Source organism: Pseudomonas triclosanedens, assembly GCF_026686735.1.
Lineage (GTDB): Bacteria > Pseudomonadota > Gammaproteobacteria > Pseudomonadales > Pseudomonadaceae > Pseudomonas > Pseudomonas triclosanedens.
In genome coordinates this window covers 170,701-399,558 of sequence record NZ_CP113432.1, presented here as the reverse complement: position 1 = coordinate 399,558, position 228,858 = coordinate 170,701, and the positions used below count along the sequence as shown (strand labels likewise).

The 228,858-nt window shown below is 63.2% G+C and carries 206 protein-coding genes, 1 tRNA gene, 1 other RNA gene and 3 pseudogenes (2 of these 211 cut by a window edge); 74 read left to right on the top strand and 137 right to left on the bottom strand.

Annotation, left to right across the window (positions count from 1 at the left end; translation table 11 throughout):
* Positions 1-485: the 5' portion of a UPF0149 family protein gene (locus tag OU419_RS01845; protein ID WP_254469992.1), read on the bottom strand. It extends 70 nt beyond the left edge of the window; only the first 485 of its 555 coding nucleotides appear in the window; its start codon is at positions 483-485; its stop codon lies off the left edge, out of view.
* A gap of 174 nt (positions 486-659) precedes the next feature.
* Here OU419_RS01845 and OU419_RS01840 point away from each other — a divergent pair, with 174 nt between their 5' ends.
* The 4 genes from OU419_RS01840 to OU419_RS01825 all read left to right on the top strand — a co-directional run bounded on the left by OU419_RS01840 (position 660) and on the right by OU419_RS01825 (position 2,057).
* Positions 660-869, top strand: a complete 210-nt coding sequence (locus OU419_RS01840; protein WP_205338614.1) for a TIGR02449 family protein — start codon at positions 660-662, stop codon at positions 867-869.
* On the top strand, positions 866-1,195 hold the full coding sequence (locus tag OU419_RS01835) for a cell division protein ZapA (protein WP_254469991.1): 330 nt from the start codon (positions 866-868) through the stop codon (positions 1,193-1,195). Before OU419_RS01840 ends, OU419_RS01835 begins: the two co-directional genes overlap by 4 nt.
* Before the next feature lie 32 nt (positions 1,196-1,227).
* A non-coding RNA gene (ssrS, locus tag OU419_RS01830) (6S RNA) lies at positions 1,228-1,406 on the top strand.
* A gap of 9 nt (positions 1,407-1,415) precedes the next feature.
* The gene (locus tag OU419_RS01825) at positions 1,416-2,057 is read left to right on the top strand and encodes a 5-formyltetrahydrofolate cyclo-ligase (RefSeq protein ID WP_254470352.1); all 642 of its coding nucleotides are present in this window, start codon (positions 1,416-1,418) and stop codon (positions 2,055-2,057) included.
* A gap of 1 nt (position 2,058) precedes the next feature.
* Here OU419_RS01825 and OU419_RS01820 read toward each other — a convergent pair whose 3' ends face one another.
* Positions 2,059-2,190 carry a hypothetical protein gene (locus OU419_RS01820; protein ID WP_268172917.1) on the bottom strand — a complete coding sequence of 44 codons (132 nt, stop codon included), beginning with the start codon at positions 2,188-2,190 and terminating at the stop codon, positions 2,059-2,061.
* Between the two features lie 304 nt (positions 2,191-2,494).
* Between OU419_RS01820 and OU419_RS01815 the strand changes: the two genes are divergently transcribed.
* Both OU419_RS01815 and OU419_RS01810 read left to right on the top strand, forming a co-directional pair.
* Positions 2,495-2,956, top strand: coding sequence for an EVE domain-containing protein (locus tag OU419_RS01815; RefSeq protein WP_254469990.1), 462 nt, complete (start codon positions 2,495-2,497; stop codon positions 2,954-2,956).
* Between the two features lie 52 nt (positions 2,957-3,008).
* Positions 3,009-4,847: pseudogene (locus OU419_RS01810) on the top strand (sensor domain-containing diguanylate cyclase).
* Between the two features lie 149 nt (positions 4,848-4,996).
* Here the strand turns inward: OU419_RS01810 and OU419_RS01805 are convergent.
* From OU419_RS01805 to OU419_RS01790, 4 genes are all read right to left on the bottom strand, one after another.
* Entirely contained in the window at positions 4,997-6,121 is a 1,125-nt protein-coding gene (locus OU419_RS01805) for an ABC transporter permease (RefSeq protein WP_254469989.1), read from the bottom strand.
* Positions 6,122-6,124: 3 nt separating this feature from the next.
* Positions 6,125-8,860, bottom strand: a complete 2,736-nt coding sequence (rbbA, locus tag OU419_RS01800) for a ribosome-associated ATPase/putative transporter RbbA (RefSeq protein WP_254469988.1) — start codon at positions 8,858-8,860, stop codon at positions 6,125-6,127.
* Positions 8,857-9,930, bottom strand: coding sequence for an HlyD family secretion protein (locus tag OU419_RS01795; RefSeq protein ID WP_254469987.1), 1,074 nt, complete (start codon positions 9,928-9,930; stop codon positions 8,857-8,859). The genes rbbA and OU419_RS01795 overlap by 4 nt, the downstream gene beginning before the upstream one ends.
* Positions 9,931-10,092: 162 nt before the next feature.
* Positions 10,093-10,500: a flagellar basal body-associated protein FliL gene (locus tag OU419_RS01790; protein ID WP_254469986.1), complete on the bottom strand. Its 408-nt coding sequence runs from the start codon at positions 10,498-10,500 to the stop codon at positions 10,093-10,095.
* A 156-nt stretch (positions 10,501-10,656) separates the two neighbouring features.
* Between OU419_RS01790 and OU419_RS01785 the strand changes: the two genes are divergently transcribed.
* A complete protein-coding gene (locus OU419_RS01785; RefSeq protein ID WP_254469985.1) occupies positions 10,657-11,634 on the top strand; it encodes an NADPH:quinone oxidoreductase family protein in 978 nt (325 codons plus the stop codon).
* Between the two features lie 63 nt (positions 11,635-11,697).
* Here the strand turns inward: OU419_RS01785 and OU419_RS01780 are convergent, their stop codons facing one another.
* From OU419_RS01780 to OU419_RS01750, 7 genes are all read right to left on the bottom strand, one after another.
* On the bottom strand, positions 11,698-13,221 hold the full coding sequence (locus OU419_RS01780) for a malonate--CoA ligase (RefSeq protein ID WP_254469984.1): 1,524 nt from the start codon (positions 13,219-13,221) through the stop codon (positions 11,698-11,700).
* 9 nt (positions 13,222-13,230) lie between these two features.
* Positions 13,231-14,550: a malonyl-CoA decarboxylase gene (locus OU419_RS01775; protein WP_254469983.1), complete on the bottom strand. Its 1,320-nt coding sequence runs from the start codon at positions 14,548-14,550 to the stop codon at positions 13,231-13,233.
* Positions 14,551-14,580: 30 nt separating this feature from the next.
* The gene (locus tag OU419_RS01770) at positions 14,581-16,038 is read right to left on the bottom strand and encodes an amidase (protein ID WP_254469982.1); all 1,458 of its coding nucleotides are present in this window, start codon (positions 16,036-16,038) and stop codon (positions 14,581-14,583) included.
* Positions 16,039-16,215: 177 nt separating this feature from the next.
* Positions 16,216-17,250: an ABC transporter substrate-binding protein gene (locus OU419_RS01765; RefSeq protein WP_254469981.1), complete on the bottom strand. Its 1,035-nt coding sequence runs from the start codon at positions 17,248-17,250 to the stop codon at positions 16,216-16,218.
* A 113-nt stretch (positions 17,251-17,363) separates the two neighbouring features.
* Positions 17,364-18,170 carry an ABC transporter permease gene (locus OU419_RS01760; protein ID WP_254470350.1) on the bottom strand — a complete coding sequence of 269 codons (807 nt, stop codon included), beginning with the start codon at positions 18,168-18,170 and terminating at the stop codon, positions 17,364-17,366.
* Entirely contained in the window at positions 18,170-19,093 is a 924-nt protein-coding gene (locus OU419_RS01755; protein ID WP_254469980.1) for an ABC transporter permease, read from the bottom strand. The genes OU419_RS01760 and OU419_RS01755 overlap by 1 nt, the downstream gene beginning before the upstream one ends.
* A 12-nt stretch (positions 19,094-19,105) precedes the next feature.
* A complete protein-coding gene (locus tag OU419_RS01750; protein WP_254469979.1) occupies positions 19,106-20,224 on the bottom strand; it encodes an ABC transporter ATP-binding protein in 1,119 nt (372 codons plus the stop codon).
* Positions 20,225-20,452: 228 nt separating this feature from the next.
* Between OU419_RS01750 and OU419_RS01745 the strand changes: the two genes are divergently transcribed.
* Positions 20,453-21,373 carry a LysR substrate-binding domain-containing protein gene (locus OU419_RS01745; RefSeq protein WP_254469978.1) on the top strand — a complete coding sequence of 307 codons (921 nt, stop codon included), beginning with the start codon at positions 20,453-20,455 and terminating at the stop codon, positions 21,371-21,373.
* Between the two features lie 154 nt (positions 21,374-21,527).
* Here the strand turns inward: OU419_RS01745 and OU419_RS01740 are convergent, their stop codons facing one another.
* From OU419_RS01740 to trxA, 4 genes are all read right to left on the bottom strand, one after another.
* Positions 21,528-22,496, bottom strand: coding sequence for a CDP-6-deoxy-delta-3,4-glucoseen reductase (locus OU419_RS01740; RefSeq protein ID WP_254469977.1), 969 nt, complete (start codon positions 22,494-22,496; stop codon positions 21,528-21,530).
* Between the two features lie 187 nt (positions 22,497-22,683).
* Positions 22,684-24,150, bottom strand: coding sequence for a 4-hydroxy-3-polyprenylbenzoate decarboxylase (gene ubiD / locus OU419_RS01735; protein ID WP_254469976.1), 1,467 nt, complete (start codon positions 24,148-24,150; stop codon positions 22,684-22,686).
* Positions 24,151-24,293: 143 nt separating this feature from the next.
* The gene (rho, locus tag OU419_RS01730) at positions 24,294-25,556 is read right to left on the bottom strand and encodes a transcription termination factor Rho (RefSeq protein ID WP_254469975.1); all 1,263 of its coding nucleotides are present in this window, start codon (positions 25,554-25,556) and stop codon (positions 24,294-24,296) included.
* 240 nt (positions 25,557-25,796) lie between these two features.
* Positions 25,797-26,123, bottom strand: a complete 327-nt coding sequence (gene trxA, locus OU419_RS01725; RefSeq protein WP_084313849.1) for a thioredoxin TrxA — start codon at positions 26,121-26,123, stop codon at positions 25,797-25,799.
* A gap of 190 nt (positions 26,124-26,313) precedes the next feature.
* Here trxA and ppx point away from each other — a divergent pair, with 190 nt between their 5' ends.
* Positions 26,314-27,816, top strand: coding sequence for an exopolyphosphatase (ppx, locus tag OU419_RS01720; RefSeq protein WP_254469974.1), 1,503 nt, complete (start codon positions 26,314-26,316; stop codon positions 27,814-27,816).
* Between the two features lie 302 nt (positions 27,817-28,118).
* Here the strand turns inward: ppx and ppk1 are convergent, their stop codons facing one another.
* Together ppk1 and hemB are read right to left on the bottom strand one after the other, a co-directional pair.
* Positions 28,119-30,311, bottom strand: a complete 2,193-nt coding sequence (gene ppk1, locus OU419_RS01715; RefSeq protein WP_254469973.1) for a polyphosphate kinase 1 — start codon at positions 30,309-30,311, stop codon at positions 28,119-28,121.
* Positions 30,312-30,332: 21 nt separating this feature from the next.
* Positions 30,333-31,346: a porphobilinogen synthase gene (gene hemB, locus OU419_RS01710; RefSeq protein WP_254469972.1), complete on the bottom strand. Its 1,014-nt coding sequence runs from the start codon at positions 31,344-31,346 to the stop codon at positions 30,333-30,335.
* Positions 31,347-31,578: 232 nt separating this feature from the next.
* Here hemB and OU419_RS01705 point away from each other — a divergent pair, with 232 nt between their 5' ends.
* Positions 31,579-32,139: a DedA family protein gene (locus OU419_RS01705; RefSeq protein ID WP_254470349.1), complete on the top strand. Its 561-nt coding sequence runs from the start codon at positions 31,579-31,581 to the stop codon at positions 32,137-32,139.
* Between the two features lie 3 nt (positions 32,140-32,142).
* Here OU419_RS01705 and OU419_RS01700 read toward each other — a convergent pair whose 3' ends face one another.
* Positions 32,143-33,381, bottom strand: coding sequence for a sterol desaturase family protein (locus OU419_RS01700; protein WP_254469971.1), 1,239 nt, complete (start codon positions 33,379-33,381; stop codon positions 32,143-32,145).
* Positions 33,382-33,533: 152 nt separating this feature from the next.
* Here OU419_RS01700 and elbB point away from each other — a divergent pair, with 152 nt between their 5' ends.
* Positions 33,534-34,187, top strand: coding sequence for an isoprenoid biosynthesis glyoxalase ElbB (gene elbB, locus OU419_RS01695; protein ID WP_254469970.1), 654 nt, complete (start codon positions 33,534-33,536; stop codon positions 34,185-34,187).
* A gap of 57 nt (positions 34,188-34,244) precedes the next feature.
* Here elbB and OU419_RS01690 read toward each other — a convergent pair whose 3' ends face one another.
* The 6 genes from OU419_RS01690 to OU419_RS01665 form a co-directional block, all read right to left on the bottom strand.
* A complete protein-coding gene (locus tag OU419_RS01690) occupies positions 34,245-34,715 on the bottom strand; it encodes a YaiI/YqxD family protein (RefSeq protein WP_254469969.1) in 471 nt (156 codons plus the stop codon).
* Between the two features lie 71 nt (positions 34,716-34,786).
* Complete coding sequence (locus OU419_RS01685; RefSeq protein WP_254469968.1) at positions 34,787-36,688, bottom strand: cytochrome c/FTR1 family iron permease; 1,902 nt, start codon at positions 36,686-36,688, stop codon at positions 34,787-34,789.
* Positions 36,689-36,816: 128 nt separating this feature from the next.
* The gene (locus OU419_RS01680) at positions 36,817-37,446 is read right to left on the bottom strand and encodes a LysE family transporter (RefSeq protein ID WP_254469967.1); all 630 of its coding nucleotides are present in this window, start codon (positions 37,444-37,446) and stop codon (positions 36,817-36,819) included.
* A 173-nt stretch (positions 37,447-37,619) separates the two neighbouring features.
* Complete coding sequence (locus tag OU419_RS01675; protein ID WP_254469966.1) at positions 37,620-38,378, bottom strand: TerC family protein; 759 nt, start codon at positions 38,376-38,378, stop codon at positions 37,620-37,622.
* Positions 38,379-38,393: 15 nt separating this feature from the next.
* Positions 38,394-38,960 carry a mechanosensitive ion channel family protein gene (locus OU419_RS01670; RefSeq protein ID WP_254469965.1) on the bottom strand — a complete coding sequence of 189 codons (567 nt, stop codon included), beginning with the start codon at positions 38,958-38,960 and terminating at the stop codon, positions 38,394-38,396.
* Positions 38,960-40,873: an ATP-binding cassette domain-containing protein gene (locus tag OU419_RS01665; RefSeq protein ID WP_254469964.1), complete on the bottom strand. Its 1,914-nt coding sequence runs from the start codon at positions 40,871-40,873 to the stop codon at positions 38,960-38,962. Before OU419_RS01665 ends, OU419_RS01670 begins: the two co-directional genes overlap by 1 nt.
* Positions 40,874-40,923: 50 nt before the next feature.
* On the opposite strand from OU419_RS01665, the gene OU419_RS01660 reads away from it, so the two are divergent.
* Complete coding sequence (locus OU419_RS01660; protein ID WP_254469963.1) at positions 40,924-41,388, top strand: TIGR02444 family protein; 465 nt, start codon at positions 40,924-40,926, stop codon at positions 41,386-41,388.
* A 2-nt stretch (positions 41,389-41,390) separates the two neighbouring features.
* On the opposite strand, the gene OU419_RS01655 is transcribed toward OU419_RS01660, so the two are convergent.
* Positions 41,391-42,359, bottom strand: coding sequence for an AlgP family protein (locus OU419_RS01655; protein ID WP_268172899.1), 969 nt, complete (start codon positions 42,357-42,359; stop codon positions 41,391-41,393).
* Between the two features lie 127 nt (positions 42,360-42,486).
* On the opposite strand from OU419_RS01655, the gene OU419_RS01650 reads away from it, so the two are divergent.
* On the top strand, positions 42,487-43,137 hold the full coding sequence (locus tag OU419_RS01650) for an FKBP-type peptidyl-prolyl cis-trans isomerase (protein ID WP_254469961.1): 651 nt from the start codon (positions 42,487-42,489) through the stop codon (positions 43,135-43,137).
* A gap of 57 nt (positions 43,138-43,194) precedes the next feature.
* Here OU419_RS01650 and rsd read toward each other — a convergent pair whose 3' ends face one another.
* Together rsd and OU419_RS01640 are read right to left on the bottom strand one after the other, a co-directional pair.
* On the bottom strand, positions 43,195-43,662 hold the full coding sequence (gene rsd, locus OU419_RS01645) for a sigma D regulator (RefSeq protein ID WP_254469960.1): 468 nt from the start codon (positions 43,660-43,662) through the stop codon (positions 43,195-43,197).
* Between the two features lie 255 nt (positions 43,663-43,917).
* Positions 43,918-44,400: a disulfide bond formation protein B gene (locus OU419_RS01640; RefSeq protein WP_254469959.1), complete on the bottom strand. Its 483-nt coding sequence runs from the start codon at positions 44,398-44,400 to the stop codon at positions 43,918-43,920.
* Between the two features lie 114 nt (positions 44,401-44,514).
* Between OU419_RS01640 and OU419_RS01635 the strand changes: the two genes are divergently transcribed.
* Positions 44,515-45,603 carry a PQQ-dependent sugar dehydrogenase gene (locus OU419_RS01635; protein ID WP_254469958.1) on the top strand — a complete coding sequence of 363 codons (1,089 nt, stop codon included), beginning with the start codon at positions 44,515-44,517 and terminating at the stop codon, positions 45,601-45,603.
* A 57-nt stretch (positions 45,604-45,660) separates the two neighbouring features.
* On the opposite strand, the gene OU419_RS01630 is transcribed toward OU419_RS01635, so the two are convergent.
* From OU419_RS01630 to OU419_RS01605, 6 genes are all read right to left on the bottom strand, one after another.
* A complete protein-coding gene (locus tag OU419_RS01630; RefSeq protein ID WP_254469957.1) occupies positions 45,661-46,893 on the bottom strand; it encodes a heme biosynthesis HemY N-terminal domain-containing protein in 1,233 nt (410 codons plus the stop codon).
* The gene (locus OU419_RS01625; protein ID WP_254469956.1) at positions 46,890-47,993 is read right to left on the bottom strand and encodes a uroporphyrinogen-III C-methyltransferase; all 1,104 of its coding nucleotides are present in this window, start codon (positions 47,991-47,993) and stop codon (positions 46,890-46,892) included. The genes OU419_RS01630 and OU419_RS01625 overlap by 4 nt, the downstream gene beginning before the upstream one ends.
* A gap of 15 nt (positions 47,994-48,008) precedes the next feature.
* Entirely contained in the window at positions 48,009-48,779 is a 771-nt protein-coding gene (locus OU419_RS01620) for a uroporphyrinogen-III synthase (protein ID WP_254469955.1), read from the bottom strand.
* Entirely contained in the window at positions 48,776-49,717 is a 942-nt protein-coding gene (gene hemC, locus OU419_RS01615) for a hydroxymethylbilane synthase (protein WP_254469954.1), read from the bottom strand. The genes OU419_RS01620 and hemC overlap by 4 nt, the downstream gene beginning before the upstream one ends.
* 105 nt (positions 49,718-49,822) lie before the next feature.
* Complete coding sequence (gene algR / locus OU419_RS01610; RefSeq protein ID WP_254469953.1) at positions 49,823-50,569, bottom strand: alginate biosynthesis regulator AlgR; 747 nt, start codon at positions 50,567-50,569, stop codon at positions 49,823-49,825.
* Between the two features lie 4 nt (positions 50,570-50,573).
* Positions 50,574-51,644 (bottom strand): sensor histidine kinase, encoded by a 1,071-nt coding sequence (locus OU419_RS01605; protein WP_254470347.1) that lies wholly within the window; start codon positions 51,642-51,644, stop codon positions 50,574-50,576.
* Positions 51,645-51,886: 242 nt separating this feature from the next.
* Between OU419_RS01605 and argH the strand changes: the two genes are divergently transcribed.
* Complete coding sequence (gene argH, locus OU419_RS01600; protein WP_254469952.1) at positions 51,887-53,281, top strand: argininosuccinate lyase; 1,395 nt, start codon at positions 51,887-51,889, stop codon at positions 53,279-53,281.
* Between the two features lie 12 nt (positions 53,282-53,293).
* The gene (locus tag OU419_RS01595; RefSeq protein WP_254469951.1) at positions 53,294-54,007 is read left to right on the top strand and encodes a hypothetical protein; all 714 of its coding nucleotides are present in this window, start codon (positions 53,294-53,296) and stop codon (positions 54,005-54,007) included.
* Between the two features lie 2 nt (positions 54,008-54,009).
* Here the strand turns inward: OU419_RS01595 and OU419_RS01590 are convergent, their stop codons facing one another.
* From OU419_RS01590 to gabD, 3 genes are all read right to left on the bottom strand, one after another.
* Positions 54,010-55,206 (bottom strand): HDOD domain-containing protein, encoded by a 1,197-nt coding sequence (locus OU419_RS01590; protein ID WP_254469950.1) that lies wholly within the window; start codon positions 55,204-55,206, stop codon positions 54,010-54,012.
* Between the two features lie 222 nt (positions 55,207-55,428).
* Positions 55,429-56,709, bottom strand: coding sequence for a 4-aminobutyrate--2-oxoglutarate transaminase (gene gabT / locus OU419_RS01585; protein WP_254469949.1), 1,281 nt, complete (start codon positions 56,707-56,709; stop codon positions 55,429-55,431).
* Positions 56,710-56,906: 197 nt separating this feature from the next.
* A complete protein-coding gene (gabD, locus tag OU419_RS01580; RefSeq protein ID WP_254469948.1) occupies positions 56,907-58,358 on the bottom strand; it encodes an NADP-dependent succinate-semialdehyde dehydrogenase in 1,452 nt (483 codons plus the stop codon).
* 761 nt (positions 58,359-59,119) lie between these two features.
* Here gabD and OU419_RS01575 point away from each other — a divergent pair.
* Positions 59,120-59,196: transfer RNA gene (locus tag OU419_RS01575), tRNA-Arg, on the top strand.
* A gap of 293 nt (positions 59,197-59,489) precedes the next feature.
* Here the strand turns inward: OU419_RS01575 and OU419_RS01570 are convergent.
* From OU419_RS01570 to OU419_RS01560, 3 genes are read right to left on the bottom strand one after another with little or no spacing between them, the layout of a single operon-like run.
* The gene (locus OU419_RS01570) at positions 59,490-59,774 is read right to left on the bottom strand and encodes a hypothetical protein (protein ID WP_034030899.1); all 285 of its coding nucleotides are present in this window, start codon (positions 59,772-59,774) and stop codon (positions 59,490-59,492) included.
* An 11-nt stretch (positions 59,775-59,785) separates the two neighbouring features.
* On the bottom strand, positions 59,786-60,946 hold the full coding sequence (locus tag OU419_RS01565) for an Arm DNA-binding domain-containing protein (RefSeq protein WP_034030900.1): 1,161 nt from the start codon (positions 60,944-60,946) through the stop codon (positions 59,786-59,788).
* Positions 60,939-61,172, bottom strand: coding sequence for a hypothetical protein (locus OU419_RS01560; RefSeq protein WP_012703418.1), 234 nt, complete (start codon positions 61,170-61,172; stop codon positions 60,939-60,941). The genes OU419_RS01565 and OU419_RS01560 overlap by 8 nt, the downstream gene beginning before the upstream one ends.
* Before the next feature lie 150 nt (positions 61,173-61,322).
* Between OU419_RS01560 and OU419_RS01555 the strand changes: the two genes are divergently transcribed.
* A complete protein-coding gene (locus tag OU419_RS01555) occupies positions 61,323-61,535 on the top strand; it encodes a helix-turn-helix domain-containing protein (protein ID WP_012703419.1) in 213 nt (70 codons plus the stop codon).
* A gap of 18 nt (positions 61,536-61,553) precedes the next feature.
* On the opposite strand, the gene OU419_RS01550 is transcribed toward OU419_RS01555, so the two are convergent.
* The 4 genes from OU419_RS01550 to OU419_RS01535 form a co-directional block, all read right to left on the bottom strand.
* Positions 61,554-64,679 carry a site-specific integrase gene (locus tag OU419_RS01550; protein WP_034030902.1) on the bottom strand — a complete coding sequence of 1,042 codons (3,126 nt, stop codon included), beginning with the start codon at positions 64,677-64,679 and terminating at the stop codon, positions 61,554-61,556.
* Complete coding sequence (locus OU419_RS01545; protein ID WP_034030904.1) at positions 64,664-67,108, bottom strand: site-specific integrase; 2,445 nt, start codon at positions 67,106-67,108, stop codon at positions 64,664-64,666. The genes OU419_RS01550 and OU419_RS01545 overlap by 16 nt, the downstream gene beginning before the upstream one ends.
* Before the next feature lie 3 nt (positions 67,109-67,111).
* Positions 67,112-67,585 carry a hypothetical protein gene (locus OU419_RS01540; RefSeq protein WP_079391657.1) on the bottom strand — a complete coding sequence of 158 codons (474 nt, stop codon included), beginning with the start codon at positions 67,583-67,585 and terminating at the stop codon, positions 67,112-67,114.
* A 105-nt stretch (positions 67,586-67,690) separates the two neighbouring features.
* Positions 67,691-67,966, bottom strand: a complete 276-nt coding sequence (locus OU419_RS01535) for a hypothetical protein (RefSeq protein ID WP_034030906.1) — start codon at positions 67,964-67,966, stop codon at positions 67,691-67,693.
* 202 nt (positions 67,967-68,168) lie between these two features.
* On the opposite strand from OU419_RS01535, the gene OU419_RS01530 reads away from it, so the two are divergent.
* Both OU419_RS01530 and OU419_RS01525 read left to right on the top strand, forming a co-directional pair.
* Positions 68,169-68,564: a hypothetical protein gene (locus OU419_RS01530; protein WP_034030908.1), complete on the top strand. Its 396-nt coding sequence runs from the start codon at positions 68,169-68,171 to the stop codon at positions 68,562-68,564.
* A 132-nt stretch (positions 68,565-68,696) separates the two neighbouring features.
* Entirely contained in the window at positions 68,697-70,226 is a 1,530-nt protein-coding gene (locus tag OU419_RS01525; RefSeq protein ID WP_254469946.1) for a Fic family protein, read from the top strand.
* A 168-nt stretch (positions 70,227-70,394) separates the two neighbouring features.
* Here OU419_RS01525 and OU419_RS01520 read toward each other — a convergent pair whose 3' ends face one another.
* The 13 genes from OU419_RS01520 to OU419_RS01460 form a co-directional block, all read right to left on the bottom strand.
* The gene (locus OU419_RS01520; RefSeq protein ID WP_034030910.1) at positions 70,395-72,206 is read right to left on the bottom strand and encodes a hypothetical protein; all 1,812 of its coding nucleotides are present in this window, start codon (positions 72,204-72,206) and stop codon (positions 70,395-70,397) included.
* Positions 72,203-74,659: an AAA family ATPase gene (locus tag OU419_RS01515; protein ID WP_034030911.1), complete on the bottom strand. Its 2,457-nt coding sequence runs from the start codon at positions 74,657-74,659 to the stop codon at positions 72,203-72,205. The genes OU419_RS01520 and OU419_RS01515 overlap by 4 nt, the downstream gene beginning before the upstream one ends.
* Positions 74,659-76,149 (bottom strand): hypothetical protein, encoded by a 1,491-nt coding sequence (locus OU419_RS01510; protein WP_034030913.1) that lies wholly within the window; start codon positions 76,147-76,149, stop codon positions 74,659-74,661. Before OU419_RS01510 ends, OU419_RS01515 begins: the two co-directional genes overlap by 1 nt.
* Positions 76,133-79,522, bottom strand: a complete 3,390-nt coding sequence (locus OU419_RS01505) for a DEAD/DEAH box helicase (protein WP_254469945.1) — start codon at positions 79,520-79,522, stop codon at positions 76,133-76,135. The genes OU419_RS01510 and OU419_RS01505 overlap by 17 nt, the downstream gene beginning before the upstream one ends.
* Before the next feature lie 6 nt (positions 79,523-79,528).
* Positions 79,529-80,932: a protein kinase domain-containing protein gene (locus OU419_RS01500; RefSeq protein ID WP_034030915.1), complete on the bottom strand. Its 1,404-nt coding sequence runs from the start codon at positions 80,930-80,932 to the stop codon at positions 79,529-79,531.
* Positions 80,933-80,937: 5 nt separating this feature from the next.
* A complete protein-coding gene (locus OU419_RS01495; protein ID WP_034030916.1) occupies positions 80,938-81,630 on the bottom strand; it encodes a PP2C family serine/threonine-protein phosphatase in 693 nt (230 codons plus the stop codon).
* Positions 81,630-82,301, bottom strand: a complete 672-nt coding sequence (locus tag OU419_RS01490; protein ID WP_254469944.1) for a vWA domain-containing protein — start codon at positions 82,299-82,301, stop codon at positions 81,630-81,632. Before OU419_RS01490 ends, OU419_RS01495 begins: the two co-directional genes overlap by 1 nt.
* 446 nt (positions 82,302-82,747) lie before the next feature.
* Complete coding sequence (locus tag OU419_RS01485; RefSeq protein WP_064581690.1) at positions 82,748-85,018, bottom strand: AAA family ATPase; 2,271 nt, start codon at positions 85,016-85,018, stop codon at positions 82,748-82,750.
* A 9-nt stretch (positions 85,019-85,027) separates the two neighbouring features.
* On the bottom strand, positions 85,028-86,143 hold the full coding sequence (locus OU419_RS01480; RefSeq protein WP_082936664.1) for a restriction endonuclease subunit S: 1,116 nt from the start codon (positions 86,141-86,143) through the stop codon (positions 85,028-85,030).
* Complete coding sequence (locus OU419_RS01475; RefSeq protein WP_254469943.1) at positions 86,140-87,723, bottom strand: type I restriction-modification system subunit M; 1,584 nt, start codon at positions 87,721-87,723, stop codon at positions 86,140-86,142. Before OU419_RS01475 ends, OU419_RS01480 begins: the two co-directional genes overlap by 4 nt.
* 32 nt (positions 87,724-87,755) lie before the next feature.
* Positions 87,756-89,885, bottom strand: coding sequence for a DNA recombination protein RmuC (gene rmuC, locus OU419_RS01470; RefSeq protein ID WP_254469942.1), 2,130 nt, complete (start codon positions 89,883-89,885; stop codon positions 87,756-87,758).
* 8 nt (positions 89,886-89,893) lie between these two features.
* A complete protein-coding gene (locus tag OU419_RS01465; RefSeq protein ID WP_326494079.1) occupies positions 89,894-93,274 on the bottom strand; it encodes a type I restriction endonuclease subunit R in 3,381 nt (1,126 codons plus the stop codon).
* A gap of 50 nt (positions 93,275-93,324) precedes the next feature.
* Entirely contained in the window at positions 93,325-94,806 is a 1,482-nt protein-coding gene (locus OU419_RS01460) for a sigma-54 interaction domain-containing protein (RefSeq protein WP_079391659.1), read from the bottom strand.
* A gap of 465 nt (positions 94,807-95,271) precedes the next feature.
* Between OU419_RS01460 and OU419_RS01455 the strand changes: the two genes are divergently transcribed.
* On the top strand, positions 95,272-96,801 hold the full coding sequence (locus tag OU419_RS01455; protein WP_254470345.1) for a glycosyltransferase family 9 protein: 1,530 nt from the start codon (positions 95,272-95,274) through the stop codon (positions 96,799-96,801).
* On the opposite strand, the gene OU419_RS01450 is transcribed toward OU419_RS01455, so the two are convergent.
* From OU419_RS01450 to OU419_RS01390, 13 genes are all read right to left on the bottom strand, one after another.
* A complete protein-coding gene (locus tag OU419_RS01450) occupies positions 96,756-97,490 on the bottom strand; it encodes a glycosyltransferase family 32 protein (RefSeq protein ID WP_052168385.1) in 735 nt (244 codons plus the stop codon). The genes OU419_RS01455 and OU419_RS01450 overlap by 46 nt on opposite strands.
* A gap of 62 nt (positions 97,491-97,552) precedes the next feature.
* Complete coding sequence (locus OU419_RS01445) at positions 97,553-98,674, bottom strand: hypothetical protein (RefSeq protein WP_034030995.1); 1,122 nt, start codon at positions 98,672-98,674, stop codon at positions 97,553-97,555.
* A 5-nt stretch (positions 98,675-98,679) separates the two neighbouring features.
* Positions 98,680-99,546, bottom strand: coding sequence for a histidinol-phosphatase (locus OU419_RS01440; protein WP_034030993.1), 867 nt, complete (start codon positions 99,544-99,546; stop codon positions 98,680-98,682).
* Entirely contained in the window at positions 99,543-100,571 is a 1,029-nt protein-coding gene (locus tag OU419_RS01435; protein ID WP_034030987.1) for a radical SAM protein, read from the bottom strand. The genes OU419_RS01440 and OU419_RS01435 overlap by 4 nt, the downstream gene beginning before the upstream one ends.
* A 251-nt stretch (positions 100,572-100,822) precedes the next feature.
* Positions 100,823-101,776, bottom strand: coding sequence for a hypothetical protein (locus OU419_RS01430; protein ID WP_003158595.1), 954 nt, complete (start codon positions 101,774-101,776; stop codon positions 100,823-100,825).
* The gene (locus tag OU419_RS01425) at positions 101,769-102,539 is read right to left on the bottom strand and encodes a ubiquinol-cytochrome C chaperone family protein (RefSeq protein WP_034030986.1); all 771 of its coding nucleotides are present in this window, start codon (positions 102,537-102,539) and stop codon (positions 101,769-101,771) included. Before OU419_RS01425 ends, OU419_RS01430 begins: the two co-directional genes overlap by 8 nt.
* A gap of 149 nt (positions 102,540-102,688) precedes the next feature.
* Positions 102,689-102,832, bottom strand: coding sequence for a hypothetical protein (locus OU419_RS01420; RefSeq protein WP_167543637.1), 144 nt, complete (start codon positions 102,830-102,832; stop codon positions 102,689-102,691).
* Positions 102,833-102,875: 43 nt separating this feature from the next.
* Complete coding sequence (locus OU419_RS01415) at positions 102,876-103,685, bottom strand: ubiquinol-cytochrome C chaperone family protein (RefSeq protein ID WP_034030985.1); 810 nt, start codon at positions 103,683-103,685, stop codon at positions 102,876-102,878.
* A 29-nt stretch (positions 103,686-103,714) separates the two neighbouring features.
* Positions 103,715-104,344, bottom strand: a complete 630-nt coding sequence (locus OU419_RS01410; protein WP_223817548.1) for a helix-turn-helix domain-containing protein — start codon at positions 104,342-104,344, stop codon at positions 103,715-103,717.
* Positions 104,345-104,746: 402 nt separating this feature from the next.
* The gene (locus tag OU419_RS01405) at positions 104,747-105,961 is read right to left on the bottom strand and encodes a Wadjet anti-phage system protein JetD domain-containing protein (protein ID WP_223817547.1); all 1,215 of its coding nucleotides are present in this window, start codon (positions 105,959-105,961) and stop codon (positions 104,747-104,749) included.
* On the bottom strand, positions 105,912-109,217 hold the full coding sequence (locus OU419_RS01400; RefSeq protein WP_079391663.1) for an ATP-binding protein: 3,306 nt from the start codon (positions 109,215-109,217) through the stop codon (positions 105,912-105,914). Before OU419_RS01400 ends, OU419_RS01405 begins: the two co-directional genes overlap by 50 nt.
* On the bottom strand, positions 109,214-109,963 hold the full coding sequence (locus OU419_RS01395) for a DUF4194 domain-containing protein (RefSeq protein ID WP_176450455.1): 750 nt from the start codon (positions 109,961-109,963) through the stop codon (positions 109,214-109,216). The genes OU419_RS01400 and OU419_RS01395 overlap by 4 nt, the downstream gene beginning before the upstream one ends.
* Before the next feature lie 2 nt (positions 109,964-109,965).
* Positions 109,966-111,465, bottom strand: coding sequence for a DUF3375 domain-containing protein (locus tag OU419_RS01390; RefSeq protein WP_079391662.1), 1,500 nt, complete (start codon positions 111,463-111,465; stop codon positions 109,966-109,968).
* A gap of 635 nt (positions 111,466-112,100) precedes the next feature.
* On the opposite strand from OU419_RS01390, the gene OU419_RS01385 reads away from it, so the two are divergent.
* Positions 112,101-112,346: a hypothetical protein gene (locus OU419_RS01385; protein WP_034030981.1), complete on the top strand. Its 246-nt coding sequence runs from the start codon at positions 112,101-112,103 to the stop codon at positions 112,344-112,346.
* Positions 112,347-113,027: 681 nt separating this feature from the next.
* Here OU419_RS01385 and OU419_RS01380 read toward each other — a convergent pair.
* From OU419_RS01380 to OU419_RS01365, 4 genes are all read right to left on the bottom strand, one after another.
* Positions 113,028-113,909, bottom strand: a complete 882-nt coding sequence (locus OU419_RS01380; RefSeq protein ID WP_254469940.1) for a DNA methylase — start codon at positions 113,907-113,909, stop codon at positions 113,028-113,030.
* 2 nt (positions 113,910-113,911) lie between these two features.
* The gene (locus OU419_RS01375; protein WP_254469939.1) at positions 113,912-115,225 is read right to left on the bottom strand and encodes a DNA methyltransferase; all 1,314 of its coding nucleotides are present in this window, start codon (positions 115,223-115,225) and stop codon (positions 113,912-113,914) included.
* 217 nt (positions 115,226-115,442) lie between these two features.
* Complete coding sequence (locus OU419_RS01370) at positions 115,443-116,171, bottom strand: hypothetical protein (RefSeq protein ID WP_254469938.1); 729 nt, start codon at positions 116,169-116,171, stop codon at positions 115,443-115,445.
* Between the two features lie 65 nt (positions 116,172-116,236).
* The gene (locus OU419_RS01365; RefSeq protein WP_254469937.1) at positions 116,237-116,416 is read right to left on the bottom strand and encodes a hypothetical protein; all 180 of its coding nucleotides are present in this window, start codon (positions 116,414-116,416) and stop codon (positions 116,237-116,239) included.
* 166 nt (positions 116,417-116,582) lie between these two features.
* Here OU419_RS01365 and OU419_RS01360 point away from each other — a divergent pair, with 166 nt between their 5' ends.
* A complete protein-coding gene (locus OU419_RS01360; protein WP_254469936.1) occupies positions 116,583-117,017 on the top strand; it encodes a CBS domain-containing protein in 435 nt (144 codons plus the stop codon).
* 15 nt (positions 117,018-117,032) lie between these two features.
* Here the strand turns inward: OU419_RS01360 and OU419_RS01355 are convergent, their stop codons facing one another.
* The gene (locus tag OU419_RS01355) at positions 117,033-117,770 is read right to left on the bottom strand and encodes a metallophosphoesterase (protein WP_254469935.1); all 738 of its coding nucleotides are present in this window, start codon (positions 117,768-117,770) and stop codon (positions 117,033-117,035) included.
* Between the two features lie 191 nt (positions 117,771-117,961).
* Here OU419_RS01355 and OU419_RS01350 point away from each other — a divergent pair, with 191 nt between their 5' ends.
* Together OU419_RS01350 and OU419_RS01345 are read left to right on the top strand one after the other, a co-directional pair.
* Positions 117,962-118,642: an SDR family NAD(P)-dependent oxidoreductase gene (locus tag OU419_RS01350; RefSeq protein ID WP_254469934.1), complete on the top strand. Its 681-nt coding sequence runs from the start codon at positions 117,962-117,964 to the stop codon at positions 118,640-118,642.
* A 77-nt stretch (positions 118,643-118,719) separates the two neighbouring features.
* On the top strand, positions 118,720-119,655 hold the full coding sequence (locus OU419_RS01345) for an AEC family transporter (RefSeq protein WP_254469933.1): 936 nt from the start codon (positions 118,720-118,722) through the stop codon (positions 119,653-119,655).
* Between the two features lie 265 nt (positions 119,656-119,920).
* On the opposite strand, the gene OU419_RS01340 is transcribed toward OU419_RS01345, so the two are convergent.
* From OU419_RS01340 to OU419_RS01310, 6 genes and pseudogenes are all read right to left on the bottom strand, one after another.
* Complete coding sequence (locus OU419_RS01340) at positions 119,921-121,450, bottom strand: APC family permease (RefSeq protein WP_254469932.1); 1,530 nt, start codon at positions 121,448-121,450, stop codon at positions 119,921-119,923.
* A gap of 121 nt (positions 121,451-121,571) precedes the next feature.
* Positions 121,572-122,588, bottom strand: a complete 1,017-nt coding sequence (locus tag OU419_RS01335) for a heme-dependent oxidative N-demethylase family protein (RefSeq protein WP_254469931.1) — start codon at positions 122,586-122,588, stop codon at positions 121,572-121,574.
* A 14-nt stretch (positions 122,589-122,602) separates the two neighbouring features.
* Positions 122,603-123,571 carry a PDR/VanB family oxidoreductase gene (locus OU419_RS01330; protein WP_254469930.1) on the bottom strand — a complete coding sequence of 323 codons (969 nt, stop codon included), beginning with the start codon at positions 123,569-123,571 and terminating at the stop codon, positions 122,603-122,605.
* Positions 123,568-124,167, bottom strand: coding sequence for a dimethylamine monooxygenase subunit DmmA family protein (locus tag OU419_RS01325; protein ID WP_254469929.1), 600 nt, complete (start codon positions 124,165-124,167; stop codon positions 123,568-123,570). The genes OU419_RS01330 and OU419_RS01325 overlap by 4 nt, the downstream gene beginning before the upstream one ends.
* A gap of 407 nt (positions 124,168-124,574) precedes the next feature.
* Positions 124,575-126,013, bottom strand: a pseudogene (locus OU419_RS01315) (sigma-54 interaction domain-containing protein).
* Complete coding sequence (locus OU419_RS01310) at positions 126,010-127,131, bottom strand: PAS domain-containing protein (RefSeq protein WP_254469926.1); 1,122 nt, start codon at positions 127,129-127,131, stop codon at positions 126,010-126,012. The pseudogene OU419_RS01315 and the gene OU419_RS01310 overlap by 4 nt, the downstream one beginning before the upstream one ends.
* 334 nt (positions 127,132-127,465) lie before the next feature.
* Between OU419_RS01310 and OU419_RS01305 the strand changes: the two genes are divergently transcribed.
* Positions 127,466-127,828: a PilZ domain-containing protein gene (locus OU419_RS01305; protein WP_254469925.1), complete on the top strand. Its 363-nt coding sequence runs from the start codon at positions 127,466-127,468 to the stop codon at positions 127,826-127,828.
* 56 nt (positions 127,829-127,884) lie between these two features.
* On the opposite strand, the gene OU419_RS01300 is transcribed toward OU419_RS01305, so the two are convergent.
* Genes OU419_RS01300 through OU419_RS01270 form a run of 7 tightly spaced genes read right to left on the bottom strand, consistent with a single transcriptional unit; the run spans position 127,885 to position 134,186 of the window.
* Positions 127,885-129,981 carry a flagellar biosynthesis protein FlhA gene (locus OU419_RS01300; RefSeq protein WP_254469924.1) on the bottom strand — a complete coding sequence of 699 codons (2,097 nt, stop codon included), beginning with the start codon at positions 129,979-129,981 and terminating at the stop codon, positions 127,885-127,887.
* Between the two features lie 2 nt (positions 129,982-129,983).
* Positions 129,984-131,117, bottom strand: coding sequence for a flagellar biosynthesis protein FlhB (gene flhB, locus OU419_RS01295; RefSeq protein ID WP_254469923.1), 1,134 nt, complete (start codon positions 131,115-131,117; stop codon positions 129,984-129,986).
* On the bottom strand, positions 131,110-131,910 hold the full coding sequence (gene fliR, locus OU419_RS01290; RefSeq protein ID WP_254469922.1) for a flagellar biosynthetic protein FliR: 801 nt from the start codon (positions 131,908-131,910) through the stop codon (positions 131,110-131,112). Before fliR ends, flhB begins: the two co-directional genes overlap by 8 nt.
* A 4-nt stretch (positions 131,911-131,914) precedes the next feature.
* Positions 131,915-132,187 carry a flagellar biosynthetic protein FliQ gene (locus OU419_RS01285; protein WP_254469921.1) on the bottom strand — a complete coding sequence of 91 codons (273 nt, stop codon included), beginning with the start codon at positions 132,185-132,187 and terminating at the stop codon, positions 131,915-131,917.
* 24 nt (positions 132,188-132,211) lie between these two features.
* On the bottom strand, positions 132,212-132,979 hold the full coding sequence (gene fliP, locus OU419_RS01280; RefSeq protein ID WP_254469920.1) for a flagellar type III secretion system pore protein FliP: 768 nt from the start codon (positions 132,977-132,979) through the stop codon (positions 132,212-132,214).
* Entirely contained in the window at positions 132,979-133,350 is a 372-nt protein-coding gene (fliN, locus tag OU419_RS01275; RefSeq protein WP_254469919.1) for a flagellar motor switch protein FliN, read from the bottom strand. The genes fliP and fliN overlap by 1 nt, the downstream gene beginning before the upstream one ends.
* Positions 133,347-134,186, bottom strand: a complete 840-nt coding sequence (locus OU419_RS01270) for a FliM/FliN family flagellar motor switch protein (RefSeq protein ID WP_254469918.1) — start codon at positions 134,184-134,186, stop codon at positions 133,347-133,349. The genes fliN and OU419_RS01270 overlap by 4 nt, the downstream gene beginning before the upstream one ends.
* A 474-nt stretch (positions 134,187-134,660) precedes the next feature.
* On the opposite strand from OU419_RS01270, the gene OU419_RS01265 reads away from it, so the two are divergent.
* The 9 genes from OU419_RS01265 to flgN all read left to right on the top strand — a co-directional run bounded on the left by OU419_RS01265 (position 134,661) and on the right by flgN (position 142,407).
* Positions 134,661-136,061, top strand: a complete 1,401-nt coding sequence (locus OU419_RS01265; RefSeq protein ID WP_408004919.1) for a sigma-54 interaction domain-containing protein — start codon at positions 134,661-134,663, stop codon at positions 136,059-136,061.
* A 25-nt stretch (positions 136,062-136,086) separates the two neighbouring features.
* A complete protein-coding gene (locus tag OU419_RS01260) occupies positions 136,087-136,422 on the top strand; it encodes a flagellar hook-basal body complex protein FliE (protein ID WP_254469917.1) in 336 nt (111 codons plus the stop codon).
* A gap of 9 nt (positions 136,423-136,431) precedes the next feature.
* Positions 136,432-138,123, top strand: coding sequence for a flagellar basal-body MS-ring/collar protein FliF (gene fliF, locus OU419_RS01255; protein ID WP_254469916.1), 1,692 nt, complete (start codon positions 136,432-136,434; stop codon positions 138,121-138,123).
* Positions 138,101-139,150, top strand: coding sequence for a FliG C-terminal domain-containing protein (locus tag OU419_RS01250; RefSeq protein ID WP_254469915.1), 1,050 nt, complete (start codon positions 138,101-138,103; stop codon positions 139,148-139,150). The genes fliF and OU419_RS01250 overlap by 23 nt, the downstream gene beginning before the upstream one ends.
* Before the next feature lie 6 nt (positions 139,151-139,156).
* Positions 139,157-139,858 (top strand): flagellar assembly protein FliH, encoded by a 702-nt coding sequence (fliH, locus tag OU419_RS01245; protein ID WP_254469914.1) that lies wholly within the window; start codon positions 139,157-139,159, stop codon positions 139,856-139,858.
* Between the two features lie 2 nt (positions 139,859-139,860).
* A complete protein-coding gene (fliI, locus tag OU419_RS01240) occupies positions 139,861-141,195 on the top strand; it encodes a flagellar protein export ATPase FliI (RefSeq protein ID WP_254469913.1) in 1,335 nt (444 codons plus the stop codon).
* A complete protein-coding gene (locus tag OU419_RS01235; RefSeq protein WP_254469912.1) occupies positions 141,192-141,614 on the top strand; it encodes a flagellar FliJ family protein in 423 nt (140 codons plus the stop codon). The genes fliI and OU419_RS01235 overlap by 4 nt, the downstream gene beginning before the upstream one ends.
* A gap of 71 nt (positions 141,615-141,685) precedes the next feature.
* Entirely contained in the window at positions 141,686-141,970 is a 285-nt protein-coding gene (flgM, locus tag OU419_RS01230) for a flagellar biosynthesis anti-sigma factor FlgM (RefSeq protein WP_254469911.1), read from the top strand.
* The gene (gene flgN / locus OU419_RS01225) at positions 141,967-142,407 is read left to right on the top strand and encodes a flagellar protein FlgN (protein ID WP_254469910.1); all 441 of its coding nucleotides are present in this window, start codon (positions 141,967-141,969) and stop codon (positions 142,405-142,407) included. Before flgM ends, flgN begins: the two co-directional genes overlap by 4 nt.
* 269 nt (positions 142,408-142,676) lie before the next feature.
* On the opposite strand, the gene OU419_RS01220 is transcribed toward flgN, so the two are convergent.
* The 12 genes from OU419_RS01220 to flgB all read right to left on the bottom strand — a co-directional run bounded on the left by OU419_RS01220 (position 142,677) and on the right by flgB (position 153,249).
* Positions 142,677-143,723, bottom strand: a complete 1,047-nt coding sequence (locus OU419_RS01220; RefSeq protein WP_254469909.1) for a hypothetical protein — start codon at positions 143,721-143,723, stop codon at positions 142,677-142,679.
* A gap of 139 nt (positions 143,724-143,862) precedes the next feature.
* Complete coding sequence (gene flgL, locus OU419_RS01215) at positions 143,863-144,777, bottom strand: flagellar hook-associated protein FlgL (RefSeq protein ID WP_254469908.1); 915 nt, start codon at positions 144,775-144,777, stop codon at positions 143,863-143,865.
* 31 nt (positions 144,778-144,808) lie between these two features.
* Positions 144,809-146,176 carry a flagellar hook-associated protein FlgK gene (flgK, locus tag OU419_RS01210; protein ID WP_254469907.1) on the bottom strand — a complete coding sequence of 456 codons (1,368 nt, stop codon included), beginning with the start codon at positions 146,174-146,176 and terminating at the stop codon, positions 144,809-144,811.
* Positions 146,173-147,213: a lytic transglycosylase domain-containing protein gene (locus OU419_RS01205; protein WP_254469906.1), complete on the bottom strand. Its 1,041-nt coding sequence runs from the start codon at positions 147,211-147,213 to the stop codon at positions 146,173-146,175. Before OU419_RS01205 ends, flgK begins: the two co-directional genes overlap by 4 nt.
* Positions 147,214-147,216: 3 nt before the next feature.
* Complete coding sequence (locus tag OU419_RS01200; protein ID WP_254469905.1) at positions 147,217-148,320, bottom strand: flagellar basal body P-ring protein FlgI; 1,104 nt, start codon at positions 148,318-148,320, stop codon at positions 147,217-147,219.
* A gap of 15 nt (positions 148,321-148,335) precedes the next feature.
* Complete coding sequence (flgH, locus tag OU419_RS01195; protein ID WP_408004918.1) at positions 148,336-149,004, bottom strand: flagellar basal body L-ring protein FlgH; 669 nt, start codon at positions 149,002-149,004, stop codon at positions 148,336-148,338.
* The gene (gene flgG, locus OU419_RS01190; RefSeq protein ID WP_254469904.1) at positions 149,004-149,789 is read right to left on the bottom strand and encodes a flagellar basal-body rod protein FlgG; all 786 of its coding nucleotides are present in this window, start codon (positions 149,787-149,789) and stop codon (positions 149,004-149,006) included. The genes flgH and flgG overlap by 1 nt, the downstream gene beginning before the upstream one ends.
* A 25-nt stretch (positions 149,790-149,814) precedes the next feature.
* Entirely contained in the window at positions 149,815-150,543 is a 729-nt protein-coding gene (locus OU419_RS01185; protein ID WP_254469903.1) for a flagellar basal body rod protein FlgF, read from the bottom strand.
* A 12-nt stretch (positions 150,544-150,555) separates the two neighbouring features.
* The gene (gene flgE, locus OU419_RS01180) at positions 150,556-151,743 is read right to left on the bottom strand and encodes a flagellar hook protein FlgE (RefSeq protein ID WP_254469902.1); all 1,188 of its coding nucleotides are present in this window, start codon (positions 151,741-151,743) and stop codon (positions 150,556-150,558) included.
* A gap of 36 nt (positions 151,744-151,779) precedes the next feature.
* Positions 151,780-152,451, bottom strand: a complete 672-nt coding sequence (locus OU419_RS01175) for a flagellar hook capping FlgD N-terminal domain-containing protein (protein WP_254469901.1) — start codon at positions 152,449-152,451, stop codon at positions 151,780-151,782.
* A complete protein-coding gene (flgC, locus tag OU419_RS01170) occupies positions 152,451-152,879 on the bottom strand; it encodes a flagellar basal body rod protein FlgC (RefSeq protein WP_254469900.1) in 429 nt (142 codons plus the stop codon). The genes OU419_RS01175 and flgC overlap by 1 nt, the downstream gene beginning before the upstream one ends.
* A gap of 4 nt (positions 152,880-152,883) precedes the next feature.
* Complete coding sequence (flgB, locus tag OU419_RS01165; protein ID WP_254469899.1) at positions 152,884-153,249, bottom strand: flagellar basal body rod protein FlgB; 366 nt, start codon at positions 153,247-153,249, stop codon at positions 152,884-152,886.
* A 72-nt stretch (positions 153,250-153,321) separates the two neighbouring features.
* Between flgB and flgA the strand changes: the two genes are divergently transcribed.
* From flgA to OU419_RS01145, 4 genes are all read left to right on the top strand, one after another.
* A complete protein-coding gene (gene flgA / locus OU419_RS01160; protein ID WP_254469898.1) occupies positions 153,322-154,119 on the top strand; it encodes a flagellar basal body P-ring formation chaperone FlgA in 798 nt (265 codons plus the stop codon).
* A gap of 215 nt (positions 154,120-154,334) precedes the next feature.
* Entirely contained in the window at positions 154,335-155,237 is a 903-nt protein-coding gene (gene lafA, locus OU419_RS01155) for a lateral flagellin LafA (RefSeq protein ID WP_254469897.1), read from the top strand.
* A 298-nt stretch (positions 155,238-155,535) separates the two neighbouring features.
* Positions 155,536-156,414, top strand: a complete 879-nt coding sequence (locus OU419_RS01150; protein WP_254500499.1) for a winged helix-turn-helix domain-containing protein — start codon at positions 155,536-155,538, stop codon at positions 156,412-156,414.
* Positions 156,402-156,893 carry a hypothetical protein gene (locus OU419_RS01145; RefSeq protein ID WP_254469895.1) on the top strand — a complete coding sequence of 164 codons (492 nt, stop codon included), beginning with the start codon at positions 156,402-156,404 and terminating at the stop codon, positions 156,891-156,893. Before OU419_RS01150 ends, OU419_RS01145 begins: the two co-directional genes overlap by 13 nt.
* A 5-nt stretch (positions 156,894-156,898) precedes the next feature.
* Here the strand turns inward: OU419_RS01145 and OU419_RS01140 are convergent, their stop codons facing one another.
* The 10 genes from OU419_RS01140 to OU419_RS01095 form a co-directional block, all read right to left on the bottom strand.
* The gene (locus OU419_RS01140) at positions 156,899-157,897 is read right to left on the bottom strand and encodes an OmpA family protein (protein ID WP_254469894.1); all 999 of its coding nucleotides are present in this window, start codon (positions 157,895-157,897) and stop codon (positions 156,899-156,901) included.
* Entirely contained in the window at positions 157,894-158,766 is an 873-nt protein-coding gene (gene motA, locus OU419_RS01135; protein WP_254469893.1) for a flagellar motor stator protein MotA, read from the bottom strand. Before motA ends, OU419_RS01140 begins: the two co-directional genes overlap by 4 nt.
* Positions 158,767-158,778: 12 nt before the next feature.
* On the bottom strand, positions 158,779-159,534 hold the full coding sequence (locus tag OU419_RS01130; RefSeq protein WP_254469892.1) for a FliA/WhiG family RNA polymerase sigma factor: 756 nt from the start codon (positions 159,532-159,534) through the stop codon (positions 158,779-158,781).
* 6 nt (positions 159,535-159,540) lie between these two features.
* Positions 159,541-160,017, bottom strand: coding sequence for a flagellar basal body-associated FliL family protein (locus tag OU419_RS01125; protein ID WP_254469891.1), 477 nt, complete (start codon positions 160,015-160,017; stop codon positions 159,541-159,543).
* 44 nt (positions 160,018-160,061) lie between these two features.
* A complete protein-coding gene (locus OU419_RS01120) occupies positions 160,062-161,207 on the bottom strand; it encodes a flagellar hook-length control protein FliK (RefSeq protein WP_254469890.1) in 1,146 nt (381 codons plus the stop codon).
* A 3-nt stretch (positions 161,208-161,210) separates the two neighbouring features.
* Positions 161,211-161,519, bottom strand: a complete 309-nt coding sequence (locus tag OU419_RS01115) for a hypothetical protein (protein WP_326494066.1) — start codon at positions 161,517-161,519, stop codon at positions 161,211-161,213.
* Complete coding sequence (gene fliS / locus OU419_RS01110) at positions 161,512-161,910, bottom strand: flagellar export chaperone FliS (protein WP_254469888.1); 399 nt, start codon at positions 161,908-161,910, stop codon at positions 161,512-161,514. Before fliS ends, OU419_RS01115 begins: the two co-directional genes overlap by 8 nt.
* Positions 161,907-163,247 (bottom strand): flagellar filament capping protein FliD, encoded by a 1,341-nt coding sequence (gene fliD, locus OU419_RS01105; protein ID WP_254469887.1) that lies wholly within the window; start codon positions 163,245-163,247, stop codon positions 161,907-161,909. Before fliD ends, fliS begins: the two co-directional genes overlap by 4 nt.
* A 286-nt stretch (positions 163,248-163,533) precedes the next feature.
* Positions 163,534-163,863, bottom strand: coding sequence for a multidrug/spermidine efflux SMR transporter subunit MdtI (gene mdtI / locus OU419_RS01100; RefSeq protein ID WP_254469886.1), 330 nt, complete (start codon positions 163,861-163,863; stop codon positions 163,534-163,536).
* Positions 163,857-164,216 (bottom strand): SMR family transporter, encoded by a 360-nt coding sequence (locus OU419_RS01095; protein WP_254469885.1) that lies wholly within the window; start codon positions 164,214-164,216, stop codon positions 163,857-163,859. Before OU419_RS01095 ends, mdtI begins: the two co-directional genes overlap by 7 nt.
* Positions 164,217-164,680: 464 nt before the next feature.
* On the opposite strand from OU419_RS01095, the gene OU419_RS01090 reads away from it, so the two are divergent.
* Positions 164,681-166,324 (top strand): SulP family inorganic anion transporter, encoded by a 1,644-nt coding sequence (locus OU419_RS01090; protein WP_254469884.1) that lies wholly within the window; start codon positions 164,681-164,683, stop codon positions 166,322-166,324.
* A 1-nt stretch (position 166,325) separates the two neighbouring features.
* Positions 166,326-166,994, top strand: coding sequence for an HAD family hydrolase (locus OU419_RS01085; protein ID WP_254469883.1), 669 nt, complete (start codon positions 166,326-166,328; stop codon positions 166,992-166,994).
* A gap of 22 nt (positions 166,995-167,016) precedes the next feature.
* On the opposite strand, the gene OU419_RS01080 is transcribed toward OU419_RS01085, so the two are convergent.
* Complete coding sequence (locus OU419_RS01080; RefSeq protein ID WP_254469882.1) at positions 167,017-167,967, bottom strand: adenosine deaminase; 951 nt, start codon at positions 167,965-167,967, stop codon at positions 167,017-167,019.
* 197 nt (positions 167,968-168,164) lie between these two features.
* On the opposite strand from OU419_RS01080, the gene OU419_RS01075 reads away from it, so the two are divergent.
* Together OU419_RS01075 and OU419_RS01070 are read left to right on the top strand one after the other, a co-directional pair.
* Positions 168,165-169,247 (top strand): calcium:proton antiporter, encoded by a 1,083-nt coding sequence (locus OU419_RS01075; protein ID WP_254469881.1) that lies wholly within the window; start codon positions 168,165-168,167, stop codon positions 169,245-169,247.
* 2 nt (positions 169,248-169,249) lie between these two features.
* The gene (locus OU419_RS01070; protein ID WP_254469880.1) at positions 169,250-169,762 is read left to right on the top strand and encodes a nucleoside 2-deoxyribosyltransferase; all 513 of its coding nucleotides are present in this window, start codon (positions 169,250-169,252) and stop codon (positions 169,760-169,762) included.
* 75 nt (positions 169,763-169,837) lie between these two features.
* Here the strand turns inward: OU419_RS01070 and OU419_RS01065 are convergent, their stop codons facing one another.
* Both OU419_RS01065 and OU419_RS01060 read right to left on the bottom strand, forming a co-directional pair.
* On the bottom strand, positions 169,838-170,866 hold the full coding sequence (locus OU419_RS01065) for an energy transducer TonB (RefSeq protein WP_254469879.1): 1,029 nt from the start codon (positions 170,864-170,866) through the stop codon (positions 169,838-169,840).
* Between the two features lie 85 nt (positions 170,867-170,951).
* Complete coding sequence (locus OU419_RS01060; protein WP_254469878.1) at positions 170,952-171,911, bottom strand: CobW family GTP-binding protein; 960 nt, start codon at positions 171,909-171,911, stop codon at positions 170,952-170,954.
* Between the two features lie 74 nt (positions 171,912-171,985).
* Here OU419_RS01060 and OU419_RS01055 point away from each other — a divergent pair, with 74 nt between their 5' ends.
* Positions 171,986-172,345: an NADH:ubiquinone oxidoreductase gene (locus OU419_RS01055; RefSeq protein WP_254469877.1), complete on the top strand. Its 360-nt coding sequence runs from the start codon at positions 171,986-171,988 to the stop codon at positions 172,343-172,345.
* Positions 172,346-172,474: 129 nt separating this feature from the next.
* On the opposite strand, the gene OU419_RS01050 is transcribed toward OU419_RS01055, so the two are convergent.
* Genes OU419_RS01050 through dksA form a run of 3 tightly spaced genes read right to left on the bottom strand, consistent with a single transcriptional unit; the run spans position 172,475 to position 174,733 of the window.
* Complete coding sequence (locus tag OU419_RS01050) at positions 172,475-173,107, bottom strand: DUF1826 domain-containing protein (RefSeq protein ID WP_254469876.1); 633 nt, start codon at positions 173,105-173,107, stop codon at positions 172,475-172,477.
* Positions 173,107-174,309, bottom strand: a complete 1,203-nt coding sequence (gene zigA, locus OU419_RS01045; protein ID WP_254469875.1) for a zinc metallochaperone GTPase ZigA — start codon at positions 174,307-174,309, stop codon at positions 173,107-173,109. The genes OU419_RS01050 and zigA overlap by 1 nt, the downstream gene beginning before the upstream one ends.
* Positions 174,310-174,328: 19 nt before the next feature.
* Positions 174,329-174,733, bottom strand: a complete 405-nt coding sequence (gene dksA / locus OU419_RS01040) for an RNA polymerase-binding protein DksA (protein ID WP_254469874.1) — start codon at positions 174,731-174,733, stop codon at positions 174,329-174,331.
* 110 nt (positions 174,734-174,843) lie between these two features.
* On the opposite strand from dksA, the gene OU419_RS01035 reads away from it, so the two are divergent.
* On the top strand, positions 174,844-175,245 hold the full coding sequence (locus OU419_RS01035) for a hypothetical protein (protein ID WP_254469873.1): 402 nt from the start codon (positions 174,844-174,846) through the stop codon (positions 175,243-175,245).
* 78 nt (positions 175,246-175,323) lie between these two features.
* Positions 175,324-176,211: a GTP cyclohydrolase FolE2 gene (gene folE2 / locus OU419_RS01030; RefSeq protein WP_254469872.1), complete on the top strand. Its 888-nt coding sequence runs from the start codon at positions 175,324-175,326 to the stop codon at positions 176,209-176,211.
* Here folE2 and OU419_RS01025 read toward each other — a convergent pair.
* The gene (locus tag OU419_RS01025; protein ID WP_254469871.1) at positions 176,208-176,687 is read right to left on the bottom strand and encodes a GNAT family N-acetyltransferase; all 480 of its coding nucleotides are present in this window, start codon (positions 176,685-176,687) and stop codon (positions 176,208-176,210) included. The two genes, folE2 and OU419_RS01025, sit on opposite strands and share 4 nt — an antisense overlap.
* Before the next feature lie 63 nt (positions 176,688-176,750).
* On the opposite strand from OU419_RS01025, the gene OU419_RS01020 reads away from it, so the two are divergent.
* Positions 176,751-177,203 (top strand): hypothetical protein, encoded by a 453-nt coding sequence (locus tag OU419_RS01020; RefSeq protein ID WP_254469870.1) that lies wholly within the window; start codon positions 176,751-176,753, stop codon positions 177,201-177,203.
* 3 nt (positions 177,204-177,206) lie between these two features.
* Here OU419_RS01020 and cfaB read toward each other — a convergent pair whose 3' ends face one another.
* Complete coding sequence (cfaB, locus tag OU419_RS01015) at positions 177,207-178,391, bottom strand: C17 cyclopropane fatty acid synthase CfaB (protein ID WP_254469869.1); 1,185 nt, start codon at positions 178,389-178,391, stop codon at positions 177,207-177,209.
* 334 nt (positions 178,392-178,725) lie between these two features.
* Here cfaB and OU419_RS01010 point away from each other — a divergent pair, with 334 nt between their 5' ends.
* Entirely contained in the window at positions 178,726-180,216 is a 1,491-nt protein-coding gene (locus OU419_RS01010; protein ID WP_408004917.1) for an MDR family MFS transporter, read from the top strand.
* Positions 180,217-180,237: 21 nt separating this feature from the next.
* On the opposite strand, the gene OU419_RS01005 is transcribed toward OU419_RS01010, so the two are convergent.
* From OU419_RS01005 to OU419_RS00970, 8 genes are all read right to left on the bottom strand, one after another.
* On the bottom strand, positions 180,238-181,545 hold the full coding sequence (locus OU419_RS01005) for an MFS family transporter (protein WP_254469867.1): 1,308 nt from the start codon (positions 181,543-181,545) through the stop codon (positions 180,238-180,240).
* 497 nt (positions 181,546-182,042) lie between these two features.
* On the bottom strand, positions 182,043-183,878 hold the full coding sequence (glmS, locus tag OU419_RS01000) for a glutamine--fructose-6-phosphate transaminase (isomerizing) (protein ID WP_254469866.1): 1,836 nt from the start codon (positions 183,876-183,878) through the stop codon (positions 182,043-182,045).
* A 14-nt stretch (positions 183,879-183,892) separates the two neighbouring features.
* Positions 183,893-184,663 (bottom strand): DeoR/GlpR family DNA-binding transcription regulator, encoded by a 771-nt coding sequence (locus tag OU419_RS00995; protein WP_254469865.1) that lies wholly within the window; start codon positions 184,661-184,663, stop codon positions 183,893-183,895.
* A gap of 130 nt (positions 184,664-184,793) precedes the next feature.
* Positions 184,794-186,800, bottom strand: a complete 2,007-nt coding sequence (locus OU419_RS00990) for a GGDEF domain-containing protein (RefSeq protein WP_254469864.1) — start codon at positions 186,798-186,800, stop codon at positions 184,794-184,796.
* Entirely contained in the window at positions 186,797-187,669 is an 873-nt protein-coding gene (locus OU419_RS00985; protein ID WP_254469863.1) for an endonuclease/exonuclease/phosphatase family protein, read from the bottom strand. Before OU419_RS00985 ends, OU419_RS00990 begins: the two co-directional genes overlap by 4 nt.
* 10 nt (positions 187,670-187,679) lie before the next feature.
* Entirely contained in the window at positions 187,680-188,321 is a 642-nt protein-coding gene (locus tag OU419_RS00980; RefSeq protein ID WP_254469862.1) for a thiol:disulfide interchange protein DsbA/DsbL, read from the bottom strand.
* A gap of 168 nt (positions 188,322-188,489) precedes the next feature.
* A complete protein-coding gene (locus OU419_RS00975; protein WP_254469861.1) occupies positions 188,490-189,095 on the bottom strand; it encodes a c-type cytochrome in 606 nt (201 codons plus the stop codon).
* A gap of 46 nt (positions 189,096-189,141) precedes the next feature.
* On the bottom strand, positions 189,142-189,432 hold the full coding sequence (locus OU419_RS00970; protein ID WP_254469860.1) for a c-type cytochrome: 291 nt from the start codon (positions 189,430-189,432) through the stop codon (positions 189,142-189,144).
* Positions 189,433-189,625: 193 nt separating this feature from the next.
* Here OU419_RS00970 and yihA point away from each other — a divergent pair, with 193 nt between their 5' ends.
* Positions 189,626-190,282, top strand: a complete 657-nt coding sequence (gene yihA, locus OU419_RS00965) for a ribosome biogenesis GTP-binding protein YihA/YsxC (protein ID WP_254470339.1) — start codon at positions 189,626-189,628, stop codon at positions 190,280-190,282.
* Positions 190,283-190,545: 263 nt separating this feature from the next.
* Here yihA and polA read toward each other — a convergent pair whose 3' ends face one another.
* Positions 190,546-193,287 (bottom strand): DNA polymerase I, encoded by a 2,742-nt coding sequence (gene polA, locus OU419_RS00960; protein ID WP_254469859.1) that lies wholly within the window; start codon positions 193,285-193,287, stop codon positions 190,546-190,548.
* Positions 193,288-193,361: 74 nt separating this feature from the next.
* Between polA and OU419_RS00955 the strand changes: the two genes are divergently transcribed.
* Both OU419_RS00955 and OU419_RS00950 read left to right on the top strand, forming a co-directional pair.
* Positions 193,362-193,649 carry a DUF2782 domain-containing protein gene (locus OU419_RS00955; RefSeq protein ID WP_254469858.1) on the top strand — a complete coding sequence of 96 codons (288 nt, stop codon included), beginning with the start codon at positions 193,362-193,364 and terminating at the stop codon, positions 193,647-193,649.
* Between the two features lie 34 nt (positions 193,650-193,683).
* Positions 193,684-194,634, top strand: a complete 951-nt coding sequence (locus OU419_RS00950; protein WP_254469857.1) for a homoserine kinase — start codon at positions 193,684-193,686, stop codon at positions 194,632-194,634.
* A 140-nt stretch (positions 194,635-194,774) separates the two neighbouring features.
* Here the strand turns inward: OU419_RS00950 and OU419_RS00945 are convergent, their stop codons facing one another.
* The 3 genes from OU419_RS00945 to znuA form a co-directional block, all read right to left on the bottom strand.
* Positions 194,775-195,461: a TSCPD domain-containing protein gene (locus OU419_RS00945; RefSeq protein ID WP_254469856.1), complete on the bottom strand. Its 687-nt coding sequence runs from the start codon at positions 195,459-195,461 to the stop codon at positions 194,775-194,777.
* Positions 195,462-195,477: 16 nt separating this feature from the next.
* On the bottom strand, positions 195,478-197,625 hold the full coding sequence (locus OU419_RS00940; protein ID WP_408004916.1) for an adenosylcobalamin-dependent ribonucleoside-diphosphate reductase: 2,148 nt from the start codon (positions 197,623-197,625) through the stop codon (positions 195,478-195,480).
* Between the two features lie 315 nt (positions 197,626-197,940).
* On the bottom strand, positions 197,941-198,885 hold the full coding sequence (gene znuA, locus OU419_RS00935) for a zinc ABC transporter substrate-binding protein ZnuA (RefSeq protein ID WP_254469854.1): 945 nt from the start codon (positions 198,883-198,885) through the stop codon (positions 197,941-197,943).
* Positions 198,886-198,955: 70 nt separating this feature from the next.
* Here znuA and zur point away from each other — a divergent pair, with 70 nt between their 5' ends.
* The 14 genes from zur (at position 198,956) to cls (ending at position 211,047) form a co-directional block, all read left to right on the top strand.
* Complete coding sequence (gene zur / locus OU419_RS00930; protein WP_254469853.1) at positions 198,956-199,462, top strand: zinc uptake transcriptional repressor Zur; 507 nt, start codon at positions 198,956-198,958, stop codon at positions 199,460-199,462.
* On the top strand, positions 199,462-200,262 hold the full coding sequence (gene znuC / locus OU419_RS00925; protein ID WP_254469852.1) for a zinc ABC transporter ATP-binding protein ZnuC: 801 nt from the start codon (positions 199,462-199,464) through the stop codon (positions 200,260-200,262). The genes zur and znuC overlap by 1 nt, the downstream gene beginning before the upstream one ends.
* Positions 200,255-201,043 (top strand): zinc ABC transporter permease subunit ZnuB, encoded by a 789-nt coding sequence (gene znuB / locus OU419_RS00920; RefSeq protein ID WP_254469851.1) that lies wholly within the window; start codon positions 200,255-200,257, stop codon positions 201,041-201,043. Before znuC ends, znuB begins: the two co-directional genes overlap by 8 nt.
* A gap of 37 nt (positions 201,044-201,080) precedes the next feature.
* Complete coding sequence (locus OU419_RS00915) at positions 201,081-201,467, top strand: hypothetical protein (protein WP_254469850.1); 387 nt, start codon at positions 201,081-201,083, stop codon at positions 201,465-201,467.
* Between the two features lie 194 nt (positions 201,468-201,661).
* Complete coding sequence (locus OU419_RS00910) at positions 201,662-202,672, top strand: methionine ABC transporter ATP-binding protein (protein WP_254469849.1); 1,011 nt, start codon at positions 201,662-201,664, stop codon at positions 202,670-202,672.
* On the top strand, positions 202,669-203,349 hold the full coding sequence (locus OU419_RS00905) for a methionine ABC transporter permease (RefSeq protein ID WP_254469848.1): 681 nt from the start codon (positions 202,669-202,671) through the stop codon (positions 203,347-203,349). Before OU419_RS00910 ends, OU419_RS00905 begins: the two co-directional genes overlap by 4 nt.
* A gap of 41 nt (positions 203,350-203,390) precedes the next feature.
* Positions 203,391-204,173 carry a MetQ/NlpA family ABC transporter substrate-binding protein gene (locus OU419_RS00900; protein ID WP_254469847.1) on the top strand — a complete coding sequence of 261 codons (783 nt, stop codon included), beginning with the start codon at positions 203,391-203,393 and terminating at the stop codon, positions 204,171-204,173.
* Between the two features lie 330 nt (positions 204,174-204,503).
* Positions 204,504-205,313, top strand: a complete 810-nt coding sequence (locus tag OU419_RS00895) for an energy transducer TonB (RefSeq protein WP_254469846.1) — start codon at positions 204,504-204,506, stop codon at positions 205,311-205,313.
* 31 nt (positions 205,314-205,344) lie between these two features.
* Positions 205,345-206,061, top strand: a complete 717-nt coding sequence (locus OU419_RS00890) for a MotA/TolQ/ExbB proton channel family protein (RefSeq protein WP_254469845.1) — start codon at positions 205,345-205,347, stop codon at positions 206,059-206,061.
* Between the two features lies 1 nt (position 206,062).
* Positions 206,063-206,464 (top strand): ExbD/TolR family protein, encoded by a 402-nt coding sequence (locus OU419_RS00885; protein ID WP_254469844.1) that lies wholly within the window; start codon positions 206,063-206,065, stop codon positions 206,462-206,464.
* Positions 206,465-206,735: 271 nt separating this feature from the next.
* Positions 206,736-207,389: a gamma-glutamylcyclotransferase gene (locus OU419_RS00880; RefSeq protein ID WP_254469843.1), complete on the top strand. Its 654-nt coding sequence runs from the start codon at positions 206,736-206,738 to the stop codon at positions 207,387-207,389.
* 119 nt (positions 207,390-207,508) lie between these two features.
* Positions 207,509-208,090, top strand: a complete 582-nt coding sequence (locus tag OU419_RS00875) for an alpha/beta hydrolase (RefSeq protein WP_254469842.1) — start codon at positions 207,509-207,511, stop codon at positions 208,088-208,090.
* Positions 208,091-208,173: 83 nt separating this feature from the next.
* Positions 208,174-209,571, top strand: coding sequence for an amidase (locus OU419_RS00870; RefSeq protein WP_254469841.1), 1,398 nt, complete (start codon positions 208,174-208,176; stop codon positions 209,569-209,571).
* 42 nt (positions 209,572-209,613) lie between these two features.
* Positions 209,614-211,047, top strand: coding sequence for a cardiolipin synthase (cls, locus tag OU419_RS00865; protein WP_254469840.1), 1,434 nt, complete (start codon positions 209,614-209,616; stop codon positions 211,045-211,047).
* Between the two features lie 108 nt (positions 211,048-211,155).
* On the opposite strand, the gene ahpF is transcribed toward cls, so the two are convergent.
* Both ahpF and ahpC read right to left on the bottom strand, forming a co-directional pair.
* Complete coding sequence (gene ahpF / locus OU419_RS00860) at positions 211,156-212,721, bottom strand: alkyl hydroperoxide reductase subunit F (RefSeq protein WP_254469839.1); 1,566 nt, start codon at positions 212,719-212,721, stop codon at positions 211,156-211,158.
* 196 nt (positions 212,722-212,917) lie between these two features.
* On the bottom strand, positions 212,918-213,481 hold the full coding sequence (ahpC, locus tag OU419_RS00855; protein WP_254469838.1) for an alkyl hydroperoxide reductase subunit C: 564 nt from the start codon (positions 213,479-213,481) through the stop codon (positions 212,918-212,920).
* A gap of 370 nt (positions 213,482-213,851) precedes the next feature.
* Between ahpC and xdhA the strand changes: the two genes are divergently transcribed.
* From xdhA to OU419_RS28945, 5 genes and pseudogenes are all read left to right on the top strand, one after another.
* Positions 213,852-215,276: a xanthine dehydrogenase small subunit gene (xdhA, locus tag OU419_RS00850; protein WP_254469837.1), complete on the top strand. Its 1,425-nt coding sequence runs from the start codon at positions 213,852-213,854 to the stop codon at positions 215,274-215,276.
* On the top strand, positions 215,269-217,608 hold the full coding sequence (xdhB, locus tag OU419_RS00845) for a xanthine dehydrogenase molybdopterin binding subunit (protein ID WP_254469836.1): 2,340 nt from the start codon (positions 215,269-215,271) through the stop codon (positions 217,606-217,608). The genes xdhA and xdhB overlap by 8 nt, the downstream gene beginning before the upstream one ends.
* Positions 217,605-218,441, top strand: coding sequence for a xanthine dehydrogenase accessory protein XdhC (xdhC, locus tag OU419_RS00840; RefSeq protein ID WP_254469835.1), 837 nt, complete (start codon positions 217,605-217,607; stop codon positions 218,439-218,441). The genes xdhB and xdhC overlap by 4 nt, the downstream gene beginning before the upstream one ends.
* A gap of 109 nt (positions 218,442-218,550) precedes the next feature.
* Positions 218,551-219,564 (top strand): annotated as a pseudogene (locus OU419_RS28950) (cache domain-containing protein); the annotation flags it as partial.
* Positions 219,565-219,741: 177 nt separating this feature from the next.
* Entirely contained in the window at positions 219,742-220,479 is a 738-nt protein-coding gene (locus tag OU419_RS28945) for a methyl-accepting chemotaxis protein (RefSeq protein ID WP_408004976.1), read from the top strand.
* A gap of 457 nt (positions 220,480-220,936) precedes the next feature.
* On the opposite strand, the gene OU419_RS00830 is transcribed toward OU419_RS28945, so the two are convergent.
* The 4 genes from OU419_RS00830 to OU419_RS00815 form a co-directional block, all read right to left on the bottom strand.
* Positions 220,937-221,527 carry an IMPACT family protein gene (locus OU419_RS00830; protein WP_254469833.1) on the bottom strand — a complete coding sequence of 197 codons (591 nt, stop codon included), beginning with the start codon at positions 221,525-221,527 and terminating at the stop codon, positions 220,937-220,939.
* Entirely contained in the window at positions 221,524-222,192 is a 669-nt protein-coding gene (locus tag OU419_RS00825; protein WP_254469832.1) for a TetR/AcrR family transcriptional regulator, read from the bottom strand. Before OU419_RS00825 ends, OU419_RS00830 begins: the two co-directional genes overlap by 4 nt.
* 143 nt (positions 222,193-222,335) lie before the next feature.
* A complete protein-coding gene (locus OU419_RS00820; protein ID WP_254469831.1) occupies positions 222,336-223,172 on the bottom strand; it encodes an outer membrane protein OmpK in 837 nt (278 codons plus the stop codon).
* A 469-nt stretch (positions 223,173-223,641) separates the two neighbouring features.
* The gene (locus OU419_RS00815; protein ID WP_254469830.1) at positions 223,642-225,258 is read right to left on the bottom strand and encodes a gamma-glutamyltransferase family protein; all 1,617 of its coding nucleotides are present in this window, start codon (positions 225,256-225,258) and stop codon (positions 223,642-223,644) included.
* Between the two features lie 78 nt (positions 225,259-225,336).
* Here OU419_RS00815 and OU419_RS00810 point away from each other — a divergent pair, with 78 nt between their 5' ends.
* From OU419_RS00810 to OU419_RS00795, 4 genes are all read left to right on the top strand, one after another.
* Positions 225,337-226,134, top strand: a complete 798-nt coding sequence (locus tag OU419_RS00810) for an AraC family transcriptional regulator (protein ID WP_254470329.1) — start codon at positions 225,337-225,339, stop codon at positions 226,132-226,134.
* A gap of 398 nt (positions 226,135-226,532) precedes the next feature.
* Positions 226,533-227,840, top strand: a complete 1,308-nt coding sequence (locus tag OU419_RS00805) for an MFS transporter (RefSeq protein WP_254469829.1) — start codon at positions 226,533-226,535, stop codon at positions 227,838-227,840.
* 145 nt (positions 227,841-227,985) lie between these two features.
* Positions 227,986-228,669 carry an SDR family oxidoreductase gene (locus OU419_RS00800; protein WP_254469828.1) on the top strand — a complete coding sequence of 228 codons (684 nt, stop codon included), beginning with the start codon at positions 227,986-227,988 and terminating at the stop codon, positions 228,667-228,669.
* A 153-nt stretch (positions 228,670-228,822) separates the two neighbouring features.
* Positions 228,823-228,858, top strand: the 5' end (the start) of a protein-coding gene (locus OU419_RS00795; protein ID WP_254469827.1) for an 8-oxoguanine deaminase. 1,323 nt of this gene lie beyond the right edge of the window; only the first 36 of its 1,359 coding nucleotides appear in the window; it begins with the start codon at positions 228,823-228,825; its stop codon lies beyond the right edge, outside the window.

Below are 228,858 nucleotides of genomic sequence, written 5' to 3'. Positions count from 1 at the left end.
ACACGCAGGTACTCCTGCACTTCCATATAGTCGGCCTCGCCATCTTCGGAGTCTTCCAGCGCACCCTGGACCTGGGCGATGGCGGCGATGTCCTGGAGCACTTCGTCGGCCTCGTCGGACAGGCTGGGAGAACGCAGCGCCAGGCCGAAGCCGGCGAGGAAGCCCTGGCACCACTGGCCCAGAGCCGCGGCACGCTCGGCCAGCGGCGCGTCATCGTTGGGCAGCATCAGCACCACGGCCATCTCGCCGGCGCCGAAGTCCTGCTGCACCATGCCCAGCAGGCCACCGAGCGCCGCGCTCAGGCGCTCGCCCGGCTCACCGCCGAGCAGCTCGCTGGCAGCCTGGAGCCATTCGGCCTGGTCGAAACCGCTGCCCGCGCAGACGCGGCCCAGCAGGTGGCCGTGCAGTTCGGCGGGGGAAATCGGCAGGGCAGCCTCGGCAAGCAGGGCGGCGAAGGCGGTGTAGGCGGAACTGGACGTGGACATATCGAACCCGGGGTATGACAGCTAGGCGCCATCAGGCGCCGCGCTTAGAATGTGGTCTCGTATCCTAGCACCGCCGCACACTGCAAGACCATGTGACGGCCCGTGCGTTGACCCACCCCCACGGCAGTCCTATATAGTTCCCGGTCATCGAGTAGAAGAGCCAAGCGAGAGCCCATGGAAGACGCCGACCTGCACGCGCTGATCGCCAAGTTCGACCTGCTGCTCCAGCGCCTGGAACAGCTCAAGGCCGAAAACCGGCTGCTGCGGGCGAACGAAAAGAGCTGGCGGGAAGAGCGCGCCCATCTGATCGAGAAGAACGAATTGGCGCGGCAGAAGGTCGAAGCGATGATTTTGCGTCTCAAAGCCTTGGAGCAGGACTCATGAGCCAGTCGAATACCCTGAACGTTCAAATCCTCGACAAGGAGTACTGCATAGCCTGCCCTCCCGACGAGCGAGTCAACCTTGAAAGCGCCGCACGCTATCTCGACAGCAAAATGCGCGAGATCCGCTCCAGCGGCAAGGTGATCGGCGCCGACCGCGTGGCGGTAATGGCAGCGCTGAACATCACCCATGACCTGCTGCACAAGCAGGAGCGCCAGGACCAAGATTCCAGCTCCACCCGCGAGCGCGTGCGCGAACTGCTCGAACGCGTGGATCGCGCACTGACCAGCGATCCCCTTACCACCGATCAGAGGCAGGGTGAAGTCTGACCCGGGAAGTTTCCTTGGGGTATAATCCGCATCGCTCCCTGGTGTGTTTGCCAGTCGGTGATGTCCCTGAGCCGATAATTGCAACAACGGAGGTTGCCAGTTGGGCTGGTGTGCATGTCCGCACGACGGAAAGCCTTAAAGCCTACTGCAACCGCCACCTTGAACTCTCGGGTTCAAGGGCTAACCCGACAGCGGCATGTCCGGGGAGCTTTACCCCTCGATGATCCACGCAGCCTCTCTTTCCCGCCCTGCCCTGCGCCGCCAGTTGCGCCAGGCCAGACGTGCACTTACCCCGCTCCAGCAACGCCTCGCCGCCCAGGCCTTGTACCGTCGGCTCGCACAGCATCCTCTGTTCCGCCGGGCCAGGCACATCGCCCTGTACCTGCCCGCCGACGGTGAGATCGATCCACGCCCGTTGATGAAGGCAGCGCAGAAGCGCGGCAAGGCGACCTACCTGCCAGTGCTTTGCGCCTGGCCGCCGACACGCATGGCGTTCCAGCGTGTCGGAATCGGCGAGCGCTGGACCCGCAATCGCTTCGGCATCGGCGAGCCCGTGCGCGACCGCACACGACAACGGCCAACCTGGGCGCTGGACCTGCTGTTGCTGCCATTGGTTGGCTTCGACCCGCACGGAGGCCGGCTGGGGATGGGCAAGGGATTCTACGATCGGGCCCTGGCCTACCTCGGAGTGCGCAAAAAATGGCACAAACCGACACTACTGGGCCTGGCACACGAATGCCAGAAGGTCGATCGACTGGAGCTGGCCAGTTGGGACGTACCGCTGATGGGCACGGTGACGGACGGCGGCTGGTATGGCCGCATCGCACTGGCGCCGCGATCCCTGCGGCGGCCGGTGGAGTGAATCAGGGTTGCTGAGTGACCTGGGCAGGTACGTTGCCCTGGCGTTCCCAGAGGCTCTGGGTGTAACCGGTGGTGACGACCCCAAGACCGAACAGGATTACCAGAACCCACAAAAGATCAGGCTTGCGTTTCATCGATTGCCTCCCCCTTCCAGGCAAACTGTCAACGATGGCCGGCGGTGTTTTTTTTTGCCCGTCCGGCGAGCCAAGCTAAAGTCGCGGCATTCTCCGACAATGAAAAGCTTCCCGCAATTCTGACGCCAACCGATCGTCGGAGGAGACGCGGCCCCCAAACTGCGGCCTGACCAGAGCAAGGTCCGTGCCGCCTACGATATTCAATGAAGGCAGTTACGAACCGGGCAATCAAAGACGAGAACGACCTAACATTAATCTCGACGAACCGCTCGTCCGATGCCCCGAACAAGGAGAACCCCCGCGAATGCCCCGCGCCTACTGGCTGATGAAATCAGAACCCGACGAACTGTCGATCCATGACCTGCAACGTCTGAAAATCGCTCGTTGGGATGGTGTGCGCAACTACCAGGCGCGCAATTTCATGCGCAGCATGGCGCCCGGCGACCTGTTCTTCTTCTATCACTCCAGTTGCCCCGAGCCGGGCATCGCCGGGGTCGCCCGCATCGAAGGCGAACCCTATGCCGACCCCACCGCGCTCGATCCCGGCAGCCACTATCACGACCCCAAGGCCAGCGCCGAGAAAAACCCTTGGACGGCGCGCGATGTCGGCTTCGTCGAAGCCTTCGCCGCGGTGCTGCCTCTGGCCACGCTCAGGGCCCAGCCCGGCCTTGAGGAAATGCCGCTGGTGCAGCGCGGCAGCCGGCTGTCGGTGATGCCGGTTACCGAAGCGCAATGGCAGATCGTGATGGGCCTGGCGAGGAAGTGAAAGACCTATAGCACTGTGCTATTAGGTAAGTGATATCTTCGGAATTCATTGCATGCACCGCCTGAAGTCCTCATTCGCCACTTATCTCGGACTTGGCGGCCTACTCTGTGTCCTGCTCCTGGCCAGTACCTGGCTGGGTCGCGAGCTATTGGACAGCGAACGGCAGCGGGTGCAGGAGCGCCTGGGCTTTCAGGCGCGCAGCCTGACGCACCAACTGGAGGCCAACCTGCACGAGCAGGTGCAGGGCCTGAACCTGCTGGCGCAACTGTGGACCCATCACAACCGCATGCCGCGCGCGGAATGGGAGCTCGATGCGCGCTTCTACATCAGCAATTTCGCCGGCTACCAGTCGATCCAGTGGGCCGACCCGAACATGAAGGTACTCTAGGCCGAACCGGTACAAGGCAACGAAGCGGCGCTCAACTTCCAGCTCACGCCCAGCCATCCCAACTACGCAACCGCCCTCGCCGCCCGCGATACCGGCAGGCCGCACCTGAGCGACAGCATCGAGCTGCTCCAGGGAGGCCGTGGCTTCGTCCTGTACACGCCCATCTATCTGCACGATGCCAACGGTGCGCTGCATTTCGACGGGTTCATGCAGGGCGTTTTCCGGGTCGGCACTCTGATGGATAACCTGCTGGAACAGGCCGACAACCATCTCTTCAGCGTCCGCCTGCTGGAGCATGGCCAGCCGCTGTATACACGCGTGCAACCGGACGGCCTGCTGGAAGACACCCTGCGCATTCCCTTGCGACTGCTCAACAACCGCAGCTTCGAACTGGAACTCAGCCCCAGTGCGGCCCTGGTGCAATCGCTCGCCACGCCACTGCCGATGGTGGTGTTCGGCACGAGCGTCACCATTAGTCTGCTGCTGGTCGCCGCCCTCGCCCTGGCGCGGGAGAACGCACGCCGCGCCGCCGCGTTGAGCACAGGCAACCGCCAACTGAGCCAGGAGGCCGAACAGCGCCGGGAAATCGAACGCGACCTGCGCGACAGCCGCGAACGCCTGCAACTGGCCCTGGACCTTACCGACTCCAGCCGCGACGCACTATTCATCTTCGACCTGCAGCATCGCGAGCTGCTGCACATGAACCGCGCCACCTACAGCAGCCTCGGCTACAGCGCCGAGGAGTTTCGTCACTTGCTGCGCGACGACCCGGAGCGGCTGATCCCCGGCTTCTTCGCCTGGTTGCAACTGGTGCAGCAGGCGAGCCGACTGAATCTGTCGATGATCTTCCAGCGCGAAATGCAACGGCGCGACGGCAGCCTGCAAGCGGCGGAGATCAATACCCAACTGATCCACCGGGGTGAGCGCGACTACCTCATCGCCGTCGCCCGGGACAACAGCGAACGACTGCAACTGGAAGCGCAATTGCAGAAGCTCTCGCAGCAGGACGGCCTGACCGGGCTGTTCAACCGGCGCCACTTCGACCGCCAGCTACAGAGCGAATGGCGTCGCCTGCGCCGCGCCGATGCGCCGCTGGCCGTACTGATGCTGGATGTTGATCACTTCAAGCGCTTCAACGACTGCCTCGGTCACCTGGCGGGCGACGACGCGCTGCGCCGGGTTGCCGGCGCGCTGCAAGGCTGCCTCCAGCGCGAAGGAGATGTCGCCTGCCGCTACGGCGGCGAAGAGTTCGTGATCATCCTGACCGACACCGGCCAGGATGGCGCCAGCCACGTTGCGGCGCGCGTGCATCAGCGCATCGCCGAACTGGCCATCGAGCACCCCGGCACCGAACTGGGGCGGCTGACCCTGAGCATCGGCGTAGCCATCGCCACCCCGGGGCAGGATACGGAGCCGGACGAACTGATCGCCCAGGCCGACAAGGCACTCTACGAAGCCAAGCACCGCGGGCGGAACCAGACCTGCGTGTGGCCGGTGGAATAACGCGGAGGGTGAAACGTAGGGCGTATAACGTTCGACTTGATCCCCAGGCACGCCGAATCCAGCCTCGGAGCCGCAGTCTCATGGCACTTCGAGCTCGACCATGACACCGACGATGGGCACGGTGTAACGGCGCCGAACGGTTGTACGCCCTACGCCATCTGCCCGATGGTTCTGCGGAACCGCCACAAGGCGCCGAAGAAGAACGTCGCGCCAATGCCGACAATGGCCAGCAACTGCGGCCAGACGATGGACAGGTCGGCGCCACGGTAGAGAATCGCCTGGGCCAGGCTGACGAAATGTGTGGTCGGCGCCGCCAGCATGATGTTCTGCACCAGCTCCGGCATGCTTTCCCGTGGCGTGGTGCCGCCCGAGAGGATCTGCAGCGGCATCAGCGTGAGGATCACCAGCAAGCCCAGTTGGGGCATCGAGCGCGCGACCGTGCCAAGGAAGATGCCCATCGAGGTCGTGGCGAACAGGTGCAGTGCAGCGCCGAGCAGGAACAGCCCCACCGACCCGCTGATCGGCACGTCGAGCCAGCCGCGCACCACCAGTTGCAGCGAGATCGCCGCCGCCACCAGCACCACAGTGCCCATCGACCAGACCTTGGCCATCATGATCTCGAAAGTCGTCAGCGGCATCACCAGCAGGTGCTCGACCGTGCCATGCTCGCGCTCACGGATCAGCGCCGCGCCAGTGAGGATGATCGAGAGCATGGTGATCTGGTTGATCACCTCCATCACCGCACCGAACCACGCCTGGGTCAGGTTCGGGTTGAACTCCATGCGTACCGCCAGCTCAGCCGGCATGGCGGCCTCGGCGCGGTAGCGGCTGACGAATTCACGCACCTCGGTGCCGACGATGTTCTGGATGTAGCCGGCGCCGGAGAACGCCTGGCCAGTCTGGGTGGCGTCGACGTTGACCTGGATCGCCGGCTGCCGGCCAGCCAGCACGTCACGCTGGAAGTCCGGCGGGATGTCCAGGGTGAAGGTATACAGGCCAACGTCCATGCCACGGTCCATCTGCGCGTGGCCGATCATCTCCGGCGTGCGGAAATACGGCGGCTGGAAAGCATTGACGATGCGCGAGGAGAGTTGCGACTGGTCCTCGTCGACGATGGCGATCGGCGCGTGGTGCAAGGTTTCCGGTACCCCGGTGGCCGAGCTGTAGACGCCCAGGCTGAAGGCCCAGGCGATCAGGATCAGCATCGCGTAGTCGCGCCCCAGGCTGCGGAACTCCTTGATGCCGAGGTTGAAGATGTTCGCCAGCTTCCTCATCGCTCAGTCCTCCTGCTTCTTCAGGAAGTACACGCTGAGCAACGTCAGCACCACGACCATCGCCAGCAACGGCAGGTAGTAGCCCCACAGGTCGGCAAAACCCAACGCCTTGGAAAAGGCGCCACGGCTGATGATCAGGAAATGCGACGTGGGATAGAGCTCGCCGATGAAGGCCGCCGCACCCTCCAGCGACGATACCGGGTGGATCAGCCCGGAGAACTGGATGGCCGGTATCATGGTAGCGATCGCGGTGCCGAACACAGCGGCGATCTGGCTCTTCATGAAGGTCGAGAGCAGCAGCCCGAGGCCGGTGCTGGTCACTACGTACAGGAATGCTCCCACCAGCAGGGCGAGGAAGCTCCCCTTGAGCGGCACCTGGAATAGCAGCACCGCCATCGCCAGCATCAGCACGAAGTTGACCACCCCCATGCCGATGTAGGGCAGTTGCTTGCCGAGCAGGAACTCCAGGCGCGTAACCGGCGTGACGTAGAGATTGGTGATCGAGCCAAGCTCCTTCTCGCGTACCACGCCCAGGGCGGTGAGCATGGCGGGAATCATGATCAGCAACAGCGGAATCACCGCCGGCACCATCGCCTTGAGACTTTCCACGTCGGGGTTGTAGCGGTAGCGCACCTCGGTGCTCGCCGCCGCACTGGCGGCCGCGCCGCCATTCTGCCGAGCCAGGTCCGCCAGGTAGCTGGAGTGCAGGCCCTGCACATAGCCGAGCACGGTATTGGCGCGAGTCGGCATGGCGCCGTCGATCCACACGCCGATGGCAGGATCGGCACCGCGCTTGAGGTCTCGGCCGAAGTTCGGCGGGATTTCCACCGCCAGGCTCAGTTCACCGCTGCGCATGCGCCGCTCCAGCTCCTCGGGGCTCTGGATCGGCGCGTGCTCGACGAAGTAGCGCGAACCGGCGATATTCAGCGCGTAGGACTGGCTGGTGGTGGTCTGGTCGCGGTCGAGGACCGCATAGGTGAGGTCCTCGACATCCATGTTGATGCCGTAACCCATGATGAACATCAGCAGCGCGGTGCCAACCAGCGCCAGGGTCAGGCGGATCGGATCGCGGCGCAGCTCCATCGCCTCGCGGCGCGCGTAGCTGAACAGGCGCAGCCAACTGAAGCGATCGTTGCCCTTGTACCTGCCAGGCCCGGCGGAGCTTTCCGATGCGGGCGCGGTTTCTGGAACCGGCGCGCTGCCGGCGGCCTCTTCCAGATAGGCGATGAAGGTAGCTTCCAGGGTCGGCAGGCCGCGCTTCTGCATGAGTCCCAGGGGAGTGTCGCTGTCGAGCACCTTGCCGGCGTGCATCAGCGAGATGCGGTCGCAGCGTTCGGCCTCGTTCATGAAGTGGGTGGAGATGAAGATGGTCACGCCGTCGTTGCGCGACAGCTCCACCATCAGTTCCCAGAAGCCGTCGCGGGCCACCGGGTCCACCCCGGAGGTCGGCTCGTCGAGGATCAGGATTTCCGGCTTGTGGATCACCGCCACGGCCAGCGACAGGCGCTGGCGAATACCCAGCGGCAGGCTGTCGGGCAGCTCGTCCTTGACCCTGCCCAGGTCGAAGCGCTGGAGCATTTCCTCGACGCGCGGGCCGATCTGCTCGCGCGGGATGTGGAATAGCTTGGCGTGCAGTTCGAGATTCTGCAGCACCGTCAGCTCGGCATACAGCGAGAATGCCTGGGACATGTAGCCGACGCGCCGGCGGGTCGCCATGTCCTTCGCGTTGACCGGCTGGCCGAACAACGCACAGGTGCCTTCACTGGCCGGCAGCAGGCCGGTGAGCATCTTCATGGTGGTGGACTTGCCGCAGCCGTTGGAGCCGAGGAAGCCGAAGATCTCCCCGCGCTCGATGCGGAAGCTGACGTGGTCCACCGCGACGAAATCGCCGAAGCGGCAGGTCAGCCCTTCGGCCTCGATGGCGATCTGCGGCGCGCCGCCGTGCTGCGGACGCGGCGGAATGACCAGCCTGTGGTGGCCGGCGCGCTTGCTCTCGGGCAACAGGGCGATGAACGCCTCCTCCAGGCTCTGCGTCGCCGTGTGCGCGCGCAGCTCTGCGGGCGTACCGGTGGCGAGCACCTTGCCCTCGTCCATCGCCACGAGCCAGTCGAAGCGCTCGGCCTCCTCCATATAGGCGGTGGCCACCAGCACGCTCATGCCTTCTCGGCCTGCGCGGATGCGGGCGATCAGTTCCCAGAACTGGTTGCGCGACAGCGGGTCGACACCAGTGGTGGGCTCGTCGAGGATCAACAGGTCGGGATCGTGGATCAGCGCACAGCACAACCCGAGCTTCTGCTTCATGCCGCCGGACAGCTTGCCCGCCGGGCGCTCGGCGAAGGGCGCAAGCCCGGTGGAATGCAGCAGGTCGGCGATGCGCCGCTCCCGCTCGGCCTTGTCGTGGCCGAACAGACGGCCGAAGAAGTCGACGTTCTCGAACACCGAAAGCGTCGGATAGAGGTTCTTGCCCAGCCCCTGCGGCATGTAGGCGATACGCGGACACACGGCACGGCGGTGACGGGGATCGCGCATGTCGCCGCCCAGTACCTGGATCTCACCGCTCTGCATCTTCCGCGCGCCGGCGATCAGCGCCAGCAGGCTGGACTTGCCAACGCCATCCGGTCCGATCAGGCCAACCATGCGGTTGGCCGGAATCTCCAGGCAGACATCATCTACCGCGCGGGTCTCGCCATAGCGCAGCGAGACGCCGGCGAGGTGAGCCACACGGTCGGCGCCACTCATTGCGGGACCTTGATCTGCAGGTCAGCGGGCCACTGCACCTGCGGATCGAGGCGCAGGTAAGCCATGCCGGGCACGCCGGTCTTCACGTAGGTGATGTACTTCTCAAGCAACCCCGGATCGAGGCGCGCCTTGACGCGGAACATCAGCTTCTCGCGCTCGTTGGCGGTCTCCACGGTCTTGGGCGTGAACTGCGCGACACTGGCAACATAGGACACCTTGGCCGGGATCACGTACTCCGGCACCGCGTCGATCACCAGGTGTACTTCCTGGCCCAGCTCGACCTTGCCGGCCTGGGCCGATGGCAGGAAGAAGGTCATGTAGACGTCGGCCAGATCGACCATGTTGAGCAGCTTGCCGCCAGCCGCCAGGACCTCGCCCGGCTGCGACACACGGTACTGCACACGGCCGTTGCGCGGCGCCTTGAGCAGGCTGTCGTCGATGTCCGCCTGCAGGCGCACGGTGCTCGCGGTGGCGGCCTCGATGGCCGATTGCGCCTCTATAACCTGGGAACGTGCGGCGGCGATACCGGCCTGCGCCGACACGACCTGCGAACGCGACGCGGCCAGCGCTGCCTCGGCACTCTGCAACGTAGCGCGGTCGTCATCCAGTTGCTGTTGCGGCAGCGCGTTGCGCTTGACCAGTTGTTCGGTGCGGCTGAAGCGCTTCTGCGCGGCGGTCAGTTCGGCCTGGCGCTGCGCTACCACGGCCTCGGCGGTAGTCTTCTCGCTGGTGCGCTGGGCAACCAGGGATTCGGCGGTGAGCTTGGCGTTCTGCGCCTGGCGCACCTCGGCCTGGGCCTGAGCCAGTTGTGCCTGGAGCACCTGGGTGTCCATGCGCGCGACGACCTGCCCTTCCTTCACGAAGTCGCCTTCGTCGACCATGATCTCCGCCACCCGGCCGGGCAACTTGGTGGCCACGTCGACCTCGGTGGCTTCGATGCGGCCATTGCCGCTGGCGAATCCCTCGCCCAGGCCGTTCGGCTTGAACGTCTGCCAGGCAAGCGCGGCGAGCACGCCGAGGACCACGACGATCAGCCCACGGGTACGCCAGCGTTTCGTATTTCCTGTCATCCGATATTCCTCGTGTACACGCTCGAATTCGAGCGAATTATGGAGGGATTGTCGGCGATCAGCGGAGAATGTCGCTTGATACAGGTCAGGCGCGCTAGGAAAATTCCTACACGCCTGATAGGGCGGGGCCTCGCGCCGGATTCAGCGGGCGCGGAAATCGAATCAGGGTTGGACGATCAGGTTGTTGAACAGCAGATCATCCACCAATGGTTTGCCCTCTTCCTGTTGCAACGCGTCCTGCACCTGTTTCAGCGCTTCCTGACGCAGCTTCTCCTTGCCGTCGACGCTGCCGAGCGACTCGTCGGTCTGCTGGGCAAACAACATCACCAATTGGTTGCGAATCAGCGGTTCGTGGTGTTCGACCTTCTCCGAGGCTTCCTTGCCGGTCACCTTCAGGGCGATATCGGCCTTGAAGTACTTCAGGCGCGGACCACTGCCGTAGTTGCCCACCAGAGCCGGTGTGAGATCGACGAAGATCGGCTTGTTGGCGTCTTCCGGCTTGGCGTCCTCGGACGCAGCCGCAAAGGGGCTGAAGGACAGGACCAGCAACAGGGCGAGGAAAGCTCTCAAGACAATGTCTCCGGGTTCGATGCAGGCAAGGATAGCCAGACTCGCGCCGCCGCCCAAGCTATATCGGGGCATAAGCCGGGACCATTGTGATTTGCCCCCTCGCCCGCTACTCCTACACTGCCCCGATACCTCGGAACCAAGAAGGAAGCCCCTCGCATGAAAGCCGTGCTGTGCAAAGCCTTCGGCCCCGCCGAAAGCCTGGTGCTGGAAGACGTCGCCAGCCCCGAGCCGAAGAAGAACGAAGTCCTGCTGCAGGTACATGCCGCCGGAGTGAACTTCCCCGACACCCTGATCATCGAGGGCAAGTACCAGTTCAAGCCGCCCTTCCCGTTCTCCCCGGGTGGCGAGGCCGCCGGCGTGGTCGGCGCGGTTGGCGAGAAGGTCACCCACGTCAAGCCTGGCGACCGTGTGATGGCGCTGACCGGCTGGGGCAGCTTCGCCGAGGAAGTGGCGGTGCCCGGCTACAACGTAATGCCGATTCCCGATGGCATGGACTTCGCCAGCGCGGCGGCCTTTGGCATGACCTACGGCACCTCCATGCACGCGCTCAAGCAGCGCGCGAACCTGCAGGCGGGCGAGACCCTGCTGGTGCTCGGCGCTTCAGGTGGCGTGGGCCTGGCGGCGGTCGAGATCGGCAAGGCGATGGGTGCGAAAGTCATCGCCGCCGCCAGCAGCGAGGCCAAGCTGGAAGTGGCCAAGGCCGCCGGTGCCGACGTGCTGATCAACTACAGCGAAGGCAGCCTGAAGGACAAGCTCAAGCAAATCACCGGCGGCCAGGGTGTGGACGTGATCTACGACCCGGTGGGCGGCGACCTGTTCGAGGAAGCCTTCCGCTCCATCGCCTGGAACGGCCGCATGCTGGTGGTGGGTTTTGCAAGCGGCACCATCCCATCGCTGCCGGCCAACCTCACCCTGCTCAAGGGCGCCTCGCTGGTCGGCGTGTTCTGGGGGTCGTTCGCCCAACGCCAGCCGCAGGACAACGCGGCGAACTTCCAGCAGCTGTTCGCCTGGTTCGCCGAAGGCAAGATCAAGCCGCTGGTGTCCCAGACCTACCCGCTGGAGCAGGCGGCGGATGCGATCAATCACCTGGGGCAGCGCAAGGCGGTGGGGAAGGTGGTGGTGACGGTGCGCTGATTCCGCGCTCCTACGAAAACAAGAAAGCCCCGCGTCAGCGGGGCTTCTTTTTTCTCCGGAGGTTCAGGAATACAGCCCCTTGAATTGCTCCCGCAGCACATTCTTCTGCACCTTGCCCATTACATTGCGCGGCAGCGCATCGACTACCAGGACCCGCTTGGGCTGCTTGAAGCGCGCCAGCCTGCCGTCCAGCGCGGCGAGTACCTGCGCCTCGGTCGGCGCCTCGCCCTTGCCCGCCACCAGTACGGCGGTGACACCCTCGCCGAAGTCCGGGTGCGGCACGCGGATCACCGCGGACTCGGCCACGCCCGGCAAGGTGTCGAGGATTTCTTCCAGCTCCTTCGGATACACATTGAAGCCGCCGCTGATGATCATGTCCTTGTTGCGTCCGACAATCTGCACGTAGCCACGCTCATCGACGAAACCGATGTCGCCGGTCATGAAGTAGCCGTCCGCGCGCAGCTCCTCGGCGGTCTTCTCCGGCATCCGCCAGTAACCCTGGAACACGTTGGGCCCGCGCACTTCGATCATCCCCGGCTCCCCCTGCGGCAGCAGCGTGGGTTCGGCCCTGGCCGGGTCGGTGATGCGCAGCTCCACCCCAGGCAGCGGGAAGCCTACGGTACCGGCGATGCGCTCGCCCTCCAGCGGGTTGGAGGTGTTCATGCCGGTCTCGGTCATGCCGTAGCGTTCGAGGATGGCCATGCCGGTACGCTCGGAGAAAGCCTTGTGAGTCTCGGCGGTGAGCGGTGCGGAACCGGAGATGAACAAGCGCATGTGCGCCACCGCCTCGCGGGTCAGGCCCGGCTGGTCGAGTAGGCGGGTGTAGAAGGTCGGCACGCCCATCAGCAAGTTCACCTGCGGCAGCAGCTTGAGCATCTGCGCGGCGTCGAACCTGCTCAGGAAAAGCATCGAGCCACCGGCCATCAGCAGGCTGTTGCAGGCCACGAACAGGCCGTGGATGTGGAAGATCGGCAGCGCGTGGAGCAGCCAGTCCTCGCCGGTGATCTGCCAGGCATCCACCAGCGCGCGGGCGTTGGAGACCAGGTTGCCGTGGCTGATCATCGCGCCCTTGGAGCGCCCGGTGGTGCCGGAGGTGTAGAGGATCGCGGCGAGGTCGCTGGAGGCACGCGGCACGTCGGCGAAGCGCCCTGGCTTGCCGTGCACGCGCTGCATCAGCGAGCCGTCGCCGGCATCGCCCAGGGTCTCCACGTGGGCCACGCCGCTGATCTTCGCCAACTCACGGGCCTGGGCCTCGAACGCCGGTGCGCAAACGAACAACGAAGGCTCGGCGTCGTCGAGGAAGTAGCGCAGTTCGTCGCCGGTGTAGCCGCTGTTGAGCGGCAGGTAGACCGCGCCGGCGCGCAGCACGGCGAGGTAGAGCATCACCGTCTCGGGGCTCTTGTCGACCTGCACGGCGACGCGGTCGCCCGGCTGCACGCCAAGCTCCACCAGCGCCTGGGCGAACTGCGAGGTGCTGCGCAGCATGTCGGCATAGCTGTAGCCACCACCGTCCGGGGTGCGGATGAAGGGCTTGGAGAGGTCGCTGGGCAGGTGTTTGCCGACTTCGGCGAAAAGGCTCTGGTTCATGGTGAGGTCCTAGCGTTTTGTTTTCGCCGACAGGGTGGCCAGCTTGCGCACCTCGGGAGAGGCCGCGACCGTGCCCTGGTTGGCGTAGGCTTCGTGGTTCTTTTCGATCTGGCGCAGTTCGTAGCGGTAGTTGACCATCAGCCCGGCGGCCTGGTGCAGGCCGCTGGCGGAGAGGTCGCCGCGCCAGTTCAGGCGCTCCAGACGAGCGCCGTTACCCAGGTGGAAGCGCGCCACCGGGTCCAGCGGCAGGCCGGCGCCGTTCTTGGCATGCAGGAAGTACTCGGCGGCCAGCGCCAGCATCGGTAGCTCGGTGCGCGGCGGTGGCGGGGCGTCGGGCTTGAGCGCCTTGAGCAGCTCGGCGGCGGCCGCACCCAGCCGTGCATCGTCGCCCAGGCCGTCGAGCCAGCGGCGCAAGCCAGGTACCGGCGACAGGGTGACGAACTGGCGCAGGCCGGGAATCTCCCGCGCCAGTTCTTCCACCACCTGCTTGATCAGGAAGTTGCCGAAGGAGATGCCGCGCAGGCCGTCCTGGCAGTTGCTGATGGAGTAGAACACCGCCGTGTCGGGCTCCTCCGCCGGCTGCGCTTGCGCACCGGGCTCCAGAATGTCCGCGATGGCGCCGGGCATCGCTCGGGTCAACGCCACTTCGACGAAGATCAGCGGCTCATCGGCCAGGGCCGGGTGGAAGAAGGCGAAGCAGCGCCGATCCGCCGGCTGCAAGCGGCTGCGCAGGTCGTCCCAGTCCTTGATGGCATGGACTGCCTCGTACTGGATGATCTTTTCCAGGATCGATGCCGGGGTCGACCAGTCGATGCGCCGCAGTACCAGGAAGCCGCGATTGAACCAGGAGGCCAGCAGGTGCTGCAGGTCGTGGTCCACCGCCGCGAGTTCCGGCCTGGCTTTCAACTCCTGCAACAGCACGCGGCGCATGGCAATCAATTCCGCAGTGCCGCCGGGCGCCTGGTTGAGGCGACGGAACAGCTCCTGGCGCGGCGGTTCACTGGCCTCGAACAGCGCGGTGGTGTTGCTCGACGACGGGTCGTCGAGGTAGCGCTGGCAGGCTGCCGCCAGCGCATCGTGGGGTGGCGCGAATTCCTTCAGCAGGATGTCGAAGAAGGTTTTCTGCTGCGCCGGCGGGCAGTCCCGGTAGGCACACAGCACCTGCCGCGCCAACGCCACTCCAGAGGCTTCGCCGTGGCCGGAGACCAGCTTGTGGCAAGCCTGCGCCAGCGCCTGGGCATTGGCCGGCGCGGGTTCGCGCGACTCCAGCAGTTGCCGGCCGCGCTCGCTGATGCTTTGCAGCAGTTCCTGGAAGAAGCTGATATTCATGCGTCCCCCTCAGCTTGTGGAAGATCTCGTTCAGTCACCCGCCAGCAGCGGCGGCGGGCAGCGCCGATACCAGTGCGTGGCCTGCTCGTAGGCGTGGGCCAGTTGCAGCACAGCCATGTCGGCCTGGTGCTTGCCGATTATTTGCAGCCCCATCGGCAGGCCCTGTTCATTGAAGCCGACCTGAACGTTCGCCACCGGGCAACCGGACAACGTGCCGGGGATCACCACCTCCATCCAGCGGTGGTAAGTGTCCATCGCCTTGCCGGCGATCTCCCTGGGCCAGTCCCAGCCCTTGTCGAACGGGAACATCTGGGCGCTGGGCAGCAACAGGTAGTCGTAGCGCTCGAACAGCCGGCAGATGGCACGGTACCAGTCGCTGCGCGCGACAGAGGCGCGGAACACGTCCTGGGCGGAGAGCGTCAGGCCGTTCTGCACTTCCCAGACCGCTTCTGGCTTGAGCAGCCCGCGCCTGGCCGGGTCGGCGTGGATCGCTGCCAGGGACCCCGCCACCATCCAGTGACGCAGGGTGCGCCAGGTGTCCCAGAGGCACTCGGCGGAGAAGCCCAGCGCGGTATCTTCGACATGGCAGCCGATGGCCTCGAAGTCGGCGAACGACCTGCGGCACAACTCCAGCACGCCGCGCTCCATCGGCAGATGGCCACCCAGGTCGCCCAGCCAGCCCAGGCGCGCGCCCTTGAAATCACGCTCAAGCTTGCCGGTGAACTGCTCGCCGCTCTCGGCGATGGACAGCGGCGCGCGCGCATCGCCGCCGGCCTGCACCGACAGCAGCAACGCCACGTCGCGCACGCTGCGGCCCATCGGGCCTTCGTAGCCGAGCTGGTCGATAAACAGGTCGGCGCTGTCATCGAAGGGCACGCGGCCCTGGGACGGGCGGAAGCCGATGATGTTGTTGTAGGCCGCCGGGTTGCGCAGCGAGCCCATCATGTCGCTGCCGTCGGCCACCGGCACCATCTGCAGGGCCAGCGCCGCCGCCGCGCCACCGCTGCTGCCGCCGGCGGTGCGCTCGGGGGCGTAGGCGCAGCCGGTGGCGCCGAAGATCGGGTTGTAGCTGTGCGAACCAAGGCCGAACTCGGGAGTGTTGGTCTTGCCGATGATGATTGCGCCAGCCGCCTTGATGCGCTCGACCATGATGCCGTCACGCTCGGGAACGTAGTCCTTGAACAGCGGCGAACCGAGGGTGGTACGGATGCCCTGGGTCAGGGAAAGATCCTTGATCGCGTGGGGCAGGCCGTGCATCCAGCCGCGGTACTCGCCGCGGGCCAGCTCGGCGTCGCGCTGGTCCGCCTGGGCCAGCAGGTTTGCCGCCGGCTGCAGGCTGACGATGGCGTTGACCACCGGGTTGTAGCGCTCGATCTGGTCGAGGTGCGCCTGCATCACTTCGCGGCAGGATACCTGGCGCAGACGGATGCGCTGGGCCAGTTCGTGGGCCTGTAGCTGGACGAGTTCGTTGTGCGGTTTCTGGCTCATGGAGCGAGGCCTTTTTTCATCAGGGCTTCCCGCAGCGGGAAGATTCAGTCGGGTTCAACGGCCCCGCCGGCTGGCAGGGCGTGTATCGAATATCGCGTTCGCCGGGCCGAACGCCGCCGGCACGCCCACGAGGGTGGACGCGAGCGGCGTCGGCCAATGGCTTTCCCGGTCGGGGGATCAGCGCATCAGGTTGGTCCAGATACGGTCGGCCAGGCGAATCGCGCCTTCGCCGCAAGTCTTGCTGAACACCACCTTGGTGCCCTCGGGGATGTGCAACTCAGGTGCATCCTTGAGACTGGCATCGAGGAAGGGCTCTACGCCCTTGATGGGGCTCTGGTGCTTGAGGAAGTTCTGGGTCATCGCCGAGTTTTCCGGCTGGCTGAGGAAGGCGATGAACTTCCTGGCATTCTCCGGGTGCCTGGCACCAGCCGGGATCACCAGGTTATCCACCCAGGCCATCACGCCCTCTTTCGGGTACAGGTACTTCAGGCTCGACTTCATCTCCCGCGCACGCATCGACGAGCCGCCCCAGAACATCGACATGTCGACTTCACCCGAGGCGAGGTTCTCGCGAATCGAGCCGGCCTTGGAGCTGAAGGTTTTCACGAAGGGCTTCTGGTTCTTCAGCAGGGTGAGCACCTGCTGCATCTGCTTGGGGTCCTCGCTGCACAGGGGGATGCCCAGGTACAGGCTGGCGGTGTCGATCACTTCGCTGGCCGAGTCGAACATGTTGATCCGCCCCTGCAGCTCCTTCGGCGGAGTGAACAGCACCGAGTAGCTGTCCATTGGGCCGCTGTACTTCGCGGTATCCAGCACCACGCTGGTGGTGCCCCAGATGAAGGGTACGGAGTAGCCACCCTCCGGGTCCCAGGACGGTTTCTTCAGGTTGTCCTCGATGTTCGCGTAGTACGGCTGGCTGACCGGGTCGAAGCGCTCCAGCAGTTTTTCCTGCACCAGGATCGGTACGAACTGATGCGAGGGGATGGCTACGTCGTAGCCGGTGCCGCCCTGTTTGAGCTTGGCCAGCAGGGTCTCGTTGGAGTCGTAGGAGTCCACGGTCACCTTGATGCCGGTTTCCTTCTCGAACTTCTCCAGGATCTGTGGCGTGAAGTAGCCGCTCCAGCTCACCACGTTGAGTTGTTCGGCGGCCTGTGCGTTGGCTATCAGGCCCAGTGTCAGCGCAGTACCTACAGCAGCGATCAGTTTGCTCATCTTGTTCTCCGGAATGTGGGCGAAGAGTCCGTTCGGGGCCTGATCGAGCGCAGTCCGGACGAGGCTGTTTCCAACGACGTATGGGCAAGCTCGGACAGGCATGGGGCGGGCTCTCAGGCTTTCTTCTTGCCAAGCAGGTAGGACAGGGTTACGAACAGCACGGAAACGCCAAGGATCAGGGTCGATACCGCGTTCACATCGGGCGTCACGCCCATCCGCAGCAGGCCGAAGATGAAGATCGGCAGCGTGGTGGTTCCGGCCTGGGAGACCATCATCGAGATCACGAAGTTATCCAGCGACACGATGAAGGCCAGCATCAGCCCGGAGACGATCCCCGGCGTCAGCAACGGCAGCGTGACCTTGCGGAAGGTCCGCCAGGGACCGGCGTAAAGGTCGGCGGCGGCGTTCTCCAGGGACAGGTCCATGTCGTTCAGGCGCGCACGGATCGGCAGGTAGGCGAACGGGATGCAGAACACCGTGTGGGCGATGATCAGGTTGCCGTAGCCCAGCGACAGGCCGAGGGTGGAAAACAGCGCCAGGGTGGCGACGCCGACCACGATCTCCGGCAGCACCAGCGGCAGCATGATCGCGCCCATCGACAGCCGCAGGCCCTTGAACCTGGCACCGCGTGAGGTGCCCAGCGCAGCCAGGGTGGCGATGACAGTGGCGATCAGGCTGGCGCACACGGCTATCAGCAGGCTGTTGCCGGCAGCCTGGCGCAACGCCTGGTTGGCGAACGCGGCGCGATACCAGTCGAGGCTGAAGCCGGTCCACACGGTGGCGGACTGGTTGGCGTTGAACGAAAGCACCACCAGAACCACGATGGGCGCGTAGAGGTACAGGTAGAACAGGAAACTCAGCCCGCCGAAGCCGGGGAAGTCCTGTACGCCGAGGCGGCGTTTGCGCAGCAGCGAGAGCATCATTCACCTCCCCGTGCGATGCGCAGGCGCTCGGCGCGCATCGCGTAGAACATCAGCACCAGCATCACCGCCGCCATCAGCACCAGCGATAGCGCAGCGCCGAAGGGCCAGTTCCGCGAGTCGCTGAACTGCCGGAAGATCAGGTTGCCAAGCATCATCTTGGTACCGCCGCCGAGCAGCTCGGGGGCGATCATCGCGCCCAGGCAGGGGACGAATGTGAGGATGGCGCCAGCGAGAATCCCCGGACGAGCGATCGGCAGGACCACCTTGCGCAGGGTGCGGATGCGTCCGGCATAGAGGTCCTGGGCCGCTTCGAGCAGGCGCATGTCCATCTTCTCGAGGGTTGCATAGATCGGCAGCACCACGAACGGCGCGTAGGTGTAGACGAGCCCCAGCAGCACGGCGCCGTCGGTGTAGAGCATGTTCAGCGGCTGGTGGATGATGCCTAGGCTCATCAACGTGCCGTTGACCACGCCAGTACCGCGCAACAGCAGAATCCAGGCATAGGTGCGGATCAGCAGGTTGGCCCAGAACGGCACGGTGATCAGGAAGATCAGCAGGCCGCGACGGTGCGTCGGCTGCATCGCCAGCCATACCGCCACCGGAAAGCCCACCAGCAGGGTGATGGCGGTGGTCGCGGCGGCGATGCCGATGGAACGCAGGGCGATCATCACGTAGGAATCGGCGAAGGCCAGGCTATCGTCGAGCTGGCGCTCGAACAGCAGCGAGACGTAAGCGTCGACGCTGAAATGCGGATTCACCCCGCCATAGGGGTTGGCCTGCATCAGCGAGTAGCCGATCACGATGAAGATCGGCACGATCAGGAACAGCCCGATGGAGACCAGCGCAGGCGACACGCCGAGGAAGCTCCTCAGCGCCTTGCGCCGCTCCAGCGTACCGCCGGTGGTGGATATCTGGTTCATGCTCACCCCCGCTCAGTCCAGCAGGACGCTGGCGCTGCCGGTTTCGAACAGCAGCCCGGCGCGTTGCCCGGCCGCCAGGCGCTGACGCTGGCCGGCGCTGTTGGGCGCACGCACGGTCAGGCGCGTGCCATCGGCGAGGCTGACCTGGTACTGCAGGTCGGTGCCCAGGTAGATCTGTGCAACGACCGTGCAGGGCGTGGCGGCAGGGGTTCCCTCGGCGACCAGTTGCAGGCGCTCGGGACGGATCGACAGGGTGACGTCGGCGCCGGCCTTCAGGCCGTCGCGGGCTTCGGCCTGGATCAGTTGGTCGCCCGGAATGCGGTACTGCGCGCCCTGGCCATCGAAGTTCTCGACGCGAGCCGGGAGGAAGTTGGTTTCACCGATGAAGTCGGCGACGAAGCGGTTGCGCGGACGCTCGTAGATATCGTCCGGGCGACCTACCTGCTGCACTTCGCCCTCGGACAGCACGGCGATGCGGTCGGACATGGTCAGCGCTTCTTCCTGGTCATGGGTGACGAAGATGAAGGTGATGCCGGTCTTGGACTGGATCGTCTTCAGCTCTTCGCGCATGGCCTGGCGCAACTTGAGGTCCAGGGCAGAAAGCGGCTCGTCGAGCAGAAGCACCTTGGGGTGCGGCGCCAATGCGCGGGCCAGGGCGACGCGCTGCTGCTGGCCGCCGGAAAGCTGCGTCGGCTTGCGCTGGGCGAAGCGCTCCATCTGCACCAGGGCGAGCATTTCGCGAACGCGCTCGGCGACCTGCGCCCGGCTCATGCGCTGGCCCATCGGGTGGGATTCCAGGCCGAAGGCGAGGTTCTCGGCGATGGTCATGTGCGGGAACAGTGCATAGTGCTGGAACACTGTGTTCACCGGGCGCGCGAAGGGCGGCCGGTCGGCGATGTTCTCGCCGTAGAGCTGGATTTCCCCGCTGGTGGGGAACTCGAAGCCGGCGATCATGCGCAGGAGGGTGGTCTTGCCGCAGCCCGAAGGGCCGAGCAGGGTGAAGAATTCGTTGTCGCAGATGTCCAGGTCGACGCACTTCAATGCGACGGGACCGCTGGCCGGATCGCCGTAGACCTTGCGCACGGAGCGGATGGAGACCGCGGCCGTCTGCAGGCTGTGCAGGGCACTCATGTAAAACCTCCGGTTCCTTCCCGTCCGCCGCACGATGGCGGCCGGGGGTCTTGTAGTTGTTCTGGCAGGACTAGAGAAACGCCGGATGCAGCGTTGGCCGTGTGTTCGGCTCACATTTCTGGTGGTGCTGCTGGGACGGATAGTCGAAGAAAGGCGGTTGAGCGGAAAGCTCAATTTTCTTACAGTCGATATTAAAAAAACTAACAGCTCACCGCAGAGGCAGTATCGATGTCCATCCAGCGTCTTCCGCCGCTCAATGCCGTCCGCGCATTCGAAGCCGCCGCCCGGCTGGGCAGCTATGTCGCCGCATCGAAGGTCCTGCACGTGACGCAGCCGGCCATCGGCCGCCACGTCAAGCTGCTGGAGGACTGGCTGGGCGTGCAACTGTTCGAGCGCACACCACGCGGGGTGAGTCTCACGCCCGCCGGACAGCGCTACTACGCGAAGATATCCACAGCCCTGCAACAGATCGCCGACGCCGGCCACGAACTGGCTCCCGGCGGCACGGCGCGCTGGCTGAAGATCATGGTGGTACCGGCCTTCGCCAAGCGCTGGCTGATGCCGCGCCTGGAGAGCCTGAGGCAACTGCGCCCGGGCCTGAAGGTGGCAGTGGAACCGAACCCGACCTTCACCGAGGTGGACGGCAAGACTGCGGACCTTGGCATCGTCTACGGCCTGCCGGGCATCTACCCGCAATGCCGCACCACGCTGATCCGCCCGGCCGTGTTTCCAGTCTGCTCACCCTCCTACCTGGCCGAGTACGGCCCGCTGGCGAGCGCGCAGGACCTGGCGCGGCACGAGCTGATCCATGTGGACGACGGCGAATGGTGGAACCTCTGGCTATCCACCATCGGCCTGGACCTGCGGGTAAGCCCGGACGTGCTCTACGTCAGCAACGATCACGCACTGTCCATGGCCGAGTCCGGCCACGGCATCGCCCTGGCCAACCAGGTCCTGGTCAAGCACCAGCTCGCCGCGGGCACGCTGGTGCGCCCGCTGCCCGAGGAAGTACCACTGGAGAGCTATCAGCTGCTGCTGCCCACCGGCGCGATCGGCGCCGACGTGGCGTGGTTCGAGGAGTGGATTCGGGCGGCGTTGCAGGAAGAGTTCTCGCCACGCGCGGCCCACATGACTGATTCGACCGAATAGTCGGGCGCACAACGCGCCAGCGTTATCCGCCCCACGAAACTACAGGGGAGTATCCTCCGGGAACGCGGGGTTGAGTCGGCTGCATGGCCAGGCGGGGCGCCGAAGACAGTGCGACCGGCACGGCGAAGCGCTCCAACGACGCCAGGCGCTTGAGTCAGCCGCGCGGGGCGTAGGCGAACACGTCGGCGCGCATCTGGTGCGGGTCCATGCCTGCCGCCACCAACGCATCGAGGGTGCCATAGACCATCGCCGGCGAGCCGCTGGCGTATACGCGCAGGCCCGAGAGGTCGGCGAAGTCTTCGCATACGGCCTCGTGCAGCAGCCCACAACGTCCCTGCCAGCCGCAGAGGTCGCTGACAATCCTGTGCAGATGCAGATTGGGCACGCCTTGCCACTGCTCCCAGTGCGGCAGTTCGTAGAAGTCCTCCGGGCGGCGCACGCCCCAGTACAAATGCACCGGATGGGCGAAGCCGGAGGCGCGGCAATATTCGATCAGGCTGTGCATCTGCGCCATGCCGGTGCCTGCTGCGATGAGCACCAGCGGCCCATCCGGGAGGTCGGCCAGGTGGGCGTCGCCGAATGGCATCTGCACGCGGGCGAAGCGGTCGCGCTGCAGTTGCGCCACCAGGTCGATGGCGCTGCTCTCGCGGGCCAGGATGTGCAGTTCAAGGTCCCGCCCTTCCTGCGGTGCAGAGGCCAGGGAGAAGGCTGCGGGGTCGCTGCCGTCGCGCTCGATCAGCAGGTACTGGCCGGCGTGGTAGCGTGGCGGCTTGCCGGCCGGCGCGCGCAGGCGTACGCGCCAGACGTCGCCGCCCACCGGCTCGCAGAGGGTCAACTGGCAGGACAGCTTGCGCACCGGCAGTTCGCCGGGTGCGAGCACGCCATCCCAGTGCAGCACGCAGTCTTCCAGTGGCTCGGCCAGGCAGGTGAAGAGTTCACCGTGGTCGCGCACCTCGCCATCCTGGCGCACGCGGCCTTCCACCAGCAGCGCCGCGCAGATGTGGCAGTTGCCGTTGCGGCAGCTTTGCGGGCACTCGTAGCCCAGGCGCCGCGCTCCGTCGAGGATACGTTCCCCGGGCCGCAGATCGAGCTGGGCGCCGGATGGTTGCAAGGTCACTTTCAAGCGCTGTTCTCGTTCTTTTAGATTGGAGCTGTCGCCGGTTACACCGCAGGATGGCGTGGAGCGAAGCGATGCCCATCATTCCCGACAGCCTGGGTATCGCCTGGGCTAGCGGAACACCGCCCGCACCATCCTGCAAAAACGCCTCCGTGTTTCCCGCACGCCACAGCGAGCCAGGCTGCCCCGGGAATCAATCGATGCCCAGGCTCGCCCAGATCTCGTCGACGCGGCGGGTTACCGCCGGGTCCTTCTCGATTACCCGGCCCCATTCGCGGCTGGTCTCACCCGGCCACTTGTGGGTGGCGTCCAGGCCCATCTTCGAACCCAGCCCGGAAATCGGCGAGGCGAAGTCGAGGTAGTCGATCGGCGTGTTATCGATCATCACGGTGTCGCGCTTGGGGTCCATGCGCGTGGTGATGGCCCAGATCACGTCGTCCCAGTCGCGGGCGTTGATGTCATCGTCGGTGACGATAACGAACTTGGTGTACATGAACTGTCGCAGGAACGACCAGACACCCAGCATCACGCGCTTGGCATGCCCGGGGTACTGCTTCTTCATGGTCACCACCGCCATGCGGTAGGAACAGCCTTCGGGCGGCAGGTAGAAGTCGGTGATCTCGGGGAACTGCTTCTGCAGGATCGGCACGAAGACTTCATTCAACGCTACGCCAAGGATCGCCGGCTCATCCGGCGGACGGCCGGTGTAGGTGCTGTGGTAGATGGGTTTCTGCCGGCGAGTAATGCGCTCGACGGTGAACACCGGGAAGCGGTCCACCTCGTTGTAGTAGCCGGTGTGGTCGCCGTACGGGCCTTCATCGGCCATCTCGCCGGGGTGGATCACGCCCTCGAGGACGATTTCGGCACTGGCGGGCACCTGCAGGTCGCTGCCGACGCACTTCACCAGTTCGGTCTTGTGCCCGCGCAGCAGGCCGGCGAAGGCGTACTCGGAGAGAGTGTCCGGCACTGGCGTCACGGCGCCGAGGATGGTCGCGGGATCCGCCCCCAGGGCCACGGCCACGGGATAGGGCTTGTCAGGATGCTTCTGGCACCACTCGCGATAGTCCAGCGCGCCGCCCCGGTGGCTGAGCCAGCGCATGATGACTTTGTTGCGCCCGATCACCTGCTGGCGGTAGATGCCGAGGTTCTGCCGTTCCTTGTTCGGCCCCCGGGTAACGGTCAGGCCCCAGGTGATCAGCGGCGCGACGTCGCCCGGCCAGCAGGTCTGCACCGGCAGCTTGGACAGGTCGACATCCTCGCCCTCCTCGATCACTTCCTGGCACGGCGCATCTTTCAGGACCTTGGGCGCCATGCTGATGACCTTCTTGAAGATCGGAAGCTTGGACCACGCGTCCTTCAGCCCTCTGGGCGGCTCGGGCTCCTTGAGGAAAGCCAGCAGCTTGCCGATCTCGCGCAGTTCGGAAACGTCCTCGGCGCCCATTCCAAGAGCCACGCGCCCGGGCGTGCCGAACAGGTTGCCGAGCACGGGAATGTCGTAGCCAGTAGGCTTTTCGAACAGCAGGGCCGGGCCCTTGGCGCGCAGGGTGCGGTCGCACACCTCGGTCATTTCCAGCACCGGGGATACCGGGGCCTGGATGCGCTTGAGCTGTCCGCGCTGCTCCAGGGCAGCGATGAACTCGCGCAGGTCGCGATACTGCATGAGGGTCTCGATGGCGGCAGGATGATGCGACAGTCTACCGCCTATCGCCGCCTGGCAGAAACACGAAGGCCGGGTTTCCCCGGCCTTGTGGCATTGCTGAAGCGAGTCAAGGTGACAACGGCAGAACAGTTTTGCCGGCGACTTTACTTGCTGCGCTTCATCGAGTCGAAGAACTCGTCGTTGGTCTTGGTCTGCTTGAGCTTGTCGAGCAGGAATTCAACCGCGGCGATCTCGTCCATCGGGTGCAGGATCTTGCGCAGGATCCACATGCGCTGCAGCTCTTCCTCACCGGTGAGCAGCTCTTCGCGACGGGTGCCGGAACGGTTGATGTTGATCGCCGGGAACACGCGCTTCTCGGAGATGCGGCGGTCGAGGATCAGCTCCATGTTGCCGGTGCCCTTGAATTCCTCGTAGATCACTTCGTCCATCTTCGAGCCGGTTTCGATCAGCGCGGTGGCGAGGATGGTCAGCGAGCCGCCTTCCTCGATGTTGCGCGCGGCGCCGAAGAAGCGCTTGGGCTTCTCCAGGGCATGGGCGTCGACACCACCGGTGAGCACCTTGCCGGAGCTGGGGATCACGGTGTTGTAGGCACGGGCCAGGCGAGTGATGGAGTCGAGAAGGATGATCACGTCCTTCTTGTGCTCGACCAGACGCTTGGCCTTCTCGATCACCATTTCGGCGACCTGCACGTGGCGGGTCGGCGGTTCGTCGAAGGTGGAGGCGACCACTTCGCCGCGCACGGTGCGCTGCATTTCGGTCACTTCTTCCGGGCGCTCGTCGATCAGCAGGACGATCAGGTGGCACTCGGGATTGTTGCGGGTGATGTTGGCCGCGATGTTCTGCAGCATGATGGTCTTGCCGGCCTTGGGCGGAGCGACGATCAGGCCGCGCTGGCCCTTGCCGATCGGCGAGCAGAGGTCGATTACCCGACCGGTGAGGTCTTCGGTGGAGCCGTTGCCGGCTTCCATGGTCAGGCGCTTGGTCGGGAACAGCGGGGTCAGGTTCTCGAAGAGAATCTTGTTCTTCGCGTTCTCCGGGCGATCGAAGTTGATCGAGTCGACTTTCAACAGCGCGAAATAACGCTCGCCTTCCTTCGGCGGACGAATCTTGCCAACGATGGTATCGCCCGTGCGCAAGTTGAAGCGCCGGATCTGGCTGGGCGAGACGTAGATATCGTCGGGACCGGCCAGATAGGAGGAGTCGGCGGAGCGCAGGAAGCCGAAGCCGTCCTGGAGAATCTCCAGCACGCCGTCGCCAGAGATTTCCTCACCGCTCTTCGCGTGCTTCTTGAGCAGCGCAAAGATGATGTCCTGCTTGCGCGAACGAGCCATGTTTTCCAGGCCCATGGCATCGGACATTTCCAGCAATTCGGCAATCGGCTTTTGCTTGAGTTCGGTCAGATTCATAGAAGGGACGTAAATACGCTGAAAGGGGAAAAGGGAACAAGCGTGATGCTTGAAGAGCCGTGCCGTAGATGACGGACAGGATCGCTTGGAATTCGAATAGGAAGTGCGTCGGCGACGGCTTGCAGGGGACAACGAAACAATCGTTGTGTGCCCGAATTTAACACCCGACTCGGGGAGCGTCTAGAGGGAAAAACAAAAAAGCCCCGCCAGAATGCGGGGCCTTTCGAACGACTTCGACAATCAGATGTTGCTGTCGAGGAAGGCTGCCAGTTGCGACTTGGACAGCGCGCCGACCTTGGTCGCTTCGACGTTGCCGCCCTTGAACAGCATCAGGGTCGGGATACCGCGCACGCCGTACTTCGGCGGGGTGTCCTGGTTCTCGTCGATGTTCAGCTTGCAGACCTTCAGCTTGCCCTGATAGTCCTTGGCGATCTCGTCGAGTACCGGGGCGATCATCTTGCACGGGCCGCACCATTCGGCCCAGTAGTCGACCAGCACAGGACCATCGGCCTTCAGCACGTCCTGTTCGAAGCTGGCATCGGTAACATTGACGATATGTTCGCTCATGTATTCTCTCCGTCAATCGGATGCGAAAAAGTGTCCGCCATCATAGCCCGCCTCGGCCCGCACCGAAAGGCGCAGCTGATTGAGTGTATCTATCGCTGGCGCGGCGCCTGCTGATCAGTGACACCCCCTTCATTGGCACTAACTGCCTAAAATGGCAGGATACCTTCCGTATTTTTCCGGACCTCCCCCTATGCCTCATACCCCAGCCAAAACCTTTCCGATGATCGCAGCCATTGACCTGGGCTCGAACAGTTTCCACATGGTTTTGGCGAAGGCCGATCACGGTGAGATCCGCATCCTTGAGCGGCTGGGCGAGAAGGTCCAGTTGGCGGCAGGCATCGGTGAAGACCGCCTGCTGACCCCCGAGGCCATGCAGCGCGGCTACGACTGCCTCAAGCAGTTCGCCCAATTCATCAATGGCATGCCGCCCGGCTCGGTGCGGGTAGTGGGTACCAACGCCCTGCGCGAGGCACGCAACCGCGCCGAATTCATCCGCGTCGCCGACCAGATTCTCGGCCACCCGGTGGAGGTCATCTCCGGGCGTGAGGAAGCACGCCTGATCTACCTGGGCGTATCGCATACCCTGCCGGACAATCCGGGCAAGCGCCTGGTCGTCGACATCGGTGGCGGCAGCACCGAGTTCATCATCGGCCAGCAGTTCGAATCGCAACTGCGCGAAAGCCTGCAGATGGGTTGCGTGAGCTTCACCCAGCGCTACTTCAAGGACGGCAAGATCACCCCGGCGCGATACGCCCAGGCCTACACCTCGGCCCGCCTGGAGCTGATGAGTATCGAGAACAGCCTGCGCCGCCTGGGCTGGGACGAAGCGGTCGGCGCCTCGGGCACCATCCGCGCCATCTGCCTGGCGATCCAGGCCGGCGGCCACGGCAACGGCGAGATCAATCCCGAGGGGCTGGCCTGGCTCAAGCGCAAGATGTTCAAGCTGGGTGAGGCCGAGAAGCTCGACATCGACGGCATCAAGCCGGATCGCCGGCCCATCTTCCCGGCCGGCCTGGCGATCCTCGAGGCGCTGTTCGATGCCCTCGAACTGACCCGCATGACGCACTCCGAGGGCGCGCTGCGCGAGGGTGTGCTCTACGATCTGCTTGGCCGCCACCACCACGAGGACGTCCGCGAGCGCACCATCGGTGCCCTCATGGAGCGCTACCACGTCGACCCGGAACAGGCCGCGCGCGTCGAAGCCAAGGCCCTGGAGTCGCTGGAGCAGGTCGCCGACGCCTGGGAACTGAAGGACGAATGGCACCGCGAACTGCTGATGTGGGGCGCGCGCGTCCATGAGCTGGGCCTGGACATCGCCCATTATCACTACCACAAGCACGGAGCGTACCTGCTGGAACACTCAGACCTGGCCGGCTTCTCGCGCCTGGACCAGCAGACCCTGGCGCTGCTGGTGCGCGGCCACCGCCGCAATATCCCGGTCGACAAGTTCAACGAGCTGGGCGACGAAGGCGACAAGCTGATCCGCCTGTGCGTCGTACTGCGCTTCGCCATCCTGTTCCACCACATCCGCGGCACCCAGCAGATGCCGGAAGTGAGCCTCAAGGCTGCCGACAAGTCCCTCAGCGTGCGCTTCCCGGACGGCTGGCTGGCCGCCAACCCGCTGACCCAGGCGGACTTCGAGCAGGAAGCCGACTGGCTCAAGCGCGTGGGTTACTCGCTCAACGTGAGCTGATCCCGGGCCCGATGCGCAAAGGCCCCGGGGTGCAGGCACCGGGGCCTTTTCGTTCCCGCATCGGCCGGCCTGCAACCGCGGAGCTGCCGTAGGAAGATCGGATGCCGGAATCCCAAGCGAGCCGCTGGATGGGTACCGCATGCCCCACACATCCTACTGCGACGGCCCAGACAGTCGATGCGACCGTACCCCGGGCTCCACGCAACAGCCCCCCGGCTTGAGTGGCAATCGGCAAGGGCCAACACACGTCAAAGAAAAAGCCCCGCCGCATGGGCAGGGCTTTCGCCATCACGCTGGCCGAATCAGCGCGAATTGATCACCGGCGTGCACAAGCGCTCCAGCAGCGTTGCCTGGGCGTTACGGGCGTTCTGGTTGCCACTGGGGCTCTGGCGCACATAGCTGCCATCGGCCTGCAGCACCCACGCCTGGGTGTTGTCGGTGAGGTAGGACTCCAGTTCCTTCTTCACCCGCAGCACGAGCTTCTTGCCCTCGACCGGGAAGCAGGTCTCGACCCGCATATCGAGGTTGCGCTCCATCCAGTCGGCGCTGGAAAGGAACAGCTTTTCGTCGCCGCCATTGAGGAAGTAGTAGATCCGGCTGTGCTCCAGGAAGCGACCGATGATCGAACGCACCTGGATATTGTGCGACACCCCTGGCACCCCTGGACGCAGGCAGCACATGCCGCGAACGACCAGATCGATCTTCACGCCGGCCTGGCTGGCCTTGTACAGCGCACGGATCACCTTGGAGTCGGTCAGCGCGTTGACCTTGGCCATGATGTGCGCCGGCTTGCCTTCGGCAGCCTGGGCAGCTTCGCGGTTGATCATCTCCAGCAGGTTCTTCTTCAAGGTGAAGGGCGCGTGCAGGAGCTTCTTCATGCGCAGCGTCTTGCCCATGCCGATCAACTGGTTGAACAGCTTGTGCAAGTCCTCGCACAGCGCCACGTCGGCGGTCAGCAGGCTGTAGTCGGTATACAGGCGGGCGTTGCCGGCATGGTAGTTGCCGGTGCCCAGATGCGCGTAGCGACGCAATTCGCCGTCTTCGCGACGGAGAATCAGCATCATCTTGGCGTGGGTCTTGAAACCGACCACGCCGTAGATGACCACCGCGCCAGCCTGCTGCAGGCGGCTGGCCAACTGCAGGTTGGATTCTTCATCGAAGCGCGCGCGCAGCTCGATCACCACGGTGACTTCCTTGCCGTTGCGCGCCGCTTCCACCAGCGCATCGACGATCTCGGAGTTGGCGCCGGAGCGGTACAGCGTCTGCTTGATCGCCAGCACGCTGGGGTCCTTGGCGGCCTGGCGCAACAGGTCGATCACCGGGGTGAAGGACTCGAACGGGTGCATCAGCAACACATCGAGCTTGCCCAGGACGTTGAACAGGTTTTCCTTTTTCTGCAGCAGCTTCGGAATGGTCGGCGTGAACGGCGGGTTCTGCAGCTCCGGGTGGCTGGCCAGACCGGTGACGCTGAACAGGCGCGTCAGGTTGACCGGGCCGCTGACCTTGTACAGCTCGCTCTCGGAGAGACCGAACTGCTTGAGCAGGTAGTTGGACAGGTGCGTCGGGCAAGTATCGACCACCTCAAGCCGCACCGCATCGCCATAACGACGGGAGAACAGCTCGCCGCGCAGCGCGCGGGCCAGGTCCTCGACGTCCTCGGCATCCACCGACAGGTCGGCGTTACGGGTCAGGCGGAATTGGTAGCAGCCCTTCACCTTCATGCCGTGGAACAGGTCGTCGGCATGGGCGTGGATCATCGAGGACAGGAACACATAGTTGTCGCCGGCGCCGGCGACTTCCTCCGGCAAGCGAATGATCCGCGGCAGCGAGCGCGGTGCCGGGATGATCGCCAGGCCCGAGTCGCGGCCGAAGGCGTCCAGGCCTTCCAGCTCGACCATGAAGTTCAGGCTCTTGTTCACCAGCAGCGGGAACGGGTGGGTCGGATCGAGGCCGATGGGCGTGATGATCGGCGCGATCTCGTCACGGAAGAAGCGGCGGACCCAGGCCTTGATCTTCGGCGTCCAGTAGCGGCGGCGGATGAAGCGGATGTCGTGCTTGGCCAGCTCCGGCAACAGGATGCCGTTGAGGATGCTGTACTGGCGGGCGACCTGTTCGTGTACCTGCTCGCTGATGCGTGCCAGAGCCTGGTGCGGCAGCAGGCCGTCGGCGCCGGCCTGTTCGCGGGCGAAGGTGATCTGCTTCTTCAGACCGGCGACGCGGATCTCGAAGAACTCGTCGAGGTTGCTGGAGAAGATCAGCAGGTACTTCAGGCGTTCCAGCAGCGGATAGGACTCATCCAGCGCCTGCTCCAGCACGCGGATGTTGAACTGCAGCTGCGAGAGCTCGCGATGAATGTAGAGGGCACTGTCATCCACGTTGATCGCAGGAGCGGCCACCTCCGGGGGCGGAGGCGTCGCCTCGGTGGTCTCGGCCACTACGACGTCGGTTGTTTCAGCTTCGAGGAGTTCGGTTTCGCTAAGGCCTTCGGTATTCATCGCAAGTCTCGTCGATGGGGGTCAGCCCCCCTTTTTCAATTGTTCTGCAGCACGTTTGGCGAAGTAGGTCAGGATGCCATCAGCGCCGGCGCGTTTGAAGGCCAGCAGCGACTCCAGAATGACCGCTTCGCTGAGCCAGCCGTTCTGGATGGCAGCCATGTGCATCGCGTATTCGCCACTGACCTGATAGACAAAAGTTGGCGCGCGGAATTCGTCCTTGGCGCGTCGAACGATGTCGAGATACGGCATGCCCGGCTTGACCATGATCATGTCGGCGCCTTCGGCGAGGTCGGCATAGATCTCGTGCAGCGCTTCGTCGCTGTTGGCCGGGTCCATCTGGTAGGTGGCCTTGTTGCCCTTGCCCAGGTTGGCGGCCGAGCCGACCGCATCGCGGAACGGGCCATAGTAGGCACTGGCGTACTTGGCCGAGTAGGCCATGATGCGCACATTGGTGTGGCCGGTGGACTCCAGGGCCTCACGGATCGCGCCGATGCGGCCGTCCATCATGTCCGAGGGGGCCACGACCTGGGCACCGGCTTCGGCGTGAGACAGGGCCTGCTTGACCAGCACATCGACGGATACGTCGTTCAGTACGTAGCCATCTTCGTCGAGGATGCCGTCCTGACCGTGGCTGGTGAAGGGGTCCAGGGCAACATCGGTGATGATGCCCAGTTCAGGGAAGCGCTCACGCAGGGCGCGGGTGGCGCGTTGAGCGATACCGTCGGGGTTGAAAGCTTCGGCGCCGTCGAGGGACTTCTTCTCCAGCGGGGTCACCGGGAACAGCGCCAGCGCCGGGATACCCAGCTCCGCCAGCTCTTCGGCTTCCTTGAGCAGCAGGTCGATGGACATGCGCTCCACGCCCGGCATCGACGGTACCGCTTCACGCTGATTCTTGCCGTCGAGAACGAACACCGGAAGGATCAGGTCGTTGGTGGTCAGCACGTTCTCGCGCACCAGCCGGCGAGAGAAGTCGTCACGACGATTGCGACGCAGTCGGGTGAAGGGGAAGGCACGATCGGCGGGAATGAAGCTCACGGTGTACTCCAGGGCCTGAACAGCAGGCACAGTGTGACAGTTATAGGCTGGGATTATGACCGATTGGTAACAACGCGTAACAGTGACTCAAGGTCGCGGCATCCTGACGCACCGCTTCGCCAGCGCTGAACAGCCACGTGGAGTTGCCCCAGGTCAGTGGCGCCGACTGGGATACCTTCCCCCGGAGCGACAACCGAGTTAGGCTGCGCGTTCATTTCGCTGCGTTGCCTCGATAATGCTCCAACAATTCCTGCAGGATTTCGGCTATCTCGCACTTTTCCTCGGTACGTTCTTCGAGGGCGAGACCATTCTGGTACTGGCTGGATTCCTCGCATTCCGCGGCTACATGCAGCTGGAATACGTGATCGCCGTCGCGTTCATGGGCAGCTACGCGGGCGACCAGCTCTGGTACTTCCTGGGCCGCCGCCACGGACGCAAGCTGCTGGCGCGCAAGCCGCGCTGGCAGCAGATGGGCGACAAGGCGCTGGAACACGTCCGCCGCCATCCCGACCTGTGGGTGCTGAGTTTCCGCTTCGTCTACGGCCTGCGCACCGTGATGCCGGTAGCCATCGGCCTGTCGGGCTATCCGCCAGTGCGCTATCTGCTGCTGAACGGTATCGGCGCCATCGTCTGGGCCTCCGTGCTCGGCTCGGCGGCCTACTACTTCGGCAGCGTGCTCGAAGGCGTGCTGGGCAACATCAAGAAGTACGAGCTGATAGTTCTCGGCGGCCTGATCGTCATCGGCCTGCTGCTGTGGGTGCGCCGGCGCTACAAGAGCGCCAGCAAAACCTGACCATCAGGCGGCCTGGGGCTGCCGTTCAGCGCGCCGCAGGCCCAGCAGACCGATGAAGCTGAGCAGGGTATAGACCGCCAGTGCCCACCCCGCCCACTGCGGTAACGCAATACCGCCGACCAGCGCCAGCCCCGCAACAGCCGGCAGGTTGAGCACCAGGCGCAGTACCTCCACCCGCAGCGCCCAGGGACGATTCTCCAGCCAGCAACCGATGGCGTACAGTCCGAACGCCATCCACGCCCAGCCGATCGTCAGCGGCAGCAACCGCCAGTGTTCCCCCACGCCCAGCAGCCAGGTGCCGATCAACACGTAGGTGCCAAACTGCAGCCCTGCGTACCACTGCCGAGCCCGCCCCAGCGGCACATCGAACTTGCGGAAAGCCGCCAGGTCGGGCTTCTCCATCGGATAGCGCTGAGCCACGTCGTCCGGGCGCCAGCCCGTACGCATGAACCAGATGCGCAGCTTGTCCCGCAAGCTGCCAGCACGGCGGGCATCGTTCCACAGGTGCGCATAGACCTGCAGGTTGGCCCACAGCGGGTTCCAACTGACCAGCGGCACGGTGACGCCGAACACCACCGGCTCCTCATCCAGCTCTTCCTGGAAAGTGCCGAACAGACGGTCCCAGAGGATGAACACACCGCCATAGTTGCGATCCATGTAGACCGCATTCTGTGCGTGGTGCACACGGTGGTTGGACGGTGTGATGAACACCCACTCGAACCAGCCGAGCTTGGGAATGTGCCGGGTGTGCACCCAGAACTGATACAACAGGTTCAGCGCGGCGACGGTAAGGAACACCACTGGCGGCACGCCAGCCACCGCCATCGGCAGGTAGAAGATCCAGCCGAAGATGAAGCCTGTACTGGTCTGCCGCAGAGCAGTGGAAAGGTTGTAGTCCTCGCTCTGGTGATGCACCGAATGGGCCGCCCAGAGCACGTTGCGCTCGTGGCCCAGACGGTGGTTCCAGTAGTAGCAGAAGTCGTAGAAGACGAAGGCGAAGACCCACACCCACAGGCTTGCGGACGACAGTTCGAACACCGCCAGATGTTGCCAGGCGATGGCGTAGGTCACGACGCCCAGCCCTTTGGTCAGCAACCCGCTGGTGGTGGACAGCACCCCCGCGCTGAGGCTGTTCAGGGCGTCGCTCAGGCGATACGTCTGCATGCCACGCCAGCGGTCGGCGAGCAGCTCGATGCCGATCAGGAGGAAAAAGAAGGGTACGGCGAAGAGGATGTAGTTCATGGCGCGGCCGAGTCGTTATGCTTGTGGGAAGGCCTTGGGGTCAGCGGACCTCATATCGATCCTAGCCCCTACACTCGCGCCGGCCCCGACCGCCGGCGACAACCCGGGCGGCATATCGCGACACGCCCGGCCCTCTCGAACAGGAGCAGTCCATGCAAAAGAAAGTTGCCGTTATCCTTTCCGGCTGTGGCGTCTACGACGGCGCGGAAATCCATGAAAGCGTGATCACCTTGCTGCGCCTTTCCCAGCGCGGAGCCAAGGTGCAGTGCTTCGCACCGGACATCGCCCAGCACCATGTACTGAACCATCTCACCGGCGAGGAAATGGCCGAAAGCCGCAACGTGCTGGTGGAATCCGCGCGCATCGCCCGTGGCGACGTGAAGGACGTGCGCGAAGCCCGCGTCGAAGACTTCGACGCGCTGATCGTTCCTGGCGGCTTCGGCGCAGCCAAGAACCTCAGTGACTTCGCCTTCAAGGGCGACCAGTGCGAAGTGCAGCCCGACGTGCTGGCCCTGGCCAAGGCCTTCGCCGCCGCGAAGAAACCGGTCGGCCTGATCTGCATCGCCCCGACCATGGCCGCGCGCATCTACGGCGCCGGCGTGGAATGCACCATCGGCACCGACGAGGGCACCGCCCAGGCGCTGACGAAGATGGGCGCCAAGCATATCGATTGCGCCGTAGAAGATATCGTCGAGGACAAGGACCACAAACTGGTCACTACCCCGGCCTACATGCTCGCACAGTCCATCGCCGAGGCCGCCAGCGGCATCAACAAGGCGGTCGACCGGGTGCTGGAGCTGGCCTGAACGGCCCGCTGAACGCAAAACGCCCGGCATTGCCGGGCGTTTTCGTTTCAGCTCGGATCAGCCTTTGCGGCTCTCCGCTTCGCGCATCAGACGCGTCAGCAGCCGGTCCAGGCCGTTTGCGAAGGCCTGGCGATCCTTGTCGCCGTAGGGCGCCTGCCCGCCGCCCACCTGGCCCTGCTCACGCAGGTCGGTGAACAGATTGCGCACGGCAAGACGCTCGCCCATGTTCTTCTGGTCGAACTCGCGGCCACGCGGGTCGAGCGCATCGACACCCTTCTTCACCAGCCGGTCGGCCAGCGGCACATCGCTGCAGATCACCAGGTCGCCAGGCTCGGCCTGCTCCACCAGGTAGTCGTCCGCCGCATCCATGCCGCTCTCCACCACGATCAGCCGGACCCAGGCGAACCGCGGCTTGACCTGAGCCTGACCGGCGACCAGGACCACTTCCAATCCACGCTTGTGGGCGAACTTCACCACCAGATCCTTGGCCGCTCGCGGGCAGGCGTCAGCATCGATCCAGATACGCATCAGAAAATCTTCCTTCCAAAAGCACGACGGCCAGTATCGCACTGGCCGTCGTCAATCGCTGCGGTATCGCCTCAGGACGAGACGATTTGTGCCGCCTTGCGCCTCTCCGACAAGAAGCTGCGGCTGTACAGCACGGCCACAGCCAGCAGCGCCAGCGCCTGGGCCGACAGCGAGTAGGCATCGGCCTTGATGCCGAGCCAGTCGAAGTCGAAGAACGGCACCGGACGGGTACCGATCACCCCGGCTTCCTGCAGTGCCACCACGCCGTGGCCGGCGAAGACCACCGAGAGGGCACAGAGCAGTGCGGCGTTGACGGTGAAGAACAGTTTCAGCGGCAGCCTGGCCGAGCCGCGCAGGATGACCCAGGCGATGCCGATCAGAACCACCACGGCGGTACCCGCGCCGGCGATCACCGCGTTGTGACCCGCCGGACCGGCCTGCAGCCAGAGGGTTTCGTAGAACAGGATGACCTCGAACAGCTCGCGGTAGACCGAGAAGAACGCCAGCACGGCAAAGCCGAAGCGGCCACCGCCGCCGACCAGGCTGCTGCGGATGTAGTCTTGCCAGGCCGCAGCATGGCGGCGGTCGTGCATCCAAACGCCGAGCCAGAGCACCATCACACAGGCGAACAGCGAGGTGAAACCTTCCATCAGCTCGCGCTGGGCGCCGCCGATGTCGATCACGTAGGCCGCCACCGCCCAGGTCGCAAAGCCGGCAACGAATGCCAGCCCCCAGCCGAGGTGAACGCCGCGCACGGCTTTTTCCTGCCCAGTGTTGCGCAGGAAGGCGAGGATCGCTGCCAGAACCAGGATCGCTTCCACGCCCTCGCGCAGCAGGATCAGCAGCGCCGAGACGAAACTGATGGAGAAGCTCAAGGAGTCGCCGCTCAGGGCCTTCGCGGCATCCGCCAGCTTGGCCTTGGCCAGTTCCAGCTGCTGCGCCGCCTCGCCTTCCGGCAGGCCATCACGCAGGGCCTGACGATAGGCCATGAGCTGCTTTTCGGTGGCCTTGCGCAGGCCGGCGTCGACATTGTCGAGCGAGCTTTCCACGAGCTCGAAGCCTTCCAGGTAGGCCGCGACGGACAGGTCATATGCCTGGTCATGGTCGCCGGATCGATACACGGCAAAGCTCTTTTCGAGGGTCGCGGTGGTGTAGTCGATCAGTTGCGCCGGGCCGCGGCGCTCCAGCGGCGGATGGGCACGCAGGGCGCGGAAGCTTTCGGCCGCGGCCTCGCCATCGCGCTCGGCGACATCCGCCGGGGTCTGGGTGGAAAGCGTCGGCAACGGATAGGCATGCGCCGCATCGGCCTTGGCCTGGCCGACACTGAGGCCGGCAATGTAGGCCGCCAGGTCCCAGCGCTGGCGTTCGTCGAGCTGGTCGGCGAAGGCCGGCATGTCGGTGCCGGAAACACCCAGGCCAATGACGTTGCGCAGATCGTACAGGCTAAGCTGGTCGAGGCGCGTACGGTCGGTCAGGTTGGCCGGTGGCGGCTCCAGGCCGATACCCGCCGGGCCGTCACCCTTGCCGGCGTCGCCGTGGCAGATTGCGCACTGCTGCGCGTAGATCGGCGCGGCGCGGCTCGGATCCGGAGTGATGGAGGGCGTCTGCACGACCTGATAGATGTCCGCGACGCGGGCCTCCAGGTGGCGGGCCTGCTGGGCAACCTGCTTGCCCGGCAGACGCTGCTCGATGGCCTGTTTCAGGGCCACGGCTTCCTTTTCCAGATCGGCGCGTTCGTTGCGGGCCGGCAGGCTCAGGATCAGCGCATGCAGATTGCCGACGAATTCCAGCTGCTCCTTGTATTCGCTGGAATCGACGACCTTGCCGTCGGCCACGGTCGCTGGGTAATCGGCGGCGAGATAGCTGAGCAGATGCAGCGCTTGGGACGGGTCGACAGCCGTGTCGGCGTGAGCTCCAAGGCTGAGCAAGCCGCACAGCGGCAACAGCCAGACGAGAAATTTGGAGGGGCGCATAGCGAAAGGCAAATGAGAATGGAAGAGATTAAATTGTCACCTCAGGTTACCGCCGATGCAAGGTAAAACTCTTCCGAAGCGCCTTCCGGAGTATGCGCAATTGCTCCCCGGAAGGCTCCTGGAGCGTCTCAAGCCGGTGCGCGGCGGACCGTCGCGAGCAGTGCGGCAGCGCCCACGAACAAGGTAGCGAAAGTTCGGTTCATCACCTTCTGCTGGCGCGGCGAACGCAATGCGCGCAGCACGCGCGCGGCCAGGCCGGTGTAGCCGGCCATGACGATCAGGTCCACGCTGATCATCGTGACGCCCATGATCACGTACTGGATCAGCATTGGACGGTGCGGATCGACGAACTGCGGCAGCACCGCGAGCATGAACACCACCGCCTTGGGGTTGCTGGCATTGACCAGGAAGCCCCGCAGCACCAGCGAGAGCGGCCGGCCGGTCGGGCGCTCGCCGCCCGCGTCCATCACCTGCGGCGGCGACGTCCATTGGCGATAGGCGAGATAGACCAGGTAGACCACGCCGAACCATTTGATGGCGCTGAAAGCGACCGCCGAAGCGGACAACAGTGCGCCCACGCCGGCGGCCACCACCGCGATCTGCAACGCAAGGCCGATCTGCAGCCCCAGGGCATTCCAGTAGCCACGCCAGAAACCGTATTGCAGCCCACAGGACATCGAGGCGATGGCCCCGGCGCCGGGCGACAGGCTGATCACCCAGCAGGCGATGAAGAAGGCGAACCATGTACTGGCGAGCATCTCGGACCTCGTGGCATCCGTGCGGACGCAATATTTTGTTACGGACGCCCAGTTTGCCTTAGTCGCGCCGCCGCGCCCAGCACAGGCGACGGACGCTTGCACTGCTCCCGGGCCTCACCGGCGCGGCAAGAAAAAGCCCGGCAGGTGCCGGGCTCTTCGCTACGCCAGAACGATCAGCTCGGAATGTCCTTGCGCAATTTCACCGGCTCCTCGCCACGCTTGCGCGCCAGCGCGCCGCGCAGGCGGATGTTGATGGCTTCCACCGCCAGCGAGAAGGCCATGGCGAAGTACACGTAGCCCTTGGGCACGTGGATTTCGAAGGCTTCGGCGATCAATACGGTGCCGACCACAATCAGGAACGACAGCGCGAGCATTTTCAGCGACGGATGCTTCTCGATGAAGGCGCTGATGGTGCTGGCCGACAGCATCATCACACCGACGGAAATGACGATTGCAGCCACCATCACCGGTACGTGCTGCACCAGGCCGACCGCGGTGATCACCGAGTCCAGCGAGAACACGATATCGATGATCGCGATCTGGATGATGATGCCCATGAAGCCGCGCGACTTGCCGCCGCCCTGCTGGCCTTCCTCGGCGCCTTCCAGGCTGTGGAAGATCTCCATCGTGCTCTTGAACAGCAGGAACAGGCCACCGAAGAACAGGATCAGGTCGCGACCGGAAATGCCGTGGTCAAACACGGTGAACAGGTCGGCGGTCAGGCGCATTACCCAGGTGATCGACAGCAGCAGCAGGATACGAGTACCCATCGCCAGCGCGAGGCCGAAGAAGCGCGCCTTGGGTTGCTGCTCCGGCGGCAGGCGGCCCACCAGGATCGAGATGAAGATGATGTTGTCGATGCCCAGAACGATTTCCAGGGCAGTCAGGGTCAGAAAGGCAACCCAGATCTCAGGGCTTGTGAGCCATTCCATAGTGGGGAGTGTCCGTCAGAGAGTGGTGGGGAGATTGGGTCCGCGCCAGCGGCGGATGGATTTCTGGAAGAAGAGGTTGTTGGGCACTTGCAGCAGCGCACCAGGGGCGCCGTCCTCGGCAGCCTCTTCCTCCAGGGTGGTGTAGAGCAGGTTGATGGCTACCACGCGCCCTTTCACGCCAGGCTTGTCCGCGGTGTCGATGACTTCGACGCGGTCGCCCAGACGAAACGGCCCGAGGGTGAAGATCAGCAGCGCGCAGAACAGGTTGGAGAGCACGCTCCAGATCGCGAAGAAGGCCACTGCGGCGACAGCGACGAAACCAGTCAGCGCGGCCCACAACACGTCGGCGGACACGCCCAGGCGTTCCAGCACCATCATCAGTGCCGAGCCCATGATCAGCCAGCGCAGCCCGCCACGCAGCGGCAGCAACAGCTCCGGCGGCAGCGGATAGCGCTGGCCGAGGCGGCTGATGCCGCGCGCTACCAGGCGTTGCGCCGCCCAGGCGAGCACCAGGATGAGGATGATCTGCAGGCCGCGTAGCAGCGGATCGCTCCACGCCAGCAGCAGATTCACATCCTCCATTACTCGCTCGCCTCCAGTTGGCGTTGCAGCTCTTCGAGGGTTTCCAGCGCCATCAGCCAGGCCTCTTCGAGCTCGCCCTCACGAGTCTTGAAGGAGGACTGCCGGGCCAGCAGGTCACGCAACTCGTCCTTGCGAGCGGCCTCGTAGAGCGCACTGTCGCCCAGGCGCTGTTCCAGCTCGGCAAGCTGCTCCTGCACCTTGCCCAGCTCTTTCTCCAGCTTTTCCGCCTCGCGCTTGTGCGGCGCGAGTTGCTGGCGCAGAGCCGCCGCAGCCTGGCGCTGGGCGCGCTTGTCGGTCTTGTCCGCCGCCGGCGCGGAAGACCCGGCGACCGGCGCCTGACGGGCACGGTAGTCCACCAGCCAGCGGGCGTAGTCGTCGAGATCGCCGTCGAACTCCTGAATGCGCCCGTCAGCCACCAGCAGGAACTCGTCGGTGGTGCTCTTGAGCAGGTGACGATCGTGGGAAACCACCACCACGGCGCCAGAGAACTCCTGCAGCGCCAGGGTCAGCGCCAGGCGCATTTCCAGGTCGAGGTGGTTGGTCGGTTCGTCGAGCAACAGCAGGTTGGGCTTCTGCCAGGCGATCAGCGCCAGGGCCAGGCGCGCCTTCTCGCCACCGGAGAAGTTCAGCACCGGCTCATCGCAGCGCTCGCCACGGAAGTCGAAGCCACCAAGGAAGTCGCGCAGTGTCTGCTCGCGCTCGCCCGGGGCGATGCGTTGCAGATGCAGCAGCGGGCTGGCCTTGGGATCCAGGGAATCGAGCTGGTGCTGGGCGAAGTAGCCGATGGCGAGGTTTTCGCCCCGAGCCAACTCACCCGCCAGCAGCGGCAGGTCGCCGGAAAGCGTCTTGATCAGCGTCGACTTGCCCGCGCCGTTGGGGCCGAGCAGACCGATGCGAGCGCCGGGCACCAACTGCAGCTTGATCTTTTCCAGGACAGTCTTGTCGCCATAGCCCAGCCGCGCCTCGGAAAGATTCAGCAGCGGGCTGGAAATCTTGTCGGACTCGCGGAAGCTGAAATCGAATGGCGAGTCGACGTGTGCCGGCGCCAGCTCCTCCAGACGCTCCAGCGCCTTGATCCGGCTCTGCGCCTGACGGGCCTTGGTCGCCTGGGCGCGGAAGCGGGCAATGTACTTTTCCATGTGCGCGCGCTGCGCCTGCTGCTTCTCGTAAGCCTGCTGCTGTTGCGCAAGACGCTCGGCGCGGGTGCGCTCGAACGCCGAGTAGCCGCCGCGATAGAGCGTGAGCTTGCGTTGCTCCAGGTGGGCAACATGGTCGACCACCGCGTCGAGGAAGTCGCGGTCGTGGGAGATCAGCAGCAGCGTGCCCGGGTAGCCCTTGAGCCACTCTTCGAGCCAGAGAATCGCATCGAGGTCGAGGTGGTTGGTCGGCTCGTCGAGCAGCAGCAATTCCGACGGACACATCAGCGCCTGGGCCAGGTTCAGACGCATCCGCCAGCCGCCGGAAAAGTCGCCGACGCGACGGTCCATCTGCTCGCTGGTGAACCCCAGCCCGGCCAGCAGCTTGCGCGCCCGGGCATCGGCTGTGTAACCATCGGCGCTGTCGAGTTCACTGTGCAGGCGGGCCAGCGCAGTGCCGTCGTGGGCCTGTTCGGCGGCAACCAGGGCAGCCTGGATCTGCCGCAGGTGCACATCGCCGTCGAGTACGTAATCGACGGCCAGACGGTCGAGGGTATCCACCTCCTGGCGCATGTGCGCGATGCGCCAGTCGGCCGGCAACTGGCAATCACCGGCATCCTGGCCAAGCTGGCCGCGCAACAACGCGAACAGGCTGGACTTGCCGGCACCATTGGCGCCGATCAGGCCGACTTTCTGTCCGGCATGCAGGGTGAGTTCGGCACCTTCCAGCAAGCGCTGGGGGCCACGCTGTAGCGTAAGATTTTGCAATCGAATCATGATGGCGGCGGAGTTTATCAGCTTCGCCTGCCAATCGCTGTGGGAGCTCTATGTCGGAAGATGTCTGGTCATATGCCCTGAAACTCTACGCCAGCCCTGGTGTGGAGAGCGCTTGCCTGGCGCTCCAGGACGCCGGCGCGGATGTCTGTCTGCTGCTCGCGGCAGCCTGGCTGGGAGGTCGGGGAGTACGTTTTCACAACGAACGTCTGGGGGACTTGAGCAATGCAGCGGCACCGTGGCGAAGGACCGTCATTGCTCCGCTACGCACTTTGCGCCAGCAATGGCGCGAACGGGCGCAGCTGGACCCCGAGCTGCATGCGCTACGCGAGCGGCTGAAGCAGTTGGAGTTGAGTGCGGAGCGGATACTGCTGGACCGCCTGGGAAGCATTGCCCAGAGCTGGCCCGAAGAAGGGGCTCAGGATCTGCAGCGATGGCTGCGGGAAGCGGCGGGAAAAGCGGAGGGCGAGCGCCACGATGCGCTGGAACACCTGCGCATCGCGGCGAGCCTCCTCTAGCCTCAGGAAGCGCTGGAGGGAGTGGTGCTGGCCGGAGCCGGAGTAGCACTGGCAGCCGGAGCGGCAGCTGGTGCGGTCGGCTGAGCAGCCGGCGCGGCAGGCACTGCCGGAGTGGCCGGCTTGGCCGCAACCGGTTTGGCCGGTGCAGGCTTGGCGGCTGGTTTGGCGGCAGGCTTCGCAGCGGGCTTCGCGGCTACAGGCTTGGCAGCAGCAGGCTTCGCGGCGGGTTTTGCGGCAGCAGGCTTGGCAGCCGGTTTGGCGGCAGGCTTCGCAGCAGCAGGCTTGGCAGCCGGTTTGGCGGCAGGCTTCGCAGCAGCGGGCTTGGCAGCCGGTTTGGCGGCAGGCTTCGCAGCAGCAGGCTTGGCAGCCGGTTTGGCGGCAGGCTTCGCAGCAGCAGGCTTGGCAGCCGGTTTGGCGGCAGGCTTCGCAGCAGCAGGCTTGGCAGCCGGTTTGGCGGCAGGCTTCGCAGCAGCAGGCTTGGCAGCCGGTTTGGCGGCAGGCTTCGCAGCGGCGGGCTTGGCAGCCGGTTTGGCGGCAGCCTTGGCAACCGGCTTGGCGGCAGCTACCGGTTTGCGGGTAGCCAGAGACTTGCCAGCAGCCTCCTTAACCTTGTTCACGCCTTGGGCGAGCCTCAGGCTCTCCTGTACATCGCGCTTGAGGTTGGCGATGTAGGCGCGAGTTTCGGTCTGGCGGGCCTTCAGGGTGTCCAGCGCCTCGTCCAGCTCGCTGATCGCGGATTTGGCCTTGGCCTGCGCCTTGGCCTTGCCGCTCTTGGTGGCCTCTTGCAGCTTGGTGCGCGCCTTGTGCAGTTTTTCCTGCGCCTTGCCGCGTTGCTTCTCAAGTTTGGCGAGCAGCTTCTCGGAGTCTACGAGGGCCTGCTTGCAGGCACCCTCGAGGTGCTCGACCAGGCTGTGGGACAACTGATGCAGCAGATGCAACGGGGTAGTGACAGGTTTCTTGTTGGCCGACATGACGTGCCTCCTGGCGGACGTGGTTGCGCCCATACTAGCCCCGCCAGTGGTCTCTCGCCAATGTCCTGATTGAGCTGGAGCCCGCGGCCGGCATAATCTCCAGCCGATTTCACAGTCGAGAGAAGCCATGCTTCGTCATTCGCCACTCTGCCTGCTCCTTCTCCCCCTGCTGGTCAACGCCGCTCCACCCAAGGATGAATTTGCCTACAGCCTCGGCGTTCAACTGGGCGAGCGCCTGCAGCAGGAGGTCCCCGGAATCGCCCTCGACGACCTGCTGGAGGGCCTGCGCCAGGGCTATCGCGGCGAGAAGCCGTCTCTCTCTCATGAGCGCATGGCAGCGGTACTGGCCGCCCATGATCAACCGGCGCAAGAGGCATCTTCAAAGCCCGACTCCGGCGAATTGGCGAAGGCTGCAGAGCGACGCTTTCTCGCCAACGAGAAGGCCCGCTATGGCGTGCATGAATTGACCGGCGGCGTACTGGTCAGCGAGTTGCGCGCCGGGCACGGAGCGAGCAATCCGCAACTGCGCGAAGCGCGAGTGAACTACATCGGTACGCTGGCGGACGGCAACCAGTTCGACGCGAGCAACTCGCCGCAATGGTTCCGCATCGACGCGATCATTCCCGGCTGGCGCACCGCGCTGCGTGCCATGCCGGTCGGCGCGCGCTGGAGAGTGGTGGTGCCATCGGCACAGGCTTACGGTTCCGACGGCGCGGAGGACCTGATCCCGCCCCATGCGCCGCTGGTTTTCGAGATCGAACTGCTGGAAAGCCGCTGAAACAAAAACGGCGCGATCACCGAAGCGCTCGCGCCGTTCCCTTGTCCAGGCTGTCGGTCAGACAGTGGCGGCTTTCTGCTCGTGCGCGTTGTGCAGCACTTCGATCAGGCAATCTTCCAGCTCGAAACGCTCGTGCAGTTGCTGACGCAGTTGCTTGAGTTCGCTGGTCAGGCAGGTACCTTCGCGGCAATCGCCGTTGTCGCAGCGATCGTTGAAATTGAGCGCAGAGGCAGTGATCGTTTCGAGGCGGGGATAGATTTGCTTGGCCAGTTCGAGACCGCGCGTATCACCGAAGGCCTGTGCCTCGTTCATCAGTTGTTCGTAGACTTCGAAGTGGCCCGCCGACACGTAGTCGAGCAGTAGCTGGCAGAAGTTCTGCAGGGACTCGGCGTTGGTCTTCGGCGCCTGGACACCGTCCAGCGAATCGAAGGACCGGACCAGTTCATGTCGATCCCGAAGCCAGCGGTCGATCAGCTGGTGTACGCCTCCCCAACGTTCCTGGGCATTACGGCAGCTCTCGAGCATGTTGTCCTCACTTCCCTTGTCGCCGTCCCGGCTATGTCCGCCCCGGGACAATATTCTGTCGAGCCGCGATATCCCCGTGACTGGATCTGCTTAGGCGGCAACTTTCCGGCGGAATGGAAAACCAGAGTATTCCCGCCGGATGTAGCCTTCAAGACACCCATGCCCGGAAAATTCATACGAGCGTTTAATCGTCAGCCCGCGCTAGCTCTGGCCTGCGCCAAAGGGCGCAGGTCATGGCCGGATGAGATGCGACGCTCAGCCGCGGCGGAAGAACTGGAAGACGGCGAACAGCGAGAAGGCGATGAACGCCAGCAGGCTCCACTCTGGAATGCTCAGGCTGAGCAGGGTCCAGCTGACCTCGGCGCAGTCGGCCGAGCCGTGGAACATGGTGTAGATGATTTTGGTGTAGGGCATGCTTTCGAGCATGAACTCCAGCGGCGGCAGGCACGCCGGCAACTGGTCCGGCGGCAGGGTCTGCAGCCAGATCTGCCGACCCGCGGTACCGGCGCCAGCCAGGGAGCTGAGCAGGATCAGCACCGAGTACACACGTGGCGCGCGGCCATGCAGCGCGGCGATCAGCGAAAACAGACCGGCGCCGGCAAAGAAGATGCGCTGCAGGATGCACAGCGGGCACGGCTCCAGACCGACCACGTACTGCAGGTAAAAACCGGTGCCAAGCATGGCGACGCAGGCAAGAAAGGCGAGGAAGAACAGGGAACGAGGGCTGGCCAGGTTCATGGCGGCTCCGCTGGGTGGGCTGCTGCTGGAAGGCAGCTACGGTAGAGGAAAGTCCGGCGCCGTTTCAAGGCGGCTGTCTAAACTGCCGGTGGCACTCATCCGGGAATCCATGCCATGCGTCGTCCTCCGCTACTCTTCGCGCTCATGTCCCTGGCCAGCCTCCCGACGTCTGCGGCAGACGAAATTCTCGACCGAATCCGCCTGCCCGAAGGCTTCCAGATCAGCCTGCTCAGCGACCAGGTGCCCGGCGCGCGGGCGATGGCCTGGGGCGACAAGGGCACGCTGTTCGTAGGCAGCATGGGCGCTGGCAAGGTCTACGCAGTGCGCGCCAGCGGCAAGGTTTCGGAAGTGGCGGAAAACCTGCAGATGCCGGTAGGAGTCGCCTTCCACGACGGCGATCTGTATGTCTCGGCGGTCAGCCACGTCGTGGTGCTGCGCGATATCGAGAACCACCTGGACTCTCCACCGAAGCCCGAGGCGCTGCCTGCACAGTTCCCAACCGAGACGGCGCACGGCTGGAAGTTCATCGCCTTCGGGCCGGACGGCAAGCTCTATGTTCCCGTTGGCGCACCGTGCAACATCTGCCGGCCGGACCGCGAACACTACGCCAATCTGCAACGCATGAATCCCGACGGCAGCGGCCGCGAGGTGGTGGCCTACGGCGTGCGCAACACGGTCGGCTTCACCTGGCATCCGCAGACCCGCCAACTGTGGTTCACCGATAATGGCCGTGACATGCTCGGCGACGACCAGCCCGACGACGAACTGAACAAGATCAGCCGCGTCGGCGAAGACTTCGGCTTCCCCGACTGCCACCAGGGGGACATCCCCGACCCCGAGGAAGGCAGGACGCTCTGCTCCGCCTTCACGCCGCCTGTGGCCAGGCTGGGCCCTCACGTCGCGGCGCTGGGGCTGCGCTTCTACACCGGCACGCAATTCCCGTCGGAATATCGCAACAACCTGTTCATCGCCGAGCACGGCTCCTGGAATCGCAGCCAGAAGATCGGCTACCGGGTTGCCCGGGTAGAGCTCAACGAAGATGGCTCGCTCAAGCGCAAGAGCGTGTTCGCCGAAGGCTGGCTGGATCAGGGTGGCAAGGTGCATGGCCGCCCCGTGGATGTACTGATGGCGCCCGACGGCGCCCTGCTGGTAAGCGACGACCAGGCCGGCGCAATCTACCGTATCCGTTACGGCTCGCCCTGAGCGACAGGCAGACAGCAGAACGGCGCCCGTGGGCGCCGTTTCTGTTCGAGCGAGCGGTCAGGCGCGGACGGCCACCGGCAGCGAGGAGGGGCCGGAAAGCAAGCCGAGACCTTCCTGGAACAATTGGTTGCTGCGCTCCACCTCGCCCAACTGGGCAAGAAGGCGCGCAAGCTCCGCGCAGGTCTCCGCACTGCGCTGGCGGGCGAGACTCGCCTCCAGGTACTCGCGCGCCTTGCCCCACAGCTTGTTCTGCAGGCTCAGGCGTCCGAGCGCCAATAGAAGCTCCGGATCATCCGGCTGTCCCTTCAGCCAGCTCTCGGCCGTCTGCAACTGACGCGCGGCATCGCGGCTGCGGGCCAGGCCGTAGAGGTGAACAAGGCGACTGTCGAAGCCTTCCTTGAGCGCCTTGCGCAGGACCTCTTCGGCCTCTTCCGGCGCGCCAAGGCGCAGCAGTTGCTGGGCATAGGCCGCTACCAGCGGGGCCTGCCCGCGCAGGTTGCCCGGCAGATTCTGCCAGCGCTGAGTGAGAGGCTGCAGGCTGCTCTCGCCCTGCCCAACGCCCTGCTCGCCAGCCTCGCCCAGCGAAGCGATCCAGGTACGGCGCTCCAGGTCGGCCAGCTCGGCATTTTTCAGCACACGCTCCTTGCGCAGCTCCGGCAGCAGCACACAAAGCGCCTGCCAGTCGTGCAGGCTGACGTAGAGCTGCTGCAACAGGCGCAGCACGGTCGGATGACGCGGATGCTCCTGATGCAGCTTGTCCAGCACCGCGCGCGCGCGGGTGAAATCGCCCCGGTTGATCAGCAGTTGCGCACGAGTCAGTCCCACCGCCAACGCCGCGCCGGGTTCGCGCTGCTGGGCGCGATCGAGCAGCTCGTCGCACTCTTCTTCACGACCCAGCTCATTTGCAGCACGTGCAGCGCCCAGGTAATGCGGCAGCGGGCGATCGCTCAGCTCAGCGGCGCGGCGCAGATGACGCAGCGCCTGCGCCCAGTGCCCTTCGGCCAGATCGCGCTGGCCATTTTCCTCGGCCAGTTGCGAGCGGCGGCGGCGATTGAAACGCGACCAAGGGTTCACCACTCGCCCGGAAACACCAAGCAGCCGCAAGATCATGCGCACAGCCAGGTAGATCACCCAGACCACCACCAGCAGCGCGAGGAACGTCCACAGGCTGGATTCGTAGCGGAAGCTCTTGTACGCGATCAGTACGTAACCGGATTGCTCGGCAACGGCCAGCCCGACCAATGTGGCCGCCAGCACGACAGCCAGAATCAGCAGATAGACGCGGCTCATGGCTGGGCCCCCGCGTCGGGCGCGGCGGCTTCCTGCTGTGCCGCTGCGGCGTCACGGCGCGCGAGGTACGCCTGTAGCGAGCTGAGGGCGGGGCCTAGGTCGGGCGCCTGAACGGTGACGGCCTGATTGCTCAGCTCATCCAGGCGCATGGCCAGGGCACGGCTGTCAGCGAGGTCGGCATTGAAGAAGTCGCCGAGGATCTGCCGAGCCTGCTTGAGCGCCTGCTGGTAAACCTCCTGCTTGCCGTTCAGAGCCGCCCACTGGGCCTGCTCCAGGGCGAGGCTCAGGGCCAGGCGCACACGGTCGAGCTGCTGACCGGAAAGCAGCGGACGAATATCCTGCCCGGCGTTGAAATCGATACGGACGTAGCGGGAAATGCGCTCCCACCATTGGTCCCAGGTGCTGCTGCCATCGCCCCAGGCGGTGGCGGTCGCCGAGCCGCTCTCGTCCGCCTTGAACACCGGATCAAGCGGCTGCAATTGCGCGGCCTGGTCACGCAGGGCGCCCAGTTGCAGGAACAGGCCGGTGCGGTCCGGCCGAGGCAGGCTGCGCAGGGCTTCGAGGCTCTTGGCCAGTTGCGCGCGGGCAGCGAAGGCGCCCGGATCATTCTGCATGCGCAGGATGTCATCGGCGCCCTGGACCAGTTCGGTCGCGCTTTCCACATCCTGCAACGCCGACAGACGCAAGCTGGCGAGACGCAGCAGATGCTCGGCCTCGGCGAGGCGCCACTGCTGACGGCTCTGGCCCAGCACCTGCTTGAGCTGCTTGGCCAGCTGCTGCTGGTCGCCCTGCAGCTCGACGACCAGCCGACGGCGCGCCTCCAGCTCATCCGCACTCGGCAGCGCATCGATGCGCTTGCCCAACTGGGCGGTGCCGTTCTGCGCGCTCTGCGCCTGGCCGCGGGCATCCTCCAACTGGGCAACGCGTTGCTGGTCGCGGGCCTGCATCTGCTGGACTTGCCAGATACCCCAGCCACCGGCAGCGAGGCCGGCGGCGCCGACCAGCAGAGCCAGCAGGGCAAGGCCGGAGCCACCCTTGCGCGGAGCCGGCTCGGACACCGGAGTGGAGGGAGTTTCTTGGGGAGTGACGGCTTCGCTCACAGGTCCATCCTTCGCTCAGAAATTATTCTCGTCGGCACCTCTCAGCGCCTCCATCAGTGCCGCAGCGCTGGCGCCCCGACAATCGATCACTCGCAATGCGCCCAGCTCGCGGGCCTGGCTGGCAACGCGCGGACTCGGGACGAACAGCGGCAGCGCGCTCACTTGCGGCCAGTCCTGCGCGGCGAGCCGATGCAGGTGTTCGAGCCCCTGCCCGCTGCTGACCACTACAGCATTCAAATGCTCGTCCCGGATACGCCTCGGCAGCTCCCCCGGAGGATAGGACGGCAATTCGCGGCGGTAGAGTTCCAGATAGTCGACCGCCACGCCTTGGCCGCGCAGGCAATCGGCAAGGAATTCTCGGCCACCCTCGCCGCGCATGATCAGGACCTTCGGATCATGCACCTGCAACGCCTGCTCCAGCGTCGGCAGCTTCAGCAGAGCTTCGCTGTCGTCACCGTCAGCGGGGTAGCCCACGTCCAGGCCGTACTGCTCGAGAATGGCCGCCGTCGCCGCGCCAACCGTGAACCAGCACTGGTTCGCCGGCGGCTGTGGCCAGTAACGATCCAGACGCTCAAGCCCGAGGCGCGCCGCCGGCTTGCTGACCACGATAACCGCGCAATAGCGGTCCAGGTCAAGAATCAGGCTGCGCTCAGCCGCCGACTCGGGCCGCGGCGAGATCGCCAGCAATGGCAGACTGGCACTGTGAATGCCCGCTTCGGCGAGACTCGCGGCCAGCGCCGCACACTCCTCTTCCGGACGGGTCAGCAGCAGCCGCCAGCGGCTCACGGGTGACCGGCCTCACCGTAGACCGCGGAAAGAATGTCCTGGGCGCCCTGCTCCAGCAGGTCCTCGGCCACCCTGATGCCGAGTGATTCGGCGTCGGCCTGCGGGGCGCGCGCTTCGGCGCGCAGCAGTTGGGAGCCATCCGGCTGGCCAACCAGGCCGCGCAGCCAGAGCTGTTCGCCTTCGAGAATGGCATAGCAGGCGATGGGCACTTGGCAGCCACCGTTCAGGCGCTTGTTCAACGCGCGCTCGGCAGTGACCCGCAGGGCGGTCTCGCGATGGTGCAGGGGTTCCAGCAGCGCATGGATCTCGGCGTCGGCAGTACGGCATTCGATGCCGACCGCTCCCTGGCCACCCGCGGGCAGGCTGGCTTCGACGCTGATGGAGGAGCGAATGCGGCCCTCGAAGCCCAGGCGAATCAGGCCGGCTGCCGCGAGGATGATGGCGTCGTATTCACCGGCGTCCAGCTTGGCCAGACGGGTGTTGACGTTACCGCGCAGAAAGCGGATCTGCAGGTCCGGACGGCTGGCCAGCAACTGGGCCTGGCGGCGCAGGCTGGAAGTGCCGACCACACTGCCGGCGGGCAGCGCATCGAGACTGGGGTACGCGTTGGATACGAAGGCATCGCGCGGGTCTTCACGCTCGCAGATGCAGTACAGACCGAGCCCCTCCGGGAAGTCCATCGGCACATCCTTCATGGAGTGCACGGCGATATCGGCCTCGTTCTCCAGCAGCGCGGTTTCCAGCTCCTTGACGAACAACCCCTTGCCGCCAATCTTCGCCAACGGCGCATCGAGGAGCTTGTCGCCGCGGCTGGTCATCGGCAGGAGGGTCACGATCAGGCCGGGATGAGCCTGTTCCAGGCGGGCCTTGACGTACTCGGCCTGCCAAAGGGCCAGGGCGCTCTGGCGCGTGGCGATACGAATTTCGCGAGAAGACATGGGCATTTCCGTGCAAAAGATGCGTGCCCGCATGATAACAGCTCACGCAGGCAGAAGCCTGGGAGGGGCGTTCCCAGGCTTCATGCGGGATGCGGCACTCTGTCGCTACAGGTTGTGCATGAGCCGCCGGACGCCGGCGACATGCCGACGGCTGACGGTCAAGGCATCGCCATTGAGCCCCTTCAGATACAACTGGAAATGACCCAGCGGTGTGCGCTGCAGACGTTCGATGCGCTCGCGGGAAACCAGCGCGTTGCGGTGAATACGCACGAAACGCTCGCCGAACTCATCTTCCAGAGCCTTCAGCGGCTCGTCGAGCAGCACCTCACCGCCAGCGTGGCGAAGGGTCACATACTTGTGGTCGGCGATGAAGAAGATCACGTCTTCCAGCGGGATCAGCTCGATCCCCTTGCGGGTCCGCGCACTGATGTGACTGCGAGGTCCGGGGCCGCCAGCCGCCGGGGGCTTGGTCAGCGCCGCCAGTTGCACGCGGTTGGGACGCGAAGCCTTTTTCAGCGCTTCGGCCAGGTCCTCGCTGCGAACCGGCTTCACCAGATAGCCAACCGCACTGACCTGGAACGCTTCAAGGGCGAATTCATCATGGGCGGTGCAGAAGATCACCGCCGGGGGGGCTTCGCGCTCGCACAGCTTGGCCGCGACCTGAAGCCCGTCCAGGCCGGGCATGCGGATATCCAGCAGGACGATATCCGGCTTCAGGCTATCGATCAGCGTCAGCGCTTCTTCACCATTGCTGGCTGAGGGCTCAAGGACGCGATATCCGTCCAGTTGCCCCACCAGTCGGGCCAGGCGCTCTCGCGCCAGGGGTTCGTCATCGACGATCAGGACATTCATAAGCTCAGGCTTCCTGCATGAGACGCGCACAAGGATAGCGTAGACAGGTGTAGTGCCGTCCGTCACGGCGCTCGACGCTGAGACTAGCTTTTGGCCCGAAAAGTGCCGCAAGCCGTGCTGCAATATTTTGCAGCGCCTGCCTGGTACCCTTCGTGGGCAGCGTCTGCGTCGACTCGTCGTACGGGTTGCTCACGCAGAGCTGGAACACACCGTCACGGTAGTCCGCCTCAACCTTCACCAGGCCGCCTTCGATGCGCGGCTGGATGCCATAAATCAACGAGTTCTCCAACAACGGCTGCAACGTCAGCTGGGGAATCGGCACGCCATCGGGCACGCCGCTCACCTGCCAGTCCATCTGCAACCGGTCGCCAAGACGGAACTGCTCAATGGAAAGATAGCGTCTGGCCAACTCGAGTTCCTCCCCCCAGGAAATTAATGTTCCCGGTTTGGCCAGGCTGGCACGGAACAGGTCCGACAGATTCAGCACAGCCAGCTCGGCTTTGCCCGGATCGAGCTCGATCAGGCTGGCGATGCTGTTCAGGCTGTTGAAAAGGAAATGCGGACGGATGCGCGCCTGCAGCGATTCGATCCGCGCCCGCAGCTCAGCCTGTTCCTGACGCCGCCATTGGCTCTGGAGATAAAAGTAGCGTAGCAACAGGGTGGACATGATGAGGGCGATCAACGCATGGCGCAGATAGAGATTCACCTCGCCGGCACGGGACATGGGCCCGCCAAGGGAGAGATAGTCTGCCGCTGCGGTGCAGGCCAGGGTCAGCGCCACCACCAGCGCGCAACTGAGTATGCCGGAGGCCCAGACCGGCCAGCGCGCCAGCAGCGGCCGTAGCTGGCACAGCAGACCGGCCGAGAGCAGCACGATCCACTGCACGAAAAGCGAGACCAGCGCCAGGCGGACCCAGTTGAAGCTTGGCGTCATCGGCTCGGCGAGCACCAGCACCAGCACCAGCAGCTCGGCCAGCAGCACCAGGCTGAACAGCGCTTCGGGCTGGCACAGTTCGGGTATGAAGAAATCGTCTTGGGGCGCCGGCTCGGAGCCGGTCTTGGCGAATATGGGCATCCGGGCAGTTTCCGCGTACGCCTGAGCGGCGGCAAGCTTGGAGGCGCCGCGCGGGCTAAATTGAGCGCCGAAATGTCGGCCAACGCAAAGATCGTCCCCGGCCACGCGGCAAGCCACCACACCGCCCCCTGCCGGTCCCGCCGAAGCGCCGCCGGTTTTGTCCTTCAGCCTGCTATTATCGTCGCACTTTGCCCGTCATGCAGGCCGCGCGCCGGCCTGCCCCGTTTCCGCGAGAGAGATCCATGAGCGTAGAGAAGACCAACCAGTCCTGGGGCGGCCGCTTCAGCGAACCCGTCGATGCCTTTGTCGCCCGCTTCACCGCTTCCGTCGACTTCGACAAGCGCCTCTACCGCCACGACATCATGGGCTCCATCGCCCACGCCACCATGCTGGCGAAGGTCGGCGTCCTGACCGATGCCGAGCGCGACACCATCATCGATGGCCTCAAGCAGATCCAGAGCGAAATCGAAGCCGGCACCTTCGACTGGCGCGTCGACCTGGAAGATGTGCACATGAACATCGAGGCGCGCCTGACCGACCGCATCGGCGTCACCGGCAAGAAACTGCACACCGGCCGCTCGCGCAACGACCAGGTAGCCACCGACATCCGCCTGTGGCTGCGTGACGAGATCGACCTGATCCTCGCCGAAATCACCCGCCTGCAACAGGGTCTGCTGGGCCTGGCAGACGCCGAAGCGGGCACCATCATGCCCGGCTTCACCCATCTGCAGACCGCCCAGCCGGTGACCTTCGGTCACCACCTGCTGGCCTGGTTCGAAATGCTCAGCCGCGACTACGAGCGCCTGGTGGACTGCCGCAAGCGCGCCAATCGCATGCCGCTGGGCAGTGCCGCACTGGCCGGCACCACCTACCCGATCGACCGCACAATCACCTGCGAACTGCTGGGATTCGAAGCGATCTCCGGCAACTCGCTGGACGGCGTATCCGACCGTGACTTCGCCATCGAATTCTGCGCAGCCGCCTCCGTGGCGATGATGCACCTGTCGCGCTTCTCCGAAGAGCTGGTGCTCTGGACCAGCGCGCAGTTCCAGTTCATCGACCTGCCCGACCGCTTCTGCACCGGCTCCTCGATCATGCCGCAGAAGAAGAACCCGGACGTTCCCGAGCTGGTACGCGGCAAATCCGGCCGCGTGTTCGGCCACCTCGCTGGCCTGCTGACCCTGATGAAAGGCCAGCCGCTGGCCTACAACAAGGACAACCAGGAAGACAAGGAGCCGCTGTTCGACGCCGCAGACACCCTGCGCGACAGCCTGCGCGCCTTCGCCGACATGGTCCCGGCGATCAAGCCCAAGCGCGAGATCATGCGCGAAGCAGCTCGCCGCGGCTTCTCCACCGCCACCGACCTCGCCGACTACCTGGTCCGCAAGGGCCTGCCTTTCCGCGACTGCCACGAAATCGTCGGACATGCCGTGAAGTACGGTGTCGACAGTGGCAAGGACCTGGCCGAGATGAGCCTGGACGAACTGCGCCGGTTCAGCGACCAGATCGACGATGACGTGTTCGCCGTGCTGACCCTGGAAGGTTCGGTGAACGCCCGTGACCACATCGGTGGCACCGCGCCGAACCAGGTCCGTGCCGCCGTGGTTCGCGGCAAGGAACTGCTGGCGGCGCGCTAAGCGCATCGGTCCATGCACTACTGGAACCAGTCGAACTTCGAAGGACTGGAACGGCTCGCCGATGAGCTGGCGAGCCTGCCCGGCCTGCAGGCGCTGGCGGATTATGCCCGCGCCCGCAGCCAGGGCCGGCGCCGCGAGGCCTTCGCCGCCCTCGACGGATTCCTGCGCAACGCCCCACCCCCGGAGTCCCTGCCTGCCCGCGAGCTAAGCCTGCTGATCCTGACACTGCATGGCCAGACCCGCGAAGCCCATCAGTTCCTCGCCCAGCCGCTGCTCTCGCGGTTCCTGCTCCCGGCGCTACGCGCCTGGGCAGACAGCGAACCGACGGCGCATGCGCCGCTGCACTGGCTGGGGTTGCTGCAGAACGATGGCGACCTTCTGCGCCGCGCGCTATCTGCCTGCCCGGATGATGTCGCCGTTCGCTGCCGGTTGATCGATTTCGCCCTGGGTGCCGCGGACTATGCGACACACCATCTGAACGAGGGCTTCTTCATCGGAGAACCGGCCGGTGCGCGTCAAGCGCTGGAGCTAGCAGCGCAACTCATCGCCGAAGCGCCGCAAACCAGTCCATTCTCGCGCCACTCCGACGAGGTCGCACAGCTCTCTGCCCTGCTGGATGACTGGCAGGCTTACTCGGACCACCCCGAAGGCAGTTTCGCCGACTGGTGCGCCGCCAGACAGCGGCCCTATGCCTGGGCGAAGAAGTACTACTACTCGCAGACCTGAGCTCAGGCACATCCCAGGCAACGCAATTGCTCCGGGGTCAGTTGCAGCATGCGCGTGGCCTTGTGATCCCTGAGCCTGGACAGCTCATCGCCGGACAATCGCGCCGCACTGGCAGCCAGATTGACGATCAGCGCTTCCCGACTGAATACGCCGTTGTCGATGGCATAGGCCGCCGCTATCAGGTTGCGCAGCTCCAGCGGCAAGCGCCAGCGCGTACGCAGGGCGGAGCCGAAGCCGGCGCCGTGTTCCCTCAGCGCCCGATCCACTTCCTCCTCACTCAAGGCTCCACCGGAGCTGCGCCAGTCCTGCAGGCTGCGCAGCAGGGCGAGGTCTCCCAGGCAGTGCAGCAAACCGGCAGTGAAGCAGCGATCCGCGTCCGCACCAAGCGACTCCGCGAGGACGAAAGCACTGTCGGCACTTCGCTGCGAAAGTTGCCAGAATCGCTCGGCACGCTCCTTCAGCAAGGAGTCATCGAGTGTTGCAGCACGCTGCAGGGCGACCGCCAGCATCAGGTTCAGCGCGTGTGCCACTCCCAGCCGCGACAACGCCTGCAGCAGCGTCTGACAGGGCATGCCGACATGGCGTGCGGCGCTGTTGGCGGCGGAGATCAGGCACGCTGTGATCTGCGGGTCGTGGCCGAACTCCTGCTCCAGCATCTCCAGACTGACATCCGCCGCCTCCATGCAGCGATTCACCGCCAGGCCGACCGCGCCCATCAACGGCGCGCCGTCGGTGGCATCGCGCTCGGTCTGCAGGTAGCGCTCGAGCGACAGACTCTGCTCCAGCGCCGGCAGCTCGCAGACGACGTTTTCCCCAGGCGCCAGCAAGAGCGCCCGCAAGCGTTCGCGCAGGTTCTCGGCGTTGAACGGCTTGACCAGATAGGCCGTCGGCGCCAACGGCAGCGCGGCGCGCACACTGGCCGCGTCGGCCTTGGAACTGATCAGGATGAATGGGTGCGCAGTTGGCCCCCGGCGCAGCGCACGCACCTGGCGCAACAGCTCCAGGCCGTCGCTGCCAGCCAACTCGCGCTCGGCGAGGATCAGAGCGTAGGGTTGTCGACGGCAGGCCTCGATCGCGGCCACACCGTCCTCGCAGAACTGCACGCTGGCATCGCAGCGCACACTGAGCACCAGTTGGCTCAGAAGTTCACGGCTCCAGGGATCGCTGGCGGCGACCAGCACACCGGGAGAAGCGCTCATGAATCACCTCTTTAGAATCGGATGCCTGCGCCTGCACGAACAACCGATCCAGAGCGTTCCTTGCCGGTTCTCGCGTCCTCGGGCGCCGTCGGCCAGGGGCCTGCGGATTTAGGCGCAGCGTAGTCCAAAGCCGCCAGGCTTTCCCAGGCCCACCAACAAAAGGGCACAAAAAAAGGCCCGCTTTCGCGGGCCTTTTTCTTACAGCGGCTGAACCGTCAAGGCTCAGGCCAGCTCGTCGAAGCACTCGGCCAGGATGGCCAGGCCCTTGTCCAGCTGGGCATCCGGGATGGTTACCGGCATCAGGAAGCGGATGACGTTGTAATAGGTACCGCAGGAGAGCAGGATCAGACCTTTCTCACGTGCACGAACCACGATCTTGCTCACCAGCTCTGCAGCCGGCTTGTGGGTATCACCGCCTTCGAACAGCTCGATGGCGATCATCGAACCCAGGCCGCGAACGTCGCCGATGACCTTGTGCTTGGCCTGGATGTCGCGCAGACCAGCCTTCAGGCGCTCGCCAACGGCTTGCGAACGCTCCAGCAGCTTCTCTTCGTCGAACACTTTCAGCACGGCCAGGGCCGCGGCGCAAGCGATCGGGCTACCGGCATAGGTGCCGCCCAGGCCGCCCGGAGCGATGGCGTCCATGATCTCGGCCTTGCCAGCAACGCCGGAGATCGGGAAGCCGCCGCCAACAGACTTGGCGAAGGTGGTCAGGTCCGGAACGATACCCAGTTGCTCGGTGGCGAAGAAGGTGCCGGTACGGCCAGCGCCAGTCTGGACTTCGTCAGCGATCAGCAGGATGCCGTGCTCGTCGCACAGTGCGCGCAGGCGCTGCATGAAGGACTTGGAGTTGACGTAGAAGCCACCCTCGCCCTGCACCGGCTCGATGATGATGGCGGCGATGTCGCGCGGCTGGGCGTCGTTCTTGAAGATGCGCTCGATGCTGGCGATGGAATCGTCTTCGCTCACGCCGTGCAGTTCGCACGGAGCCAGGGCGCGGAAGATGCCGCCCGGCATCAGGCCCATGCCAGCGGAGTACGGAACGACCTTGCCGGTCAGGCCCAGGGTCATCATGGTACGGCCGTGGTAGGCGCCGGTGAAGGCGATCACGCCAGCGCGGCCAGTAGCGGCGCGAGCGATCTTGACGGCGTTCTCAACGGCTTCGGAACCGGAGGTGACCAGCAGGGTCTTCTTCGGGAAGTTGCCCGGAACGCGCTTGGCGATTTCTTCGGCCAGCTCGATGTAGGGCTCGTAGGCCAGTACCTGGAAGCAGGTGTGGGACAGCTTGGTCAGTTGTTCCTGAACGGCAGCGATCACTTTCGGGTGCAGGTGACCGGTGTTCAGTACGGCAATGCCGCCGGCGAAGTCGATGTACTCACGACCTTCGACGTCCCACACGGTGGAGTTCTCGGCGCGCTCGGCGACGACCGGGTGGATCTGGCCTACACCGCGCGGTACGGCGGCCTGACGACGTTGCAGCAGGGATTCGTTGGTTTTGCTCATAGCTTCCTCAGTGGCCGCTCATCGGGCGACCGGATCAAAGGATGGAAGCGGGGAGAAGCCTCTCGCGACAGCATACGATGATCGACTGTCGTGGAACTTGCGGCCCGCCAGACGGGTTGTCCGGTGCTACCACCGGAAAACGCCGGCGCGAAGGTTGCTGTCAGCTCTTGCCTGCCACCCGCACGCCCACGGAAAAATCAGATACCGCCGAGGCAGAGGTACTTGATCTCGAGGTAGTCCTCGATACCGTACTTCGAACCTTCGCGGCCCAGGCCGGAAGCCTTGATGCCGCCGAACGGCGCCACTTCGTTGGAAATCAGGCCGGTATTGATGCCCACCATGCCATATTCCAGCTGCTCGGCCACGCGGAATACGCGAGCGAGGTCACGAGCGTAGAAGTAGGATGCCAGGCCGAACTCGGTGTCGTTGGACATGGCGATGACTTCGGCCTCGTCCTTGAAGCGGAACACCGGCGCCAGCGGGCCGAAGGTTTCGTCCTTGGACACCAGGGCATTCTTCGGCACGTCGACCAGGATGGTCGGCTCGAAGAAGGTGCCACCCAGGGCGTGCGGCTTGCCGCCAGTGAGGACCTTGGCACCCTTGGAAACGGCGTCGGCGATGTGCTCTTCGACCTTGGCAACGGCCTTGGAATCGATCAGCGGACCGGTGGTGACGCCCTGCTCCAGGCCGTTGCCGATGTTCAGCTTGGCCACGGCGGCCTTCAGCTTCTCGACGAAGGCATCGTACACACCGTCCTGCACATACAGGCGGTTGGCGCAGACGCAGGTCTGGCCGTTGTTGCGGTACTTGGAGATCAGCGCGCCGTCGACGGCGGCGTCCAGGTCGGCATCGTCGAACACGATGAACGGCGCGTTGCCGCCCAGTTCCAGGGACACTTTCTTGATGTCCTTGGCGCATTCGGCCATCAGTTGACGGCCGATTTCGGTCGAGCCGGTGAAGGTCAGCTTGCGCACGATCGGGTTGCTGGTCAGCTCGCCGCCGACTTCGCCGGCGCTGCCGGTGACGACGCTGAACACGCCCTTCGGAATACCGGCGCGCTCTGCCAGCTCGGCCAGGGCCAGGGCGGAGTACGGGGTCTGCGAGGCGGGCTTGAGGACCATCGTGCAGCCAGCGGCCAAGGCCGGGCCGGCTTTACGGGTGATCATCGCCGACGGGAAGTTCCACGGTGTGATGGCCGCAGTCACGCCGATCGGCTGCTTGATCACGATGATGCGCTTGTCCGGCTGGTGACCCGGAATGGTGTCGCCGTAGATGCGCTTGGCTTCTTCACCGAACCACTCGAGGAAGGAGGCGGCGTAGGCGATCTCGCCCTTGGCTTCGGCCAGCGGCTTGCCCTGCTCGATGGTCATCAGGCGAGCCAGGTCGTCCTGATTCTCGATCATCAGATCGAACCACTTGCGCAGCTTGTTGGCGCGCTCCTTGGCGGTCAGCGCGCGCCAGGCCGGCAAGGCCTTGTCGGCGGCTTCGATAGCGCGACGGGTCTCGGCGGCACCCATCTTCGGCACGGTACCGATGATCTCGTTGGTGGCCGGGTTGTTCACGTTGATGGTCTTGCCGCTGTCGGCGTCGACCCAGGAACCGTCAATGTAAGCCTGTTGGCGGAACAGCTTGGCATCATTGAGTTGCATGACCTGTCTCCTTTCGAGGAAAGCCTGTGGACGGCGGGTCTACCTCGAGTCCCCGCCCGTCTTGTTGTCTGGATTGGAGAGACCACGGGTCTCTACCGTTCATTCGCCCTGATCGGCCATCACCGGCGCCAGAGGCGATGGCCGCCACATCATTGGGCGAGCGCCGGGCGAACGGCTCTTAGTTCGCTCGGCACGCGGACACGAAAAAACGCAGGCCGGGGTCATTGCCCCGTCTGGTTCGAATCGCTCACGCACGGATTCCCGGATTGAAACCAGGAGCACGCCGCCACTACAACCTTCCGGTACGCTGATCGACGGAAGCCGCACAGGGACAAGTCACTTAGGACAAGCGGTTGGCACATCGGAAAAATGTCATCCCGCAGGCACGCGGCCGGCTGCTGTGATGCCAAGTCCCCGGTCTCCTGTTGTTGTGATTGGACGGCGTTTGAAATCTCAAACGAATCCTAGGGCCCTCGACCACAAAGGGCAAGAGCTTGTTGGACGAAACCAACGAGGCTATCAGATTGCAGAGCCTTTTCGGAGAACCTCTACCGACAAGCGGCACTTTTCGTTCGATATCATGAACGAGCGTACTGCCATTGGACGCCCAAGCCCGAGATGCGTATGATTGCCGCCTGCCGCGCCAGCCGCGGCATACGCATCCGTAGCTCAGCTGGATAGAGTACTGCCCTCCGAAGGCAGTGATCATCGGGTTGAGGAACTCGGAAGCTAGTGGTCAAATAGGCCGCTGCAAAATTTACGCACCAGTAGCTCAGCTGGATAGAGTACCGCCCTCCGAAGGCGGGGGTCGTGGGTTCGAATCCCGCCTGGTGCGCCATATCTCCCTGATTTAAAAGACTTTCACTTAAAGTCTCGACCGATTCTGTTCATGGATCGGCCCTCTCCCAAGCTCCCGCCCGGCATCAGCCAGCGAACTGCAGTGACTACTGCCCTCAGCACCATTTTTCGGCCGCTTTTTGGGCTGTGCCAATTCTGTGCCCAAGCCGTGCCACGCGAGCGAACGGGATGCTGCTTCACACCCGGCGATTGAGCACTGGCCATGAGCGGGCACATCTCCTCTATCGGTTTGAGGCCCGTAAGTAGAAGGGGCCTTTCGGCCCCTTCGTCGGTTCAGTTGTTGATCAGGTCTTCCAGTTTTTCGATCAGGAAATCCAGCGGACTGCGGCCCTCCAAGCGCTTTTCGAAGACCTCGTCGCGGTGGTAGGCAACCCAGGTGTCGAGCGCCTGACGGTTGTCCTTCTCGAAGCCGGAGCCGAGGATGCAGACCAACTCGGTTCCACGAGGGTGTTCCAGATAGTGGCTCATGGCCGAGGCCAAGTGCTTCAGGTACTGGTGCTCGCGAGCCTCCATCGATGGGTGCAGAAAGGTGACGTTGCTGCGCTTGATCAATTTCATGGCGCCACTCCTCAGGCCTTGAGATTGGCTTGAATAAGGTTGTCGAAGGCACTGCCGTCGCGCCGTGTCAGGTTGGGGACATAACGCGAGTAGACTCGGAACAGCATCTCTGTAGTCGTATGTCCCATCTGCCTGGCGATCCATTCCGGGTTTTCACCCGCGGCTAGCCACAGGGTCGCCGCGGTATGGCGGGTCTGATAGGGGCGCCGTCGGCGCAGCCCCAGGTGGCGAAGCAACGGATACCAGACCCGGTTGTTGATATTGCGGTACGCAAATGGCGTCTCCTCCCGACTGCAGAAGACGAACTGCCCGACACCGGTCTTCTGCTGCTGATCGAGCAGGGCCTGGTAAACCGGCCCCGACATGTCGATCTCGCGCTGCGAGCCGTCATTCTTCGTGTAATCGAGCTTGCCGCCGACCCAGCTTTCGCGGATCAGAATCTGCCGGCGTTGGAAATCGACGTATTTCCACTGCAGGCCATCGATTTCTGCAGTGCGCATGCCGGTAAAGAAGCGCACCGTGTAGTAATTGCGGAAGTCTTCACGTACTGCCCCAAGGATCTGCAGCACCTCTTCCAGAGTGAAGGGCTCCACATCGGTCTTGGGGACCTTCAGCGATTTGATGTTGAGGTACGGTGAAGTAAACTCGAACCGGTCAGCTGCCTCACTAAGGATCATGCGCAATGGCGTCATGATGTGGTTGATTCGCGTCGCTGACAGAGCCTGTCCCTTCAGCCCGGGAACTTTGCCGAGTGCCGAGCGGAAGGACAGGATTTCTGCCTTGGTGATGGCGCTGACCTCTTTCTTGCCGAATTCAGGTAGCAGGTATTTATCGAGTGTGAGGCGCACCGTCTTTGTGTGCGTGTCGCGCCACTCCACCCTCTTTTCGTCGAACCAGCGCTCGGCGAAGTCCTTGAACAGCGGTGTCCTCAACTGGGCACAGCCAGCCTGCAGCCGATTGAACTCCGCCACCTTGCTGCTCTGCGGGAAGTAAGTTGCGTAATCAAAGACCCCAAGAGTGATTTCGGCCTCGATGCGCTCGAGGATTTTCTCCAGCTTCCTACGGTTGGCCGGCGTGTCGGGCAGCATCGTCTGCTCACGACAGCGTTTGTCCAGATAGGTGAAGTCGAAGAACAACTTCTGATTGTCCGAGCGGGCGCGAATCTTACCCATGACAGATGCCTCCACCAGCCATCGGCACCAGGCCGGAGGTACGGGAGTACTTCTGCATGTCCTCTTCGATAGCTTCCCAGATGAACAGGATCTTACGACCACCGAAGGGGCGGAAGTAATGGATGCCTTCGAGCAGCACCGAATCCTTCAGTCGATTACGGATAGTGCGCACGTCGTACTTCATGCGCGTGGCAAGCTCTTCGGTTGTTAGATAGGTTTGAGACATTGCAATGTCCTCTCTGCTAGATTGAGCGGCAGAGGAGTCTTATGGACTTCTAAAGCCACATAATGATCTCCTGCAGATCAAAATAACGTCTTTTTTGAACAATGCAAGATCAAAATGATCCCCAGGAGATCATTTTTCCAGGAGAGAAGGATGGTTAAGTGCCATTTGTCCCGCCTACTGGGGGAGCGGAAGCTGAAGATCAGTGACGTAGTGCGGGAGACAGGAATCAACCGGGGAACCCTGACGCGGCTCTATCACGAGACCGCGCAGAGGGTCGAGTTGAAGGACCTGGAGACCATCTGCCGGTACCTGAACTGCCAGGTAGAGGATCTCTTGGAAATCCAGAATGATCCGGAGGGCTGAACAGCCTTCCGGCCCCATTCATGTCCGGAAATGCCAGTCGATGGAGGCCATCAGGAATAGGTAGCGCAGCGCTGCCCCCGAATGTCGGTTCTGCTGCCGCCCCTCCTCCAGCGCCAGCGTGGCCCGAATTCCAAGATGGGTATTTTCGGCATCCGGATTTTCGGGCGCATGCTGGCTAATCGGCCGACGAATATTCCCGAGCTGTTGACGCCAATATGACTTGGCGGCTCTGGGCTTTCGTGTGTCGTAGATAATCAACTCGATGGATTGGGCGGGAGCGCCGATGGCTGTGAGCAGCCACAGGTAGTCCCGTGCATGCTCCTCGTCGCAATCACGGTAAAAACGCAGCGTCGTTTCCGTTGCCCAACAGCGTTCGGCGAAATCGTCTATCGCTCGATTGGCACGCTCGCTCTCCGCTCCCTCCAGCAACTCGTAGAGACGTTCTGCATACCCTGCTACGGCATCTCTTCCACCATGTCGAGGAGGCATTGGTATGAGCGATGGCGTCTCAGCCTGCAGAGAGGCTCGCAGCCTGTGCTTGCCCCCAGCCTCCGGTTGAGATCTCTGCGTCAGGCCGCGGATATACTGAGCTCGATCCAGCATCATGCTCCGCTCTTCTGTCGCGAACTCCAGCCACTCCAGATTGATCTGCCGACCACTACTCTCGGCATACGATGCGTATGCCAGCATCGACTCGATCCGACGAATACGCTCGATCGCCCAGTTATTTTCGACCTGCTGAACGGCGAAACAAACCGCAGCCCGTCGAGGCCGTCTTTTTTTCTTGAGCGACTTGATCCGGCCAATGATCCGCAACAGATGTTCTGGACCGCCGACGGAACCGGAATCCATCGTAGGCAGGCTGACCTTGGCAATCGACGCGACGTTATGCGCGCTGAAAAGCCAGGCCCTGGGGTTCCACTGCCAGGCCTGGGCCATTACCAGAGGCAGGCTGTGGATGTAGTGCAGCAGTGAGGTTTTGGGGCTACCGTGACCGAGCAGAGCACTGACGATATGGACGATACGCCGCGTGGGGCCACCGTGAGCAGATATTAGCGCTTCACGCTGCCTGGCATTGTCGCTGAGCCATCGAGTGGTCAGGGGCAGATCACGGAATATCAACTCCGCCGATGAGTCGGTAATGGTTCCCATCAGTTTGAGCATCTGCCAGGTGGCGCAGGAATGCCGCAGGTGATGGTAGTGAATAACCTCGGAACCTGTGACTGCGCGCATGCAGGCATGAAGTGCTGGTAATAAGGTGCTTTCGCTGACCCACTGAGTTCTCAGCTCCGGGATGCAGAATAGAAACTCCGATGAAGGCGCCCGGCTTTCTTCTGCTTGCCGTTGCTGGTACCAGCCCATCAACAGTTCGAGTTCATCGGGCGCCAACAACAGGCGGAGCGGTAACCGCCGAACCGAGTTCTGGGTTTTCAGACCGCGCTGTGCATGTGGCCGTACAAGCAGGTCAACCGGCAGATCCAACCCTGCCAGCTCCTGGTTGGAGAGAATCTGCATCTCCGGGTGACGCCTGCGAATACGTTCGCTGGCTTCACTTGATAATTCGGGCAGATGTAGATCACTGAGCCGCAGCTTCAAGGCCTCATTGCGCCGCAGGCCCAACCGGAATCCCAAGATCAAGAACAGCTTGGCAGCCGTGACCAGACGCGGGGTCCGTAATTCCAGCCCGCAGGTGTCCAAGGCGCGCAAAACGGCCTGATATTGGTCCTCGGAGAGGATCCGAGCATCAACGCTAGCCACATCCCGGCCAATGCCCAGGACCGAGTAAGGGCTGATCGGTGGATAGTGAAAGCGACGCCCCAGAAATGCGTGGAACTCATGAATAGCCTTGGCCAAGGTGCGGCGCTTGCCATCGGTTATCTGGGCATCGAGGACCGTCTCGTAGACACTCTCCAGTGCATCGGGCTCCATCAGGAAAACACTCTGGCCACCCAATTGCGACGCCAACGCTTCCCCGAGCAGTCGGGTGTACCGGGCGATGCTACTGCGCCCAATATCATGACCGTATACGGACGATCCACCTACCAGGTAGGCAACCCACTCTCTGATGAGCACTTCAAGTGCTTCAGGACCCTCAGTCTCTGGCGATAGCTCGACAGGTTCACTTGCCCGGATCTGCCGACACAAATCCAGCACCCAATTGGGAGTATCGTTTTTTTCCTCTCCGTACTCGTCCGATCTGACACTATCTCCATAGGTGCCAACCGGATCTTCCAAGCCTGGATAGCCGAACATTTCCCCCCAGGACGATGGTCTCAGCGACTGCGATACGAACCCATGTCGACATGCGAAATTCACCAGAATCTGAGGCAGGCGCAATTGCATCTGCATCCACAGCAAATCCAGCAGCTCCGTCAGGCTGGTCGGCAGATCCCGACTTGGTACGCCCCCCCTTCCGAGAAACGCTCGAATACACCTGAGAACAGTTTCTCTGCGCCTCAATCGAGTGCCCATTGCTCGCATATCGTTCGAACAACGGATCAACAGAGCCAGCGTGGCTGGGTCCGGGAACCATTGCCGGTATTCCGCCTGCGCCTTGCCGCGAATGGAGAGGGGCAGTCTTAGTTCCGGAACGCCTGCGATCCACTCGATTCGCTCAGAGGCCACCTCGACTAGGGCATTCAGTTGAGCAATGTCCATCAGGCCGCCACCATAGGCCGCACTCATCAATAGCAGGCCGATGCGCTCCTCTGGGCGGAACGAATCGAGATCCAGCCTCAATCCCTGCTGCAATACATTGAGCAGTTGGCGACTTCTGCGTAGTCGTTCGGCCGTGTAGATGTCGGGGTTGATCGGGTTCGCTGGGCGTTCGACGGCAATGGCGATACGGGCCAATGGGAACCCTGGAATCTGCCTTCTGAGTCGTTGGGTGATGGTGCGCAGCATGTTCCGTAGCGCGTGATTCGTACCAAGCTGCGCCTCCAGTTCACGCACGTGCTCGATCGACACCTCGCGCATGGAACACTTTCCCAATAACCACTGCCCCAGCGGCACTCCAGACGCCTCAGCTATCGTTTTCAGGTGCTCCCGCAGCTCTGGCCTCCAATCCGGCTCATGATCGCCAGCAGCCCATAGATACTCGACCTGTTGATTGTCCAAACGGGGCACGTTCACTCCACCACCCATGGACTACCAAATGCGCACCAGCCCAGATCTTTCAGCAGTCGAGTAATCCACTCACCGACTACCTCTGTGTAAGTCAACGGACAGAACGATGAATATGCGTCCTGCGGCTCCTCCCCTCGCAGCCAGTGCCCCATATACGCAGCTAAAACCTCAGCGGGGCAGCCACGTTCCGCCAGCTCCGTTCGGATGAATTTGCGATAGGCATTGATGCGGTGCGGGATATAGCCAGATACCTGCTCCATATGTTGGTGAATGGTGGCAGGCCGGATCTCCAGGCGGCGAATACCGCTTTCACTAGAGGACAGGAAAAAGCCGCGAGACCACCTACCCTCTTCGTCATGTGGCAGATAGCCGATCAGGTATCGTGTAAGAGCCAGACAGTGCTGGAAGTATTGATCTAACTGGCGCCGCAGCATGGACGGCATGCAGATCAGCCGGCTCATGTGCCGATCATCAGAGTCCTTGTCAGACATGGCGCCCATGCCCAGTATCAGGTCGAACTCATCGGTATATCGCAAAGGGTTGCGGATCGCCCGGCAGCCAGTCGACAGCATGAACATCTGTACAACCCACAGGGTGTAGTGGTTGTGCCAGGTCAGCATGTCGCTGAGGCGACCCGCTGGCTTCCTGCGCAGGACACCGGCCAGGGCTTTCACATTCATCACGACAGTTTCAGGCAGCAGGCAGTGGCTCGCCCCCACCGCTCCGCGCTGAACAATCCCAACCTCTACCGGTTCGTACACCAACCCGGCACAGGCATAGACCTGCCGTAGTACACGCCCCAGTGATTCCGCATAGATACGACGCAAATGATTGGCGTCGAATTGCAGGTAGTAGCGTGGAGTTTGAGCAGATGGCACGCAGACCCCGGACAGCATGGACGCAGCAGCCACGTCGTGGGTGTCCGATACGAGCTGGTGGAACAGGTAATTGCGGACCTTGGTCAGGGTGAAGCGAGGATCGCCCCGGCCCAATAGCTCCAGAACTACCCTAGCCTCGGTTTCCAGTTCCGCAGCCTGCCTCCTGAAAACCTGGTTGGATGAACGCGGGAAATGCCTGAACAGCGCACCGATCAGTGCGGAGCTTCCGGCAAGATCGGGCAGCAGAATACGCAACAGCAACGGACGGATACCCGTTGCAGGCAACCAACGATCGTCGCCAACTAGGTCGGGGCGACGGACAATCACACTGAACCGCTCGGGTGATCCTTTGACCAGAGCCAAGCCATCTGTGCAATCCTCCTCGCACTCCACTACCGTCAACTGCACAACCTGGGTTGTCGGCTGCCCCAGCCATAGGCTGATATGCAATAGCAGGATGGCCTCCATTCGGAGTTGTAACCCCGAGGGATCCTGGGCTTGGGACAACTCTTGCTGGCATGACGCGAACAGGTCACTGGCACCGAACAGCAAATCCCGCAGTTCCACCAAGGTGAACTGGGTGTACGAGAACGGCAACAATTGCCGACTGCGCACGATATGCGCCTCTACGGCTTGCTGGCTGAGCTTGTCCGCAACGTATGGCCGCTCGCTGCCGTCATCATCCAGAATCCATATCTCAACCGGCGGGCTCAGTTCGTCTGGCGCCAACTCTCCTTCATGGGAGTCCGCTGATTCTGCGAGGATGTTGTAATGCCCTGGCAACTGGTCAGGGTCCTCCGGATCGCCCAGCACGAAGCCTCTCGGATCCTCGCTGATAAAGTGGCTCAGCTCCTGTTGGTCTGTTTTTTTTCGCCGGCCTCGGCCACTGCCGCCTCCCGATCTGGTCGGTGGTTCTTCGCCATGGCTATAGCGAACGAATCGGCTGATAGGGGCAAAAAGCTCAGCGTCCACTGACCTGGACTCACTGGGCGAAAAAAGCTGACAGCTCGTCAGGAAATGTTCCGCCGTCCCCCAGATATTCAGCTCGGGAGGGATCGAGCAATGACGCAACTCGCACAATCGACGCAGCCCCAGAAATACGGCGTAGCGCTGCTGGTATAGATTGTCCGAGCGCTGTTGCTGAAACGCGACCAACAGTTGAGCAAGCAGCCGTTCATAGTCGCGCGCCCCCTCGACATCGCGAGGCAGATACCAAAGCACGGCATATGGAAACCCGTGCTTCTTGACTCCCCTGTTCAGTACAGGATTTCTGGAGGGAGCGGGCTCTCCTAGCCAGAACAGCTCGCCCAAATCCCGGAAGATTTCGGACTGTTTTCTCAATGAAATCAGCCACTCGCAGGCTTCCCGCCAGACGAGTGGGTCGCAATCTTGGAGCTGGATGGGCCTGCCGATATCGACGGTACGTAGCACTCGTAGCAGCCCTGTCATCATCCGCGGCAGATCAATCAGATCGGGATGGGCATCCACGGTATCGAGGATGGAGCTGATAACCTGGGGAGATTGGCCCTGTTCCGAGGCCAGGCGAAGAAGCTCGTTCCTCCTGCTCACTGGTTACCTACCGCCCTGGTGATTGTTGCCCTTGATCGGCTTCATCCCGACGAGGTGGGCCAAATGCGCATGGCTACGATATCCATGAGGCCATACGGGATTCGCAGGCGTGATATAGGTATAAAGATCACGCACCTGCTGCGCAGTAATACGTGCGAGTGCGGGAGCCACCAAACGCTCCGCGAGTACCAATTGATGGATGGAGGTCTTCGTGAGACTCTCTGGCCATATCAGGCATGACACCCGTGTTTCTGGACTGGCATACGCAGTCAACCAGCGATAAAGAGCCGTTTGACCAATGCAAAATCGATCCGGGTCACTCACCACCAGCGGGTAGACTCTATTAATCAGGTGAATCAGCGATGAAGGCACCAGCGCCCGATCCGAAAGCTCTATCGGCGCAAGGTCAAGTTCCCGCTCCACGCGGGCAAAATCGGGATGAACACCATGTATATCGGCAAGTGCAAGTTCCAGCATGCGTAAGACTCCACTACTCGGTCCTTTACCTAATAGTGGGAAGACAGTGCCCTAATCCGGCAGCCATGTCGGATTTAGCATGCGAAACTCGCCGGTCCGTGAATTTCACTGGGCCACGACTGTGGCAATCCAGGCTGCGCCGATAGCTCCTCCCAAGTACCCCATCAGCACCAGCAGCATCAGCTCGGCCCTCCGCGGTTCACCAAGCCGCCTCAACACCCGGACGAGAGCCAGAGTGGGTACGATAGATAAAAGTCCCCAGCATATCGCTGGCTCTGGCAGTTCTAGCAACCCCACCATGGACCACAGGGACAACTCAATCGTCAGCCAGAGTGCGTAGGGACGCCATATCGCCCCTTCCACCGAATTGAATGTATTCATGTAACCTCCTGAATATCGAGCATCCAAAAGCTTCTGCAGAAAAGAGTACCCTTCAAAGTAAAAAATTCAACTCAGAACGCACACAGAAAAACAAAAAACAGACATCCAGGAATGAAATACCCTATCAATTCGCAACAGACTTTCGCATGCTAAATTGAACCTTAAAAATCTTAGTTGAAATTAAGACATACCGGAGTGTCAGATGCCCATCAAACCCGATATTGAAATTCCTCCGACGGATTTCCAGGCCCTGATAGAGCGTATATCTACTGAGAGCCGTGCGAGCTTTTCTCCAGAGCTTTACATGGAAGTGTTTGCCATGGATGAACAAACATTTTCCCGCCTCGCCCATGTGTCCCCTGACGCCGTCAGAACGGCTCCCGAGTCCGAGAGGATCCAGGACTACATCCGGAGCACCCTCCGCGTGCTCAGCGCTGTCGCGGACACAGGAACTGACATTGGCAAAGCCATCTACTGGCTCAGGAGCGTGCACTTGTCGACGTTCAACGATAAAACAGCCGAAGAGATGGTCAGTGAGGGCCGGACAGCACAACTGATCGACTACCTACGCTCATGGGAGGCAGGAGCCCAAGGATGACCTGCACGCTGTTCTGCACCAACCTCCAGAAGCAGCAGATCGAGCATGATGACGGTAAAATTTTGTCTATCCATATCCATATTTTTCAAATAATGTTTGCCCGGTTCAAAAAACTTTAGCCAGGAGCACAGAATGGAGAGCCCACTTGTCGGCTATGCCTTTCTCGTCGAAACCCTGAAGCTGAAAGTCTTCCCGATTCAGCGTCCTGCAGTGATCAGACCTGTCACGCGGATTGAGCCGTTGGGCCGCGAACTCGCCGTACCTCAGCGTCTCGCCCCACCACCAGGCGACTGTTGTGCTCATGTCCTGTTCGCCCTGAAACATGAGGGGGTCAACCTAGGCGTGCTGGCCCAGGCATTGCCTCAGATCCCTGCCGCCACCATGCTGGCAGAGCTTCGCACGGCCCCGAGCGGCGCCTATATCCGCAAGGCCTGCTTCCTCTGGGAGGCCTTCAGCGGAACCCGGCTGCCCCATGATGTGAGTCCAAAAGGCGCAGCAACCCTGCTGTTCGACCCGGACCGCTACATCACTGGCCCTGCGCGGCGCGATACCCGCTGGCGGGTGGATTTCAACGGCCTGGGCACACTCCATTACTGCGCTACGGTCGAACGGACACCCGAGATCGAGGCGCTGCTGGCACTGGACATTCTCGGCAAGTCACGTGAGTTCATCGGCTCGCTGCCCGCGGGAATGATGGACAGGGCCCTGAGCTGGGCCTACCTCCACGAAACCCACAACTCCTTCGCCATCGAACGTGAAGCCCCCAGCGCTGACAAGGCCGAGCGCTTCGTCCAGTTGCTGCGGCAGGCCCATGAGCGCCAGCCGCTGACCGAGGACTACCTGGTCTCGCTGCAGAACAGCACGATCAGCAATCCCTTCGATCGGGCTGTCGCCTTCCGCCACGAACAGAATCACCTGAACAACGGCCTGCGCGGCGCTGCGGGCGTGACCTATGTTCCTCCACCTCCCGAGCTATGCCGAGACCTGATGGAAGAACTGATGCAGTTCGCCAACGAAGCGCCCATGCAGATCGATCCGCTGGTCGCCGCCGGTATCATCTCGTTCGGTTTCGTCTTCCTGCACCCGTTCATGGATGGCAACGGCCGCCTGTCCCGGTTCCTGATTCATCAAGCGCTATGCCGAAGCGGTGCCATGAGCCATGGCCTGCTGCTGCCCGTCTCTGTAGCGATGAAGCGCGAGGAACAGCGCTATCTCGAAGCACTGCAAAGCTTCTCGCGCCCTGCTCGCGAGTTCTGGCGGGTATTGTGGCTCGATGCGAACAACCTGAGCTTCGAATTCACTGGGAATGAGGGGATCTATCGCTACTGGGATGCTACGGCGTGCGCGGCTTTCACCCTGGAGATGGCCAGGCAGGCGCTGGAAGTCGAACTGCATGAAGAAACCGAGTTTCTCCAAGCCTACGACCAGATATTCAAGGCCGTCGACGTACGCTACGACGTCCGCGGCAGTGACCTGGCGCAACTGGTGATGATGTGCCTGAGTAACAACGGCATCGTCTCGCGCAATCGCCGCAAACAGTTCCAGTACAGCGTCCCGGAAGAAGTATTCGACTTTATCGAGGAGCGTGCACGGCAAGTTCTGGCTGAACAGGCAACGAAGAAGGCAGATCCTAATGAGTCCACCTTCTTAAGCAAGAGCTAACTCTCAAGACTTCAAAGACCCGCTCATACATAACCCGATTACATCACGCACCCAACAATCTTCCACAAGTATTTCACTCATGTGCTCGCGCATTAGACTAACCCTCAAAGACGAGTTGGCTGCCAAGTCCACGCCATCTTTAAGAGACTTTAAAGCACAACACCAAATTTAAACCTGCATTGAAAATGCCCTACGTCCCAAGGAGGTAAAGTCCATATTCCCCGCAACTATTTGGTCAAATACGAGCTCCCCCTTTTGCTGTCGTAGATAGCGTTCAGTGCCGCACTTCGAGCAGTTCGCCCTGAACCCGGCAGGACTCTGGAAAACCAGACCTGCCTTTTCCTTACAGACTGGGCACGTTTCCAAAGCGAGTATCTCCTGATTAAGCAGCTCCAGAGCGTCCCCCTGCTGAGTTGCGTTAGCCGCAATCAAGGCCTTTTTCAGTTCATCAACGCGCTCGCTGGATACCACCTCTCGTACTCTCAGGACATGCATCTGATGATCAACGTGTAAACCGGAAACCCCGTCGGCCAAAGCCAGTACTTTTGCTGGCATTTTGGTGAGAGGCCTCCCATAAGACTGCAGCACCTTACGGTAAAGCACTCGATCAATAAGCTGGCCAAATCGCTCTACGCAGTACATGTCTGACGGGGAAAGAGCGATCCAGTTCTCCTGATATGCAGCCTGCTGAGGCTCCTGCCCAATAGCGGGCCAGGCAATGAATCTATCCCCAGGGATTTGCTGCAACGCCTCAAGCCCAGGCGTACTGCTCAGCCAGGGCACCACGGTGAGCAAGGTTTCGTCACCAGATTGCTCTCTAGAGGCGACGCTTACCAGCCGCCACTCCAGCTCATCCTGCTGAAGCCGTATGACTCTACCGGCCCATATGCCCTCATCGCGCCCATGCAGATACGGATATAAGGCATGTCGTAGAACCAGCCCGGCATAACGTGAATAGGCATGTGCTAGATACTGATTCTGCCTGAGCCGCTCTTCGGGAGTTGTTCGACTGCCTTGCGTCGTTTTTTCCAGAAGACTCCAGAGAATCGCCAGGTGCCGATAATGAGGATCATGGCTGAGGATGTTCGTTAGGTGCAACGAGCCCGTAACCTGCACCTGGCGACTCACCAGCATGTACAAGCCACTTTGCTGCAACCCCGAAATGGTCTTGTGCAGACGCTGAAGCGTTTCGAGCGTTTTGCTCAGGAGCTCCGATGCCTTGCTCGTCGCATTCTGGTCAAATGTCATCCCCCAGAGCCGGCAAACCTCGCGAGAAAGACGATAGTCAATCTCTTTTGACTGATAAAACTCCAGCGCCTGACTCAGGGTTGCCTGCAGGTCCTTCAGGGCTAACAGGCGGCCCCACAAATGGCGCTCGATTTTGTCCAGCAGCCGGGCATAAACAAGATTCTCGTAGATGCCGTAGTCATCTTCGCTAAATCGGGCGAGCACTTTCTTGGGAATCACACCGCTGAGCGTTTGCCGCTGCCAGCACTCTGAGTGGGATGCCAAGTGCACCAGTGCACCTTTATCGAGGCGCCGTGCACGCGCGACATCCGCCACCTCGTTCTCATAGCGCAAATCCAAACGTGGTCGTTGCGATATCTGATGCAGATGCCCATGTTGCACCACATCAAGCAAGCGCTCTTCAAAGGGCAGGAGATGGCTTTGAGCGTCAATGATCGCAGCCGGCATCAACGGCGACATCAACGGGGACGGCTGCATGTCGGCATCGATGGTTGCTATTGCTTTTGACAGCAGTTCTGCTGCCGTAGCCTGTGCATGCTGCGGTAGAACAAAAGAGCGCACCTCACTACCCAACTGACAGCGATCCCCGCCATCACTCACCAAGACACCCGAAAAATTCGTCGAGTGACCATTGAAAACCAGGCTGCTGGTAGCAAGCTGATAGCGCCCCGGCTCGACTACCGCAGGCAGGTGACGGCATTGCTTCCCTGTGAGTCGATCAAGCCACATCATCCACGGCCTTCCAAGCGTCTAATATCTGCGTCCAGCAATTCAAATGATTTCCGAGGCTCTCCATCCAGATCTGCCTCAATCCAGAAAGTCTCCAAGGCGCCTTTCAAGTTTCTGACTGCGTCAACACTCACGTTGTAGCGACCGGTGACCTTGCCCGAACGCATCACACGAGTGGACAGCAAATGATCCAGCGCTTCACCTGAGGAGGCACCACACGCCAGCATTACCGGAATGAAATCCAGTGCCTGTTTTTCAAAGCGATTCCCCCACCCGAGTGCAAATTGAGTGCCCAACTGCTCAGTGAAAGCATCCCCAGTCAGACGATTAAGCAACTGAGTAACTTCCCCTTTTCTCTCTTCACGAGCGCGGTTAAATGCTTTCCGCAGGGAGCGATAGGAGTAGCTCGTTGGCTCCATTTTCTTGATATCAAAACGATGATCCTGCTTGGGCAGTGTCATCACATGGGCCCGGTCATAGGTCTTATCAGCCAGTTCATTGGTAGTTTCATCGTGGTTGGCCGTACCAATAAACCAGACATTGCCTGGCACCAGAATCTTGCGCCCCTCATGCAGCATGGCAGGTGCATTTGGTAGGGCCGTCTCGGACAGACTGATCAAGCGCTCGTCCCGATTGTTCTTCTCCAGCGCGGAGAGGAACTCGGCAAAGTACTGCTCGGGGCGAGAAAGATTCATTTCATCCAGCAGGATGACATTACACGTGTCCTGCCAGCGAAGCGTCTGAGCCTTGTACAGGGCCTGTAAACAGTCTTTCTCGTAAAAGCGGCGCTCGAACGCGTTGTAATGCCCCAGCAGATCGTCGCGATCACGCCAACCGGCTTGAACGGCGATGTCCGTACAGAACCCTCCCATTGCCTTGGCAAGGGCCTTGGCCAGACTGGTTTTGCCAGTCCCGCTGATGCCCTGGAAGACATGCAATTGGCTCATGGCCAAGCCGCCAAGCAGCACGCGAATATCCTCGAGTGGATAGAACAGCTCTACATGCTTTTCGGCCTTGGCGATCCGGTGCTGCAGCTCCTCGGCAAACAACTTGAGATCGGGCACTTCCTCCAATTCCATACTGGCTCGGTACTCACGATCGGAGTCCATAAGCGACATGGCCGGGAAAGGCGTCTGGGTTTTCTGTGCGTTGGTGAGCTGCTCGATTCGGCTTTCAAGATCATCGATATGCACAGCCAGCGTATTCTTGTGCTGCTCTAGTACGCGCTTCTCCCGCGCTACAGCCTCCAGCTCAGTAGATGCAACGCGCTTGATGCTCAGCTCTCGCCGCAGATCATCCAACTCGGGTCTCAGCGTTGCGATATCTCGCTCAAGATCAGCCTTGCTGCTGCGCAGATATTCATTTTCCCGCTGCAACTCGGCTGTGTCCGACTGCTCCAGCGAGCGTTTAAGGACCCTGTTCTCCTGCCGCAAGCTCTCAAGCTGTTCCAGAATCTCTGCAGCCGACTGCTCACCAAGCGCCTGCTTGAGCTCCTGAATATCCGCCAATTGTTCTTTCAAACCCTCGGCTTTGCTCCAGGCGTTGTCACGCTGACGCTCCATCCTGGAAATAGCTTGCGCATGGCTCGTACGCTCCGCCTCCATTTCAGTAGCGATACGCTGCTCCAAGTCGCTCTCTGCAGCCTTGATTTCAGCCCACTCACGATCCAGCCTGCTACGTGCACGATCAAGCTCTATCTTCCGCTGCTGGATTTCATGCTCACGCTGATCCAACTGCCTGGTGCGTTCGGCCTCCTCCTCAGTACAGTTGAACTTGACCTCGGCCAAGCGCCGGGCGACCTGACTGAGCTCGCCATCAAGTTTGCGTTTCTCATCCTGCAACTGCTGTAGATGAGCTTCATGCTGCTGCGTCAGTTGGCGCTGTCGCTTTTCAAGCTGGCGTAGCGCATGCTCGTTCTGCTCAGCGTACCCAGCTTCTGCGTTTGCTTCACGCAAGTTCAGAGAACGTTCGGTATCCAGCAGCTCCGACTTCTTCCTAGCAAGTAGTGCTTGTTCACTTGCCAGTTCAGCCTTGTCACTCTCCAAAGCAGCGCTTGCTTCCTCAAGCGCTTGCTGCTGTGTCGCAAGTGCTTGCTCCCTTACTTCAGCAGTTAAGGCGAGCTGATTAGCCGCGTCCCAGCGCTCGGCATATTCGTCGTGCAGACGCTCCTTGAACCTCACCAGCTCTTTGCACACATTCGCAAATTGCTCAATCCACCGTGCAAGATCGGTGTCCCCGTCGCCCCGGAAACGTTCACACACGCTGCGTAACCAATCCGGCTCGACCTGGATATCAAGGCTCATACCAAACGACCGGTACACCTTGGATGCGCTCTCAAATGAAGCACTCCAGACAGGGATCTGCTTCTCCAGCGAAGGACGTGGCACTCCTGCTGTGGCAGTTGCAGCCGCGGGCATCTGCTGAGGACCAAACTTGTTTGAGCTCTTCTTCGCCATTACATCCATTCCTTAAAACATGCAGTGAAGCTCAAGGCGTACTGGATACTGTCCAGCGCCATACGGCTGGTGAGTTGAGTTTTTTCTCTTCCGGTAAAACTGCTCTGGGCGTGGCTGCTCCGATTACGCAAATCCGCGAGCTCCAATAGCTTCGACAACTGCAGCTCACGAGTACCCAGCACCTTGAGCGGATGCTGCGGCGCATTAAGAGTGCCCATGGCTGCGGCAAAAGTGAGCGCCTTAAGCGAGGACTCAGGCTTTGAGCAAGCCCAGATAACCTGATCAATCTTCTGCCTAGCCAGCAGCCTGATAACTTCCTCAGTGAATGCAGGGATCTGCAACGCTGAGAGAATCCGCTGATTAAGCTTCGGATCGGGCCGTTGCTGTTTTGGTAGTTGTCCTACGTCCGCTGGATACGTGCGAATCAGCCACTGCATGACGACCTCCAGCAGCTTCTGGCATTCCATCAGCGCCGCATCCAACTCTTGGTCGTGACTATCACCTTGATGGAGCTTCTCTTTGCGCACCAGCAGTGCAGCCAAATGGCGCTTGATATCAGGCTGGCGCTCCACCCAGGGGAATTCAATCAGGACCTGCAGCTCAGTCTGCTTTCGTAATGCTTCCAGCCACTGTTCAACACTTTGGTTGTCAGCTCGCGCTATACCCACCAATGGCTCCAGGCGAGCAAGCAGATTTGCGTCACGATCAATTACCCACCGAAGCGTGCCTTGCAGCCACCACGCATTTTCACGTAGCTCAAATGGATCCTTGACCGACCATAGGTCACCACCATCGTCATCAGCCGTAACCCAGACAAGAGCCCGTGCAGATTGCGGTGCATCATCCAGTCGCTGCACACCCTGCAAACTGATCTGTTTCGGTAGTTGGTTGCCGTGACCAAGTTGCTGGTTGGCACGATAGTCTTCGCGATAATCCCGATAAGCCAGCGTCAGGGACTCATGATCGAGTGGAGGCAGATCAGTTCTCCCGCTCGCAATCATGAATGGCCTGATCGTCTCCCCGGTCTTTCTTTCCCCCAGAAATTCCGGATACCGGGCCAGTGGGTCTCTTGGCTCGAGCTGGTTTAGCTGAGCAACCAGGCGCGGCCAGAACTGCCCCGTCAGCGCGTCCTGGAGCAAATAGCCGGCTTTCAGGTTGGCCTCGTCTGTCTCCTCGTCGTCTAGCAGACGCTCACCCTTGGCTGTCAGGGCCTGAGCATTCTCCACCAGCCAACCATTACTCACGCCCTGAGCCAAGATTAGCTTGATCAGGTTCTGGTGAAGCCCGGTCAGCTCGGCGATTGTCTCATCGCGGACAGCGCGTGCACGAATCAACCCAAACACCGCACGCTGAAACAGATTCAACTGCGGTCGCTTGGCGTCCGGGTATAGCACTCGATGCACTAGCACAGGCCAGAGCACCGGCCTTTTCTTGCCCCTCGGGGCGGGACCGAACCTGAGGTATGTGCCGGTTTCAACGAAGGCTGCCATGCTCACCTCCACACAGCTGGTAGAAGGCCGCCAATGCCGGCACCGCCTCTTCCGCCTCGGGACTGGTTGCCAGTGCCGCGTCACCCACGCAAATCAGCATTTGCCGTTGACGGCTCATAGCCACGTTCATTCGGTTCGGCAAACGCAGGAAGCCAAACTGGCGATTCAATTGCTTCTCACGATCGGCTGCATCGTCGCTGGCTTGCCCAGGCCTTGCCTGCTGGTAGGTACGTACGCAGGACAGCAAGACGACATCAAACTCCTTGCCTTGAAAGGCGTCGACTGAACCCACACGCAGTCGCTCTTCGAGGCTGACTGAGCCATCGCCTCGCACCTTTTTGGCCCATTTGAAATGCTCGTGTGGCTCATAGGCGCCGTTGCGGCGCTCCATCAACGCAACACCCTCTATCCGCTGCTGAGCGAGCTTCTCCATGATCAGATCACGTTGCGCCGCATAGAAGGTGATGATGCCAATCGAGAGGCTGTCACCTCCGGCATGCATCAGCCTTACCACTTCATCAGCAATGCGCTGAGCCTCAATATCCCTGACCCGGCTCGTCCCGCGGCGCTGATCCTTGCCCAGGGCAACAGGTACGTCGATCCATTGGCATACCCGGCCTCGGTAGTGCGGCTCAAGCTCCCCTAGAGCAGCCAGCAAATCCTGGGAGAAGACAAAATCTTCCGCAGCCCTGCCGGAGCGTACCGCCCCTAGACCAACAGCCTCGTAGAACTCTTTGCTGACGAAATCCCCCAATATGGGATGCATGCGGAACTGGGTATCCAGCATCACGACCCGGCGAATCGTGTCCTGCTTCTCCAGGTCTTGCAGCTTCACGCGCATGCGCTCGAACAGGCTGGAGCGAAAAGCCGCCAGTTGCAGCTCAGTCAGCTCGTGCTCCTCCTGCAGTTGCCCTTCAATGTCAGGCTCGAGCATGTGCGGCAACTGCCGGTCATCGCCCACCAGGACGATGCGCCGCTTGGCCATGGACATCGGCACAAACAGATCCAGAGGGTTGGCGCGGGCGGCCTCATCGATCACCACGGTGTCGAACTCAATATCGGAGCCATCCAGACCAGCCACTGACTTCAGACTCGCCATCTGCCGGCCTGCAGCTTGCTGACAGGTTGCCCCCACCACCATGGAGTACTCGTTAACCACAGCCTGAGCAGCATTGCGGTCCATCGCCAGGCTGTCGGCGAGCTGCTCCAGCACCCAGGCTACGCCCTGCTTGCGCTGGCGCAGTTTACTCTCCAGATGCCTGTCGATTTCATCAAGCAGAGCCTGACCTTCAGGGTCCGCCTGACGCCTCAATTCCGTAGGCCGGTAATCGGGCAAATACTGTTCGAGTAGGCGATCCTGGCACTCCGCAAGCGCATGCAGAGCCGACTCCGCCGGCTGCGAGCTATCCGCAGCGTCTTGCAGCAATGTCAGCAACTCGGCGCTGCAACCTTGGCCACAACGCTTCAACCAGCTGAGCAAATCCCAGGCTCGATCGGGGCCATCGTCAGCGAATGAGGAGGTCTCGACACGTAACGCTCGAATGCGTCTCAAGGCTTCTACATCCGGCCGGCTCTCGACGGAACTTGGCGCCTGCTTTTTTAGTTGCTCGATATGGTCCTCAAGCTGACTTTCCAGCCTGGGCGGCAATATGAGACCGCTTTGCTCCAGGTCTCGCAGTCCGTCCAAAATGCGGTCGAATGCTTCCGCTTGTTGAGCTGGCGATGCGCCGACAACTCGAGCCAGCGCCAATCTGGTCGACAGATCCCTGATGCTCTCCAGTTCCGGGTACTTGCTGTACTCCGTGGTAATTTTTTCCTGCAAATGGGCAACATGCCGCTCAAGCCAGGGATCGATCAGCGACGCCTCATCGCTCGCGCCGCGCTTACCGCCCACGCGCGCGCCAGGTAAGCCGAACACATCGCTGCGATCCAGAGCGTTGTCTACGGCATCGTGCTGAAAGCTGCTGATCAGGACCTGCGCGGCAATGTTCCGCTCTTCTGCCTCCTCAGCCAGGCGACGCTGCAATGCCGCGATTACCTGCGTTTTGCCCGTACCGGGTGGGCCAATGATGATGGCTAGGTCTGGTGTATTGAGTGCAGCATCCAGGGCCAGGGCCTGCTTCTCTGTTGGCTTGCCCCCCTTGAAGGTTTCCTGCGCATAGGGCGTAAGCCCTTTGATGGGCCGGCGCCGGGCCGCCGGCACCGCAACGCCCTCCAGAAGCCACTTCAACTGCGACAGCCGCTTGCCCGAGTCAATGGATTGTTTGGCCGCAAGGCGCCTCTTGCCTACGGAACGCTGGCCTGCCAGTGAGAGGTAGAGCCAGCCCTCAGCCTGTTTCGGGCGAACATCGCGCCGGTTTGAGGCAGTCTTGAAGACAACATAGTCAGGCTCAAAGCGTACGGTGCCGCGCGGCGTGCTCGCGGCTGCCTTCGCCTCGTCGGTGGTCAGCTCTTCAGCCCAGTCGGGCCGCTCAGTACCCAGGTCGAACTGGGTGTCGCTTGGCAATTCGAGATCGCGCCATCGCTGACGAAACTCCCGGTAGTCGTCCTGCGATTTCGGAGTCAGACGCCAGACGTTTTCACGTCCATCTTCCCCTCCATCACATTGCACGAAACGCAGTGAGCGCAGGGTCTCGGCCTGCTGCAATGCACTCTGCCATTCCTTGTCGTTGTAGAGATTCCACAACTCCAAATAACTGGCACTGTCGCGCAGCGCGGCATCCAGCAACGCCTGCTGACTGGCGCTATTGAGAACAGCGGCAACGGAGGCATCACAAAACGCAAACTGGCCGATCAGCAATGAAAATGCACCATCACGGCGAGAGTGGCGGGTAAGGCGTTTGATCAGCAATCCACGGTCCTGCCGTTGCTCCACATCGGCGCGCCAACCCTTGCCCAGCAGTTGGAAGCCTCCTTTGGAGGCGCTGTTGCTAAAGCGCGCGACGGTGAGCCAGTCCCCCTCGGCCAGCCCACGCACCAGAAACTGCTCCGCGAACCATCGGCAAGCAAGGTCGATGCTCTTATCGGCGATTTCCTGCTTGCCGTAGAGATCATCTGCGATCAGCTCGTCTATCCCCAGTTCAAGCTGCATGGCGGACACTTCGACTGGTGCGCAGTACTGCACCAGCAGCTTGCCGCCCTGTTTGCTGGTCAGCAGCCAGCGGCTCTGATCGCGCATTACCAGACGGCTAAATAGGCCATGGTCAGCCGGAGCGCAGTTGACCCTGACACGTGAGTCGCCCTGAACCGCCAGCCACTCATCCTGATAGCTCTGGAGGAAGATCGCCTGGCCGGCCAGGAAACCGTCGATACGCTCATCCGTAGAGAGAGCCAGAACATCCTCGGACAGCATGGGAAAGTCTTTAAGTTCCATACGCCATCACCACCTGAACTGCCAAATGACATGGGACTCTTCCAAGTCGCCTACATGGATCTGGTAAGGCTCCTCGTGCTGTCCACGCAGACTTTCCTTAAGCCCCTGGTAGCGCTCAAGAGGCTTCTTCGCCGCCCCCCGCTGTAGATGCAATTTGCTTTGGGACAGGGGGTGAATACCGAGCCCCTGCTCGGTGTACTCGATGCGGATATGGTCGGCAGGCCAACGGTCATAGCTGAACGTTGGCATCAGGCGCTTGAGTTCCAGATTGCCTCCCGGCTGCAGCCATACCTTGCGGCCAGTCGCCATCAAGTTGCCTAGCTCATCAGACTGACTCTCACCTTCTACCGGTAGAGCAATGAACTCCTGGAGCAACACCAGCCGGTTATCGGCAGGCTCGTCGCAGAAAAAGCATGACGCGTCATCGAGTGAGCCAAGCTCCACAGGCAGCAAGGTAGTGCCACCACAACTTGCGCAGCAATAAAGGCGCTCGTCAATTTCCGCCAGCGCCTCAAGCCACTCGGCCATGCTCGGCCGCTCGCTGGCGCGATGCCGCCCCTGCTCGAAGCAGCGGCTGAAGAGCACTGGCAGCCGACTGTGCTCAATCAGTTGGATGGGCAGGTTGGCAAAACACTGATTGGCATCGTCCTGCACGTCATAAATCCAGGGATGCTCACCACGCAGCGCAGCCTCTTCTTCCTCGGGTTCACCTTCGCTGACCAGCTCGCCCTTGAAGGGGTGGTTATGGGTCAGCAACTGGTAAGCGATGACCGCAAAACTCCAGCTGTCCGTCAGGCTGGACAGCAGCGCATCACCGCGCACCACCTCGGGCGCCCCATAGTCCGCCGTATGCACGGTCAGACCGCCATGCGCTTCCAAGCTGATGTTGTCGCAGTCAATCAGCCAGGTTTCTGCGTGGGCAGTGTCATCCGACACGAAGATATTGCTCGGGGATAGATCGCCGTAAAGCATGCCGCGCGCATGCAGTTGGTTCAGTGTTCTGGCCAGTTGGCTCAAAATACGGATACGCCGCCGAAGGCCACCCTGCCGCAGATAATCGGCAGACGCCTCATCTTCAGCATTGATGAAGCTGTCGAGCAGGCTTTGCAACGGAACCAGACCGTCCATCAGCTCCATGACATAGCCAAAGCGCGGTTCAGCCAACAGCGCCAGGGGCCTGGCCAGTTTCAGGTCACTGAGGTCCTGACGAATCAGCCAAGCAATATGACGATGCCAACGCAGACGTGCTTGAGCATCCTTGTTGGTAAAGCCCTTGATCAGGGCCTGGGGATACTGAGTTCGGTAGACAATACCCTGTCCACCCCGGCTCATTTCCTCTCTCAGCTCATAAACCGAGCCTTTGGTGTCCTGCACCACACGCTTCTGCTGCGCTGTCGTAGTCGCGGTCATCTGCTTCAATCCGTTCTGAAAATTCCAGCGATGGTCTTGTCGTCACCATGACGAGGTGTGGACCAGCCGTGCAGCTCTCGTGTCAGCCACTGGCGCATACGGCGCTTGCTGCAACGCAACTGGCGCTGGTAAATCGCATCGAAGAATGGCTCCAACTGCTCCGGAATCAGGTCATCAGAGATGCCATCCGTCATCAGCAATACGCCATCACCCGGGAGACTCAACACGAGGTCGACGCTGCAGCCATCCTGAGAATCCGCCTGCGCCAAAGTAGTGGTCTGATTTCCGAAGCCTTGGCGCCGCTCAGTCAGCGCCGTGAACACACCCTGGCTTCTAACCAGCAACAAGCCATCCCCAACCTGACCAGCCACACCTCGCCCGGAGGCATCCACCCGAGCCCACAGACAGGTCGTTTCGTGGTCCCTGTAACAGTCACCAAAATGAACCAGCCAGGCATCACGCAAGACCGGGGCAACCGTGCCACGCGGCATGTCTTGTCGCTGACGGGCTAGCTGCCTGAACAGCTGGACGACTTTCCGGGAGCCAAGATGACTAAGCGGACGGCTGCCCAGCCCATCAGCCACGGCGATGCACCAACCGCCGCGTAGACCGCTGACGCACAGAGCATCCTGATTAGGCGTGCCATCCAGCTGATGCGCGGGACCTCGCACCGAAGCTCCGCCTGCCAGCAGGCGCATCAGAACTCCCAGTCTTGATCGTCAGCGCTGGGGATCTGCAAGGGCGTCGATTGATTAGGTGTGGCCGACTGGCTGCGCGCACTGACGCTCATGGTCACTGCCCGGAAGAAACGGTGAATGTCTCGGGCGTTCTCGGCATGGAACAGCGGCGCCTCAGGGTCATTGGCGAAGTCGCTGAGCATTACCTCATCCGCATCGGCGCCGATGGCCATGGCAAAGCGAGTGGCCTTGGAGGAGCGTTCGCCATTGACCAGGCGAGCAAAGGGACCCTGCCAGTCATCATTGGGATAACCATCAGAGACCAGCACGATCACCGGCTTGTAGGCGCGGGAAGGGATGCTGTCCTTGTCTTCGATCATCTCGCTGGCCAGCGACAGGGCACCGCCCAGCGGGGTCATGCCCTCTGCCACCAGCGGTGTGAAACTTTGCAGTTGGTGGGCCGGGGTCAACGGCAGGTTCAGCTCAGCCTGGCTGCCGCCAAAGGTGATCACACTGACCTGGATCTCTGCACGCAGACGGCTCTCACCGGCAAAACTGCTGATCATGTCCTTGAGCCCCTTGTTCAGGGCTTCGATCTTGCCATCGACCGACATGCTGCCACTGATATCAGCCAGCACGATGATCGGCAGCGGACGTGCGGTTTGGACCTGGAATTTTTTGAGTTCAGACATCTGTACTTTCCTTGTTGATTACTAGGTGACACTCACCACTAAGCGCATTCCATGCCAGAAGAATAAAATTCTTTTAGATCAAAAGCTTAAATGCGAAAGCCATGAGCGATCCCAGAAAAATAAGTAAATCTATTTATCGATAGGTAAGGATGTTTACTCGCGCAAGATCCGTAGACCTTCACATCGAACCCCAGCGCTCTCAGCGCCTTGCTGGTTCGTCCATTGCGGGGCGGAACTAATTCCGGCCGGGCCCACGCGACCACTTCGGCCAGCGAGTTCAAACCGTAGCGCGCAATGCTGTAATCCGAATCATGCCCTGCATGGTAGAGGCACTGCCAAGTCTCCTTGACCCTACCTCGTTTCCGCGCACCTCAAGTCATGCAGCCAAGGGGGTAACTGAATACTTTTGTGAAGACATGTACGACGTCCTTTTTTGGTAGCAGGATTCAGTTGGCCTGAACCACGGGAGCCTCAGCGTACTGCTCAATCTCCCCAGCAATCTGCGCTGGCTGCAGCTCTTGATACCCAACCATCATCTTGTAGTGGCCAATCTGGCCAGCCTTATCGAAGATACTTTCGAAAACGCGCAAATATGCCTCATTAGTTTGCTCTCCATGATTAACGTAAAGATCATCATGAATCGAGTGAGACCCGTCGTTTACCCAAGAAAACAGAGACTGGCAAATCAGCTTGTCACGCCCCTCAAAGAGCGCACAAATTTCGTCCTTACCCATTCCGCCCCACATGGTGAAGTAATTTTCCAATATACGGCGCAATGTATTTTGCAGACTAACACTCGAAATATTTTCTGACTTCACGTCTTCCCATAACAACTCATAAGCCGAGCGAATCGGATTCGTCGCGCACCGTTCTACAACGGAACCATGCTGTAGCTTCTTTACCAGCCAGAAGCTCTCCTCGTTAAGCGCTCCATCAGAAGGCCTAGCTCTATTGAAACTGATCTCTTTGTGGAAATAGACATTATGAGTCAGCAAAAATATCTGCTTAATTTGTGAACCCGGACCTCTCGCCTCTTCCATAACACCTTTAATCAGGCTACTGACGATGTAGAGGATGTCGCTATCTAACGAGGAGATAGGATCATCAAACACTACCACCCGATTTGCCGTGATACCCGAGGGCGACTGAGCACCTTTAATGAGATAATAAAAATACAAAAATGTAATAAACGTTTTTTCGCCTTCACTCAGTGAGCGACTGGCATCCTCTCCGTTAGCACGTACAATTCGATAATGCCGACCTTCATCGGCATCACCGATGGAAAAGGAATGGAAACCGAATTTCCGCAACAGATCGTTAATTGCCACAATAGTTGGCTGAATGGAGGTGGTTTGTTTTTCCAGTTCTTTAACCTGATCTTGCAGGTCGCGGAGCTGCCTTTTCTTATCTCCAAGACTTTGCTCCATGCCTTGGATTGTTCGTATCAGGAGATCCTTGAGTTGTTGATACTTCTGCAAGTCATCTGCCAATTCATTGAGCACATAGCGCCACACTTGCGCAGTCAATGTATTTTTTTCAGTCGTAATATTTTCTACGATTTGGTTGTGATGGATAGTCGCCTTATTTGCCTCAGCCACCAAGGCTTGCAACTTGTTGATCAGTGACTGAACCGGTTCAAGGTCTACTTTTCGGCTAGGCTCATCGAGCTTTTTTGTCAATCTAGCCTGATTGCCTTTCAGCCTTTCGACAAGCGCCTGAGCTTCCACGCTAAATAGCTCAGCATTCAGAAAAGGGTGATTGAGCTCCATATTGCGCTGCATGGTAGCCACCAACTGTTCACTTGCTTTTTGGTAATTTTCTTTCAGCTCCCTTAGCGCTTGAATGTCGTTATCATAGGCCTCACTAAAGAACGACACCAGACTATCTGCAAAATGCTCATCCGTTGGTTGCTGGCAAAAAGGGCATATCTCTGATTCTTGCTCGCGATACTTAAGGCCTTGTTTAACCCAATCACTGTTTCCCAAGCGATTGATTAGTGCAGCAATATCAACATCCTGGTTGCCTACAATCACTTTTTGCAACAGCGCATCCCCCTCAGCCACAAGGAGATCATCGGCTACCAAATTCCCAAGCAACGAAGCACGTACGATATTATTTGAGAAAACGGTTTGAGCTTTTTCTTTCAGTTCGACCAACGAACGCAATTCAGCCGTATTCGTTGCTTGCTCGGCCAAAACCTTATCTTTGAATTTTTCGGCACTACTGCGAACACCAGAGAATGCCGTTTGAAAATAATCATCGTGGAGTTGCTTCTGCCTCCAGCATTTGTCCCTCAGCGCAGGCTCTATGTCTGCCAGCTCTTTGCGCTTACCGGATTGGCCGTCCTCTCCATCCAATTGGATATTAAGACTTGATATTTGGCCGTTCACCCTTTCTATTTCAGGCTGTAAGCGGGCGATCTCACGCTCTGCTTCAACCTGATTCTCACCTAAGGTAAAAACGCCTTGCAGAGGGCCATCCTGATTGAAGTTTCGATCAACGAAGTCACGGTTATAGAACATCACCTCCAGCGGCAAACCACCTTGCCATAGAAGGTGGCAGTGCTCGTGCCCGGGCGCCTGAGCAATCACACGGCTGATGGTGGTTTTGCCGGTTCCATTAGCTCCAAAAATATAGTTAATGCGGCGAAGATCATTGAGTTTCGCAGGATTCTGATAGGTAGCTAACGGTGGAGTGATTTGGATTTCACTGATCATACTCTCTCCTTAGAGCTTGCCTGAAAAGGCTCTTTGGCTCAAAGAGCCAGATAATCTCTCTTGTGCGTCAAGAGCATTCAGAAGGCGTTCTTTGTGCGTCTGAATAGATCCATAACGCTCCAGAAAAGCTATTTGCATGTCATGAGGAGGTAACGCCACTGGAGTTTTTGCAATCAGACCAACATTCAATGTGGGCTGCGCTACAGCTCGAGTTTCCCGCTCGAAATAGCCTTGAACCACCGGACTCTGAAGATAACGATAAACATACTCTCGATTTACCCCTTCACGAATTGGTATACGTGTAACTGCGCGTGCAATATTCCATCCGATCATTGCATCACTAACCCAACCGACACGGCCAATAGTGCCTACGCACGCGATCAGAATTTCATTTCCCTTAAGCTTTGATTTTCTATGCTTTGAATCTATGCTCGCCGATACTCGCCTAAGCTTTTTGACGTCAGGAGTAACATCAGAAAGGTCGCCAGACCTCACCAGTGGAACCCCATCCTCTTCATTCTCACCCGGTTGAACAACCCCGTAATTCAACTTATCGCGAGGATCAACAAGCGTTGAAAGCTCGACGACATCCCACCCCATCGGATTGGTCACCGGGTCGCCGAACATGTCCAGAAACACGGCGCGGAGGAAGTCGTCGGCGAGCTGGATGGCTTGCTGGCGTTTGCGGCGGATGGCGTCGGCCTTGTCGAGGATGGCGGCGATGCGCTTTTGTTCGGGTAAGGGTGGGAGGGGGATTTCAATCTTTGTAAGTCCCTGCCCAGTTATTTGAGGCTGTGCCGAACCAGAAATAACGTCATCGAAACCTCGCCCTAACAGGTAATAATAGAGAAACCTAATATCTACCCTCTCACCATCCAATTCATCCAAAGCCATTGCATTGCCATTAATGTAAGACTTTGGCTCAGATATATGGACATTTCCGCAAGTAGCACCACGACAAGTTATCATCAGCGCCGGGAATTCGTGGGTATACTCTGAGTAGAAACCGATTTTTCCATTTGCGCCATAAACCGGGTAACCCTCTTCAAGCAGATTACTGGCGGATATAGTTTTCCACTGCCGAGGGCGGCATACATCATGCAATTTAACCAACGGCCAACTCACAGCATTCCCTCCAGCTCATCCAGATCCGCCAGAATTTCCTGCTCCAGCCCTTTTAGCCGTTGCAGAATCACCTTCGGGTCTTCGTACTGCTCCTGCTGGTACTCCACTTCCTTGTAGCGGTTGATGGAGAGGTCGTACTTGTTGGCGGCGATGTCCTCGGCTTGCACGACAAAGGCCTTTTTGCGCTTGTCTCCGAACAGGGTATTGATGGTGCTGGCGCTGATATTGCTTTCAACCATCTGCCGGTATTTGTGCCACTGGGCGATGGCGTCGGGCAGGTCATTGCTGCCTTCACCTTTCAGCTCGGTGCGTTTGTCGTCCAGCGAGTAGCCGTCGGCCTGCAGGTCGTAGAACCACACACGCTCGGTGGTACCGCCCTTGGTGAAGATCAGGATGGCGGTGCTGACGCCAGCGTAGGGTTTGAATACGCCGCTCGGCAGGCTGACGATGCCTTCCAGCTGGTTGTTATCGAGCAGTTCCTGACGCAGTTGCTGGTGGGCCTTGCTGGAGCCGAACAGCACGCCGTCCGGCACGATCACTGCGGCGCGGCCGCCGAGCTTGAGCGAGCGGAGGATATGGGCGACGAACAGCAGCTCGGTCTTCTTGGTTTTCACCAGACCGAGCACGTCGGGATTGGTGTTGGTTTCGTCCAGGCTGCCTTTGAACGGCGGGTTGGCCAGCACTACGTCGAAGAAGTTCTGCTCCTGGCGCGGGTAGTGCTCCTTGATGGATTTGCTCAGGGAGTCCTGGTAGCGGATGTTCGCGCCGTTCACGCCGTGCAGCATCATGTTCATGCTGGAGACGCGCAGCATGGTGGTGTCGAAGTCGAAGCCCCAGAACATCTGGCTGTTGATGTGCTGGCGGTAGGGTTCGAGCAAGTCGCCCGAGTAATGCAGATTACCGTCTTCATCGCTGAAGGTGCCTTCCGGACTGGAATGCACACGGTTGAGGTATTCCATGGTGCGGGCGAGGAAGCCCGCCGTGCCGCAGGCCGGGTCGCAAATCACGTCCGTCGGTTGCGGGGCGATCAGTTCGATCATGGCGTCGATGATGTGGCGCGGCGTGCGGAACTGGCCGTTGATGCCGGCGGTGGTGAGCTTGCTCAGCAGGTATTCGTAGATATCGCCCTTAACGTCGCTCTGGGTCAGCGGCAGGTCGTTGACCATCTCCACGGCGGAGGTCAGCACCGACTCGTTCTTGATCTCCAGGTCGGCGTCCTGCATGTATTCGCTGATATGGCCGAGCCCTTCACGCTCGCCACCCTCACCGTCGGCACTGCCGAGCTTGGCGAAGAAGGGATAGACGTTCTGCTTGAGATGCTTGTGCAGCTCCTTACCGCTCATGTTGCGGAAGTTTTTCCAGCGCAGCAGCTGACCTTCCGGCGAATTGGGAAACAGGCGGGCGAAGTCTTTGCCGGTTCGGTTGGCTTTGCGTTCGGCCACGTCTTCCTGCATGTCGAGCATGCGAGCGAACATCAGGTAGCTGATCTGCTCGATCACGGTCAGTGGATTGGTGATGCCGCCAGTCCAGAATTTTTCCCAGAGCTTATCGATATCATTGCGGATTTTGCCGGTGAGCATTCGGGGTACTTCTCTCGTTCAAAAATGGATTGTCAGGCCTGCGGTAGCAGCTCGCCTTCGTGACGGTTCTGGATCAGTTGCGGCAGATCGTCGGCTGGCTCCGGCGCTTCCTCGAGCGCCTCTACGATCAGCGCGAGCCGCTCGCTCTCGAAGTCCATGTGGGTGGGCTCCAGCGCTGGCAGGGTCTTGCTGACCTTGGCCGAGAGCTTGTTGAAGCGCTCCACCTTTCCGTAGAGGCCTTGCTTGCCAGCCAGCGCCTTGACGGTGTCGTTGTAGTGGTTGCTGACGGTGTTGAGAGTGCCGCCCAGCTTGCCGAGGCGCTCGGCCACGGTGCAGACCTGGTTGTAGATCTCGCCCGCCTTCTCGCTGATTTCCCGCGCTTCGGCGTTGCTGCGCTCGATCATCCAGAGGTTGGAGACGGTACGCAGAATGGGAATCAGGGTGGTGTGCGAGACCAGCACGATGCCTTTCTTGTAGCCGTACTCGAACAGGTCCTTGTTGTGCTTCATGGCCTCGATGTAAGCCGGCTCGATGGGCATGAACATCAGCACGAAGCTGGGGCTGCGCATACCGACGAGGTTGGTGTAGTCCTTGGAGGCAAGGTCGTCGATGTGCTTGCGTACGGCTTTGACGTGCTCAGCCATCGCCAGTTGGCATTCTTCCGTAGACTCGGCGGCCACGGCGCGGTCGTATGCAACCAGCGAAACCTTGCTGTCGATGATGATGTGTTTGCCGTCGGGCAGCTTGATCAGGTAGTCGGTCTGCCTGGAACGGCCTTCGGCATCCTTGAAGGCGCTCTGCACTTCGTAGTGCGCCTCTTCGATCAGGCCGCTCATTTCCAGCGTGCGACGCAGTTGTGCCTCACCCCAGGCGCCGCGCTGCTGGGAGTCACCCTTGAGGGCCGAGGTCAGATTATTGGCCTCTTTGCTCATCTGCAGGCCGATTTCCAGCACCTTCCTGATTTCGGCATTAAGGCTGGTGTTGCCTTGCAGCGAGGCATCATGAACTTCGTTGATGCGCTTCTGGAAGCCTTCTATCTGCTCGCGGAAAGGCTTGAGCATCCCATCGATACTGGTCTGGCTGGCCTGGGTGAAGGTCTTGCCCTTCTCCTCGAAAATCTTGTTGGCCAGGTTTTCAAATTCCTGGGTCAGCGACTTGCGGGTGTCGGCCAACTGCGCCATCTGTTCCTGGAAATGCTCCTCGCGCTTCTGCAAGGTGGTCTTGAGTTCGGTGTGCTCAGACGAAAGTACGTTCAGGCGCTCCTGCAGCTCGTTGAACGATCGTACTTGCTGAGAAAGCGCTTCCTTGGTTTCAAGAAGTTGGTTTCGCACATCGCGCTCGGCAGTTTCCAGGGCCTTGGCCCGTTTGCCTTCATCCGCCAGTCCGTCTTTCAGACGGTCACGATCCGTGTGTAGCTGTTCATTTGTGGCTTGAGCCTGAGCCAGGCGCTCTCGTAGCTCGGCCACTTGCTTCTCGCTCTTGTCCAGAGCGGTCCCCAGCTCTGCATGCTCATTGCTCGTCGACTGATAACGCGCCTGCAAAGCGTCGAATGCCTGTGCATGCTCGACCAGCTTTTGCTTGATCTCGTTGAGCTGTTCGCGAGCTTCACGCTCGGCGGTTTCCGCCACCTTCGCGCGAGTTTCCTCAGTCGCCAAGGCATCCTTGAGGGAGTCACGCTCCTCTTGCAACGCAGCATTTGTCGTTGTCGAGGTGTCGAGGCGCTGGCGCAATTCGGTCACCTGATCCTGGAGCCCCCGGGCGCCAGCCTGTACAGCCTCCAGACGCTTGGCGGCCTCGTGATGTTGCCGGGTAGCTTCGTCCAGTTTCACCTGCAAGTCTGATCCGGCCGCTTTACGCTCATGCAGCTCCGTAGAAAAACGTGCCGCGGTATCGGCCGATGCTTGCAACTGCGCCTTCAGCTTGCCCTCTTCGATCTGCAGCTCATGGCTGCGTGCTTCTGCTGCCTTGAGCTGAATCTGCAGAGATTGCTGCTGAGTCTCAGTCGACGCCCTGGCCTGCTCTGCTTGCTCAAGCTGCATGCTGAGCTGGCTGATCTGCCTTCCCTGGCGCAGGGCGGCGATCACGTAGCCGATAAGCGCGGCGGCGATAGCGAGCACCCCGCAGATCACGATGGTTTCTGTCGTCCATTGGCTGGCTTGCATGATCACTCCTAGTGACTGCTTGGCGAGGCATCCCCGCGCAGGAAAGGCTTAAGCACGGCGACCAACTCGCTGACATCCTCAGGGGCGAAGACGCCGTCGATACCCTCGTGGGAAATATTGGCGAACGGCGGTTCGTAGAGCTTTTCCACAACGATGCTGCCGTGCTGAGCGATGTAATTCTTCAGCAGGTTCATGAAGCGAACCTGCTGGGCGGTCAGGCTGGGATGGGCATGAAGGAAACTCTTGAAATGCTCCTCGATGGCTTGCGCATCCAGGCCAATGATCTCTCGCACGGTGAGATGCAGCTGATCGGCCGCACGGCCGTAGAACTCGTTGAGCACGTCCAGGCTAAAGCCCGGATGGCTGGTGAGGATGGTCGAGGTGAGCGTCTTCAGTTCTGGCTCGGCAATCGGCTCGCCCTTGTGGATTTTCTGCAGAGTTGGATTGACGGCCAGCATACCGTCAAGAATGTCCTTGAGGCGGCGGCGGTAGATCATCGCCTCGTTGGCGCCGGCGATATACACCACACGCTCTTCGCCCTGGACGTTGCCATCCGTGGTTCGTGTGGTGTCTATGCCATAGCCAGGCCCGATGTCGGTCTGCCGGTACTTCATGATGCCGCGCAGTTCTTGGCGGGCATGTTCCAGCTTGCCGATGCTGGGTTGTTGCCAGAACTCGGCGCTGCGTACCTCAGCGATCATGGCATCCTTCTGGCGAACGGCCTGGATGTTAACGGCGAGCTTGTCCACTTCGGCCAGCAGAGTGATCTTGCCATCCTCAAAGCAACTGGCCTGCTCGACCAGGCAGCGTTGAATGCCTGCGATCAGCTTGTCCAGCGCGGTGGCATGTTTGTCGCGCAGCACCCGGGCCGACATCAGCGGGGCGATACTGTCCGTCAGCAGGTGCTGGGTTTTGGCATCGAACTGTTTCAGCAGCACGGTTTGCTGCAACTGATGCACGACTCGCAGCTCGCGTTTCACGGCCACGCTGGTGTCCGGCAGGTCATTGATGTCCGCCCGCAGTAGCTCGATGGCGGTATCGAAGGCGGCTGCATGGTTGTGCTTGAGCGCCGCCTGTGCCAGCTCCACGCGCGCCTCGAAGGTGGTTTGCAGGAGGGATTTGCCGCCAGTGTCCTCCGGCTCCTGATACTCCTGCTCGAAGTAGTCGAAGTTGCCGTAGTGGTCGAAGATCAGGAATTCACTCTTGTTCTTGCCTGGGCCGAACAGGTTGGGGCGCAGGCGCGTACCACGGCCGATCATCTGCCAGAACTTGACCCAGGACTTAACCGGCTTGGCGAATACCAGGTTGACCACTTCGGGCACATCGATGCCGGTGTCGAGCATGTCCACCGAGATGGCGATGCGGAAGTCGTTATCCGGCTTCTTGAATTCCTTGATCAGGGTGTCCACGTGCGGAATGGCATTGTGGATAACCTTGCAGACCTTGGTGCCATACTGCGGATAGAGCTTGCAGAAGAGCTTTTCCAGGTGCTCGGCATGATCCTGGCGCTGGGCAAAAATGATGGTCTTGCCGACCAGCGAGCCGGTTTCGTCCTTGATGCCGTTGTTGATCAGGTTTTCCAGGATGATGCGGTCGGTGTCTTCACTGAAGATCTTGCGGCCGATGTCCTTGCCAGCGATGGTGGTGCGCTTGGCCTCCTCTTCACCGAGATCTTCTTCGAGTTGGCGCTTCTGCTCATCGCTCAGGTCGTTGTAGTGGATGCCATCGCGCAGAAAATCGGTGGTGAGGTCGCGTACGCGGAACGGCACCAGGTAGGGCGGCTCGTTGTTGATGGCGGCATCCAGGCCGAACTCGAAGGTGGGGTCGGTGGTTTCACAGTCGAACATGTCGAAGGTGTTGCGGCTGATGAACTTCACCGGGGTGGCGGTCAGGCCCACCTGCAACGCATCGAAGTAGTCGAACAGGTCGCGGTACTTGTTGTAGATGCTGCGGTGGCTTTCGTCGGCAACGATCAGGTCGAAGAAGCCCACGTCAAGCTGGGCGAAGCGGTTCATCATGCCCGGGTAGGTGGCGATATAGATGCGCGCGGTCCGGTCGACTTTGTTGGTTTCGCCAATCACGCAGCGCGGCTCGCTGGGCAGGTTCTGCTTGAAGGCATCATCGGCCTGTACGCGCAGCTCCTTGCGATCACACAGGAACAATACGCGCTTGGCCCAACTGGTGCGCAGAAGCAGCTCGGCCAGGGCGATGGCCACACGGGTTTTGCCGGTGCCTGTGGCCTGGATGATCAGGGCCTTGCGGCGCTGCTTTTGGAAGTGCGCGGCGACAGTCTTGATCGCTTCGATCTGGTAGGGGCGATCAGCAATGCTCAGCTCGGGGTTGTACTTTTCAACCTCGGCAATGCGGTACTGGCGCTGGTAGATCAGGTATTCGAGGCTGTCCTTGCTGTAGAGGCCGTAGACGGGGCGGTAGGTGTTGTATTGCTGGTCGTCCCAGATGAAGGTTTCGTAGCCGTTGCTGTAGAAGATCACCGGGCGTTGCATGCCCATGCGTTCGAAGCCGTCGGCGTACATGCGGGCCTGTTCGCGCCCGGCCTGCAGGCTGACATTGCCGGATTTCTTGGCTTCGATTACGGCCAGCGGCTGGCCGTTATCACCCCATAGCACGTAATCCGCACGCCCCTTGCCAGAGGTGTTATCCGGGAAGTCGACCTCCACCTCCTGACCGACCTGAGCGGGGTTGCTGACATCCCAGCCGGCCTGCAGAAGCATGGCATCGATCAGCAGGGTACGAGTCTTGGCCTCGTTCCATTGCAGGCTATCGGCAACCTTCTGGCTCTGTTGCTGGCGCTTTTGCTGGTCAGGCTTGGCCGGCGGCTCCAGCTTGTCGAGATTGCGGGTGCGCTCCTGCTCCAGCTTGTCCATGACACGTTGAAGCTCTTCCTGCTGCTGGTTGAGCTCCTTCTCGTAGCTGGAAACCGTCTTCTGCAGGCTGGCCAACGCTGCTGTCGGATCCTGCACCTCGGCAAAGGGCGGAATATCAGCCTGCGCAGTGCCGTAGTACTTGATGGCCATGTACATGGCCAGTTGGTGAGCAGTCTTCAGCGCCAACTGTGCGTTGCGCAGATCACCTTCGGCACCATGGGCGGTGTCGTTGCCCTGAATACGCAGAAAGTTGATCTGATGAACCAGAGGCTTGCTGACGCAATCGACAAACACAGGGTTTTTCACCAGATCGTAGAAGGTCGACTGCGGCATGCGCGGCAGCAGCTCTTCCTTGTAGATGGCCTTGGTCAGCTCTTCGGCAAAGCTGCGCAGACGAGTCAGCGCGCTGCCCGGGTCAATAAACAATACGGCTTCGGCCAGGCCCGCGAGGTTTACCAGCAACTCGTTGCCGGAGCGAAGGAATTCGAAGTTGGCTGATTTCATATAGGCGATTTTGTCCATGCCAGTCCTACAGCGAGGACCGTGCCAAGTTTTTATTCGATGCCGTATTTGTCCATCCAATTGCTCAGCGTTTGCTGGCTTTTAAGGCCCAACAGGCTGGCAGCGCGAGTCTTGTTGTGCCCGGTGAGAGTGAGTGCCTTGTGCAGGTAATGCCCTGCAACCTCAGCAACTACCTCTTGCAAATCAATACCTTGTGCAACATCCCGCGCCATGATGTCGGCTTGTTCCTGCGGAAGTTGAAACAGCGCCTGTTCAATATCCGCCGCACCGATTGCACTTCCCTGGCACCACAGCGCAGCTCGAAGCAATGTGGACTGAAGCTCCCGGACATTGCCACGCCAGGGATGTTTCAGAATAAGTTTTTTTGCTTCAGCGGAAATTTTCTTACCAGCTAGCGAGGAATCTTGCTCAGCGAGGCTTTCAAGCAGCGCATCTGCCAGCAGGAGCAGATCCCCCTCACGTTCCCGCAGAGGCGGCAGATGAAGAACTCCGACAGCTATCCGATAGAACAAGTCCTCGCGGAAACGCCCCAGAGCCACTTCCTGCATCAGATTTCGGTGGGTAGCCGTAATCAGCCGCACGTCGACCTTTAACTCCTGGCTGCCTCCAACCGGCGTGAGCGTGCCTCCCTGGAGGACTCGCAATAGGCGAACCTGCACGTCCGGCTTCAGCTCACCAAATTCATCCAGAAACAGCGTGCCGCCATGCGCTTGCTGGAACACCCCATCTCGATTCTCCACCGCACCGGTGAAAGCACCTTTTCTATGGCCAAATAGAGTGGAGTCGATGAGTTCAGGCGCAATCGCCCCGCAGTTGACCGCAATGAAGGGGCCAGCAGAACGTGGACCGGCGTTGTGGATAGCCCTGGCAAATAGCTCTTTGCCAGTACCGGTTTCACCGTAGATCAGCACCGGTACTTGTTTCTGTGCCAGGACCTGCGCTTGAGCCTTAAGCGTCAACATACGCTCGCTCTGCGTGACAATGCTGTCGAAGGCTGCGTTGACGGGAACGTCCTGTCCTGCCAGCTCCAGTAGCTTGTCGCTGGTGATGCCATTGGCGGCGGGCACGTACTCGGCGGCTATCTCGAATGGTACCTCAACCTGCTGTACGCCCTGCTCGAGGGAGGATTGGTAGAAAGTGGCCGGATAGCGAGTCTTGCCGAGAAGAATCCACACGGCCTGCATGGCAGGCGTGCCTGGGCTGAGCAGAATCGAAAGATCGGCACGGGAAGCGGACAAGCGCTCCAGATGCTTGTTGGCGGCCTGGTAGATTTCCCCGAAGTGGACTGGGGAGCTCAGAGATTCGTAATGAGCCTCGACCGGTATATCGACACGCTCGCGCAACCATGCCAGATAGGGCTCAACCCGCTCGACAGGGTAAGAACAAAGCAGCTCGACACGATCAAAGGACGCAGCCCGCAGGGTCGACAAAATCGGCCCGACCTCGCTGTCGTTAACAGCTTTGAGATCGTTCCCGCCCACCCAGCAAGTCAATGCGCGCTGCCTCTTCAACACTGTCCCTGTACTCCCCACTCATGCCCCTGGTCGGTACCAGACAGGAGTAAATTGTGCTGCGATTCGCGTCTCGAATAGTAAACCATCGACCCTGTGGGGTCGTTGTACGCCGTCGGCTGAGCAGAGCCACAGCGTCGGCTTCTGGTGAAGCTCATACAGCTCCTCGGTAGCAGGCAAGTACGTCAATGCAGCGGAGGGCGCCGCCGAAGGCGCACGATTAGCCAACACGCGGCCTTCACTACTGGCAGTTTGCCCACCCCACTGGCATGCTCGCAACAGGCTGGCAGCAAGCTATGCCGCGTCAAGGAGTCCGCCATGGAGTGCAAACGTTGGATTTGAAGCAGAAAGCCAGGGCAGGGCAACCTGGCCGAAAATCAGCAACCGCCTGCATGGCTACTACATTGAGAGCCCGGTAAGTTGCGCTACTTGCCCCAGGCCTCACCGAAAATCGAGCGTTTGAGCAACATGTCATTCCTGCGGGATGCGCGCAAAGCATGCGCACGAGCGGCGTTTCGCTTATTGGCTGACAGGTCGCTTTCTCCCAGAGCCACGGAAGGAATCCTGCACATACTTGTCCCTCGATGGGATGCCAAGCTGGGCGACTCGATCGTTTCGTCTTTCTTCTTTCGCGAGGTGCGCAAGCTCAATGCCCGGGTGACCGTGTTGACGGTCGCAGAGCTTGCCCAGATGCACACGCTGGATTTTGCGGTGGATCAGGTCGTGATCACCAAAGCCAATCCCGGAGTCCGCGAACTCCGCCGACTGGCACCGCAGCTTGGGCGAGTCGATGTGGTGGTCCATCTGGTCGGGAGGATTCAACCTGCGGAAATCCTGTTCCTACGACTGCTGCGCCCAGTTCGGGTGTATTCCCTCGACGACCGTTTACGCTGCGTCAATCGCAAGTTCGGTGCAGCGACAGCCGGGCTGGACGTGGCTGAGCGCTACCGACGCGTGCTCATGGACCTAGGTGCAGGCCGGGTCGAGAAGAAGTACATCGTCCCCCTTCCCGACGCGCTGCCACCCTCTTCCCAAATCCCGTACATCCTGTTCAACCCCTACGCCAGCCGGCCAGACAAGTGCTTGACCTTCGATCGATCAGTGAGCTTGCTGCGTGCTATCGCCGATGCTTACCCTGCCCGGTCTGTCGGTATCCTGTGCAGCCCCGCGACACTGGAGGACGCGCAGCACATGGAAATCACCGTGGCGCGAAGAAACGTCCGCGTCGTCCATGGACTGTTATCGCCCAAGGACGTCACTGGGTACATCCGTTGTACGCAAGCCGTGATCAGTGTCGATACAGCAATCGTACACATGGCGGTCGGCCTGGAAACAAGGCTGGTGGCAATCTACCCAGCCATGGATGGACAAGCCAACCCGTGGCTGCCTCCATCCTCTCCGTTGACCCGTGTGATCTATAGCCGGCAAGACCCTGGACAATATCGTCGCACAGGGAAAAAGGACATGAATGCATTCTCGCTCAAGGCTCTGCTCGACAATCTCCACGAGCTGTTGGCCACTGCGCCAGAACCTGACCACTACCTTTCGCTCAAAGCGCGGATAGTGCCTGGTCTAGGTGTTGCGAAGGGAACTCTCGCTCGCCAACTGCCGCTGATCAGCCAGGGCTTCCCCGAAGTCGCCGACTGTCACCCTGGAACCATAAATTTGGAGCTCGACTCCCCTTTAGTGGTGGCGCAGCCTGACTATCGCACCGCTCCGCTCGCCTGGACCCCGAGCGGACGGACAACAGAAGTATTCGACCTAGTGCGAGTTGAGCTCGAGTTCGACCAGTTACCAGCGCGCGTAGCCGCATGGTTGTACGTTGCCCATGGTTCGCCTCACCGTTGCACACCGACCGTCCATGAGGTGATTTCTCGGCAGCTAAACCTGAGCGAGGTCCGTGAGTGCCGACTTCATCTACGCGCAAGCGCCGTAACACTGGCATGCCCAGATCAAGAAACGGCCTCCATCAGCCGCTCGCTCTCCCCCAGCCAATAACCAAGGTCGGCCTCGATGTGCAGGAACAACTTGGCTAGCAAGGTGCCGCCAGCAAGAAACTCTGCAACAGACTCCATGCGCTTGGCCGTACGCCGGAAGTAGGTGTTGTAGAGCTTGAGCATGGTTGCATCTGTCAGTAGGAAGTCAGCGACACTCACATCCTGACGACGCATCACCTCGCAGCTAGCGAAGTTGTACCGTGGACGGTAGCCGGGGTCGATGACATCTCCAGCAATAAGCACCAGTTCGTCATCTGCCTGCGCCACGATGTCCTTGATACGGCCGGGATTACCCCAGGCATGGGCACCTCCGTCCAGACCTGTAGCCAACGCCCGTGCAAGCAAGGGGTTACCCGGCTGGGAAGCAAAAATACATTCACTATGCCAATGCAGCTTATGACTGAGGCCTGCGGGAAACAGCGCGCTGGTTGGGTCGCGCAAGAACAGCGTGTCCGCATCCACCCACGCGCCGCCATGTCGATGGACGAAGGCCATGCGGATGAAGTCGCTCTTGGCAACGATGGCCTCAATTCCCTCTGCCAGAGTGAATGGCAATGGTTCAAAGCCCCATGTTTTACCAAGGACTCGTGGGTCGATCAGGTCCAAGACCGTCCGCGGTGTAAGCAACAGAAAGCGCTCACCCAGGGTTCTACGCATCGAGACCAATGCCAGCGCGACATAGGCCGGCATGACCTGCCCAGGAGCATTCTCCCAATAGCTCACATATCGCACGGAACCATGAAGGCAGCTGTTCACTGGTGAATTGACCTGCCATCGGTACTCAGCATCCCAGCTTTTGTCAGGTATTCCCTGAGCAACACCAAGGAAGGAACACATTGCGCCTGGCCTAGAAACTCATTACCCAAGGCAGACTTGTACAGGCGCAGCCAGGTCGGCGCAGGCACCTTCGGTAGGAAAGCGGCGAGTGACTCTCGGTTGCCCTCCCCGAACAACAGGCGCAGGGTGCGCAAGATAGGTTGGTAGTCCCGCGCAGACAGCAACTCCGCAACGGTATCGTCCAGTCGTTGCTCGACCACCACACTATTCAGCCGATCCTCGACCGAGGCATCGCCCAAGGCCACTCGGGGATCGATCGCCACCGGATAGATTGCGCGGAACGACTTTGCACCGTTACGCATGGATTCATAAAGCACTTTGTCGGCAGTAGATCCGGTAACCAGCACATCGTCGCCGAAGATCACATGCACACCGCTCCAACGATAGAAATTTTCAGCCGGAATGACGTGATCCTGAACCAGATTGACCCGCTCGCGCTCCTCGGTGCTGAGGCTGGCGTAGTCCTCACAAGGTGGCGCAATCCTGGGCAGCTTGACGTTGATGATGGTAGGCAACGCCATATGCGCTAGTTTGACGTTTATTTCCTCTACCACGATCTCATAGAGCACGTTCGCCGTGGAAGGCACGTTACGCCAACCGGTGGTCATCATCACCACGTTGTCACCACACGCCTTAGCGTTCCGGAACAGGTATGACCATTGCGAGTCTGGCCTATCCAGCTCGCGGCAGAGGTAGTCGATCAGTTGTCGTGCGAGATACCGGATGTCACCCACACTGCCGTATTTTGCACGGCTGTAGATCCCGGCCAGTACCGTGGCATCGTTGCCCGTGGCCATGTCTCGAAACAACCCCGACTCGGCAGGTGTAAGGCAGTTCAGGGCAGTGCCGCCGAAAATCGAAACATACTCGGTCATGCTGACCAGTTCGCGTGAAAACAGGTCGGCGGCGAACGCGCGGAAACCAGTTTTCACATCATCAGCATAGGGCTGAGCGGAAGCCTGACGAAACATTGCCAATTGGACATCAACCGGCCTCTTAAGCACCTCGGACCAAAGCAGTGATTTTCCGGGGGTCATCATGTTCAAGGCCGTTCAAGTCCTTCTGTCAAAGTTGCTGGTGTGCCCAGCAACGGCAGGCTGTCGAGGGCAACATCGATTCGTCGGCGCCTCTCGTAGTAACTAATGCGTTTCAGCCCCAAAGGCCGCAGGGCCGTGAGCAGCTCGGCAATGCCAGAGCCGGCGTCACTCGGGTCATGGGTATCGGACCCAACAGTGAAGGGCACTTCGTGTGCGATGAGCTGCGCCACCAATTCCCGAGACGGATAAGACCACAAGCCCTGAACCTCCCTCCCCGTTGCAGGATCCAGGCTCGACTTTCGAAGGCCTGAGGCATTGAGCTCGAAGGCAATACCGCTTCGGGCGAGCGGTGCCAGCAAAGGCTCGAAACGGCGCAGGAAGATGTCTTCCGGTACGCCACGCAGCAGAGTGTCGGCGTGCCCTACGGCATCGAACAGCCCACTGTCCAACAGCCCTTCGAGGTTGGCGAAGTAGCGGTCCAGGAACGCCTGCCCGGCCAGGCGCGGCAGCTCCCATACCTTCACCATGGTTTCGTCTGGAGTTTCCACGTAATGAATCGAGCCGATTACGAAGTCCATCGGGTAACGAGTAAGCAGCTCGCGATTGAAGGCATCGGTGCCAGGCATGTAGTCGAGCTCCAGGCCGCACAGGATGGTGATCTGCCCCTGGTAGATCTTCCGTGCCCGCTCGATGTCGGCGAAATAGCGATCAAGTTCGGACGCGAGCAGACGATTGTCCGTATCCACGGGGAATGGCGCGTGGTCGGTGATGGTTAGGATGGTCACGCCGGCAGCGATTGAGGCGCGAACCAATTCATCGACGGTGCCGGTTGCATGCTTCGAATAAGAGGTGTGGCTGTGTGAGTCGATCATGCAACCTCCCATTGTTCGAGCAACCCGGCATGACCTGCCAGCTCCTTCACCAGCCAGTAGGGGTTGTTCGCCTTGGCAATGATCGAACGCAGCAGGTCGGTGCTCTCCAGGCGCGCCAGCAACTCGGTCAAGGGTTGCGTATAGAGTGCTCGGGTCAACGGTGTCTCCCGCACGTGGGCGACCAGCCGTTGCCAGTCGACCCGATCAAAGTGGATGTTGCCTAGGCGCTGGTTCTCGATACCGTACAAGTACAAGTCACCACTAGGCTTCACCGTGACATCCAAACCGTTAGCCTGCGGCGGCTTGTTCAGACTGCCGAAAGTGAAGCGTTTGTTGACTTTGGACTCGATCGCCTCGATGTACCCCTGCATGTCTAGATAACCCGGGGCGGTTCCAGGAGCGGGGTGCACCAGGTTCTTGTAGTCGATGCCGAAGCACTCACCACCCGCAACCAAGACGTCTTCCAGAACACTCCGCGGCTCGATGGTTGCCTCTACTCCCCAGCAAGCCAGCTCGGACTTCAGATACTCGCGAGTGAAGTCGCGATCGGTGTCGATCGAGCGGAACGAGAAGCTCAGTCCCGACGGTCTCCGGCGCCTCAGATAGTCCAGACTAAAACCATGAGCCCGCCATTTGACCTTCTCGATATGGTGGCTGTCGGCGCTCAGGCGGATGTTGCAGGTGTCGCCATTGCCCGAGACGATGCGATTGGTGGCGTCATAGAAGTCCGCCATCTTGTCATGTGGGTAGAACCCACTAGTGATGAATTCGAAGCACTTGCCACCTTCGGACAATCCGAGGATCTCGTGGAACACTTTGGCGTTGTTGAGCGGCTCGCCTTCGCCACTGACGGAGATGCGCTTGACCTCTGGGGCATTGATCAACCGGGCGAGGTTTTCCCGCGCCAACGTTGATAGCTCCATGCTGATGCCCGCCTTGTGCTTGTCGGCGTACATACAGAAGGCACAGCCGATTCCACAAATCTGGGTGATGTCGATGTAAAGCAGATGACCTTGGAGATCCATGTCCGATGACTCTGTACAGCCTCGCGCCAGCAGCGCGGGCAACTGTCCTGAAGGAAGTGCAGCGCTGGCCATGAAGACCGCACTGCATATACGAGGGGGGGGTAGCAGACCAGCGTCAGAAAGGGACATTGACCGACAATTTCTGGGTTTGCACCGAGTGCGGATAAATGAGGTGGAGCAGTATCCGCTGCTCTTGTACGGCAGGCTGCTACGGGTAATCTGCCAATTGGGGCATTACCATCGCCAGCCAATCAGCCCACTCGGCAGAACGCCAACCCTTGATATCCTGCCGGGCTATTGAGAACCGGTAGATCCAGTTGCTCATCGCGCATGAACTCCAACTGCATTACGTTACCGCGGATGATCTCGTGCGCACCGACAGCCTGCTCAGCGATATTCAGCAGACGAGCATGATTGGTCTCGCCCTGCCGACCCGCCCTGAGGCGCAGCGCTGGATTGCTCAGGCTCTGCTGCAGCTGCCGACCGAACCCGGCGTGACGCTCCTTGAAGTCATTGGCGAGCTGCGCAGCCACATCCATTTCACCTAGCCGAGCCAGCACCTGTACCCGCCCCTGAGCCGACATCACCCACCCACGGTAAGCGGCCCCAAACTCACCAGGCTGTAGATACTCAAGCGCACGCTCACCCACATGCTGCAGCAGCCCGCCAAAATAACTGTGGCTCTCTGCGAGCTGGCTGCTGGCAATACCCAGCTGCTGATGCATCAGTGTGGTGTTGCGATACAGCCCGGCTTCGCGTAGATGCTGCAGGGAGGCATGCAGAGGGGCCAGTCGGCCAATCATCTGTCTGGCATCCAGCCACTCCACACCCTGCCGGATGTCATCGAGCTTGCCATCCATGTGTTTAAGCTTGTTCTCGATACCCTGTAACTTGTAAAGCGTTAGCGCAAAGCCAGCGACACTAACGGCCAGATTGGCCACCTGCAGCCCCATGATCATCTGCTGCTGTACACCGAGCAGCTGCAGCTGCTCAGCCTGCTGGCGCAGCAACTGGACCTGCTCGGCCCCCTGTTTGAGCAGTTGCTCGGCCGTATCGCGTTCAAGCAGAACACCTTCCTGCAACCACATCACGATCTGCTTGTCACCTACCCTGCGGATGACGCCACCGATACGTTCGTAAACACCGTTTTTCAGCCCCTCGGCAATCGCCTCCGGAACATCGAAGATCACATTTAGCTCAGCCATCGAAAGCTCCATTCATGAAATCGGTCGCTGCCTCGGCACGAGCCTTGAGACGCAGCATGGCGATATGCAATACGCAAGGAATGGTGACCCGGTAGGCAGGCCCAGCCAGATCCACGGCGGTCCAGACACCGGCTATGACCCAGCCGACCGGCCCGGCCAGCGCGGCGACGGCACGACCGCCGGCAAAGGCTCCCCCAGCGACCACCGCACTGCGCAGCCCGTGCCCAAGCAACTGCTGGGCCATCGAATTCACGATCACCGTCGAAGTGCGATAGAGGATCATCCGTGCTACGGCCGGCACCACCAGCCCACTCAGTGCCGAACCATTCAGCAGAGCCGTCATCTTGGTCTTGTCGAGCCCCGCCTCGCGCAGAATCTCTTCCAGCTCGCGACGATCCTCACCCGACGACTTCTCCAACGCCTGACGTAGGATCGACTGCACCATCGCCTCCTCCAGCTCGATGAGCTCCATCGAACCAACACCCTTGACCTTGAGCTTACCGGCAACATCTCGCACCACCTCGGTGTAGGAAGGCCCGCTCTGGCGCCACAGGTTGGCGAAACTGTTGCCGCCGAACAAACGCAGCTCATCAAGGATCGTACTGGCATAACGGCGGTGTTCCGGGTGCCAGCGCTTGAAGTCCACTTGCTTCGACAAGGACTCGGTTCGGGCCTTGAGGATGTATTCCACCAGAGGCTCCAGATCATCGTTGCTGACACGCTCCAGAAGCTGGCGGGTACTGCTGGTATCGTTGATGGTCACTACAGCGATTCCTTGTCCTGCTGGTAAACGTCCCGACTGATCAGCCCCACTCTATAGGTCAGCGCAACCGGTCGGCTCGCATACTCATTACCGTACATAGCTAATCCTTTATCGTTTTCTCTGCTCACCTGGCACACATCATCGGTACATCACGCATGAGCATTTGAGCTGCGTTTCCCTGCGGCATAGGCCGCTTTGCCCGCCATCTGCAGCGTGACAACCACGACAGCACCAGCGGCGAAACAGATAACGTTGGTCAGCAGGAACTCCAACGGGGAGATCGTAGGGTTCATGAGAAGCTCCTCAGGTCAGTGTTTACTCGTGAAGGGAATGCGGTCAGCGATCGACCAGCCGCGTACCGCAATTGCCACAGAAGTTGCTGCCAGGGCTGACCGATGCGCGGCAGCCGGGGCATTCGGGCTTGAGCAGCATTTTCTGGCGCATGTGACCGATCTGGATAACGCACGGCAGCGTCACCCGGTAAGCAGGGCTGGCCAGGTCGAAGGCCGTCCAGATGCCGGCGATCGCCCAGCCAACGGGCCCTGCGAGCACCGACAGTCCCCTGCCCAAGGTTGCTCCCCCAGCAAGCGCGACACCCCGGCCGACCAGGCTGCTCATCGTTGCGCTGGCCACCATTGCGGCCAGTCCATAGGAGGTCATACCGGAAGCGCTCAGGCTGGCTATCAGTGCTGCCAGCGCAACCGGCCCCATGCCCGATCTGTAGCTTGCCCCCAGTGATTCGAAAAAGGTCGCCTTGTCTTCCTCGCTCATGCGGCCAATCGACTGTTCGAACACCTTGGTAATGATGGCCATTTCCATGCGTGCGCAGTCGCCCGTACTCTCCTTCGAGACACCCACGTGAGAGGCAACATCGCTCAGCAGTTCCTTGTAAGGCACGCCGCTGCCGCCCCGGAACAGGTTCATCAACGAGTTACCTCCAAAGCGCGTGAGTTCTTCGGCGACCATGCCGCGCTCGAACTCGCCGACCACACCCTCCTTCGCCGCGCTCAGTTGGCGGCACACCGAGGAGGACAAGGAGATCCGTCCGTTGCCGTTGTCCGTGATGACGTCGATCAGCAGCCTGATATCGTCTGAGCTTGCGCTCAATAGCACGTCCGCTAAGTCGGCGTCGTGAATGATTGCCATACTGCGATTCCTATTGATTACTCGACGTTTTAGTCGTCGATGTTCGGATCGTTCGGCGTGCTGGCGCTCACCAACGCACCTGCTATCGCGGCGAGTGCAACACGAGATTGGTGGGCACGACCTGGACGAAGCATCAGGGCACCGAACTTGAGGCAGCTACGCCGGCGCCATTCATCCCTTGCATTGGCACGTGTAACCTCTGGAGATGAACCAACACCCATCGGCCGGGCATCGGGGTGAACCTTGCATTCGCGCAACACCTTCTCGACCGGGCTTCCATTATCCAGTTGGCCGGCGCTATGTAGTTTCATGGCGGCGGCCAGATAGTCACCGCTGGCGCCCAGTGCTTGGCCCAACGCGAACCAGTCCTGCGGCCGCATGAGCAGGAAAGCAGGAGGAACACCCAATGCAGCGGCGAGGCGATCGAGCGTGTCGAGGTCCGGATTGGCGGCACTTTCGCCGCGCTGTGACTTCAGTGCCCGTAGCGTGCTGCGGGCGACGCCCGTTTTCCGGTGAATCTGGGTTGCGGTCATCGGCCCTGGCGAGCCTACCGAGCGGTTCTCACGCTCCTTGCCAGCAACCGCCAGCACGGCGCTGAGGTTTTCACTGAAGTACCGCCCCAACGGCATAAGGGGTCCATCTGGCGAGCTTCTATCCATAGCGATCTTCCGTGTTGTGATGACGAAAGATTATGCGTGGCAATGCGCCATTACCAGCCTAAATGGAGCTCAGGCACTCCAGTCACAAACCACATTGAAGCTTGCACGCTCCATTTTTTGTGCATCCGCATTTATCAAAATGTTTTGGTGTTAAATCCAGAAATGGGGGTAGGGCGAAAGCACGATTAACTTGCTAAGCACATTAATTTGAGAGTCACAGTGGATGGCAAAGTAATGCCGGCTACTAACACTTCATTAACGTCCTGCTCTGTCCACTAGATGTGACGGGGGATTTTTCAGCCGCTCGGTGGAATTACGAGGTTTCTTGTAGGAGCGTTGCATGCAACATGCCCACGCGCTCGCCAAGTTGCTGCACCTCGCCGTCATCTGTCAGTCATGCAGTCAAGCCGTTCGCTCAGGATGAGCCGGCACTACCGACTCTCCGAACCATTTACTAATGGCCAGTTCGACCTGCATGCGTGGCAGATACTCCTGCTCAAGGCGTCCCCGTTCCTGCGTAAGGAGATACCGATAGAAATCAGCCTCGTCAGTCATCAATCCTTGGGGAGCCAATTCCTGAGCTTTAGTTGGCTCGACGACCGCGCTTCCCACTGAGTGCTGGTCAAACAGCTCCCGTTCCATTAGCAGTGCTTCGACTGCAGGTTGATGGAGTCTCGCTCGCGCCAGCATCAGCAAGCCCCAGGTATCCATGTCGCCCCAGTATGCGATCTGTTTCCCTGCCAGGTGCGCAGACGCCAACCACTGTAAATCGAGCCCGGAGCCCAGTACAGCCAGGGTGTCCGGCAAGGTTTCGGGCAGCAAGTGAACGCATTGCTCATTTTCCACCACCAGCAAGCGCGAACCGGGAAGTGGGGTTTCGGCCAGTTCCGAAGTGGTGAGCCTGAGCCGCTTGAAGGGCAGCAGCTCAGGCTGAAGGGGAACGACCAGAACCCAATGACTGCTTTCTTCAAAGGCATCCAGAAACGTCGTCAGGCCTTGCTCGGCCGCCGCGCCTTCGAAGCGCTCGTCGAGGAGCCTGGTCAGCAAGCTGGCGTTACGCTCGAAAAACTTGGTGTCTACGCCGTGCTCTGCAAGCAGGCGCAGTGGACGGCCTCGGGCACAGCCTGGCGACAACCGGGTGGCGAGTTGCGCCGTGGCGACGACTTCTTCAGACGGCTTCGTCAACCACAGGCTGCGTTGAGCCACCAGCAGCGCATGAAAGGCACTGTCTACCTGCTCGACCAGATACTCGAGTTGAGCGTATTCCCGGCTGACCGTTGGATCATTGGTCGCGGCAATCCATTCGGAGGGACTACGCAAGTGCCAGCGCATCGGCAAGGAAATTGGGGCCAGCCCAGCTCGATAGCTGACTGACTCCCAGTCGACCTTCCCCACTTTCACGCTCCGCCAGTTCTCCACATGCTGGAGCACCGCATGGATGTTTTCAGCGAAGACTCGTGCCGAAGGCTTACCGATGTTGAAGCATTGCGGCCAGCTGCCGGGATTGAGCAAGCGTTCCAACCGAACACTGGAGCGATGCCATTGCCTGGCCAAGCTGCGACCGATGTCAGTGGGCGACTTCATGCATGGCCTTGATGCGCTGTTGATGATGCTCATCCAAAGCTTCCCAGCTCAGAGAAACCAAACTGGATTCCACGCCGCGCCGGTGAACGACGACGGCCGAACGCGTATGGTGGCGCAGCAGGCGCATTTCTTTGTTGGGCGTGATGAAAACAGCGTGCAGGCCGAATTCCCTCAGCGCCGCGATGATCCGACCGGCAACCGCATGGGAGCTGCGCGAGAACGCCTCGTCGAGCACGATGGTGCCGAACAACGGCCGGCTGCTGCCATCGGGACAGAGCGCGTAGCTCAGGGAAGCGGTCAGTACATAGGAGGCGATGATCTCCTTCTCTCCACCGCTGCCGCCCTGAGAACCTGTCCGGGTTTCGATGAGATTATTGCCTTCCCGATCGATCACCGATACCGCGAACTCCAGGCGGAAGCGCGGATCCAGCAGTGCCTTGGCACCCTGATTCCTGCTGTGTTCGCAGGCATCCTTGAGCAGGCCAACGAGCGCCTGCAATGCCTTGTAATGGCTCTCGCCTTCATCATCGATGAAGCGCGCCGAGTTCAGTTGGCGCTGAGCCTGTTGCAAGGTGCGCAGGCTTTCATGGATGACCTTTTTCGCCACCAGGCGCAGATAGCGTCCGGGCTGAAAGTCGACACGCTGCATCGTACTGTTCAGGTCATCCAGGCGCTCCTCGATCATCGAGACCTCATGGTCGATATAGCTGAGCAGCTGGGTGACGCCGTCATCCGAGGAGCGATTGAGGTATTCCAGGAAGCGCTTGAGTTTCTCGGGCAGGGCTTCCTCGGTCAGCACACGGAGACGCTCCAGATACCTGGGTACATCCACCAGTTCTCGCCCGACCTCTGCAAGCGCACCGGTGTCTGCTTTCAGGGCGTCGGACATACGTTTGGCAAGCTCTGTTTTCTGGTCGCCCAGTTTCTCGCCGAGCGTTTTGAGTTGCCCTTGAAGCTCACGCGTATGCTTGCGCTCCAGCTCGTCAATATCGCCGAGGTCATCCGCGGTCAGGGTCGGGAAATGCGCTTGCGCCAGTTCACGCTGTGTATCGCTCAGCCCCTTTTCGGCGCCGCGATAGGCCTTACGGGTAGCGGATGCGGCCTGGTCAAACTGAGTTTTCAACTGCACACACTGCTCGATCAGTCGTTGCAGCTGTTGGTCCAGAGACTCCCGCAGGGCCTCGGCTTGATCCAGCTCGGCCTTGATCACAGCAAGGTCAGAATCGGGACGGGTCAGGGTGTCCAGCTGAGTACGCAGCGACTGCAGCTGACGCTCGGCGCCCGGCCGATCAATCTCCTCGAACTGCAGTTCTTCGACGCGTTGCAGCAGCGAAGCTTGACTCTCTAACTGACCGACATCGCCCTGGGCAGCATCCAGGGCCAGCTTGGCGGGCACGAGCTGTTCATTGACCTCGCGAATATGCTCAGTCAGGAAGGCCAGACGATCGCGGTTGTCGAAGCCGGTCAGCCAGTCTTCATCCAGGCGCTTCTGATCCTGCTTGTCGAAGAAGCGTTCTTTGCCCGACATCAGCCCCTGAGCTGTCATGGCGTAAGGGGTATGACGCAATTGCTCCGGGCTTTCGACGCAGTGGCGGTCATTATCCGCCAGTAGAGCCTTCACAGCTTCTCGGTACGGATGCTCCTTGAAGGTCAGTTTGCGGGTAAAACCATCGTCGAAGAACACAGGGCGCGACGACGGCTCCTTGACCTCCAACAAGCGCACATGCAAGCGGTTGTGCCGTTGGTTCACCCAACGCAGTGCGGCCTGGGATGAACCCTGCGGCACTAGGATACGCAGCCGGTGGCTACCGATTGCCCGTTCGATGGCACCCCGCCAGGCCAGCTCCTCGGGCTTGACCTGCACCAGTTCGGCAACGAAAGGCAGGGCCGACTCATCGACACCAAGCGCCTGTGCCAGATCGCTTCGAAAAGCATGAAAATTCCCGGGCAGGTTCGAGCCTGGCCGTCTCTCAACCTCAGCACGCTCCTGCTGTAAGCTCTGCAGGCGGCCATTGAGCTCTTGCTGGACGAGACCTGCGTCGAACGCTTTCTGGCGCGCGTCTGTAGTTTGCTGGGCCAGTATTTCCAGGCGTGCCGCGATCTGCTGCTGATTTTCTTCGAGCGCAGCGGCCGATAACTCATCCGCGAGTCCAAGCCCCTTGGCCAAGCGTTGGTATTGCTCGGCTTTCAGGCGCCGCCTATCGCACTCCCTGACCCAATCAGCGATGCGCCCGCGTAATTGGTCTATCCCTGCGCCCCCTACTCGCAGGTAGCGCTGACGATGTTGATCGACCACGCCCTTCTGGATCTCAAGCTGACTCCTGCATTGCGCCTGATCCAGTTCGGCCTGTTTGTGCTCCTTCTCAAGCCTGTTGGTTTCAGCCAACCACAGGCGATACCCCTGCTCGGCGAACCAGACCGGGAGGATGCCTTCGAGCGCTTGTTTATCCTGCAACTGTTCTTGCAAGGCCCTATAACGTTCCCAGCCATCGGCGACAGGTTGCAACGAGCGCTGCTGCTTTCTAGCGGTTTCCAGTTCTCGGTGGATGTCAGTTAGATCATCGAAGCTGCTGGCGACCTCGGCAGCCCGCTCGAAGGCGGAGCGGTCATCCAGTACCAGCTCTCGAAAGATCTCATCAATACTGTTGAGCTGCTTCAGGCCGGCAGCGCGGTTGAGCAAGGTGAAAGCGTTTTCACCGACCTCGAAGTAATCCCTCAGCCTGGCCAGGAAGGCTTTCTTGCTGGGATACGGCCAGATCCCCGTACCATCCTTCTCCATCTGACGCAGAGCCCGCATGCCGCCTGCGTGATGCTGGCTGAGCCAATGCTCCAGCCTCTGCTCAGGGGACTCGCTTAACAGCCAAAGTTTTTTCAGATCGGACGCCGAGGAGCTGGTGCCCTCGAACCAGAGCACGGCGCCCAGTCGAACCTGCGCACCGTCACGCTCGAGCGTGGCGGCAATGGCGGTGACCGTCTTACCCTGGCGCGCGATATGAGATTGCTCTACACCTCCGTCCCCGGGGCCGGTGACGCCGCGTACATAGGACACCAGATCGCGGTCGCTTTCGTGCCCGCCCGTGGATGCCAGGTTGTAGCGCGGATTGGCGCACAGCAAGGTCATCAGAGCGTCCACCAGCGTCGTTTTACCGCTCCCCGTCGGGCCGATCACGGCGGTACCGGAGGGGTCGATCTCGGCACGGTGATAGCCCTGAAAGCCGCCCCAGTTATAGAGCTCGATGCTGGTGAGAATGAAGGTCTCGCTGTCACGCCAGAGGAGTGCCTGCTTCATGCCATATCCTCCTCGCCATCGGCAGCCGGCGTCGCCGCGCCCTCCACCTGCTCTCGCAGCCATGCCACGAGTGCCTGCAGGTTCTCCGGGTTAGCCAAGTGGGTAATGATGGGACGGATGATGACGCGATCATGGGCGTCCAGAGCCGACACCAGGCCATGCCCCTTGAGCTGATCCAGCAGCGTGATGATGCGATTGCGCTCCTTCGCCTCACTGCCCAGCTCGCCTAGGTAAACCTGCAATTGGGGAATCAGCTCATCGACCGCTACCGATGCCTGACTGGCGCCCGTACCGCTTTCCTGTTCGTAGGCGATGAACTGCTGGCGCAGGATGGCTATCAGGAGAGACTGCTCCAGATTCAGCCTTTGCCGACGCACGAGGGGGTGCGACCAGTCATCCTGCTCGGCCACCTCGCCCTGGCGAACGGTAACAAACACCAGCCCCCGAACCTCGTCGACCCCCATGGCAAGGTCGAGCGGCTCCAGGATTCTGTCGACCGCCTCGATATTGGAAAGCGCTGAGCGATACAGGTTGGGCTTGTGACTCTCTTCCAGCAGCCCGTACTTGAGCATTTCCTGTACGGTCTCACGTACCCGTTGCGGCGTCCGTCGCTCATCGACCTGTACAGCGGCGCTCATGACAGGTTGTTCGTCATCCATTCCGTCATCCAACGCCATGGGCTCTGCTGTCAGCTCCGTTTCGTCGGCACCAGAGGCGCCTGCAATGCGATCGAAGATCCCCGCCATGCTCACAACTCCCAATCGATGTCCTTGAGTGCCTCGTGGTCGAGTCCGACATAAGGCAAGTTGAAGCGCCAGCGTTGCTCATCCTCGTCAAACAGATCCACGATCTGACGCTCCTCTGTCAGCACCTCAATACCTGCCTCGCGAGCCATAGCTAACCAGAGCGCAAAGGTTTCCAGGTCGTGAGCAGGTGGAAGCAAAGACGCAAGCTCCCCGAGACTCACAGGTCGCCCCTGCTCCAGCAGCACCGCCAGAGTGTCATGAATCAACGCTTCACGGTCCAACCCGTCGAAAGCATCCCAGAAGTCATCATCTATATGTTCCAACCCCGCAGGCTTCAAACTCAGATCCAGCTCGCCCGTGTCATCGTCATCCAGGGTCTTGAAACGCAGACGCTCGATTGCCGGGACACCGGCAATGGCGACGCCAACCGGCGGCAAACGGACAGCGCTACGGCGCACGGCCTGGCGTTGCCAGTCGACGCTGAGTGCTAGATTGAAGAAGTCGCTGAGTAACTGTCCGACGCGATGATGCTCGGCGGCCAGGCCCGTCCTCATGAAGCCACGGACATCGCGCTCGCTTCGGGCACGCGCCTGAAGCACAGCCTGCGACTCCCGAACCAGGCGTAACGCCAACCAGCGCAGTTCACGTTGCTGGGGACGATTCAACGCCTTTGGAACCGCAGGATGACGAAGGATGGTGCGCAAACGCTCACGCATGGCTTCCCACTCAGCTGACTGCCGCAGTTGCTGCTGGAAGCTTTCGAAGACACGCCCTTCCGGTGTGTTTAGTAGAGCATCTTGACCGTCCAGCAACCGATCGACGATTTCTCCACGATGAGCCTGCTCGCTGATGATGGAGTGTCGAAGAGCGCGATCCGCCTCCCGCCAGGAGTCTTCAACCCGTCGAAAGTCTGCGCGCAGGCTGGTGGCCAGGTTATATACCTCGCGTATGCCCTCTATCACCTGCGCTTCGTCCAGCACGATGACGTGGCCGGCCTCTACCTGCTCAAGCTCATGTTCCAAATCCCGGATTCGGCGGCGCAGGCTGGCAATACGACCAGTTGGGCTGGGGTTCAGCCCCGTTTCCAGGTTTTCGATCTCGCGCTGGACCACCGAAAGGCGAGATGCCGTGGAGGTCATGATCCGACTATCCAGCGAGTCGACGAACTGGATGGCGGACTCCAACGCGTCGGTTGCGTAGATGCGGCCCTCTCGCTCTACGACCAGACGCCGCTTGATCCATTCACGAAGTTCACGCCCGGCCTGGAGATGCGTTGTATCCGGGTCGATCTCGTAAAGCTCCTGGCTGGCATAAGCAGCCAGCATTTCGGACAGCGCTTGCAGCGCATCCTCCATGGGGATCCCATCGTGCGCCCGCTCGAACAGCGTTTGCAGGCAACCCAGTACAAGGGGAGCACGACGTGAGGCGAGCAAAAGCCACGCGGGGTGCTGGCTGCGGGTGGATACATAGCGTTCTGAACGCTGTTGCGCGCTTTCTTCCATGACGGCCACTTTTCCAAAGGTAGTCCGAGCACGAGATTACCGAAGTAAGTCGTGGCCCCATGATACGTATTTGTTTTGGCGGATGGGCCCATTTGATAGCCAGCAGAGCTCGCGTCTTGCCCGAATAGAGCTGGGTGAAAAGCCAGGCCAGTCGAGGTTTGGCGGCTTATTCCAGGTTCGCGCACTGGATATTGGCGATTTGGCGGAGGGATCTACCGTCACGAGGGTGTATTTGGCTAATTCGGCGAAGGCGTCCCAGTGAGCGCATGTGGCGGCTCAGTGGTTTTTGCAGGACTGCCACTGACATTCTGCGGTAATCCAGTGCAGCCATGGTGGCTACAGAGCGAAGTCTCGATGACCTGCCGGTGGATTAGCTGAATGTGGCATGGGGATATTAATTTCCCCCGGTGGTATTGCGGGATTTTCTGCCCATTAAGGGCGATGGTAGCTGGCAGGCCCGGAGCGAGTTCAAATGTCAGAAGCTGCGGCTGGAGGTGAGGGGTGTCATCGTTACAACGCTCTAAGCCCGAGAGCTTTTTGCTATTCTGTCGACCTGCGCCGCGGGACTTCGTTGGCATCGGCTCGCCGTTGCCTCCCCCTGCGGACACTTCATTCAGCCGCTGCCTGGGGTCACGATGCGGAATCATGTAGTGATTGAGGACTGGGACGGCGACGGTGCTATTCGCCTACCCGATGACGTTCTGCAGGAGATGGGCGTCGACATTGGGGACACGCTCTATCTGCTTGAAGAGTACGTAGGCACTACCCGTTGCCTGGTGCTCAGCAAATCTCCGCGCATCCCCGATCGCGTAGATGAGCTGGTTGGCCACTGGGAGTCGTCTGACAAGGTCTCCGCCGAGGTAAACGCCAAGGACGACTGAGCTGACTGCCCAGCCTCCTGCCCACGAATCTCGGCGCTTGCCGCTCTGCCATGGTCTCCTGCGAGGGCAGAGCCTGGCACCAGAAAAAGCTTCGCTAACTTTTTGGTCCGCGCATTCCTCGGTTGTACGTTCGTAACGACACAGCCCAGAGAAGCAAAACGGAGTTGGCTGAACTCAGGCGCAGCTCCGCTTGCAGTCGTCATTCCAAGGTCCTATGGAACCGGAGCAGCGCAAGGTCTTATCGATCTGTCAATTTCCACGGCCCACCAGTGAACGTACTGGGTGAGGGTGATCATCTGTAGGTCGATAGTCGAAATTCAGGTTCAGTCAGACGGCGGCAGGGCGAGCCTGGATTTGGCTAGTAGTCAAAAACCGGCATCCCAGATTTCGTTTTTTGTGCCACGGATAACCACCCTCAGGTGTCGCTATAGGCCTTAAACTGCAGGGAGCGCCACAAGACGAAACCCTTGCAGGATGGCACTTAGCGGCATTTTTGATCTCTGCATGGCAACTGAGATTCCTGTACCGCATTGGCCTCCGAAGGCAGGGGTCGTGGGTTCGAATCCCGCCGGATGCGCCATAGAAATCAAGGGCCCAGGCGAAAACCTGGGCCCTTTCTTTTTGCCGCGAATCCAGCCGCGCTGAATGCCGACGCGAACGGACGCCGGCAGAGCCTCCCAACTAGACGCCGACCCCGTCGCTCACATAGCGAAGGAAGGCGGCAGTCCGCGCCTTGTCCTTGAACAGCGCCTCGATCTTGTCGCCGTTGGAGTATTTGACGATTACCTCGTACTCCCTGAACGGGCCGCCCTGCGTCGATTGCTCCTGATACTGCTGAACAAACGAGGCAGCCTCGGAAATCTCCTCGAATTCGTTGGATTTACCGTGCAGCGGGATGATCACGACGCTGTCGATCTGCCGGTCCAGCGTCGCCGCGAGGTTCTGGAAGAACTCGTCGATGAGTTCCTGGTTTCGCGTTACCAGATCTCGCTCAAGGGCCGCGCGACCGGCCGCATCTAGCGCTTCGTAACGCTCGACCGCAGCCTGGAACACCTTGTCCGGCGTATGTTCGTCGAATTCCGCATCGATTCCGACGCTGGCAAAGGCAGCCACGACGCTCGAATAGGGGAACAGCACGACATCGAAGCCGGAGGAAGCCATCTGGTTGATCGAACTCAAGGTGAAAACCCCGCCGAGCACCGCACCGAGGAAAGGCTTGTCCCAGGAATACTTTTCGGCGATGGGCAGTACCGCGCCCTGGATTTCCTGGGCCTTGTTGCGTGAGTGCTTGGTGTACCTGCGCCAGGCCGCTTCGATGAAGGCCAAAGGGCGCCCGATTTCATCATCGGAGCCGTTCTTTTCGATGACGAAGTCCAGGTCATGGCTGTTGCCGTACTTGTCGAGCCAGGAAACCTTCTTCCCTTTTCTGGCCTTGCCTCTGCTGCCTTTCTTGTCGAGGTAATACCCCCGGCTATTGCAGAATTCCTGAAGTTGCGGAGCGATGATTTCTTCCAGCAGGTCGCCAATGATCTGGCCAAAACGATGCGCAGGTGAGTTCGCCACTTTTATCCCTTAATCCACAAGCGCCCTTCATGCAAGGGCACTTGATGCTTCCTGTTTTTCCACTTTACGTTTCTATCCCTGAGTTTCTCGAAGGAGTAGGACTCGAATCCAGCGGCGAGCGCGAGCTCTCCCAGCCAGACATCCGCCGGGACATATACCCCATACGGGGCAGAGTCGCCCACCACGAAGCACATGGTGCTTCCCGGCCTGCACACTTTGCGCAGCCCCTGCAGGACCCTGGAAAGGTCGCAGAAGTAGGCCGCCACCATCGTGTGATAGGCCTTCTTGCCGCCCTTGGTGAGACGAACTTCGGCCAACTCATTGCACACGGCGGACAGCTCTGCGCGAATGGCATCGACCGACACATCGGCAAGCAGCGCGTCCAGCTTCAGTCGCTCGGCAGTCGAATGCTGCGAGCAGGAACGAATGATGTGCTGGCGAACGACCGACTGCAGGTCGCCCCAGGACTTCACCTCATTCCAGAAGGTCATTTCAAGGCGCGTGGCATCCGCATAGTCGTAGTTGTTCGGGTACGGCGGCGAGGTGACGACGAGGTCGATGCTGTTCGGCGCGATCAGGTCATGCTCCTGGCGGGAGTCATGCTGGAACACCGTCGCATCGCTGCGTACGACCTTCCGGGCAAGCTCGGCCATATCCACGGCCATCTCCCGGACCTTTTGCGTAAATGCAAAGAAAGGTTCGAGTGTCCTCGCCTTCGTCTTGTTGGGAAGTACATACTGCCATTGCGCGGTACCAACATGACTGCAAGGGCGCAATATTGCCGTAATAGCCAGCCAGAGCAGTCTTGATATTTCGACATTGAAACTTGGCGAGCAGGAAAAGTATGCCTGTTGCAACGCATACAGTTGCTGCATGACTTCCGGCGAATAACACTTCTTCATGAGTTCCGGAATATCGTCTTCCGCAACCGGCACGGCATTTGCCGATGCCAGCAGAACTCTATCGGCGCACTCAAGCAGCAGCCGTGGATCATGATCCCAGTGAATCTTCGCCTCGGCGATCCGGGCCACGAAAGGGTGGCTTTCGAAGCCATATGCCTTCACGCCGGCAGCCTCGGCGGCAAGCAGAGTTGTTCCGGAACCCGCAAAAGGATCGAGAACCGCAGCAGGGGAATATTCTTCAATAACTTGTTCGACCCATTCCGCAGAAAATCCGGCCGAATATCTGAACCAGCGATGCACTGGCAACTTCATATTGTCGGTAAAAGTGCCCGAACGGGCCGAGCGAGTATTCTTTTTTACGGGACTATGTTCTGAAGTCGGTTCAAGAAAAAGTTCGTGCTGCTGAATGTTCATCTGTGCTCCTCTGCGGCCGTTACTTTATCAAGCCACTGCTGCCATTGACAGTCGCGCCAACGCGACGGCGATGAAACGCGCCGCCGCCTGCTCCGCTCTGTGCCGGCTGGAAACGAGGACCTTTCAACAGGCGAAACTTTCCGCGCACCACCACATCGCGCAACGTCCACGGGCATGAAAGAACCCGCTCGATGGGGAGCGTTTCGTTCCGCGACGATCAGCGTCCCATGATGCGCTGGTACTCGTCGCGGTACTGCTCGTAGGGCAGGTTGCGCTGTTGCAGTTCGAAGAGCTGCTGCTCCTGGCTCTGCGGACGGGAGACATGGGCGACGGTTTCCATCGCCGCCGGCGAAACGGGAGCGGGGGCGGTCTGTGGCGCAGCGGCCGGGGCGCTTGACCGGGAAGGCGGCAGCGGGCGGGAAGGACGGGCCACCAGCATGGCGCCGGCGACTTCCTCGACGATGCGCTCGGACACCGCATCGAGCTGCGATTGCCCCATCGAGGCGAACAGGTCGCCAGAGGTCGCCGCCTCGCTGTCGTATCGACGCGAGGCCAGCAGTTGGCCAGTAAGCCCGTCGTGGTAGCGCACGGTGGAGGTGACCCATTCGCCATCCTCGGCGGGCGGGCGGTTGTTGGCGCCGTGGCCGCCGCCGACCTCTATCACCACCAGCGTGGAGAGGGTCTCCGTCGCACGGGGCTCGCCATCCTGCGTTGAGAACTGGTAGTCCGCCGAGCGAGCCTCTTCGCGCAGAGCCTCCCGCCAACTGCTCATCAACGCGCCCCAGCGCGGGCTGGCAGCCACCTCGGCGTCAGGCTGGAAGTTCACCACCAGGTTGTGCCGGGTGTCGCGGTATAGCGAAATCGGGGCAGTGCGTTCGTCGGTACGGATCGAGGAGGAGCAGCCGCCAAGCACGGCAATGGCCAGGGCGATGGGGAGATAGCGCATGGTGATCCCTCTTGTTGTCCGGGGCATTCTGCCAGCACTTCATGACACAGAGATACCGTCTGGAATCAGTCTTCCAGCCACTCGTCCTCGTCATCCAGGCCCGACTGGAACTCCTCCGCCTCGTCGTCTTCCGGGTGGTCGTCGAAATGCACCGAATCCGCCTCCAGCAGGGCGTCGAGATCATCGTCGAGGTCGAGCAGATGGTCGTGTTCGGGCTCGGGAAGGTCGATGTCGTCGTCAGTCATGGCCGATCGGGAAAACAGGGAAGGGACTGACAGTATAAGCCGCCCCATCCGGCCATGACGCTTTCCATGAGAGTCGGCGCCGCTTTCCGGCCTTGCCGGATCGCCATCCGTCCACGATTCTCTAGAAATCTCGGGCAGCGCGACATGAAACGACGGAGGGGTTGGAATGAAGAGTGTGGCTCAACTGTTGAACGCCAAACCGGACCAGCAGGTGTACACCATCACGCCGGATGCCGTGGTGCTGGATGCGCTGCGTCTGATGGCGGAGAAGAACCTCGGCGGCCTGCCGGTAGTGGAAGGCAACCAGGTGGTCGGCTTTTTCAGCGAGCGCGATTACGCGCGGCGCATGGCACTACAAGGGCGCTCATCGGCGGACACGACGATCCGCGAGGTGATGACCGCCCCGGTGATCACCGTGGACACCCACCTGAACATCGACAAGTGCATGAGCATCATGACCGAGCGCCACCTGCGCCATCTGCCGGTGGTGGAGAATGGAGAACTGCTCGGCCTGCTGTCGATCGGCGACCTGGTGAAAGCCGCCATCGCCGAGCAGGCCGACCTGATCCAGCAACTGGAGCAGTACATTCGCGGCGAGTGAAGAATTGGCGGCCGCTCAGTGCGCGGCCGCCGTCTCCACCGCGCCAGTGACGATATCCACCAGGCTCAGGCAGCCGTCCGAGTAACCGCTGCCGGTGTCGATATAGTGCGTATTGCCCAGCCGGCGCACGCTGACCTGCGCGGTATGCCCGACATACAGGCGCGCAAGTCCGGGCACCTCGGCATCATCCTCGCCTTCGATACGAGTACGCGCCCACATCGCCAGCGCCGCAGCACTCTTGCGCGCCGCGCCGCCCATCTCTCCCGCCAGGGCCGCCATGCCGCTGTCCCAGTCCGGGAAGGCCGGCGATACCGGAGCCTCGGCATGCACGATGCCGACACGGCGGCCTTCGCCGATTTCCACTTCGATCGCCAACGGCAGATCCAGCAGGCTGCGGGCGATGCGCTCACGCTCGTCCTGCGGCAACTGGTAGAGCCACTGGCCACCGTTGCGAAAGTGCAGGTCGCGGTCGTCGCCGGCCAGCACCACATCGATGACCAGCTGCTCATGATTGCCGCGCACCGAGTGGAACCAGGGGCGCTGCAGCCAATCCACCACACGCGGCGAGTACGGACCGCGATCCACCAGGTCGCCAGCCGCGAACAGACGATCGACGCCCTCGTCGAACCCCACCCGCGCCAGCAGGCGCTCGATGAGCTCGAAATGACCATGCACATCGCCCACCACGAAATCGCGCCCCCGCAGGTTGCGTGCAAAGCGTTGCAGCGTGCGCTCGGGCAAGAGGCTATTCATCACCGTCTCCGAAACATGCGAACCCCCAGTCTATCAGCGCAACCCCCGAGCCAGAGCTGCTTCGGAGCAATGGTGCACAAGCAGGTCGACGGGCGGCCCGATCCGTCCCTGCATCTGTCGCCGGCGACCTTCCTCAGGCTGGCGTGCTAACCCTATAAGTGCCGCTCTCCCAATGCCTCGAGGTGCACTTCATGAACAAGATCGTCGCCATCACCGGCGGATTCGGCCATCTGGGCAGCGTGGTCGGCCAGGCGTTCGCCACCGCCGGCTGGCAGGTTGCGTTGCTCGACCGCGCGGTCAGCCCACGTTATCCACAGGCCGGGGCGCTGTGCCTGGGCGGCGTGGACCTCACCGACAGCGCCGCCGCCCACCACGCCATCGACCGTGCCGCCGAACACTTCGGCGGGCTCGATGCACTGATCAACGTCGCCGGTGGCTTCCACTGGGAAACCCTGGCCGACGGCGACGTCGATACCTGGGACCTGATGTACCGCATCAACCTGCGCACCGCGGTGGTGTCCAGCCAGGCGGTTCTGGAGCACCTGAAGGCCCGGGGCCGCGGCCGTATCCTCAACATCGCGGCAGCCGCCGCCACTCGCGCCGCCCTGGGCATGGGTGCCTACGCGGCCTCCAAGGCCGGCGTGATGCGCCTCACCGAAGCGCTGGCCGAGGAACTGAAAGACGCCCGCATCACCGTCAACGCGCTGATGCCGAGCATCATCGACACCCCACAGAACCGCGCCGACATGCCCGGCGCCGAGTTCGACCGCTGGGTGCGCCCGGAACAACTGGCGGCAACCCTGCTGTTCCTCGCCTCGGACCAGGCCGCCGCGATCACCGGCGCCTGCATCCCAGTCACCGGGCGCGTCTGACCGGCCGCGAGCGCATTGGACGACGGCGGGCCCTGCCCCTATGCTCGCCTGCCGTTCCACTGTCCGGTTGTGTTGCCATGTTCCACGTCCTGTCCGTCGTTCTGCCGATCTTCGCGCTGATCCTGGTCGGCTGGCTCTGTCGACGGACCAACCGCCTGGGGCCGCAGGCCGCGTCGGAAATCAACAAGCTGGTGGTCTGGCTGTGCCTGCCGGCGATGCTGTTCAAGGTCACCGCCACCTCCACCTGGGCGGAAATCTGGCAGCCGGGCTTCCTCGCCGCCTTCACTGGCGGCTGTCTGCTGGTGTTCTTCGCCACCCTCGTCTGGCGCCTGGTGCAGGGCCGCGCGCTGCCGGCAGCAAGCATCGACGGCCTCAGCGCCTCCTACGCCAACACCGGCTACATGGGCATTCCGCTATGCCTGCTGGTGTTCGGCCAGGACGGTCTGGAGCCGGCGCTGATCGCCTCGCTGCTGGTGGTCTGCGTGTTGTTCGCCATCGCCGTGGTGTGCATCGAAGTCGGCCTGCAGAACGAAAAGCACATCGGCCGCGCCATCGCCGTGGTGCTCAAGGCACTGGGCAAGAACCCCCTGGTGGTGTCGCCAATCCTCGGCGGGCTCTGGGCGGCAGCCGGCATCGGCCTGCCCACGCCGCTACTGCACTTCCTCGACATGCTCGCGGCAGCCACCACGCCCTGTGCGCTGGTGTCTCTCGGACTGTTCCTGGCACAGAAGCAGGAAACCCAAGGTGCGCAGGTCAATGCCTGGCCAATGGTGGCGATCAAGCTCGTCGGCCAGCCGCTGCTCACCGGCTTCCTCGCCTACCAGGTCTTCGACCTGCCCCCGCTATGGGCCGACTCGGCGCTGCTGCTCAGCGCACTGCCCACCGGCACCGGGCCGTTCATGCTCGCCGAGTACTACCAGCGCGAGGCGGCAGTGGTGTCGCGAAGCATCCTGGTATCGACGCTGGGCTCACTGGTGACCCTGTCGCTTTGCCTGCTCTGGCTCGCGCGCTAGGCAGCGGCGCAATCGTCCGGGAAAACGCTGAACGTAGGATGGGTGGAGCTTGCGATACCCATCGATTCCGCGCACGGGGGCAGCATGGGTATCGCTCCACTCCACCCATCCCACGAAAGCCGCCGTGCAGGCATAAAAAAACGGACCGGCCATCGCGGGGATGGCGGGTCCGTTGCGCAAACGCAGGGGTCCGTCACGGGGGAAGATAATGACGGACCAGACGCAGCCCCTCAGGCGTATGGCCCGAATTGCGTCAACGTTGCGATCAAGCCGGTTCGGTAAGCGCGCCAGTAACGCGCGTGGATCGTTGGCGGCCGGAAATCCGGTGGGCATCGCCCGCAGGTGCGGTGCCCTTGTCGTAGGGCTTGGCCAGCAGCATGTAGACCAGGCCCGCGCCGAGCACGATCACGGTGGTGAGGATCATCGAGTAGTTCATGTACCACGGTGCATCCGGGGTACGCGGCCACACCATGTTGGTGATCGCGGCAACACCGTAGACCAGCGCCGCCACATTCACCGGAATACCCCACTTGCCGAGGGTGAACTGGCCACCGGGCATCCAGCCCCTGGCTCGGGCGATGAGCGCGGCGACGACGATCAACTGGAACGACACATAGATGCCGATCGCGGCGAAGCCGACGATGGTGGCCACGGCGTCGGCCATGAACAGGCCCAGGCAAACGATGGCCGCCGGCATCACGCCCGCCACCACCAGCGCAACGGCCGGCACGTGGTGGGTGTTGAGTTTCGACAGGGCCTTGCTGCCGACGATCATCTCGTCACGGGCATAGGCGAACAGCAGGCGGCTGGCGGCGGCCTGCAGGCTCAGCACGCAGGACACGAACGACACCATCACCACCGCCATCACCAGCTTCGAGCCAACCGGGCCGAAGGCGTTGGCGAGGATGGTGTTCACCGGGTCGGTATCTTCGCCGTTGATCACACGCTGGATGTCCGGCACCGAAAGGATCAGAGCCAGGCAGGCGAACATCGCCGCCGCACCACCGATATAGATGGTCATGCGCATGGTCTTGGGGATCATCTTGCCGGGGTTCGGGGTTTCCTCGGCGACATCACCGCAGGCCTCGAAACCGTAGTACTGGAACAGGCCGGCCAGCGACGCGGCCAGGAACGCCGGCCAATAGCTGCCGTCGATCTTGATGTCGAAGGTGTTGAACAGCACGCTGAAATCGTTGTGGCGCTCGAAGATCAGCAGGTAGCCGCCCACCAGCAGCGCACCGCCCAGTTCGCAGATGAAACCGAACATGGCGACACGGGCCAGCAGCTTGGTGCCGCTGAGGTTGAGCACGGTCGACAGCGCGATCAGCGCCAGCGCAATGCCGATGGCGGCATTACCGTGCATCTCGAAGCCGAGCATGGCGGCCATGTACGGGCTGGCACCGACGGCGATGCCGGCGATGGAAGTGCACAACGCCCAGGCGTACACCCAGCCGACCATCCACGCCCAGCGCTTGCCGACAAGGCGGCGCGCCCAGGGGTAGACGCCCCCGGAGATCGGGAATTGCGAGACCACTTCGCAGAACACCAGGCACACCAGCATCTGGCCCAGGCCGATCAGCAGGTAGGTCCAGAACATCGGCGGACCGCCGGCGGCCAGGCACAGGCCGAACAGGGTGTAGACGCCGACCACCGGCGACAGGTAGGTGAAGCCCAGGGAGAAGTTCTCCCACAGGCTCATGCTGCGTTCGAAGTTGGAGCTGTAGCCAAGCGCGGCAAGCTGCGCGGCATCGGTATCGGTTACGCCAGCGGCACGCGTGGCAGGGGACCCACTCATCGTTGTTTCCTCTCGGGGGTTGATGGGCAGAAGGCAATCGGCCGGCGGGCCTCACGACGCCCGCCGGTTCCCTTTTCGGGTTTTTAGTTGTGTGCTGCGAGCAACGGTGCTCTTTGTGCTGTCACTGACCGTCGTCGAACTGCGAGAGCCACTCCACGGCCTGGTCGCGGTAGCGGGTGAAGCCCTTGTAGTCGACCAGTTCCTGGTTGAGGGTCTTGAGCACGCGGTGCATGCGCTTGGCCCACGCGGGGTTGGTGGCGATGTCTTCCAGGCTCAACAGGTAGGTGCGGATCGGGAACACGATGGCGTTGCTGCGCGGCAGACGGTGCAGCGGTTGCAGCTCGATGCGCAAGTAGACCTTTTGACCGGCGTTCTCGGCGGTCACCGTGGTGCGGTCCGGCGCCCACTCGGGCAGGGACTCGGCGGAGACGTCCAGGCGCGGGTTGACGGTCAGCGACCAGTTCAGGCGGCGTACCGGGTGGCCGTTGCGCAGGCGCAGGAGGAACTTCAGCGCGCGGTCGAGCATGCCGGTTTCCTTCACCAGCGGCACCGGGCCGTGGAACTCGTGCCAGGCCATGCCCAGGTTGAAGCGCAGCGAGTAGTCGGCGCGCTGGGTGGCGATACCCGCGCCCCAGTACAGGGTGCCGTCGCGCTCTTCCTGCAGGACCCAGTCGCCCTGGGCCTGGCGGGTGACGTACTCCATCGGTTCAAAGGGTAGGGTCGAGGGATCACCGAAAGTGAAGGTGTCGTCGATGTTCAGCAGCTTGTTGGTCCAGTGCCAGCGGGTGCCGTCCTTCTCCAGGGAGAAGTACTCCGGGTAGTCCTTGGCGTAGGACTCCATGATCAGTTCGAGCAGGTCCCACTGCGCCTCCATCATGTGCGGCGCCGAGACGTAGTGCATGCCCGGGTCTTTCTCCAGGGTGATCGCGCGGTCGCGGCACTCGCTGATGTAGTGCTCATCGATGTCGAACACTGCGCGGAAGGCGCCGTCGCCCACGCTGACATGCGGTTCCAGGTTCATCGAGTACATGTACTCGTCGTCCGGGAAGGGCCAGGGCGCGCGGGCGATGCACTCCGGGCTGTTCTTGTAGGTGTAATCGTCGCGGTAGGTTTCGTCGGGGCGGAATTGAATGGTCACGGTCGTTCTCCGGCTCAGCAGTCGATGACCAGCCGCGAGCACTTAGCGCGCGACACACAGGGCATGATTTTGGTATTGGCGGCCTTGTCCTCGTCGGACAGCCAGTCGTCGGTGTGGAGGATTTCGCCGTCCAGTTCGAGAACATTGGTCTCGCACATGCCGCAGGCGCCGCCGCGGCACAGGTACGGAATCTCGTGGCCGGCGGCCTCGGCGGCCTCCAGCAGGCTCTGGTCAGGCGACACGTCGATGGTCGCGCCGCTGCGCGCCAGGGTGACCTGGAACGCCTCGCCGACGCTGCCCTGTTCGAGGAAGCGCTCGTAGTGGATGTGGCTGTCGGTCCAGCCGTGGGCGTGGGCGGCGTCGATGGTCGCCTGGATCATGCCCTCGGGACCGCAGACGTAGACGTCGCTGCCCAGCGGGCGGTCGGCCAGCACGGCGGAAATGTCCAGGCGCTCGCCGCGGTCGTCGCGGTACAGGCGCACGGCATCGCCGTATTCCTGCAGCAGCTCTTCACCCAGGCGCGCATGGGCATCGCCGCGTACCGCCAGGTGCACTTCGAAGGGCGTGCCGCGCAGGCGCAGCTCGGCCAGTTGCGAGCACACCGGCGTGATGCCCACGCCGCCGGCGATGAACAGGTGCAGGCGCGCGTGCTTGCTCAGCGGGAACAGGTTCACCGGGCGAAGGATTTCCAGCTCGTCGCCTTCCTTCACCACGTCGTGCATGTGCTTGGACCCGCCACGGCCGTCTTCCACGCGGCGCACGGCGATCTGGTAGGCACTGGCGTCGTAGGGCGAACTCATCAGCGAGTAGGCATTGCGGTAGGTGCCGCCGGCGTGGGGCATCAGCACCACGACGTTGCTGCCGCCGGAGAACGGGGTCAGGTGCGAGCCGTCGGTGGACGCCAGGGTGAAGCGCTTGATCTCCGGGGTCACCTGCTCGATGCGGGTTACGCGGACTTTCAGAGTTCCGTTGGACTGGCTCATGTATCTAGCTCCTCGGCTTCCGGCAGCTCGCCGGGGACTTCGGCGTCGGCCTTCACCGCCTGGAAGGCAGCCAGGCGGCGCGAGTAGTGGTCGCGTACCACCAGGGTGCGGGCGCAGTGCGGGCAATCGAAGACGCGCTGGGTGACGTTCTCGGTGTAGCCGTCGCAGTGCACGCACCAGACGCGGCGCACGAAGGAGCCGGCGTGCTCGCGCAGCACTTCGTCCTTGTTCAGGTTGATCGCGTCGGCGGCCTGCATGGCGGTGCCGATGAAGCTCTCGGAGCCGGCCAGGTACAGGCGGGTACCCATGCGCGACTGGCCCAGCAGCGCGTGCAGGTCATCGACGAGCGCGCGGTTGCTCGGGTAGATCGCAAGCTCGACATCGGTGATGTCGCGCAGCGCGGCCAGGTGGTTCTGGCCAGAGAAGGACTCGGTGGAATACAGCACGCGGATGGGCGCGGTGCGCGGCATCTCGGCGAGCAGGCGGAGCATGGCGGCGCCGCCGCTGCCCTGGCCTGCGACGATGTGGTGATGACCACCGGCGAGCGGGCGCAACTGGTCGTAGACCGGCCGGCTCTTGATACCTGTGATGAGCATTATTCTTGTACCTCCAGAACTGCCGCCCCTCTCGGTCAGAAGGAGCGGCTCGATTCGAGGACCCATGCACGGCCACGGGTCGGAGGTACACATGGCACAGACTGTGCCAACTATCTAACTAATTGAAATTAAACAGAAAAGTAAAAATATGGGAACAAAGGTGTAAGCAGAAATGACAACGCCTGTAGGCAGACCTGCAGCGGTGAATTGTCGCAGTGGCATTTCTGCCGGACGCGGGAAAGCCGCGTGACCGAGTGGTCGCGCTCAGGCATTGAATTTCGTCGTGGCGGATTTATCCGGAGGCACAATCGCAGGACGGCACGGAGCGCAGCGATACCCATCGACTCGGTGCACAGACAGCATGGGTATCGCTCCGCTCCACCCATCCTACGGGGAGCGGAGGAAGCTCACTCGTCGCGCTGCAGCTTGCGGATCAGCGTGCCGACGTCGATGCCCAGGTGCGTCGCCGCCTTGCGCTTGCTGCCGCACAGGCGAACCGCCCGCAGGATCACCTGGCGCTCGTAGCGCTGTACCTGAGCCTTGAGCGGCTGGTCGTCGATGGCCTGGCCGCAACCGGCTCATCGGCGGCCGCACTGCCAGCAGGCGGCGCGCCGAGCAATTCAGGCGGCAGGTGCAACTCCTCCGCCACGTCGTCGGCCAGCACGGCCAGGCGCTCGAAGATGTTCACCAGCTCGCGAATGTTGCCGGGGAAGTCGTAGGCCAGCAGGCGCTCCCGGCAGTCGGAGGAAATCCGCAGCGGCGGTTGGCGATCGCTGTTGATCCGTGCCAGCAGGATATCCATCAGCACCGGCAAGTCATCGCGGTGGGCACGCAGCGGCGGGATTTCCACCGGCAACACGGCAAGGCGGTAGTACAGGTCGGCGCGAAACTCCCCCGCCGCCACCTGGGCGCGCAGGTCCTTGTTGGTGGCGGCGATCACCTGCACCTGGACCTGCTTGGACAGCGGCGAGCCCACTGGCTGGATGGTGCCGTCCTCCAGGAACTTGAGCAGCTTGGCCTGCACCTGCAACGGAATCTCGCCGATCTCGTCGAGGAACAATGTGCCACCCGAAGCACTCTCGATGTAGCCGCGCTTGCCCGATTGCAGCGCGCCGGTGAACGCGCCGCGCTCGTAGCCGAACATCTCCGATTCGAACAGCGTGTCCGGGATGCTCGCGCAGTTCACGTCGATGAACGGCCGGTCGCCCCAGCCGGCGGCACGGTGAATGTGCCGGGCGATGGCGGTCTTGCCGACCCCCGGCTCACCGAGCAGCAGCAGGCGGGCGCGGCGGCGGAATGCGCGCACCCCCATGTCGGCGATCGACGACAGCAGCGGCGACATATGCAGTGCATTGTCCTGCGGATCACCCAGGCCCTGCAGGTCGGTGGTCGAAGCGCGGCCGGAAGGGCTGCGCAGACTGCCGGCGGTACCGGGTTCGTACTCGCGCTGTATCAGCAGGCTGTAAGGCTTCTCATAGGCACCGGTGGGCACCGCCTGGGCGCGGGTGAGGAATACCCGGCCATCCCGCGAGCGGGTCAGCGCACTCTTGCCGCCGCGCCGCAGGGCCTGCAGGAAGTCGTCGAACTGCAATGCCGAGCGCTGGAAGAAGTCCGCATCGGACAACCCCAGGACATCCTGGCGGGAGACACGGTTGACCCGCTCCGCCGCCAGGTTGAGGAAGCGCACTCGCGACTCGCCATCGCAGACGATCACCGCCTCGCCGAAGCTGTCGAGCAGTGCGTGCAGCGCCGGGGTTTCCAGCAATGTGGAAAGCATCTCCCCGGACGCGCTCACCGAGGAGCGCATGCCCATACGCATTGGCGCGAAGAAGCCTTCTTCGCTCATGGATGCAGCTCCGTGGCCTTGCCCGCCTGACGCAGCACGAAGACGCGCCAGGCTACCCCCTCGCGGATCAGGATCCGCGAGCAGTGGCTATCGAAGGACTGGTAGTTGCCGAACTGGTCCGGCAGGTCGAGCACCTGCCAGGTGCGTTCGGGCAGCGGCAGGCGGTTCAGGGTCGAGGCCAGCCCGGCGGCGCGGGTGATGCCGAAAGTCTGCTCGAAGGCCGCGTTGCGCCATTGCGGCTGCGCCTGTTCGTCGATCACCAGCACGGCGTCGGGCACCGCATCGAAGACCCGGCGCAGCGCCTCGATGCGCTGCTCGGCATCGTGCTGCATGCGCAGCTCCTGGCTTACATCGCGCAGGCTGCCCCACATGCGCAGCATGCGGCCATTGTGGATGCTGGCGCGCACGTCGTTCTCCACATAGGCGGGAGAGCCGTCGTGGCGGCGGTCTACCGAAAGCGCGCCGTCGACGTGGAACTCCGCCTCGATCAGGCGCCGCACGAACTCTTCGTTGGCGGGGCTGCGCGGCCAGTACAAACGCACCGGCTGCTCGCTGAAATCAACGTCGGCAGGCATCTCGTAGATGTTGGCCATAGCGCGGTTGCACATGCGCCAGTAGGAGCGGTTCTCGAATACCTGGCGAACGATCTCGTCAGGCGTCTCGCGCACATCCACCGACTCGGCGAATTCGATACACCAGTACGCCACCCGGGCGCTGAACAGCATCTGGCTCATCACCTCGTTGGCACTTTGCAGTTCTCCCAGGCGGCGGCTGATCGGGCCCAGCGGCATTTTCACCAGATACAGCCGCGCCGGAGCGCCATCGCGCCACTGCAGCACGCCGCTGGCGAGCACCGGCAGCAGTCCTCCATTGTGGCGGATCAGCGTCAGCTCCAGATCCTGCACGCGCTCATCGGCCGGCGGGCTGGCGAACAACTGGAGCAAGGCGTTGACCGAATCGGCGGTGTAAACCTGCTCGATCCCTTCACCATCCAGAGAACCCGGCGGGTAGCCGAGCTGATCGGTCTGCTCGGCAGAAACCTCGATGAATCGTCCATTGGACGACAGGCTATCGGACAGCAGCAGTCCCCTGTCCAGCAGCAGTTGTAGCGGGTCCATTTCCCTCTCCATTGCATATCCGAAGTGGCCGTCTGGCGGCCAGCCAGGGACAGGAGGCATGTTGCATGCCAGCGGCGAACAGCCCGTGCGGCGCAGGGTTGCGGGCGCAAGTGTAGGCAGAATTGCAGCACTCGACGCATTCATGCAGCGCACGCTGCAGGTTAGCGGCTGCACGAATGCAGCAGCGCGCCAGGCGACGGAAGGCAGGCAAAGCGTGGCCTGGGCCACACAATACTGGCTAGTTGATATCTTTTGAGACCACTTGAGACCGTGTGGCTGATAGCATGCGCGCGCGAAATCCCGTTAAAAGCCCTGTTCCCGACAAGAGGCCCGCATGCGCAAGCACCGTCGATTGACCTTCCGCCACATTGGCCAGATCAACGTGACCAACCGCCTCAGCGGCGACGCGATGGGCGTCGTGGGCGACGTATCGATGGGAGGCCTGCGCCTGGTGACCGACGCCCCGCTGGCCGCCGGCAGTTGCTATGACATGCGCCTGGAAATCCCGGTACGAGAGGACCACACCCGTTCGGTGGACATCACCGCGATCTGCCAGTGGTCGCGCAAGGACGCCAAGAGCGGCCGCTTCGAGCAGGGCTTCAAGCTGGACCGGCCGAGCGCGGCCTTCACCGAACTGGTGACCTCGATGTCGGTGAGCTTCAACCGCAGCCTGCTGGGGCGCGCGCGCCTGCAGTGAGCGCGCAGGGAACAGGCGCAGGGGGCAAGCCCGACGCCTGCCCGCCCATGCGCTGATTAGCCCAGCGTTCCCATGATCTGCACCCCGACCCGCTCGGGTATTTCGTTCTGCGACAGCACGTGCAACCCGGGGCTGAACACCCTCGCATAGCGCGCCAGCAGCGGGCGCAGTTGCGGCATCACGGTGAGAATCGGCGGATGGCCGTCCTTGCGCAGCTTCTCCTTGACCACCGGCATGCTGTGCTGCAACTGGTTGAGCAGGCTGGGCTCCACCGGAATATTGTCCAGGCTTACCGGGCCTGCCTGCTGAGCGATGTTCAGGGCGCCAAGCAGGGTGTTCTCCAGCGCATTCTCCAGCACGAACACCGTCAGCTCCGGGCGGTCGCCCGCGATGCTCGACACGATGCTGCGGCGCAGCGCATAGCGCACGTCCGAGGCCAGCAGCACCGGGTCCTTGGTGGTCTCGCTGCCTTCGAGCAGGGCGCTGGCGATGGTGACGATGTCCTTGAGCGGCACTTCTTCCTGCAGCAACTGGCGGTATACGCGATGCTGCTGCGAGTAGCTGAGCTGTGCCTTCAGCGACTCGGCCAGCTTGGGTGCCTGCAGTGTCAGACGCTGCATCAGGTGCTCGACATCATCGTGCTTGAAGATGTCCGGCAGGTGTTCTCGGATCACCTTGCTCAGATGGGTGGCGACCACGCTGGCGCAGTCGATCACCTGGTAGCCGAGGTTGAGCGCGCGCGACTTGTCCGCCGGGAGGATCCACACCACCTGCATGCGGTACGCCGGATCGACGCCGAGGATGCCGTCGATCTCGCCATACAGTTCCGGCGAAGGAATCGCCATCAGCCGGTCGGCATGGATTTCCGCGCCGTCGATGCGCTCGCCGTTGATGTGGATGGCGTACTGCGAGGCTTTCAGACGCAGGCTGTCGCGAATCTGCACTTCCGGCAGGAGGAAGCCCAGGTTCTCCGAGAGCGTCTGGCGCACCCCGCGAATCCGCTGCGGCAACGGCGCGCCGCTGGCCTGGTTGACCAGGCTGACCAGCTTGTAGCCCAGCGATACCGACAGCCGCTCCACCAGCGGAATGTCCTCCCAGGCCAGTTGCTGCGCGCGCTCCTGGTCCATCGCCTGGGTCAGCGCCTGGGTCTGCTCCAGGGTCTGCGCCTCCACCGGCGGGCCGGCCAGCGCCAGGCGCCAGGCAATGAACGCCACCAGCGCGGCGAAGGCGAAGAAGGCCATGTGCGGCATGCCCGGCACCAGGCCGAGCACCACGAGAATGCCGGCCACGGTGTAGAGCAGCGCCGGCGAGGCGAGCATCTGCTTGCGCACCAGGCTGGTTATTTCCGCTGACTCGTTGACCCGGGTGACGATGATCGCCGCCGCGGTGGACAGCAGCAGCGCGGGAATCTGCGCCACCAGTCCGTCGCCGATGGTCAGCAGGGCGTAGCGCTGGAAGGCGGCGCCGGCTTGCAGGTCATAGACGAACACGCCAATGGCCAGGCCGCCGAACAGGTTGATCAGCAGGATCAGGATGCCGGCGATGGCGTCACCGCGAACGAACTTCGAGGCGCCGTCCATCGCGCCATAGAAGTCGGCTTCCTTGGCCACTTCCGAGCGGCGGCGCTTGGCCTCGTTCTGGTCGATCAGGCCGGCGTTGAGGTCTGCATCGATGGCCATCTGCTTGCCGGGCAGCGCGTCCAGGGTGAAGCGCGCGGTCACCTCGGAGATACGTTCGCCACCCTTGGTGATGACCATGAAGTTGATGATCATGAGGATCACGAAAACGATCAGGCCGACGATGAAGTTGCCGCCGATCACCACGTGGCCGAACGCCTCGATCACCTTGCCCGCAGCGCCCGTGCCGGTGTGGCCCTCCAGCAGCACGACGCGGGTGGAGGCCACGTTCAGGGTCAAGCGCAGCAACGTGGTAACCAGCACCACGGTGGGCAGCAGCGAGAAGTCCAGCGGACTCTTCGACGACACGCTGACCAGCAGCACCAGGATGGCCACGACTATGTTGAAGGTGAACAGGGCATCCAGCACCAGCGGCGGCAGGGGCAGGATGATCATCGCGAGGATCGACAGGATGATCAGCGGGATGCCGATACGGCCGCTCTGGAAAGTCGGCAATAGTGACTGCAATAGGCGCATGGTCAGACTCTGTTCACCAGTTCTTCGGGAATCGGGAGGTTCTTGATCAGCTCGGGCCGCTCGCGGCGCCCGGAGCGCCAGGCCTTGAGCTGGAGGATGTAGGTCAGGACATGGGCGACAGCCTTGTACAACTGCGCCGGAATCTGCTGGTTGACCTGGGTGGTGGCATAGATCGCGCGGGCCAGCGGCGGCAGTTCGAGCACTTCCAGGTCATGGGCCCTGGCCATCTTGCGGATGTACAGCGCGGTCTCGTCCAGGCCCTTGGCAACCACATAGGGCGCCTGGGCCTTCTTCGGGTCGTAGCGCAGCGCCACGGCGAAGTGCACCGGGTTCACGATCACCACGTCGGCGGTCTTGATCACCTTGTTGATCTGCCGCTGCACCAACTGGCGCTGCAACTGGCGGATGCGCGCCTTCACCTCCGGCCGTCCTTCCTGGTTCTTGTGCTCTTCCTTGCGCTCCTGCTTGGTCATGCGCAGCTTCTTCTTGAAGAAGAAATACTGCAGCGGGATGTCGATCAGGGAGAACAGGATGAACACCACCAGCAGCGACAGGGTGATGTCGTAGAAGGTACCGAAGGCCGTGCCGATGGCGCCCTGCACATCGCCGCGCTGCAACGCCAGCAGCCCGGGCAGCGCGGCGAGCAACTGATACACCGCCACCGCGATCAGCACGGCGATCTTAAGCAGCGACTTGCCCAGCTCGGTCCAGTTCTGCATCGAGAAGATGCGCCCCAGCCCGGTCAGCGGGTTGAGCTTGGAAAACTTGGGCATGAAGTTATTGCTGGAGAAGATCCAGCCGCCGGGAATCATCGAGAACAGCACCACCAGCAGCGGCGTCACCAGCAGCGGCAGCAGCGTGGTGACGAACAGCACGAGATGATGCCCCAGCACCAGCGGCAGGTCGTCCAGGCCGATCTCGCTGTGCTTGAGGTCGATGAAGGACAGCGCGAAGCCTTCCTTCAGGCCGTTGTAGAAATGCAGCACGCTGAACTTCAGCGCCACCAGCGTGGCCAGCAGCGACAGAGTGGTGGAAAGGTCCTTGGAGCGGCTGACCTGGCCTTCCTCGCGGCTCTTCTTGAGCTTCTGCTGGGAGGCCTCTTCGGTCTTTTCCTGGGCGCTGTTCTGATCAGCCATGCCGCCCCTCCTGGAAGATCCGGCCGATGGCGTCGAGCAGTTGGCGGGTGAGCTTGAGGTAGTTTTCCGGGATGTCCGGCAGGGTCAGCCAGATGCACAGCAGGCCGCACAGCACCGCCATCGGGAAGCCCAGGGAGAACAGGTTGAGCGCTGGCGAAATACGGTTGAGCAGGCCGAAGCAGAACTGCACCAGGGTCATGCAGAACACCACCGGCAGAGTGATCAGCACGGCGGCGGAGAACACCCAGGCCAGGCTGCCCAGCACCGACTGCAGCCCCAGGTAATGCAGGCCGCTGCCCACCGGCCAGTAGATGAAACTCTGGTAGAGGATGCTCACCACCAGCAGGTGGCCGTCGATGGCGAGGAACAGGAACACCAGCAGGATGAAATACAACTGGTAGAGGATCGAGGACGACGACACGCCGTTCATGGGGTCGTTGTACACCGCCATGCTCAGGCCGAGCTGGGTGGAGATCACGTCACCCACCACCATGAACACAGTGAACACCAGCATCAGCGCCAGCCCCAGCATCAGGCCGAAGGCGACCTGCTCCAGCGCAACCAGCAGGCCGTGCGCCGACAGCGGGTCGATGGCCGGCGGGCGCGGCAGCGCGGCGCCCAGGGCGACGGTGAGCGCCAGCCCGAGCAGGATGCGCAGGCGCATCGGGATCGCCTTGTGGCTGAAGATCGGCGCGAGGCCGAACACCGCCATTATCCGGCAGAACGGCCACCACCAGGCCTGCAACAGTTGCAGGTAATCGAATGCCTGCAGGATCGACGTCCCGTGCTGCATGGCATCAGCCGACCAGTCGGCCCGCCTGCTGGAACGACTCGATGAACAACTCCGAAAGCGTCCGCAGGATCCAGTGCCCGGCGAAGATCAGCATTCCCAGGGTAATCAGCAGGCGCGGCAGGAAGCTGAGCATCTGCTCGTTGATCTGCGTGGCCGCCTGGAAGATGCTGATCAGCAGGCCGCCGATCAGGCTCGGCACGATCAGCACGCAAACGATCAGCGCGGTGATGTGCACAGCGTTGGAAACGATATCGACGGCGCTTTCGGGTGTGAGCATCGCGGGCGTTCTCCGTCAGGGCCGCTACAACGGCTGCACGCTGCTGGTCAGCGTGCCCATCATCAGCGCCCAGCCGTCCACCAGCACGAAGATCATCAGCTTGAACGGCAGCGAGATCATCATCGGCGACAGCATCATCATGCCCATCGCCATCAGCACGCTGGCCACCACCAGGTCGATCACCAGGAACGGGATGAAGATCATGAAGCCGAGCTGGAAGGCGGTTTTCAACTCGCTGAGCACGAAGGACGGCAGCAACAGTGAAAAATCCAGGTCCTCGAGGTTCTGCGGCACCGTTTCACCGGCCAGCGAAACCATCATTTCCAGGGAGGTGCGGTTGGTCTGGGCGAGCATGAAGCGGCTCAGGGTCTGCTTGGCGCGGCCCAGGCCCTCTTCCAGGCTGATCTGGTCGGACTCGAAGGGCTGGTACGCGTTGGCGTAGACGTCCTGCCAGACCGGCCGCATCACCAGCATGGTCATGATCAGCGCGATGCCCACCAGCACGTTGTTCGGCGGGCTCTGCTGCAAGCCAATGGCCTGGCGCAGGATCGCCAGCACGATGACGAAGCGGGTGAAGCAGGTCATCAGCATGAGCATCGCCGGGAGGAAACCCAGCAACGTCATGACGATGAGGATCTGCAGCTTGACGCTGAACGTCTGGCCGTCCGCCGTATCGTGGAGATTGAACAGCGTGACCTCGCCACCGGCCGCCTGCGCGTAGAGCGGGCACAGGGCGACGGCGAACAGGCCCAGCGCCTTCACGCAGGGCGCGGCCAGGGAACGACGCAGCATCACGCGGTCAGAGCGTCGAGGCTGGCGCCGCACAGTTCGAGCACGCGCAGGCCATAGTTGCCGTTCATCACCACCACCTCGGCCTTGGCGAACAGCGCGCCATTGACCTTCACGTCCAGCGGCTCGCCAGCGAGCTTGTCGAGGATGATCACGCTGCCCCCGTCGACACCCATCAGCTCCTTGAGGGAAATCTCCACCGAGGCAACCTCCAGGGTGACGTTCACCGGAATCTTGCCGAAGAAGCTCAAGTCCTGCTGCGGCAGCGGCGCGCGCACGGCATCGAGGGTTTCCCCGGCGCTTTCCTGGGTGAGGCTGAGGTCGCTGTCGTTGATCAACGAGTCGAACTCGTTGTCCGAAAGTGGGCCAGTCATGGGTTTTTCACGCTTTCCAGAGAAGAAAGGAACAGGGTGCCGTCGTCTTCGAAGATGGCACCACGGAACAGCTTCTGTTGGTTGATGCGCACCTCGACACGGTCGAGCGGACGAATCAGCAGCACATCGCCCGGCGCAAGCCCCAGCACCTGGGAGAGCGGCATGCGCGCGGCGGCGATCACGCAGTCCAGGCGCAGCGGCAGGTGCATGATGTGCTCCACCGGATTACCGGTCAGGCGCGGCGGCGGCGGGCCGGCCAGACGGCGGGTCAGCTCGTCCACCAGCGGGTTGTCGAGGTACAGGTAGATCGACGAGCGCGTGCCGGTGAGATGGCTGGTGTAGCTGAACTCGGCGACGTACTCCCACTGCACTTCTTCATAGGTGGGGTCGATCTGCTGCAGTCGGCCTACCGACTCGCCGGCCAGCAGGGCGCGGCCGAACAGGTCCACCACGTCCAGGCCGAGACGATCGAGCATGCGTTGCTCGGAGGTACTGATTGGCGGCGTGTCACGGTTGGGCACCACGGTGCCGCCGTAGTAACACTCGATGACTTCGGTGAGCAAGGCGCGATCCATGGCGAAACCCAACTTGCCCAACGGTGAATCGAACAGGCACTCAAGTTCACGAGGAAGTTCCTCGTGAACATCCAGGCGGTCGAGTTCCAGATTGATTCGATAATTCCGGAGGAAATAGTCACTGATGATCCGCGGATACTTTCCGGAGATCTCTTTAATGTATTGCGGAATCTTGTGATAATGCCGACCGAGCTTCTGCGGTTTAAGACGAATCAGACTGTCGGCGGGCACGCCTTGATGGACTTTTGTTTTGCCAGTCATGCTCAGAGTCGTACTTCCTGGTTCGATCTGTCATCTGCTTGCGGGCGTATGGGAGAGTCCCTGCCGAAGAGATCGTGAATTCCGGCGCTGTGCTGTTCACGGCACGCTCTGTGGGGTCGTGTGCACCGCTGACCGAAGCGTCACGGGCTACTGACATGGCGAAATAATAGCGTTGAGTCGCCTTTTGATTAAATCAATAGATATCAAATGCTGTTTTTGACGGAACTTTTTGGCTATTGATCTTAATTAATCAACGGAGGCTATGGCGAATTGCTGGCACTTGTTAGTGTGGGCGGGTTAGTTAAAGGTTGCTGCAACTCAGGGAAGTTCGAAGTTGCCGCAATGCCCCCGGTGAGACGCACAGTGCAGAAACGAGTTCCGCAGACTTCGATATTTTCCTGGAAGAAGGATCGAAGCGTCTGAGCGATAGAACGACTGACTGGCGTCGAACGCACTAGCGAATGGAATTTTGCAGTGAGCAGTTTAAGCCAGTCGATCGACCAATTATGTGAGACGGTGCTCGAAGAGCGGCCTGCGCAGAAAAAAATTGCGATCATCGGCCCCTCCTCCGACCCCGCCCACGCTCCCCTGTTGCAAGCACTGCTCGGCGAAGGTTGCCGGGTCGAGCGCTTCGCCGGCTTCACCGAGCTGCTCCGCTCGCGCAGCGACGCCGGGCTGCTGTTCGTGATCGCCAGCGCCTTCGACGCAGCCGATCTCTATACCCAGGTTGGCGTCCTGCTGCGCGACGGCAGCGAACGCGATGTCGTGCCCATCGTCGGCTACGACGAACAGGACAAGGCAGCCACCCTGCTCGAACTCGGTTGCGTCGATTACCTGCTTTCCCCCTTCGGCGCCGGCCAACTGGCCGCATTGCTGCGCCGCCAGGAATCCGCCTGCGCCGCCCAGGACCTGTTCGTCTCGCGCTCCCAGGCAGGCCGCCGTCTGCTGGCGATGGCCCAGCGCGTGGCGCAGACCCGCGCACCGATCCTGATCACCGGCGAGACCGGCACCGGCAAGGAACTGCTGGCCCGCTACATCCACGGCATCGCCAGCCCGCAGGCGCCCTTCGTCGCAGTGAACTGCGCAGCGATCCCCGAGGCGATGCTCGAATCCATTCTCTTCGGCCACGAACGCGGCGCCTTCACCGGCGCAGTGAGCGCCCAGCCGGGCAAGTTCGAACTGGCCAACGGCGGCACCCTGCTGCTCGACGAAATCGGCGAACTGCCGCTGGCGCTGCAGGCCAAGCTCCTGCGCGTGCTGCAGGAACAGCGCGTGGAGCGCCTCGGCGGGCGCCGCGAGATCGAACTCAACGTGCGCATCATCGCCGCCACCAACCGCGACCTGCAGGCTGAAGTCGCCGAAGGCCGGTTCCGCGCCGACCTGATGTTCCGTCTCGACGTGCTGCCGCTGCATATCTCGCCGCTGCGCGAACGCAAGGAAGACGTGCTGCCGCTGGCGCGCCGCTTCATCCGCCAGTACGCCCCGCAGGACGCCGAACACGACCTGCTCACCGAAGCCGCCAGCCGCGCGCTGCTGCAACACGACTGGCCGGGCAACGTGCGCGAGCTGGAAAACACCCTGCAACGCGCCCTGGTGCTGCGCAACGGCCTGTTCATCCAGCCGCGCGACCTTGGCCTGGCCGCTCCCGAAGTGCCGCCGGCCACAGTCGCCGCCGTACTGCCCCTGGCTACCGAAGGCGGACGTGCCGCGCTGCGCGCCAGCGGCAAGCTTGCCGAGTACCAGCACGTCATCGACACCATTCGCCGCTTCGGCGGGCACAAGACCAAGGCCGCCGAAAGCCTCGGCATGACCACTCGCGCACTGCGCTACCGGCTCAACGCGATGCGCGAGCAGGGCGTGCAGGTGCAGTTCTGATTTCGCTTTTCAGGGGAAACCTTCCATGAGTTCGATCATGCGGGCCCAGCAGGACATGCTGGAGCGGATGAACCAGTACGCCGAGCTGGCCGGCGGTTCGGCGATCCAGCCGGCCGCACAACTGGGGTCCGGGGCGCCGGTATCCGGCATCGCCGGCAGCTTCGAGCAGGCGCTGCGTTCGGTGGATGCCGAGCAGCACAAATCCAGCTCGGCGATGGCCGCAGTGGACAGCGGCAAGAGCGACGACCTGGTCGGCGCGATGATCCAGAGCCAGAAGGCCAGCGTGTCGTTTTCCGCGCTGCTGCAGGTGCGCAACAAGCTCACCGGCGCCTTCGACGAAATCATCCGCATGCCGCTCTAAGGAATAGCAGTGCTGCAGAATCTCAAAGAGCGCCTGCCGCTCGACAAGCTCAAGCTCGACCCGCGCATGGGTCTGCTGGCCATCGCCCTGGGCGCTGCCCTGCTGGCGGCGGCGGTGGTCTTCTACCTGTGGCGCGACCAGGGTGCCTACCGCCCACTGTACGGCGCCGGTGAAGCCTACCCGGCTGCCGACGTGATGCAGGTGCTGGACGCCGAAGCCTTCGACTACCGCCTGCACCCGCAGAGCGGCCAGGTGCTGGTGCGCGAGGAAGACCTGGCGCGGGCACGCATGCTGCTGGCGGCCAAGGGCGTGAAAGTCTCGCTACCGGCCGGCTACGAACTGTTCGACAAGGAAGAGCCGCTGGGCACCAGCCACTTCCTCCAGGACGTACGCCTCAAGCGCAGCCTCGAAGGCGAGCTGGCACGCACCATCATGGGCCTGAAGGGCATCGAGCAGGCCCGCGTGCACGTCGCCCGCGAAGACAGCAACTCATTCGTGGTGGGCCGGCGGGACCCGGCCAAGGCATCGGTGCTGCTGCAACTGGCGCCCGGCCAGCGTCTTGGCCCCGAACAGGTCGGCGCCATCGTCAACCTGGTAGCCGGCAGCGTGCCGCAGTTGAAGCCCGAGGACGTCAGCGTGGTCGACCAGAACGGCGTGCTGCTGTCCCGCGGCATCACCGGTGCTGGCGGCCCGACGCAGAACTGGCAGGCGGTGGACGAGTACCAGCGCAAGGCGGTGTCCAACGTCGAAGAAGTGCTGGCGCCGGTGCTGGGCCTGGGCAACTACCGCATCAGCGTCGCCGCCGACATCGACTTCAGCCAGAAGGAAGAAACCTTCCAAGGCTACGGTGAATCGCCGCGCCTGCGCAGCGAGTCGCTGCGCAACGAAACCACCCTCGACCAGCTCGCCCTCGGCGTGCCCGGCTCGCTGAGCAACCGCCCGCCGGAACCGCCGCCGCAACAGCAGGGCCAGGCGAACCAGCAGAACCCTGCGCAACCGGGCAACGGCAAGGTCGCCAACACCGACAACAAGGCTGCCACCTCGACCCGCAACGAGACCACCCGGCAGAACGATTTCGATCAGACCGTTACCCACATCAAGTACCCCGCCTTCGCCCTGCGCCAGCAGAGCGTGGCCGTGGTGATCAACGCAGCCACCGCTCCGGAAGGCGGCTGGACCGACAAGGCCCGCGCCGATCTCGAAGCGATGGTCAAGAGTGCGGTGGGCTTCAACTCGCAGCGCGGCGACCTGATCACCGTCAGCGTATTCCCGTTCGCCGCCACGCCGGTGGAGGAATCCACCTCGCGCTGGTGGGAAAGCAGCGCCCTGCAATCGCTGGTTCGCTACACCGTGCTCGGCCTGGTCGCGCTGCTGTTCCTGCTGTTCGGCGTACGTCCGGCGGTCCGCAGCCTGACCCAGCGCGCGCAGCCGGCGACCGCCGCCGCACTGCCCCATAACGCCAACGAGTATCCGCTGGCAGTGGATGCCGAGCGTCGCCTGGCGCTGGGCAGCGAAAGCGTCGGCGGCCTCAACGTCCTGGGCGAGCTGAACCCGCTCTCGGAAATCCGCCTGCCGGCGCCGGGCTCGGGCCTGGAACACCAGATCGAGCACCTGCAGATGCTGGCGAAGAACGACCCGGAACGGGTCTCGGAAGTGATCAAGCACTGGATTGGCCGCAATGACCGACATGAGCCTGCCTGAAGACGGCGCAACCCTGAAGAAGCGCGGCCCGCAAGTGCGCGCGGTGAGCTCGCTGGAGCAGGCGGCGATCCTTATGCTGAGCATGGGCGATGAAGCCTCCGCCGGCATCCTGCGCAATTTCAGCCGCGAAGAAATCGTCAGCATCAGCCAGGCGATGGCGCGGCTGTCCAACGTCAAGCAGAACACGGTCTCCGATGTGATCGGCCGCTTCTTCGAAGACTACAAGTTGCAATCGAGCATCAAGGGCGCCTCGCGCTCCTATCTCGCCGGCATGCTCGGCAAGGCGCTGGGCAGCGACATCACGCGCAACCTGCTCGACAGCATCTATGGCGAGGAAATCCGCGCCAAGATGGCGCGCATGGAGTGGATCGATCCCAAGCAGTTCGCGGCCCTGATCGCCAAGGAGCATGCGCAGATGCAGGCAGTGTTCCTCGCCTTCCTGCCGCCGGGCATGGCGACTGACGTGCTCGAAGCGATGCCCGCCGAGCGCCAGGACGAACTGCTGTTCCGCATCGCCAACCTGAGCGAAGTGAACAGCGACGTCATCGCCGAGCTGGAGCAGCTCATCGACCGCAGCCTGCGCGTGCTTTCCACCCAGGGCTCGCAAGTGCGCGGAGTGAAGCAGGCGGCGGACATCATGAACCGCTTCAAGGGCGACCGGAACCAGATGTTCGAGCTGCTGCGCGCGCACAACGACACACTGGTGGAGAAGATCGAAGACGAGATGTACGACTTCTTCATCCTCTCGCGGCAGAACCAGGAAGTGCTGCAGACCCTGCTGGAGGTCATCCCGCTGGACGAGTGGGTGGTCGCGCTCAAGGGCGCCGAGCCGGAGCTGGTGCGCGCCATCCAGGGTGCCATGCCCAAGCGCCAGATGCAGCAGATGGAGTCCATCAACCGGCGCCAGGGCCCGGTGCCGCTGAGCCGCGTCGAGCAGGTGCGCAAGGACATCATGGGTGTCGTACGCGAACTGGCTGCCGACGGCGACCTGCAGGTGCAACTGTTCCGCGAGCAGACGGTGGAGTAACCGCGCATGGCGATCAAAGTCATCAAGGCCGACAGCCGCGCCTGGCGCCCCTTCCGCTTCCCGCCACGCTGCGCCACCGCCAGCGCCGACAATCACGGCTGGGACAGCGACCCCGCCGCCCGCCAGCGCGCCATCTCCGAGGGCTTCCAGGAAGGCCTGGAGAAGGGCTATCAGGACGGCGTCGGCGAAGGCCGGGAGGCCGGCCTGCGCGAAGGTTTCGAGGCTGGCCGCCAGGACGGCCTGCGCAAGGGCCGTGAGGAAGGCCGCGCCCAGGGGCGGCAGGCCTTCGACGAAGCCTGCGCACCCTTGCAGGCCGCCGCCGATGCGTTCGCCGAGTTCCACCAGGCCTTCGAACTGGCGCGTCGCAAGGAGCTGCTTGAACTGGTGCAGAAGGTGGCCAGGCAGGTCATTCGCGTCGAACTGACCCTGCATCCGACACAACTGCTGAGCCTCGCCGAAGAGGCGCTGGCCGCCATGCCCGGCGAGCCGACCGATGTGCAGATCCTGCTCAACCCCGAGGAGTGCGCGCGCATCCGCGAGCTTGCCCCCGAGCGTGCCGCCAACTGGCGCCTGGTGCCCGACGAGCGCCTGGCGCTGGGCGAGTGCCGGGTGGTCACCGCCCAGGCCGAGGCCGACATCGGCTGCCAGCAGCGCCTGGACAGCTGCATGGAGGCCCTCAGCGGCCACTTGCAACAGAGCGAAGACTGACGATGGCGCTGGGCGACGGCTTCAAGCTCGAAGATGCGCTGCGCTCGCTGGACTCGGTTCAGCTCGCGCGGGTCAGCGGTCGCCTGGTGCGGGTCTCCGGCATGCTGCTGGAAAGCCTCGGCTGCCGGCGCATGACCGGCCAGCGCTGCTACGTGGAAATGGCCGACGGCGAACGCCTGGAAGCCCAGGTCGTCGGTTTCAACCGCGACATCACCTACCTCATGCCCTTCAAGAAGCCCGTCGGCCTGACCTCCGGCTCGCGGGTCTTCCCTGCCCCGGACGAAGCCGTGCTGCACATCGACCACTCCTGGCTGGGCCGCGTGGTCAACGGCCTGGGCGAGCCTCTCGACGGCCTCGGCAAGCTGGCCGGCCGCCACCCGCTGCCCAGCGAACTGCCGCAGGTCAACCCGCTGCGCCGGCGCCCGGTGTCCGAGCCGCTGGACGTCGGCGTGCGCGCCATCAACGGCCTGCTGACCCTGGGCAAGGGCCAGCGCGTCGGCCTGTTCGCCGGCAGCGGCGTGGGCAAGAGCGTGCTGCTGGGGATGATTACCCGGCAGACCAAGGCCGATGTCGTAGTGGTTGGGCTGATCGGCGAGCGCGGCCGCGAAGTGCAGGAATTCATCCTGCATTCCCTCGGCCCGGAAGGGTTGCAGAAGGCCGTGGTAGTGGTGGCGCCGGCCAACGAATCGCCGCTGATGCGCCTGAAGGCCACCGAGCTGTGCCACAGCATCGCCGCGTACTTCCGCGACCAGGGCAAGGACGTCCTGCTGCTGGTCGACTCCCTCACCCGCTACGCGATGGCCCAGCGTGAAATCGCCCTGGCCCTGGGCGAGCCCCCGGCGACCAAGGGCTATCCGCCGTCGGTGTTCGGCATGCTCCCCGAGTTGGTGGAAAGCGCCGGCAACGGCGAAAGCGCGACCGGCAGCCTGAGCGCCATCTACACCGTGCTGGCCGAAGGCGACGACCAGCAGGACCCGATCGTCGATTGCGCCCGCGCCATCCTCGACGGCCATATCGTGCTGTCGCGGCGCCTGGCCGACATCGGCCACTACCCGGCCATCGATATCGCCGCCTCGGTCAGCCGCTGCATGAGCCAGGTGGCAGACCCCGCGCATCTCGCCGCGGCGCGGCAGTTCAAGGAGTTCAGCGGTACCTACGAGCGCATCAAGGAACTCATCCCGCTGGGCGGCTACACGCCTGGCATGGACCTGAAGACCGACCGCGCCGTGCAACTGGCGCCGACCCTGGAGCGCTTCCTGCGCCAGGAGACCGCCGACGGCGCCGAACTGGGCAACAGCGTCGCCACCTTGCAGAGCATCGTCGGTGGCCGCGCGTGAAGGCGCAGATCGATATCCTCACGCGCCTGGCTGGCGTGCGCGGCGGCAAGGTTCGCGAATTGCTCGGGCGAGTCAACTACCAGCGCAACCTGTGCCAGCGCTACCGCAACAACATCACCGGCCTCGACCGGCTGTGCGGCTTCAGCGTGGCCACCGACACGCCGCTGCAGCGACACAACCAGCAGCAGTACAAGGCGACCCTGCACAAGATGCTGCAACTGCAGCGCCGCGAACTGGAAGTGGCCGAGCAGACCCTGGCGCGCATCCAGGGCGAACTCATGCAGGCGATGCGCAGCGAGAAGGTGCTGACCCAGGTGATCGAGACGAAGATCAGCCAGTGGCAGCAGCAGCTTGCGCAACAGGAGCAGAAAATCCAGGATGGCCTCGCCGCGCAGTCGTGGTGGCGTGCGCAGGCATGAAAATCGGCATTTAAGTTTTTTCCGCGGGCAGTCGCCCTCTAGGGGAAAGCCCAGGAATTCGGATAACCACTATGGAAATCACCCGGCAACTGACCAGCGCCTCCCTGGCCGCCAGCGAGTCCGCCAAGACCGCCCGCGGCGAGCGCGTCAGCCCCGTGACCGAACCCAGCGCCCCGGCGCCGGTAAACGACTCGCTGCGCCTGGACGAAATGCAGGAAACCCTGCGCGCTATGCCCGACGTCGACCAGAACCGTGTTGCGGAAATCCGCCGCGCGCTGCTCAACGGCGAACTGTCCAGCGACACCAGCGTGCTCGCCACCAGCATCCTCTCCTACCATCGCGGCAACGACGCGTGACCCAGCGCGCGCGGCTCTTGCAGGTAGTCGACCAGGACATCCAGCAGGATGCCCGCGACTGCCTGGGCCTGCGCGACCGTCTACAGGAGCTGTACCGGCACCTGCTGGCACGCGACAGCGCCCAGATCGACCGGCTCAACCCGGAGATCCAGGCGCTGCTCGAAGCCGTCACCCTGCGTGCCCAGCGCCGCAGCAAGGTCCTGCGCGCCTTCGGCCTGCAGCAGGACGCCGAGGGCATGCGCACGCTGCTCTCCAACTACCCGCCCCCGCGACGCGAAGAACTGCAGCAGGAGTGGCTGCAACTCGGCCAGCTCACCGCCCAGTGCAAGCGCCTCAACGAGCGCAACGGCAAGCTGCTGGCGATGCACCATGACATTCTCAGCCAACTGATGGGCGACGTGCGGGAGCAGGCGGTCTACTCGCAGCAGGGGTACTGAGCCGCATCTGCCGCATTCGTGGCTTGGCTGGTGTTTCTGCGCTGCTTCGATGTGTGGCGGAGCGACGTTGTTTCGCCCCCTCGGGCGAGCCCCTTTTGGGCCCCAGGTGGAACCAGAAGGACCAGTCCCGGCATCCGCCTCTTCGCTTCGCGAAGACCTCCCCCGTCCGGCATCCCGACGGGACTCTGCGCGCGCCGGGAACCCTGGTTGCTTCATGCCGGGTGTCGGGTGCGGCTCTCGCTGGCGATCGCCGCGCTTGGCCCAACCACTCAGGCCAACAAACTCACCACCGCAAAGCGGCTCAGGTTCGCCTGCGCCACTACGGTCTGCGCCGCGGTGCTGTAGTTGGTCGCGCTTCGTTCCATGCGCCCGAGCATCGAAGCCGCGAAGCCGTGCGCCCATTCGCGCTCGTCCTCGCTGGCGTGGCGGTCCAGGAAGTCGCGGATGTCGTCCTGACGATGGCGTAGCTGGTCGCGCAGGCCGCCGATGCGGTCCAGCGCCGAAACCACCGAGTCGAGCAAATGACGCTGTTCGCGGAAGGCATCGCTCTTGATCTCGGTGGGGAAGGCCAGCAGGCCGTCTTCCTGGCTCTTGAGCCGGGTGTTCTTGCCGGCGGCGAACAGTTTGCCCTCGCCCTGCACGGCCAACTGGCCCTTGAGCAGTTGCCAGTCGGCTTCTGGCGCCGAGAATTTCAGTGCGCCGTCGCTATCCAGTTCGGCTCGGATGCCGGCCTGGCCCAGAGTGGCGTTGAAGCGCCGCAGCACCTGCTCGGTGCTCATGCTTTCGTCGAGCACCACCGCCGCCGGTTCGGCAAGATGGCGCCCGGCGCTGAACAGCAGGGTTTCCTTACCCGAGCGCTGGATGGCTTCGACCGACTCCAGGCCCTCCAGGCTGAAGCGACTGCGCACCGGCTCGTTCAGACGCAGGCGGAAGTTGGCGTCGAGGCTGTTGCCCGAGCGTTCGGCCCGCTGCTCAAGCAGCTCGTTCACCTGGCGGGTGGCCTGGCGTACACCTTCGCGGTCCTGGGATTGCGGGGCACTGAGTTCGCGGCTGAGGTTGAGCTTGAGGCCGCCGAGGCGATCCTGCAGGTCGCTCAGGTAGCTGTCCGCCGACTGTATCGAGGAGAGCTGCTGGTTGAGTTGCAGGTTGAAGCTGCCGCTCTTCTGCGCGCCGCGCGCCATCTGGGCGGCGCTTTCGCCCTTCTCTTCACGTTTGCGCAGCTCGCCCTGCCGCTCGCCGGCGGCGGGCAGGATGACGTCGCGGCGCTCGCGGGGATCGAAGACGGCGGCCGCCGGCAGTTGCTTGATGACCTTCATGGCGACCTCTGCACCGGGCAAACGCTGCCCCGACCAAGGCACGGGGAGCGTGGAATAAAAGGTAGGAGTGGCCGGCCAGGATACCGTCTTTCAGCGTCCAGACCTCCAGTCGGCGAGGCCGGGCCGCTCCTACGAAAACTTACAGGCGACTGAACAGCGACAGATCGTTGAGCTTCAGATAGGTCTTCTGCGTGGCCTGCAGCGAGAGCTGGTAGGTGTTCAGGTCGATGCTCGCGGTGGCGTAGTCCAGTTGCGACAGCTCGCCGTTGATCTTCTGGTTCACCAGCGACACTTCTTCGTTGCTCGAATGCAGCATGGTGAGGGTGTTCTGCCGGCCGCCGAGTTCGGTGATGGCGCCGAGAACGCCGTCACTGGCGCGGTCGAGGCTCTCGATGGTCGCGGTGATGCTGGCGCCGAGCGCCGGATTGGTGGTGTCCAGTGCCGGATCCTTGAGCATCTTCACGACGCCGTGCAACTGGTTGAGGAAGTCCATGCCGGCGCCGAACACGCCGACCGCGGTGACGTTCTCTTCGACCTGCACGCCGTTGGCCACGGCGGCCTGACGCGACTTGTCGTTGCCAGTTGAGACGTAGCTGTCGGTCAGCGGCTCGTAGGTCACCGCCGGAATGTCGCTGAGGGTGCCGGAGAACAGGTAGCGCCCTTCCTCGTCACGCACGTTGACGAAGCTGACGATAGTTTTCTCGATGTTCTCCAGCTCGCCGGCCATCGCGTTGAGGTCCCTGCCGGCGTTCGAGCCGTTGGCCGCCCACAGCAGCAGGTCGCGCACGTTGAGCATGGCGTCGGAGGTGGCCTGCAGGTTGGCTTCCTGGGTCGACAGGTTGCCGGACACGTTGCTGATGTTGGTGCGGTACTGCGCCAGGCTCGCTTCCTCGCGCTGGATACGCAGCATGCGCACGCTGGCGATGGGGTCGTCGGAGGGCTGCAGGATGCGCTTGCCGGTGGACATCTGCTGCATCAGCTTGCCGAGGGCTGCCGAGTTGTTGCTCATCGAGCCGCTCATCAGCGCGGTGATCTGTGCGTTGGTGATCCTCATGGTGTTGCGTTCCCTATGTTCCGCGCAGAGATCAGAAGGCCGCCAGCATGGAGTCGAACAACTCCTTGGCCGTGCTGATGACTTTCATGTTGGCCTGGTAGGCCTGCTGGTAGGTGATCAGGTTGACCGCTTCTTCATCGAGGCTGACGGCGCTGACACTGTCGCGCTGGGCCTGGGCCTGGGCAGCGACGGTGGTGGCGGTCTTCTGGTCGGCCTGGTTCTGCCGGCTGGCGCTGGCGACCTTGCCGAGCAGCCCGGCGAAAGCGTCGTTGAGCGTTACCTGGCTGCCGCCGACGGTGATGCTCTGGCCCTTGAGGTCGAGCAGCGCCAGCAGGTTCTTGTTGTTGCCCGACTCGCCCGCGGTGTCCGACAGCGCGAGGTCTTCGGGCTTGAGCGGATTGAGGCTGAGCATCGCCGTGGTGCTGCCGGCGTTGTAGTTGAGCAGGGGCTGGCCGGCGCTTGAATTGAGGTCGAAGCCGTTGGCCAGGGTGTCGTTGACCATCTGCGCGAACTGTCCGGCCATCTCGTGCAGCGCGGTCTGGTTCGGGCGCAGGGCGTCGTACTCGGTGTCGTACAGCGCACCGAGGGAGCCCCCCATGCCGTCCTGGGCCAGCGGGAAGCTGGTGCCGGCGAAGGTCAGGGCGATTTCCTGCTCGCCGCTGGCGGTGCGGCTGATCGCCAGTTGGCCCGCGGAGTTGCCGGCCACCAGCGGCTGGCCGTTGGCCAGGGACACCGTGAGCGAACCGTCGGCCACCTCGTTGACGCGGATCGAGGCGTACTTCGAGAGGTCCTGTACCAGGCTTTCACGGTGGTCGCGCAGGGCGGTGGTGTCGCCGCCAGCGGAGCCGACTTCGACGATCTGCTTGTTCAGCGCGGCGAGGTTGGCGGTGAGCCCGTTGATTTCGCCGACCATCGCACCACGCTGCTCCTGCAGGGCGCGCAGTTGGCTGTCGATATTGCCGGACAGGCCGTTGAAGCGCTGGGCGAGGTTCTTGGTCTCGTTGATGATCTGCTGGCGCAGGGCGATGGAACCCGGCGTGGCGGTGGCCTCGCTGATCGCGGCGAAGAAGTTGTCGAGGCCGATGCTGATGCTCGACCCTTCGCCACCCATCAGTCCTTCCAGTGCGGAAAGGTACTGCTGGCCGCTGTCGTAATAGCTCTGCTCGGTGGTGGCGCGCCACAGTTGCTGATTCTGGAAGTCGTTGGCCATACGGCGGATGCTGGTGACCATCACCCCGCCGCCGACGTTCAGGCCGCCTTCGCCGGCCAGCGACGCGAGCACCGGGCTCAGGCGGCTGAAGCCGGGGGTGTTGGCGTTGGCGACGTTCTGCCCGGACGTGGCCAGGGCGATCTGCGCCGCACGCAGGCCGCTGTAGCCGATCTGGCTCAACATACTCAAGACGCACTCTCCTTCGATTCGATCCGGATCGGCTGGGCAAACGCCGCCGACTGCGGCCGGGCGATCACTTCAGGCTGTTTCCCCTGATAGGCGACGGAATCGGCGTATCGCTTAAATCCCTCCTGCGGCGCGTGCTTGAGGCCGGACTCCGGCGACAGCCCGCTGCCTGGCAGACGCGCCGGTGCCGGGTTTTCCTTGAGGCGGCGCAGCACGCCGAGGGTGTAGTCGCGGGTTTCGCCGTAGGGGATGCTGCGCACCCAGTCGGCCATGCCGACCTTGCCGTTGCGCGGGTCACCGTTGTCCCTGAGCCACTCGTCCACCTTGCCCGGCCCGGCGTTGTACGCAGCCAGGGCGAGGACGTGCTCGCCGTCGTAGCGGTCGAGCATCTTGCCCAGGTAGGCGCTGCCCAGCGCCTTGTTGTAGGCCGGGTCGCTGGTCAGGCGCGCTTCGTCATAGGGCAGGCCCAGCTCGGCGGCGACCTCCCGCGCGGTGTCGGGCATCAATTGCATCAGACCGCGCGCGCCCTTGGGCGACACGGCCAGCGCGTTGCCGCCGGATTCCTGGCCGATCACGCTGTCGACCAGCGCCTTGAAGGCCGCGCTGCCGCTTTCCCAGGCACTGGAGAGGCGCTCGACGCCGCGCTGCCAGGTATCCACCAATGGGTTGCGCGCGGACACCGAGGGCCGCCGCAATGCCTCGCCGCCATCGGCCAGCGCGGTGGCACCTGCGGCGTTGCCGCTTTCGCCGGAGAGCTGGCGCACCAACAGGTCGGCGATACCGGTCTGCTTGCGCGAGGCCAGATGCTCGGCCAGCGACTCGTCGTAGAAGTCGCGCATGGTGTCGAGGTCGCGGCTGCGCATCGGGCTGCCGGCGGAGAGCACATCACCGGCCTTGCGCATCTGCTTGAGGATCTGTTGCAGGAACATCGCCTCGAACTGCTCGGAGGCAGCCTGCAACTGTTCGCGGCGGATCGCCTCGGGGGACTCCCCAGGCTGGCCGGTGGGAACGATGGGGCGGTTGAGTGAAGTGATGCTCATGCTCTAGATCACCACCAGTTCGGCATTCAGCGCGCCAGCCTGCTCCAGCGCCTGGAGGATGCTCATCACATCGTCCGGCGTCGCGCCCAGACTGTTCACCGTGTTGATGATGCTTTCCAGGCTGGTGCCTTCGGGCCACTTGAACATCGGCTTCTTGTCCTGGCTGACGGAGACGTCCGACTGCGGGGTGACGGCCGTGGTGCCATTGGAGAACGGCCCCGGCTGACTGACCTGCGGGTTCTCGCTGATGGTCACGGTGAGGGTGCCGTGGGCCACGGCGGCGGCCTTCACGCGCACGCCCTGGCCGACCACGACGGTGCCTGTGCGGCTGTTGAACACCACCTTGGGCCGCGTGCGGCCTTCCTGCACTTCCATGCCTTCAAGCATGGCCATGAAGCTGGTGCGCTGGGCCAGGCTGACCGGCGCACGCACGGACACCTTGGTGCCGTCCAGCGCGGTGGCGGTGCCGGAGCCGAAGCGCTGGTTCACCGCGTTCATCACCTGGGTGGCGGTCTGGAAGCTCGGTTTGCGCACGTTGAGCATCACGTCCGGGCGCTGGGCGAAGTCGCTGGGGATCATCCGCTCGATGGTCGCGCCATTGGGAATCAGGCCGCTGTTGGCGCTGTTGATCGACACGCTGGAGCCACTCTGCCCCTGGGCATGCAGGCCGCCGACCACCAGATTGCCCTGGGCCAGCGCATAGACCTCGCCGTCCACGCCCTGCAGCGGGGTCATCAGCAACAGGCCACCGCGCAGGCTCTTGGCATCGCCCAGCGACGACACGGTGACGTCCACCGTCTGTCCGGCACTGTACGAGGGCGGCACGCTGGCAGTGACGCTCACGGCGGCGACGTTCTTCAGCTTCGGGTCGACGTTCGGCGGCAGGTTGACGCCGAACTGCTTGAGCATGTTGGCCACCGACTGGTTGGTGAACTTCACCTGGTTCTTGTCGCCGGTGCCGTCCAGGCCAACCACCAGGCCATAGCCGATCAACTGGTTCTCGCGCACGCCTTCGATGTCGACGAGGTCGAGCAGCGGAATGGCCAGCGCTTCGGCCTGCCATAGCAGACAGAGGGTCGCCAGCAGGCGGGAAAGGGTTCTACGCATGGAGTGCTCGCCTGCTTACATCGGGAACAGCGGATGGGTGAAGAAGCGCGTCAGCCAGCCGGCGGAGTTGCTGTCGTTGAGCACACCGCGCCCGGCGTAGGAAATCTTCGCGTTGGCGACGTTCTGCGAGGACACCTGGTTGGCGCGGTTGATGTCGTCGAGGCGCACCAGGCCTGTGAGGCGGATGAACTCGTCGCCCTGGTTCAGGCGCAGCGACTTTTCGCCCTTCACCATCAGCACGCCGCCGGGCAACACCTTGTGCACCGTCACCGCGATGGAGCCGGAGAGGGTGTTCTGCTGCGAACTTTTCGCCGAGCCATTGAAGTCGCGGTTGGCCGTGGCCGAACTCTCAAGCCCGCCGTATTCCTTGGTCAGGATGGTCGGGGTGGGCACGTCCAGGCTGGATTTCTTGCCGAAGCTGGTGCCGGCGCTCTTGCTCGACTGGGTCGATTCGTTGAGCACCACGGTGACAATGTCGCCCACGCCGATGGCGCGCTTGTCGCGCAGCAGCGAGCCGGAGTAGCCGGAGCGGAACAGGCCGCCGCTGGTGGTGGGCGGCATGCTGTAGTCCAGCTCCGGTGGCTGGTAGGCCGAGGAATCCTCGTCCGGCAGCATCTCGTTGAAGCTCTGGCAGCCGGCAAGCAGCGCCAGGGCCAGCGGCAGGGCGGCTCGGATCATGCGCATCAGACCGTCTGGTTGAGGAACTGCTGCATGCCCGACGCAGCATCGAGTACCTTGGCATTGGCCTCGTAGGCGCGCTGGATGGCGATCATGTTGACCATCGCTTCCACCACCTGCACGTTGGAGCCTTCCAGTACGCCCTGCTTGAGCGTACCCAGACCCTCTTCGCCGGGTGTGCCTTCCTGTGGCTCGCCGCTGGCGGCGGTCTCCTTGTAGAGGTTGCCGCCGAGGGCTTCCAGGCCAGCCGGGTTGGTGAAGCTGACCAGGGTGATCTGGCCCAGCTCGGTCGGCAGGGTCTCGCCCGGGAGGATGGCGGTGACGATGCCGTCGCTGCCCACGGTGAAGCGGCTGGCGCCGGCCGGCACTTCGATGTTCGGCGTCAACGGCAGGCCCTGGGCGTTGACCACGATGCCTTCGTTGTTCAGTTGCAGTTGGCCGTTCTCGGTGTAGTAGGTGTCGCCGTTGGGCGCTTCCACCTGGAAGAAGCCGGCGCCGATGATGGCAAGGTCCATCGGCTGGCCGGTGGTCTGCATGCTGCCTTCGGTGAACACTTTCTGCGTGCCGACGACACGCACGCCGCTGCCGAGCTGAATGCCCGACGGCACGGTGTTGACCTGATCGGCCTGTGCTCCAGGCTGCAGTTCGACCTGGTAGAAGAGGTCCTCGAAGACCGCGCGGTCGCTCTTGAAGCCGACGGTGTTGACGTTGGCCAGGTTGTTGGCCACGGTCGACATGGCGGTGTCTTGCGCCGCCAGGCCGGTCTTGCTGACCCAAAGTGCCGAACTCATCTCTCGCTCCTGCTATGCGCGCGGATCAGCCGCCGCGAATCAATCGGTCGCCCGCTTCGGCCAGGTCCGAGGCGGCTTTCATCATCTTCACCTGGGTCTCGAACCGGCGATTCAGGCTCATGGTGCCCACCAGTTGGTCGATGGCCGAAACGTTGCTCGCCTCCAGGTGCCCGGAGACCAGGCGCACGTCTTCGCTGGCAGCGACGTTCTGCCCATCCTTGCTCACCAGCAGGCCCTGGGCGTTCTTCACCAGCGTGGCGGCCGGGGCATCGACCAGCTTGATGCGGTCCACGTCGGTCATCAGGTAGTCGCCGCGCGGCATGATGGAAATCGTGCCGTCGCTGCCGATGGCGATGGCGTCGTACTCCGGCAGGTTGATCGGACCGCCCTCGCCGAGCACGGCGCGGCCGTTGATCATCAACTGGCGGTCGGCATCGATCTCAAGGTTGCCCTGGCGCGTGTACGCCTCGCTGCCGCCATTCGCCACGGCGATCAGCCCACGACCCTGGATGGCAAAATCGAGGTCGCGCCCGGTGGCCATGAGGGTGCCAGGCGTCATGTCCACGCCGCTGCTCTCGATGCGCGCCAGGTGGCGGCTGTCGTAGCCCGCGCCCTTTACGTCGACGGCGGTGGCGTGCTCCAGGTCTGCCCGGAAGCCCGGGGTGTTCACGTTGGCCAGGTTGTTGGCGCGCACATCCAGCGCAGACATGCTGCGGCTGGCGGCGGTCATCGCGGTGTAGCCGAGTCGGTCCATGTTTGCGCCCTATCAGATCGCTGCGAACAGCACCTGGGTGAGTTCCTTGTCGGTGGTCATCACCTTGGTGTTGGCCTGGTAGTTGCGCTGGCCTTCCATCAGGCCCACCAGTTGCTGGGTGATGTCGACGTTGGAACCTTCCAGGTTGCCCGCCGAGAGACTGCCGAACTGGCCGATGCCGGGAACGCCAACCAGCGGGGTGCCGGAGGCGGAGGTCTCGCTCCAGGCGGTGCCGCTCTCGTTCTGCAGCCCGCCGACGTTGATGAAGTTCGCCAGCGCAACCTGGCCCTGCAGCATGCGCTGGCCGTTGCTGTAGTTGACGTAGACCTTGCCGTCGTTCTCCACCGCGATGCCGGTCTGCTCGCCGGCGGCATAGCCGGTGGTGCGGTTGGTGGTGACCACGAAGTCCGAGCCGTACTGGCTGGTGCCGGTGTAGTCCAGCGAAATGCTCATCGGGTCGACGCCCGGCAGGGTGAAGTTCACCGGCACGGCGGCGATCGGCGAGGCCAGCGAGCCATTCGGCGCGAACTGCAGGCCCTGGGTGGCGCCCACGGCGTTGCCGTCGACGTAATAGTGGGCATCCCAGTTGTTGGTGGAGGTCAGCACGAAGTACTGGGTCAGGGTGTGTTCCTTGCCCTGGGAGTCGTAGATCTTGCTGGTGTAGGTGGAGTTGTAGGTGGCGACGTTCTGCGGATCGAACGGGCCGACGCTCGGGGTCTTCTCGTTGGAGTCGAGGTTGGCGACGAACTCCAGCTTGTCGGTGGCCTTGGCCGGCAGGTTGGCGGTCTTCACCTGCAGGTCGGACACGGTGCCCACCAGCAGGTTGCCGGCGGCGTCGGTCGGATAGCCTTGCAGGCGCTGGCCGGTGGCGTTGATCAGGAAGTTGCTCTTGTCCTGGCCGAAGACGCCGGCGCGGGTGTACTGCACGTCGCCATTGCCACCCTTGACCACGAAGAAGCCGCCGCCGGAAATGGCCAGATCGAGATTGCGGTTGGTGGACACCAGCGAACCGCCCTGGCTGATACTCTGGGTGGTGCCAGTGACTTCCACGCCCATGCCCTTGCTGTCGGCATAGACACTGCCGAACTCGGTGCGCGAGGACTTGAAGCCCACGGTGCCGGAGTTGGCGATGTTGTGGCTGATGGTATCGAGTTGCTGGGTGACGGCGTTCAGGCCGGTCAGGGCGATGTTGAAGCTCATGGCGTTATCTCATCCTCAAAGGTGGGAAGCAGGCGCTCAGGCGGCCTGGCCCTGACTGAATTCGACGATCTTGTAGAACGGCACCGAGCCTGCGCCCTGGACGTCCAGCACCGGGCCGTCAGCGCTGACGCGGACGTTGTTGACCAGGCCGGAAACCTCGACACCGGGCGCTTCGCCGCTCTCGGTCTTCACCGCCAGGGTGTACTTGCCAGGCTTGAGGCCGAGCGCCACGGGATCCACGGTGAAAGGCACGCTGCCCGGTTCCTGCGGCCCGAGGGCGATGTCGGTGCGAATACCGTTGGCATCGGTGAGCTGCAGTACGGTGGTGGCCGAGGCGTGTTGCAGGGCGATCTGCCCGCTGACCTTCTCTGCGTCGAGCTGCAGGCTGTCCGCGCTGACCTTCACTTCCTGGCCGACCAGGCCGGCGGCGGTGAGGGTCTGCAGGTTGTCCATCAGCACCAGGTTGTTCTGCTGCAGGGTGGTCATGTTCTGCATGCTCTTGACCTGCGCCATCGCCGAGTACTGGTTGATGAACTCGGTGCTGTCCACCGGCTTGGTCGGGTCCTGGTACTGAACCTGCGCGACCAGCAGGGTGATGAAGCTGTTTTCCATGTCGCTCAGCTCACCGAGGTTCACCGCCTGCCTGGGCAGCTCACTGGAGCTTCCGCTGGTGCTGTTGTTGCCGCTGGTGCCGTTCACCGTGCTCATCAGGCGTCTCCCAGTTTCAGCAGGCTGGACTGCATGCTCTTGACCCGGTTGAGCACCTCGACGCCCGTTTCGAAGCTGCGGCTGGCGGACATCATGTCGGTCATTTCCTCGATCTCGTTGACGTCGGGGTAGTAGACGTAGCCGGTGGCGTCGGCCAGCGGGCTACCCGGCTCGTAGCGGCGCTGCGGCGCACGGCCGGAGGTCACCACGTCGAGCACCTGCACATGGGCGCCGCCCATGCCGGCGCCACGGGTGAGCTGGTCGTTCTCGTAGACGGCAGCGAACATCGGCTTGCGCGCCTGGTACACGTCCTCGGGCTTGGCGGCTGCCGAGTCGGCGTTGGCGAGGTTGCTGGCAACGGTGTTCAGGCGCACGGTCTGCGCGTTCATCGAGGATCCGGCGATGCGGTAGATGGAATCGAAAGCCATGACGTCAACGTCCTTCAATGGCCTGCTTCAGGCCGCGGAATTTCATGGTCAGGAAGGTCAGGCTGGTCTGGAAATCCATCGCATTGCGCGAGAACTCCGCCTGTTCGGTTGCCAGCTCGACGCTGTTGCCATCCTGGGAGGGCTGGTTGGGAACGCGATACTTGAGATCCAGGCTCTCGGGGCTGGTGCTGGCGAGCAGTGCCGGCGCGCTGCCCTGGCGCTGCATCTCGGCGGCGAAATCGATGTCACGCGCCTTGAAGCCGGGCGTGTCTTCGTTGGCCAGATTGGAGGCCAGGATTTCGCTGCGCTGCATGTGCAGCGAGAGGGCTCTCTCGTGGATACCCAGCGTCTCGTCAAACCGTATACTCATTCCCACCCACTCTCATCGTTCGGCGTGCGTGGCGTTAGAGCACAATCCATGCCGACCCCTGAAGGCCGCTTCATGTCATTGATTAACAAGGCTTTTCGCGGCGCTTACGACAGCGTGCGCAACGCGGCGTTTCCGCTTTCCGCCCAGCCCGGAACAGGAAGCGGAAAGGCCTTTTCCGCCTGCTTCCTCCTGCTGCTCGCGCCGCTCGCCTGGGGCCAGGATGCCCGCCAGCAACTGGACGCCGCCGCCCAGCGCCAGGTCGCCAGCGAACTCAAGAACGAGGCGCGCGCGCAGGGCTGGAAGGGCATGACCTTCACGGTGGACAACAACCTGCCCAACAGCCTGGGCAAGCTTCCCGCGTGCCCGCGCGAGCCACAGTTGCGCGTCAGCGAGGCGCCCTCTTCCGCCACCGCGCGGCGGCGCTTCGAAGCGGATTGCCCAGGGCAATCCGGCTGGCCCGTGTACTTCACCAGCCAGTCCACTGTGATGCTGCCGGCCGTGTTCGCCAGCAGCGCAATCGAGCGTGGCCAGACCCTGGACGCCAACCAGCTCAAGCTCGCCCCGCTGGACATCGGCAAGACGCCGCGCGGTTACTTCACCGACATCGCCGAAGTCGCCGGCAAGACTGCTCGCCGCCGCATCCGCGCCGACCAGCCGCTGTCGCCGGCACTGCTCGACGGCGCCACTCTGGTCCGCCGTGGCCAGCAGGTGAAGATCGTCGCCAGCCAGGATGGCATCCAGGCCAGCGCCGTCGGCGAGGCGATGGCCAACGGCAAGCAGGACGACGTGATCCGCGTAAAGAACTTGCGCAGCCAGAAAATCATCGACGCCAAGGTGGTGGAGTCGGGCGTGGTGAGCAGCATCTTCTGATGCGCTCCGTACTCACAGCAGCGCAGTGATCACAGCGAGGCTCGCTGGTGCGAGCCATGCCAGGCAATCACAGTCGCAACGGAGCCTGCGGCGGAGCGCCGGAATCTCCGCGCCAGAATTTTCACCCGGCCATTTAATCCTTCCGCGAGAGCTGTCGCCTTACCCCTTCAGCAGGCACAACGCCGGCTTCATCCAGCTCATACAGGAAGTCCACCATGGCCTTGTCGATTCAAACCAACTACTCCTCCCTGATCACCCAGACCAGCCTGAACAAGACCAACACCTCTCTGGCTACCAACCAGCAGCGTCTGGGCACCGGCCTGCGCATCAACTCCGCAGCCGACGACGCCGCCGGCCTGCAGATCGCTACCCGCCTGAACGCCCAGTCCCGCGGCATGAGCGTTGCCATGCGCAACACCAGCGACTCGATCTCGATGCTGCAGACCGCCGAAGGCGCGTTCAGCGAAGTGACCGATATCCTGCAGCGCATGAAGGACCTCGCCACCCAGTCCGCGAACGGAACCAACGGCACCAAGGACCGTGACGCCCTGCAAGCCGAATACGACCAGCTGGGTTCCGAGCTGGCCAACATCATGAAGAACACCACCTACGCTGGTGACACCCTGTTCGGCGACGCCACCGCCATCGACGGCACCAAAGGCAAGTTCTCGGCGGCAATGGACTTCCAGATCGGCGCAACCGCTGGCGAGAAGCTGACCCTGAACATGGCCACCGCACTGGGCAAGGCTCTGGACAGCACCGCCGGCCTGGGCAAGGTTTCCACCTTCTACGCCACCACCACCCCAGCCACTGCCGGCACCGAAATCGCCACCGCTACCGCTGCCAACACCTCGATCACCACCATCAACACCGCGCTGGACAACATCGGCTCCCTGCGCGCGCAGTTCGGTGCGAACATCAATCGCCTGCAGCACACCTCCAACAACCTGGCCAACATGAAGGACAACACCGACCTGTCCAAGGGCCGCATCATGGACGCCGACTTCGCCACCGAAAGCGCGAACATGAGCAAGAACTCCATGCTGATGCAGTCCGGCATCTCCATGCTCAAGCAAGCTGGCCAGATGCCCAGCATGATCATGGGCCTGCTGGGCTAATTGCCCGCTGCGATCCGCGGCGCGCCCGCGAGATCGCGAACAGCCTGCAAGGTCGACTTTTTCGCGCAATGCCCTCCGCATTGCGCGAACATCGCCCGGCAAGACGCCCCGCTCGTCGGGGCGTTCTGCTGTCTGCGGGTCCGCAGACATAGACTAACGGCGCATTGCCACCAGCCGGACCCGCTCTGGCTCGCGCCTCCTGAATTCGCATGAAAAATGCAAGCGTGAGTGTGCAAAATTCAGAACTTGCACCCACATTTTTCTGACGTCAAAATAATGCCTTTGCCTCCTTGGACAAATGGAGATTTCCGCAACCGTCAAGGAAGCGGCTCGCAAGGGCAAGATGACCACACTCACTCCAACGCTTGCGGACAACCGGGCAGCGATTACCTGCCTGACCCTCCGCACCGGCCGTTCCGACTGCCTCGCGCAGTTCTATCCCGCGCTCTATCAACTCGACCTCGTCCGCGACGGTCAGGTGGAGCGTATCGACCTGGGCTTTTCCGGCAGCCGGCTACTCGAACGCCTGCTGCAGACACCGGGAGACGTAGTTGCGCGCGATGAACTGCTGACCCACGCGTGGTCGGACCGGGTCGTCGGGCAAGGCAGCCTCAACCAGCAGATCTATACCCTGCGCCAGGTGCTGGCGGACGAGAAGCAACGGCAGATCATCCAGACGCTTCCGCGTCGCGGCTACATGTTCAACCCGCAGTTCCTCGCCAGCGAAGCGCCTTCCGAATCGGAAGCAGAGAGCGCTCCTGCACCGTCGCCGGCACTGCTGGAAATTCCGCCCCCGCGAATTCCGTCGAATTCACGGCGCCTGAAATTCGTCGCCAGCAGCCTGTGTACGCTCGGGCTGCTGGTGCTGGCCGGGGCGTTCTACCACACGCAGGTGCGCAGCCAGATGTTCACGGCCGAGCAGCAGTTAGGCACGTTGCAGATCACCTATGTGGAAGAGGACGAACAGGAACTGCAGCGGCTGATGCGTGACACCCGCCCCCTGGCGCATCAGCTCGCCGACCTGGCGACACGCCCGGTCGGGCTGCTGCTGCACATGACGTCGGGCTTCTACGAACTGGTCTGCGTGCAGCCAGAAGGCAACTCCAACTGGCTGCTGATCCACGAGAGCCAGGTCGCCCGGATTCCCCAGGAGCAGCTGCGCAAGTGTCTGAACTGATCCTACGCCGCGAAGCCGGCGTGGCGCGCCGCTGCCTGCTCGTCTCGCTGTTCGGCATCGCCTGTCTGAGCCTGGCGCTGTGCCTGCTGTGGAAACACGGCAAGAACACCTCGGCAATCGATGGCCGCTACGCGTCGTCCGGCCAGGTGGTGCTCGGCAACGGACGGGTATTGGATATCGCCCAGACCACCATGTTCCACGAGGGGCGCTTCTACTCGATGATCCAGCAGGACGCCAACATCCTGGAAGTCTCCGGCCAGGTCGGCAGCGACCTCACCGGGCGCTACCAGTTGCAGGTGGAAGACAACAGCATCAGCAACCTGCAGGCCGACAGCGGCCTGGACAGCGAACTGATCTTCAACCTGCTCTACGGCCGTCAGCGTGGCGCTCGCATCACCCTCGAACCCCTGAGCAGTTGCCTGTACGGCGTGGAAACACGCCAGGTGTTCTGCCCCAAGCGGCTGCGCAACGAGCACTGACATTCTCACGGTTTGTCCTCTGCAGCAGGCGCCGATACTGGTGCCGGAGCGGGCACGGCCTGCGGCTCGACGGTGGCCTTGGGCGCAACCAGCCGCGCCCCGGAAGCCGAGTAATGCACCTGTGCATAACTCTCGCCGAAGATTTCCCGGTACAGCCCTTCGGCGTGGCGCGTCAGCAGCAGGATCTCGATGCGGCGGTTGGCGCCGTTCTCCGGGTCTTCCGGACGCAGCGGCATGACGTCGGCCTGCGCCGCCACCTGTAGCACGTGACCGGTCGGCAGCCCGCTGTCCACCATCACGTTGCGCGCACGCAGGGCGCGGTCGCCGGACAGGTTCCAGTTGTTGTAGCCGTCGGGCCGGCGGTACTGCACCGCATCGGTATGGCCACTCAGGATCAGCTTGTTCTGCACTTTCGCCAGCACCCCGGACAGCGCGCCGAGCAGGGTCTGGAAGTGCGGATCGAGCGTGGCCTTGCCGCGCTCGAACATGAAGCGTTGCTGGTCGTCCTTGATCAGGATGCGCAGGCCCTGCGGCACCACAGTCACTTCGATGTTGGCCAGCGCATCCACCTTGCCGGACACCTCGCGGATCAGTTCCGCCAGCTCGCGCAGGTCGTCACGGCTGTCGTACTGGCGCGCCTCGGCGTCGTGGGCGGTGCCGTCCTTGCTCTCGTCCCGCTTGCCTGCCGCGGCCAGTTGCGGCGCGGGCTTGTCCGGGGTCTTCACCGGCTGCGGCATGCCATCCAGCTCGATGGGCGTGCGGCTGGCGCCGTCGAACACACCGGCGCCGCCATCCACCAGGGGGTTGGCATCCTGCTCGCCGACGGCCACCGGCTGCGGCTCGGTCTGCGGATGGATGATCCACAGCACCATGAACAGCGCCATCATCGCCAGAGTGAAGTCGGCGAAGGCTACCTTCCAGGCGCCGCCATGCTCATCATCGTGGCCCTTCTTGCTGCGGCGCTTGATGATGATCTCGCCATGCTTGTCGGCACGCTTCTTCATGCGACGTCCCGCTCTTCCTCATAGCGGGTAACCCAGGTTTCCAGCTGCTTGAAGGCCGGCTTGACGTCCTGCTCGATCAGCTTGCGGCCGGCGTCCACCGCCAGCAGCGTGGGTTTGCCGGCAACGTGGGCGACCAGCGTGGTTCGCACGCATTCCAGCGCCGACAGCTCGGTCTTCACCCGTTGCGCCATCGCGTTGGAAAGCGGGTCCATCAGGCAGTAGCAGACGAAGATGCCGAAGAAGGTGCCGACCAGCGCGGCAGCGACGTGGGCGCCGATTTCGGCCACCGAGCCGCCGATGTTGCCCATCGTGATGATGATGCCCATGATCGCCGCGAGAATGCCGAAGCCCGGCATCGCCTCGCCGACCTTGTGCAGCGACTTGGACGGCTGCAGCAGCGCGTGCTCCATCGCGTCCAGCTCCTGTTCGAGGAAGCCTTCCAGCTCGTGCGCGCTGATCTTGCCCATCGCCATCAGGCGGAAGTTGTCGGCGATGAACGCCATCAGGTTCTTTTCCTGGAGGATCAGCGGGTACTTGGCGAACAGGTCGCTCTGCTCCGGCTCCTCGATGTGCGCATCGAGCACCTTCAGGCCTCCCACATCGACCATTTCCAGCAGTTCGTAGAGCAGCATCAGCAGTTGACGCTGGAACTCCTCGCCTCGGCGCTTGAAGACGAACACGCCCTTGATCTGCGAGCACATTTCCAGCAGCACTTCACGGGGGTTGGCAACCACCAGGGTGCCCAGGCCGGCGCCGAGGATGATCAGGATTTCCGCCGGCTGCCAGAGCGCACGCATGTCGCCGTTGGCCATCGCGTAGCCGCCGAGCACGCAGGCGATGATGATCAGGGCACCGATGATTTTCTGCATAAGTCGGGTTCTTCAGGGGCTGTCGGGGTCGTTGAGGAATCGGCTGCACTTGCCGATCGCCTGCTTCATCAGCTGGCAGATACGCGCATCGGTCAGTTCCAGCACCAGCGCGATCTCCTTGAGATTCAGCTCGTGCTGGTAGTACAGGTTGAGAATCAGTCGCTCACGCTCGTTGAGACGCGCCAGCGCCTGGGCCAGCAGACGCTCCTTGAGCACGCGCTCTTCCAGCACGTCGCCGCTGCCCTGGATGCCGTCCTGGCCGCTCTGCAGCAGCGCATCGAAGCTCTCGATGGCCTCGGAGGATTCGGCGCGCAGGTAGTCCTGGTAGCCGGCTTCATCGAGCCCGGTAGCGGCCAGTACTTCGTCGTCGCTGGGCATCCGGCCGAGCTGGCGAGCCAGCGCGCGGATGGTGTCGCGCACCTTGTGTGCCTGCTGGCGAACTTGGCGCGGGCGCCAGTCCTGGCGGCGCAGTTCGTCGAGAATGGCGCCACGGATGCGCAGCGCGGCGAAGCGGCCGAACTGCTCGTCGGGCTCGCCGTAGCGACGCAGTCCTTCGAGCAGGCCCATCAGGCCGATCTGCTCCATGTCTTCACGATCCAGCACCTGGTTGGCCTGCAGCGACAACTGGCTGACGATGCGCCGCACCAGCGGCAGGTACTGCATCATCCAGCGCTGCTCGGCGGCCGGAGACAAGCGCGCGTGGCCGCCTCCGCCGCTGTCGGCGTAGGTGCTGCCGTAGTCGAGTGCCGCTTCGCGAAGGGCGTGCATGGCGGCTTACTGGACGATCATCTTGCTGAGCAGGACGTGCTCGAACGGCACCACCACCTTGCGTGCGGCGAAGTCGTCGAGCAGGGCCTTCTCCAGACGCTGCTGCACATCGCCGATGGGCATCGCGCGCAGGGTCTCGAACTTCTCCGGGGTCAGGTTGGCGACCACCGAGCTGCGCACCATCGGTGCCACGCTTTCGAGCTTCTTGCGCTCCTGGTCGGAACGCCCCTGGAGCACCAGGTCGATCACGAAGTAGTGCTCGCGGTCTTCGCCACGGGAACTGACGATGATCTTCTCCACGGGCACGAAGAGGTACTCGGCGCTTTCTGACTCATCGCCAGCCTCGGCCTTGTCCCCTTCGGCCGTGGGCGTGGCAGGCGCAAGGCTGGCCGACTTGATCATTTGGTAGTTGACGAACACGCCACCCAGCACGACGGCGATATTCACGATGAGCATCAGTACAACGAGACGCGACGTGGACATGGTGTTTCTCGAATAATCCTGTGAGGGTACGGGCCGCCTGCGGCCTACACGGTGATCAGTACATCGCTGTCGAGGCGCGGCGCAGCGCGCTCGCCCGATTGCGCGTCGCGCGGATTGGTGGCGACCGTGGCCTGTTCCTGCTCGAAGCGCTGGCGGTTCTGCTGGCCCGACTGGCCGGACTGGGTATCGGAGGAGACCTGCACGTTGACCTGCAGGAAGTTCTGCCCGACCAGTTCCTGGCGCAGTCGGTCGCTGGTCTGCTGGAGCATGCGCACTACGTCGCCGTGGGACGCGGAAATCTGCACGTTGAGCTGGCCGGCCTCATGACGCACGAGGATTTCCAGGCTGCCCAGCTCCGGCGGGTCGAGGCGGATCGTAGCGTTCTGCACGCGCTGGTTCAGTTGCAGCTCGACGTTGTCACGCAGCGCACTGACCATCTGCTCGCCCCAGTGAGCGTCGTTGCCCTTGAGGTGCAACGGTTTGTCCAGCGCCAGCGTGCCTGGCGCGGACGTGGTGGGCGGCGCGCTGCCGTCCGCGACGCTCAGGCGCGGGTCCAGCGGCACGGCGACAGGAGTTTGCGCGGCAGCGGCATCTGGCGCGCTCGCGGCGCTCGCCAGGTGCTGTTGCAGCAGTGTCTGCGCCTGGCTCTGGGTCGCCTCGCGCGGTGCGGGCGCACTGGCTGGCTCGGTGTCGTCAGGTTGCGCGCCGACCGGCATCGGCTGGACAGCGGCCAACGGCGCGGTGCCGGCGCCGGCGCCGGGCTGCGGAGCACGGATGTCCACCGCCTGGGTGGCGAATCCGGCAATCCGCGTGGCGCTCTGCGCCTGCGGATTGTCGCGGGCCTGCACGGTCAGGCCGGCCTGGCCGAGCATCCCGGCCAGCCAGGCTTCCGCGCCGGACGGCGAGCCTTCCTCGCGCACCGGCTGCTGCGGATCGACGCTGTCCGTCGGTTCCTCCACAGGCCCGGGCAGCAATGCCGGCGATGGAATCTGCGCCGTCTCAGGCTGTTCTTCCTGACGAGCCGTATCGAACTGCGCCAGGAACGACTGCACCGTGATCGCCCGACCCTGCGCGGCCTGGGCGCGGAATCCTGCGATGCTCGCGACAGTGCCTAGGGCATCGCGCGGCTGGGCATCGGCGACCGGGCTATCGGTGGTGATGGCGGCAGGCTGGATCGGCAACTGGATCACGGTCTATCGACTCTCCTGGAACATTTCCACCTGCATGTACGCGGAACGGCCTTCCGCGTATTCCAGGTGCGACAACAGCAGACGGCGCAGGCGCTCGCACTCTTCGGCACATGCCTGCGAAGCCTGTTCATGCAGGTGTTTCAAGCGTTTCTTGGCCAACAGCACGTCGGCTGCCAACCCTGGTTGCGAGGACATCGCCACCAGTTGCGCGCGGATCGCCAGGTCAACCTGCCCCATTGCGTTCCAGTCCTTGCGCTGCAGCGCCCCGCCGAGCTGTTCGTATAGCTCCAGCAGGCGCTGGCGATCATCCACGTGCCGCACTCACGCCCTCCCAGCCCTCGCGCAGGATGCCCAGCAGGCGCACCACTTCATCGATGCCCTCGACATCCAGCGAAACGCTGACGTCGGAGAGGCGATAGATGCAGTAGTCGTAGAGCCGAGCCAGCCCCTGAACGACCTCGCCGCCGTTCTCATAGTCGAGCGCGCCGTTCAGGCCATTGAGGATGTTCAGGCACTTCTCCAGGGAGCGGCCCTTCTGCTGGTAGCGCTTGTGCTCGATGTGCCCGCGGGCACGGGCCAGTTCGTCGAGCAGGCCGTCGAACAGCACCAGCACCAGTTCATAGGGCGACGAGGCGGCCGCCTTGGCCTCCAGGTCGACCATCCGGTAGCTGTCGTAGCTCTCGTTCATTGCGTAGCCGGTCATCCGAACATCCCGCTGGTCTGACTCATCGACTGCATCGTCTGCATCATCGAGGTGTACTGCTTGAGGTAGCGCGCGTAATAGCTGTCGTACTGCTTCTGCAGCGTGTCGTAGTCATCGTTCACGCGGCGCAGGCTGTTGTTCAGCGTGTCCTTGCGGGACTTCATCACGCCATTGGTGGCGTTGGTGTACAGCGCCAGGTTCTTGTCCACGCTGTCGAGCAGGTTGCCCTTGCCGACGAAGAGCTTGTCCAGGCCCTCCGGGTCGGCGGCGATGGCTTTCTCGAAGCGCGTCGAGTCGAGCGTCAGCTTGCCGTTACGGTCGGCGCTGATGCCGAAGTTGATCAGGTTGGCGCCACCGAAGGAGGTGCGCAGCAACTGGTTCAGGCTGTTCTCGATGGCGCGCACGCTGGAGTCGCCGGCCAGGGCGCCACGGGCGTTGCCGTTCTGGTCGCCGCTGGCGGTGAGCGTATCGATCTGGCTGGCCAGGGCGTTGAACGCATCGATGAAGGTCTGCACCTTCTTGGTGGTCGAGCTCTTGTCCTGATCGATGGTCATGGAGATCGGCAGCTCGCCCGCCTTCTGCGCCTGGGTGAAGGTGACGCTGACGCCATCGATGATGTTGTCGTAGGTGTTGCTGTCGTTGGTCAGCAACATGCCGTTCTCGCCACCCAGACGAACGCGGGCGTCCTGCCCCTTGGACAATTCCTGCGGGTTGGCCAGTGCGTTCTCGAAGGCGTTGTTGGCGGTGGAGGTGCCGCTGAGAGTGATGCCGATGGCATTCGCCGCGCCGCTCTTTTCCGCGCCGAGAACCAGGGACACCTGGCCATTGCTGCGCACCAGTGTGGCTTTCACGCCGGTGTTGTCGGCGGCCTTGTTGATCGCCGCGGCCAGCTCTTCCATCGAGTTGCTGCCGTCGCCGTCGCTATCGATCTTGCTCAGGTCGATGTCGAAGGATTTGCCATTCTGGGTCAGGGTCAGGGTGCCCTGGGTATCGATATCGCCGGCCTGCAGGCCGGAGAAGGACATCTGGTGAGAAGTGGCCAGTTGTTCGACGAAGAAATCGTACTTGCCGGCCACGGCAGTGCTGCCCACCTTGGCGCTCAGGTAGCCGTCCTTGCTCATCGTGGCGCTGTTGACCAGCATGCTCGCGTCGGTGCCGTTGAGGCCCTTCACAGCGCTGGAGAAGGTCTTGAGCGCGGACTCGAGCGCGGTCACGGCAGAGAGCTGCGACTGGTACGAAGCCTTGTTGCGGTCAGCCTTGTTCAGCCCGTTCTGGACCTCGTAGGTCGCCAACTGCTGGGCCATCTGTTTGACGTAGTCGGAATCTATGGTGGTCATCTGAAAACACCCCTTTGCTGCCCGAAGAGCAATATCGATGCCAATGGCCGGAGCCCCGTGCCACGGGGCTTTGCGGGAAATCCATGCAGAAGCCGGGCTTCCGCCCGGACGACCGTCGCGCGCACCGGGAAACGCTGTTTCCGCATGGCGCGCGCAGTCTTCGCTGCAAGGAAAAGGCGACCGCGGGGGCGCGTTGATTAAGCCCAGCCCGCGCAGGGGAAAATCGGCGGACAGAAAAAAGGCGGAGCACCTTGAGGTGCTCCGCCTTTTCAGTCACCGCCAGCGATCAGGCGAGTTTCAGCAGGCTCATGCCCAGCACCAGCATCGCCAGGCCAACCCAGCCACGCCAGACCAGGCGCTGGCCGAACAGCGCCCAGCCCATCGCCACGGTGGCGAGGATGCCGAAGCCGCCCCAGATGGCATACGCCACCGACAGCTCGATGCCGCGCACCGCCTGGGCCAGCGCGGTGAACGCGCCGAGCACGCAGAGGATCGAAGCGACGCCGATCAGGCGCTTGCGGAAGCCATCGGAGTACTTCAGCAGCAGGTTGGCGATCACTTCCAGAACGATGGCCAGGCCCAGCCAGGCCATCGGAATCAGGTCATGGTTCAGCATGTGGCGACCTCCATGTTGCCCTCGCGCTTGCCGCTGCGGGTGCCGGATTTCACCAGCAGGATGCCGGCGATCATCACGGCCAGGCCCAGAGCCTTGTCCAGGCTCAGATGCTCGCCGAGGAAGAAGGCGCTGACCAGGGTGATCAGCACGATGCCGATGCCTTCCCACAGGGCGTAGGCCACGCCGACCGGTACATGCTTGATGGCCAGCGACAGGAAGTAGTACGACAGGCCGATCATCACGTACATCAGCAGCAGACCCGCGACCGGGTACAACGCATGGGTGAATTTCATCGAGGTGGTGCCAACGACTTCGAAGCCGATGGCGGCAAACAGATAGATCCAGGAACGCATGGTACAGGCCCTCCCACGGGCGGCCGCGCGCAGTCGCCAGGGGCATCCTTGCGGCGGTTTTCGGTTCGGGGTCGGTGGCGCCGACTCGGGCGACGGAGGTTCCGCCGCGCCTGGCGCCACGCTCAGGTAGCTGCCGTCGGGAGGGGCTAGAGGTCGCCGGTCCAGTGACGCTCGCGCGAAACCAGGCGGGAAGTGGGGAGGGGCAAAGCCTTAATGTTCAACATAATGAACACAATATTGCCAATTTCAGGGCGAGTTGGCAAATCGACCCCCTCTATTTCGCTTATCAAAGCCCGTATGTCGACTCCTGCGACCACCCGCGAAAGCTGCGCGCCACCCAATCCGTGCAATATTTTGTTCACCCCGCAAGACCTGCGACAGCACGCCACAGGCATGACCTGCGCCAGATCACTGCCACGCGGTTCCTGCTAGCATTCACACTCGATACCCCGTCGGAGACCGCGATGATCGCCCTGCGAGAAGCCTGGAAGGCCGGACTGTTCGGCCGCGAGCACTGGACGCGCAACCTGGTGGCAGGCGTGATCGTCGGGGTGGTTGCCCTGCCGCTGGCAATGGCCTTCGCCATCGCCAGCGGGGTGAAGCCGGAGCAAGGCATCTATACGGCGATCTTCGCTGGCGTGCTGGTATCGCTGCTGGGCGGCAGCCGGGTGCAGATCGCCGGGCCGACCGGCGCCTTCATCGTCATCCTTGCCGGCGTCACCGCCAAGTACGGCGTGGACGGACTGCAGATCGCAACGCTGATGGCCGGGGCGATTCTCGTGCTGCTCGGCGTCAGCCGGCTCGGCACGATCATCCGTTTCATTCCCGCGCCGGTGATCGTCGGCTTCACTGCCGGTATCGGCGTGATCATCTGGGTCGGCCAGTGGAAGGACTTCTTCGGCCTGCCGGCAGTGGGTGGCGATCACTTCCACCAGAAACTCTGGCACCTGATCCAGGCACTGCCACAACTGCACCTGACCACCACCCTGCTGGCGATGCTGAGCCTGGCGCTGGTGCTGTTCGCGCCCCGCATCAACGCGCTGCGCCGGGTACCCGGCCCGCTGGTGGCGATGGTGGTGGTGACGGCCATCCAGTCGCTGTTCCACTTCGACGGAGTGGCCACCATCGGCAGCGCCTTCGGCGGGATTCCACAGGGGCTGCCGAGCTTCAGCCTGCCGGAGGTAACCCTGCCGCGCGTACTGGAGCTGATCGGCCCGGCCTTCGCCATTGCCATGCTCGGCGCGATCGAATCGCTGCTCTCGGCGGTAGTGGCCGACGGCATGGCCGGGACTCGTCACGACTCCAACCAGGAACTGATCGGCCAGGGCATCGCCAACCTGGTCACTCCGCTGTTCGGCGGCATCGCCGCCACCGGTGCTATCGCCCGCACCGCGACCAACATCCGCAACGGCGGCAACAGTCCCCTGGCCGGCGTCACCCATGCGGCGACGCTGGTGCTGATCCTGCTGTTCCTCGCACCGCTGGCCTCGAACATCCCACTATGCGCGCTGGCGGCGATCCTCTTCGTGGTGGCCTGGAACATGAGCGAGGCACGGCACTTCCTGTTCATGATCAAGCGCGCGCCGCGCGCCGACGTCACGATTCTGCTGGTGACCTTCCTGCTGACGGTATTCAGCGACCTGGTGATCGCCGTGAACATCGGCGTGATCCTGGCAATGCTGCACTTCCTGCGGCGCATGGCGTCGTCGGTGGAAGTGCACGCCGAGGAAGGCCCGGAGCTGGACGTCGAGCTGCGCGGTCGCGGCCTGGCAGAACTGCCGCCGGGCGTGCTGGTGTACAGCATCGAAGGGCCGCTGTTCTTCGGCGCGGCGGAAACTTTCGAGCGCGCGCTGGCCAAGACCCATACCGACCCGAAGACGCTGATCATCCGTCTGCGGCGCGTGCCGTTCATGGATATCACCGGCCTGCAGACACTGCAGGAAGTGATCGAGCAACTGCAACGGCGCGGCATAGAAGTCCGGCTGTGCGAAGCCAACGCGCGGGTGCTGGGCAAGCTGCGCAAGGCCGGGGTGATCGATGCGCCGGATGCCGCCACCTATCACCCGGACTTCCCTGCCGCCCTGAGCGCAGCCAGCGCCGGGGGCTGAAATGGATGAGCCGATCGAGGCGGTGATCTTCGACTGCGACGGCACGCTGGTGGACAGCGAGCGCCTATCCGCCGGGCTGATTGTCACCCTGCTGGGCGAACGCAATGTCCGCACGTCGCTGGAGGCGATCCTGTCGATCTATCGGGGCGAGCGCTTCCAGGATGTGGTGGAGCGCCTCGGACAACTGTATCCGGGCATCGCGCCAGCGCAGTTCCTGGCCGAGTACCGACAGCGCAGCCTGCCCTGGCTGCGCGCCCATCTGAAACCGATGCCGGGCGCCGTGGAACTGGTGCGCCGCCTGCGGGTGGCGAAATGCGTCGCCTCCAACGGCCCCCGCGACAAGATCGAAACCAGCCTGAGCTGCGCCGGTCTGCTGGATGACTTTCGCGGCCAGGTGATCAGCGCTTACGAGGTGGGCGCATGGAAGCCAGACCCCAAGCTGATCCTCCATGCCGCCCGCAGCCTGGGCGTGGCGCCGCAACGATGCCTGGTGGTGGACGACAGCCTGCCCGGCCTGCGTGCGGGACTGGACGCGGGAGCGCGGGCGATAGGCTTCGGCGAGGTGGACTTCGCCAGCCTGGGCCTGGAGATCGCACGGGTACGGGACATGGCCGAGCTGGGCCGTCTGCTGGGCGATCTGGAACTGCTGGCGCCGCCCTCCGCACGGTGAGGTGGAGGGCCTCGCCAGTCAATCACTTCACCAGCCGCGCATCCAGGCTGTTCTGCGCCAGGCGCTGCGCCTGCTCCCTGGTCATGCCCAGGTGCTCATGCAGCGCCTGGAAGTTCTCGCTGACGTAGCCGCCGAAATAAGCCGGGTCGTCCGAGTTCACCGTCACCTTCACGCCACGCTCGAGCATGTCGAGGATGTTGTGTTCGCGCATGTGGCCGAACACGCAGAGCTTGGTGTTGGACAACGGGCAGACGGTCAGCGGGATCTGCTCATCGATGATGCGCTGCATCAGCCGCTCGTCCTCGATGGCGCGCACACCGTGGTCGATGCGCTCGACCTTGAGCAGGTCGAGAGCCTCCCAGATGTATTGCGGCGGACCTTCCTCGCCGGCATGGGCGACGGTGAGGAAGCCTTCGCTGCGGGCACGGTCGAACACGCGCTGGAACTTGCTCGGCGGGTGTCCGACTTCGGAGCTGTCCAGGCCGACGGCGACGAAGGCGTCGCGGAACGGCATGGCCTGGTCGAGGGTCTTGAACGCCTCCTCCTCGGGCAGGTGGCGCAGGAAGCTGAGGATCAGGCCGTGGGTGATACTCAGCCGCTTCTCGCCATCCTCGAGCGCGCCCTGGATGCCGCGCAGCACCACTTCGAACGGAACGCCGCGGTCAGTGTGGGTCTGCGGGTCGAAGAACGGCTCGACGTGGATGACGTTCTGCGCCTTGCACCTCTCCAGGTACGCCCAGGTCAGGTCGTAGAAGTCCTGCTCGGTGCGCAGCACGTCGGCGCCGGCATAGTAGAGATCGAGAAATTCCTGCAGATTGTTGAAGGCGTATGCCTTGCGTAGGCTCTCGACGTCGCCCCAGGGCAGGGCGACCTTGTTGCGCTCTGCCAGGGCGAACAATAGTTCGGGCTCCAGCGAACCTTCCAGGTGCAGGTGCAGTTCGGCCTTGGGCAGGGCATTGAGCCAGTCGTACATGGTGAGATCTCGTTATCAGGCTGTCGGCGGGAATTATTGCATGGCTACGGCCGCTCGGCGGTATCGGCGGAACCCCCGAACGCAGCGGATAGACGAACTGCGCGGCGCAGCCAGGGGTGCGCCACGGCGTCCGCTGGTGCGCTTGCGGCGCATTGCCTAAGATGGCGCACTCGCCTCCGCGGAACGGATATCCCTCGATGCTGCGCGCGCTCAAAGACGAAAAATTCCTCATCCTCGCCCTGCTGGTGGCGCTGGCGGTCTATCCGCTGGAACACAGCCTGCTGGGCGGCGGCAAACTGCTCGCAGGGATCGCCGCGAGCGTCTTGCTGGCGGTGATCATCAGCGTTTCGCTACGCGTCGCGCATCACGCCGAAGTGCTCGCGGAAAAGGTCGGCGAGCCCTACGGCACCATGATCCTGACCCTGGCGGCGGTACTGGTGGAGGTGGTGATCCTGGCGATCATGATGAACCACAACCACTCGCCAACCCTCGCCCGCGACACCATCTACGCCGCGGTAATGCTCGACATGAACGGCATCCTCGGCCTCGCCGCGCTGCTCGGCGGGCTCAAGCACGGCGAGCAGTCGTACAACGACGACTCCGGCAAGACCTACGTGACCATGATCCTCACCGCCGTGGGGATATCGATGGTGGTGCCGGAGCTGATTCCGGCCGAGCAATGGAAGCTCTACTCGATGTTCACCATTGGCTGCATGGTGATGCTCTACGCGCTGTTCCTGCGTATGCAGACCGGCCTGCACAGCTACTTCTTCAGCTACAACTACGCCGCCCACGGCGAGAAAGGCGAGCCCCACGAAAGCCACGGCAGCAGCCGGCAGTCGGTCATGCTGCTGGTGGTGGGCGTGGTGCTGATCGGCGCGCTGGCCGAGGTGATGTCGAAGACGCTGGACGTAAGCCTGGAAGGCAGCGGCGTGCCGCCGATCGTGCCGGCGCTGCTGGTGGCGGCTATCTCCGCCAGCCCGGAAATCCTCACGGCCCTGCGCGCGGCGCTGGCCAACCGCATGCAGCCTGTGGTCAATATCGCCCTGGGCGCCTCACTGTCCACGGTGATTCTCACGGTGCCGGTGATCGAGGCACTGGCACTGTTCAAGGGGCAGCAGATCCAGATGGCGATGACGCCGCTGCAGACCGGCATGATGTTCATCACCCTGATCGTCGCCGGCTTCAACCTGCACGATGGCAGGACCAACGCCATCGAGGGCATGACCCACTTCGTGCTGTTCGCTACCTTCCTGATGTTGTCGCTGATGGGACTCTGACCATGCTCAAGATCTACCTCGCCGGCCCCGATGTGTTTCGCCCCGACGCTCTCGAACAGGGCGAACGGCTCAAGGCGCTGTGCGCCGAATTCGGCCTGCAGGGTGTATATCCCCTGGACCATTCGGTGCCGGAGGGCATAGATGGCCCCCAGGAACAGGCGCTGTGGATCTACCAGGCCAATCTTGCACTCATCGCCGGAGCCGATGCCGTGTTGGCTAACCTCAACCCCTTCCGCGGGACGGAGCCGGACAGCGGCACCGCATTCGAACTGGGCTACGCCTCCGCGCTGGGCAAGCCACTGTACGGTTACATCGACGAAGGCGGCAGTTGTGCCGAACGGCTGCCCTGCGAATGGCTGGGCAGCGACCCCGGCCATGACCGCGACGGCAATCTGGTGGAAGCCTTTGGCCTGCCGCTGAACCTGATGCTCGCCGTACCGACGCAGATCGCCGTGGGCGGACCGCGCGAAGCGCTGGAGCTGGCGAAGGCGGAGCTGCTGACGCAGGAAGCGTGACGCCAGGCGAGCACGCCCCAGGCATAACGAAAAACGCGCCCCGGGGGCGCGTTTTTCGTGGCTGGCGAAACGGACTCAGCGTCGGGCTTTCTTCAGCTCGAAATTGAATACCTTGGTGGCCTGGCGCGCGACGATCCGGCCGCCCAGCATGCGGGGCTCGAAGCGCCATTTCTCCATCGCGTCACGCACGCTGCGCTCGAAGACCCGGGGCGGCGTCGACTCGAGGAACTGGATATCGCTGATCCGCCCATCGCTGGTGATAGTGAACAGCACCTTCACATGGCCTTCGATCTGCCGCGCCTGAGCCATGCGCGGGTAGACCGGCTGATCCATGCGCAGCGGCTTGATATCACTGTCGCTGAGGCTGCCGGTAGGCAGGCCGGCGGGGCCTTGAGAGCCAGCCGGCGCGGCTTGCGCTCCCGGCGTGAACTGGCCGACGGTTGGCGCGGCGGGCGGCGGCGGGGGTGCCTGAGTCGGCGCGGCGGCGGATTCCTGCGCAGGCTCGGGTTCCGGCTCGGGCTTGGGTTTCGGCTTGGGTTTGGGCGAAACCTTGGGCACGGCCTTCTCGACCGGCTTGGGTTTGGGCTTGGGCTTCTCCACCGGCTTGGGCGGCTCGACAGGCTTGGGCGGCTCGGGCTCCGGCGGCGGAGGGGTCGGTGCGGCAGCAGGTGGCTGCTGCACCGGCTCAGGCTTGGGCGGCAGGGTGACGACGCTGACCTGCATCGCCTTGGGCATTTCGCCCTGGCCAAGATTCAGCTCGGCGGGAGAAGGCATCACCCACACCAGCGCAGCGACGATCGCCGCGTGCATGCCGATGGCAAGGCCCGACGACTTCCACCAGCCACCGCTGCGCGGCGGCTCCTCACCCTCTTCCACGCCCTCAACGGGCGCGGCATAGGGAATCAGTACCTCTTCGGGAACCACTTCCTCGTCGCGGCGCTCGCCCGCGCAACTCACCAACCGCAGACTGGCCTCATTCACGCGCTGGGCGTTCACGCTGGGCAGTACGGCACCGTCCACGGCCGTGGCGGAAGTGGACAGTTGGTCCTCGGTGGACACGGCAAAACTGGCGTCCACCGATTCGCGCGGTTGGGGTAACGACATGAGAAAGCCTGCGGAAAGAGTTCACGAAGCAGTATCTTCTGATAATTATTATCATTCACCAGCTCCGCGAGGGCAACCTCGTCTGTCAGTCTGGAGCAATGGCATGGCTGAGCAACGCATCCTGAAGCGTTTGCTCATCGATTTCCGTGGCCAGGATCAATTCGATCCGACTGTCGCGCCGCCACTCGCTGGCCGTCCACGGCGCCGGCCGCCCGGTACGGTTGCAGGCGCGCCAGCCGTCGACGCCATGCAGCACGGCCTTGGCCCGCAGCAGACCGGGAATGGTACCTAGCCAGGCATCCAGCTCGTCGACGCGGAAACGCCAGTCCGGGTGGAAACGCCAGCCAACCGCCTGTCGCCCACCATCGACCCGGGCCTGTCGCAACGGCTGCCGCCGGAGCAGCAGCACCGAAGCCTCGGCGGCAGGTGACGGCGGCAACTCGGCAGCCGCATCGGCCAGTCCGCTGCTCGGCAACCCGGCCAGGGCCAACTGCCCGTGGCTGGTCCAGGCCATCGGCAACGCCGGCAGGCTTGCCCGCAGCTCGGCGCGCTGCGCATCGCTCAGACCTTCGGACTTGTTCAGCACCAGCAGCCCGGCATGCGCCAGCGCCTCGCGCTGGGTCTCCTGCAACGCCTGCCCTGCGGCGAGCGCAGCGGCGTCCAGCACCATCACCAATGGCTGTATGGCCAACACGCCTTTCCAGGGCTTCGCCTGCAACTGCGCAAACAACTGCATCGGGTGCCCCAGCCCGGATGGCTCGATGAACAGCCGCTGCGGCCTGGCCTTGCGCAGCAGGCGCCCCAGGCCTACCTGGAACGGCACGCCGTTCACGCAGCACACGCAACCACCAGCTACTTCGCCCAGCGCAATACCGTCGTCCCCGCGTTCGAGCAACGCGGCGTCCAGGCCGATCTGGCCGAACTCGTTGACCAGCACCGCCCAGCGCTCGTCCGCCGGACGCTGTGCCAGCAATTCGCGCAACAGAGTGGTCTTGCCGGCGCCCAGCGGGCCGGCGATGAGATGAGTAGGGATCTGCTTCAACATTCGCTCATGGTGCCGCCTGACGCGTGTGAGGAAAAGCGCTAGAGTCGCGGCTTCCTCCAGAGGACCCGATTTCCATGCGCCCGACGGCCCTGCTCCTCGCTACACTCTCCGCCCTTCCGCTGCTCGCCCAGGCCGATGCCTGCATCGTGCACAGTCAGGGAACGAATCTCGATGTGAAGGTCTGCCAACAGAACCGCAGCATCCCCGAGAAGCTGTTCCGCGATGGTTTCTGCCAGCCGCAACTGAAGGACCAGAAGGTCCAGGTCACCTTCGCGGAGAGTTGTCCGAGCGGCGCATTCGGCGTCTGTGAGAACGCGCAGGTACAAGGCGCACCGTATCGCCAGGACATCCATTACTACGGCATCGCCAGCGATGCGCGCATCCTCCAGCCGTTCTGCGAAAGCCAGAGCCACGGCCAGTGGCGCAAGCCCTGAGCGCCATTCATCGGCCTGTCACACACCTCGGGCTTACTGTCCACGGGTACCTCACACCCTCTCGGCACCCCACGCCGGGCATGATCTTGGTGAATTGGGCCGCCATCCCCAGGCGGCCCATTTTTTTGCTCAACCCAGCCAGTCGAGCGTCAGTAACAGGCGCCGCTCCCCCATCGCAGTCTGCGGCGAGCGATGAACGATTCCGCCACCCTGGTTGCCCGACCATTTCTCACCCTTGAACAGGCCCACATCGCCGCTCGCCATCTGGCGTATCTGCGCGCGCTGCTGCGGCTCCGCCTGCGGGTCGCCCAGGCGCGAGCGGGCCATCGCCCACTCTTCCAGCCACTGGCTGGCGGCTCCGACGTAGGTGGTGACCAGGCGCAGCGGAACATGGTCGACATGGAAGCGCGGACACATCGCTCGATCCAGGCTACGCAGGCGCAGGCCGATACGTTGCGCGCCGGTGAGGCAGGCGAACGCATCCGCCAGCCATTCGAGATCGGCGCGGAACATGGCATAGCCCGTCAGCGAGGAATACATCGCCAACAGCCCCCCGAGCAGCACGCGCTCGTCCTGCACGGCCAGAGTCTGTTTCAGATCCACCGGTTGCGCCCGCAACACATCGGCGAACTCGGCGATTTCCGGATACAGACTGCGCCGCCAGACCGCCAGATTGACGTCGTCCCGTAGCACCTCGGCAAGAACCTGAGGGTCTTCGCCGAGCACCTGGCGCGGCCATGCCGGCGTCTCGATGGCAAACATCAGGCGGATGCCTCCCAGGGCTCGAACGGGTCGGGCAATACCTTCCATGCGGCCGGCCCGGCGGACATTTCGGCGTCATCCAGCAGGCAGCGGTCCAGCTCCGCGAAGAGTGCCGCGAAATCGAGGTGCTGGCCGATGAACACCAGTTCCTGGCGGCAATCCCCGCTATCGGCGTGCCACTGGCGAAGCACTGTCTGCAGGTCGGCGGTATCCTGCGGCCAGGCCTCGCGCGGAACGAAACGCCACCAGCGCCCGGCCAGGCCGTGGCGCATCAGACCGCCCGCCTGGGACCAACTGCCCGCCTCGCGATAGCGGCTGGCGAGCCAGAAGAAGCCCTTGGAACGCAGCAGCCGCCCATTGCTCCAGGGGCGCGCCAGGAAGTCATGGAAGCGCTGCGGGTGGAAGGGCCGGCGCGCGCGGTAGACGCTGGAGGCGATACCGTAGACTTCGGTTTCCGGCAGGTGCTCGCCGCGCAACTCCTTGAGCCAGCCCGGCGCGCGGGCCGCACGCTGAAAGTCGAACCGGCCGGTGTCGAGGATTCTTGCCAGCGGTACCTGTCCCATGACCATCGGCAGGATATCGGCGTCGGGATTGAGCTTGCGCAAGATGGCCAGCAACTCGTCACGCTCGGCGCTGCCGATCAGATCGATCTTGCTGACGAGAATGACGTCGGCGAATTCCACCTGCTCCACCAGCAGGTCGCTGAGCGAGCGCTCGTCATCTTCGCCGAGGGTCTCGCCACGCTCGGCGAGGCTGTCGGCGCCCTGGTAGTCGGCGAGGAAGTTCAGTCCGTCGACCACCGTGACCAGCGTATCCAGCCGCGCCAGGTCCGACAGGCTGCGGCCCTGATCGTCGCGAAAGGTGAAGGTCTCGGCGACCGGCAACGGTTCGGAGATGCCGGTGGACTCGATCAGCAGGTAGTCGAAGCGGCCTTCACTGGCGAGCCGGCTGACTTCCTCCAGCAGGTCCTCGCGCAACGTGCAGCAGATACAGCCATTGCTCATTTCGACCAGGCGTTCCTCGGCGCGGTTGAGGCTGACGCCCTGCTGCACCTCGCGGCCATCGATGTTGATTTCGCTCATGTCGTTGACGATCACCGCGACCTTCAGGTCCTCGCGGCTCTTCAGCACATGATTGAGCAGCGTGCTCTTGCCGGCGCCAAGGAAGCCGGACAGCACGGTGACAGGAAGTGGGGCATTCACGGGTGGGTCTCCGGATGGATCATGCTTCGCGGATGTGCAGTTCGCGCCGTTCCTGGCGCTCCTTGGCCTCGATGCACAGCGAGGCGGTAGGGCGCAGCAGCAGACGGCGCAGACCGATCGGCTCGCCGGTCTCCTCGCACCAGCCGTACTCGCCGCGCGCCAGGCGATCCAACGCCTGGTCGATCTTGTCGAGAAGTTTTTTCTCGCGCTCCAGCAGACGCATCTGCCACTGGCGCTCCTCCTCGCGGCTGGCGAGATCGGCGTCGTCGGCAGGCCGCTCGCCATCGCGCAGCGCGTGGAATTCGTCGTCGATGCGCACCTGCAAGGCGTTGCGCTGGCGGTGCAGAAGGTCGCGGAAATAGCCCTGTTGCGCCTCGCTCATGTAGGCCTCGCCGGGCTGGGCAAGCAGTTCCTGTTCGGTCATGGCCGTCTCCGGAAGGATGCGATATTTATGTTATATTATAACAATTCAAGATCGACAATCCGCCGCCGACGTGCGATACCGTTGCACCACACCAGCCATGCGAGACGCTGATGCTCCGCCGCTTCCTGCTTCCGGGACTGCTCTGCCTGCCTATTTCCTTCACCAGCGTCGCCGGCCAACCACCGCTGCCCTTCCCCGGCGAGGCGCCCGCCGCCTGCGCCTGGTCCGCGCGGGTGCTGGCCTGCATGGACACGCAGGGCAATTACTACAGCGTCGCCACCCAGGGCCACGACACCTACCTGCGCGGCTTCGATGCCGCCAGCGGACAGCGCTGGGCGCAGACTGGCACGCGGTTCGGCAGCCTGACGTTCTTCACTGGCATCACCAGCGACGGACAGATCTGGGCTGGCACCAGCCGTGGTATCGGCTGGACCAGCGTGAGCCGCCTGAGCAGTTCTTCCGGCGGTCGCGCCCGACTGACCTGCGGGCGGGTGAGCGGCTGCGTCCAGTAGCCAAACTGAGATCGTGGTTGCAGGAATGCTGCGAAGGAAATAGGTTATGTTATAACACTATCTTGCATGACTGCCGCCATGACCATCTTCCTGCCCGACATCGCCCGCCAGACCTCTGCACTGCCTATCACGCTCGACTGGGTTGGAATGCAGGGCATCGCGGTACCGCTGCTCATCGCCGGGATGCAAACCCCCGCGCTGGCCGATGCCGGCGTCAGCCTCGATGACGCCGGTGCCCGGGGCATCCATATGTCGCGCCTGTACCTTGCGCTGGAGATGCTCGAAGGCGAGCCGCTATCGGCCGACCTGTTGCGTCGCCTGCTACGGCAGTTCCTCGATAGCCATACCGGGCTCTCCCTGCGCGCCAGTCTGGCGCTGCGCTTCGAGCTGCTGCTGCGCCGCCCCGCGCTGGTCAGCCCTCTGAGCGGCTGGAAGCGCTACCCGTGCGAACTGCACGCCAGCCTCGACCACGACGGCCTGCGCCTGGAGCTGGAGCTGCGTCTGCCGTATTCGTCGACCTGTCCGTGCTCCGCCGCCCTTGCCCGCCAACTGATCCAGGAACGCTTCGATGAAGACTTCGCACATCGCCCATTGCATGCCGATGAGGTCCGCGCCTGGCTGGGCAGCAGCCAAGGCATCGTCGCCACGCCGCACAGCCAGCGCAGCGATGCGCACCTGCGGCTGCGCATCGATCCACAGCTCGCGGAGCTGCCTCTGGTAGCGCTGCTCGACCTGGCGGAAAGCGCCCTCGGTACAGCCGTGCAAACTGCGGTGAAGCGCGCCGACGAGCAGGCATTCGCACTGGCCAACGGCCAGAACCTGATGTTCTGCGAGGACGCCGCGCGACGCCTGCACCAGGCGCTGCTCGGGCATGAGGCCGTGCAGGAGTTCGAGCTGCAAGTAACCCACGCCGAGAGCCTGCACGCCCACGACGCGGTGGCGCGCAGCCGCTGGCGCCGAAGCTAGGGTTGCAGGTCCAGCGCCAGCAGGATCTGGTCGCGGCACTGGATGCCGTTCTCGAAGATCGGCTCGGGATAGTGGCGGACGAAATAGTCCGGCTCGACGCCAACGATGCGGAAACCCACGCGCTGGTAGAGGCTGAGCTGGGCAAGGCTGGAGTTGCCGGTAGCGATGGTCAGCCGTTGCACCCCGGCGTCCCGCGACTGCTCGATGGCCGCCAGCAGCAACCGTCGCCCGAGGCCCCGTCCCTGGCAGGACTCGTCCACCGCGAGGTTGGTGATCTCCGCTACGCCTGCCTCACGCGGCGTGATTACCACCACCCCCAGGACGCGTTCCTCGCCCTCAAGCGCCAGCACGCGCGATTGCGCCAGGTAGCGCAGCACCTGCCCGCCATCGGGATCGGCGAGCAACAGGAGCGGCCAGGGAGCCTGGTCGACAGGCAGTTGCCGCAGCGTGATGAGTGACGATGGCGACGCGGTCATGGCGTGATCCCGGACAATCCTCTAGATTCGCGCAATCCTACCGGCTTCATGACAAGGACAGTCATGTCTCCACGCGATTTGCTGACGATCTGGAAGCAACTGGACAGGGGGCTGCGCAGGCAGTTCTTCCAGGCGCTGCCGCTGCTGCTGGCAGCGTTCATGATGGCGGTGATGCTGGGCTCGGTGATGCTGATCTCCACGGTGATGCGCGTGGTCGAATTCGCGCAGCTGCACGACTCGCCCTATCCGGGCATGTCCGACGAGGATTTCACCCGCTGCCTGGACATCTCCGAGCAAACCCTGCAGGCGCGGCGGGCCGCCGCGAGCCTGGGTAACAGCCCGGCGGCGGGTGTCGCCAGCGATGCGGCATTGCAGCGGGTTGAAACGCTGGCGGCCGACTACCGGCAACATTGCGCCGAGCAGCGCTGGCAGGCCGCCTTCGAAGCGGGGGCAAGGGAACGCGGCGTGCCGCCGGCGACCAGCCCGGAAACCTGGCTGGCCGCCGACCGTTTCTGAAGATCAGGCGTAGATGTCGCGCCGGCTCCACGGAACTTCATGGAAGCCATCGGCGTGCGGCTTGCTCGCCAGGATCTGGTGCAAGTTGACCCAGCCTTTCTTGAAGCCATAGGCACAACCGGCCAGATACAGGCGCCAGATGCGCAGTGCCCGCTCAGGCACCAGCCTGGCCGCCTCGGAAAGCCTGGCTTCAAGGTTGGCGCTCCAGAAATCCAGAGTGCGCGCGTAATGCAGGCGCAGCCCCTCGACATCGACCACTTCCAGCCCTGCCTCGCTCATCCGCGCCACCGCCAGCGACAGGTGCGGCAGTTCGCCGTGGGGGAACACATAGCGGTCGATGAAGTCGCCGGCGCCCCGGCCAACCGGGCGGCCCTCGGTATTGCTCGAGGTGATGCCGTGGTTCATCACCAGTCCTCCCGGACGTATCGCGTCGTACAACTGCTGGAAGTACAGGCCGAGATTGGCGTGGCCGACGTGCTCGAACATGCCGACGCTGACCACCTTGTCGAAGCGGCCGTCGCGCGGCAGGTCGCGATAGTCCCGCCATTCCAGCGTGACCCGGCTCTCCAGGCCATCGGCCTTGACGCGTTCGCGGCCGAGCTTGAGCTGCTCCTCGCTCAGGGTGATGCCCAGCACCTCGACACCGAACTCCTTGGCCGCCAGCCGTGCCAGGCCGCCCCAGCCGCAGCCGACGTCGAGCAGCCGCTCGCCTGGCTTGAGGCGCAGCTTGCGGCAAAGGTGGCGCAGCTTGGCCAGTTGCGCGGTGGCGAGGTCCTCGCAGCCGGTCTCGAAGTAGGCGCAGGAATACACCATCTCCGGATCCAGCCAGAGCTGGTAGAAGTCGTTTGACAGGTCGTAGTGGTAGTGAATCGCCTCGGCGTCTGTAGCCTTGTCATGGCTTTCGCGCACGTAGTCGGTGGCACCGTCGTCCGCGCCGAGAGCCTCGCTCAGGGCATCGCCCATAGCGATCACGGCACGGATGGGGCCTTCGATGTCCATGCGTTTCTCGACATAGGCACGGCCGAGCATGTCGAGGCTTGGGCGAGTGATTTCCTTCAGCAACGTCGGATCGCGCACGACGAGAGTTACCTGCGGGTCGGGGCCGAGGTCGAAAGCCTGGGCCTCGCCGATGCGGATACGCAGCGGCAACTGCAGGGACAGCAACTCAGAGGGCAGATTGGCGTTCATGCAAACCTCCTGGTCACAGGGCTGAGGAACTATAGACCAGCTTCTCCATAGTCTTAGCCTATGGCCTGGCCCCGCGAAAAACTATCGGGCGCCAACCGCTGCGGTGGGCCCACCGACTCCCTTTGCTGTGGAGTGCACCTCGGCGGGAAACGTTCCCGAAAGAAGCGCGCGGAACGATAGTTCGCTACGCAAGCGTAGCAGCCAATCCGCGATACATCGTCTCCGCGCTCGAGATAGAGCCTTTCCTACCCTGAGAAGGTGAAGCCGGCGTGACAGCCCGGCGTCGCATTGCACTAAACTACCGCTCCCTACCGGGGGCATTCCGACCACTGCAATGAAGGGGTCTGCAGTTTTGAATACCTTCTCCGAGCCGCGCCCGGCCGTCCGCACCGTATTGGTGGGGTTGATGCTGGCGATCTTCCTCGGTGCACTCGACCAGACCATCGTCGCCGTATCCCTCCCTGCCATATCCGCCGGCTTCGGCGACTTCGACCTGCTTGCCTGGGTGATCTCCGGCTACATGGTGGCGATGACCATCTCGATGCCGATCTACGGCAAGCTCGGTGACCTCTATGGCCGCCGCGTGCTGATTCTCTTCGCCATCGGCCTGTTCACCGCCGCCTCGCTGCTGTGCGGCGCAGCCCAGAGCATGGAGCAACTGGTGATCGCCCGTGTCCTGCAGGGCATCGGCGCCGGCGGCATGATGTCGGTGAGTCAGGCGATCATCGGCGACATCGTTCCACCGCGGGAACGCGGGCGCTACCAGGGCTATTTCAGCAGCATGTACGCCATCGCCAGCATCGCCGGACCGGTACTCGGCGGGCTGCTGACCGAATACTTGTCGTGGCGCTGGGTGTTCCTGATCAACCTGCCGGTGGGCCTGGTCGCCCTCGCGGTATCGCGTCAGACCCTGCGCGGCCTGCCCGTACCGGGGCGCAAACCGGTGATCGACTACCTGGGGACGGTTCTGATGATCGCAGGCTTGGGCAGCCTGCTTCTGGCCATCACCGAAGTCGGCCAAGGCGCGCGCTGGAACGATCCCCAGATGCTCGGCCTGCTCACTGCGGCGCTGGTGCTGATCGTGCTCTTCGTGGTGCAGGAGCGTCGCGCCCCGGAGCCGCTGGTGCCAATGCAACTGTTCGGTATTCGCGCGGCGACCTTGAGCTGGCTGATCGGCTTCTTCGCCAGCTTCCAGGTCATTTCGTTATCGGTTCTGGTGCCGTTGCGCTTCCAGTCGGTTACCGGAGCCGGCGCCGACAGCGCGGCACTGCACCTGTTGCCGCTGGCGATGGGCGTACCGATCGGCGCGTACTGCTGTGGCCGCCTGACGGCGGTGCTCGGCCGCTACAAGCCGCAGATCGTAGCCGGAGCGCTGCTGACGCCCTGCGCCATCGTCGGCCTGGCGCTCGCCACGCCGGATGCCTACCTGTTCTCGGGCCTCTGCATGCTGCTGACGGGTATCGCCGCCGGGACCCAGTTCCCCACCAGCCTGGTGGCGGCGCAGAGTGCCGTGGACACGCGCTTCCTGGGCGTTGCGACCAGCAACATCACGCTGTTCCGCTCCCTGGGCGGAGCGGTGGGCATCGCACTGATGTCGGCGTTGTTACTGGCCATGCTGCAGCCGCTGGCGGGTGATGCCGGCCAAGGCCTGTCGGCCAGCGCGCTGCTGGAAAGCCTGAGTGGCGCAGGCCATGAAGCTCAGCGCCTGGTGCTGGACCGGGTGTTCAGCCACCTGTTCCTGATCAACGCCGGCTTCGGCGTACTGGCGCTGCTGCTCGCCCTGGCCCTGCCCAACCACGCACTGCGCGGCCGGACGGGCGGCTAGATATCCGGGCTGCGCGCCGGGTCAGTCTTCATCGTTGAGATAGCTGACCTTGCGCAGGTCCGGCAGCAGCAGGCAGACGATCAGCGCCACGCCGCACATCACCGAGACATAGATGTAGAAATACTCTTCCACACCCACGCTCTTGAGCCCGAGCGCCACGTACTCGGCCGAGCCGCCGAAGATGGCATTACCCACGGCGTAGGAAAGGCCCACGCCCAGCGCACGGATCTGCGGCGGGAACATCTCCGCCTTGATCAGCCCGCTGATGGAGGTGTACAGGCTGACGATGGCCATCGCCGCGATGATCAGCACAAAGGCCAGGTATGGGCTGCTCACCGCCTTGAGCGCGGAAAGGATCGGCCAGGTAAAGATCATCCCCAACGCACCGAACCAGAGCATCGAGGTCTTGCGGCCGATACGGTCGGAGAGCGAGCCGAACAGGGGCTGCATGCACATGTAGACGAACAGCGCGAAGGTCATCACGCCGCTGGCCAGCTTGGCGTCCATCCCGGCGGTGTTCACCAGGTATTTCTGCATGTAGGTGGTGAAGGTGTAGAAGATCAGCGAGCCGCCCGCGGTAAAGCCGAGCACGGTGAAGAAGGCGCGCTTGTGATGGGTGAACAGTTCGGTGAGCGTGCCGGACTCCTTGCGCTGGAGGTTGGCTTCCTTGGCCGTCTCGTTCAGCGACCGGCGCAGGTAGAAGGCAATCACCGCGGTGATTGCGCCGACCACGAAGGGAATCCGCCAGCCCCAGTCCTTCAGTTCATCTGAGCTCAGAAGCTGTTGCAGGATCACCACCACCAGCACCGCCAGCAACTGGCCGCCGATCAGGGTGACGTACTGGAACGAGGCGAAGAAGCCACGCTGGCCCTTGAGCGCCACTTCGCTCATGTAGGTGGCGCTGGTGCCGTACTCGCCGCCCACCGAAAGCCCCTGGAACAGCCGCGCGATCAGCAGCAGCACAGGCGCCGCGACGCCGATGGTGGCGTAGGTCGGCATCACCGCGATGGCCAGCGAACCGCCGCACATCATCAGCACCGAGATCATCATCGCGGTCTTGCGGCCCTTCTTGTCGGCGATGCGGCCGAACATCCAGCCACCGATGGGGCGCATCAGGAAACCGGCGGCGAAGACTCCTGCAGTGTTGAGCAACTGTACCGTCGGGTTGTCCGACGGGAAGAACGCATGGGCAAAGTAGAGGGCGGTGAAGGCGTAGACGTAGAAGTCGAACCACTCCACCAGGTTGCCCGAGGAGGCGCCGACGATGGCGAGGATGCGCGAACGGCGCTCATGGGCCGAGTACTGGGGAGTCGAGGCAGGTGCGTTCATGGGGCTTCTCTTGTTGGGTTGAACTGCTTCCCGGACATCTGGGCGAAAGTCCCTGGTCGCCCCGCATCAGACACATCGCCTCGGCGATCTTTCGCTGACACATTCGGAAACAGTATAGACACCTCCGATAGCCGGCTAACGAAATCCGCGGTTCATCAATGCGCATTCGGTTCGAATATCGAACATGGCCAACGAGCGTTTGCCGTTTTCGATTGACCGGCCAGTAGCCAGCTTCTATCGTTGGCCCGCTCTCGCACCCTTCGGGAGACTTGTCAGGTACCCCTCGAAGGGTCGGAGTCCGACCTTGTCCACAAGACAAGGTCGATTTTCATTCCCCTCGTGTTGCGGCTCCTGCCGCATGGCCTCGGTGCCCCGTCCACACCCCCGGACGTGCAGGCACCGGGGGAATGTTGATCCCCCGCCTCCCCCATGAACGAAAAAAGGCCCCCGAAAGGACCTTTTCCCATTGGCGCGCCCGCTGTTTCACGGGCTGCGGCCTACTCCACCGTCACGGACTTCGCCAGGTTACGCGGCTGGTCGACGTCAGTGCCCTTGAGCACTGCAACGTAATACGACAGCAGTTGCAGGGGCACGGTGTAGAGAATCGGTGCCAGGCTGTCATGGATCGCCGGCATGCCCACCACGTGGATACCCGCGCCATTGTCGATGCCGGTGCCGCCTTCGGCGAAGACCACCAGCTCGCCACCACGGGCGCGCACTTCCTGCAGGTTGGACTTGAGCTTCTCCAGCAGCTCGTTGTTCGGCGCCACGGTAACCACTGGCATGTCGGCGTCTACCAGTGCCAGCGGGCCGTGCTTGAGCTCTCCGGCCGGGTAGGCCTCGGCGTGGATATAGGAAATTTCCTTGAGCTTGAGCGCGCCCTCCATCGCCACCGGATACTGGGCGCCGCGGCCAAGGAACAGGGTGTGGTGCTTCTCGGCGAACAGTTCGCTGACTTTTTCTACCACCGTTTCCATCGCCAGCGCCTCCTCCAGGCGAGTCGGCAGGCGACGCAGCTCAGCTACCAGCTTGGCCTCGACACCCTCGCCCAGGCGCTTCTGCACCTGACCGATGCCCAGGGTCAGCAGCATCAGCGCCACCAACTGGGTGGTGAACGCCTTGGTGGAAGCAACGCCGATTTCCGGGCCGGCGTTGGTCAACAGGGTCATGTCCGATTCGCGCACCAGCGAGCTGGTAGCAACGTTGCAGATCGCCAGGCTCGACAGGAAGCCCAGCTCCTTGGCATAGCGCAGCGCAGCCAGGGTATCGGCGGTTTCACCGGACTGGGAAATGGTGACGAACAGCGAATCAGGGTGCACGGCGACTTTCCGGTAGCGGAACTCGCTGGCAACTTCGACCTGGCAGGGAATGCCGGTCAGGCCTTCCAGCCAGTAACGGGCGACCATGCCGGCATGGTAGCTGGTGCCGCAGGCGACGATCTGCACATTGCGCACCTTGGCCAGCAAGTCGCGGGCCTGCGGGCCGAAATTGTCTACCAGCACCTGCTCGGTGCCCAGGCGACTTTCCAGGGTGCGCTGCACAACGGCGGGCTGCTCGTGGATTTCCTTGAGCATGAAGTGGCGATAGGTGCCCTTGTCGGCTGCCTCGGCACCTTCGTGGTAGCGCACGGTTTCGCGCTGCACGGGCTGGCCCTTCACATCCCAAAGCTGCACGCTATCGCGACGGATCTCGGCGATATCGCCTTCTTCGAGGTAGATGAAGCGGTCGGTCACCTGGCGCAACGCGAGCTGGTCGGAGGCGAGGAAGTTTTCGCCGTGGCCCAGGCCCACCACCAGCGGGCTGCCACTGCGCGCAGCAAGGATACGGTCGGGCTGCCTGGAACTGATCACAGCCAGGCCGTAGGCACCGTGCAACTCCTTGACCGCGGCCTTGAGAGCGACGGTAAGGTCGCCCAGCTCGGTCAGGCGCAGGTGCAGCAGATGGACGATGACTTCAGTATCGGTCTGCGAAGTGAACTCGTAGCCACGCGCCTGGAGCATCTCGCGCAGCGCTTCGTAGTTCTCGATGATGCCGTTGTGCACCACGGCCACTTCGCCGTGGGAGAAGTGCGGATGGGCGTTGGACTCGGTGGGCGCGCCGTGGGTGGCCCAGCGGGTGTGGGCGATGCCCAGGCGTCCGGCCAGCGGCTGTTCCTCGATGGCCTGCTCCAGGCTCGAAACCTTGCCCGCGCGACGGCGGCGATCCAGCGCGCCGTTGCCGTCGACCACGGCAACCCCGGCGCTATCGTAGCCTCGGTACTCGAGGCGCTTGAGGCCTTCGACGAGGATCGGGGTCACATTACGTTCGGCGATTGCGCCAACGATTCCACACATGAGTCGGTTCTCCTTCAGTCTTCGCAGCGTGCGCGGATCACTTTCACGCCACGTGCCTGGATCAGTTCGTACGCCTCGTCGCTCAGGCGTTCGTCGGTTATCAGTATCTGCACGCTGCTCCACGGCAGCTCCAGATTGGGAATGCGGCGTCCCAGCTTGTCGGCTTCGGCCATGACGATCACCTCACGGGCGACTTCGGCCATGACCCGGCTCAGCCCCAGCAGCTCATTGAATGTCGTAGTGCCGCGCTCCAGGTCGAGCCCGGTGGCACCGATGAACAACTGATCGAAATCGTAGGAGCGCAGGACCTGCTCGGCCACCTGGCCCTGGAAAGATTCGGAGTGGGGATCCCAGGTCCCACCGGTCATCAGCAGCACCGGCTCGCGCTCCAGCTCACGCAGCGCATTGGCCACATTGAGCGAATTGGTCATCACCAGCAGCCCTGGCTTGCGGCCCAGCTCGGGAATCAGCGCAGCGGTAGTGCTCCCGCTGTCGATGATGATCCGCGCGTGCTCACGGATGCAGGTCGCAGCCGCACGGGCTATGGCCTGCTTGTAACGCGACAGCGGTTGGCTGGTTTCGCCAATCAGCTCATGGGGCATCGGGACCGCGCCACCATAGCGGCGCAGCAGCAGGCCGTTGCTCTCAAGCGCCGCCAGGTCCTTGCGGATGGTGACTTCTGAGGTGGCGAAACGCCGTGCGAGGTCATCCACGCTTACCTCTCCCTGCTCGGCGAGCAAGGCGAGGATGTCGTGGCGGCGTTGCGGCGTATTGCGTTTCGACATGAGCGTATAAGTTTCGATTCGAAAGATAATTGCGCGAATCAAAACCTAATAGCTTTCGTTCGTCAAGGACTTCCCGCGCAAAGGGGGGCCGCACAGGGGGTGGACGCGCTTTCCCCGGCGAAAGAGGGCCTCAGTCGACTTCCAGGCGGTTGCGACCGCCGCGCTTGGCTCGGTACAGAGCCTGGTCGGCGCGCTCGAAGACTGCCTCGCTACGCTCACCCCTGCGGAATGCGGTCAGGCCGGCGGAGCAGGTAATCGCCAGCCGCTCGCCCTTGAAGTGGAACGGACAGGCTTCCACCGCTGCACGCAGCACTTCAAGCAGTTGCCGGCCACCATCCAGCGGCGTCGACGGCAGCAGTACGACGAACTCCTCGCCGCCGAAACGAGCGATGAAATCGGTCTTGCGCAAGCGCCGGGCCAGTTCGCTGGCGATGATCTTCAGCACCTTGTCGCCGGCCAGGTGGCCGAAGTCGTCGTTGATGCGCTTGAAGTGGTCCACGTCCAGCACCGCTAACAGCAGATCGCCGCCGTAGCGCTGCCAGCGCGCCATCTCCAGCTCCAGCCGCTCGCTCAGCGCGGCGCGGTTGGGCAGGCCGGTGAGTGCGTCGGTCATGGCCTTCTGCCGCTGATCTTCGATATTGGCCTTGAAGGTGCGCGCCTCTTCTTCCATGTTCGCCACGCGGGTCATCAGCGACTGGATGCGCTCTCCTACCTCGCGCTCACGGGCTTCACGCTCCTCGCGAAAGCGGTCCATCGTGCCGACCAACCCCTGCAACCGGGACTCAACCGTATGCTTGAGACTATCCAGATCGGTCGCGCCCAGAACGCTGTCCTTCAGCCCGCTGACCTGCTCGCGCAGGCTGTCATCCAGGCGGCGCGCACTGGAGCTGGAGCCGGCGTGATCCTCATGTACGGTCTGCAGGCCGTCGAGAAAGGCACCCAGGCGCTCGTTGAGCTGATGCAGGTAGCCTTCGAACTCGCGCTGGCCGCTGTCGTTGAGCGACAACACTAGCACCGCCAGATCGTCCAGGACCGGCACCAGTTCGTACCAGTTCAGGCTGCCATGAATACGTGTACGCAGCGCCTCGGCCTGGGGCTGATGGGTTGCCGGCAGGCGCATTTCGTCCAGCAGGTGCAGCAGGCTGGCCTCGATATGCGGCGCCACGGCGCTGTAACCCGGCTCCGGGCGCGGCGGCAAGGCGTAGGGATCGCTCGCCTCAGTGAGCTCCTCCGGCTTGCCGAACAGACCGGGCGGCAGGGGCAGGCTGTCGAGCAGCGCCGGCTCGTTCGGTGCTTCCGGTGCGCGAGAGGGTTCCGCAACGGCTACCGGCTCGGCATTGCCGGAGATGACCGATTCAGCGCGTCCCTGACCCGCAACTTCCGCTGCGGCGGGCGCCACAACAAGTGCGGGTGCGGGTGCGGGTGCGGGTGCGGGTGCGGGTGCGGGTGCGGGTGCGGGTGCGGGTGCGGGTGCGGGTGCGGGTGCGGGTGATTGAGTTTCCGCAACGGCCTCTGGCACCGCCACCTCTGTCGCAGGCAGCGGCGCGGCTGCATCAGCCATTACAGGCAGGGCAGCAGGTGCCTGCTCCACTGCGTCAGACGGCACGCCATCGCGGCTGCCGAACAGCCGCTGCAGCAGGCCGGGACGTTGTTCGGCAACGCTTTCGCCGAAGTGGTCAAGAACGCGACGCTGCAGGTTGCTCAACTCACTGAGCAGCGCTGGCAACTCGCGGGAGGTACTGGCGCGGCTGGGAATATCCTTCGCCAGGCGCTTGAGCGGTTTGCGCACCTCGCCCGGCAAGTCCAGCGCCAGCAGTTGCTGAGACAACTGGCCAAGCGCGGCGATATTCTGCTCCACCCGCTGCTGGCGTCGCTGCTCGGAGTCGAGCACAGCCTTCTCAAGCTGGGGGATCAGGCGAGCGAGGCCCGCATCCATCTCATCGCACCGGAGTACTTCGCGCAGCTCCTGCATGCAGGCGTCCACCGCCTTGTCGCTTCCTTCGGCCGCCAGGCTGCTCCGCACCAACCCCCGGCGCAGCAGATCCACCCGGGCATCCCAGCGGCGCTCGAGCTTTTCCTGCTGCTCAAGACTGTCCAGGTATTTCTGCTTCCAGCGTTGCTCGTCGTCGCGGCTCATTCAGGGGCCTCGCCGCGCAAGGCGAGCGACGAGGAAGTGCGCAGGGCATCCGGCAGGCGGATCTCCACGGCCACGGGCAGGTGGTCGGAAATCGGTTGCGGCAGGACACTGACGCGCTCCAGCGCCAGCTCGGAACTGAGCAGGATATGGTCCAGGCAGCGCTGCGGACGCCAACTGGGGAAAGTGGCCTCCACCTGCGGCGCGATCAGCCCGAGGTCACGCAGGGGCGAGCTTTCCAGCAGGTCGGTGGCGTGGGTGTTCATGTCACCCATCAGCACATGGTGCCTATAGCCCTGCAACAGCTCACGGATATAGGCGAGCTGGCGGGTACGTGTCCGCGCACCGAGTGCCAGGTGCATCATCACCACCGCAAGAGCATCGTCACCATCGCCGAAGCGCATCAGAATCGCGCCTCGCCCCGGCGGCCCGGGCAGCGGGTGGTCCTCCAGCGCAGCCGGTTGCAGCCGGCTGAGCAAGCCGTTGCTGTGCTGGGCTATACGCCCGAGATTGCGGTTGAGCTGCTGGTACCAGTACGGAAAGTCGCCGAGCTGGGCCAGGTGCTCCACCTGATTGATGTAGCCGGAACGCAGACTGCCGCCGTCGGCTTCCTGCAACGCCACCACGTCATAGTCGGCGAGCAGCGCGCCGATGCGCTGCAGGTTGCCGGCGCGCCCGGCGGTCGGCAGCAGATGCTGCCAGCCACGGGTCAGATAATGACGGTAACGCTCGGTGCTGATGCCAACCTGGATATTGAAGCTGAGCAGGCGAAGCCGACCGTCCTCCGGCAACCCTGCCACGCGCTGGTGGTCGGGGTTGACGCGTGCGGTACAGGCACCCGCCGTGCGTTCGCGGCTCCGCCTGGGCAGCATCGCCGGTACCTTACTGGGCGGCCTTGGCGGCAGCACGTTCCTTGGCGATCAGTTGATCGGCCAGCTCCAGCGCAGCGTCCGGGTTACCGGCCGAGCCGATGTCGAAGCGATACTTGCCGTTGACCACCATCGTCGGTACGCCGCTGATCTGGTAGGCCATCGCCAGTTTCTTGGCTTTCTCGATCTGACCCTTGATGGCGAAGGAGTTGTAGGTGCTCAGGAACTTGTCCTTGTCGACGCCCTGCTCAGCCACGAACTCGGCCATTTCTTCCGGGGTGGTCAGGCTCTTCGGGGTGTTGTGCAGTTTCTCGAAGATCGCATGGTGGACCTTGCTCTCGACGCCCATCGACTCCAGAGTCAGGAACAGTTGGCCGTGGATATTCCAAAGACCGCCAAACATGGCGGGAATGCGAACGAAGTGAACGTCTGCCGGCAGCTTCTCGACCCAGGGGTTGATGGTCGGTTCGAAGGCATAGCAGTGCGGGCAACCGTACCAGAACAGTTCCACCACCTCGATCTTGCCCGGCTGGGAGACCGGCACCGAGGGGCTCAGCTCGGTGTAGTTCTTGCCGGCTTCGAACTCGGTGGCGTTGGCACTGAGGGCGAACAGGCCGGCAAAGGCAAGCACGGCGGTGAAGATCAGGTTACGCATGGTTCACTCCTTGGCTGAGCGGATCCGTCCTGCCAGTGCGGGACGGGACAAAGCGGTTTTGACCTGGGGCGCCAGGTACGGTTCCAGCATTGTAGTGGCGGCGGAAGCGAAAAAGGGCGGCCGAAGCCACCCTTTTTTCATTCCAGCGATTTCCGCCAGGCGCGCCTGTCAGTGCAGGCCTTCGATGTAGCTGGAGATCGCAGCGATGTCCTTGTTGGACAGCTTGGCGGCGATGCTGCGCATGATCATCGCGTCACCGTCGTTGGTACGCTCACCTTCGCGGAAAGAGGTCAACTGCTTGGCGGTGTAGGCCGCATGCTGGCCGCCCAGGTGCGGGAAGCCGGCTTCGGCGTTACCCAGGCCGCTCGGGTTGTGGCAACCGGTGCAGGCCGGCATACCCTCGGCGAGCTTGCCGCCACGGAAAAGGGCTTCACCCTCGGAGACCAGCTTGGGATCGGCCATGCCGATGCTCATGTTCTGGCTGGAGAAGTAGGCCGCGATATCGGCCAGATCCTGGTCGCTCAGGTTGGTCAGCAGGCCAGTCATTTCCAGCACGGTACGCTTGCCGTCCTTGATGTCGTGCATCTGCTTGAGCAGGTAACGCTCGCCCTGGCCCGCCAGTTTCGGGAAGTTGGGCGCCATGCTGTTGCCATCGGCGCCGTGGCAGGCACCACACACAGCAGCTTTCGCCTGACCGGCCTTGGCATCGCCAGCGGCGTGCGCAACGCCGGTAAGGCCCAGGGTCAACAGCAGACTCACGATCAATTTGTTCATCAGCTAATCCAATAACGGCTAAGGGTGAAAGAGTAGGGCTCCGGGATTACTTCGCCATCCAGTGGATGATGGCCTGGTAATCCTCGGTGCTGCAGTCGGTGCACAGGCCGCGAGGCGGCATCGCGTTGAAACCGTTGGTCACATGTTGCACCAGCGTATCCATGCCCTTGTCCAGGCGAGGCTTCCACGCGGCGGCGTCGCCCTTTTTCGGGGCCATGGGCAACTGGCCATTGTGGCAGGCGCCACAAGCCCGGTTGAACACGGCTTCCGGTTCCTGGGCCGCCTGGGCGCTGGAAGCCAGCGCGGCAACGATGGCTGCGAACAGCAGTTTCTTCATGATTGTCCTCATCGTCAGGGAACATCCACGTTCTAAGTGCATGGACTCAAGGTTCCCGTGGCTCCCGACCCTGGGGGATAAAGCGCACACAAAATCGGCGGCATTATATACTTCCAATACTGAAACGGAAACGAGACCGCCCCCCGCGACACCTAGTCGCACCCCCCTCTGCGGAATACCCATGTCCTCCAAGATCACTGCGAAAAACCCGATTCTCGGCCTGTGCCAACAGGCCACTTTCCTTATCAGCGCCGCCAAGGTGAACCAGTGCCCGGATGATTCCGGCCTGGAAGTCGCCTTCGCCGGACGCTCCAACGCAGGCAAGTCCAGCGCCCTGAACGCGCTGACCCACGCCAACCTGGCGCGCACCTCCAAGACCCCCGGTCGCACCCAGTTACTGAACTTCTTCCGCCTGGACGACGAGCGTCGCCTGGTGGACCTGCCAGGCTATGGCTACGCCAAGGTGCCCATCCCGCTGAAACTGCACTGGCAGCAGCACTTGGAGGCCTACCTGAGCAGCCGCAACTGCCTTGCCGGCGTGGTGCTGTTGATGGATATCCGCCACCCGCTGACGGATTTCGACCGCCTGATGCTCGACTGGGCGCAGGCCAGCCGGTTGCCGATCCACGTACTGCTGACCAAGGCCGACAAGCTCGCCTATGGCGCGGCGAAGAATGCACTGCTCAAGGTGCGCAAGGAAATTCAGCAGGGCTGGGGCGATGTCGCCACGCTGCAGTTGTTCTCGGCGCCGAAGCGTCAGGGCGTGGAAGAGGCGCAGGAAGTGCTGGCCGGCTGGCTGGGCCTGCTGGATGACGGCGAAGACGAGTTCAGCGAGGAAGCGGAAGGCTGAATCGCAGGCAAAAAAAACCCCGAGCTTCGTATGGGGAGGGGGAAGTTCGGGGTTTAAGTCCGGACCGCTAGGGCGGGGTCCAGTAATCTGCCAACACTAAACACTGCAAAGGAGCATCGAAGGGCTTCACCAGCCATTCACGAGTTCTGACTCGGGTGCTCGCAGGAAAGTTCAGTGGGTCACAAAAAAAACTTTCGGCGCGTCCCGAAGGACCCTTGACTTCCCGGCTGCAAGGCCCGGCTCGCGGGCCCTGCGACCGTTCGTCAGTGTGCCTCGTCCCAGTTCGCACCCACTCCGGCTTCGACGACGAGTGGAACGTCCAGTTCCGCAGCCTTGCTCATCAGCGGCCGAATGGCATCGCGGACCTGATCGAGCTGTTCCTCGCGAACCTCCAGCACCAGTTCGTCGTGTACCTGCAGGATGACGCGCGCATCGACCCCGCTCTCCTGCAGCCAGTTATCCACAGCCACCATCGCGCGCTTCATGATGTCCGCGGCAGTGCCCTGCATCGGCGCGTTGATCGCCGTACGCTCCGCCGCCTTGCGCATGGCCTGGTTCTTCGAGCCGATTTCCGGCAGGTACAGGCGGCGACCGAACAGCGTTTCGACGAAGCCCTGCTCGGCGGCTTGGGCGCGGGTGCGCTCCATGTAAGCCAGGACACCAGGGTAGCGGGCGAAATAGCGGTCGATGTAAGCCTGGGCCTCCTTGCGCTCGACGCCGATCTGCTTGGCCAGGCCGAAGGCGCTCATACCGTAGATCAAGCCGAAGTTGATGGCCTTGGCGCTGCGGCGCTGGTCTGAAGTCACTTCCTCCAGCGGCACGCCGAACACTTCGGCGGCGGTGGCGCGGTGCACGTCGCGATCATGGCGGAAGGCATCGAGCAAACCTTCGTCCTTGGCCAGGTGCGCCATGATGCGCAGCTCGATCTGCGAATAGTCCGCCGCTAGCAGCTTGTAGCCCTTGGGTGCGACGAACGCCTGGCGAATGCGACGGCCCTCGGCGGTGCGGATCGGGATGTTCTGCAGATTCGGGTCACTGGAGGACAGCCGGCCGGTAGCCGCCACCGCCTGGTGGTAGCTGGTGTGGATGCGCCCGGTACGAGGGTTGATCTGCTCCGGCAGCTTGTCGGTATAGGTGCTCTTGAGCTTACTCAGCGAGCGGTACTGCATGATGACCTTGGGCAGTTCGTAGTCCTGCTCGGCCAGCTCGGCGAGAACGCTCTCGGCGGTGGACGGCTGGCCGGTAGCGGTCTTCGACAGAATCGGCAGGCCCAGCTTTTCATAGAGGATGGCACCCAGTTGCTTGGGCGAGCCTAGGTTGAACTCTTCGCCGGCAAGCTCGAACGCCTTGCGCTCCAGTTCGACCAGCTTCTCGCCCAGCTCGACGCTCTGCTTGCCGAGCAGGTTGGCGTCGACCAGCGCGCCATTGCGCTCGATGCGCGCCAGCACCGGCACCAACGGCATCTCGATCTCGGTCAGGACCTTCTCCAGCGACGGGATGGCCTGCAGCTTCGCCCACAGCGCGTGGTGCAGGCGCAGGGTCACGTCAGCATCCTCGGCGGCGTAGGGACCGGCCTGCTCGATGGCGATCTGGTCGAAGGTCAGTTGCTTGGCCCCCTTCCCGGCGATGTCCTCGAAACGGATGGTACTCTGGCCGAGGTACTTCAGCGCCAGGCTGTCCATGTCGTGACGGGTCGCGGTGGAGTCCAGCACGTAGGACTCCAGCATGGTATCGAAGGCGACTCCCTGGACAGCGATGGGCGTCGAGGCATTGGCCAGGACATTCATGTCGTACTTGGCGTGCTGGCCGACCTTGCGCTTCTTCGGGTCCTCCAGCAGCGGCTTGAGCGCCAGAAGCACGGCATCGCGGTCGAGTTGCGCGGGCACGCCCATGTAGTTGTGCGCCAGCGGCACGTAGGCGGCCTCACCTTCGGTTACCGCAAAGGAAACGCCAACCACCTGCGCCTGTTGCGGGTCGAGACTGGTGGTCTCGGTGTCGAAGGCGATCAGCTCGGCGGCCTCCAGCTTCTTCAGCCAGGCGTCGAACCCGGCCTGCTCCAGCACCGTGTCGTACTTCGCGGTGGCCTGGACCGAAGCGGCCTCGACATCGCCGCCGCCTTCATCCTTGGCCTCGCGCAGCAGATCATCCAGCCAGTTCTTGAACTCCAGCTCGCGGTACAGGCCGATCAGCGCCTCGCGCTGCGGCTCGCCCGGATGCAGGGAATCGAGGTCGACGTCCAGTTGCACGTCGGTCTTGATGGTCGCCAGCTCGTAGGAGAGGAAGGCCATCTGGCGGTGTTCTTCCAGCTTGGCCGGCAGCCCCTTGGCGCCGCGAATCGGCAGCTCCGGCACTTTGTCCAGGCTGGCGTACAGCACATCGAGACCGCCGCCTACGCCGACGAGCAGTCCCAGCGCGGTCTTCTCGCCAACTCCCGGCACGCCTGGAATGTTGTCCACCTTGTCGCCCATGAGAGCCAGGTAGTCGATGATCAGCTCAGGACCGACACCGAATTTCTCTTTCACGCCATCGGGATCGAGCACGCTACCGGTCATGGTGTTGACCAGCGTAATGTGCCCGTCGACCAGTTGCGCCATGTCCTTGTCACCGGTCGAGATCACCACCGGACGTCCCGCCGTGGCGCTGCGCCGGGCCAAGGTACCGATCACGTCGTCCGCCTCCACGCCCTCCACGCACAGCAACGGGAGGCCCAGCGCCCTTACGCTGGCGTGCAGCGGCTCGACCTGCACCCGCAGTTCGTCCGGCATCGACGGGCGATTGGCCTTGTACTCGGCGAACAGTTCATCGCGGAAGGTTGGCCCCTTGGCATCGAAGACCACTGCGAACGGGCTGTCCGGGTACTGCTTACGCAGGCTCTTGAGCATGTTCAGCACGCCCTTCACCGCGCCTGTGGGCATGCCGGTAGAGGTCGTCAGTGGCGGCAGGGCATGGAACGCGCGATACAGGTAGGACGAGCCGTCCACGAGGACGAGAGGTGCTTGGCTCATGAGTGGAATCAACCTTTTCAGAAGGGCTCGGGCTAAACTGTCCGTAGCCAAATCGACAAAGGGACAAGGTTATCATGCGTATGTTGAACCGCCTGTTGCTCGCTACTCTGCTGGGCCTTGGCGCGACCACCGCAGTAGCGGCGGACGATGCCCCAAGCGCCGAGCCGGACGTGACAATCCGCCAGGAAGGCGACAAGACCATCCAGGAATACCGCATCAATGGGTTCCTCTACGCCATCAAGGTCGTGCCCAAGCACGGCAAGCCGTACTTCCTGGTGCGCCAGGACGGCAGCGATGGCAACTTCATCCGCTCGGACCAGCCCGACAAGCTGATTCCGCAGTGGCAGATCTTCAGCTGGTAAACCCTCTTCCCCACGACGCTCCAGAGGATTGAGCATGTCGGTATTCACGCCTCTGGAGCGGCCTGTTCTCGAAGATTTCCTCGCCCCCTACGAGCTCGGCCGACTGCGCGACTTCCGCGGTATCGCCGAGGGATCGGAGAACAGCAACTTCTTCGTCAGCCTGGAAAAGGGCGAGTTCGTCCTCACCCTGGTCGAACGCGGCCCGGTGCAGGATCTGCCGTTCTTCATCGAGCTGCTCGACGTGCTGCACGACGCCCACCTGCCAGTGCCCTACGCGCTGCGCACCCGCGACGGCGAGGCCCTGCGCCAGCTCGAAGGCAAGCCCGCGCTGCTGCAACCGCGCCTGGCCGGCCGTCACGAACACACCCCGAACAACCACCACTGCAGCGAAGTGGGCGAGTTGCTTGCGCGCCTGCACCTGGCCACTCGCGAGCGCGTCATCGAGCGCCCCAGCGACCGGGGCCTGAGCTGGATGCTCAAGGAAGGCCAGGCATTCCAGTCGCATCTATCCGGCAACGCAGCGCGCTTGCTCGCCAATGCGCTGGAGGAGATCGCCCGCCTGCTGGCCGAACAACCGGCACTGCCGCGCGCCAACCTGCACGCCGACCTGTTCCGCGACAACGTACTGTTCGATGGCCCACACCTGACCGGGCTGATCGACTTCTATAACGCCTGTTCGGGCTGGATGCTCTACGACCTGGCGATCGCCGTGAACGACTGGTGTTCGAACCCGGACGGCACCCTCGACGGCCCCCACGCCCGCGCGCTGCTGGCGGCCTATGCCGCCAGGCGACCGTTCACCGCGCTGGAGGCCGAGCTATGGCCGGAGATGCTCCGCGTGGCCTGCGTGCGGTTCTGGCTGTCCCGCCTGATCGCCGCCGAGGCATTCGCCGGCCAGGACGTGCTGATCCACGATCCCGCGGAGTTCGAGCGCAGACTGGCGCAGAGGCAGAAGGTGGAAATTCGGTTGCCGCTTGCGTTGTGATCGGCACAGCTCAGGGCCGATCCTGCAGGATCGAGCTGCCCCCTCGGGAGAGCAGTCCGGCGCGACACCTCTGCCCAGGTTCAACCCAGGCCCGGCCATCCCTGGCCAGTCGTTCACCGGGCGGCCGCAAGAACTGCGGCTCACCCGCACTTGGAGTGCCCGCAGTTGAGGCACGTCGCACAGCCGTCCATCTGCACCACGGCCAGCGTGTTGCACTTGCCGCACAACTGCGCGCCGCTGGGGAAACCCTCGCCCGGCTCGGCCTTGTTGGTGCCCTGGGCGGCTTCGTAGGCGGCGCGTTTCTCCGCGAGGTAGAGGCGCTGCTCTTCGTCGAGCTGCGGACCTTCCATCAGGCCGATGGCGACCAGGTGGCGCTCTACCACCAAGCCGATCTCGGCGACGATGGACGGCATGTAGATGCCGCCGCGCTTGAGATAGCCGCCGCGCGGGTCGAACACCGCCTTCATCTCCTCCACCAGGAAGGTGCAGTCACCACCCTTGCGGAACACGGCGGACATGATGCGGGTGAGCGCGACGATCCACTGGAAATGATCCATGTTCTTCGAGTTGATGAAGATCTCGAAGGGACGACGCTGCTCATAGGGCGTATCCGGGTTGAGCACCACGTCGTTGATGGTCACGTACAGCGCGTGCTCGAACAACGGCGACTTGATCTTGTAGGTCGCGCCGACCAACATCTCCGGCCGTTGCAGGGTTTCGTCCATCTTTACCACGGCGGCTGCGGCCGCGGCTTCGGCACGGGCCTTCTCCTCGGCCACGTCGACGACCTGGAAGCCCTTGATCTTCTGATTGATCCTGACACTCATCGCAGTTCTCCAAGAGTCAGTACTTGCCGTAATAGCCTTCTTTCAAGGCATCGAAGAGGTTGGCGGCGGTATGCACCTCGCCGTCGTACTCCACCTCCTCGTTGCCCTTGAGCTCCACCACGCTGCCGTCCTCCAGTTCGAAGCGATAGACGGTCTTCTCCAGGTCCGCCTCCTTCACCAGCACGCCCTGGAAGGCCGCCGGGTTGAAACGGAAGGTGGTACAGCCCTTCAGGCCCTGACGCCAGGCGTAGAGGTAGATGTCCTTGAACTGCTCGAATGGGTAGTCGGTGGGAACGTTGGCGGTCTTGGAGATCGACGAATCGATCCACTTCTGCGCCGCGGCCTGAATATCCACGTGCTGTTGCGGCGTCACGTCGTCGGCGGTGATGAAGTAGGCCGGCAGGCGGTGCTGCTCTTCCTCGGCATCCGGCACGGCATGCTTGTCCACGTGGGCGCGGTAGGCCAGCAGCTCATAGCTATAGACCGAAATCTTTTCCTTGGTCTTGCGCCCGGCGCGGATCAGGTTGCGCGAGTAGTGGTGCGCGAAGCTCGGCTCGATGCCGTTGGAAGCATTGTTGGCCAGGCTCAGGCTGATGGTTCCGGTGGGCGCGATGGAGCTATGGTGGGTAAAGCGGGCGCCCTGCTCGGCCAGTTCTTCAACCAGTTGCGGCGCGTACTCGGCGACTCGCTGCATGTAGCGCGAGTACTTGGCGTGGAGCACGCGACCGGCGACCCGGTCGCCAACTTTGTAGCCGTCATCCACCATTTCCGGCCGCTTGCGAAGCATCTCGGCGGTGACTTCATAGTCCTGCGCCAACGCCGGAGCCGGGCCTTTCTCGCGGGAAAGCTCCAGCGCGACTTCCCAGCCGACCAGCGCCATTTCCCGTGCGACCTCTTCGGTAAATACGCAGGCTTCCGGGCTGCCATAGCGCAGCTTGAGCAGCGTCAGCGCCGACCCCAGGCCAAGGAAGCCCATGCCGTGGCGGCGCTTGCCAAGTATTTCCGCACGCTGTTGCTCCAGCGGCAGCCCGTTGATTTCCACTACGTTGTCGAGCATGCGGGTGAAGATGCGCACGACCTCGCGGAAACGCTCCCAGTCGAAGCACGCGTTCTCGCCGAAGGGATCGGTGACGAAGCAGGTCAGGTTCACCGAGCCGAGCAGACACGAGCCGTAGGGCGGCAGCGGCTGCTCGCCGCACGGGTTGGTCGCACGGATGGCCTCGCACCACCAGTTGTTGTTCAGCTCGTTGACTCGGTCGATGAGAATGAAGCCCGGCTCGGCGTAGTCGTAGGTGGAGACCATGATCATGTCCCACAGATGCCGCGCCTTGACCCGGCCATAGACCTTGCAGGCAACCCGGCCATCCGTGCCGATCAGGTACTCGTCGTGGATCGGCCAGTCGCGCCAGACAACCTGCTCCGGGTCCTTGAGGTCGACCTCGTCGCGCTCCTTCTGATGGATCGGGAAGACCAACGGCCATTCGTCGTCGCCCTCCACCGCGGCCATGAAACCGTCGGTAATCAGCAGGCTGAGATTGAACTGGCGCAGGCGGCCGTCCTCCCGCTTGGCGCGGATGAACTCGCGTACATCCGGATGGCTGACATCGAACGTACCCATCTGTGCGCCGCGCCGGCCCCCGGCCGAACTGACGGTGAAGCACATCTTGTCGTAGATATCCATGAACGACAGCGGCCCGCTGGTGTGTGCGCCAGCGCCGGAAACGTAAGCGCCACGCGGACGCAGCGTACTGAACTCGTAACCTATGCCACAGCCGGCCTTGAGCGTAAGCCCCGCCTCGTGGACCTTCTGCAGGATGTCATCCATCGAGTCGCGGATGATGCCGGAGACGGTGCAGTTGATGGTTGAAGTCGCCGGCTTGTGCCCCTGGGCGCCAGCGTTGGAAATGATCCTCCCCGCCGGGATGGCGCCATTGCGCAAGGCCCACAGGAAGCGCTCGTACCACGTCTCGCGCAGGGCCTTGTTCGCCTCGACATCCGCCAGGGCGCGGGCAACCCGCTGCCAGGTCTCGTCGACGCTGCCGTCAATGGGTTTACCGCTCTTGTGCTTGAGGCGGTACTTGCTGTCCCAGATGTCCTGCGAGGCGGGTTGCAGGGCGAGGACTCCTTGGTCGGCGCCACGGGGGCGCGCATCGGTCTTGGCCATCCGGGGAATAACCTCCTGTTGGTTGGGTGGCAGGCGCAATGGAACGCGAGTAGACCCAATATGTAGACCCCAAAAACTGACTGACATCAATATGTAGTATCGTCAGTTCCCCAACCACTCAACATAGACGGTTGGACGGCGTGTGCGGCGACAGGTCCGGAATTCCAGACGACCGGAAGGTTTGGCGGCGATTTTCGGACGGGGGAAGTGCGACGATCAGGCGCGGGGACGGCGCATGGCGCAGAGGGGGAATTGCGGGGGAGAACGCTCCCCGTATTCGAGGAGCGCTTCGCAGGATGGCGCGCCGACCTGGCTTCAGAGTTTCTCCAGGCAGCTCGCGAACTCGCCGGCCAGATTGCCCAGCAGGTTCTCGTAGCCCTGGGCGTCGACCTTGACGCTCACACCCAGGTCATCCAGTTCGGCCAGGCGCACCGGCAGGCCCTGGCTGAGGGTATCGGCCAGGCGCGGGCGGATCGGCGGCTCGCTGAAAATGCAGGAAGGGCCGGCCTTCTGCAGTTGCGCGCGCATGCCGGCGACATGGCGCGCGCCAGGCTGGACATCTGCGGACACGGCGAAGACACCCGTATGGCGCAGGCCGTAGGCTTCCTCGAAATAGTCGAAAGCCTCGTGGAAGACAAAGAACGGCTTGCCCTTGAGCGGCGCGATGCGTTGTTTCAGGCGCGCATCGAGGGTTTCCATGCGCTCGTCGAAGGCCTTCAGGTTGGCCTGGTAGCGGCTGGCGTTGGCCGGATCGGCGATGGCCAGGTCCTCGGCCATGCGCGCGGCGATCACCTGGGCGTTGGCCGGCAGCAGCCAGAGGTGCGCGTCGATCATGCCCGGACGGTGATCATGGTCATGGCCCATCTCATCATGGCCAGGGTCGTCATCGTGGCCCGGATGGTTCGATTCGCTGAAGTCGGCGAACTTGCGCAGGTGCATGCCGGCCTGATCCTGCAACGCAACGCTCGGGCCCTTGCGGCTTTCCAGCACCTTGGGCAGGAAACTCTCCAGGTCCGGGCCGACCCAGTAGAACAACTGCGCGTCGCGCACACGGCGGATGTCGGACGGACGCAGCGAGTAGCTGTGCGGCGAGGCACCCGGCGGCAACAGCACGTCCGGCGTACCTTCACCATCCTGAATAGCGGCAGCGATCAATTGCAGCGGCTTGATGCTGGTCAGCACGCTGACCTCGGCGCGAACGGAAAGGCTCAGCAGCAGCGAGCAGCAGGCGAGCAGCAGGGCGGCGGGACGGAAGGACACGGCGGCACTCACACAGGCGGGGGATGAAAGGGTAATATAATAACGTCTCTGAACCCGAGCGTCGCCGCGCATGTACAAGATCGCCCCCAAGACTCCCCTCGCCTGCCGTCCGCACGACCACGCAAGCTGCGTGGCCAGCGCCCTGGCCGACGCCGACGCGCTGTGCGCGCGCCAGGGGGTGCGCCTGACCGAGCTGCGCCGGCGCGTGCTGGAGCTGGTCTGGGCGAGCCACAAGCCGCTGGGCGCCTACGACATCCTCGCCGTGCTCAGCGAGGAAGACGGCCGCAAGGCCGCGCCGCCCACGGTCTACCGTGCCCTCGACTTCCTCCTGGAAAACGGCCTGGTGCACCGCATCGCATCGCTCAACGCCTTCATCGGCTGCGCCCACCCGGAACACGCCCACGAGGGCCAGTTCCTGATCTGCCGTGCCTGCCACACCGCCATCGAGCTGGAGCAGCCCTCCATCAGCGAGGCGATCGTCTCCGGCGCCAGGAGCGTCGGCTTCTCCGTGGAAACCCAGACCGTCGAAGTGGTCGGTCTCTGCGGCGCCTGCGCCCCCGGCCAGCGGGGGGCCTGATGAGCGACGCTCTGATCCGCCTGCAAGGCGTCGGCGTCAGCTATGGCGGCCAGGCGGTGTTGCAGAATGTCGACCTGACCATCGCCCCCGGCGAGATCGTCACCCTGATCGGCCCCAACGGCGCCGGCAAGACGACCCTGGTGCGCAGCGTGCTCGGCCTGCTCAAGCCCGATACCGGCAGCGTCTGGCGCCAGCCGAAGCTGACCATCGGCTACATGCCGCAGAAGCTCCACGTCGACCCGACCCTGCCGCTCACCGTGCTGCGCTTCCTGCGTCTGGTGCCCGGCGTACAGCGTACCCATGCGCTCGACGCGCTGACGGAAGTCGGCGCGGCCCACGTCCTCGACAAGCCGCTGCAAAGCGTATCCGGTGGCGAATTGCAGCGCGTGCTGCTGGCCCGTGCCCTGCTGCGCAAACCCGAACTGCTGGTGCTCGACGAACCGGTGCAAGGCGTCGATGTCGCCGGCCAGGCCGAGCTCTACCGCCTCATCGGCCGTCTGCGCGACCGCCTGGGCTGCGGTGTGCTGATGGTCTCCCATGACCTGCACCTGGTTATGAGCGCCACCGACAAGGTGGTCTGCCTGAATCGCCACGTCTGCTGTTCCGGGCATCCCGAACAGGTCAGCGGCGACCCGGCGTTCGTCGAACTGTTCGGCCAGGACGCCCGCAGCCTCGCGGTCTATCACCACCACCATGACCACTCCCACGACCTGCACGGCGAGGTGGTGAAGCCTGCCTTCCCCGCCGGCACGCGCTTCACTCCGGTCCACCAGCACGGCCCCGACTGCAATCATGGCTGACTTCCTGCTCAACGCTCTCCTCGCCGGGCTGGCCCTGGCGGTGGTCGCCGGGCCCCTGGGTTCGTTCGTCGTCTGGCGGCGCATGGCCTACTTCGGCGACACCCTTTCCCACGCCGCGTTGCTGGGCGTCGCCCTCGGCTTCCTGCTCGACGTGAGCCCTACCCTGGCGGTAACCGTCGGCTGCGTGCTGCTAGCCGTCCTGCTGGTAACGCTGCAGCAGCGCCAGCCGCTGGCCGCCGACACGCTGCTGGGTATCCTCGCCCACAGCACGCTGTCGCTGGGTCTGGTCACCCTGAGCTTCATGAAGGAAGTGCGCGTCGACCTGATGGCCTACCTGTTCGGCGACCTGCTCGCGGTAAGCCAGACCGACCTGTTGTGGATCGTCGCCGGCAGCGCTCTGGTGCTGGGGCTGATCTGCTGGCTGTGGCGACCGCTGCTGGCGATTACCGTGCACGAGGAACTGGCGCGTGTCGAAGGCCTGCCGGTCACCGCCATCCGGCTGGCGCTGATGTTGCTGATCGCCATCGTCATCGCCGTGGCGATGAAGATTGTCGGCGTGCTGCTGATCACCTCGCTGCTGATCATTCCCGCCGCCGCGGCCCAAAGGCACGCCCGCAGCCCTGAACAAATGGCCTTCGGCGCGAGTCTGATCGGGCTGGTGGCGGTGTGCGCCGGGTTGTCGCTGTCCTGGTTCAAGGACACCCCTGCCGGCCCCTCCATCGTGGTCAGCGCAGCCGGGCTGTTCCTGCTGAGTTTTGTCCTGCCGCGCCGGACGGTGTAGAATTTGGCGATTTTTTGATCAAAAGAGACCCTGACGCATGAAGTCGTTCGTCATCCGCCTGTTCTCGCTGATGGCCCTGGCGCTGGCTCTGGCCGCCTGCCAGAGCACCGCGAGCAACCCGGCCAGCAGCAGTGGCTTCGAAACCGAACTGGCCGCCGGCCGTCTGGAATCCGCTCAGCTTGCCCTCGGCTCCGAGCAGGAAACTACCACTCAGCTCGCCGAGCGCCGCAAGCGCCTGGCCGATGCCTACCTCGAGCGCAGCCGCGACGCGCTGGCCAAGGGCGACGTCAACGGCGCGACCACCGCCCTGACCCGCGCCCGCTCATTGATGCCCCGCGCCCCCGGTGTCGCCGCCGATGTGAGCGGCCTGCAGAAACCCGCCGCTCCGATGGCCCCGGCTGCCCAGCCGAACTGCACGCCTTGAACCCACGGACGCCTCGCCCGGGGCGTCCGTTATTCCCTTTTGTCCCGTGCTTAGCTGAACAAAGATTAATCAGCCATAAAAAAGCAGGTTAAAATGCGCGGTTTTGGCTGACCGCCTACGCTCGTTGCCTACGCCTGTTCATCCGACGGCCCTGGCGGCGAGCGGCGCCTTCCCGTACCCACAAGGTTCGCTACGTGATCGAATTCCACGACGTCCACAAGACCTATCGCGTCGCAGGACGCGATATCCCGGCCCTGCAGCCGACCCGCCTGACCATCGAGGGCGGCCAGGTCTTCGGCCTGATCGGCCATTCCGGCGCCGGCAAGAGTACCCTGCTGCGCCTGATCAACCGCCTGGAAGAACCCAGCGGCGGGCGCATCGTCATCGACGGCGAAGATATCACCGCCCTGGATGCCGACGGCCTGCGCCGTTTCCGCCAGCGTGTCGGGATGATCTTCCAGCACTTCAACCTGCTCGCCTCCAAGACCGTCGCCGACAACATCGCCATGCCGATGAAGCTTGCCGGCACGTACAGCGCCGCCGAAATCAACGCGCGGGTGGGCGAACTGCTCGCGCGGGTCGGCCTTCAGGACCATGCCCGCAAATATCCGGCGCAACTCTCCGGCGGCCAGAAGCAGCGCGTCGGCATCGCCCGCGCCCTCGCCTGCCGCCCCAAGATCCTGCTCTGCGACGAAGCCACCAGCGCTCTCGACCCGCAGACCACCGGCCAGGTCCTGCAACTGCTGGCCGAGATCAACCGCGAGCTGAAGCTGACCATCGTGCTGATCACCCACGAGATGGACGTGATCCGCCGCGTTTGCGACCAGGTGGCAGTAATGGACGCCGGCCGCATCGTCGAACAGGGAGAAGTCGCCGACGTATTCCTCCATCCGCAGCACGAAACCACCCGCCGTTTCGTCTTCGAAGCCGAGCGCGTGGACGAGGACGAACAACACGACGATTTCGCCCACGTGCCGGGCCGCATCCTGCGCCTGACCTTCCGCGGCGAGGCAACCTACGCGCCGCTGCTGGGCACCGTCGCGCGCCAGACCGGCGTGGACTACAGCATCCTTGCGGGGCGCATCGACCGCATCAAGGACCAGCCCTACGGCCAACTCACCCTGTCCCTGGTGGGCGGTGACATCGAAGCCGCACTGGCGCAGCTCAACGCCGCCGAAGTCCACGTGGAGGTGCTGCGCGCATGAATGCCTTCCTTGAAACCCTGGGCTTTGTGAACATCGACTGGTCCGAGATACTCCAGGCCAGCATCGACACCTTCTGGATGCTCGGCGGCTCGCTGCTGTTCACCATCATCCTGGGCCTGCCGCTAGGCGTTCTGCTGTTCCTCACCGGCCCCAAGCAGATGTTCGAGAACCGCGCGGTCTATGCCATGTTGTCCTTCGTGGTGAACGTGCTGCGTTCGCTGCCGTTCATCATCCTGCTGATCGTGATGATTCCCTTCACCGTGCTGATCACCGGCACCTCCCTGGGCGTCGCCGGTGCGATTCCGCCGCTGGTGGTGGGCGCCACGCCGTTCTTCGCGCGCCTGGTGGAAACTGCCCTGCGCGAAGTGGACAAAGGCATCATCGAGGCAACCCAGGCAATGGGGGCCAGCACCCGCCAGATCATCTGGAACGCCCTGCTGCCAGAAGCCCGCCCAGGCATCATCGCCGCCATCACCGTCACCGCCATCACCCTGGTGTCCTACACCGCGATGGCCGGCGTGGTCGGCGCCGGCGGCCTCGGCGACCTGGCCATCCGCTTCGGCTACCAGCGCTTCCAGACCGACGTGATGGTGGTCACCGTGGTGATGCTGCTGGTGCTCGTACAGATTCTGCAGACCGTCGGCGACAAGCTGGTGGTCCACTACTCCCGCAAGTAACCATACGGCCCGCCGGACGCGGGCCTTCTCAGGAGCCAACAATGAAAAAACTGCTCGCCGCTTTCGCCGCCGCCGCAGCCTTCTCCGCCCCGCTGGCCCAGGCCGCCGACAGCCTGACCGTCGCCGCCACCCCGGTGCCGCACGCCGAAATCCTCAACTTCGTCAAACCGATGCTGGCGAAGGAAGGCGTGGAGCTCAAGGTCAAGGAATTCACCGACTACGTGCAGCCCAACACCCAGGTCGCCGAGAAGCGCCTGGACGCCAACTTCTTCCAGCACCAGCCGTACCTGGATGAGTTCAACAAGTCCAAGGGCACCAGCCTGGTCGCCGTGACTGGGGTGCACATCGAGCCGCTGGGCGTCTACTCCACCAAGATCAAGAAGCTCGACGAACTGCCGGCCGGCGCCACCGTGGTCATCCCCAACGACGCCACCAATGGCGGCCGCGCCCTGCTGCTGCTGGACAAGGCCGGGGTGATCAAGCTCAAGGACAACAAGTCCATCACCGCCACTCCGAAAGACATCGCCGAGAACCCGAAGAACATCAAGGTGCGTGAGCTGGAAGCAGCCACCCTGCCGCGCGTGCTGACCCAGGTCGACCTCGCCCTGATCAACACCAACTACGCCCTGGAAGCCAAGCTGAACCCGACCAAGGACGCGCTGGCCATCGAAGGCTCCGATTCGCCCTACGTGAACATCCTGGTCGCCCGTCCGGACAACAAGGACAGCGCCGCCATGCAGAAGCTGGCCGCAGCCCTGCATAGCCCCGAGGTGAAGCAGTTCATCCTCGAGAAGTACAAGGGCGCCGTCGTTCCGGCCTTCTGATCGCCGCAACAAGCGCACCCTCGAAAAGCCCGGTCGAATGACCGGGCTTTTTTGTTTCCGCATCGGCGCAAATGGCGCGATCCAGAGCCTTCCGCTCGATAAATCGCCAACCTTCGCCGCATATTTTCCATGCCGCAAAGGCATCGGCATTTCCGGCTTTTCCGCCATCCCGCAGCCGGCGCGGCTTTCAAGGGAAAAGGCCAGTCATATAGTTCTTCAGGTTATTTCAATAACAAAAATAATTACTTCAAGAACTAAGCACTCCTGCCAATCATGCAGGTCCGCGCAGCACTACTGCGGACTTCATCGTCACGCAAGGAGATCGTCCCCATGTCCCATCCCCAGCATGCCCTGGCACCGGAATCGTTCCTGCGCCACGTGCCCGGTGGCGACCTGGTCGATCTCGGCCGGCCGCTGCGCCAAGCACTGGAGCTTGGCCGCCACGTGCCGGCCAAGACGCGCACACTGGGTCGCCGCGAAGCCGTCCTGCTCGGCCTGTTCGCCCTGACCCTGCATGGAGCGGTGATCTACTGGCTGAGCCAGCAACCCACGCCGCAGCTGCCGGAAGTCCCGCCGCAGGTTCCGCCGATGACCATCGAATTCACCGCGCCGACTCCGCCGGCGGTAGAGCCACCGCCGCCCGAGCCGATCCCCGAACCGGTGGTACAGGAGCCGCCACCCCCGGTGGTGGATGAGAACGCGGTGAAACCGCCGCCGCCCAAACCGATTCCCAAGCCCAAGCCGAAACCGGTGGCCAAACCCGTGCCCAAACCGGTCGAGCAGCCGGCGCCGCCAAAGGCCGAGACTCCGCCGCCGCAACCGGCTCCGTCCGCCCCGACAGCACCGGCTCCGGCACCGCTGACACCGCCTTCGGCCAACGCCGGCTACCTGCACAACCCGGCGCCGGAATACCCACCGCTGGCGCTGCGCCGCGGCTGGGAAGGCACCGTGCTGCTGCGCGTCCACGTACTGGCCAGTGGCAGCCCGAGCGAGATCCAGGTGCAGAAGACCAGTGGCCGCGAGGCCCTCGACGAGGCTGCGATCCGCGCGGTGAAGCGTTGGCGCTTCGTGCCGGCCAAACGCGGTGATGTCGCCCAGGACGGCTGGGTCAGCGTACCCATCGACTTCAAATTGAACTGATACCCGCGAGCGATCGCACAGGAGAAATGCCATGAGTCTGCCTCTCAACCCCCTGGAATCCGTCGAAGGCGCCGTGATCTGGCTGCTGGTCGGCTTCTCCGTCGTCACCTGGGCGCTGGCGCTGGTGAAAGGCGTCCAGTTCACTCGCCAGAAAGCTCAGGACAAGCGCTTCCAGAAGCAGTTCTGGAGCGCCACCAGCCTCGAATCGGCCGGCGACCAGGCCGCCGGCAAACCCGGTGCCGGCGCCCGCGTGGCCCAGGCCGGTTTCGCCGCCATCCAGGTGCAGGACAACGGCCAGCCGGACCTCGCCCAGTCGATCAACCACCAGGACCGCCTGGAGCGCGCACTGCGCCAGCAGATCCAGCGCGAACGCCGCTCTCTGGAATCTGGCCTGGCAGTGCTCGCCTCGATCGGCTCCACCTCGCCCTTCATCGGCCTGTTCGGCACGGTGTGGGGCATCATGGAAGCGCTCAAGGGCATCAGCGCGGCCGGCTCGGCAAGCCTGGAAACCGTGGCCGGCCCCATTGGCAGCGCGCTGATCGCAACCGGCGTAGGCATCGCCGTCGCCGTGCCTGCGGTGCTGGTCTACAACTACTTCCTCCGCCGCCTCAAGCTCACCGCCGCCGACCTTGACGACTTCGCCCACGACTTCTACAGCCTGGCGCAGAAGAGCGCGTTCCGCGTCGTCACACTGCCCACCGCGACGCGCAAGGGTGCTGCCGGCGCCAGCGTGAAGGAGGCGAGCTGACATGGCCTTCTCTACCCAGGACAGCGACGAGGTTCTCTCCGAAATCAACGTCACCCCGCTGGTGGACGTGATGCTGGTGTTGCTGGTGGTGTTCATCGTCACCGCGCCGCTGTTGACCAACGCCATCCCGATCAACCTGCCCAAGACCGAAGCGGTCGCCCCGCCGGAGCAGAAAGACCCACTGGTGGTGAGCATCGACGGCGCCGGCAAGTGGTTCATCAACAAGGACGAAATCCAGCCGGAACTGCTGCAGGGGAACCTGGAGGCCGCCAAGGCCAGGGATGCCGAGCTGCGCGTGCAGTTGCAGGCCGACGAAGGGGTGAACTACGGGCAGGTCGCCAAGGCGATGGCCTCCATCGAGAAGGCGGGGATCACCAAACTGGCAGTCATCACGGCACGTTGAGATTTCTGTAAAACGCCTGAAACAGAGCGGGCGTAGAACAGATGCTCCACAACGTACCAAAGCTTCAAGGCCGCTTACCCAATACTCAGGCAGGGGTGAGCGGCCTTTTTTTATCCGATGTTTCCGCCACGGTTCGATGAGTTCCGGAGGCGCTCGTTCAGCCGTTCGTCGTCATCCCCCTTCCGCCGATAATTCCCGGCCCATCAGGCCCTTCCGCGCCCGCAGCTCTTACTCTAAGTTGATGACAGCCTGGAGACCTGAGGGGTACCGCATGACATCGTCTCCCGCCTCGGATGGCCCGTTCTATCCACCGACACTGGGGGTGCCGGACCGCTTCACACCCGAACAACTGCGCGCCTCGCTCGACATCACCATGAGCGAACACGGCGCCGGGCCGGTGTGGCTGTTCGCCTATGGATCGCTGATCTGGCGGCCGGAGTTTCCGGTGGCCGAGGCTCGCCGTGCGCGGGTGCACGGCTACCACCGCGGGCTCTACCTGTGGTCGCTGACCCACCGCGGGACGCCGGAAATGCCCGGCCTGGTGCTGGGGCTGGATCGCGGCGGCTCCTGCTCGGGCTTCGCCTTCCGCCTGCCGGACGACAACCTGGACGCCAATCTCTACGCACTCTGGGAGCGCGAGATGCCCTATGCGTCGTATCGCCCGGAATGGCTGAGTTGCCGCCTCGACGACGGCAGCCGCGTGCGCGCCCTGGGCTTCGTCCTCGAACGCCACCTGCCCAGCTACGCCGGCGCGCTGCCCGACAACATCGTGCAACGCGTGCTGGACAGCGCCCAGGGCCACTTCGGCACCACCCGCGATTACGTCGAGCAAACCGCCAGGGCTCTGCGCGAATGCGCCATGCCTGACCTCAATCTGGAAGGCATCCTGGCCCGCTGTTGCCCGCTGCGCCGGGTGCAGGAGTGAATGACTTATCGCCGTTCGTTAGATGAAAATACTGCATAAGCAAAGAATTTCTTATTCCTTAACGAATATTAAAACACTCCCTAGAATGCCTTCTCATGACGATTCGAGAGGGCCGCCCCATGCGCAACGAACGCACCCGCTACCTGATCGTGCCGGGCTGGCACGGCTCCGAGGACGACCACTGGCAAAGCCATTGGCAGCGTGCGCTGCCGAACGCCGCGCGGGTCGAACAAAGCGACTGGATCGCCCCGCAGCGCGCCGACTGGATCGCCGAGCTCGAGCGTGCAATCCGCCGCGACTCCGGCCGCGTAGTGCTCATCGCCCACAGCCTCGGCTGCGTGACCGTCGCCGCCTGGGCGGCACAGGCCGATCGACGCACGCTGGCCCAGGTCGCCGGCGCACTGCTGGTGGCGCCGGCCGACGTCGAACGGGAAACCTGTCACGAGGCCCTGCGCAACTTCGCCCCCATCGCGCGCCAGACGCTGCCCTTCCCCTCTGTGCTGGTCGGCTCCGACAACGACCAGGCCTGCGCTCCGCAGCGCGCCCTGGCACTTGGCCGCTGCTGGGGCGCAGAAACGGTGATCCTGCCTTCGGCCGGGCACATCAATGTGAAATCCGGACACGGCGCGTGGGATTCCGGCTACCGCCACCTGTTCCGCCTGCAGTACCTGATCGACCTGCAATCGCGCCGGCGCGCCTGAAGGCAAGGCGCGGTTACAACCGCGCCCATCCCAATGCGCCGCGGATTCGGCTAGGGTGATGCAAAGCCCCGCCGGAGACCGCCATGCCCCCGTTGCACGACCTGTCCGCCGTCGAACTGCTGGCCCTGTACCGCTCGCACCAGCTCTCCCCGGTCGAATACTTCGATCACCTGATCGCCCATATCGAACGCTGGGAGCCCCACCTCGGCGCGCTCTACGCGCACGACCCGCAGCGCGCCCGCGAGCAGGCGCGGCGTTCGGAGGCACGCTGGGTACGCTGTGCGCCCTGCGGGGAGCTTGACGGGGTGCCGGTGACGATCAAGGAACTGATCGCCACCTGCGGCGACCCGATCCCCCAGGGCAGCGCTGCCACGCTCCTGCAGCCGGCTGCGGCCGATGCGCCACCCGCGGCGCGCATGTCGGAAGCCGGCGCGATCCTGCTGGGCAAGACCACCGTACCGGACTTCGGCATGCTCTCCTCCGGCCTTTCAAGCTTCCATGCGCTGGCGCGCAACCCCTGGGACCTGCGCATGAACCCGGGCGGCTCCAGCGCCGGAGCGGCCTGCGCCGCGGCGGCAGGCTACGGCCCGCTGCACATCGGCACCGACATCGGCGGTTCGGTGCGCCTTCCCGCCGGCTGGTGCGCGCTGGTCGGCTTCAAACCGAGCCTCGGGCGGATTCCCGTCGACCCTTACTACACCGGCCGCTGCGCCGGCCCCATGACGCGGACACTGGACGACGCGGCGCTGATGATGCGCCACCTCTCCCGGCCGGACTGGCGGGACGCCACCGGCCTGCCGCCAGCGGAACTGGATTGGCAAATCCTGCCCGCCGACGTGCGCGGCCTGCGCATCGGCCTTCAACTGGACCCAGGCTGCGGCCTGCAACCCGAGGCGGAAGTCCGCGCCGCCATCGAAGCCGCCACGCGGCGATTTGCCGATGCGGGCGCGGAGATCATCGAAGTGCGGCCGATCCTCGACCGTCAACTACTGGATGGCCTGGACAAATTCTGGCGCGCAAGACTCTGGGCCGAACTGGAAAACCTCCCCGCCGAACGCCAGGCCAAGGTGCTGCCGTATATCTTCCAGTGGGCCGAAGGCGGTGCCTCGGTGAGCGGCGCGGATGCCGTGCGCGGCTTCAACCGCACCTTCGAAATGCGGCGGCGCGCAGCCGAGCAGTTCCAGGAGATCGACTTTCTCCTCTCACCAACCAACCAGGTCGCCTCGTTCCCGGCCGAATGGGCCTCGCCGACCAACGATCCGGCATTGCCATTCGAGCACATCGGCTTCACCGTGCCGTGGAACATGTCCGAGCAGCCGGCGCTTTCGATCAACTGCGGTTTCACCGCCAGCGGCATGCCCATAGGCTTGCAGATAGTCGGCCCGCGCTTCGCCGATGTCGACGTACTGAGTCTGGGCAAGGCCTTCGAACTCTGGCGCGGCCCGCTCGCGCACTGGCCGCAGCCACCGCGGGCCGACTAAGCTCAGTCCATACGCCGACCACAAGGAACCGATCGCGCGCCCATGCAGTACTCCGCCTACATCGCCCATTTCCTGGTACTGATCCAGTTGCTCGGCATCGTCGCCGCGGTACACGCCGTACTCACCGTACGCACGGCGCAAGGCGCCATCGCCTGGGCGACCTCTCTGGTATTCATGCCGCTGCTGACCCTGGTGCCCTATCTGGTTTTCGGCCGCAGCCGCTTCGATGCCTACATCGAAGCGCGCCGCCAGGCCAACCACGAGATGCACGAGGCCGCCGCCGAACTGGACTGGCGCCCTTGGGTGGAGGAAGCCCTGGCGGCCCGCCAGTACGACGGTTACAAGGCACTCAAGGCAATGGTCGGGCTGGCGCGCATGCCGACTCTGGCGAACAACCACGTGCGACTGCTGGTAAACGGCAAGGCTTCGTTCGATGCCATGTTCGAAGCCATCGCCCAGGCACGCAAGGTCATCCTCGTGCAGTTCTTCATCATCCGCGACGACGCTCTGGGCCAGCGCCTGGCGCAACTGCTGCTGGAGCGCGCAGCCAACGGCGTGGACGTATTCCTGCTCTATGACGGCATCGGTAGCCACGCCCTGCCTGGCCGCTACGTCGAGCACCTGCGCCAGGGCGGCGTGCAGGTGTACCCGTTCAGCACCGGCAGCGGGATGATCAATCGCTTTCAGGTGAACTTCCGCAACCACCGCAAGATTGTGGTCGTCGACGGCGTGCGCGGTTTCGTCGGCGGGCACAACGTCGGCGTCGAATACCTCGGCGAGAAGCCGCCGCTCTCGCCCTGGCGTGACACCCATCTCGAACTGCGCGGCCCGGCGGTGGCCTGCCTGCAGGAATGCTTCGCCGAAGACTGGTACTGGGCCAGCCACACCCTGCCGACACTGATCCTGCCCAAGGCCTACGAGGAAGCCGGCATGCTCTGCCAGGTGGTGCCCAGCGGCCCGGCGGATCCACAGGAAACCTGCTCGCTGTTCTTCGTCGAGGCGATCAACGCGGCAGTGGAGCGCCTCTGGATCACCACGCCCTACTTCGTGCCCGACGAAGCGGTGAGCGCCGCGCTGCGCCTGGCGGTACTGCGGGGCGTGGACGTGCGCATCCTGCTGCCGTCGCGGCCGGACCACAAGACGGTGTATGCCGCCTCCAGCCTCTACGCGCTGGAAGCGGTGCGCGCGGGCATCCGGATCTTCCGCTACCAGCCGGGTTTCCTGCACCAGAAGGTAGTGCTGATCGACCACGATACCGCCGCTGTGGGCAGCGCGAACCTGGACAACCGATCGTTCCGCCTCAACTTCGAAATCATGGTGGTGACCGTCGACGATGACTTCGCCAAGGAAGTGGAAAAGATGCTGATGACGGACTTCGAACAGTCGGTGGAGATGAGCCTGGATGATCGCCGTCGTCTGCACCGCCTGCAGCAACTGGGCATGCGGGTGGCGCGGCTGGTCTCGCCGATTCTCTGAGAGCCCATCCACCTGGCGGCGAGGCGTGCACCGCGCCGCTTGACCCGCCACAAAGGAAAACGCCCGGCTCATGGCGAGCCGGGCGTTTCCCTTTCTAGCGCGAGTTCATCAGGCTGGCGCGGAGGTGCGGATCAGGTGATCGAAGGCGGAAAGCGACGCCTTGGCGCCTTCGCCGACCGCGATCACGATCTGCTTGTACGGAACGGTGGTCACATCACCGGCGGCGAAGACGCCCGGCAGCGAGGTTTCGCCACGAGCGTCGACGATGATCTCGCCACGCGGTGTCAGCTCGACGGAGCCCTTGAGCCATTCGCTGTTGGGCAGCAGGCCGATCTGCACGAAGATGCCCTCCAGGTCGATGGACTTGAACTCTTCCGAGTTGCGGTCCTTGTAGACCAGGCCGGTGACCTTCTGGCCATCGCCCTTCACCTCGCTGGTCAGCGCGCTGGTGATCACTTCCACGTTCGGCAGGCTGAACAGCTTGCGTTGCAGCACGGCGTCGGCGCGCAACTTGCTGTCGAACTCCAGCAGGGTCACGTGGCTGACGATACCGGCGAGGTCGATGGCTGCTTCGACGCCGGAGTTGCCGCCGCCGATCACCGCCACGCGCTTGCCCTTGAACAGCGGACCATCGCAGTGCGGGCAGAAGCACACACCCTTGGCCTTGTATTCCTTCTCGCCCGGCACGCCCATTTCACGCCAGCGGGCACCGGTGGCCAGGATCACGGACTTTGCCTTCAGGCTGCCGCCACCTTCGAACTGCACTTCGTGCAAGCCGCCGGCGGTCTTCGCCGGGATCAGCGCACTGGCGCGCTGCAGGTTCATGATGTCCACGTCGTAGTGCCTGACGTGCTCTTCGAGCTGGCGAGCCAGCTTCGGACCCTCGGTCTCGGTCACCGAGATGAAGTTCTCGATGGCCATCGTATCCAGCACCTGGCCGCCGAAACGCTCGGCCGCAACGCCAGTACGGATGCCCTTGCGAGCGGCATAGATCGCCGCCGCGGCGCCAGCGGGGCCGCCGCCCACGACCAGCACGTCGAACTCTTCCTTCGCCGACAGCTTCTCGGCTTCGCGAGCGGCAGCGCCGGTGTCGATCTTGGCGAGGATTTCCTCCACGCCCATGCGGCCCTGGCCGAACACTTCGCCGTTGAGGTAGATGCTCGGGACAGCCATCACCTGGCGGCGCTCGACTTCTTCCTGGAACAGGGCGCCATCAATGGCGACGTGGCGGATGTTCGGGTTGAGCACAGCCATCAGGTTCAGCGCCTGGACCACATCCGGGCAATTCTGGCACGACAGCGAGAAGTAGGTTTCGAACTCGAACGAACCCTGGATGCCCTTGATCTGCTCGATCACTTGCGCGTCGAGCTTGGACGGATGGCCGCCAACCTGCAGCAGTGCCAGAACCAGAGAGGTGAATTCGTGGCCCATGGGGATGCCGGCGAAAGCCAGGCCGATGTTCGCCCCCGGGCGGTTCAGCGAGAAGGACGGCTTGCGGGCGTCGTTGCCATCTTCACGCAGAGTGATCTTGTCGGTCAGGCCGATGATTTCGTGCAGCAGCTCGCTCAGCTCGCGGGATTTGTCGCTGTCGTCAAGGGACGCGACGATCTCGAACGGCTGCTGGACCTTTTCCAGGTAGGCCTTCAACTGGGTTTTAAGAGTGGCGTCCAACATGATTCAAATCCTCGGAATTTGAGCAAAAGAGTTCCCCGGCAGGCTTTTCAGCCCGCCCTACGCACGCTTTTGGCTTTGGTAGGGAGGATGCCGGTAGGCATCCTCGGGGTACTGCGTAAACGGATCGGGAAGCGCCGGCGGCGGTGCCGGGGAGTTGCGCAGCAATTGCTGCCGCGCAACAGCTTCCCAGCCGTTCTTAGATCTTGCCGACCAGGTCCAGGGAAGGAGCCAGGGTCTTCTCGCCTTCTTTCCACTTGGCCGGGCAGACTTCGCCCGGGTGAGCGGCGGTGTACTGGGCAGCTTTCAGCTTGCGCAGGGTTTCGCCGACGTCACGAGCGATCTCGTTGGAGTGGATTTCGACAGTCTTGATGACGCCTTCCGGGTTGATCACGAAGGTGCCGCGCAGGGCCAGGCCTTCTTCCGGGATGTGCACGCCGAAGGCGTTGGTCAGTTGGTGGGTCGGATCGCCGATCAGCGGGAACTGGGCCTTGCCAACAGCCGGGGAGGTTTCGTGCCACACCTTGTGGGAGAAGTGGGTATCGGTGGTCACGATGTAGACCTCGGTACCGGCCTTCTGGAACTCGGCGTAGTTGTTGGCGGCGTCTTCGATCTCGGTCGGGCAGTTGAAGGTGAAGGCTGCCGGCATGAAGATCAGAACCGACCAGTGGCCCTTGAGGGACTCTTCGGTGACTTCGATGAACTTGCCATTGTGGAAAGCGTTGACCTTGAACGGTTGAACTTGGGTGTTGATCAGGTTCATTAGGCAATTCCTCGTAGAGAGTTGTCGTTTAATCGAGTGGTCGATCGGTTGAAATTCGACAGGGGCAAGATTATCGCCTGATGACAAAAAAGGCCCATTGATTTAGGGCATCACGTAAATTGAGAATTCCTATGGAGAGATATATAAAAGGAAGAAGTTTTCTATCGAGACACACGCCTCGTTTCCGCAGCCGCTACGCCACCTCCCAGCCCCGGCTTTCCTGGCCAACTGGTCAACCTTCCCCATGAGCCTATGCTTGCCTTGAAGCCCCGCCGGTTCGCGACCGGCCGGGACCATCCCTCACGAGCTCGTGGAACGCATTCCCCGGTGCGCCCGGCAGGGCCGCCCGCGCGTGACGAGGAGGTATTGCATGATCCAGTTCCTGCTCGACGACGAGCTGATTCAGGTCGACGGCCTGGCTGCGGAAACCAGCCTGCTCGACTACCTGCGCAGCCACCTCGGGCTTACCGGTACCAAGGAGGGCTGCGCCTCCGGCGATTGCGGCGCCTGCACCGTAGTGCTCGGCGGGGCCGACGGCGATGCGCTGCGCTACCGCGCGGTGAATGCCTGCCTCATGCCGCTCGGCGCGGTGCATGGGTATCAGGTACTGACCGTCGAACACCTGGCCGATGGCGGCGTGCCGCACCCGGTGCAGCAGGCGATGGTGGCCTGCCACGGCTCGCAGTGCGGCTTCTGCACGCCTGGGATCGTAATGTCGCTGTTCGCCTGGCGGCACTCGCCACAACCGCACGACCGGAACTCGGCGCTGACCGCGCTTTCCGGCAACCTGTGCCGTTGCACCGGCTACCGGCCGATCCTCGATGCCGCCACGCAGATCGCCGGCCAGCCCTGCCACGACCGCTTCGCGCGCGAGGCTACCCGCACCCTGGCGCGCCTGCGCGCGCTGCCCGGTAGCGGAGCACTGCACGACGCCCAGACGAGCGCCTGGCTGCCGACCACCCTGGCGGAGCTGGACGAACTGCTGCGGCAACATCCCCAGGCACGGCTGATCGCCGGCGGCACTGACCTGGCGCTGGAAGCGACGCAGAACCTGAAAACCTTCCCGGCGCTGATCCACCTCGATCACATTGGCGAACTCCAGCGCCTGGAACGCCAGGACGGCCACCTGCTGATCGGCGCCGCCCGCCCCTACGCCGACTGCCTCGACGCCCTCGAAGAATTCCCCGGCGTGGCCGACCTGCTGGAGCGCCTCGGCTCGCTGCAAATCCGCCAACGCGGCACGCTCGGCGGCAACATCGCCAATGCCTCGCCCATCGGCGACATGCCGCCGGTACTGCTGGCGCTGGATGCAACGCTGCGCCTGCGCCGCGCCGGGGAGGTGCGCGAAGTGCCCGCCGACGGCTTCTTCACCGGCTACCGCCAGACCATCCTGCAACCGGGCGAGTACATCGAAGCGGTGCGCATTCCCCGCCTGCGCGCCAACCAGCGCTTTCGTGTGGACAAGGTCTCCAAGCGTCGCGACGACGACATCTCCGCCGTGTGCATGGCCCTGCGTCTGGACCTCGACGAGGCTGGCATCGTCACCGCGGCACGCCTGGCCTGTGGCGGTATGGCAGCGACACCGAAGCGTGGTGCGCGCAGCGAAGCGGCACTGCGCGGCAGACGTTTCGACGCGGCGGCCGTCGCCGCGGCACAGGCCGCGATAGCGGAGGATTTCCAGCCCATCGACGACCTGCGCGCCAGCGCCGCCTATCGCCTGAAGGTGGCGCAGAACCTCTTGCAGCGCGCATTACTGCAATGGACCGAAAGCCTTGCGGAGGTGCGCCATGCGTAGCCTGCCACCGCTGGCCGGCAACGGCGTGACGGCCGCCGTCCACAGCGCGGGACAGGCCCGCGAACACGACAGCGCGGCGCTGCACGTCTGTGGCGCGGCACGCTACGTGGACGATCTCAAGGAGCCGCGCGACCTTCTGCACGCCGCCGTCGGCCTGACCGCCATCGCCTGCGGCGCCGTACGCTCCCTCGACCTCGACGCCGTGCGCGCCGCCTCCGGCGTGGTGGCGGTGCTGACCCTGGACGACGTGCTCGGCCACACCGACATAGGCCCGGTGTTCCCCGGCGACCCGCTGCTGGCCGGCGACCGCGTGAAGTACCACGGCCAGGCACTGTTCGCCGTGGCCGCCGAAACCCAGTTGCAGGCACGCCGTGCCGCGCGCCTGGCGAAGGTCGAATACGTCGAGGAAAAGCCGCTGCTCGATCCGCTTGCGGCCAAGGCCGCGGAGCGCTTCGTGCGTCCGCCGCACCACATGCGCCGCGGCGACGCGCAGGCCGCGCTGGAGCATGCGCCCCACGTGCTGGAGGCTCGCCAGTTCGTCGGCGGGCAGGAGCATTTCTACCTCGAAGGCCAGGTCTCCTTGGCGCTGCCGGGCGACGACGGCGGCATGCTGGTGCACACATCCAGCCAGCACCCCAGCGAAGTGCAGAAACTGGTGGCTGAAGTGCTGGCAATTCCGCTGGCCAAGGTCACCGTGGAAGTGCGGCGCATGGGCGGCGGCTTCGGCGGCAAGGAGACCCAGGCCGCACCATTCGCCTGCCTCGCCGCGCTACTGGCGCACAAGACCGGCCGCGCAGTGAAACTGCGCCTGCCGCGCGCCGACGACATGCGCCTGACCGGCAAGCGCCACCCCTTCCACAACCGCTACCGCATCGGCTTCGACGAGTCAGGCCGGCTGCTCGCCGCGCAATTGGAAGTAGTGGGCGACTGCGGCCACTCGCCGGACCTCTCCGACGCCATCGTCGACCGCGCGATGTTCCATGCCGACAACGCCTACTTCATCCCCGATGTCGCCATCTCCGGCTACCGCAGCTTCACCAACAGCGTCTCGCACACCGCCTTCCGCGGCTTCGGCGGGCCGCAGGGGATGATGATCATCGAGCGCGCGATGGACGACATCGCCCGCGCAGTGGGCAAGGACCCGCTGGAAGTGCGCAAGCTGAACCTCTACGGCGGTGCCGGGCGCGACCTGACGCCCTACCACCAGAAGGTCGAGCACAACCTGCTGGGTGAACTGATCGAAAGGCTCGAACGCAGCAGCGACTACCAGGTCCGGCGCACGGCCATCCGCGCCTTCAACCAAGCCAGCCCGGTACTGAAGAGGGGCCTGGCGCTGACGCCCGTGAAGTTCGGCATCTCCTTCACTGCCCAGCACCTGAACCAGGCCGGCGCTCTGATCCATCTCTACACCGACGGCAGCATCCAGTTGAACCACGGTGGCACCGAAATGGGCCAGGGCCTGCACACCAAGGTGGCGCAGATCGTCGCCGAAGAGTTCCAGGTGCCGCTGTCCCAGGTGAGCATCACCGCCACGCGCACCGACAAGGTGCCCAACACCTCGCCCACCGCCGCCTCCAGCGGTACCGACCTGAATGGCATGGCGGCCCGCGACGCGGCGCGCACGCTGAAGAAGCGCCTGGCGGAGTTCCTCGCCGAACGCGATGGCGTGAAGCTTGCGGAAGTGCGTTTCGAACGCGGCAGCGTGACGGTGGGCGAGCGTCGCCTGGGCTTCGCCGAAGCCATCCAGGCCGCCTATTTCGCGCGTATCCAGCTCTCTGCCACCGGCTTCTACCGCACACCGAAAATCTTCTACGACCGCGACAAAGGCGAGGGCCGCCCATTCTTCTACTTCGCCTATGGCGCGGCCGTGTCCGAGGTCGAAGTGGATACCCTCACCGGCGAGTACCGCGTGCGCCGGGCGGACATCCTCCACGACGTTGGCCGCAGCGTTAATCCCGCCATCGATATCGGCCAGATCGAGGGCGGCTTCGTCCAGGGCATGGGCTGGCTGACCACCGAGGAGCTGCGCTGGGACGACCACGGCAGGCTGCTCACCGTCGGCCCCGCGACCTACAAGATTCCCGCGGTCAGCGACATGCCCGACGACCTGCGCGTGGCGCTGTTCGACCGCCCCAACGAGGAGGACAGCGTGTACCTCTCCAAAGCCGTGGGCGAACCGCCGTTCATGCTGGCCATCTCGGTGTGGTCGGCGCTGCGCGACGCCATCGCCAGCCTGGCGGACTACCGCCTGAGCCCAGGCCTCGATACCCCAGCGACGCCTGAGCGGGTGTTCTGGGCCTGCGAAGCGGTACGCCAGGAGAAACAGCCATGAACCAGCCCTGGATGGATGCCATCGCCGGCCTGCGCGACAGCGCCGAGCCCTACGTGCTGGTCACCGTGATCGGCGTGCACGGTTCCACCCCGCGCGAGTCCGGCTGCAAGATGCTGGTCACCGCCGATGCCAGCCTGGACACTATCGGCGGCGGCCACCTGGAATACGCCGCCATCGAACACGCACGGCAACTGCTGCTCGCGGGCAAGGACTGCCAGGCACTGGAGTACTTTCCGCTCGGGCCGCGCCTGGGCCAGTGCTGCGGCGGACGTGCCAGCCTACTGTTCGAGTGCTTCGCCGCGCGCGGTCCGCAGGTGCTGCTGTTCGGTGCGGGGCACGTGGGGCGTGCCCTGGTGCCGTTGCTGGCGGGGCTGCCAGTGCGTCTGGAGTGGGTCGACAGCCGCGCGGCGCAATTCCCCACCCAGGTGCCCGCCGGCGTGCGGACCCGCTTGCTCGACGAGCCGGAAGACGTGGTGAACGAGGCGCGACCGGGCAGCTACTTCCTCATCATGACCCACAACCATCCGCTGGATTACGCCATCGCCGAAGCCGTGCTCAAACGCGGCGACGCCGGCTTCCTCGGCATGATCGGCTCGCGTACCAAGGCCCAGCGCTTTCGCATGCGCCTGGAGCAGCGCGGCTACACGGCACAGGACATCGCCCGGATGCACTGCCCCATCGGCCTGGCCGAGGTTCCCGGCAAGCGCCCTCTGGAAGTGGCCATCTCCATCGCCGCCCAGGTCATCGCCCGCTACCACCAGGACGCACCGGCCCGGCAGAGCCGCGAAGGTGTCGACTGGGCGGCCCTGTGCAGCGAATCGGCGAAAAGCTGACCATTCAGACAACAGTTTTCCCTACCACGGCCGATAACCTCCCAGCCCCGTCTCGTTGCCCGCGCCCCGTCGCGAGCGATTCGCCGTGCGTTCGGAGGAAAACAAGAAAATGCGCCTGCGAAGTATCCAGACCCAACTCATCCTCAGCATGGGTGCCGCCCTGCTGATCAGCCTGCTCATCGTCCTCGGCCTCTACGCCGTGCTGGTCAACCGCCTGAGCGAGCGCTACCTGCTCCAGCAGGCGTTGCCCGCCAGCATCCAGGCCATCGCCAACGACTTCGAGCGCCGCCTCACCGGCCCGATCACCGCCGCTTCGGGCATTGCCGAGAACACGTTGGTGCAGGACTGGCTGGCCGCCGGGGAAAATCCTGCGCAACTGGAGGAGTTCACCCGCTACCTGGCGGGCATCCGCTCCTCGCAGAAAGCCTTCGCGGCCCTGATCGCATCCAACGCCAGCGGCGCGTACTACAGCGACAAGGGCAAGGAGCGTGTGCTCAGCCGCAGCGACCCGAAGGACAACTGGTACTTCCAGTTCATCGACAGCGGCGAGCCGCGCATGTGGAACATCGACGTCGACGGCAGCACCGGCGAGCTGGCGCTGTTCATCGACCAGCGCGTGGAGCGCAACGGCAGGTTGCTGGGCATCGCCGGGCTGGGCCTGGAGATGCGCGAGCTGTCGACGCTGATCCGCGACTTCCGGTTCGGCAAGTCCGGGCGTGTCTACCTGGTGAAGAACGACGGCCAGGTGCAGATCCATCCAGACCCGGCCCACGTCAAGGACCGAACCCTGGCCGACCTGGTCGGCGTCCAGGCAGCAGGCGAGTTGCTGGGCAAGCATGAATTCCACAGCGCCCGCTTCCAGCGTGACGGCGAGAACCTCCTCGCTGCCAGCCTGCCGCTGCACGACCTGGGCTGGACACTGGTGAGCGAAGTTCCGGAAGCGGAAATCTACGCCGATGCCCGCGACGCACTGGCCGTCTCCGGCGTCGCCGGCGCGGGGGTGGCGCTGCTCTGCCTGGCCCTGGTGGTACTGATGGCACGCAGTCTGGTCAAACCGATCCGCCAGGTAACGGGCGCACTGCTGGAGATCGGTGGCGGGGGTGGCGACCTGACCCGGCGCCTGGACGACAGCCGCACCGACGAACTGGGAGACCTGTCGCGCGGCTTCAACCGCTTCCTCGAAGGCCAGCGCGCACTGATCGGCGCGGTGCTCGCCACCAGCCAGCAACTGCTGCGCACGGTGAGCGAAGTGGCGCAGGTGGTGGAGAACACCGCCGAGCGCGCCGGTCGCCAGCAGGAGATGACCGACATGGTCGCCACCGCGGTGAACGAAATGGGCAGCACCGTGCAGGAAATCGCGCGCAACGCCGAGCAGGCCGCCAGCGCGTCGCAACAGGCGCGGGACGAGGCCGGCGAGGCGCGGCGGGTGGTCGAGGGCTCATTGCAGGTCGGCCAGCGCATGTCCGGCGAGATCGGCGACGCCGCCGGCGCGGTCAGCGAGCTGGCCGAGCAGGTGGCGAGCATCGACCAGGTGCTGGCGGTGATCCGCGGCATATCCGAGCAGACCAACCTGCTCGCCCTGAACGCCGCCATCGAGGCGGCGCGCGCCGGCGAGCTGGGCCGCGGCTTCGCGGTGGTGGCGGATGAAGTGCGTACTCTGGCCAGCCGTACCCAGGGCTCCACCGATGAGATCCTCGCGATCATCCAGCGCCTCAAGGACGGTGCCGACGCGGCGGTGCGTTCAATGCACTCCGGCCAGCAAACCACCGGCCAGAGCCTGGCCGCCAGCGAGCAGGCTGGCGTCTCGCTGGGCGCAATCGCCGACCAGGTGGAACGCATCAGCGACATCAACCACCAGGTCGCCACGGCCACCGAGGAACAGTCGGCGGTGACCGAGGAGATCAACCGCAACGTGCAAGGCATCTCCGATCTCGCCCATGCCACCACCCGTGAGGTGCAGCACGGCCGCGAACAGTGCCGCGAACTGCGCGGCCTGGCCGACGACCTGGCGCGGCAGATGGCGCAGTTCCGTCTCTGAGTTTCGGACGCCGGCCATGCGCCGGCGTCTTTTCCCCAAAGTTACCCACAGATTTTCCGCGGCGAGCAGCCACCATAGCTGCATATCGATGGCCGATCACCGCCCAGGGGATCACCTGGACGCTTAAAGTAGCCCACAACTTGCCCACAGTTTGTCCAGAGTTTTTCCTCCGGCGCTGCGCCAAACCGTCAGAAGTCGCTGAAAACACTCAAAACCAGGCATTCCGCGGCCCCCATAAGTCCGATGAATAACTCGCCAGGTTGTCAGGATTTCACTTTCGGCGGAAAAGCCGTTGATTAACCAACAGCTTTTCCACAGCTTGTTCATATTTCGCTCAACAACTTTTCGAGCGAATGCTCAGAAAACGCTCAATTCCCCCCAGGATACGGAGCACGCGGGCGAGCGCTGTCGAGCCACAGGTTATCCACAGGCGGTTCCACGAAAACAGGGGAGAGAATCAGGCGTCGAGCGGCTGCGCCTGGATGCGCCCACGGCTGAGGTCGCCGAGCAGCCGCTGCAGGCTCTCGACCTGGCTGGTCGGCAAGTTCAGCGTCAGGCGCACGCCTTCGGCGCCAAAGGCTTCGTCCTCGATATCGGCGCCCAGCGCCAGCACCCGTGCCTTGAACAGCGCGTGCTCGGCGAAGCCGCAAGCGAAGGCCAGCCGGCTGCTGGGCACCAGTTCGATGCGCGGCGCATCCTGCAGGCACTTCGCCGCACAGCCGCCATAGGCGCGCGCCAGGCCACCGGTACCGAGCTTGATGCCGCCAAACCAGCGGCTGACCATCACCACTACGCGGTCCATGTCCTGCCCTTCGATGGCCACCAGCATCGGCCGGCCCGCGGTGCCGCCGGGCTCGCCGTCGTCGCTGAAGCGGTACTGGTTGCCGAGCTTCCACGCCCAGCAGTTGTGCCCGGCGCTGGCATCGCGGTGCGTGGCAAGAAACGCCTGTGCCTCCGCCTCGCTGGCGATGGGTGCGGCAACGCAGTGGAAGCGGCTCTTGCGGATGTCTTCCTGATACACAACCGGTGCGGCGAGGGTAAAACTCATGCCGTGGCCGGCGGCGTCAGCCCGCAACCCTTGAGGATGATGCGGATGAGGTTGTCGGTGGCATCGCTGAAGTCCTGCCTGGACATCCGCTTGCGGCCGGTGACGAAGCCGATCTGGGTGGCGAAATCGGCGTAGTGCTGGGTGCTGCTCCAGATCAGGAAGATCAGGTTCACCGGATCGACCGGGTCCATCCGGCCGGCGTCGATCCAGCCCTGGAACACGGCGGCACGGCCGCTGAACCAGGTGCGGTAGTCCTGACTGAAGTGCTGGGAGAGGCATTCGCCGCCGCTGATGATCTCCATCGCGAAGACGCGCGATGCCTGCGGGTAGCGCCGGGAAAATTCCATCTTGGCGCGGATGTAGCCTGCCAGTGCAATGGCCGGGTCGTCATTCACGGTGAGGTGGTTGAAGGTGCCATCCCACAATTCGAGGATGTTGCTCAGCACCGCCACGTACAGCCCCAGCTTGTTGCTGAAGTAGTAGTGCAGGTTGGCCTTGGGCAGGCCGACGCGCTGGGCGATGGTGTTCATGCTGGTGCCCTTGAAGCCGTGGCGAGCGAACTCTTCCTCGGCGGCGGAGAGGATGGCTTCCTCGTTCTTCTGGCGAATGCGGCCGGCGGGTTTCTCACCGTTCTGGGCGGTATGGGCGGGTACCTGGAGAGTCATGCGGCGTGTCCATGCGTCGGCGGGGGGCGCAGCATGGATAACCCAGCCGGGGCGGGCGATTCAAGCCGTTGCAGGAGAAAAACTGCAGGCGGGGGTGATGCGGGGGAACGCAAGTCCCGCCTTGCGGCGGGACCTGCGAGCCGTCAGAAGTGGTACTTGACCAGTGCGCTGACGGTGTTCTGGTCGGTGCGGAAGTACTGGGAATCCTTGATGCCGTACTTGTCGGACCAGTAGTCGTATTCCACACCCACGTACAGGTGCTTGGCTTCGTAACCCATTGCCTTGCCCAGGTCGTACTTGATCTGCGGGTTGAAGTGCAGGTTGGCGTGGTAATCGCTCTGGCCGCGCTCGCTGGAGCTGGCGTCCTTGTTGTTGACGACCCAGTCCATGAAGCCGTCGAACAGGATGTCGGAGTTGCCTACCGGGATGGTCACGGCCCAGGCCGGCGTGATCTGCCAGGCGCCGGACGGAACGCGGTTGCCGTCGGGCTTGCGGTAGTAGAAGTTCAACTGGAAGTAGTCGAAGCCCGGCAGCGCCAGGTCGAAGCCCGGACCGACCAGATAGGCCTCGGTATCGCCTTCGCCGAACTCGTAGGTGGTAGCCAGCAGCACGTCCTTGACCGGACCGAAGGACAGGTCGGCACCGGTGATCTTGCCGAACGACAGACGCGGGCTGAACTCGCCGTAGTAGGTGTTCTTGCCGTTCTGGCTGTCTTCCTTGCCGTTGTAGTTGATCTGGTCGACGAAGAACCAGATGTCACCCCAGGTCCACGCACTCGCGCTCTCGAAGGTGAAGGTCTGCTGGATCGGCGGATTGACGCGGAAGTTCTTGCCCCACAGGTAGGTCAGGCTTTCGTTGTGCCAGATCAGCGGGCCGTCGTTGACGGCCGGCGCGGGGCTCAGGTCTTCACCGCCAGCCAGGGCCTGGCCAGCCGAGAGCAGCCCGCCGGCGAGCAGCAGGGATGCGAGAGTGCGAGTCATGCGTTGCTCCTAATCAGTGCAGTCGTGTTGCGTTTTTAATTGTCAGCGGAACCTGTCCGGTCGGTCAGGCACGGCGAGGAAATAGCAAGATTGGCGCCAATCCTGACCGGGCGTTCCGTTTTTATGCCGGATCGCTATGCAATCCGTACTTTTTGCGTGGCTCAAACGCGCACGGCGGAAATTCGCAGGTAGGCTCTGGACCGGCGATTTCCTGACCCGCAGGACAACTTCGCCTGCATTCAGGGCAATGCCACATCGTCCGGCTCGAAACCGGGCGACTTGCGCCAGCTCAATTGGATACATGAAAAAGTTGTGTTGAAACGAATCAATACAATTTATGTATACAAGATCGCTGTGGGAAATCTACACAACTCCCCACGCGGCATTTCACGCGTTTTTCCGGGCGCGAATGATGCCAGAGGCGGGCCTGCGCCACACCTGCAGACTGCATCCAGCCGCCGGGCGGTCCTTACCAGACGGCGATGTGCCCGTCGGTTCGCGGCTCGGTGCCGCCGCACAGGACGCCGCTTACCGGGTCGCGCAGGACGATCTGGCCACGGCCATAGCTGGTGAGGTCATGGGCCACCTCCACATGGTGCCCATGCCGCGCCAGCACCGCCGCCAGGCTGCGCGGCGCACCGTGCTCGATGCCGACGCGCTTGTCACCCAGCCACTGCCAGCGCGGCGCATCCAGCGCGGCCTGCGGGTTGAGGCCGAAATCCACCAGGTTCATCACCACCTGCACATGGCCCTGCGGCTGCATGTAGGCGCCCATCACGCCGAACGGCCCGAGCGGCACGCCATTCCGGCTGAGGAAGCCGGGAATGATGGTGTGGAAGGTCTTCTTGCCCGGACGCAGGCAATTGACGTGCTGGGTATCCAGGCTGAATTCGGCGCCCCGGTTCTGCAGCGCGATGCCCGTGCCGGGCACCACCACGCCGGAGCCGAAGCCGTGGTAATTGCTCTGGATGAACGAGACCATGTTGCCCTCGCCGTCGGCGGTGGCGAGGTAGACGGTACCGCCCGCCCTGGGCTTGCCCGGGTGCGGTTCCAGTGCCCGTGCGCCGATCAGTGCGCGGCGGCTGGCGGCGTAGTCGTCGCTGAGCAGATCGGCGACGCTGACGCGCATGCAGTCTGGCTGGGCGATGTAGGCGCGGCCATCGGCGTAGGCAAGCTTCATCGCTTCCAGTTGCCGATGCCAGGTTTCCGGGCTGTCGCGTTCGCCGAAGTCGAAGCCCTTGAGAATGTTCAGCGCCATCAACGCCACCAGCCCCTGGCCGCTGGGCGGGATTTCCCAGACGTCATAGCCACGGTAGTTCAGCGAAATCGGCTCGACCCACTGCGGCTGGTAGGCGGCGAGATCATCGGCGCGCAGGTAGCCCCCGCTGCGTTCGGAATGCGCCGCGATGGTCCGCGCCAGCTCACCCCGGTAGAAGCTTTCGCAGCGGCTTTCGGCAAGCGCCTGCAGCGTCTCGGCCTGGGCCGGATTGGCGAATATCTCACCGGCGAAGGGCGCACGGCCGTCGAGCAGGAATTCGTCGAACCAGGCCGCAAGCTCCGGGTGCTGCGCCTGCACCGCGCGGAACTTGTCCAGGCCGCTCTGCCACAACCCGGCAATCACCGGAGAAACCGGGAAGCCATCGCTCGCCAGCTCGATGGCCGGCGCCAGCAGTTCGGCGAACGGCAGGCGGCCGAAACGCCGCGACAGCTCCGCCCAGGCAGCCGGACAGCCCGGCACGGTTACCGGCGTCCAGCCGTACAGCGGCATCGTCGTATGTCCGGCGCCGCGTACCGCGTCGACGCTCAGGGCTTGCGGCGCATGACCGCTGGCGTCCAGGCCGTAGAGTCGATCCTTGACCCAGACCAGGGCGAAGGCGTCGCCGCCGATGCCACAACCGGTCGGCTCCACCACTGTCAGCGCCGCCGCCGTAGCGATGGCGGCGTCGATGGCATTGCCGCCTCGGCGCAGGATATCCAGACCGACCTGCGCCGCCAGCGGTTGCGAGGTGGCGACCATCCCACGGCGGGCGAACGTCAGCGAGCGCTGCGACGGGTAAGGGTAGTCCTGGGCGGAAAAGCAGAGCATCGGCATCCTCCTGAATACGACTTGAGGCGGCAGGGTAGCCCTGCCAGACTCTTCCAGCTAGCGATACGCTGCCATGTTATAGCGATGAACGGACAAGCCCCCGAATTGCAACGCCTCATTCCGGTGCTGGAGCGCCTGCCCCGCCCCGTGTACGCCCGTGCCGAGCGTTTGCGCGCCGGCTCCTGGACCGGCCGCCACCATCACGCCTGGGTGCAGTTGTCCTACGCCATCAGCGGTGTGCTCGGCGTACATACCGCCGAAGGCAGCTTCTTCGCCCCGCCACAACGGGCGATCTGGATCCCCGCCTACCTCGAACACGAAGTAGTCACCTCGATGCAGGCAGAGATGCGCAGCCTGTACATCCGCGACGACGCCTGCTCCTGGGCGGCGGATCGCTGCCGGGTGCTGGAAGTGACACCGCTGGCCCGCGAGCTGATCAAGAGCTTCTGCGAGCTGCCGGTGGACTACCCCCAGGGCGACAGTCCCGAGTCGCGCCTGGTGGAAGTGCTGCTGGACCAGCTGCGCACCCTGCCGGAGGTCGCCTTCTCCCTGCCGATGCCCCAGGAAGCACGCCTGCTGCAGCTATGCCAGGCCCTGATCGACCAGCCCACCGACTCCCAGACCCTGGGCGACTGGGCGCAACGCATCGGTACATCGGAAAAGACCCTGTCGCGCCTGTTCCAGCGCGAGACCGGCATGACCTTCCGCCTCTGGCGCCAGCGCCAGCGCCTGCTGGCGTCCCTCGGCTCGCTGGAGTCCGGCGACAGTGTCACCTCTGCCGCGCTGGACTGCGGCTATGACTCCACCTCGGCATACATCGCGGCCTTCAAGGGCCTGTTCGGCTTCACGCCCGGCGACCTGTTCCGCCAGCGGTAAGCGGCATCCGCCACTGCCAGTCGATGGGTATCGCTTCGCTCCACCCATCCCGCGAACCTGCCAACGCGGGCACTCTGGTGGATCGGGTTTGCGCCGATGTCGCCTCGCGGCAACGCATCCCGAAGTCACTGCCAACCGTAGTCGCCGGCACGGTCCGCTCGTGCGGATAAACGCCGGCGCCAGATAGGCGGATTTCCGCTCAGCACCCGCGCCAATCGGCGCCCCTTCGCCTGCCAAGACACCCTGCAGAATCGCCGAAACCCCTCTGCCATGCGGCTTTCACGCGTTGGCACGGTGCCTGCTATCGCCCTCCCCACTGCGCCGCCCTCGCGGTGCGCCGGTGTGCCGTTACGAGCAGTCCGCACGCCTGACGACAACAACGACAAAGAGGAATACACATGGATAGCGCAAGCGCCATCTCCGCTTCTGCCGCACCCCGTACGACATCCCAGCGCATCAAGTCGATCTTCAGCGGTTCCGTCGGCAATCTGGTCGAGTGGTACGACTGGTACGTCTACGCCGCCTTCTCGCTGTACTTCGCCAAGGCGTTCTTCCCCCAGGGCGACATGACCGCCCAACTGCTGAACACCGCCGCTATCTTCGCCGTGGGCTTCCTGATGCGCCCGATCGGCGGCTGGCTGATGGGCATCTACGCCGACCGCAAGGGCCGCAAGGCGGCGCTGCTGGCCTCGGTACTGCTGATGTGCTTCGGCTCGCTGATCATCGCCCTGACCCCGAGCTACGAAACCATCGGCGTCGGCGCGCCGATCCTGCTGGTGATCGCGCGCCTGCTGCAGGGCCTGTCGGTCGGCGGCGAGTACGGCACCTCGGCGACCTATCTGAGCGAGATGGCCAACAAGGAGAACCGCGGGTTCTTCTCCAGCTTCCAGTACGTGACCCTGATCTCCGGCCAGCTCATCGCGCTGGCTGTGCTGATCGTTCTGCAGCAGACCCTCACCACCGAGCAACTGGAAAGCTGGGGCTGGCGTGTGCCGTTCTTCATCGGCGCGCTGTGCGCGGTCGTTGCCATGTACCTGCGTCGCGGCATGGAAGAGACCGAGTCCTTCGCCAAGAAGAAAGAAGAGCCCAAGGAAAGCCTGCTGCGTACCCTGCTGCGCCACCCCAAGGAAGTGCTCACCGTGGTCGGCCTGACGATGGGCGGCACCCTGGCCTTCTACACCTACACCACGTACATGCAGAAATACCTGGTGAACACGGTGGGGATGAGCAAGAGCGACTCGACGATGATCTCGGCAGCCACGCTGTTCCTGTTCATGCTGCTGCAGCCAATCGTCGGTGCGCTGTCGGACAAGATCGGCCGTCGCCCGATCCTGATCGCCTTCGGCGTGCTGGGCACCGTCTTCACCTACCCAATCCTCAATACCCTGCACACCATCGATACCTGGTGGGGCGCGTTCTTCCTGATCATGGCCGCGCTGGTGATCGTCAGCGGCTACACCTCGATCAACGCCGTGGTGAAGGCCGAGCTGTTCCCCACCGAGATCCGCGCCCTGGGCGTGGGCCTGCCGTACGCACTGACCGTGTCCATCTTCGGCGGCACCGCCGAGTACGTGGCGCTGTGGTTCAAGAGCATCGGCATGGAGAGCGGCTTCTACTGGTACGTCACCGCGTGCATCGCCTGCTCGCTGCTGGTTTACGTGACCATGAAAGACACCCAGAAGCACTCGAAGATCACCACCGACTGATTGGGCAACTTGCCCGGGCCCCGGCGCACACTCCCGGGGCTTTTTATCCACAAGGCCCGGCGCAATGCCGGGCCTTGTCGTTTGCGCCCGGCGCGCGGGCAGCGTGGGTTATCCTTGCCCCACCCCTTCCTGTCGGAGCACCGCCATGAACACCCCGAAATCCGCACTGATCATCGGCGCCTCGCGCGGCCTTGGCCTTGGCCTGGTGCGCGAATTGCTGGAGCGTGGCTGGGAGGTCGCCGCCACCGTGCGCGATGCCGCCAACGCCGGAGAGCTGGCCACACTGCCAGTGCGCGTCGAATCGCTGGTGCTCGACGATGTGCACTCCCAGGATCGCCTGGCCGAAGCCCTCGCCGGCTCGCGCTTCGATCTCGTCTACATCAACGCCGGCATCTACGGCCCGGCGCACCAGTCGGCCATCGACGCCAGCCTCGCCGACGTCGGCCAACTGTTCATGGTCAACGCCGTGGCGCCGCTGCGCCTGGCCGAGCGCCTGCTGCCGCGCCTGGACGGCGAGCGCGGCGTCCTGGCGTTCATGACCTCCGAACTGGGCAGCGTGGCCGGCAACGAATCCGGCGGCATGGCGCTGTACCGCGCGAGCAAGGCGGCGCTGAACTCGCTGACCCGCAGCTTCGTCGCCGGGCTGGGCGAAACCGGCATCACCGTGCTCAATCTGCATCCGGGCTGGGTGCGCACCGACATGGGTGGCGAAGCCGCGCCGCTGGATGTTCCGACCAGCGTGAAGGGGCTCGTCGAGCAGGTCGAAGGCCACGCCGGCCGTGGCGGCCAGTTCTACCTGGACTACCAGGGAACGACGATCGACTGGTGACGATCCGCGCCGTGGGCGTTACCATGCGCCCACGTCTGACCGCAGGGTCAACGGACCTGGATCAGCAGACAGGGTAAACACTGAGCTGGCTTCCCATGACTCTCATGGAGCCGTCTCGGTACGAACGGCTCCGTCCGTTTGGAGAACTTACTCATGTCTTCCCCGCGTCTCTGGCTGCGCAACCCGCTG

Coding starts and splice junctions, on each gene's coding strand:
- OU419_RS01650 (WP_254469961.1), top strand. CDS start 42,487: ATGCTTCGTCATTCGCCACTCTGCCTGCTCCTTCTCCCCCTGCTGGTC.
- OU419_RS01125 (WP_254469891.1), bottom strand. CDS start 160,017: ATGTCCACGTCGCGTCTCGTTGTACTGATGCTCATCGTGAATATCGCC.
- OU419_RS01570 (WP_034030899.1), bottom strand. CDS start 59,774: ATGAAATTGATCAAGCGCAGCAACGTCACCTTTCTGCACCCATCGATG.
- OU419_RS01090 (WP_254469884.1), top strand. CDS start 164,681: ATGATCGCCCTGCGAGAAGCCTGGAAGGCCGGACTGTTCGGCCGCGAG.
- OU419_RS01185 (WP_254469903.1), bottom strand. CDS start 150,543: ATGGACCGACTCGGCTACACCGCGATGACCGCCGCCAGCCGCAGCATG.
- xdhC (WP_254469835.1), top strand. CDS start 217,605: ATGAACCAGCCCTGGATGGATGCCATCGCCGGCCTGCGCGACAGCGCC.
- zur (WP_254469853.1), top strand. CDS start 198,956: ATGTACAAGATCGCCCCCAAGACTCCCCTCGCCTGCCGTCCGCACGAC.
- OU419_RS00945 (WP_254469856.1), bottom strand. CDS start 195,461: ATGAGTGTCAGGATCAATCAGAAGATCAAGGGCTTCCAGGTCGTCGAC.
- OU419_RS01820 (WP_268172917.1), bottom strand. CDS start 2,190: ATGAAACGCAAGCCTGATCTTTTGTGGGTTCTGGTAATCCTGTTCGGT.
- OU419_RS01835 (WP_254469991.1), top strand. CDS start 866: ATGAGCCAGTCGAATACCCTGAACGTTCAAATCCTCGACAAGGAGTAC.
- OU419_RS01505 (WP_254469945.1), bottom strand. CDS start 79,522: ATGGAACTTAAAGACTTTCCCATGCTGTCCGAGGATGTTCTGGCTCTC.
- motA (WP_254469893.1), bottom strand. CDS start 158,766: ATGCAGAAAATCATCGGTGCCCTGATCATCATCGCCTGCGTGCTCGGC.
- OU419_RS01260 (WP_254469917.1), top strand. CDS start 136,087: ATGAGTTCGATCATGCGGGCCCAGCAGGACATGCTGGAGCGGATGAAC.
- OU419_RS01130 (WP_254469892.1), bottom strand. CDS start 159,534: ATGCACGCCCTTCGCGAAGCGGCACTCGACTACGGCAGCACCTACGCC.
- OU419_RS00915 (WP_254469850.1), top strand. CDS start 201,081: ATGAAGTCGTTCGTCATCCGCCTGTTCTCGCTGATGGCCCTGGCGCTG.
- flgC (WP_254469900.1), bottom strand. CDS start 152,879: ATGGCTTTCGATTCCATCTACCGCATCGCCGGATCCTCGATGAACGCG.
- OU419_RS00870 (WP_254469841.1), top strand. CDS start 208,174: ATGCCCCCGTTGCACGACCTGTCCGCCGTCGAACTGCTGGCCCTGTAC.
- dksA (WP_254469874.1), bottom strand. CDS start 174,733: ATGACCGAACAGGAACTGCTTGCCCAGCCCGGCGAGGCCTACATGAGC.
- OU419_RS01680 (WP_254469967.1), bottom strand. CDS start 37,446: ATGCTCGCCAGTACATGGTTCGCCTTCTTCATCGCCTGCTGGGTGATC.
- ahpC (WP_254469838.1), bottom strand. CDS start 213,481: ATGAACCTGATCAACACCCAAGTTCAACCGTTCAAGGTCAACGCTTTC.
- OU419_RS01795 (WP_254469987.1), bottom strand. CDS start 9,930: ATGACAGGAAATACGAAACGCTGGCGTACCCGTGGGCTGATCGTCGTG.
- znuB (WP_254469851.1), top strand. CDS start 200,255: ATGGCTGACTTCCTGCTCAACGCTCTCCTCGCCGGGCTGGCCCTGGCG.
- ubiD (WP_254469976.1), bottom strand. CDS start 24,150: ATGCAGTATCGCGACCTGCGCGAGTTCATCGCTGCCCTGGAGCAGCGC.
- cls (WP_254469840.1), top strand. CDS start 209,614: ATGCAGTACTCCGCCTACATCGCCCATTTCCTGGTACTGATCCAGTTG.
- OU419_RS28945 (WP_408004976.1), top strand. CDS start 219,742: ATGACCGACATGGTCGCCACCGCGGTGAACGAAATGGGCAGCACCGTG.
- OU419_RS01760 (WP_254470350.1), bottom strand. CDS start 18,170: ATGCTCTCGCTGCTGCGCAAACGCCGCCTCGGCGTACAGGACTTCCCC.
- rmuC (WP_254469942.1), bottom strand. CDS start 89,885: ATGCAAGCCAGCCAATGGACGACAGAAACCATCGTGATCTGCGGGGTG.
- ppk1 (WP_254469973.1), bottom strand. CDS start 30,311: ATGAATACCGAAGGCCTTAGCGAAACCGAACTCCTCGAAGCTGAAACA.
- OU419_RS00825 (WP_254469832.1), bottom strand. CDS start 222,192: ATGACTCTCCAGGTACCCGCCCATACCGCCCAGAACGGTGAGAAACCC.
- OU419_RS01070 (WP_254469880.1), top strand. CDS start 169,250: ATGCTCAAGATCTACCTCGCCGGCCCCGATGTGTTTCGCCCCGACGCT.
- OU419_RS01640 (WP_254469959.1), bottom strand. CDS start 44,400: ATGAACCTGGCCAGCCCTCGTTCCCTGTTCTTCCTCGCCTTTCTTGCC.
- OU419_RS01565 (WP_034030900.1), bottom strand. CDS start 60,946: ATGGGTAAGATTCGCGCCCGCTCGGACAATCAGAAGTTGTTCTTCGAC.
- OU419_RS01780 (WP_254469984.1), bottom strand. CDS start 13,221: ATGAACCAGAGCCTTTTCGCCGAAGTCGGCAAACACCTGCCCAGCGAC.
- OU419_RS00990 (WP_254469864.1), bottom strand. CDS start 186,800: ATGAGCCGCGACGACGAGCAACGCTGGAAGCAGAAATACCTGGACAGT.
- OU419_RS00950 (WP_254469857.1), top strand. CDS start 193,684: ATGTCGGTATTCACGCCTCTGGAGCGGCCTGTTCTCGAAGATTTCCTC.
- OU419_RS00805 (WP_254469829.1), top strand. CDS start 226,533: ATGGATAGCGCAAGCGCCATCTCCGCTTCTGCCGCACCCCGTACGACA.
- OU419_RS01055 (WP_254469877.1), top strand. CDS start 171,986: ATGCGCCCGACGGCCCTGCTCCTCGCTACACTCTCCGCCCTTCCGCTG.
- OU419_RS01690 (WP_254469969.1), bottom strand. CDS start 34,715: ATGCGTATCTGGATCGATGCTGACGCCTGCCCGCGAGCGGCCAAGGAT.
- OU419_RS00830 (WP_254469833.1), bottom strand. CDS start 221,527: ATGAGTTTTACCCTCGCCGCACCGGTTGTGTATCAGGAAGACATCCGC.
- OU419_RS01750 (WP_254469979.1), bottom strand. CDS start 20,224: ATGAGTGCCCTGCACAGCCTGCAGACGGCCGCGGTCTCCATCCGCTCC.
- OU419_RS01020 (WP_254469870.1), top strand. CDS start 176,751: ATGTCTCCACGCGATTTGCTGACGATCTGGAAGCAACTGGACAGGGGG.
- OU419_RS00890 (WP_254469845.1), top strand. CDS start 205,345: ATGAGTCTGCCTCTCAACCCCCTGGAATCCGTCGAAGGCGCCGTGATC.
- OU419_RS00975 (WP_254469861.1), bottom strand. CDS start 189,095: ATGAACAAATTGATCGTGAGTCTGCTGTTGACCCTGGGCCTTACCGGC.
- hemC (WP_254469954.1), bottom strand. CDS start 49,717: ATGTCTTCTCGCGAAATTCGTATCGCCACGCGCCAGAGCGCCCTGGCC.
- fliN (WP_254469919.1), bottom strand. CDS start 133,350: ATGACTGGCCCACTTTCGGACAACGAGTTCGACTCGTTGATCAACGAC.
- OU419_RS01675 (WP_254469966.1), bottom strand. CDS start 38,378: ATGGAATGGCTCACAAGCCCTGAGATCTGGGTTGCCTTTCTGACCCTG.
- flgG (WP_254469904.1), bottom strand. CDS start 149,789: ATGAGTTCGGCACTTTGGGTCAGCAAGACCGGCCTGGCGGCGCAAGAC.
- OU419_RS00880 (WP_254469843.1), top strand. CDS start 206,736: ATGACATCGTCTCCCGCCTCGGATGGCCCGTTCTATCCACCGACACTG.
- OU419_RS00980 (WP_254469862.1), bottom strand. CDS start 188,321: ATGCGTAACCTGATCTTCACCGCCGTGCTTGCCTTTGCCGGCCTGTTC.
- OU419_RS00955 (WP_254469858.1), top strand. CDS start 193,362: ATGCGTATGTTGAACCGCCTGTTGCTCGCTACTCTGCTGGGCCTTGGC.
- OU419_RS01495 (WP_034030916.1), bottom strand. CDS start 81,630: ATGCGCCTGCTGGCAGGCGGAGCTTCGGTGCGAGGTCCCGCGCATCAG.
- gabD (WP_254469948.1), bottom strand. CDS start 58,358: ATGCAACTCAATGATGCCAAGCTGTTCCGCCAACAGGCTTACATTGAC.
- xdhB (WP_254469836.1), top strand. CDS start 215,269: ATGCGTAGCCTGCCACCGCTGGCCGGCAACGGCGTGACGGCCGCCGTC.
- OU419_RS01060 (WP_254469878.1), bottom strand. CDS start 171,911: ATGTTGAAGCAGATCCCTACTCATCTCATCGCCGGCCCGCTGGGCGCC.
- OU419_RS01465 (WP_326494079.1), bottom strand. CDS start 93,274: ATGAAATCAGCCAACTTCGAATTCCTTCGCTCCGGCAACGAGTTGCTG.
- fliS (WP_254469888.1), bottom strand. CDS start 161,910: ATGACCGGCTACGCAATGAACGAGAGCTACGACAGCTACCGGATGGTC.
- OU419_RS01065 (WP_254469879.1), bottom strand. CDS start 170,866: ATGTCGTTACCCCAACCGCGCGAATCGGTGGACGCCAGTTTTGCCGTG.
- OU419_RS01630 (WP_254469957.1), bottom strand. CDS start 46,893: ATGAGCCGCGTCTATCTGCTGATTCTGGCTGTCGTGCTGGCGGCCACA.
- folE2 (WP_254469872.1), top strand. CDS start 175,324: ATGACCATCTTCCTGCCCGACATCGCCCGCCAGACCTCTGCACTGCCT.
- mdtI (WP_254469886.1), bottom strand. CDS start 163,863: ATGCTGAACCATGACCTGATTCCGATGGCCTGGCTGGGCCTGGCCATC.
- OU419_RS01825 (WP_254470352.1), top strand. CDS start 1,416: ATGATCCACGCAGCCTCTCTTTCCCGCCCTGCCCTGCGCCGCCAGTTG.
- OU419_RS01005 (WP_254469867.1), bottom strand. CDS start 181,545: ATGAACGCACCTGCCTCGACTCCCCAGTACTCGGCCCATGAGCGCCGT.
- polA (WP_254469859.1), bottom strand. CDS start 193,287: ATGAGCCAAGCACCTCTCGTCCTCGTGGACGGCTCGTCCTACCTGTAT.
- fliH (WP_254469914.1), top strand. CDS start 139,157: ATGGCGATCAAAGTCATCAAGGCCGACAGCCGCGCCTGGCGCCCCTTC.
- OU419_RS01665 (WP_254469964.1), bottom strand. CDS start 40,873: ATGATTCGATTGCAAAATCTTACGCTACAGCGTGGCCCCCAGCGCTTG.
- OU419_RS00885 (WP_254469844.1), top strand. CDS start 206,063: ATGGCCTTCTCTACCCAGGACAGCGACGAGGTTCTCTCCGAAATCAAC.
- elbB (WP_254469970.1), top strand. CDS start 33,534: ATGCAAAAGAAAGTTGCCGTTATCCTTTCCGGCTGTGGCGTCTACGAC.
- cfaB (WP_254469869.1), bottom strand. CDS start 178,391: ATGAACGCCAATCTGCCCTCTGAGTTGCTGTCCCTGCAGTTGCCGCTG.
- OU419_RS01540 (WP_079391657.1), bottom strand. CDS start 67,585: ATGCTGGAACTTGCACTTGCCGATATACATGGTGTTCATCCCGATTTT.
- OU419_RS00820 (WP_254469831.1), bottom strand. CDS start 223,172: ATGACTCGCACTCTCGCATCCCTGCTGCTCGCCGGCGGGCTGCTCTCG.
- OU419_RS01700 (WP_254469971.1), bottom strand. CDS start 33,381: ATGAACTACATCCTCTTCGCCGTACCCTTCTTTTTCCTCCTGATCGGC.
- fliP (WP_254469920.1), bottom strand. CDS start 132,979: ATGCTGCGTCGTTCCCTGGCCGCGCCCTGCGTGAAGGCGCTGGGCCTG.
- OU419_RS00875 (WP_254469842.1), top strand. CDS start 207,509: ATGCGCAACGAACGCACCCGCTACCTGATCGTGCCGGGCTGGCACGGC.
- OU419_RS01345 (WP_254469933.1), top strand. CDS start 118,720: ATGTTCCACGTCCTGTCCGTCGTTCTGCCGATCTTCGCGCTGATCCTG.
- OU419_RS01330 (WP_254469930.1), bottom strand. CDS start 123,571: ATGAGCCAGTCCAACGGAACTCTGAAAGTCCGCGTAACCCGCATCGAG.
- OU419_RS01395 (WP_176450455.1), bottom strand. CDS start 109,963: ATGGCGGGGATCTTCGATCGCATTGCAGGCGCCTCTGGTGCCGACGAA.
- OU419_RS00970 (WP_254469860.1), bottom strand. CDS start 189,432: ATGAAGAAACTGCTGTTCGCAGCCATCGTTGCCGCGCTGGCTTCCAGC.
- OU419_RS01775 (WP_254469983.1), bottom strand. CDS start 14,550: ATGAATATCAGCTTCTTCCAGGAACTGCTGCAAAGCATCAGCGAGCGC.
- OU419_RS01755 (WP_254469980.1), bottom strand. CDS start 19,093: ATGAACCAGATATCCACCACCGGCGGTACGCTGGAGCGGCGCAAGGCG.
- OU419_RS01220 (WP_254469909.1), bottom strand. CDS start 143,723: ATGAAGGTCATCAAGCAACTGCCGGCGGCCGCCGTCTTCGATCCCCGC.
- OU419_RS01770 (WP_254469982.1), bottom strand. CDS start 16,038: ATGAGCCAGAAACCGCACAACGAACTCGTCCAGCTACAGGCCCACGAA.
- OU419_RS01765 (WP_254469981.1), bottom strand. CDS start 17,250: ATGAGCAAACTGATCGCTGCTGTAGGTACTGCGCTGACACTGGGCCTG.
- OU419_RS01500 (WP_034030915.1), bottom strand. CDS start 80,932: ATGACCGCGACTACGACAGCGCAGCAGAAGCGTGTGGTGCAGGACACC.
- trxA (WP_084313849.1), bottom strand. CDS start 26,123: ATGAGCGAACATATCGTCAATGTTACCGATGCCAGCTTCGAACAGGAC.
- OU419_RS00895 (WP_254469846.1), top strand. CDS start 204,504: ATGTCCCATCCCCAGCATGCCCTGGCACCGGAATCGTTCCTGCGCCAC.
- flgE (WP_254469902.1), bottom strand. CDS start 151,743: ATGAGCTTCAACATCGCCCTGACCGGCCTGAACGCCGTCACCCAGCAA.
- OU419_RS01530 (WP_034030908.1), top strand. CDS start 68,169: ATGCCCATCAAACCCGATATTGAAATTCCTCCGACGGATTTCCAGGCC.
- OU419_RS01075 (WP_254469881.1), top strand. CDS start 168,165: ATGCTGCGCGCGCTCAAAGACGAAAAATTCCTCATCCTCGCCCTGCTG.
- argH (WP_254469952.1), top strand. CDS start 51,887: ATGAGCGTAGAGAAGACCAACCAGTCCTGGGGCGGCCGCTTCAGCGAA.
- rho (WP_254469975.1), bottom strand. CDS start 25,556: ATGAATCTGACCGAACTCAAGCAAAAGCCGATTGCCGAATTGCTGGAA.
- OU419_RS01805 (WP_254469989.1), bottom strand. CDS start 6,121: ATGAGGAAGCTGGCGAACATCTTCAACCTCGGCATCAAGGAGTTCCGC.
- OU419_RS01510 (WP_034030913.1), bottom strand. CDS start 76,149: ATGGCAGCCTTCGTTGAAACCGGCACATACCTCAGGTTCGGTCCCGCC.
- OU419_RS01390 (WP_079391662.1), bottom strand. CDS start 111,465: ATGGAAGAAAGCGCGCAACAGCGTTCAGAACGCTATGTATCCACCCGC.
- OU419_RS01660 (WP_254469963.1), top strand. CDS start 40,924: ATGTCGGAAGATGTCTGGTCATATGCCCTGAAACTCTACGCCAGCCCT.
- OU419_RS01025 (WP_254469871.1), bottom strand. CDS start 176,687: ATGACCGCGTCGCCATCGTCACTCATCACGCTGCGGCAACTGCCTGTC.
- OU419_RS01010 (WP_408004917.1), top strand. CDS start 178,726: ATGAAGGGGTCTGCAGTTTTGAATACCTTCTCCGAGCCGCGCCCGGCC.
- lafA (WP_254469897.1), top strand. CDS start 154,335: ATGGCCTTGTCGATTCAAACCAACTACTCCTCCCTGATCACCCAGACC.
- xdhA (WP_254469837.1), top strand. CDS start 213,852: ATGATCCAGTTCCTGCTCGACGACGAGCTGATTCAGGTCGACGGCCTG.
- OU419_RS01360 (WP_254469936.1), top strand. CDS start 116,583: ATGAAGAGTGTGGCTCAACTGTTGAACGCCAAACCGGACCAGCAGGTG.
- OU419_RS01475 (WP_254469943.1), bottom strand. CDS start 87,723: ATGCTCACCGGCAAAATCCGCAATGATATCGATAAGCTCTGGGAAAAA.
- OU419_RS01485 (WP_064581690.1), bottom strand. CDS start 85,018: ATGATCAGTGAAATCCAAATCACTCCACCGTTAGCTACCTATCAGAAT.
- OU419_RS01310 (WP_254469926.1), bottom strand. CDS start 127,131: ATGGACCCGCTACAACTGCTGCTGGACAGGGGACTGCTGCTGTCCGAT.
- OU419_RS01595 (WP_254469951.1), top strand. CDS start 53,294: ATGCACTACTGGAACCAGTCGAACTTCGAAGGACTGGAACGGCTCGCC.
- OU419_RS01200 (WP_254469905.1), bottom strand. CDS start 148,320: ATGCGTAGAACCCTTTCCCGCCTGCTGGCGACCCTCTGTCTGCTATGG.
- OU419_RS01440 (WP_034030993.1), bottom strand. CDS start 99,546: ATGATCGACTCACACAGCCACACCTCTTATTCGAAGCATGCAACCGGC.
- OU419_RS00905 (WP_254469848.1), top strand. CDS start 202,669: ATGAATGCCTTCCTTGAAACCCTGGGCTTTGTGAACATCGACTGGTCC.
- OU419_RS01815 (WP_254469990.1), top strand. CDS start 2,495: ATGCCCCGCGCCTACTGGCTGATGAAATCAGAACCCGACGAACTGTCG.
- OU419_RS01590 (WP_254469950.1), bottom strand. CDS start 55,206: ATGAGCGCTTCTCCCGGTGTGCTGGTCGCCGCCAGCGATCCCTGGAGC.
- gabT (WP_254469949.1), bottom strand. CDS start 56,709: ATGAGCAAAACCAACGAATCCCTGCTGCAACGTCGTCAGGCCGCCGTA.
- fliD (WP_254469887.1), bottom strand. CDS start 163,247: ATGACCACCATAGATTCCGACTACGTCAAACAGATGGCCCAGCAGTTG.
- OU419_RS01140 (WP_254469894.1), bottom strand. CDS start 157,897: ATGAAGAAGCGTGCCGACAAGCATGGCGAGATCATCATCAAGCGCCGC.
- OU419_RS01435 (WP_034030987.1), bottom strand. CDS start 100,571: ATGGATCTCCAAGGTCATCTGCTTTACATCGACATCACCCAGATTTGT.
- OU419_RS00800 (WP_254469828.1), top strand. CDS start 227,986: ATGAACACCCCGAAATCCGCACTGATCATCGGCGCCTCGCGCGGCCTT.
- flgL (WP_254469908.1), bottom strand. CDS start 144,777: ATGAGGATCACCAACGCACAGATCACCGCGCTGATGAGCGGCTCGATG.
- OU419_RS01560 (WP_012703418.1), bottom strand. CDS start 61,172: ATGTCTCAAACCTATCTAACAACCGAAGAGCTTGCCACGCGCATGAAG.
- OU419_RS01370 (WP_254469938.1), bottom strand. CDS start 116,171: ATGCGCTATCTCCCCATCGCCCTGGCCATTGCCGTGCTTGGCGGCTGC.
- OU419_RS00940 (WP_408004916.1), bottom strand. CDS start 197,625: ATGGCCAAGACCGATGCGCGCCCCCGTGGCGCCGACCAAGGAGTCCTC.
- OU419_RS01635 (WP_254469958.1), top strand. CDS start 44,515: ATGCGTCGTCCTCCGCTACTCTTCGCGCTCATGTCCCTGGCCAGCCTC.
- OU419_RS01670 (WP_254469965.1), bottom strand. CDS start 38,960: ATGGAGGATGTGAATCTGCTGCTGGCGTGGAGCGATCCGCTGCTACGC.
- OU419_RS00995 (WP_254469865.1), bottom strand. CDS start 184,663: ATGTCGAAACGCAATACGCCGCAACGCCGCCACGACATCCTCGCCTTG.
- OU419_RS01350 (WP_254469934.1), top strand. CDS start 117,962: ATGAACAAGATCGTCGCCATCACCGGCGGATTCGGCCATCTGGGCAGC.
- OU419_RS01785 (WP_254469985.1), top strand. CDS start 10,657: ATGAAAGCCGTGCTGTGCAAAGCCTTCGGCCCCGCCGAAAGCCTGGTG.
- OU419_RS00985 (WP_254469863.1), bottom strand. CDS start 187,669: ATGCTGCCCAGGCGGAGCCGCGAACGCACGGCGGGTGCCTGTACCGCA.
- OU419_RS01300 (WP_254469924.1), bottom strand. CDS start 129,981: ATGCGCCTATTGCAGTCACTATTGCCGACTTTCCAGAGCGGCCGTATC.
- OU419_RS01455 (WP_254470345.1), top strand. CDS start 95,272: ATGTCATTCCTGCGGGATGCGCGCAAAGCATGCGCACGAGCGGCGTTT.
- glmS (WP_254469866.1), bottom strand. CDS start 183,878: ATGTGTGGAATCGTTGGCGCAATCGCCGAACGTAATGTGACCCCGATC.
- algR (WP_254469953.1), bottom strand. CDS start 50,569: ATGAATGTCCTGATCGTCGATGACGAACCCCTGGCGCGAGAGCGCCTG.
- OU419_RS01550 (WP_034030902.1), bottom strand. CDS start 64,679: ATGGGTGGTGGAGTGAACGTGCCCCGTTTGGACAATCAACAGGTCGAG.
- OU419_RS01270 (WP_254469918.1), bottom strand. CDS start 134,186: ATGACTGGCAAAACAAAAGTCCATCAAGGCGTGCCCGCCGACAGTCTG.
- OU419_RS01490 (WP_254469944.1), bottom strand. CDS start 82,301: ATGTCTGAACTCAAAAAATTCCAGGTCCAAACCGCACGTCCGCTGCCG.
- OU419_RS00900 (WP_254469847.1), top strand. CDS start 203,391: ATGAAAAAACTGCTCGCCGCTTTCGCCGCCGCCGCAGCCTTCTCCGCC.
- znuC (WP_254469852.1), top strand. CDS start 199,462: ATGAGCGACGCTCTGATCCGCCTGCAAGGCGTCGGCGTCAGCTATGGC.
- OU419_RS01080 (WP_254469882.1), bottom strand. CDS start 167,967: ATGTACGACTGGCTCAATGCCCTGCCCAAGGCCGAACTGCACCTGCAC.
- OU419_RS01285 (WP_254469921.1), bottom strand. CDS start 132,187: ATGCTCACACCCGAAAGCGCCGTCGATATCGTTTCCAACGCTGTGCAC.
- rbbA (WP_254469988.1), bottom strand. CDS start 8,860: ATGAGTGGCGCCGACCGTGTGGCTCACCTCGCCGGCGTCTCGCTGCGC.
- OU419_RS01400 (WP_079391663.1), bottom strand. CDS start 109,217: ATGAAGCAGGCACTCCTCTGGCGTGACAGCGAGACCTTCATTCTCACC.
- flgM (WP_254469911.1), top strand. CDS start 141,686: ATGGAAATCACCCGGCAACTGACCAGCGCCTCCCTGGCCGCCAGCGAG.
- OU419_RS01430 (WP_003158595.1), bottom strand. CDS start 101,776: ATGGCTGAGCTAAATGTGATCTTCGATGTTCCGGAGGCGATTGCCGAG.
- OU419_RS01515 (WP_034030911.1), bottom strand. CDS start 74,659: ATGGCGAAGAAGAGCTCAAACAAGTTTGGTCCTCAGCAGATGCCCGCG.
- OU419_RS01405 (WP_223817547.1), bottom strand. CDS start 105,961: ATGAGCATCATCAACAGCGCATCAAGGCCATGCATGAAGTCGCCCACT.
- OU419_RS01385 (WP_034030981.1), top strand. CDS start 112,101: ATGCGGAATCATGTAGTGATTGAGGACTGGGACGGCGACGGTGCTATT.
- OU419_RS01555 (WP_012703419.1), top strand. CDS start 61,323: ATGGTTAAGTGCCATTTGTCCCGCCTACTGGGGGAGCGGAAGCTGAAG.
- OU419_RS01685 (WP_254469968.1), bottom strand. CDS start 36,688: ATGCGCCCCTCCAAATTTCTCGTCTGGCTGTTGCCGCTGTGCGGCTTG.
- OU419_RS01535 (WP_034030906.1), bottom strand. CDS start 67,966: ATGAATACATTCAATTCGGTGGAAGGGGCGATATGGCGTCCCTACGCA.
- OU419_RS01605 (WP_254470347.1), bottom strand. CDS start 51,644: ATGCCCATATTCGCCAAGACCGGCTCCGAGCCGGCGCCCCAAGACGAT.
- OU419_RS01305 (WP_254469925.1), top strand. CDS start 127,466: ATGCGCAAGCACCGTCGATTGACCTTCCGCCACATTGGCCAGATCAAC.
- OU419_RS01365 (WP_254469937.1), bottom strand. CDS start 116,416: ATGACTGACGACGACATCGACCTTCCCGAGCCCGAACACGACCATCTG.
- OU419_RS01375 (WP_254469939.1), bottom strand. CDS start 115,225: ATGAACATTCAGCAGCACGAACTTTTTCTTGAACCGACTTCAGAACAT.
- flhB (WP_254469923.1), bottom strand. CDS start 131,117: ATGGCTGATCAGAACAGCGCCCAGGAAAAGACCGAAGAGGCCTCCCAG.
- OU419_RS01205 (WP_254469906.1), bottom strand. CDS start 147,213: ATGAGCATCACTTCACTCAACCGCCCCATCGTTCCCACCGGCCAGCCT.
- OU419_RS01050 (WP_254469876.1), bottom strand. CDS start 173,107: ATGTTTGCCATCGAGACGCCGGCATGGCCGCGCCAGGTGCTCGGCGAA.
- OU419_RS01035 (WP_254469873.1), top strand. CDS start 174,844: ATGCTCCGCCGCTTCCTGCTTCCGGGACTGCTCTGCCTGCCTATTTCC.
- flgB (WP_254469899.1), bottom strand. CDS start 153,249: ATGAGTATACGGTTTGACGAGACGCTGGGTATCCACGAGAGAGCCCTC.
- ppx (WP_254469974.1), top strand. CDS start 26,314: ATGCCTCATACCCCAGCCAAAACCTTTCCGATGATCGCAGCCATTGAC.
- OU419_RS01355 (WP_254469935.1), bottom strand. CDS start 117,770: ATGAATAGCCTCTTGCCCGAGCGCACGCTGCAACGCTTTGCACGCAAC.
- fliR (WP_254469922.1), bottom strand. CDS start 131,910: ATGCAGCACGGGACGTCGATCCTGCAGGCATTCGATTACCTGCAACTG.
- OU419_RS00815 (WP_254469830.1), bottom strand. CDS start 225,258: ATGCTCTGCTTTTCCGCCCAGGACTACCCTTACCCGTCGCAGCGCTCG.
- OU419_RS01520 (WP_034030910.1), bottom strand. CDS start 72,206: ATGATGTGGCTTGATCGACTCACAGGGAAGCAATGCCGTCACCTGCCT.
- OU419_RS01085 (WP_254469883.1), top strand. CDS start 166,326: ATGGATGAGCCGATCGAGGCGGTGATCTTCGACTGCGACGGCACGCTG.
- OU419_RS01325 (WP_254469929.1), bottom strand. CDS start 124,167: ATGCTCATCACAGGTATCAAGAGCCGGCCGGTCTACGACCAGTTGCGC.
- OU419_RS01420 (WP_167543637.1), bottom strand. CDS start 102,832: ATGAACCCTACGATCTCCCCGTTGGAGTTCCTGCTGACCAACGTTATC.
- OU419_RS01655 (WP_268172899.1), bottom strand. CDS start 42,359: ATGTCGGCCAACAAGAAACCTGTCACTACCCCGTTGCATCTGCTGCAT.
- fliI (WP_254469913.1), top strand. CDS start 139,861: ATGGCGCTGGGCGACGGCTTCAAGCTCGAAGATGCGCTGCGCTCGCTG.
- ahpF (WP_254469839.1), bottom strand. CDS start 212,721: ATGTTGGACGCCACTCTTAAAACCCAGTTGAAGGCCTACCTGGAAAAG.
- OU419_RS01175 (WP_254469901.1), bottom strand. CDS start 152,451: ATGAGCACGGTGAACGGCACCAGCGGCAACAACAGCACCAGCGGAAGC.
- OU419_RS01450 (WP_052168385.1), bottom strand. CDS start 97,490: ATGCCGGCCTATGTCGCGCTGGCATTGGTCTCGATGCGTAGAACCCTG.
- OU419_RS01410 (WP_223817548.1), bottom strand. CDS start 104,344: ATGGATAGAAGCTCGCCAGATGGACCCCTTATGCCGTTGGGGCGGTAC.
- OU419_RS01415 (WP_034030985.1), bottom strand. CDS start 103,685: ATGGCAATCATTCACGACGCCGACTTAGCGGACGTGCTATTGAGCGCA.
- OU419_RS01340 (WP_254469932.1), bottom strand. CDS start 121,450: ATGAGTGGGTCCCCTGCCACGCGTGCCGCTGGCGTAACCGATACCGAT.
- OU419_RS01445 (WP_034030995.1), bottom strand. CDS start 98,674: ATGACCCCCGGAAAATCACTGCTTTGGTCCGAGGTGCTTAAGAGGCCG.
- OU419_RS01150 (WP_254500499.1), top strand. CDS start 155,536: ATGGAGATTTCCGCAACCGTCAAGGAAGCGGCTCGCAAGGGCAAGATG.
- rsd (WP_254469960.1), bottom strand. CDS start 43,662: ATGCTCGAGAGCTGCCGTAATGCCCAGGAACGTTGGGGAGGCGTACAC.
- flgA (WP_254469898.1), top strand. CDS start 153,322: ATGTCATTGATTAACAAGGCTTTTCGCGGCGCTTACGACAGCGTGCGC.
- OU419_RS01095 (WP_254469885.1), bottom strand. CDS start 164,216: ATGCGTTCCTGGATCTATCTGTTTGCCGCCATCGGCTTCGAAGTCGTT.
- OU419_RS01840 (WP_205338614.1), top strand. CDS start 660: ATGGAAGACGCCGACCTGCACGCGCTGATCGCCAAGTTCGACCTGCTG.
- OU419_RS01250 (WP_254469915.1), top strand. CDS start 138,101: ATGACCGACATGAGCCTGCCTGAAGACGGCGCAACCCTGAAGAAGCGC.
- OU419_RS01525 (WP_254469946.1), top strand. CDS start 68,697: ATGGAGAGCCCACTTGTCGGCTATGCCTTTCTCGTCGAAACCCTGAAG.
- flgH (WP_408004918.1), bottom strand. CDS start 149,004: ATGCGCATGATCCGAGCCGCCCTGCCGCTGGCCCTGGCGCTGCTTGCC.
- OU419_RS01745 (WP_254469978.1), top strand. CDS start 20,453: ATGTCCATCCAGCGTCTTCCGCCGCTCAATGCCGTCCGCGCATTCGAA.